This is a genomic window from Promicromonospora thailandica (genome assembly GCF_024171955.1).
In the GTDB taxonomy this organism is placed as follows: domain Bacteria; phylum Actinomycetota; class Actinomycetes; order Actinomycetales; family Cellulomonadaceae; genus Promicromonospora; species Promicromonospora thailandica.
On the sequence record NZ_JAMTCS010000014.1, the window covers coordinates 1 to 212,037 of the forward strand.

Here is a 212,037-nt window from a genome sequence, read left to right on the forward strand (position 1 = left end):
GACCAATCCGACGGCCTCACTCCTGACCCTCCATCGCCTTACCCAGATCCCTGTCGATATCCGTGAACGCCTGCGCCACCTGCGTCGAAGCCTCCGCCAGCCTGCGCAGACTCTCGGTCATCTTCCCCCGCGTGTCATCCCACTTGTGCGCGAAATCGCGCACCACACCCGCCAACCCCTCATGACCCACCGCACCCGCGATCCGATCACTGTTCGCATTCGCGCCCTCGAACTCGTCCGCCACCACCGTCAGACTCGAACCCAGCTCCCGCACCGCATCCAGATCCACCCGCAGATCAGCCATCACGCCACCCCCTCCTGATCGCCGACGACACGTGCCCGACCAGGGAGAATACTGACCGGCACACAGCAACGCCACGAAAATGTTCACCCAGGCCGGTGGTCCGCCTCGAGAACGACCTCGGGGACGGATCCGGGCCCCCGAGCGTCCCCCAGGTCGTTCTCGGGGCGGACCGCCCGGCGGCGCCCGAACGACTAGACTCGCTGCGCGCCCTGAGGCGCCCGCTCCCCCGTCGTGCGGCCCGCCCGGGCGCCACGGGGCCGGACCCACCTTCCGTACGAAAGGAACCTCCCCGTGCTCCGCACCCACACGGCCGGCTCATTGCGGGCCGAGCACATCGGTCAGACCGTCACCCTCACGGGCTGGGTCGATCGCCGCCGTGATCACGGGGGAGTGGCCTTCATCGACCTGCGTGACGCGTCCGGCATCGCCCAGGTCGTGATCCGGGACGAGGAGATCGCCCACCCGCTGCGGTCCGAGTTCGTGCTGCAGGTGACGGGCGAGGTCGGCCGTCGTCCCGAGGGCAACGCCAACGCCAACCTGGCCACCGGCGAGATCGAGGTCGTCGCCACCGAGGTCGTCACGCTCAACGAGTCGGCGCCGCTGCCGTTCCAGGTGTCCACCGCGCTGGCGGACACCGAGGTCATCGGCGAGGAGGCACGCCTCGCGCACCGCTACCTCGACCTGCGCCGCCCGGCCCCCGCGCACGCGCTGCGCCTGCGGGCGAAGGCGAACCAGGCCGCGCGCCGGGTGCTGGACGAGCACGACTTCGTCGAGATCGAGACGCCGACCCTCACCCGGTCGACGCCGGAGGGCGCGCGCGACTTCCTGGTGCCCGCCCGGCTCGCGCCCGGCTCCTGGTACGCCCTGCCGCAGTCGCCGCAGCTGTTCAAGCAGCTCCTCATGGTCGGCGGCATGGAGCGCTACTACCAGATCGCCCGCTGCTACCGCGACGAGGACTTCCGCGCGGACCGTCAGCCGGAGTTCACGCAGCTCGACGTCGAGATGAGCTTCGTGGACCAGGAGGACGTGATCGCCCTGGGCGAGAAGGTCCTGCAGGCGCTGTGGGCGCTGATCGATGTCGAGATCCCGACGCCGATCCAGCGCATGACGTTCCACGAGGCCATGCGCCTGTACGGCTCGGACAAGCCCGACCTGCGGTTCGGCAACCCGATCGTCGAGCTCACGGACTACTTCAAGGAGACGCCGTTCCGCGTCTTCCAGGCGGAGTACGTGGGCGCCGTCGTCATGAAGGGCGGCGCCGCCCAGCCGCGCCGGCAGTTCGACGCCTGGCAGGAGTGGGCCAAGCAGCGCGGCGCCCGTGGCCTCGCGTACGTCACCTTCGCGGAGGACGGCGAGCTCGGCGGCCCGGTCGCCAAGAACCTGTCCGACGCCGAGCGGGCGGGCCTGGCCGCGGCCACCGGTGCGCAGCCGGGCGACGCCGTGTTCTTCGCCGCGGGCAAGACGACGGACTCCCGTGCCCTGCTCGGCGCCGCGCGCGTCGAGATCGCGCACCGGACCGGCCAGATCGACGAGGACGCCTGGGCCTTCGTGTGGATCGTGGACGCGCCGCTGTTCAAGCCGGCCGGCGAGGACGACGACGTCGACCTGGGCTCGTCCGCCTGGACCGCCGTGCACCACGCGTTCACCTCGCCCACGCCCGAGTGGATCGACTCGTTCGAGAAGGAGCCGGGCGAGGCCCTCGCCTACGCGTACGACATCGTGTGCAACGGCAACGAGATCGGCGGCGGCTCGATCCGTATCCACCGCCGGGACGTGCAGGAGCGCGTCTTCGAGGTGATGGGCATCGGCCAGGAGGAGGCGCAGGAGAAGTTCGGCTTCCTGCTCGACGCGTTCGCGTTCGGCGCCCCGCCGCACGGCGGCATCGCCTTCGGCTGGGACCGCATCGTCGCGCTGCTGACGAAGTCGCCGTCGATCCGCGACGTCATCGCCTTCCCGAAGTCGGGCGGTGGCTTCGACCCGCTCACGGCGGCCCCGGCGCCGATCACGCCGGAGCAGCGCAAGGAGGCCGGCGTCGACGTCGTCCCGGAGGCTGCACCCACGGCCTGACCCCCCCCGGCGGCCTGCCCGGCGCCCCTCGGGGTGCCGGGCAGGCCGCCGGGCGCGGAACACACAGCCGTTCTCCCGCGCGGACCTGGGCCGACACTGGTTAGGTAGGACCAAGGGGTGCCGGACCCCGGTGCCCAGGACCTACACCTGGAGGTCGGTCCCATGACCGAGAACGACGGCGGTGCACCGCGCGATCCTCAGCGCGACCCGGAGACGCCGCCCACGCAGCCGCTCCCCGGCTCGGACGCCGGTCCGGCGCCGTCCGAGCCCACCGAGCCCGTGCGTCCCGCCTTCGCCGAGCACGGTGTCCCTGCCGAGCCGTACGGGCAGCCTGCGGCATCGGCGGCCGACGAGCCCGTGGCGGCCGGGGCGAACCCGCCGCCCGCCGCTCCGCAGTACGGGTACGCGCCCACGCCGCCCAAGAACGACCTCGGGGTCTGGGCGCTGGTCACCGGCATCCTCAGCTACGTGTTCTGCCCGCTGCTGCTCGGTGTGGCGGCGATCATCACGGGCACGATGAGCCGCCGGGCGGCCGACGAGGGGCTGGCGAACAACCGCGGCATGGGCACGGCGGGCCTGATCCTGGGCTGGATCAACGTCGCGCTGTCGCTGCTGGCCATCGCGTTCTTCGTCGTCGCGCTCGCTGCAGGCCTGCTGGCGGGCGGGCTGGGCGAGTGGGGCGACATGAACGACATGAACCGCTACGGCGGCGACTACGACTACTGAGCCGCGGCCCCGCACCACGCGCGACGTGCACCGACGCGGGGAGTACTCCCCATGTGTCTTTGCTGCCCTCCGGGGCGGCCGGCCTGTAGGTTAGGCCTTCCGAACCGTGTGCCCGGCACACGTTCAGCACGCCGTACCGCAAGCAGAGAGGCAGCACATGACCCAGCCCGACGGGGGACAGTCGCCGTACGACCCGCCGCAGCAGCCCGAGCAGGGTGGCCAGGTACCCGGCCAGGGCGACCAGGTGCCGGGTTCCGTCCCCGGCGAGCCCGCGCCGTACCAGCAGCAGGCGCCTTACGGCCAGGCGCCGTACGACCAGGCTCCCCAGGCCCCGGCGTACGCCCAGGGCGCGCAGCCCTACCCCTACGGCGCCGCACCGCTGCCCAAGAACAGCCTCGGTGTGTGGTCGCTCGTGCTGGGCATCCTGTCCGTGCTGGGCTGCGGCATCCTCACCGGTATCGCGGCGATCATCGTCGGCCACAAGAGCCGGCGCGCCCAGCGTGAGGGCCAGGCCGACAACGGCGGCATGGGCCTCGCGGGCATCATCACCGGCTGGGTCGGCATCGCCTGGACCACGATCTGGGTGGCCTTCGTCGGGATCGGCACCTTCCTCGCCGTGACCGACCCCGCCTTCCAGGAGGGCATCGAGCAGGAGATGGAGAGCGGCTACGAGCAGGAGTACGGCGACCTGCCGACGTCGGACCCCGAGCTCGACCAGCTCCTCGAGGAGCTCGAGAACAGCTGAGCCCCGCTCGGCGGCCACCGGTCAGCCCGCCGCACCCGAGGTGACGACTCCCTCGGCGTCGCGGCGGGCTGACTCGTCCTCCGGTGCCCGTGAGCGCGTCCGAGTCGGCACCCCCAGAACTCCGGAGCGGCGCACCCGCGCCCGCGCCACGTGGAAGGTAGGACCATGGGCCAGCCCGACGGATGGCAGTCCCCGTACGACCCGTCCCAGCCGCCGAGCACACCGGAGCCCGCTGGGGCGTCCGGTCCCACGCAGCCGCAGCCGCAGCCGCCGCTGTACGGTCAGCCGCCGCAGCCGTACGCCCCGCAGCCGCCCTACACCGCGCAGCCGCCGTACACCGCGCAGCCGCCGTACCCGGGTCAGGCGCCCTACACCGCCCAGCCGCCCTACGCCGCGCAGGCCCCGTACCTCGGTCAGCCCGCCTATCCCGGCCAGCCGGTGCCGTACCCCTCCGGCTACGGTGCGCCGCTCGAGAAGAACGGTCTGGGCGTGTGGTCGCTGGTGCTGGGCATCGTCGGTCTCGTGCTGATGTTCAGCTGCTTCGTCGGCTTTCTCGCCGGCATCCCGGCGGTCATCACGGGCCACCTGAGCCGCAAGGCGGTGCGCGAGGGCCTGGCCGACAACGGCGGGCTGGCGCTGGCCGGCATCATCATGGGCTGGGTGACGATCGGCCTGACGATCCTCGCCGTCGCGGGCATCGCGGTGCTGTTCAGCATCCCCGAGTTCCGCGAGGGCTTCTTCAGTGACTCGACGTCCACGTCGACCTACGAGTACTGACGCGAGCGGTACCGACGCGGGCGTCCCTCACGCGGCGTCGGCCACGTAGCCGTCCGGACGGACGAGCAGCGTGGTCGTGCCGCCGTCGCTCCGCCGGGTCACGACGCGCTCGGCGGGGTCGACCTCGCCGAGCGCGGCGGGCAGGTCGGCGGCCGCCGCGCCCGCGGGCGCGACGAGCACGAACCGGCCCGCCCGCAGGGCCTCGGCGAGGCGCGTGCCGCCCTCCAGGGGCAGGTCCGGGGCTCGCGTCCCGGTGCGGGGGTGCGCGCCGCGGGGGCGGCGGTAGACGACCCCCAGCGCCGAGATGGTCAGCGCGGCCCGGCGGCGCAGGGCGCCGAGGCGTGACACCGCCGCGACGACGACACCGCCCACGACGCCGGCCACGGGGCCCGGCGCCGTCGCGAGCCGCAGCATGCCGCCGCTGACGCGGAGCACCTGCCGGCCCACGGGGTGTCGCTCGGCCTGATAGCTGTCCAGCACCGCGTCGCGCTCAGGGCCCGGCAGCCGCAGGGCGGCGGCGAGCTTCCAGCCGAGGTTCGCGGCGTCCTGCAGGCCGGTGTTCATGCCGAGGCCGCCCGCGGGGCTGTGCACGTGGGCGGCGTCGCCCGCCAGGAGCACGCGCCCCGCGCGGTAGGTGGGCGCCTGGCGCTCGTCGGCGTGGAACCGGGACAGGAAGCGCGCCTCGGTCATGCCGCGGTCGTCGTGCAGCGTGGCGCGCGCGACGGCGCGCACCTCCTCCAGGTCGACCGGCTCGTCCTCGCTCACGTCGAGGTCGCCGTGCCAGCCGATGAACCGGTACCAGCCGTCGCCGAACGGTGCGAGGAAGCCGAGCGAGCCGCTCCCGGCCGCGACCGTGATGACGTCGTCGGGCTCCCGGGCCAGCCGCACGTCCGCGAGGATCATGGAGCGGATGACCGCCCGCCCCGGGAACGGGACGCCCACGGCCGCGCGGACGGTCGAGCGCGCGCCGTCGGTACCCACCACGTAGTCGGCGCGCAGGTCCGGCCCGGTGGCCGTGGAGACGGTGACGCCGTCGGCGTGCTGGGACAGCCCGGTCACCTCGGTGTCGTGGCGGAAGACGGCGCCCGCGGCCTCCGCGCGCCGACGCAGCAGCCGTTCGACCTCGTACTGGGGCGTGACGAGCACGCACGCGAACCGTGACGGCAGGTCGGCGAGGCTGACCGTGAGGTGCTGGAAGAGCCGGAGGCTGGTGATCCGGCGGCCCCGGGGGAGCAGCTCGTCGGCCAGGCCGCGCGCGTCGAGCACCTCGAGGCTCCGCGCGTGCACGGCGAACGCGCGGGTCAGGTTGCTCAGGCCCGCGGGCCGCTTCTCCAGCACGGTGACGCGCGTCCCGGCACTCGCCAGGTCTCCGGCGAGCAGCAGGCCGGTCGGTCCGGCCCCGACGACGATGACGTCGGTGTCCATGGTGTCCTCCTCCGTCTCCGGGCCACCAGCTGCGTCAACAACCGTTGGCCAACGCTTGTTGACGACGGTAGAACGAGTGCGAGAGAGAGTCAACAGGTGTTGGCCTACACTTGTTGACATGACTTCCGGCGCAGAGACCGAGGCACCCCGGCGGCGGTCGGACGCGACGCGTGCCGCGATCCTGGCGGCGGCGCGGGACCGCTTCGCCGCCGACGGCTACGAGCGTGCGACGGTGCGGGCCATCGCGCACGACGCCGGCATCGACCCCTCGATGGTGATGCGGTACTTCGGCTCCAAGGAGGACCTGTTCGCGGCGGTGATCGACGTCGAGCTCGACTTCCCCGACCCGTCGGGCATCGACCGGGACGCCGTCGGCGTCCTGCTGGTGCGGCACTTCCTGGAGCTCTGGGAGCGGGACGGCGTGCTGCGCACGCTGCTGCGGGTGGGCGTGACCAACGCCGCGGGCGCGGACCGCCTGCGCGACGTGTTCCGCACGCAGCTCGTGCCCATGGCCCGGGAGCTCGGTCACGGTGCCGCGGACGCCGAGCGGCGCGCCGCCCTGGTCGCCTCGCAGGTGCTCGGCATGGCGCTCGTGCGCTACGTGCTCGCGCTCGAGCCGGCGGCCGGCCTGTCGCACGACGACGTCGTCGCGTGGCTCGCGCCCACCGTGCAGCGATACCTGACGGCCGAGGCGCCGTGAATCACGTTGCGCGGCCCGCGTGGCCGTGTCAGGCTGTGCGCGCTCCTGCGGGTGTGCCGCGCGTGTGAGGGAGCGATCCGAAGGACTGTGATGACTGGCATCTCCCGGTACGAGACCACCTCGCGCTGACGCCTGCCCGCCGCACTGCTGCGGTCCCCGGGCGCGTCGGCACCAGCCACCACCCCGGGAGTCCTTCGATGTTGCCCACCCCTTCCGTCGTGCTGCACGACGTCACCTTCGCCTGGCCGGACGGCGCCGTCGCGCTCGACCACGTCTCCGGCGCCTTCGGCCGCGGCCGCACCGGCCTGACCGGCCTCAACGGCGCCGGGAAGTCGACCCTGCTGCGCCTGGTGGCCGGGCTGCTCACCCCGGCCTCGGGCCGGGTCGTGCTGAGCGGCACGGCCGACTACCTGCCCCAGCGCGTCACCACGGACGTCGACGCGACCGTCGCCGACCTGCTGGGCATCACGCCCGTCGTGCGTGCCCTGCGCGCCATCGAGTCGGGCGACGTCGACCCGGCGCACTTCGACGCCGTCGGCGACGACTGGGACGTCGAGGAGCGGGCGGTCGCCCTGCTGGCCGCCTCCGGCCTGCCGACGGGTCTGGGCCGCTCGGTCGCCACCCTGTCCGGTGGCGAGACCATGCTGACCGCGATCACGGGCATCCGGCTGCGGCAGTCGAGCGGGGGCGGCGCCGTCGCGCTGCTCGACGAACCGACCAACAACCTGGACGGCGACGCCCGCGAGCGGCTGTACGAGCTGGTGCGGGGGTGGCGCGGCGCGCTCGTCGTGGTGTCCCACGACCTGGCGCTGCTGGAGCTGATGGACGACACGGCCGAGCTGCGGGCCGGGTCGCTGACGACGTTCGGTGGTCCGTACTCGGAGTACCGGGCGTGGCTGGAGGTGCAGCAGGAGGCGGCGGCGCAGGCCCTGCGCTCGGCGGAGCAGACGCTGCGGCGCGAGAAGCGGCAGCGGATCGAGGCGGAGGAGCGGATCGCGCACAGCGAGAGCAAGGGTCGCAAGGACGCCGCGAACAGCCGGTACGTCAAGGCGGTGATCAACGACCGGCGCAACAGCGCGGAGAAGTCGCAGGGGGCGCGGCGCGGGTTGCTGGACGACAAGGTGGAGCGGGCGCGTGCGGCGGTGGACCTGGCGGAGCGCGCGGTGCGGGACGACGACCGCATCTCGGTGGACCTGCCGGACCCGCGGGTGCCCGCGGGCCGGCGGCTGGTGGTGCTGCGGGGTGCCGACGGCCGGGAGGTCGTGGTCCAGGGGCCGGAGCGGGTGGCGCTGACCGGGCCGAACGGGGTGGGCAAGACGACGCTGCTGGAGCGCCTCGTGCGGCCGGGCTCGGCTGAAAGCCCCGCGGGTGCGGCGGGCGGGGAGGTGCTGACCGGCCAGGTCGCCTACCTGCCGCAGCGGGTGGACGTGCTGCGCGAGGACCTGTCGGTGCTGGACGCCGTGCGGGAGGGCGCGCCGCACGTGCCGCCGGGGGAGCTGCGCAACCGGCTGGCCAGGTTCCTGGTGCGGGGTGCCGCGGTGGACCGGCCGGTGGCGACGCTGTCGGGCGGTGAGCGGTTCCGGGTGGCGCTGGCGCGGTTGCTGCTGGCGGACCCGCCCGCGCAGCTGCTGGTGCTCGACGAGCCGACGAACAATCTCGACGTCGCGAGCACCGACCAGCTCGTGGACGCCCTGGCGGCGTACCGCGGTGCGTTGCTGGTGGTCAGCCACGACCGGGCGTTCCTGGAGCGGTTGGGTCTGGACGTGGAGGTCAGGCTGGACGGTGCGGGGAACCTGACCGAGGTGCGCTAGTGCGTACGGGTTAACCCTGATGCGCCAAATTTCACCCGGGTTGTACGGTCTCTTTACTTATTAGACCGACCTCTCCGGGAGATGACGATGAAGACGAACCCGAAGCGCCTCGGCGTGCTCGGCGCGCTGACCGCGGCGCTCCTCGCCGCGGGCGGCACGCTCGGGGCCACGGCCATGGAGGTCAGCGGTCCCCGGGCGGCCGCCCCGCAGGGCGCGGTGGAGAAGCTGGCGGGGGCGCCCTACCTGTACCTGGGGTGGGGCGACCCGCAGGACGCCACGACGGTGATGAGCAAGACCGGCGTCTCGGCGTTCACGATGGCGTTCATGCTGTCGTCCGGCGGCTGCACCCCCGCGTGGGACGGGCAGCGGCCGCTGACCGGCGGTGTGGACGAGCGGACGATCGACGCGATCAAGGCCGCGGGCGGTCAGGTGCAGATCTCGTTCGGCGGCTGGTCGGGCAACAAGCTCGGTCCGAGCTGCTCGAGCCCGGAGGAGTTCGCCGGTGCGGTGCAGCAGGTCATCGACGCGCACGGCCCCGACGTCGTCGACTTCGACATCGAGAACACCGACGAGCTGGAGGACTACGCGGTCCAGGACCGCATCCTCCAGGGGATCGCGATCGTCAAGGAGAACAACCCCGGCGTGCAGGCCGTGGTGACGATCCCGACGTCGATCAGCGGGCCCGGTGGTGCCGGGGCGCGGCTCGTCACGCGCGCGGCCGAGCTCGGCACACCGATCGACAACTACACGGTCATGACCTTCGACTTCGGCGGCTCCGACATGGTGGCCGACACGATCAGCGCGGCCCGGGGCCTGAAGGACCAGCTCAAGGCCGCGCACGGCTGGTCCGACGCCGAGGCGTACGCCCACACGGGCATCTCCGGGATGAACGGGGTGTCGGACGTCGGGGAGATCACCACGCCCGAGCAGTGGACGCAGATCCGCGACTGGGCGAACGAGAACGGCCTGACCCGGTTCGCCTACTGGGCGGTCAACCGCGACCGCGGCTGCGAGGGCGGGGGCGTGACCTCCAGCTGCAGCGGCATCGCGCAGGAGGACCTCGCGTTCACGCGGATCACCGCGGGGTTCTGAGCCGCAGACGACCTCCGGCGCGGTCGGGCGCCGGACCCGCGCCCGTCGCCGTCGGGCAACCGGCGGCGGCGGGCTCTTCCGTGCCCGGGCGTCTGCTGTGTGGTCCCTGTACGGGGAAGCCCCAATGTTGCAGGCGTCAAGGAAGTCGTACGGTTCCCTTACTTACAGGCTTGAAAGTGAGGGAGGGCGACCATGCAAGCACGTCTACGGCGCCGTGTAGTCGGCGGCCTCGCGGCACTGTCCGTGGCTCTGGTCACGGCGTTCGCGCTCGGCGGGGGCGCTCTGCCCGCGCAGGCGGCGACGGGCGCGATCACCGGGTACGGCGGCAAGTGCGTCGACGTGGCCGCGGCCAACCCGGCCAACGGCACCCAGATCCAGCTCTACGGGTGCAACGGTACGAACGCCCAGACCTGGGACGTGCGCACCGACGGCACGATCCGGGCGCTCGGCAAGTGTCTCGACGTGGCGGACGCGAGCTCCGCCAACGGCACCCGCGTGCAGCTCTGGGACTGCAACGGCAGCGCGGCGCAGTCCTGGACGGCAGGGTCCGACGGCACGCTGCGCGCCCTGGGCAAGTGCCTGGACGCGACAGGGCCGAGCTCGGCCGACGGCACACCCCTGCAGATCTGGGACTGCTTCGCCGGCGCCAACCAGCGCTGGACCCTGCCGTCCGGCGGCAGCAACCCCGGCCCGAACCCGGCGAAGATGCCGGCCGCGCCGTACCTGTACCTCGGCTGGGGCAACCCGCCGAGCGCGACGTCCGTCATGAGCCAGACCGGCATCCGGGCGTTCACCATGGCATTCATCCTGTCGTCCGGCGGCTGCAACCCCGCGTGGGACGGCCAGCGACCGCTCACGGGTGGTGTCGACCAGCAGACCATCAACGCGATCAAGGCCGCGGGCGGTCAGGTGCAGATCTCGTTCGGTGGCTGGTCCGGGAACAAGCTCGGCCCCAACTGCTCGACGCCGGCCGCGTTCGCCGGGGCCGTGCAGCAGGTCATCAACGCCCACCAGCCGCACGTGGTCGACTTCGACATCGAGAACTCGGACGAGTTCGAGAACTACACCGTCCAGGACCGCATCCTGCAGGGCCTGGTCATCGTCAAGCAGAACAACCCGAACGTGAAGATCGCCGTCACCATCGGCACCGGCCGTGGCGGTCCCGAGGGCGCGGGCACCCGGCTCATCAACCGGGCCGCGCAGCTCGGCGTCCCGATCGACAACTACACGATCATGCCGTTCAACTTCGGCTCCTCGAACATCGCGCAGGACACGATCAACGCGTCCGAGGGTCTGAAGAACCAGCTCAAGGCCGCCAACGGCTGGACCGACGCCCAGGCGTACGCCCACATGGGCATCTCCGGCATGAACGGGAGCTCCGACCAGGGCGAGATCACGACCACGGCGGCCTGGACGCAGATCCGTGACTACGCGCGCAACAACGGGCTGACCCGCTTCGCGTTCTGGTCCGTCAACCGCGACCAGCCCGGGTTCGAGTTCACGCGCATCACGGCGGGCTTCTGATGCGCCCCGGGACGCGCAGGGGCGCCGGCGCGCTGGTGGCGCTCGTGACGGCGGCGGGCCTCCTGCTCACCGCGGCCGTGAGCGGCCCGGCGACGGCGGCACCCGCGCCGCGCGCCGTCGTCGGGCAGCAGGCGACCGCCGTGGCGGCCGACGTGCCCACCACGTTCACCCACCCGGGTGTGCACGTGAGCCGACCGCAGCTCGACTTCGTGCGGCAGCAGGTGCAGGCCGGCGCACAGCCCTGGCGCCGCGCCTACGACGCCATGATGGGCAGCCGCTACGCGTCGCTGTCCTACACGCCGCACCCGCGGGCCGTGGTCGAGTGCGGGTCGTACTCCAACCCGAACAACGGGTGCACCGACGAGCGCGAGGACGCCATCGCGGCGTACACCCACGCGCTGGCCTGGTCGATCACCCGCGACACCCGGCACGCCCAGAAGGCGATAGCGATCATGAACGCGTGGTCGCCCGTCATCCAGGACCACACCAACTCCAACGCGCCGCTGCAGACGGCGTGGGCCGGGTCGGTGTGGCCGCGGGCTGCCGAGATCATCCGGTACACCGGTGCCGGGTGGGCGTCGTCCGACGTCGACCGGTTCGAGCGGATGCTGCGCGACGTCTACCTGCCCGAGGTGATCAACGGCTCGCGCAGCAACGGCAACTGGGAGCTGTCGATGATGGAGGCCGCCGTCGGCATCGCGATCTTCCTCGACGACCGCACCGCCTATGCCTCCGCCCGCCAGCGCTTCCTGGTGCGGGTGCCCGCGTTCATCTACCTGACGTCGGACGGGGCCGTGCCGCGCACCGTGCCCGGGACGGGCCGGGACACGCCCGACCAGATCTTCGCGTTCTGGCACAACCAGCGCACGCTGGTCAACGGCCTGGCGCAGGAGACCTGCCGGGACTTCACGCACACCGGCTACGGCATCTCGGCCATCTCGCACGTGGCCGAGACCGCCGCCATCCAGGGTGACGACCTCTACCCGCAGGTGGGGGAGCGGCTGCGGCACGCGCTCGGCTTCCACTCCACCTACCAGCGCGGCGCGGCGGTGCCGTCCTGGCTGTGCGGCGGGTCGGTGCACCTGGGCCTCGGCCCGGTCACCGAGGTCGGCTTCAACGCGCTGCACAACCGGCAGGGGTTCGCGATGACGAACACGCAGGCCCTGACGGAGTCCACGCGTCCGCAGAACACGAACAACCTGTTCGTCGCCTGGGAGACCCTGACCCACGCTGACAACCCGCACGTCCTGCCGTAAGGTCCGTCCGCACCACCTTCGAGACCGAGGTTGCTTCGCCTTCAGAGGGCTGAAAGCGAAGCAACCTCGGTCTCGAAGGGGAGAGCGGTGTCCGGCGGGACGGTGTAGCGAGTGCGCATCTCGTAGTCCTTCTCCGGCCCCGTGACGTGCCAGTCCAGCTCCCACGACGGCGGCCGGACCACCACCGCGGACGCCGGCCGGACCACCACCGCGGACGCCGGCCCGGCCGACGCCGCCGGCCCGGCCGGGACGTCGAGGTCGCCGCGGTACAGGTCGCGGCCGCACAGATGCTCCACGGCGCCGGGGGTCCAGGGATGGAAGTCGCGGCCGTCCTCGAAGGTGACCCGCCAGTCAGGTTCGGGAGCGGGCGGAGCGGATGCCGGCGCCGGGACCAGGTACAGCGTCCGGGACACCGGCGTGCTGCCGGCCTCCCAGCGCAGGGTGCCGTGCTCGTCCCAGCGCACCCGGCCGTCGTCCAGCCGCCGCAGGTGGGCCTGGCCCGTCGCGGTGTACCGGCTGCCGTCGGCGTGCGTGACCTCCCGACGGAAGTCCCAGGTACCGAGCAGGCGGAGCGGGCTCACGGGCCGATCCTATGCGGGCACCGGACCATGCGGACGCATGGTCCAGGATGGACCCATGACCTCGACGCACGAGACCTCGACGCCTGGGACCTCGACGCCCGGGACCGGCACGAGCGCGGAGCTCGACCCGGCCAACCCTTTCGCCACCCCCTGGGACCTTCCGTACGGGCTGCCCGACTTCGCCGCGATCCGCGAGGAGCACTACGAGCCCGCGGTGCTGGCCGGCATGGCGGCCCACCGGGCCGAGGTCGAGGCGATCGCCACCGACCCCGAGCCGCCCACCGTCGAGAACACGCTGGACGCGCTCGAACGGTCGGGCCGCCTGCTCGACCGGGTCGCGACGGCGTTCTACAGCACGCTGTCCGCCGACTCGACCCCCGGCCTGGAGGACATCCAGGAACGGCTCGCGCCCCTGCTCGCGGCGCACCAGGACGCCGTCGACCTGGACGCCCGCCTCTACGCCCGAGTCACGGCGCTGGCCGACGCCGCCGCGGCCGGCACCCTCGCGCTCGAACCCGACACCGCCTACCTGCTGGAGCGCCGCATCACCCGGTTCGAGCGGGCCGGGATCGCGCTGTCCGAGGCGGACCAGGCCACGCTGCGCGAGCTCAACGCCCGGATCACGACGCTCCAGGCCTCCTTCGGGCGCAAGCTCCTGGCCGGCGCCAACGAGGCGAGCGTCCTGGTGACCGACGAGGCCGAGCTCGCCGGGCTCTCCCCGGACGCCCGCGCCGGTGCCCGCGCCGCCGCGCTGGCACGGGGCCAGGAGGGCTGGCTCCTGGAGATGCAGCTCTTCACGCACCAGAACGTGCTCGCCTCCCTGGAGAGCCCGGCCCTGCGCGAGCGGGTGCAGCAGGCGTCGGCATCCCGCGGCGCCACCGGCGGCGACACCGACACGCGCGAGGTGCTCCTGGAGATCGTCCGGCTGCGCGCCCGGCGCGCCCGGCTGCTCGGCTACGAGCACCACGCCGCCTACGTCGCCGCGGACGCCACGGCCGGCAGCGCCGACGCCGTCGGCGAGATGCTCGCCCGGCTCGCGCCCGCCGCCGTCGCCAACGCGCGCCGGGAGGCGGAGGCGCTCGCGGCCGCGAGCGGCGCGCCCGACGGCGGCGTGCGGGCCGCCGACTGGTCCTACCTCAACGAGAAGGTGCGCAAGGAACGGTTCGACCTGGACGACGCCGCCCTGCGCCCCTACCTCGAGCTCGACCGCGTGGTGCACGACGGCGTCTTCCGTGCCGCCGGCCTGCTGTTCGGGCTGTCCTTCACCGAGCGCCACGACCTGGCGGGCTACCACCCCGACGTGCGCGTGTTCGAGGTGTTCGACGCGCCCGAGCCGGGAGAGCCGGACACCGGCCTGGGCCTGTTCCTCGGTGACTGGTACACGCGCGAGTCCAAGCGGGGCGGCGCCTGGATGAACAGCCTCGTCACCCAGAGCCGGCTGTTCGGCGAGCGTCCCGTGGTGGTCAACAACCTGAACATCGTCAAGCCGCCGGCCGGCGAGCCCACGCTGCTCGTGTGGGACGAGGTGACCACGCTGTTCCACGAGTTCGGCCACGCGCTGCACGGCCTGCTCAGCGACGTGCGCTACCCGTCGCAGTCGGGCACGGCGGTGCCGCGCGACTTCGTGGAGTACCCGTCGCAGGTCAACGAGATGTGGGCGTGGGAGCCCCAGGTCCTGCGGTCGTTCGCGGTGCACCACGTGACCGGGGAGCCGATGCCGGCCGAGTGGGTCGACACCATGCTCGCCTCCCGCGTCTGGGGCGAGGGCTTCGCCACCACCGAGTACCTCGCCGCGGCGCTGCTGGACCAGGCGTGGCACCGGCTCACGCCCGAGGAGGTGCCGGCGTCGGCGCAGGACGTGCTGCCGTTCGAGGCGGCTGCGCTCGCCGCGGCGGGCGTCGACCTCGACGCGGTGCCGCCGCGGTACCGCACCACCTACTTCAACCACATCTTCGGCGGTGGGTACGCGGCCGGGTACTACTCGTACATCTGGTCGGAGGTGCTCGACGCCGACACCGTGGAGTGGTACCAGGTGAACGGCGGGCTGACGCGCGAGAACGGCGAGACCTTCCGGCGCCGGCTGCTGGCGCGCGGCGGTTCGCAGGACCCGCTGGCGTCGTTCGAGGACCTGCGCGGACGGGCCGCGGACATCACGCCGCTGCTGAAGCGGCGCGGGCTCGCCTGAGCCCACCGAGACGGCCGGCCGGGGGCGGCCGGGATTCCGGCGGGTCGGCCGGGCCGTTACGGTGGGCTCGTGACTTCGACCGCACCTGATTCCGCCCGCGCCGTCCCCACCGCCGCCGACGAGGTGGTCAGGATCTGCCGGGAGCTGATCCGGTTCGACACGTCGAACTACGGCACCGACGAGGGGCCGGGTGAGCGCGCGGCCGCCGAGTACGTGATGGAGCTGCTGCACGAGGTCGGCCTGGAGCCGGAGCTGTTCGAGTCCCGCCCGGGGCGGGCGTCCGTCGTCGTCCGCCTGGAGGGGCGGGACCCGTCCCGGCCCGCCCTGGTGCTGCACGGGCATCTGGACGTGGTGCCCGCGGCCAAGGACGACTGGTCGGTCGACCCGTTCGGCGGCGAGGAGACGGACGGTCTCCTGTGGGGGCGCGGCGCCGTCGACATGAAGGACATGGACGCCATGATCCTGGCGGTCGTGCGGCAGATGGCGCGCGAGGGACGCAAGCCGGCGCGCGACGTCGTCGTCGCGTTCTTCGCCGACGAGGAGGCCGGCGGCGTGCACGGCGCGCGCTGGGCCGTGGACCACCGGCCGGAGCTGTTCGAGGGGGCCACGGAGGCGATCTCCGAGGTCGGAGGCTTCTCGGTCGAGGTGGGCGGCAGGCGCGCCTACCTGCTGCAGACCGCGGAGAAGGGCATCGCGTGGCTGCGGCTGATCGCCGAGGGCCGCGCGGGCCACGGCTCGCAGGTGAACGAGGACAACGCGGTGGCGGAGCTCGCCGCCGCGGTCGCCCGCATCGGGCAGCACGCCTGGCCGTACACGATCACGCCCACGGTCGACGCGCTGCTGCGCGGAGTCGGCGACCTGACGGGGCTGCGCGTGGACCTGGACGACCCGGCCTCGGTGGACGCGCTGGTCGCGGCCCTGGGCCCGGCGGCGAAGTTCGTGGGTGCCACGGTGCGCAACACGTCCAACCCGACGCAGCTGGAGGCGGGCTACAAGGCGAACGTGATCCCCGGGCGTGCGGAGGCGACCGTGGACGTGCGGCTCCTGCCCGGCCAGGAGGAGGCGGGCATGGCGACGCTGCGCGACCTGGCCGGCCCGAACGTGCGGATCGAGCCCATCCACCTGGACACGGCGCTGGAGGTCCCGTTCACCGGGTCGCTGGTGGACGCCATGGTGGACGCCATCGGCGCCGAGGACCCGGGCGCCACGGTGCTGCCGTACACGCTCTCGGGCGGCACCGACAACAAGTCGCTGCACCGCCTGGGCATCACGGGCTACGGGTTCGCGCCGCTGCGGCTGACGGGTGACCTGGACTTCGCGGGCATGTTCCACGGCGTGGACGAGCGCGTGCCCACCGACGCCCTGAGGTTCGGCACCCGCGTGCTGGACCGCCTCCTGGCCACCTGCTGACCGGCACACGTGTCAGACGCTCGGGTCACCTGGGTGACCCGAGCGTCTGACACGTGAAGGGGTCAGAGGGTCGAACGGACCCTGATGATCTTGCGGCGCAGCCACACCTTGCGTCTGCCACCGATGTAGAGAAGGGTCCTGGCCAGCTCCCAGCGGCCGTACTCGGCCTCCTCGGTGAGCACCTTGCGGGCGTCCGGCACGCTCGTGCCCGGCTCGAACGTCACGACGCGGTACTCGTACTGGTTGTGCTGGCGCAACGCGGAACCGTCTCTCGCCATCTGATGCACCGTCCTCGGGTCGCGGGTGAGGTCAGTTTATGCCGTTTTCGTTGCAGTGCGATGACGGCCACGGATTTCGTCTGCCCATTGTGGCCCACGGGGCGCTACCTTCAAGGCATGACCGTTGAACCGCGTGCCGCGCTCGACCGCCTCATTGCCGCACTCGAGGCCCACCACCACGCGGTCGCCACTCGCCGGAGTGACGACGACCCCGCCGTCGACGACGCCTACGACGTGCTCGCCGACGCCTACGAGGTGTACGAGGACTCCCTGGCGACGGTGTTCGGCGAGGTGACGCCCTTCTACCTGGCCGACGAGGTCGACGAGGAGGAGGACGAGGACGACGACGAGGACCTCGACGACATCGACTTCGACGACGACCTCGACGACGCGGACGAGAGCGCCCAGGAGGACGAGCCCCAGCCCGCGCGGCAGGGCTGACCGGGCGAGGGGGTCAGGGCAGGTCCGGCGCGGGCACGGTCACCAGCGCTCGGGGTAGCCGATCACGGGGGCGGACACGTCGTCGAGCGCGGCGTGCACCTCGTAGGGCAGCTCCAGGGTCGCCGCCTCCAGCGAGGAACGCAGCTGGGCGGGCGTGCGCGCGCCCAGGATCGCCGCGGCGATCCCGTCGCGCTCCAGCAGCCACGCCACGGCGACCTCACCGGGCGTGCGCCCCAGCCCCTCCGCGGCCGTCGCCACGGCCTCCACGACCGCCGACGCCGAACCCTCCAGGTACGGCTGCACGAAGCCCGCGAGCGCCCCGGCGGCCCGGGAGTCCGCCGGGATGGCTCGCCGGTACTTGCCGGTCAGCACGCCGCGGCCGAGGGGCGACCACGCGAGCAGGCCGACGCCGAGGGCCTCCGCGGCGGGCAGCACGTCGCGCTCCACCCCGCGCTGCAGCAGCGAGTACTCCAGCTCGACGGCGGCCAGGCCGACGTCGGGCTCCAGCAGCGTGGCCGCGCGTGCCGTGGCCCAGCCCGGGTGGTTGCTCAGCCCCACGTACCGGGCGCGCCCGCTGGTGACGGCGATGCGCAGCGCGCCCACCGTCTCCTCGAGCGACGTGTTCGGGTCGGGGCAGGCCACGAGGAACAGGTCCACGTGGTCGGTACCCATGCGCGCCAGCGACTCGTCCAGGCTGTCCAGGAGGGCCCCGCGGGAGGCGTCCACGACGCGCCCCGGGCCGTCGGACCGCGACTCGGAGCGGATGCCCGCCTTGGTGGTCAGGACGAGCTCGTGCCGGGCCACCTTGCCGGACAGCAGGGTGCCGATGACACGCTCCGCGTCACCGTCGGCGTAGCTGGCCGCGGTGTCGAGCAGCGTGCCTCCGGCGTCGAGGAAGTCCCGCACCTGCTCCGCCGCGTCGATCTCGTCGGTGTCACGGCCCCAGGTCATGGTGCCGAGGCCGAGCTCGGACACCCGTAGGCCGGAGGTGCCCACGCGACGTCTTTCCATGTGCGGCAGGCTACCCGCGGCGCTCACGCGTGCATCCGGAGGCGCGCCGTGGGGTAGTGTCACGGCCCGTGACTGCGTGGGAAGCGATCCTTCTTGGCCTGGTGCAGGGCCTGACCGAGTTCCTCCCGATCTCGTCGTCGGCGCACCTGCGCATCGTCGGCGAGCTGATCGGTTCGGGCGACCCCGGCGCGGCCTTCACCGCCATCACGCAGATCGGCACCGAGGCCGCCGTCATCATCTACTACCGGAAGAAGATCGGGGCGATCCTGGTCGCCTGGTCCCGCGCGCTCGCCGGGCGGAACGGGACCGGCTGGCGCGCCCGCACGGGCCTGGGCCCGCGGCCCGGCTCGGTCGACGTGCGGCACGGCCGCCCGGGCGTGGTCGCGGACCACGACGCCGCGATGGGCTGGTACATCATCCTGGGCTCCATCCCGATCGTGGTGCTGGGCCTGCTGTTCGAGGACTACATCGAGAACACGTTCCGCAACCTGTGGATCACGGTGTTCACCCTCGCGTTCTTCGGTCTGCTGCTGCTCCTGGCCGACGTGTTCGGCCGCCAGGAGCGCGAGCTGACGTCGCTCACGGGCCGCAGCGCCCTGTTCTTCGGGCTGGCGCAGGCGCTCGCGCTCGTGCCCGGCGTGTCGCGCTCGGGCGGCACCATCACCGCGGGCCTGACGATGGGTTTCTCCCGCAAGGCCGCGGCCGACTACTCGTTCCTGCTCGCGCTGCCCGCGGTGCTCGGGTCCGGCTTCTACCAGCTCGTCAAGACGCTCGGTGAGCCGCTCCCGGCCGGTGCGCCCGGCTGGGGGGCGACGATCATCGCCACGATCGTCGCGTTCGGCGTCGGGTACGCGGTGATCATCGGCTTCCTCAAGATCATCGGCAACTACTCGTACAAGCCGTTCGTGTTCTACCGGTTCGCGCTCGCCGGTCTCGTGGTGTGGCTGCTGATGTCCGGCGCGATCGACCCGCACGGCGGCGTCGCGTAGCCCACACCGCCGGGCGCCCCGGCTGGTCCGGGAGTGTCACAGGCGGCGGCTATCGTTGTCGCCGTGCACGCCTGGCCCACCCCTCAAGTCCCCGAGCTCCCCGGCTACCCGTCCTCCGCTCCGGTCCGGGTCCACGACTCGTCCACCGGTGAGCTCGTCGAGGCGGCGCCGGGGCGCCAGGCCCGGCTGTACGCGTGCGGCATCACGCCGTACGACGCGACCCACATCGGCCACGCGAACACGTACGTCGCGTTCGACCTGCTCGTGCGCGCCTGGCTCGACGCCGGCAAGGAGGTCGTCTACACGTCCAACGTGACGGACGTCGACGACCCGCTGCTGGAGCGCGCCACGGCCACCGGCGTGGACTGGCGCGAGCTGGCCGCCTCCCAGGTGGCCCTGTTCCGGGAGGACATGACGGCGCTGGGCGTCGTCCCGCCCCGTACCTGGACGGGCGCCGTGGACTCGGTGCCCGACGTCGCGCGCGCCGTGGTGACCATGCTGGAGTCCGGGGCCGCCTACCGCGTGCCCCTGGAGGCCGGTGCGGGCGGCGCGACGCCGGAGCTGGGCGACGTGTACGCCGACCTCACGGCCGACCCGCACTTCGGCACCGTCGCGCACCTCGACCGGGAGCAGGCGCTGGCCACGTTCGCCGAGCGCGGGGGAGACCCGGACCGCGAGGGCAAGAAGGATCCCCTCGACCCGCTGCTGTGGCGGCGCGAACGGCCCGGCGAGCCCACGTGGGACGGCGGCCCGCTGGGCACCGGCCGCCCCGGCTGGCACATCGAGTGCGCCGTGATCGCCCGCGACGGGCTCGACCTGGCCGGCGGAGAGCGGTTCGACGTGCAGGGCGGCGGCTGCGACCTGCTGTTCCCGCACCACGAGATGTCGACGTCGCACCTGCGCGTGCTGTGCGCGAACGCGGGCGGCGACGCCCCCCAGGGGCCCGTCGCGGCCCGCACCCACGTGCACGCCGGTCTCGTGGCCTACGACGGCGAGAAGATGAGCAAGTCCCTCGGCAACCTCGTCCTGGTCTCCGGGCTGCGCGAGGCGGGACACGACCCCATGGCGATCCGCCTGGCCCTGCTCGCCCACCACTACCGCACCGAGTGGGAGTGGGACGAGACGTCGCTGCCGGCCGGCGAGGCCCGCCTCGCGCGGTGGCGAGACGCGGTCTCGGGCAACGGCGGCCCGTCGGCCGACGCGACCCTCGCCCGGGTGCGCGCGGCGCTCGCGGACGACCTCGACGCCCCCTCGGCGCTGGCGGCCGTGGACGCGTGGGCGGAGGCGTCCCTGGAACCCGGGCGCGATACCTCGCAGGACGAGGAGGGCGCCCCGGGGGTGCTCTCTCGCGCGGTGAACGCCCTGCTCGGAGTGCGTATCTGAGCCTCGCCGGGCCTGCCTCGCAGCGGCTTCGGGCGAGGTAGGCCAGAGCCACGACAAGCGCTTACCAGGTTTATTTTGACCCCTGCTTCCGTTTGCATTTAACCCGGGGCAGGATGGGCAGCATGACGGAGTACGAGGAAGACTTCACGGGTGAGACCCGGGTCACCGTCACGACGACGCCCCGGTGCGGCACGCGGTATCGCGTCGTACGCAACGGACCGGGTTTCACCCCGGTCTACGACCGCGTCGAGGACGCCGCACGGTGTCTCGAGACGTGGGTCGGCTACCACGGTCCGGACGCAGGTGTACGGATCGAGCCGATCTCGAGCAGCGCGTGAACCCACGCCCGACGGACGAGCGAGAGGCCTGAACCCCCGCGGGGGTTCAGGCCTCTGTGCGTCCGGGACGGTCGCGGGGACGGGTCAGAGCCCCGTGTCCTTGCCGCCGTCCTTGCCGCCGATGTCGCGCCGGCGCAGGTAGCGCTCGAACTCCCGGGCGATGGCGTCGCCCGACGCCTCCGGGAGCTCCGCGGTGTCCTTGGCCTCCTCGAGCTGCGCCACGTACTCGGAGATCTCCGAGTCCTCCGACGCCAGCTCGTCCACGCCGTGCTGCCACGCCGCCGCGTCGTCGGGCAGCTCGCCCATCGGGACGGACTCGCCGAGCAGCTCCTCGACACGCGTCAGGATCGCGAGCGTCGCCTTGGGTGAGGGCGGGTTGGCCACGTAGTGCGGCACGGCCGCCCACAGGCTCACCGACTGCAGGCCCCGCTGGGCCGCCTCGTGCTGCAGCACCCCCACGATGCCCGTGGGCCCCTGGTAGGTGTTGGCCTCGATGTCGAGCACCGACTGCAGGCCCACGCTGTCGGACGTCGCGGTCATCGGGATGGGCCGGGTGTGCGGCACGTCCGCCAGGAGCGCACCGAGCGTGATCACCGTGCGGACCCCCATCTCGTCGGCGACCTTGAGCAGCTCCTCGCAGTACTTGCGCCAGCGCATCGACGGCTCGACGCCGTGCACCAGCACCACCTTGCGCTCGCCGACCTGGGCCACGGACACGGACGTCGTCGGCCAGGTGATGGACCTCGTGCCGTCGTCGTCCATGGAGACGTACGGCCGGTTGACCTGGAAGTCGTGGAACTCCTCGGGGTCGAGCTCCGTCACCTTCTCGGCGCCCCACACCTCGGCCAGGTGCGTGAGCGCGGTCGTGGCCGCGCTCCCCGCGTCGTTCCAACCTTCGAAGGCAGCGAGGAGCACGGTCTGGCGAGGCGAGGCCTGCTCCGGCTGCTCGTGATGCGCGTCGGTCATCCCCCCAGCCTAGGGTGTGGGGCGCTCGGCGTGGCCAGAGGCGCGGTCGCGTTCGCGGACGGGCGAATCGGCGTGTCGCAGCAGGAGCCGCGACACGTGTCGCGCCAGGGCCGGGGCGTCAGATCGCGGGCAGGCCGGCCCGCAGCGCGCCGCGGACCTGCACCTCGACGCCGCGCCACGTCCCGGTCCACAGGGTGTACCCGGGGTCCAGCATGCGCTGGTCGATGGCGTGGTCGAGGCCGAGCGCGCGGGCGATGCTCTCGCCGTCGTCCATGTGCCAGGGCTGCAGGGTCACGCGGTCCGGCGTGACGGTCAGCACCTCGATCCAGTCGGCACGCACGTGCCGCAGCAGATCGATGACATCGCCGAGGCGTTCGGTGACCGACTGCGACGCAATGGGGTTCACGGGACTCTCCGGGACAGGTCGGCTGGCAGGGTCTGCTCGCTCACTTCCACCGTTCGCTACCACTGTGCGACGAGCCCACGGGACGTGCCATCGGCAGCGCGCGGGACGTTTCGGTGATAGATACGTCCCTATGGGGGTGAGAACGTGAGAAACCAACGACTGGTCGCCGCGATGGCGCAGGCCGGTCTGAGCCAGGTCCGGCTGGCCGCGGCCGTCGGCGTGGACCCGAAGACCGTGGAGCGCTGGGTGGCCCAGGGGCGCACGCCGCACCCGCGGCACCGTGTCGCGGTGTCCGACGCGCTGGGCTGCGACGTCGCCGCGCTCTGGGGCGACGTGGACCGCGCGGAGGCGGCCACGCAGGAGATCGTCGGGATGTATCCGGCGCGTCGCGCCGTGCCGTCCGGTACGTGGCGGGCGTTCCTCGCGGGGGTCGAGCAGCGGTTCGAGCTGCACGCGTTCGCCGCGACCTTCCTGCCCGACCAGACGCTCGACCTGACCACCGAGATCGTCACCATGGCGAGCCGCGGCGTGCGGGTGCGGCTGCTCCTGGGCGACCCGGAGGGCTCGGCAGTGGCGGTACGCACCCAGGAGGAGGGCGGCACGGGCCTGGCGGGGCGGATCGCGCTGGTGCTGTCCTACCTGGCGCCGGCGCTGGGCACGCCCGGGGTCGAGGTGCGGCTGCACGACAGCACCCTGTACGCCACGACGTTCCGGTTCGACGACGACCTGCTGGTCAACACCCACGTCTGGGGCGCGCCCGCGGGCGCCAACCCGCTGCTGCACCTCAGGGACGGGCCGGAGGCGTCGATGGCGCCTGCCTACCAGGCCGGGTTCGAACGGGTCTGGAACACCGCGCGACCCCTGGAGGCCTGGCCCCGGACGGAGGACACGGACAGGGTGGCCTGATGGTGCGGTACGACTACTTCGACGACCCGGAGGCGCCGACCGTGAACTCCGTGGTCCCGTCGGTCACGGTCGCGGTGCGGGACGACGTCGGCCGCCTGCTGCTCATCCACCGCACCGACAACGACCTCTGGGCGCTGCCCGGGGGTGGCATCGACCCGGGGGAGACGGTCCGGCAGGCGGGCGTGCGGGAGACCGAGGAGGAGACCGGATACCGGGTGCGCATCACCGGGCTGGTCGGCATCTACACCGACCCGCGGCACGTCATCGTGTACTCGGACGGCGAGGTCCGGTCCCAGTTCTCCATCTGCATGCGCGGCGCGGTCACCGGCGGGTCCGCGCGCACCTCGGGGGAGTCCAGCGAGGTGGTCTGGCAGAACGTCGACCGGCTCGGCGACCTGGACATCCACCCGTCGATGCGGCTGCGGATCGCGCACGCCGTGGACCCGGGCCGCACCGAGCCCTACCTGACGTGACAGCCGGCGTGACGGCTGGCGTGGCGCGGTCAGCGCGCGACGCGTTCGAGCCGTCGCTCGATGCGGGCCACGACCTGCCGCAGGCCCGGTTCGGCATGCTGCATGCTGCGCCACACCAGGTGCCCGGGCGGGTAGCGGTCGTAGATGTGCGCGAACCGCTCGTCGACGCTGACGGTCTCGCCCCGCGCGGAGGTGGTGATGTCGCAGTAGGTGAGCAGGTCCAGCAGCTCTCCGGGCGGTGCGGGGAACTCCTGGCACAGCGTCGTGTCCAGGCCCCGTTCGCCGGCCTCGACGGTGGCGGACGTGTGGTGGGCCACCAGGCTCGTCAGCTCGGGGCCGGCGCCGACCGAGCGGAGGTAGCGCGCGCCGTCGAGCTGGTGCAGGCCCGTGTCGCGGGCCGCCGCGGCGTACCCGACGTCGTGCAGGTAGGCGGCGGTGACGAGCAGCTGAGGTCGGTCCAGCGCCCGGGCGACGTGCTCGGCGCGCCGCCCCACGCCGAGGGAGTGCGCGAGCCGGTCGGCACCGGCGTCGAAGAGCTCCGACAGCATCGCCTGGGCACCCGCGGGGTCGATCTCCCGCGGGGTGGTACCTCGCATCGGTTCACCGTAGGGCGCCCGGTCGCGTTCGGCGCGACGGGTGAAGAGGTAGGTCGTGGTCGTGCGCGTGCTGGTCCGCATCGGTGGCCCCCCGCCGTCACAGCTCCGGTCGTCCGTTGACCATCCAGTCACGGACCATCGCCGTCGCGCGGTGATGCCCCGCCAGCGCGGCCTCGCGGGTCGCGTACAGCTCCGCGTACTGCTCGGTGCAGTCCAGCCTGTCGTCCTCGGAGAGCACACCGTCGGGGTCGAGCCGCTCGACGAACACCATTGTCTCGTAGATCAGGGGTTCGTGTCCCGGGCCCGCGCCGTCGGGCGACGCGGACGAGTCGACGCCCGTCCAGACGGTGGACACGTGGTAGAACCCGATGTGGTCCCGAGCGACGTGGGCGCCGCCGGCCCCGAGGCGCAGCACCGACCACTGGTCCTGGGTGATCGGGTTGCCGTCGAGGTCGTAGTACGTCCGCTGCGAGAGGCGCTCGAAGAAGTCGGGTCCGAACACGTGTCTTCCCTTCGGTCGGTATCGAGGGTCAGCATTGCCCAGGAAGCCGAGGAGCGCGCGGCGAGGGTGTGGAGCGTGCTCCACGCCGCGTATGTGGGTAAATGACCGATTGCTCCCACGCGAATCACACCGATCGGCGCGCGGGCAGCCCCACGGCCGGGTGAGTATGAAGCAATGCTCAACCTGCGAGAACACCGAGCGCTGCTGACCACCGTGGGCGCGCTGCTCGTCGCCAGCACCGGCAGCGGCATCGCCTGGTCCGAGCCGGGCGGCCACCGGGAGCCCGCCGACCAGCTGCTCGACGCCGTGGAACACAGCGAGTCGACCATGCGTGACTACATCGACGAGGTGAGCGAGCGCTTCGACCAGATCGAGTCCGCCTCCGACGCCGGCCGGCAGGAGGAGCTCGCCACCGCGCTCATGGCGGACGTCCCCGGCCTCGCGCGGGACGCACGGTCCGGCGTCCGGTCCGCCCGCGCCGAGGTCACCGCCGTCGACCTGCCTGACGGTGGCCGGCTCGACCACGCCCGCGACGCCTACGTGGCGCACATGGACGCCTGGCTCGCGGAGTACGACGACGCGATGGCCGCGCCCGCCGGTGTCGTCGAGATCGAGCCCGCCGTGAACCGGACGTTCGACGAGGCCGTCGCGGCGTTCGAGCGGACCGGGCTGCAGGGCGCCCAGGAGGACCGCATGGAGGAGCTCCTCGCGGACTGACGCGGCTGTCGGGCAGGCGGCCGTTTTCCGGGCGGCCCGCACGGCCACCTACGATGAGGCCGTGCCCCGTGACCCGTCCGCCGCAACGCCGGACCGCCTGCCCGCCGCCGTCCTGTTCGACATGGACGGCACCCTCGTCGACACGGAGCCGTACTGGATGCGCGCCGAGCGCGAGATCGTGGCGGCGCACGGTGCGGCCTGGACGCACGAGGACGCGCTCGGGGCCGTGGGGCAGGCCCTGCTGACCACCGGCACCATGCTGCGCGACGCCGGCGTGCCGCTCGAGCCGGCCGAGATCGTCTCGTGGCTCGTGGCCCGGGTCAACGAGCAGCTGCGCGAGCGCGTGCCGTGGCGCGCCGGGGTGCCCGAGCTGCTGGAGGACCTGCGGGCCGCCGGCGTCCCGTGCGCCGTCGTCACCATGTCCTACCGCAGCCAGGCCGAGGTCGTGGCGGACGGCGCCCCCGCGGGCACCTTCGCCCACCTCGTCACGGGGGACGAGGTGACCCGGGGCAAGCCGCACCCCGAGCCCTACCTGACGGCCGCCCGGCTGCTCGGCGTGCGCCCGCAGGACTGCGTGGCCGTCGAGGACTCCGGTCCAGGCATCACGTCGGCGCTCGCGTCCGGCGCGCGCACCCTGGGCGTGCCCGCCGAGGTGCCCGTGCCCCCGCGTCCGGGCCTGAGCCGGGCCGCGTCGCTCAAGCAGGTCGACCTGGACACGCTGGGCCGGATCGCCGCCGGCGAGGTCGTGGACCTGCTCGGCGACTGAGCCGGGTCCTCACGGCACGGCCCTCACCGCACGGCCCTCGCCGCACGGCCCTCGCGGTGCGGGTCGGCCGCGGGATCAGCCCGCCAGGCCCAGCCGCAGCGCGACCGCGCCCTCCGGGATCTCCGGGGGAGTGCCGCCGAACTCCGGGCACAGCGCCTGGTGCGCGCACCACCCGCACAGCTTCGACCGGCGCGGCTTCCACTCCCCGGTACGGGCCGACTCCTCGATGGCTGCCCACACGGCGCGGATCTTCTGCTCCGTGTGCTCCAGGTGCCCGGTCGTCGGCTCGCCGCGCAGCACCTGCCCGTCGCCCAGGTAGACGAGCTGCAGCATCTTCGGCAGCACGCCGCGCTCGCGCCACAGCACCAGGCCGTAGAACCGCATCTGGAACACGGCCGACGACTCGTAGCCCGGGCGGGGTGAGCGCCCCGTCTTGTAGTCGACCACCCGCACGGCCCCGTTCGGCGCCACGTCCAGGCGGTCCACGATGCCGCGCAGCAGCGGCCCGCCGTCGAGCTGCGACTCGACCAGCAGCTCGCGCTCCGCCGGCTCGAGCCGGTTCGGGTCCTCCAGCGTGAAGTAGGTGCCGAGCAGCGACCCGGCGCCGGCCAGCCAGCCCGCGCGGTCCTGCCCGTCCGGGCCCACGCCGTCCGTGAACAGCGACGCGTACCGCTCGTCGGCCTCCAGCAGCCGGTCCCACTCGCCCGGCAGCAGGTCGTGGGCCGCGGCCAGGGTGCGCTCGCCCAGCGGGGCGTCGTACAGGCGCTCCAGCACCGCGTGCACCAGGGTGCCGCGCGCCGCGGCGGCCGAGGGCGGCTCCGGCAGCCGGTCCACCGTGCGGAACCGGAACAGCAGCGGGCACTGCATGAAGTCGTTGGCGCGCGACGGCGAGAGCGCGGGCGGTCGCGAGGGTGCCGTCACGACCGGTGCCGCCCCGGCGCCCGTCCCCGTTCCCGCACCCGTCTCCGCCACCGCACCCGGGCCCGGGGTCACCTCCGTCGTCGTCATGCCCCCACCCTAGGGGCGGCCACCGACATCCTCCGTCAGCCCTCCACAGCGTGCCGCCGCCCGCACCGCGACGGGCCGGTAGGTTGGTCCGGTGACCACCTCGGAGCCCGCCTCCACACCCGCACCACCCGCCCCGCAGCGCTCGAAGGGGTTCGTCATCGGCCGCGTCGCCGGCGCGCCCGTGATCGTCACCCGGTCGTGGTTCCTCGCCGCGCTCGTCCTGACGATCCTGTTCGTGCCGGCCATCGAGGCGCGCGCGCCGGGGCTCGGTGCCGGCGTCTATCTCGCCGCGTTCGTGTTCGTGCTGCTCCTGTTCGGCTCGGTGTTCCTGCACGAGGTGGCGCACGCGCTGGTCGCCCGGGCGCGCGGGCAGAACGTCACCGAGCTCGCGGTCACGCTCTGGGGCGGCCACACCGCCTACACCGGCGGCCTGGGGCGGCCGCTCGACGGTTTCCTGGTTGCCGTCGTGGGGCCGCTGACAAATCTCGTGCTCGCGGCGGGGTTCGGGCTGGCCTACCAGGCCTCGCCCGTGCTGAACCTGCCCACCGTGCTGCTGGGCCTGGCGGCCGTATCGAACGCCTTCGTGGGCGCCTTCAACCTGCTGCCCGGCCTGCCGCTGGACGGCGGGCAGATCCTCGAGTCGCTGGTGTGGGCGGTCACGGGACGCCGCACGGCGGGCACGATCGCGGCCGGCTGGGTGGGCCGGGTCGTCGCCGTCGGTGTGCTGCTCTGGGCCCTCGTCGTGCCGTGGGTGCAGGGCACCACCCCGAACCTCACCACCGTGCTCTGGTCCGCGCTCATCGGGGCCTTCCTGTGGGCCGGTGCGGGCGCCGCGATCTCCAACGGCCGCCGCCGCGAGGCCGTGGAGGGCCTGTCGGCGCAGGGGCTCGCGGCGCCCGTGCTCGTGCTGCCGCTCGGGTCCACCGTCGCGGACGCGGTGAGCGCCCGGGCAGCGGCCGGCGGCCGCGCCGAGGCGTCCCGCCTCGTCGTCGTCGGGCACGGCGACGTCCCGCTCGCCGTCGTGGACGACGACGCCGTGGCGGCCGTGCCCCCGCAGGCGCAGGAGGCGACCACCGTCGACTCCGTGGCCGTGCCGTTCGTCCGTGGGTCCGAGGTGCCGCCCGCGCTGGCGGGTACGGAGCTGCTCGACCACCTGGCCCGGCGGTCGGGCGGCGCCCGCCTCGTCCCCGTGGTCGACGACGGCCGCGTCACCGGCGTCCTGGACCTCGCCGACGTGGCCCGCGCGATCCGCGCGACCTGACGCGGCGGTCCCGCCCAGCGCCTAGGATGGTCGGTCGTGACCACACCCACCGATATCCCGACCGCCACCGGTGCCGAGCTGCGCCGCGGCCCGTTCCGCGTGGGCGACAAGGTCCAGCTCACCGACCCCAAGGGCCGCCTGCACACCATCACGCTGCAGCCCGGCGGCACCTTCCACACGCACAAGGGCTACTTCAAGCACGAGCAGATCATCGGGCAGCCCGAGGGTTCCGTGGTGGTCAACACCGCCGACGTCGAGTACCTGGCCCTGCGCCCGCTGCTGGCCGACTACGTGCTGTCGATGCCCCGCGGTGCCGCGGTCGTCTACCCGAAGGACGCGGCCCAGATCGTCGCGATGGCCGACATCTACCCGGGCGCCCGGGTGGTCGAGGCCGGCGTCGGCTCGGGCGCGCTGACCATGTCGCTGCTGCGGGCCGTCGGCGACGCGGGCAGCGTGCACTCGATCGAGCGGCGCGAGGACTTCGCCGCCATCGCCCAGGGCAACGTGGAGACGTTCTTCGGCGGGCCGCACCCGGCCTGGCAGCTCTCGGTCGGCGACCTCGCCGACGTGCTGCCGGAGGTGGCCGAGCCGGGCTCGGTGGACCGCGTGGTGCTGGACATGCTCGCTCCGTGGGAGAACGTCGACGCCGTCGCCTCGGCGCTCGCGCCCGGCGGGGTGCTCGTCTGCTATGTGGCCACCACGACCCAGCTTTCGCGCACAGCGGAAGACCTGCGTTCCGACGGCCGGTTCGCCGAGCCCGCGGCCTTCGAGACGATGGTCCGCGGATGGCACCTTGAGGGTCTGGCGGTGCGTCCCGAGCACCGGATGATCGGCCACACGGGCTTCCTGATCACCGCTCGCCGGCTGGCCGACGGCGTCGTCGCGCCCGAGCGGAAACGGCGTCCTGCCAAGGGTGCGTACCCCACGGCGCCCGACGCGGAGTGGACGCCGGAGGAGCTCGGCGAGCGCGCCGTGTCCGACAAGAAGGTCCGCAAGGTGCGTCGTGACCTTGGCGTTGCGCCCGAGGCCGGGAGCGCCTCGCCCGCGTGAACGGGCTGTAACGATCACGTACTCCGGACGTCTCAAACGGGTGTTCTTACTCCCGGTGTGTCGGTGACTCTGCTTAGAGTGCTGTTCTCGGAGGCGTTTGCGTCATATGGTCGCCTCCCGGGCCCTACGAGAGGGGATGTCATGACCGAGAGCACGTCAGGATACAACCATCCCGAGAACGAATCTTTGCCCAGCCGCGACTACGAGCGCCAGATCGCCCTCCTCTCAGCCAAGAACGAGCGCCTCGCGGAAGCCCTCCGCGCGGCACGCGACCAGATAGTCGAGCTCAAGAAACAGCTCGACGACCTGGCCAAGCCGCCGGGCACCTACGCCGTGTTCCTGGGCGCGCACCCGGACGGGTCGGTGGACATCTCGTCCGCGGGCCGCAAGATGCACGTCTCCGCGAGCCCGAGCCTGGACGTCACCCGGCTGAGCCCGGGGCAGGAGGTGAAGCTCAACGAGGCGATGACGGTCGTCGGCGCGGGGGAGTACGAGCGCACCGGCGAGCTGGTCACCGTCAAGGAGATGCTGGGCGGCGACCGCGTGCTGGTCGTCGGCCGTGCGGACGAGGAGCGCGTGGTGCGCCTCGCCGGCTCGGTGATGGACGTGCCGCTGCGCGTGGGCGACTCGCTTACGGTGGACACCCGCAGCGGGTTCGTCTTCGAGGTCGTGCCCAAGTCCGAGGTCGAGGAGCTGGTCCTCGAGGAGGTCCCGGACATCGAGTACGAGGACATCGGTGGCCTCGGGCCGCAGATCGAGGCGATCCGGGACGCCGTCGAGCTGCCGTTCGCGCACCCGGACCTGTTCCGGGAGCACGGGCTGCGCCCGCCCAAGGGCGTGCTGCTGTACGGCCCGCCCGGCTGCGGCAAGACGCTCATCGCCAAGGCGGTGGCCCACTCGCTGGCCGGGATGGTGGCGCGGGCCAACGGGGGCAACCCGGAGGTCAAGAGCTACTTCCTCAACGTCAAGGGCCCGGAGCTGCTCAACAAGTACGTCGGCGAGACCGAGCGGCACATCCGGCTGATCTTCGCCCGTGCGCGGGAGAAGGCCGGTCAGGGCATGCCCGTCGTCGTGTTCTTCGACGAGATGGAGTCGCTGTTCCGCACCCGCGGCACGGGGCTCTCCTCCGACGTGGAGACGACGATCGTGCCGCAGCTGCTCGCCGAGATCGACGGCGTCGAGCGGCTCGACAACGTCATCGTGATCGGCGCCTCCAACCGTGAGGACATGATCGACCCCGCGATCCTGCGGCCGGGACGTCTGGACGTGAAGATCAAGATCGAGCGGCCCGACGCCGAGGGTGCGAAGGAGATCTTCGGCAAGTACCTCACCAAGGAGCTGCCGGTCCACGCGGACGACCTGGCGGAGTACGGCGACAACGTGACCGAGGCGCTGGACGGCATGATCACCTCGGTCGTGGAGCGCATGTACTCGGAGGACGAGGAGAACCAGTTCCTGGAGGTCACCTACGCCTCCGGCGACAAGGAGACCCTGTTCTTCAAGGACTTCAACTCGGGCGCCATGATCCAGAACGTGGTGGACCGGGCCAAGAAGAACGCGATCAAGGACTTCCTCGCCACGGGGCAGAAGGGCATCCGCGTGGAGCACCTGCTGACCGCGTGCGTCGACGAGTTCAAGGAGAACGAGGACCTCCCGAACACGACCAACCCGGACGACTGGGCTCGGATCAGCGGCAAGAAGGGTGAGCGCATCGTCTTCATCCGGACCATCGTCCAGAAGAAGGGCGAGGGCGCCACGCCCCGCACCATCGACACCGTCCAGAACACCGGTCAGTACCTCTGACAGCCATCGGGACAGGGTCCGTGTGCGCCGCCCGGCGCACGCGGACCCTGCCTCACCAACGGGACTACTCCGGCATAGGGTGGTGGACGTGAGCGTGCGTCGAGTGATGGGCATCGAGACCGAGTACGGAGTGCTGCAGCCGGGCCGCCCGCTGGCCAACCCCATGCTGCTGTCGAGCCAGGTGGTGACGACCTACCGGGCCAGCTCCACCCGCAGCGACGGCACCGGGGGCCGCGCCCGCTGGGACTACGACGACGAGGACCCGCTGCAGGACGCACGCGGGTTCCACCTCGACCGTGCCTCGGCGCAGCCGTCCATGCTGACGGACGACCCGGCCCGCCCTGCGCCGTCGGGCCCCGTGACCGGGCAGGTGCCCGTCGTGGAGCCCGGTCTGCCGGGCCGCGGCCGACGCCGGCCGGGGTCGACGCAGGAGGTCGAGCGCCCGGCCACCGAGGACTACGACGACCCGAGCGCCGCCAACGTGATCCTGACCAACGGTGCGCGGCTGTACGTCGACCACGCGCACCCCGAGTACTCCTCGCCCGAGGTCATGACCCCGGAGGACCTGGTGCGCTGGGACGTCGCGGGGGAGCGGGTGATGCTGTCGGCCCTGCGGGAGCTGGCGAGCTTCCCGGGCAGCGAGGTGGTGCTCTACAAGAACAACGTGGACGGCAAGGGTGCCAGCTACGGCACCCACGAGAACTACCTCGTGGACCGCGCGCTGCCGTTCACCACCCTCGCCGAGCTGATCACGCCGTTCCTCGTCACCCGCCAGGTGTTCACGGGTTCGGGCCGGGTGGGGCTGGGCGTCACCAGCGGCACCGCCGGGTTCCAGATCTCGCAGCGCGCCGACTACATCGAGGCCGAGATCGGCCTCGAGACCACGCTGCGCCGCCCGATCGTGAACACCCGCGACGAACCGCACGCCGACCGGCAGCGGTGGCGCCGCCTGCACCTCATCCTCGGCGACGCGAACCTGATGGAGGTGCCGACCTACCTCAAGGCCGGTACGACCTCGCTCGTGCTGTGGGTGCTCGAGCACCTGGACGAGCTGGCCGACGCCGGCGTGGACGCCCGCGGCGAGCTCGGCGCGCTCCGGCTGCTGAGCCCGGTGACCGACGTGCAGAAGGTCTCCCGCGACCTGGGCCTGCGCGCGCCTCTCGACCTGGCCGACGGCCGCACCATGACGGCGCTCGAGATCCAGGGCGAGGTGGCCGACGTGGTGCGGCGCTCGCTCAAGGTGCTCGGCACCGACGCGGAGTCGGACGCGGTGCTGGACCGCTGGACGTCGGTGGTGGAACGGCTGGGCACCGACCCGGCGTCGTGCGCGCGCGAGGTGGAGTGGATCGCCAAGATGCGGCTGCTGGACCGCCTGCGCTCGCGCGACAACCTGGAGTGGGACCACCCGCGGCTGCACGCCATGGACCTGCAGTGGTCCGACGTGCGGCCCGAGCGCGGCATCTACCACCGGCTGCTGGCCAAGGGGGCGGTGGACCGGGTCGTCGACGAGGAGGGCGTCGCGCGGGCCGTGCAGCACCCGCCGACCGACACCCGCGCGTACTTCCGCGGGGAGGTCATGGCCCGCTACGGGAGCCAGATCTCGGCGGCGAGCTGGGACTCGGTGATCTTCGACGTCGACGGGGCGCAGGCGCTGCAGCGGGTGCCGATGCTCGACCCGACGCGCGGCACCCGGCGCCACATCGGCGCGCTGCTCGACGCCAGCCCCGACGCGGGTGCCCTGCTCGCGGGACTCTCCGGACGGAGGTGACGGGCGATGTCGGTGTCACCGCCTAGTGTCGGGGCCTAGCGGCACCTAGGCTTCAGGACCAGCATTACGTCAGAGAATCACCAGGAGGCGATCATGGCCGGTCAGGAAAGAATCAACCCGTCACACGAGGACCGCACTCCGGACGACGATGCAGAGACCCCGGCCCCCGCGGCCGCGGCGGCCCAGAAGGACGACGACGAGGTCGACGCCCTGCTGGAGGAGATCGACGAGGTGCTGGAGACCAACGCCGAGTCGTTCGTGCGCGGATTCGTCCAGAAGGGTGGGCAGTGAACCTGAACGCAGACCGCACCGCAGGACGACTCCCGGACGCCTTCCTGCGTCCGGGATCGTCGTCCTTCGTGGACTTCCTGGCCGAGCACGCCCCCGACCGGCTGCCCGGGAACCGCGCCGTGCCCGCGGGCACGACCGACCCGGCGACCCTGTCCCCGCACGCCACCACGATCGTGGCCCTGACCTTCGACGGCGGTGTCCTGCTCGCGGGTGACCGCCGGGCGACCGCGGGTCCCATGATCGCCAGCCGCAGCATCGAGAAGGTGTTCCCGGCCGACGAGTACTCGGCGGTGGGCATCGCCGGCTCGGCCGGCATCGGCCTGGAGCTCGTGCGGCTGTTCCAGCTGGAGCTCGAGCACTACGAGAAGATCGAGGGTTCGCTGCTCTCCCTCACGGGCAAGGCGAACCGCCTGGCCACGATGCTGCGCGGCAACCTGCCCATGGCCATGCAGGGCCTGGCGGTCGTGCCGCTCTTCGCGGGCTACGACCTGGACAAGGGCGTCGGCCGCATCTTCAGCTATGACGCGACGGGCGGCCGGTACGAGGAGCACGAGCACCACGGCGTCGGTTCCGGGTCGCTGTTCGCGCGGGGCGCCCTGAAGAAGCTCTGGCGGCGCGGGATGGACGCGGACGCCGCGGTGCGGGTCGCGGTCGAGGCGCTCTACGACGCGGCGGACGACGACTCGGCGACGGGCGGGCCCGACACCGTGCGCGGCATCTTCCCGGTGGTGGCGGTCGTGTCCGCGGAGGGGTACGAGCGCGTGGAGGACGCCGAGGTGGCCCGCGTGGCGGAGCAGATCGTGGCGCAGCGCCGAGAGAGGGGCAACCTCGCATGAACATGCCGTTCTACGTCTCGCCCGAGCAGCTGATGAAGGACCGGGCGGACTTCGCCCGGAAGGGCATCGCCCGGGGCCGGTCGGTGGTGGTGCTGGCGTACGCCGGCGGCATCGCGTTCGCGACCGAGAACCCCTCGAGGGCGCTGCACAAGATCTCGGAGATCTACGACCGCATCGGGTTCGCGGCCGTGGGCAAGTACAACGAGTTCGAGAACCTGCGGGTGGCCGGCGTGCGGTACGCCGACATGCGCGGGTACTCCTACGACCGCTCCGACGTGACGGCGCGTGGCCTGGCCAACGCGTACGCGCAGACGCTCGGCACGGTGTTCATCACGGAGTCCAAGCCGCTCGAGGTCGAGATCGTCGTGGCCGAGGTGGGCGCGGAGCCCGCCGACGACCAGATCTACCGGCTCACCTACGACGGCACGGTGGCCGACGAGCACGGGTTCGTCGTCATGGGCGGTCAGGCCGAGCAGCTCGGGCGGAAGGTCAAGGAGGGGTGGCGTGCCGACCTCTCCCTGGGGGAGGCGCTGCGGCTCGCCGTGGCGGCGCTCGGCTCGGGCGACGGCGCGGCGCCGCGCACGATCGAGGCGACCCAGCTCGAGGTCGCCGTCCTGGAGCGCGACCGGCCGCGCCGCGCGTTCCGGCGGCTGAACGGACAGGTCCTGGCCGACCTGCTGGCCGAGGGCACCGAACCACCCGCGGCCGACGCGAAGCCCGTTCCCGAGGGTGGCCCGCCCGAGCCGGGCACGCCGGTGGAGGGTGCACCGGAGGCGGCAGCAGAGGGCACTTCAGAGGGCACGGCCGAGGACGCCGGCGGGTCCGGTGACGACAAGCCCGACGCAGGACCGGACTCCTCCGGCACCTCGCCCGGGACCGACCACTAGCAGCACGTTCCGCGAACGGGGAGGGGAAGTCCATGGACCGCAGGATCTTCGGTCTCGAGACCGAGTACGGCGTGACGTGCGCAGCCGACGACGGGCGCGGCCTGTCGGCCGACGAGGTCGCCCGCTACCTGTTCCGGAAGGTGGTGGCGTGGGGCCGTTCCTCGAACGTGTTCCTGAGGAACGGCTCCCGCCTCTACCTCGACGTGGGGTCGCACCCCGAGTACGCGACGGCCGAGTGCGACGACGTGCGCCAGCTCGTCTCGTACGACCGGGGCGGCGAACGCATCCTGGAGGGTCTGGTGGCCGACGCGCAGCAGCGCCTCGAGCACGAGGACCTGCCGGGCCGGATCCACCTGTTCAAGAACAACACCGACTCGGCGGGCAACTCCTACGGCTGCCACGAGAACTACCTCGTGCGCCGGTCGGGCGACTTCTCCCGGCTGTCGGACGTGCTGGTGCCGTTCCTCATCACGCGGCAGATCCTGGTCGGCGCCGGCAAGGTGCTCGCCACACCGCGCGGCGCCGTGTTCTGCCTGTCCCAGCGTGCCGACCACATCTGGGAGGCGGTCTCCAGCGCGACGACGCGGTCGCGCCCCATCATCAACACGCGCGACGAGCCGCACGCCGACGCCGAGCTGTACCGGCGCCTGCACGTCATCGTGGGCGACTCGTCGATGGCGGAGCCCACCACGATGCTCAAGGTCGGCACCACGGACCTGGTGCTGCGCCTGGTCGAGGCGGGCGTCCCGATGCGGGACCTGACCCTGGAGAACCCGATCCGCGCGATCCGCGAGATCAGCCACGACCGCACCGGCAAGCACCCCGTCACGCTGGCGAACGGCCGGACCATGACCGCGGTCGAGATCCAGTCGGAGTACTACGAGCGTGCCCGCGAGCTGGTGGAGGCCAACCTGGAGGTCACACCGGTGGTCAAGCAGGTGCTCGACCTGTGGGAGCGCGGCCTGCGGGCCCTGCAGGCGGAGGACCTGTCGCTCGTGGACCGTGAGCTGGACTGGGCCATCAAGCTCAAGCTGATCCGCCGGTACCAGGAGAAGCACGGGATGGGGCTCGACGACCCCCGCATCGCCCGGCTCGACCTGGCCTACCACGACATCTCCCGTACCGAGGGGCTCTACAACCTGCTCGCGGCGCGCGGCATGGTGGAGCGGGTCACCACCGACCTGGAGGTGTTCGAGTCGACGGCGCTGCCGCCGCAGACCACCCGGGCCAAGCTGCGCGGCGACTTCGTGCGTGCCGCCCAGGAGGCGCGCCGCGACTACACGGTGGACTGGGTGCACCTCAAGCTGAACGACCAGGCGCAGCGCACGGTGCTGTGCAAGGACCCGTTCAAGAGCGTGGACGACCGGGTGGAGCGGCTCATCGAGAGCATGTAGCCGGGCGGCCGGAGGTCGTACAGGGAGTGCCCCGGGGCACTCCCGCGCTCGTGGGAGACTTGGGCGCGTGAGCTCCTGGGTCCGTGCCGTCGCCGTGGTGGCCGCGGTGGCGTTGACCGCGGGCTGCGCCCCGGCGTCCCTCCCGGTCGAGGTGGGCCCGCAACCGACGTCGTCGGTGTCGCAGGCGCCGCTGCAGGTGACGGGCGTGGGCGGCGCTCCGCCGACGCTGGACTACGAGAAGCCCTTCGCCGTGGTGCGGCCCGCCTCGCAGACCGTCTGGCCGGGCACGGGAGACCTGCTGGAGCGGGACGACCCGGTGCTGCTGAACCTCTACGCGGAGGACGGGCGGGACGGCACGGAGCTGCAGAACACGTTCCGCACCGCGCCGGTGGCGTACACGATGACCGAGCCGGACCTGGGCAACGACCTCTACGACCTGCTCGAGGGTGAGCGGGTCGGCGCCCGGCTCTCGCTCGTGGAGGAGGAGGACGGCGTCCCGGTGCTGCTGGTGGTCGACGTGCTGCCCGCCAGGGCGTCCGGCACACCGGCGGAACCGGCCGGCCGGGACCTGCCGCAGGTGCGGCTCGACGACACCGGCGCGCCCACCGTGCGGATCCCGCGCGCCGACCCGCCGTCCGGCCTGGTGGTGCACCCGCTGATCCGGGGCACGGGGTCGCAGGTGCGGCCGGGCCAGATCGTGACGGTCGAGTTCACCGCGGTCCGCTGGAGCGACGGCACGGTGGTCGACACGACCTGGAGCGAGGGCGCCCCGCCGCAGTCCGCGGAGATCGGCATCGGCAAGCTCGTCCAGGGCTGGGACGAGGGCCTCGTGGAGCAGACGGTCGGCTCGCAGGTGCTGCTGGTGGTGCCGCCCGACCAGGGCTACGCGAACACGACCAGCGGGCTGGCGGGCGAGACGATGGTGTACGTGGTCGACATCCTCGACACGCACCAGGCGGTCGCCGAGGACGGGCCCCGGGCCTCCGGGAGCGAGAAGACGAAGGAAGAGGAGGGCTGATGTCGGTCGCGATCCGTGTGATCCCGTGCCTGGACGTCGACGCGGGCCGGGTGGTCAAGGGCGTCAACTTCGCCGACCTGCGGGACGCCGGGGACCCGGTCGAGCTCGCGGGCCGGTACGACGCCGAGGGCGCCGACGAGCTCACGTTCCTGGACGTGTCCGCCTCGTCGGGCGACCGCGCGACCATGGTCGACGTCGTGCGGCGCACCGCGGAGCAGGTGTTCGTGCCGCTCACGGTCGGCGGCGGCGTGCGGTCGACGGACGACGTCGACCGGCTGCTGCGGGCGGGCGCCGACAAGGTGGGCGTCAACACCGCGGCCATCGCCCGCCCGGAGCTGATCGCCGAGATCGCCGAGCGGTTCGGCTCGCAGGTGCTGACCCTGAGCGTCGACGCGCGCCGGGTCACGGGCGACGTGACGACGCCGTCGGGCTACGAGGTCACCACGCACGGTGGACGGCGCGGCACCGGGATCGACGCGGTCGAGTGGGCCGAGCGTGCCGCCACGCTCGGCGCGGGGGAGATCCTGCTCAACTCGATGGACGCCGACGGCACCAACGCCGGCTTCGACCTGGAGATGCTGCGCACCGTCCGCGAGCGGGTGCAGGTGCCGCTCGTCGCCTCCGGCGGCGCCGGCACGCCCGAGCACTTCGTCGAGGCGGCCCGCGCGGGGGCGGACGCCGTCCTCGCCGCCTCGGTGTTCCACTTCGGCGTGCTCACGGTGGGCCAGGTCAAGGACACGATGCGCGCGGCGGGCCTCGACGTGCGCTGAGCGGCACTCCCGCAACGTTCGTTGACCCTAACCATGGTTGAGGTCGTAACGTCGGCGACGCCCACGGCGAAAACCTGTCGAATCGATTTCCGAGCCGTGCGAAAATGGGGTCACACCCCGAGAAGCGAGGTCTTGTCGTGCCCCCAGATGCCCCGCGCACCGCACCGAAGGCTGTCCCGACGGGGGCACCCATGGCGCTGACCGGCTCCCGTGTCCGGCGCTCGTTCGCCCTCATGTGGCGCGGCATGCGCGCCCACCCGGGCCTCTACGTCCTCGCCGTCGGGGCCTCCGGGCTGTTCGGCGCGCTGACCGTCGCCGTCAGCCGCGCGGTCGGCTGGGCCACCGACACGGTGGTGGTGCCCGCCATCGCGGGCGACGCGGCGGCTCGCGACCGGATCTGGCTCGCGGGTCTCGTGCTCGGCGCCGTCGCCGTGAGCCTCGCGCTCTCGGTGGCCGGCCGGCGCATCTGGGCCGGCTACGGCGTCGTCGCCATCCAGGCCGACCACCGCACCGCCCTGACCCGGCAGTACCTGCGCCTGCCCGCCTCCTGGCACCGCGCCCACCCGGCCGGTCAGCTCCTCAACCACACCACCTCGGACACCGAGGCCGCCACGGGCGTGTTCAACCCGCTGCCGTTCGCGCTCGGCGTCGTCGTCATGATCGGCGTCGCCGTCGGCATGCTGCTGGCCGTCGACCCGTGGCTCGCGCTCGCGGCGCTGGCCGTCATCCCGATCACGGTCGCCGTCAACGCGGTCTACCAGAAGCACATGTCGCCCGCCGTGACCCGGGCGCAGCGCCTGCGCGGCGACGTCGCCGACGTGGCCCACGAGAGCTTCGAGGCGGCCCTGCTAGTCAAGGCCCTCGGCACCGAGGACCGCGAGGAGAGCCGGTTCGACGCCCGCACCCAGGAGCTGCGGGCCGCGAACGTGCGCGTCGGCATCGTCCGCTCGCTGTTCGACCCCGTGATCCAGACCCTGCCCGCCGTCGGCACCCTGCTCGTGCTCGGTATCGGCACCTGGCGCGTCACGGTGGGCGCCGTCGAGCCGGGCGACATCGTCACGGCCGCCTACCTGCTGACCATGATGACCGTGCCCGTGCAGGCGTTCGGCTGGGTGCTCGGCGAGCTCCCGCGCGCCCTGGTCGGCTACGAGCGCATCGCGCAGGTCGCCGACGCGGGCGGCGCGCTCGCCCACGGCACCGACCGCCTGCCCGCGGCGGCCGGCGGCCTCGGCGTCCGGCTCGAGGGCGTCGGCGTCGACGTGCCCGGCGGCGCCCGGGGCCGCACCATCATCCTGCTCGACGGCGTCGACCTCACCGTCGAGCCGGGCACCACCGTCGCGGTGGTCGGCAGCACCGGCGCGGGCAAGACCACCCTGGTCAGCCTCCTGGCCCGCCTGTCCGACCCGACGCGCGGGCGCGTGCTGCTGGACGGCGTCGACGCGCGCACCCTGGCCGACGGCGAGATCCCCGCGCACGTCGCCTTCGTCACGCAGACCACCTTCGTCTTCGAGGACACCGTGCGCGGCAACGTGACGCTCGCCGACCCCGGTGCGCCCGGGTCGCCGTCCGACGACGAGGTGTGGGAGGCGCTGCGCCTGGCCCGGCTCGAGGAGACGGTGCGCGCGCTGCCCGACGGCCTCGACGCCCCGCTCGGCGAGCGCGGCGCCAACCTGTCCGGCGGCCAGCGGCAGCGGCTCGCGATCGCGCGCGCCCTGGTCCGCGCGCCGCGCCTGCTCGTCCTCGACGACGCGACGAGCGCCGTCGACCCCCGCGTCGAGCAGGAGATCCTGCGCGGGCTCGCCGACCGTGCCGACACCACGGACCCGGGCCAGGGCGCGCCCGGCACCACCGTCGTCATGGTCGCCTACCGGATGTCCTCGGTGGCGCTCGCCGACCGCGTGGTGCACGTCGAGGGCGGACGCGTGGTCGACGTCGGCACGCACGACGAGCTCATGGCGCGCGACGCCGGCTACCGCGGGCTCGCCACGGCCTACGAGGCCGAGACCGAGCGCCGCGAGAAGGAGCGCGCGGACGCCGCCGCGGCGGAGGGTGAAGCAGGGCCCGGCGACACAGGACCCGATCGCGGCGACGAGCCGGCCGAGCTGGAAGAGGTGGCCCGATGACCGCGGCGACGGACGAGCCCGACGTGACCGACGTCCCGGAGGACCTGCTCGACGCCGACGGCGCGCGCATCGAGTCCGCGAGCCGCCTCGGCGTGCTCGGCACGCTGCGCAAGGGCCTGGAGATCAGCCCGGAGATCGCCCGCGGCCTGTGGGTCACGCTCCTGCTCGCGGCGCTCGCGGCGGGGGGTCGCGTGGTGGTGCCGCTCGCGGTGCAGCAGACCATCGACGTCGGCATCCTGTCCGACGGCGGGCCCGACGCCGGCCGGGTGGCCCTGCTGGCGTCGCTCGCCGCGGGCGCGCTGGTGCTCGCCGCGCTCTGTGCGGCCATGGTCAACGTGCGGCTGTTCCGCTCGGCCGAGGCCGGGCTGGCGACGCTGCGGACCACGGCGTTCCGGCACGTGCACGACCTGTCGACGCTCACGCAGAACACCGAGCGCCGCGGCGCCCTGGTCTCGCGCGTGACCAACGACGTCGACACGGTGTCCCTGTTCGTGCAGTGGGGCGGCATCATGCTGCTGGTCAGCGCGCTGCAGGTGCTCGTGGCGACCGGGCTCATGCTCGTCTACTCGCCGGTGCTGACGGCCGTGGTGTGGGTCGCGTTCATCCCGATGTTCCTCGTGATCCGGTACGGCCAGCGGTACGTGAACCGTGCCTACACGCTGGTGCGCGAGCGCGTGGGCGCGATGCTCGGCGCCATCTCCGAGTCCGTGGTGGGCGCCGAGACGGTGCGCGCGTACGGCGTCTCGGAGCGCACCGGGCGGCGCATCGGTGACGCGGTCGAGGCCACGCGCACCGCCCAGGCGCGCTCGCAGGTGCTGGTCGCGGGCACGTTCTCGTCGGGCGTGCTCATCTCCAACCTCGTGCTCGCGGTCGTGGTCGTCGTCGGCTCGCTGCTGGGCGTGGGCGGCGGACTGACGGCGGGGCAGCTGGTGGCGTTCCTGTTCCTCGTGCAGCTCTTCACCGGCCCGGTGCAGATGGCCACGGAGATCCTCAACGAGCTGCAGAACGCCGTCGCGGGCTGGCGGCGCGTCATCGCCGTCATCGAGACGCCGGTGCAGGTGGCCGAGCGGCCGGGCGCGGTCACGCAGGAGCGCGGCCCGGCGCACGTGACGCTGCGCGACGTCCGCTTCGCCTACCCGGGCGGCCCCGAGGTGCTGCACGGCGTGACGCTCGACCTGCCGCCGCGCACCAAGGTGGCCGTGGTGGGCCAGACCGGGTCGGGCAAGACGACGATCGCCAAGCTCGTCACCCGGCTCATCGACCCGACGTCGGGCACCGTGGAGCTGGACGGTACCGACCTGCGCGACCTGTCGTTCGCGTCCCTGCGCGAGCGGGTGGTGCTCGTGCCGCAGGAGGGCTTCCTCTTCGACGGCACGGTGCTGGACAACGCGGCCTACGGCCTGCGCGAGCCCGTCACCGGGCCGGACGCCGACGCGCGGGCGCGCGCCGCCGTCGAGGCCGCGTTCGCCGAGCTGGGTCTGTCCGACTGGGTGGCCGACCTGCCCGACGGCCTCGACACCGCGGTGGGCCAGCGGGGCGAGTCGCTGTCGGCGGGGGAGCGGCAGCTCGTCGCCATCGCGCGCGCCTACCTCGCACAGCCCGACCTGCTCGTGCTCGACGAGGCGACCTCCGCCGTCGACCCTGCCACCGAGGTGCGCATCGCGCGCGCCCTGGACTCGCTGACCGCGGGCCGGTCGACCATCACGATCGCGCACCGGCTCTCCACCGCCGAGGCGTCCGACCTGGTGGTCGTGGTGGACCAGGGCGAGGTGGCCGAGCTCGGACCGCACGCCGAGCTCGTGGCGGCGGACGGCGTCTACGCCCGCATGCACGCGAGCTGGGTGGCCCAGACCCGCTGATCCCGCGGCGTCCCGGTGCGGGGCACCGCGGGCGCGGGTGGGGGCACGCTCCGGGACGTGGCAGGATTCTCAGGTGCCCGACGTACTCGATCCCACGATCTCTGCCCGGCTCAAGCGGGACGACTCCGGCCTGGTGGCCGCCGTCGTGCAGCAGCACGACACGGGCGAGGTGCTCATGGTCGGCTGGATGGACGACGAGGCGCTGCGCCGCACCCTCACCGGGGGCCGAGTGACGTTCTGGTCGCGCAGCCGCCAGGAGTACTGGCGCAAGGGCGACACCTCGGGGCACGCCCAGTACGTCAAGGCCGTGAGCCTCGACTGCGACGGCGACGCCCTGCTCGTCCAGGTGGACCAGGTGGGGGCCGCGTGCCACACGGGCACGCGCACGTGCTTCGAGGCGGGCGGCGACCTGGGGGCGGTCGTCGGCACGCGCGACGAGGCCGGCCGCACGGACGAGGAGGCCCGGTGACCCAGCTCGACGACCAGCCCACGGCCCGCGCCGCCACCGCGCCCGCCGACCTGCCCTGGGGCAGCACCTGGCCGAGCCTGCCGGAGTTCCGGGAGATGGCCGCCGACCGCCGGGTGATCCCCGTGGTGCGTCCCCTGCTGGCTGACGACGCGACGCCCGTCGGGCTGTACCGCACCCTCGCCGGCGGCCGGCCCGGCAGCTTCATCCTGGAGTCGGCGGAGTCGGACGGCGTCTGGGCGCGCTGGTCGTTCGTCGGCGTCGCGTCGCGCGCGACCCTGACCAGCGACCAGGGGCAGGCGGCCTGGACCGGAGACGTGCCCGTCGGCATCCCCACGCAGGGCGACGTCGTCGACGTCCTGGCCGCGGCGCTGGACGCGCTGGCCACGCCCGGCGTGGCCAACCTGCCGCCGCTCACGGGCGGCCTGGCGGGCGTGCTCGGCTGGGACGTGGTGCGGCACTGGGAGCCGACCCTCCCGGCGACCGCGCCGGACGAGGTGGGTGCGCCCGAGCTCGCCCTGTGCCTGGCCACCGACCTCGCCGTGGTGGACCACCGGGAGGGAACGGTGTGGCTCGTCGCCAACGCGATCAACGCCGACGCCACCGACGAGCGTGTGGACGAGGCCCACGCCGACGCCGTGGCCCGGCTGGACGCCATGGAGGCACGGCTCGCGGCCGGCGGACCGCGCGTGACCTCGGTCGTGGCCGACGGCGCCGAGCCCGAGCTGGAGTTCCGGTCCACGCGCGAGGAGTTCGAGGACGCCGTGCTCGCGGGCAAGGAGGCGATCCGCGAGGGCGAGGTGTTCCAGGTGGTGCTCTCCCAGCGCCTCGACCTGGACTGCCCGGCGGACCCGCTGGACGTGTACCGGGCGCTGCGCACCATCAACCCCAGCCCGTACATGTACTACTTCCACCTGGCCAGGCCCGACGGCACCGAGTTCGCCGTGGTGGGTTCCAGCCCCGAGACCCTGGTGAAGGTGGAGGACGGGCACGTCACCACCTACCCGATCGCGGGATCGCGCCCGCGCGGCGCGCACCCCGAGGAGGACGCGGAGCTGGGCGAGGAGCTCCTGGCGGACCCCAAGGAGCGCGCCGAGCACATCATGCTGGTCGACCTGTCCCGCAACGACCTGGTCAAGGTCTGCGAACCGACCAGCGTGGAGGTGGTCGAGTTCATGAAGGTGCGCCGGTTCAGCCACATCATGCACATGTGCTCCACCGTCGTGGGGCGCCTCCGTGCGGGCCGCGGCGCCCTCGACGCGCTGCGCGCCACGTTCCCCGCCGGAACCCTCTCGGGCGCGCCGAAACCGCGGGCGATCGCGCTGATCGACGAGCTCGAGCCCGCGTCGCGCGGCATCTACGGCGGGGTGTGCGGGTACTTCGACTTCGGCGGCGACATGGACATGGCCATCGCGATCCGCACGGCGTACATCTCCGGCGGGCGGGCCAGCGTGCAGGCCGGGGCGGGCATCGTCGCGGACTCCGTGCCCGCGCTGGAGTACGCCGAGTCGCGGAACAAGGCCGCGGCCGCCGTGCGCGCCGTGCAGCTCGCGTCCCGCCTCGCCCCGCTGCCCACGGCGCCGGCCCGGAGCGCGACATGACCCGCACCCGCACCGTCCTCGCGCTGCTCGTGCTGGGCGCGCTGACCTTCGGCACGGGCTCGCCCACCTGGGTGACCACCGCGGTCGCGACGGCGCTCGAGCCCGAGGTGGCCGTCGCCGCGACGGGCACCTCCGCCGCGCCCGGCGTCGGCGCCGGCGCGCTGGTCCTGCTGGCCGCGGGCGTCGCGTGCGCGCTCACCGGCCGGGTCGCCCGGTACGTGGCGCTCGTCGTCGCCGCGGCGGGCGGGGTCCTGGTGGTGGCGAGCACGCTCACCGTCGTCGCCGACCCGACGCCGGCCGCGACCGCGGCGGCGTCCGCCGCCACCGGTGTCACCGATCTCACGTCGCCGGTCGCGCTGACGGCGTGGCCGTGGGCCGCCGTGGTGACGGGCGTGCTCGCGGTGGTCGTCGCCGTCTGGGGCGCCGTGGCGGCGCGCGGCTGGGCGGCCACGTCCGGGCGGCACGAACGCGCGGCCGCCACGCCGTCCGCGGCCTCCGCGGAGCCGTCCGCGCCGGCGGCTCCCGCCGGTTCGCCGGACGACGAGATCGACCCCCACGACGCCTGGGACGCCCTGTCCCGCGGCGACGACCCGACCGGTCGCTGACCCCGCCGGGCCGCTGACCTGCCGGTGAGCGGTTAGGCTGAGCGCGTACCGCACGACACGAAAGGCACCCACCTGCGATGACCGAGAACAAGCCCGAGATCGCCTACCTGCCGCCGGGCATCCCGCCGACCAACCACGGCCACACCGTGGCGGCCTGGGTCACCATGGCGGGCATCACGCTGGGCGTGCTGGTCGCCGCGTGGGGGATGGTGCTGGCGGCGAGCTCGCAGGCAGGCGTCGTCGTGGTCGTGACCGGCTTCGTCGTCGTCGCCGCCTCGCTCGTCGTGGGCCTGGTGCTGCGCAACCTCGGGATGGGCCAGAAGAAGGTCCGGCGGTAGGTCTGCCATGACCGAGCTCGCGATGGCCGCGCCGCCCAGCGCCCACCCCCGCAACCACCTGGGGGTGTGGGCGCTGGTGCTGGGCATCGCGTCGGTCGTGCTGGCGCTGGGCGCCCTCACGGGCGTCCCCGCCATCATCCTCGGCAACGAGGGCCGCCGGGCGGTGCGTGCCGGCGAGGCCGACAACGAGGGCATGGCCCTGGCCGGCGTCGTGCTGGGCTGGCTCTCGCTGGCGATCCTCGTCGGGGTGATCGTCCTGGTCGTCGTCCGCTACCTGGCGGGTGGGCCCCATTCCTGAACCGGCCCGGCGGCGGGCGCTCCGGGCGCCGCTGCTGACCGGCGGGGCGGTCGCGGCGGCGACGCTGGTGCTGGCGGTGCGCGACCCGCACGTGCGCGGCTCGTACGGCTTCTGCCCGCTGCTGGAGCTCACCGGCCTGGCCTGTCCGCTCTGCGGTGGCCTGCGCGCCACGCACGACCTGGCGCACCTCGACCTCGCGGGCGCGTGGTCCGCCAACGCGCTGTGGACCGTCGCCGCCCCCGTGGTGGTGGCGCTCTGGGTGGCGTGGCTCGTGACCGCGGCCCGGGGCCGGCCGGTGCGCGGACCGTCCGCGACGGCGGCGTGGGTGACGCTGGGCGTGGCGCTCGCGTTCCTCGTGGTGCGCAACCTGCCGGTCCTGCAGCCGTACCTGACGCCCTGGCTCTGACGCCGGGTTCTGCGGGCCAGGTCCTGACGCCGCGTCGTCTCACGGTCCGGGAGTGGTCAGGACCACACCCGCGGTCCGCCTACGATGGCGGTGGGGATGGTCACCCGGAGGGCACACGGACGGCGCCCCCGGGGCGAGCAACCGAACAGCAGACAGTCAGGCGTCCTTCCGGCGTCCGACGCGTATGACGAGGACAGAGGCCACGGGGAGGCTCATCAATGTCGGTCCTGGAGGACATCGTCGCGGGGGTTCGTGAGGACCTCGCGGAGCGTGAGGCGCGCGTGTCGCTCGACGCGCTCAAGGAACGTGCCGCCGCGGTCCCCGGGGCCCTCGAGTGCGTCGGGCGCCTGCGGCAGGCGGACGCCGTCTCGGTGATCGCCGAGGTGAAGCGGTCCAGCCCCAGCAAGGGCTCGCTCGCGCAGATCGCCGACCCGGCGGCCCTCGCCGTCGAGTACGAGAGCGGCGGCGCGTCCGTCATCTCCGTGCTCACCGAGCAGCGCCGGTTCCACGGCTCGCTGGCCGACCTGGACGCGGTGCGCGGCCGGGTCGACGTCCCGGTGCTGCGCAAGGACTTCGTGGTGACGCCGTACCAGGTCTGGGAGGCGCGGGCGCACGGCGCCGACCTGGTGCTGCTCATCGTGGCGGCGCTGGAGCAGACCGTGCTGGAGTCGCTCGTCGAGCGGGTGCACTCGCTCGGCATGACCGCCCTCGTCGAGACGCACAGCCTGGAGGAGGTGCGCCGCGCGGTCGACGCCGGGGCCCGCGTGGTCGGCGTGAACCACCGCAACCTCAAGACGCTCGAGCTCGACCGGGGCCTGTTCAGCAGCCTCGCCGAGTACATCCCGGACGACGTGGTCAAGGTCGCGGAGTCCGGCATCCGCGGCCCGCACGACGTGATGGACATGGCCCGCGCCGGGGCGGACGCCGTCCTGGTGGGCGAGGCGCTCGTCACCGACCGCACCCCGCGCGCCTCGGTGGCCGACCTCGTGGCGGCGGGCTCGCACCCGTCGCTGAAGTCCGTCCGCCCCTCCTGACCCACCCCACCCGTCCAGTCCGTCCGCGGCGAAAGGATCCCAGGTGACCGACGTGAAGCTGGCCGACGTCTCCGGCCCGTACTTCGGGCAGTACGGTGGCCGCTACGTGCCCGAGGCGCTGATCGCCGCGCTCGACGAGCTGGACACCGAGTTCCGCAAGGCGGCCGACGACCCGGCGTTCGTGGCGGAGCTGCGGCGCCTGCACCGCGAGTACACGGGCCGCCCGAGCCCGCTGACCGAGGTGCCCCGGTTCGCGGAGCACGCGGGCGGCGGCTCCGGCGCCGTCCGGGTGTTCCTCAAGCGTGAGGACCTCAACCACACCGGCTCGCACAAGATCAACAACGTGCTGGGCCAGGCGCTGCTGGTCAAGCGCATGGGCAAGAAGCGCCTCATCGCCGAGACCGGTGCGGGGCAGCACGGCGTCGCCACCGCGACCGCGGCCGCCCTGATGGACCTCGAGTGCGTGGTCTACATGGGCGAGGAGGACACCCGCCGGCAGGCGCTCAACGTGGCCCGGATGCGCCTGCTCGGCGCCGAGGTGGTGCCGGTGAAGATCGGCTCCCGCACGCTCAAGGACGCGATCAACGAGGCCCTGCGCGACTGGGTCGCCAACGTCGAGACCACGCACTACCTCCTGGGCACCGTCACGGGCCCGCACCCGTTCCCCGAGATGGTGCGCCAGTTCCACCGCATCATCGGCGAGGAGGCGCGCGAGCAGCTCCAGGAGCGCATCGGCCGCCTCCCCGACGTCGTGGCGGCCTGCGTGGGCGGCGGCTCCAACGCGCTCGGCATCTTCAACGCGTTCCTCGACGACAAGGACGTCGAGCTGCGCGGCTTCGAGGCCGGCGGCGAGGGCATCGAGTCCGGCCGCCACGCGGCCCGGTTCAGCGGCGGTGCGCTGGGCGTGCTGCACGGCGCCAAGTCCTACCTGCTGCAGGACGACGACGGCCAGACCCTGCCCAGCCACTCGGTGTCGGCGGGCCTCGACTACCCGAGCGTCGGCCCGGCGCACTCGTGGCTGCACGACCTGGGCCGCGCCACCTACGAGCCGGTGACCGACGACGAGGCCATGGAGGCGTTCCGCCTGCTGTGCCGCACCGAGGGCATCATCCCGGCCATCGAGTCCGCGCACGCGCTCGCCGGCGCGCTGCGGGTGGGCCAGGCGGCCGCGGCCGAGGGCCGGACGGGACCGGACGGCGAGCCGCTCGTGCTCCTCGTGAACCTCTCCGGGCGGGGTGACAAGGACGTGGCGACGGCCGCCCGGTGGTTCGGTCTGCTCGACGACGGCGCGGCGGCGGAGGAGCTGGAACGACAGGAGGGCCGGGGATGACCACGACGACCGAGCAGCACGGCGCGCCCCGCACGGCGTCCGCCACGGCGACGCTGATCGACCGCCTGCGCGAGCAGGAGAACCGGCCCGCCCTGGTGGGCTACCTGCCGGTGGGCTACCCGACGGTGGACCGGTCGGTCGAGGCGCTCAAGACCCTCGTGGACCACGGCGTCGACATCATCGAGCTGGGCATCCCGTACACCGACCCCGTGCTGGACGGGCCGGTGATCCAGGCAGCGGCCCAGGGCGCGCTCGACGCCGGCGCCCGGGTGCACGACGTCTTCCGCGTGGTGCGCGAGCTGACCGACCACGCCCCGCACGTCCCCGTGCTCGTGATGACGTACTGGAACCCGGTGCTCAAGTACGGCCCGGACGCCTTCGCCCGCGACCTGGCGGCCGCGGGCGGCGCCGGGCTCATCACGCCGGACCTCATCCCGGACGAGGGCGCCGACTGGCTGGCCGCCGCCGAGGCGCACGGCCTGGACCGCGTGTTCCTCGTGGCGCCCAGCTCCACGCCGGAGCGCCTGCGGCTCACGGTCCGCGCGTCGCGCGGGTTCGTCTACGCGGCGTCGCTCATGGGCGTGACCGGGGAGCGCGGCCAGGTGGGCTCGCGCGCCGAGCAGCTCGTGACCGACACGCGCGCCGCCGGCGCGGACCGCGTGTGCGTGGGCCTGGGCGTCTCCAGCGGCGCGCAGGCCGCCGAGGTGGGCCGCTTCGCCGACGGCGTCATCGTCGGCTCGGCGCTGGTGCGCCCGCTCCTGTCCGACGAGCCGCTGACCGACGAGCAGTGGGCCGCGCGTCTCACGGATCTGACCGAGGTGACGGAGGACCTCGCCGCCGGGGTACGGTCGGCTCGCGCCACCGCACCCGCGGGCGCGACCGTCGTCCCCGGAGAGGCACCGTGACGTTCCTGAACGCGCTGCAGGCCGCGCCGTCCGGCGTCGTGCCCGTCGCGCAGTCAGGCGTGCTCACGGGCATACCCAGCCCGGCGCAGCACACCTGGTACCTCGGGATCTTCCCGCTGCGGGCCTACGCGCTCGCGATCCTCGCGGGGATCGTGGTGGGCCTCTGGCTCACCGCGCGGCGCTGGAAGGCACGCGGCGGCAACCCCGAGGACGTGCTCGAGATCGCGTTCTGGGCGGTGCCGTTCGGCATCGTCGGCGGGCGGCTGTACCACGTGCTGTCCTCGCCGGACCGGTACTTCGGGGAGAACTTCTCGGGCGGGGGCGACCCGGTCCGGGCGCTCTACGTCTGGGAGGGCGGCCTCGGCATCTGGGGCGCCGTCGCGCTCGGCGCCGTCGGGGCGTGGCTGGGCTGTCGCAGGCAGGGCGTCCGGCTCTCGTCGTTCGCCGACGCCGCGGCACCGGGACTGCTCCTGGCGCAGGCCGTCGGCCGGCTCGGCAACTGGTTCAACCAGGAGCTCTACGGACGGCCCACCGAGCTGCCCTGGGGCCTGCACATCGACGCCGGCTACCTGGTGACCAACCCCGCCACGGGCGTGCCGTACCCGGAGGGCACGCTCTTCCACCCCACGTTCCTGTACGAGCTGGTGTGGAATCTCGTGATGGTCGCGGCCCTGCTTTTTCTCGACCGTCGGTTCAGGTTGGGTCATGGGCGGGTATTCTGGGCGTACGTCCTGCTCTACACTCTCGGACGGGTCTGGATCGAGATGCTCCGCATCGACGATGCGGAGGTGGTGGCGGGGCTCCGCCTCAACGTCTGGACCTCGATCCTCCTGGGCCTCGCGGCCCTGGTGGTCTCGGTCGTGCTGGCCCGGCGGTTCCCCACCAGGGAGACGTCGGTACGGCTGCGACCAGGGGACGGGGAACCACCGGCCGGCTCGCCGGCCGAACCGGCTCCCGACCCAGGAGCAGAAGGGACCGGTGCGGCCGAGGCCGAGCCGGAGGAGAGCAGGACAGCAGCAGTGGAGGAGTCCGACGCGGACGCCTCCGCGCGCACCTGAGGGGCGCGGCCGCCGGGACCACCGGACGACGAGCCCCCTGACCGACCGGGCCGCCGTCGTCCCGGACCACCGCAAGGACTGCGCCCGGCCACGGCCGGGTGCCTGTGAGGACCCATGACCAAGCCGTTGCCGACACAGAAGGTTGGGCTGCCCCCGCAGACGTTTGAAGGCGGCCTGTACGACCCGGCGGCCGAGCACGACGCGTGCGGCGTCGCCTTCGTGGCGACCCTCCGCGGCACGCCCGGACGCGACATCGTCGATGCCGGGCTGACCGCCCTGCTGAACCTCGACCACCGCGGTGCGGTGGGGGCGGAGGAGGACAGCGGCGACGGTGCCGGGATCCTGACCCAGATCCCCGACGCGTTCGTCCGCGACGTGGTGGGCGTCGACCTGCCGCCCGCGGGCATGTACGCCATCGGTACGGCGTTCCTGCCCACCGACGAGGCGGAGCGCGACGCCGTCGTGCGCCGTGTCGAGGCGCTGGCCGCCGAGGAGAAGCTCGACGTGCTCGCGTGGCGCGACGTGCCGGTGGACGCCGGGATCGTCGGCCCCACCGCGCGCGCCTCCATGCCGGTGTTCCGCCAGATCGTGGTGGCCGACCCGTCGCGCGGCCTGTCCGGGATCGACCTGGACCGCCGCTGCTACCGCCTGCGCAAGCGGGCCGAGAACGAGGTCGGGCTGTACTTCGCCTCGCTGAGCGCCCGCACCCTGACGTACAAGGGCATGCTCACCACGGCGCAGCTCGAGCCGTTCTTCCCCGACCTGTCGGACCCGCGGTACGCCACCGAGCTCGCGCTGGTCCACTCGCGGTTCTCCACCAACACCTTCCCGTCGTGGCCCCTGGCCCAGCCGTTCCGGCTGCTCGCCCACAACGGCGAGATCAACACCGTGCGCGGCAACCGCAACTGGGTCGCGGCGCGCGAGGGCACCATGGAGTCCGACCTGCTCGGCGACCTGGCGCCGCTGCAGCCGGTGTGCTCGCCCGGTGCCAGCGACTCGGCGAGCTTCGACGAGGTGCTCGAGCTGCTGCACCTGTCGGGGCGGTCCCTGCCGCACTCCGTGCTGATGATGGTCCCGGAGGCCTGGGAGAACAACCCCGGCATGGACCCGGCGCTGCGCGCCTTCTACCAGTACAACGCGAACCTCATCGAGCCCTGGGACGGCCCGGCCTCGCTGACGTTCACCGACGGCACCCTCATCGGCGCCGTGCTGGACCGCAACGGCCTGCGCCCCGGGCGCTGGTGGGTCACCGAGGACGGCCTGGTCGTGCTGGCCTCCGAGGCCGGCGTGCTCGACATCGACCCCGCCACCGTGGTCCGCAAGGGCCGCCTGGAGCCGGGCAAGATGTTCCTCGTCGACACCGGCTCGGGCCGCATCGTCGAGGACGAGGAGATCAAGTCGGGACTCGCCGCGCGGCACCCGTACGGGGACTGGATCCGCGAGCACTCCGTCTACCTCGACGAGCTGCCCGAGCGCGAGCACGTGGCGCACAGCCCCGCCTCGGTGCGCCGCCGCCAGCGCGCGTTCGGGTACACCGAGGAGGAGCTCAAGATCATCCTGTCGCCCATGGCGACCACCGCCGGCGAACCGCTCGGCGCCATGGGGTCGGACACGCCGGTCGCGGTGCTCTCGCAGCGCCCGCGCCTGCTGTTCGACTACTTCACGCAGATGTTCGCGCAGGTGACCAACCCGCCGCTGGACGCGATCCGCGAGGAGCTGGTCACCGCCATCGGCAGCGCCATCGGGCCCGAGCCGAACCTGCTCGCCGACCTGCCGGAGCACGCCCGCAAGCTGGTGCTCGGCTTCCCGGTGCTGGACAACGACCAGCTCGCCAAGGTCGTGCACGTCGAGCGCGACCAGGAGCTGGAGGGCGTGTTCCACGCCGAGACCATCCAGGGCCTGTACGAGGTCTCGGGCGGCGGCGCCGCGCTGCTGGCCCGGCTCGAGGCGATCTTCGCCGAGGTGGACCGGTACGTCGAGGAGGGCGCCAGCTTCCTCGTGCTCTCGGACCGCGACGCGAACTCCGAGCTCGCCCCGATCCCGTCCCTGCTGCTGACCAGCGCCGTGCACCACCACCTGGTGCGCAAGCACACGCGCAACCGGGTCTCCCTGGTGGTGGAGGCGGGCGACGTGCGCGAGGTGCACCACGTGGCGCTGCTCATCGGCTACGGCGCGGCCGCGGTCAACCCGTACCTCGCCATGGAGACGGTCGAGGACCTCGCCCGCCGCGGGTACCTCGACGTCACGCCCGAGCAGGCCGTGGCCAACCTGATCAAGGCGCTCGGCAAGGGAGTGCTCAAGGTGATGTCCAAGATGGGCATCTCCACGATCATGTCCTACCGCGGCGCGCAGATCTTCGAGGCCATCGGTCTCTCGCAGGACCTGGTGGACGACTACTTCACGGGTACGACCTCGCGCCTGGGCGGCATCGGCCTCGACGTGATCGCGGCCGAGGTCGCGGCGCGGCACGCCGAGGCGTACCCGCCGTCGGGCAACAAGAAGCCCGGCGAGCGCCTCACCACGGGCGGCGAGTACCAGTGGCGGCGCGACGGGGAGGACCACCTGTTCGACCCCGAGACGGTGTTCCGCCTGCAGCACGCCACGCGCTCGGGCCGGATGGACATCTTCCGGCAGTACACGCGGCGCGTGGACGAGCAGTCGCAGCGCCTCATGACGCTGCGCGGCCTGCTGCGGTTCAGCCCCGACCGGGAGCCCGTGCCGATCGACGAGGTCCAGCCCGTCAGCGAGATCGTCAGGCTGTTCAACACGGGCGCCATGTCCTACGGGTCGATCTCCGCCGAGGCGCACGAGACCCTCGCGATCGCGATGAACCGCCTCGGCGGCCGGTCCAACACGGGCGAGGGCGGCGAGGACCCGGAGCGGCTGTACGACGACGAGCGGCGCTCGCGCGTCAAGCAGATCGCCTCGGGCCGGTTCGGCGTGACCGCGGAGTACCTGACCAACGCCACGGACATCCAGATCAAGCTCGCCCAGGGTGCCAAGCCCGGCGAGGGCGGTCAGCTGCCCGGGCCGAAGGTCTACCCGTGGGTGGCCAGGACCCGGCACTCGACGCCCGGCGTCGGGCTCATCTCGCCGCCGCCGCACCACGACATCTACTCGATCGAGGACCTGGCCCAGCTCATCCACGACGCGAAGAACGCCAACCCGGACGCGCGCGTGCACGTGAAGCTGGTCAGCGAGTTCGGCGTGGGCACGGTGGCCACGGGCGTCTCCAAGGCGCACGCGGACGTCGTGCTCATCTCCGGGCACGACGGCGGCACGGGCGCCTCGCCGCTCACGTCGCTCAAGCACGCCGGCACGCCCTGGGAGATCGGCCTGGCCGAGACCCAGCAGACGCTCGTGCTCAACGACCTGCGCGACCGCATCGTCGTGCAGGTGGACGGGCAGATGAAGACGGGCCGCGACGTCATCGTGGCGGCGCTGCTCGGCGCCGAGGAGTTCGGCTTCGCGACGGCGCCCATGGTGGTCTCGGGCTGCGTCATGATGCGCGTCTGCCACCTGGACACCTGCCCGGTCGGCGTGGCCACGCAGAACCCCGAGCTGCGCAGCCGGTTCACGGGCAAGCCCGAGTTCGTCGTGAACTTCTTCGAGTTCATCGCCCAGGAGGTGCGCGAGCACCTCGCGGCGCTCGGGTTCCGCAGCCTGCAGGAGGCCGTGGGCCAGGTGCAGGTGCTGGACACCCGCAAGGCCGTCGACCACTGGAAGGCCCAGGGCCTGGACCTCGCCCCGGTGCTGGCGCGCCCCCAGCTCAAGGAGGGCTCGTCGCTGCGCCACACGACGGCGCAGGACCACGGCCTGGCCCGCGCGCTGGACAACCAGCTCGTCGCGGCCGCGGCCCCGGCGCTGGAGCGCGGCGAGCGCGTGCGCGTGGACCTGCCGATCCGCAACGTGAACCGCACGGTCGGCACGATGCTGGGCCACGAGGTCACCAAGCGGTACCGCGGCGCGGGCCTGCCCGACGACACGATCGAGGTCGTGCTGACCGGGTCGGCCGGCCAGTCGCTCGGCGCGTTCGTGCCCCGCGGCGTCACGCTGCGCCTGTTCGGTGACGCGAACGACTACGTGGGCAAGGGCCTGTCCGGCGGCCGCATCGCGGTGCGCCCCGACAAGGCGGCGGTGCTCGGCGGCGACGACGTCATCGCGGGCAACGTCATCGGCTACGGCGCCACGTCCGGCGAGGTCTACCTGCGCGGTCGCGTGGGGGAGCGGTTCGGCGTGCGCAACTCGGGCGCCACGCTGGTGGCCGAGGGCGTGGGCGACCACGCGTGCGAGTACATGACGGGCGGCACCGTGCTGGTGCTCGGGCCGACGGGCCGCAACGTGGGCGCCGGCATGTCCGGCGGCACGGCCTACTTCCTGGACCTGCGGGTCTCGCGCGTCAACCAGGCGGCGCTGGAGGCGGGCGAGCTCGCCGTCGGCGTCCTGGACGACGCGGACTGGGAGACGGTGCGCGGCCTGCTGGAACGGCACCACGCCGAGACCGGCTCGGCCGTCGCGGCCGAGCTGCTCGCCGACCCCGAGGCGGCGCGCGGCCGGTTCAGCCGCCTGCTGCCCCCCGGCTGGGCGCGCGTGCGCCTCGCCCTCGCCGAGGCCGAGGCCGCCGGCACCGACATCTCGGGCACGTCCCGGTGGGACCCGTCCGTGTGGAACCAGATCATGGAGGTGGCACGTGGCTGACCCCAGAGGATTCCTCAAGGTGCGGGAGCGCGAGCTCCCGCCCAACCGGCCCGTCGAGGTGCGCCTGCGGGACTGGAAGGACACGCACGCCCACCGGGCCGAGGGCCAACCGTTCCTGAAGGAGCAGGCCGGCCGCTGCATGGACTGCGGCGTGCCGTTCTGCCACCAGGGCTGCCCGCTGGGCAACCTCATCCCGGACTGGAACGACCTGGTGTGGCGCGGGCAGTGGGCGGACGCGATCGACCGCCTGCACGCGACCAACAACTTCCCGGAGTTCACGGGCCGCGTGTGCCCGGCACCCTGCGAGTCGTCCTGCGTGCTGAGCATCAACCAGCCCGCCGTGACGATCAAGAACGTCGAGGTCTCGATTATCGACGAGGCGTTCGCCCGGGGTCTGGTCACGCCGCACGTGCCGGAGCGCCTCACCGGCTCGACGGTCGCCGTCGTCGGCTCCGGCCCCGCCGGCCTGGCCGCGGCGCAGCAGCTCACGCGCGCCGGCCACACCGTCGTCGTCTACGAGCGGGACCCCGCCATCGGCGGGCTCCTGCGCTACGGCATCCCCGACTTCAAGCTGGAGAAGTCGCACATCGACCGCCGCCTCGCGCAGATGGAGGCCGAGGGCACGCGCTTCCGCCCGGGCGTCACCATCGGCGAGGACATCAGCTGGGACGCGCTGCGCCGCCGGTTCGACGCCGTCGTGGTCGCCACGGGCGCCACGGTGCCCCGCGAGCTGCCGCTGCCGGGCCGCGACCTGGCCGGCATCCACTTCGCCATGGACTACCTCACGCCCGCCAACCACGCGGTCGCCGCCGGGACGCCCGACGAGCTGCCCGAGGGCGCGCCGTCGGCGGCCGGCAAGCACGTCGTCATCATCGGTGGCGGCGACACGGGCTCCGACTGCCTCGGCACCGCGCTGCGCCAGGGCGCCGCGAGCGTGACCACCCTGGCGATCGGCAAGAAGCCGCCGCTGGAGCGCCCCGCGCACCAGCCGTGGCCGACCGACCCCATCCTGTTCGAGGTCTCGACCTCGCACGAGGAGGGCGGCGAGCGCACCTACCTCGCCTCGACGGTCGAGTTCCTGCCGGACGCCGACGGCAACGTCCGCGCCCTCAAGGTCGCCGAGACCCAGTACCTGCCCGACGGCCGCCGTGTGCCGGCGCCCGGCACGGAGCACGAGATCCCCGCCGACCTGGTGCTGGTGGCCATGGGCTTCACCGGCCCGGAGACCGCCGTGCTCGAGGAGCAGACCGGCGCCGAGATCACGGATCGCGGCCTCGTGGCGCGCGGCGACGACTACGCCGCTAGCCTGCCGGGTGTGTTCGTGGCCGGCGACGCGGGCCGGGGACAGTCCCTCATCGTGTGGGCGATCGCGGAGGGCCGCGCCGCGGCCGCAGCCGTCGACACCTACCTGCAGGGCAGCACCGAGCTGCCCGCCCCGGTGCGTCCGCGCACGCTCGCTCTGCGGTCGTGACCCGAGAACCGTTCCGGGAGTTGTACACCCCCACAGGGCGCCGCGGCGCCCACCACGCCTAGGCTGGAGACATGCGCAGAGCCAAGATCGTGTGCACCATCGGACCCGCCACGGAGAGCCCGGAGAAACTCCGGGAGCTCGTCGACGCCGGCATGAACGTGGCGCGGATCAACCGCAGCCACGGCGAGCAGGAGGCGCACGCGGCGGTCTACCGACACGTGCGAGAGGCCGCGAAGGCGGCCGGCAAGTCGGTCGCCGTCCTCGTCGACCTGCAGGGACCCAAGATCCGGCTCGGCCGGTTCGAGGGCGATGAGAAGCACTTCCTGAACAAGGGCGACACGTTCACCATCACGACCGAGGACGTCCTCGGCACGCGGGAGCTCGTCTCGACCACCCACAAGGGCCTGGCCCAGGACGCCCAGGTGGGCGACCCGCTGCTGATCGACGACGGCAAGGTGCGCGTGCGCGTCACCGCCGTCGACGGTCCGCGCGTCGTCACCGAGGTCGAGGTCCCCGGGCCCGTCTCGAACAACAAGGGCATCAACCTGCCCGGCGTCGCCGTGTCGGTGCCCGCCCTGTCCGACAAGGACGAGGACGACCTGCGCTGGGCGCTCAAGCTCGGCGCCGACTTCATCGCGCTGTCCTTCGTGCGGTCCGCCAAGGACTACGAGGACGTGCGCCGGGTGATGGAGGAGGAGGGCCGCACGGTCCCCGTCATCGCCAAGATCGAGAAGCCGCAGGCCGTGGAGAACCTCGCCGAGGTCATCGCGGCGTTCGACGGCGTCATGGTGGCGCGCGGCGACCTCGCGGTCGAGATGCCGCTGGAGCAGGTGCCGCTCGTGCAGAAGCGCATCGTCGAGATGGCGCGGCGCAACGCCAAGCCCGTCATCGTCGCCACGCAGGTGCTCGAGTCGATGACGACGTCGCCCACGCCGACCCGCGCCGAGGCCTCGGACTGCGCCAACGCGGTGCTCGACGGCGCCGACGCGGTCATGCTGTCGGGCGAGACCTCGGTGGGCGACTACCCGATCATCACGGTGCAGACCATGGCCCGGATCATCGAGGCCACCGAGGAGGCGGGCCGGGAGCGCATCGCGCCCCTGGGCTCCACGCCGCACACGCGCGGTGGTGCGATCACGCGGGCCGCCGCCGAGATCGGCGAGACGCTCGGGGTCAAGTACCTCGTGACGTTCACGCAGTCCGGCGACTCCGCGCGCCGGATGTCCCGCCTGCGGTCCTCGATCCCGCTGCTGGCCTTCACGCCGGAGCAGGACGTCGCCAACACGCTCGCCCTGACCTGGGGCACGAGCGAGTACCTGGTGCCGAAGGTCGACACGGTCGACGCGATGGTGGCCCAGGTGGACCTCACGCTCCAGGACCAGGGCCTCGCCGCCAAGGGCGACACGGTCGTCGTGGTCTCGGGCGCCCCGGTGGGCGTGCCCGGCACGACCAACTCGATCCTGGTGCACCGCATCGGCTCCCACGCCGAGGGTCGCACGCTGGTCTGAGCCCCGCGCTGCCCGACGCCCCCGCACGTGTCAGAACCCCAGGTCACCCCGGTGACCTGAGCGTCTGACAGGTGCGGGGGCGTCGGGCTTTGTCGGTATTGTTCCCGGCGTGAAGCGCACCTTTCCGTGGACCCGGGTCGGGTTCGCCGCCCTCGTGCTGGTCTCGCTCGGGCTGGGGTGGTGGGGCCTCGCGCTCGACACCGCCCACCTGCCCCACCGCACCTGGTACGACGTGGTCTACCAGGACCTGCAGCTCTTCGTCATGGGCGCCGACCCCGCCAGCGGGGGCGGCGAGCTCTCCTGGCAGCTCCAGGCGGCCCGGTTCCTGGCTCCCGGCACCGCGGTCTACGCGGTGTTCGAGGCGGCGCGCGTCCTGTTCACGGGGGAGCTGCGCCGCATGCGGGACAGGCGCGCCCGGGGGCACGCCGTCGTCGTCGGGCGGACGGACGCCGCCGACACGGTGACGGCCGCGCTGGAGGCCGCGGGCCACCGCGTGCTGCGGGCCGCCGACGTCTCCGGCCTGTACGACGCCGGGCTGCCCGGCGCGACGGTCCTGTACGCGTGCGGCGACGACAGCGTCGACGCGACCGCCAACGTGCTCGCCGTCGCCGAGGCCGAGGAGGCCGTCCGCAAGGCCGGCAGCGGCCCGGCCCGCCTCTACGCGCACGTCAGCGACCCCGACCTCGGCGTCGCGCTCCAGGCGCGGCACCTGAGCTGCGCCGAGCCCGGCGTCGACTTCTTCACCCTCGACGTGATCGCCGCGCAGGCGCTCGCGGTGCGCGAGGTGACGCGCCTGCTGGACTCCTCGCCGGCGCCGCTGACCCGGGTTGCCGTGGTCGGCTCGGGGGAGTTCGCCAAGGCCCTGGTCGTGGGTCTGGCGCGCGAGTGGGAGCTGGCCACGGGCGGCCTGCGCCTGGCGGTCGACCTCGTGGCCGACGACGCCGAGGCCGTGGCCCGGACCCTGCGCGCCCGCTGGTCGCCCGTCGCGGAGAAGATCGAGCTGCGGGCCGTGGGCGCGCTGCGCGAGGTGGGGCGGCCGGACATCGTCTACGTGTGCGACGCCGACGAGGGGACCTCGCTGCGGGTGGCGCTCACCGCGACCAGCCTGTGGCACGGCGGCCCCGGCTCCCTCGTGCTGCTGCTGGACGGCCTGGCCGGGCTGACGCGCGCCTTCGGGAGCGAGGCGTCGCGCATGCTCGACGACCTGGACGGCCGCCTGCGCACCGTGACCATGCGCGACCTGCTCGCCGACGTCGAGCGTGAGGAGGCCCGCGCGCACGCCGACATGTACGAGCGGATCGCACGCTCCGTGCACCACGTCTACCTGCGCAACCAGCGCGAGCGGGGCGTGGGCTGGCGCGAGGTGCCCGCCATGGTGCGCTGGGAGGAGCTCCCGGAGGACCTGCGCGCGTCCAACCGGGGCTGGGTGGTCGGCCTGCCGGCCCGCCTGGCCCGGATGGGCGCGACCATCGCGCCGCGGGAGGGGGCCTCCGAGGTCGTGTTCGAGGGGGAGGAGCTGGACCGGCTGGCCGAGGCCGAGCACGAGCTGTGGGAGCAGGTGCGCGTGGCGCAGGGCTGGCGGGCCGGCCCGGTGCGGGACGACGTCGCGAAGGTGCACCCCATGATCGGGGTGCCGTGGTCCGAGCTGCCGCCGGAGAACCAGGACAAGGACCGCGACGTGGTGCGCCTGCTGCCGGAGATCCTCGCGGAGTTCGGGCTCGAGGTGGTGCGGTACGAGGAGGTGCGCGCGGGCGGGTGATCTCTGCGCGGTGCTCTCGTGGAGGTGCCGGGTGTGGGACTCGAACCCACACGCCCTCGCGGGCAGCGCTTTTTGAGAGCGCCGCGTCTGCCTGTTCCGCCAACCCGGCCTTGCGGGTCGTACGACGTGACCCGGCGAACATCGAACCACACCCCTGCCCCGGGCCCCAAGCCCGGGTCCGCGCGACGTAGGATGTACCCCGTGACCGACGAGAACACCGAGAAGCTTCCGCTGGACCTGCCCCCGATGATCGACGCCGAGCCGGAGGCCGCTCCCGCCACCCCCTCGCGCCGCGCCGTGGTGGCCGAGGACGAGGCGCTCATCCGCATGGACGTGGTGGAGACCCTGCGCGAGGCCGGGTTCGACGTGGTGGGTGAGGCCGGCGACGGCGAGACCGCCGTGAACCTCGCCATCGAGCTCAAGCCCGACGTCGTGGTGATGGACGTCAAGATGCCCGAGCTGGACGGCATCTCCGCCGCCGAGCGCATCGGCAAGGCCCACGCCGCCCCCGTCGTGCTGCTCACGGCGTTCTCGCAGACCGAGCTCGTGGAGCGTGCCCGCGACGCCGGCGCCATGGCCTACGTGGTCAAGCCGTTCACCCCGGCCGACCTGCTGCCCGCCGTCGAGATCGCGATCTCGCGCTACTCGCAGATCGGTGCCCTGGAGGCCGAGGTCGCGGACCTCACCGAGCGCTTCGAGACCCGCAAGCGCGTGGACCGCGCCAAGGGGCTGCTCATGACGAAGATGGGCCTGTCGGAGCCGGAGTCGTTCCGCTGGATCCAGAAGACGTCGATGGACCGGCGCCTGACGATGCGCGAGGTCGCGGACGCCGTCATCGAGCAGGTCGGCGCCTGAGGCACACCTCTGGAGCGGGTGAAATTCGGGACGACGTGTTTTCTGCCGCCGGGGCGCGGGACTAGTGTCTGCGCGGAGCCGGCGCTGAGGTCCGGACCCCAGGAACCCCGGGAGGAGTAGAGACGTGCTCGAGATCCGTACAGCGCGCGAGGACGACCTGCGCGCGGTCGCCGCACTGGCCGCCGAGGCCCGGGACGACTCGCCCGAGGGCGCGCAGCTCGGGGCCCAGGACACCGACCGGCTGCTCGAGCACCTCAGCGTGCTGCTCGCCGCGGGCGGGCACGTGCTGGTCGCCGACCTCGACGGCCGGGTGGCCGGCGTGGTCCTGGGCCGGGTCGTCGGCGCGTACCTGTTCGCTCGGCGCCCCAGCCTGTACCTCGACATGCTGTTCGTCGCGCCGCGGGCGCGCCGGCACGGCGTGGGGCACGCCCTGCTGCGCGCCGCCGCCGACCTGGCCGCCGAGCACGACTGCGACGACATCTACTCCGCCCCGGTACCCGGCAACCGCGGTGTGCAGCGCTTCCTGGCCCGCCTGGGCTTCGCCCCCGCCGCGGGCCACCGGTTCGCGTCCGTCGCCGCCCTGCAGCGGCGCCTCGCGTCCGACGCCGCGGCGCGCGACGCCGTCCGCCCCGGCCGGCGGACCGCCCGCGGCGGCATCGAGGACCTCATCGCCCGGCGCCGGCGCGTCCGGTCCGTGACCGAGTCCGGGCCCATCGACATGCGCCAGGTGGGCGGCGGCGCCCCCGCGGGCCGCCGCCCCGCCCGGGCGGGCTGAGGCTCCCGGTTCTCAGCCGAGGATCATGCACGTCAGGCGCGACGTGCAGACCCGCTTGCCGGCGTCGTCGGTGATCACGATCTCGTACGACGCCGTCGTGCGGCCCAGGTGCAGCGCCGTCGCCGTCCCCGTCACGTAGCCCTCGCGCGCGCCCCGGTGGTGCGTGGCGCTCACCTCGATGCCGACGGCGTTCCGGCCCGGCCCCGCGTGCGCCTGCGCCGCCAGCGACCCCAGCGTCTCCGCGAGCACCACCGAGGCGCCGCCGTGCAGCAGCCCGGCCGGCTGCGTGTTGCCCTGCACCGGGATGCGGCCCACTGCCCGGTCGGGTGCGAGCTCCAGCAGCTCCATCTCCATGCGCTCGAAGAGGGTGCCCTGCGTGCCCGCGGCGGTGTACATCCCCTTCCAGTCGAGGTCGGTGCCGGGCCCGGAGGACGTCGCGGAAGCGCTCGTGTCAGTCATGCGGGCTATGTTGTCAGGCGTGACCTCCACAGCGCCAAGCCACATCCAGGGAACGCCCGCGACGGGCCGCCCCCGCCTCCTGCTGATCGACGGCCATTCGATGGCCTACCGGGCGTTCTACGCGCTGCCCGACACCCTCGCGACCAGCTCCGGGCAGATCACGAACGCCGTCTACGGGTTCACGTCGATGCTGACGAACCTGCTGCGCGACGAGCAGCCGACGCACCTGGGCGTCGCGTTCGACGCGGGCCGCGTGACCTTCCGCACCGAGCGGTTCCCCGAGTACAAGGGCACGCGGGACGCCACGCCGGACGCGTTCAAGGGGCAGGTGCCCCTCATCAAGGAGGTGCTGGACGCGCTGCGGGTGCCGTTCGTCCAGCTCGAGGGCATCGAGGCTGACGACATCCTGGCCACGCTCGCCACCCAGGCCCGGGCGGCGGGCATGGAGGTGCTCATCTGCTCCGGCGACCGGGACGCCCTGCAGCTCGTCAACGGCGACGTGACGGTCCTGTACCCGAAGAAGGGCGTCTCCGAGCTCTCCCGCATGGACCCCGAGGCCGTCGAGACCAAGTACGGCGTACCGCCCGAGCGCTACCCCGACCTCGCGGCACTCGTCGGCGAGACCAGCGACAACCTGCCGGGCGTGCCCGGCGTCGGACCGAAGACCGCCGCGAAGTGGATCACCGCGCACGGCGGCCTCGCCGCCCTGCTCGACGCGGCCGACCAGGTCAAGGGCAAGGCGGGCGAGAACCTGCGCGCGCACCTCGACCAGGTGCGCGTCAACCGGGAGCTCAACGCGCTCCTGACCGACGTCGAGCTGCCGCTCGGCGTCGGCGACCTCGCGCTGGCCGGCTTCGACCGTGAGGCCGTGCACCTCGTGTCCGACACCCTGCAGTTCGGTCAGCTCCGCGACCGGCTCCTCGCCGTCGACCCCGCGGGCGCGAGCGCGCAGGAGGCCCCGGCCGGCGTCGCCGTCGAGCTCGACCTGGCCGACGTCGCCCCCGGGACCCTCGGCTCCTGGCTCGCCGCCCGCACCGCCCAGGTGGGCGTCGAGGTGGCCGGCAAGTCGGTGCCCGGCGGCGGCGACGCCTGGGCGGTGGCCGTGGCCGAACCCGGCGGCGAGGCCGCCTACGTCGACCTCACACAGGTGGGCCCCGACGACGAGAAGGCGCTCGCGGACTGGCTCGCCGACGGAGCCGCGGCCAAGACGCTGCACGGCGCGAAGGCCGCCTCCCACATGCTGGCGGCCCGCGGCATGGAGCTGGCGGGCGTCGCGTTCGACACCGAGCTCGCCGCCTACCTGTGCTACCCGGACCAGCGCGGCTACGACCTGGGCGACCTGGCCGTGCGGCACATCGGGCGGGAGCTCAAGGTCGCCGAGCCGGACGGGGCGCAGGGCGCGCTCGACCTCTCGCTGGAGGGCGAGGCCGAGGGGCAGGCCGAGGCCGTGCGCGCGCAGGGCGTCGCCGAGCTCGCCGCCGCGCTGTCGGGCGAGCTGGCCGACCGCGACGCCACGGGCCTGCTGACCGACGTCGAGCTGCCGCTCTCGGGTGTGCTGGCGCGCATGGAGCGCACCGGCATCGCCGCCGACACCGAGTACCTGACCGGCCTGGAGAAGCAGTTCGCGCAGGGTGTGGCCGACGCCGCCGCGCAGGCCTACGACGTGATCGGGCGGGAGGTGAACCTGGGCAGCCCCAAGCAGCTCCAGGAGGTGCTGTTCGACCAGCTCGGCATGCCGAAGACCAAGAAGATCAAGACGGGTTACACCACCGACGCGGCCAGCCTGCAGGACCTCTTCGTCAAGACGGAGCACCCGTTCCTGGCGCACCTGCTGGCGCACCGCGACGTGTCGCGGCTGCGCACCACCGTCGAGGGGCTGCTCCGGTCGGTGGCGCCCGACGGGCGGATCCACACCACGTTCCAGCAGACCATCGCCGCGACCGGCCGCCTGAGCTCGACCGACCCGAACCTGCAGAACATCCCGATCCGCACGGAGGCGGGCCGCCAGATCCGCCGGGCGTTCCGCGTGGGCGAGGGTTACGAGTCGCTGCTGACCGCCGACTACAGCCAGATCGAGATGCGGATCATGGCGCACCTGTCGGGCGACGAGGGCCTGATCGCGGCGTTCGTCTCGGGCGAGGACCTGCACCGCTACGTGGGCTCGCGCGTGTTCGAGGTGGCGCCTGCCGACGTGACGGCGGAGATGCGCTCCAAGATCAAGGCCATGTCGTACGGCCTGGCCTACGGCCTGAGCGCCTTCGGCCTGTCGCAGCAGCTCAACATCGCCACCAGCGAGGCGCAGGCCCTGATGGACGAGTACTTCGAGCGCTTCGGCGGGGTGCGTGACTACCTCGCGGGCGTCGTCGAGGAGGCGCGCGCCACGGGGTACACCGCGACCATCCTGGGCCGCCGCCGCTATCTGCCCGACCTGACGAGCGACAACCGGCAGCGCCGGCAGATGGCCGAGCGCATGGCCCTCAACGCGCCCATCCAGGGCAGCGCGGCCGACATCATCAAGCTCGCCATGCTCCGGGTGCAGAAGGCCATCGACGAGCGCGGCCTGCGCTCGCGGCTGCTGCTCCAGGTGCACGACGAGCTCGTGGTCGAGGTGGCGCCGGGGGAGCGGGACGCGGCCGAGGAGGTGCTGCGCACCGAGATGGGCGCGGCCTTCGCGCTGACGGTCCCGCTGGACGTCTCGGTCGGCACGGGCCCCACCTGGCACGAGGCGGGCCACTGAAGGGCCGGGCACGACTGGTGCGGGCCCGGGTCGCCCGGCGCCCGCACCGAGATCTGGTGCTCCGCTGCCGAGATCTGGCGTCCCCGCCGAGATCTGGCAGTGCACCACCAGATCTCGGCGGGGACACCAGATCTCGGCGGCGGAGCACCAGATCTCAGGGGGCGGTCCCCGGCGGGAGGCCAGATCTCACGGCGGGGTCGCGTGGGGCGGCCAGATGTCGGGGGAGAGGCTCTTCAGGTCTCGCCGGGACACCAGATGTCACGGCTCCGGAAGGTCCAGCCGAGGGTCCAGCCGCGGACGTTGGTGCGCCGGCGTCTCGCGGAGCACCCAGCGCACGATGTCCGACGCCTTGTCGCGCGCGGTGACCCGGACCAGCGCTCGCCCGGTCGCGCGGATCGCGTCGTCCCTGCGCTTCTCCACGAACCGCGCGGCGTCCGCGTCGTACCCGGGCCGCAACACCCCGTCCTGATACTTGACGAAGCCGTCGAACTCGATCAGCGGTCCCCATCCGTCCCAGCCGACATCGCAGTGGAAGGTCCCGAGCCGCGTCACGACCGGCACCTGGGTCCGCGGCCGCGGGAAACCGGCGCGGAGCAGCACGTAGCGGGTGCGGGTCTCCCACGGAGACTGGGCGCCGCCGTCGGCCAGGTCCAGGACGAGCCGGGCCTGGCGTCGGTTCCTGCGGTCGCTGCGGTCGGCCAGCGCCGCGAGAAGACCGGCCCGCTCGACGCCGGTGCCGAGCGCCCAGTCGGCGAGAACCAGGCCGGCGAGCGGCGGCATCGTGCAGACGCAGTCGAGCACGGTCCGTGTCACCGAGGTCACGGGTACGCCGGCGACGGTGACGATCTCGTCGTCGGCCAGGATGCTCCGGTGGCGCACGATGTCCGGGGCGGAACCGGCATTGGACCCGTAGCGCTGGATCAGGTGCACCCGGCTGGGCATCTCCCACACGGGTGCGCCGTGGAGCAGCGCCGCGCTCTCGTGACTGACCACGTGGTGCGCGGTGAGCTGCCGGTGCACGGCGACGACCGTCTGCTCGGCCCGACGTCGGGCATGCTCTGCGGCGCCGATCGGAGCCGCAGCCGGGTCGACGGCGGTGTAGGCGCCCCGCCGCAGGCGCTCGATGTCACGCGCGGCGAGGGCTCGGCGCAGAACCGCGTAGTCGTGGTCGCGGGCCAGCAGGATCTCGGACATGCGGTCAGCGTGCCGGAACGCCGCCGCGGCCGCCGGACGCACCGAGGCAGCCTGTGCACAACCTTCGATCCGGCCGCCCTGTGGTCACACTCCACCGCCTCCTCCGAGATCTAGGGTCTCGCCTGCGGTCGGCGGTGTCCCCCCGGCGAGATCTGTCACCTGCCACGCTCGTCCGCTGACATCTGGAGCTTCGCCGGTCGCCAGCCGAGCTTCCTCCGCCGAGATCTGGCAGACCGCCATCGAGATCTGGTGGCCGAGCTGAGATCTGGCAGTGCACTGCCAGATCTCAGCGCGAGCACCAGATCTCGGCGGCGCGGCACCAGATCTCGGCCGCGCGGTCAGCGGCGCGGCACCAGAGGCCGGCACCCGCGGCGAGGGACCAGATCTCAGTACTCCCGCCGGGTCACGGGCGGGTCGTGACGAAGACCGCCGTGCCCGGGAGGTACCGGCCCCGCTCCGGGCCCCAGCCGCCCCACACCTGGGTGTTCCACTCGGGCCACTCCGGCTCCACCAGGTCGGTCAGCACCAGCCCCGCGGCCACGACGTCGCGCACGTGGTCCCCGACCGTGCGGTGGTACTCCGCGTACAGGACGCGGTCGGCGGCGTCGGTCTCGACGTAGGGCCGCCGGTCGAAGTACGACCGGTTGGCCGTCAGGCCGCGCGACGTCGGGTCGTCCGGGAAGGCCCACCGCAGCGGGTGGGTCACGGAGAACACCCACCGGCCGCCCGGCCGCAGCACCCGGGCGGCCTCGCGGTGCACCCGGACGGCGTCGGGCACGAACGGCAGCGCGCCGAACGACGTGAAGACCACGTCGAACGAGCCGTCCGCGAACGGCAGGGCCCGCGCGTCCGCCTGGAGCCGCGGCACCACGACACCCGTGGCCGCGTCCAGGGTCGCGGCGCCCGCCAGCATGCCCGCCGAGTAGTCGGTGGCGACGGCCCGCGCCCCCTGGCCGGCCAGCCACCGCGAGCAGTGCGCCGCGCCCGCGCCGACCTCGAGCACGTCCCGCCCGGCGACGTCGCCCAGGAGCCCGGCCTCGGCCTCGGTCAACCCCTCCGGCCCCCAGCGGAACCCGGCGTCGCCGAGGAAGTCGCGGTGCTCGTCCAGGTACTCGTCCGCGTTGGCGTCCCACCAGCGCCGGGCCGCACGGCCGTCGTCGGGCACGTCGCGGTAACCGAAGGACACGGGTTCGGGATCGCCCACGGAGCCGGAGTCGTTCACGGGGCCATCATCCCGCCCGGTACGCATCCGCACACACCCGGCGAAGCGGCCGTGAGATAGCACATACACGCCGGTAACAAAAGGATCACGATTGGATTGCGAGTACTGGGGAGAAATACGGAAGCAACGAAAGGGCTCCTAAGGTCAGGCGCAAACGTCTGCGCGCCGTCGTGCCCGAACCCGGGCCCGCCGGTGCGCTCGAGGAAGGAGAGTGCCATGCGTCGACGCGCTACGCGCCTTGCGGGCGGCGTCACCCTGGTGACTGCGCTCGCAGTGGCTCTGAGCGGTTGTGTCGCGAGCGAGCGGGACGCCGACGGCGGCGAGGGCGGGGGCAGTGACGGCACGTTCGTCTTCGCCGGATCGGCGGAGCCGAGCTCGCTCGACCCGGCGTTCGCCAGCGACGGCGAGACGTTCCGGGTCGCGCGCCAGATCTTCGAGGGTCTGGTCGGCGTCGAGCCGGGCACCGCGGACCCCGCCCCGCTGCTCGCGGAGAGCTGGGACATCAGCGAGGACGGCCTGACGTACACGTTCAACCTCAAGGAGGGCGTGACGTTCCACGACGACACGCCGTTCGACGCCGAGGCCGTGTGCGCCAACTTCGACCGCTGGCACGACTGGACCGGCCTGGCCGCCCACGAGAACCTCTCGTACTACTACAAGGCCGTCTTCGGCGGCACCGGCGAGGACAGCCTGTACGACTCGTGCGAGGCGTCCGACGCGGCGACCGCCGTCGTCACGCTGAACACGCCGATCCCCGAGCTCATCCCGGCGCTGTCGCTGCCGTCGTTCTCGATGCAGTCGCCCGCGGCGCTGGAGGAGTTCGGCGCGGACGAGGTCGAGGGCACGGCCGACGCGCCGCAGCTCACCGAGTACGGCCGGGAGCACCCGACCGGTACCGGCCCGTACACCTTCCAGGAGTGGAAGAGCGGCGAGAGCGTCACGCTGGCCGCCAACGAGAACTACTGGGGCGAGATCGGCGACGTCAAGACCATCGTCTTCACGGTGATCTCCGACGGCACCGCCCGCCGCCAGGCGCTCGAGGCCGGTGACATCGACGGCTACGACCTGGTCGCGCCCGCCGACGTCGACGCGCTCAAGGAGGCCGGCTACACCATCCTCGACCGCGACGCGTTCAACATCCTGTACCTGGGCATGAACCAGGCGGCCAAGCCGCTGGACGACGTCCGCGTGCGCCAGGCGATCGCCCACGCGATCGACAAGGACGCACTGGTCCAGGCCGCGCTGCCCGAGGGTACGACCCCCGCGACGCAGTTCGTGCCCGAGATCGTCACGGGCTACAGCGACGACGTCACGACCTACGAGTACGACCCCGAGAAGGCCAAGGACCTCCTGAAGGAGGCCGGCCAGGAGAACCTCGAGCTCGAGTTCAACTACCCGACCGAGGTCTCGCGCCCGTACATGCCGGACCCCGCCGCCATCTACGAGGCCGTCTCCGCGGACCTCGAGGAGGTCGGCATCACGGTGACGGCCACGCCGGAGCCCTGGAGCCCGACGTACATCGACACCATCCAGGGTGGCGAGAACCACGGTCTGCACCTGCTCGGCTGGACGGGTGACTACAACGACACCTACAACTTCATCGGCACGTTCTTCGGGGCGAAGTCGCTGGAGTGGGGCTTCGACGACCAGGAGGTCTTCGACGCGATCAAGGACGCCCGCAACGCTCCGCTCGAGGAGCAGGAGGCGGCCTACATGAACGCCAACGAGGTGATCATGGACGCGCTGCCCGGCGTCCCGCTGGCCAGCCCGGTGCCGTCGCTCGTCGTCGCCCCCGGCGTCGAGGGCTACCCGATCTCGCCGGTGCAGGACGAGGTCTACAACGTCATCTCCCTCGGCGGTGGCGAGTAACGGTGACGCACCGGGGAGGGAGTAAGGTTCCCTCCCGAACCGCCTGGGGCTCGCGAGCCCTCGGGTGAAGTACTCAGGTCGGGGCGCGGCTGGTGCCGCGCCCCGACCCCTGTCCCCAGTCGCCGGGCCCGCCCGCGAGCCGGCCGGACCCGGGCGACCGATCACCGCACGTCTGCCGAGGAACGATGCTCAGACTGATCGTGCAGCGCCTGCTGCTCCTGATACCCCTCCTGCTGGGCTTGTCGGTCCTGCTGTTCGGCTGGGTGCGCGCCCTGCCCGGCGGACCCGTCCAGGCCATGCTCGGCGAGCGGTACACGCCCGAGGCCGCCGCGGAGATCGAGGCCCAGCTCGGCCTCGACCAGCCGCTGATCGTGCAGTACGGCAAGTACCTCCTGCGGCTGCTGCAGGGCGACTTCGGCGTCTCGCTGCAGAGCGGCCGGCCCGTGATCGACGAGTTCCTCACGCGGTTCCCCGCCACGATCGAGCTCACCGTCGTCGCGCTCGTGTTCGCCATCGGCATCGGCATCCCGCTGGGCTACGTCGCCGCCCGCCGCGCCGGCTCGATCGTCGACCACTCGGCCGTCGTCGTCTCGCTGATCGGCGTCACGGTGCCCGTCTTCTTCCTGGCCTTCATCCTGAAGTACCTCTTCGCCGTGGAGCTGGGCTGGTTCCCGACCACGGGGCGCCAGAGCGCCACGATGATCGCCACGCACCCGACCAACTTCTACGTCCTGGACGGTCTGCTCACCGCCGAGTGGGACGCGGCCTGGGACGCGCTGGTGCACCTGATCCTGCCCGGCATCGCGCTCGGCTCGATCCCGCTGGCGATCGTGGCGCGCATGACGCGCGCCGCCGTCTCCGAGGTGCAGAACGCGGACTACGTGCGCACGGCGCGCGCCAAGGGCATCAAGGCCTCGCGGCTGCGTGGTGACCACATCCTGAAGAACGCCATGCTCCCCGTGGTGACGACGATCGGCCTGCAGGTGGGCCTCCTGCTGTCGGGCGCGGTGCTCACCGAGACGGTGTTCGCCTTCAGCGGGATCGGCAGCTTCCTGGCCGACTCGGTGTTCAACGCCGACTACCCGGTGATGCAGGGCTTCGTGCTCATGATCGCCGTGGTCTACGCCCTCGTGAACCTGCTCGTCGACGTCTCGTACGGGCTGATCGACCCCCGGCTGAGGAGGCAGCAGTGAGCGCCAACGAGCTTCCTGTGACCGACGGCGCGGCCGCCGCGCCGCTCCACACGAGCATCCACGGCGACGGCCCGGCCGGCGCCGACCACGGCGGAGAGGGTGTCTGGGCGCGCGCGTGGCGCACCCTGCGCAAGAACCCCGTCGCGATCATCGGCTTCGTCATCGTCGCCGTGTTCGTCCTGGTGGCCCTCCTGGCGCCGGTGCTCGCGCCGTACGGCGGCACCGAGCTGCCCGGCCGCGCCGACGTGCGGCCCACCATGATCCCCGGCCCGTCGGCCGAGTTCCCGCTCGGCCTGGACCGCTACGGCGGCGACGTGCTGAGCAAGCTGATCTGGGGTGCGCAGGCCTCGCTGCTCGTCGGCGTGCTGTCCACGCTGTTCGGCCTCACCGGCGGCCTGCTGCTCGGGCTGCTCGCGGGCTGGTTCGGCAAGTGGGTCGACTTCGCCGTCATGCGCCTGGTGGACCTGATGCTCTCGGTGCCCTCGCTGCTGCTCGCGGTGTCGATCGCGGCGATCGTCGGCCAGTCGTCGATGGCCGTCATCATCGCCATCGGTGTGGTGCAGGTGCCGATCTTCGCGCGCCTGCTGCGCGGCTCGATGCTCGCGCAGAAGGGCCAGGACTACGTGCTGGCGGCCTCCGCGCTGGGCCTGACGCGCCGCTCGGTGACCATGAGCCACGTGCTGCCGAACAGCGTGGGCCCCGTCATCGTGCAGGCCACCCTGAGCCTGGCCACCGCGGTGATCGAGGCGGCCGCGCTGTCCTTCCTCGGCCTGGGCGGCGGCGAGCCGTCGACGGCGGAGTGGGGCCGCATGCTGACGGCCGCGCAGCAGGAGCTCGCGGTCGCGCCGCGCCTGGCCATCCTGCCCGGCATCTGCATCGCCGTGACGGCTCTCGGCTTCACCCTCGTGGGCGAGAGCCTGCGCGAGGCCCTCGACCCCCGGAACAGGACCCGACGATGAACGACACCCCAGACAAGAAGAAGGTCTCGGGCGCGGAGGCCGACGACGTCGTCCTGCGCGTCGAGGACATGTCCGTCGACTTCCGCACCGAGCACGGCGCGGCACGCGCCGTCGCGGGCGCCAACCTCACGGTGCGCCGCGGCCAGACCGTCGCGATCGTGGGGGAGTCCGGCTCCGGCAAGACCACCCTCGCGATGGCGGTGCTGGGCCTCCTGGCGAGCAACGGCTCGGTGGCCGAGGGGCACATCTGGTTCAAGGGCGAGGACCTCGGCCACGTCAGCCCGCAGCGGATGGCACAGCTGCGCGGCACCGAGCTGGGCCTCGTGCCGCAGGACCCGATGACCAACCTGGACCCGATCATGCAGATCGGCCGGCAGATCGACGAGGGCCTGATCGACAACGGCCTGCGGACCCGCCGGGACGCCCGCGCGCGCACCGTCGAGCTGCTCGACGAGGTGGGCCTGCCGGACGCGCGCCGGCGCGCCTCCCAGTTCCCGCACGAGTTCTCCGGTGGCATGCGCCAGCGGGCCCTCATCGCGATGGGGCTCTCGGGCCGTCCGGCGCTCCTGGTGGCGGACGAGCCGACCTCGGCGCTCGACGTGACGGTGCAGCGCGGCATCCTCGACCAGCTCACCGGGCTGACCGAGGAGCTGGGCACCGCCGTGCTGCTCATCACGCACGACCTGGGCCTGGCGGCCGAGCGGGCCGACATCGTGGTGGTCATGTACCGCGGCGACATCGTCGAGCAGGGTCCGGCCCGTCAGGTGCTCACCGCGCCGCAGCACGAGTACACCAAGCGGCTCATGGCGGCGGCGCCGTCGCTCGCCTCGCGCCGCATCGAGATCGCGCGCGAGCGCGGCCTCGACGACGTGCTGGACGAGGCCCTCCTCGCCCCGGGCGAGGAGCACGGCACGACGGCGGACGCCGCGGACGCGCCCGCCGCCGAGCCGGCGCCGCTGGTCGAGGTCCGGGACGCGACCAAGGTGTTCTCGATCCGCGGGAACGGGCTGTTCTCCCGGAGCAAGGACTTCACGGCCGTGGACGGTGTGAGCCTGGACATCCCGCGCGGGTCTACCGTGGCCGTCGTGGGGGAGTCGGGGTCCGGCAAGTCGACCCTGGCCCGGATGATCCTCGACATCGAGAAGCCCACCTCGGGCACGATCACGTTCGACGGCGCCCCCGTGGGCGCCGGCGGGCACCGGGAGCAGATCGCCTACCGGCGCCGCGTCCAGCCGGTGTTCCAGGACCCGTACTCGTCGCTGGACCCGCTGTACTCGGTGTTCCGCGCGATCGAGGAGCCGCTGCGCGCACACGACTACGGCGACGCCGCGGCCCGCCGCGCCCGTGTCGAGGAGCTCGCCGAGCAGGTGGCGCTGAGCAAGGGCCAGCTGCAGCGGTTCCCGTCGGAGCTGTCGGGCGGCCAGCGCCAGCGCGTCGCGATCGCCCGCGCGCTGGCCCTGTCGCCCGAGCTGGTGGTCTGCGACGAGGCGGTGTCGGCGCTCGACGTCGTCGTGCAGGCGCAGATCCTGCAGCTGCTCGCCGGCCTCCAGGAGGAGCTGGGCCTGACCTACCTGTTCATCACGCACGACCTCGCCGTCGTGCGCCAGATCGCGGACCGCGTGCTGGTGATGCAGCAGGGACGGATGGTCGAGGAGGGGACGGTCGACGACGTCTTCGACTCGCCGAGCACCGAGTACACGCGGGCGCTGCTCGACGCGATCCCGGGCCGGGACCTGGAGCTCGCGCTCTGACCGCCCGCTCCGGCCTCTCCCGCACGAGGCCTCGCGTTGACCATCCCGCTGCGGCGCCACTAGGATGACTGGCGGTGCCGTGCGCCCTCCGGCGACCCCGGAAGGCGCTCATCGGGACCACATCAGCAGAGCAACACAGACCCTGTCCGTACTACGCCATGTCCGCATCGGAGCATCGAACTCAATGACCATCTCCACCCCTGCGAAGTCCGCACCCCAGGTTGCCGTCAACGACATCGGCACCGAGGAGGACTTCCTTGCTGCCATCGACGCCACCATCAAGTACTTCAACGATGGTGACATCGTCGAAGGCACGATCGTCAAGGTGGACCGTGACGAGGTCCTTCTCGACATCGGCTACAAGACCGAGGGTGTCATCCCGTCCCGGGAGCTCTCGATCAAGCACGACGTCGACCCTGGCGAGGTCGTCGCCGTCGGCGACGCCGTCGAGGCCCTGGTCCTCCAGAAGGAGGACAAGGAAGGCCGCCTGATCCTGTCCAAGAAGCGCGCCCAGTACGAGCGCGCCTGGGGCACGATCGAGAAGATCAAGGAAGAGGACGGCGTCGTCACCGGCACCGTCATCGAGGTCGTCAAGGGTGGTCTCATCCTCGACATCGGCCTGCGCGGCTTCCTCCCCGCCTCCCTGGTGGAGATGCGTCGTGTCCGCGACCTCCAGCCGTACGTCGGCAAGGAGATCGAGGCCAAGATCATCGAGCTCGACAAGAACCGCAACAACGTCGTGCTCTCGCGTCGTGCGTGGCTCGAGCAGACGCAGTCCGAGGTCCGCTCCACCTTCCTGCAGACCCTGCAGAAGGGCCAGGTGCGCCCCGGTGTCGTCTCCTCGATCGTCAACTTCGGTGCCTTCGTGGACCTGGGTGGCGTCGACGGCCTGGTGCACGTCTCCGAGCTGTCCTGGAAGCACATCGACCACCCGTCCGAGGTCGTCGAGGTGGGCCAGGAGGTCACCGTCGAGGTGCTCGACGTCGACTTCGACCGCGAGCGTGTCTCCCTGTCGCTGAAGGCGACGCAGGAGGACCCGTGGCAGACCTTCGCCCGCACGCACGCCATCGGTCAGGTCGTGCCGGGCAAGGTCACCAAGCTGGTCCCGTTCGGTGCGTTCGTGCGCGTCGAGGACGGCATCGAGGGCCTGGTGCACATCTCGGAGCTGGCCGTGCGCCACGTCGAGCTGCCGGAGCAGGTCGTCACCGTCGGTGCCGAGGTGTTCGTCAAGGTCATCGACATCGACCTGGAGCGCCGCCGCATCTCGCTGTCGCTCAAGCAGGCCAACGAGGGCGTGGACCCGGAGTCCGAGGACTTCGACCCCGCGCTGTACGGCATGGCCGCCGAGTACGACGAGGCCGGGAACTACAAGTACCCGGACGGCTTCGACCCGGAGACCAACGAGTGGCTCGAGGGCTTCGAGGCGCAGCGCGAGGCGTGGGAGGCGGAGTACGCCAAGGCGCACGAGCGCTGGACCGCGCACCGCAAGCAGGTCGCCGAGGCGCTGGCCGCGGACACGGACGCGTCGTCGGACGCCCCGGCCTCCGCTCCCGCCGGCAACACCTCGTACTCCTCGGCCCCGGTCGAGGAGGCCGGTGGCACGCTGGCCTCGGACGAGGCGCTGGCCGCGCTTCGCGAGAAGCTCACGGGCAACTGACCCGAGCCGACCGACGGCCCGTCGCCCCCTTCGCTGGGGGCGGCGGGCCGTCGCCGTTTTCAGGATGCGGTACGCGGCGCCGCCCGTACCCCGTCACGGCTCGCTGACCTGCGCTGACACGTTCGCGGACGGCGCACGGCGGTATCACGGGGCCGCTGGCCAGGACCGAGGCGGTGCGGTTGGATTGCTGCTCATGAGCCGACCCGGACCCGATGGGACACGGGGCGCGAGCCCTTCTGCCCTGCTCGCGCCCGAGCGTGCGACCGTCCCGTTCACCGGCCGTGCCCGGGAGCTCGCGGAGCTGCGGGCGTGGGTGCGCTCCCACGACCCGCTGGCGTTGCGCCTGGTGTGCGGTCTGGGTGGCGTGGGCAAGACCCGGCTGGCCCTGGAGCTCGGCCGCAGGCTGCGCCGCACGGGCTGGACCGTGGTCCACGTGCCGCCGGGCCAGGAGGTGGCCGCCGTCGAACGGGTCGCCGACGTGCGGCGTGCGCTGCTGGTGGTCGACGACGCCGGGTTCCGGCCCGGCCTGCCCGCGATGCTCGACGCCGCCGGAGCGCCCCGGCGCCGGGGCCGGCTGCGTATCCTGTGCCTGGCCCGGACCGGCGGGCAGTGGTGGCCCCGCGAGCGGTGGACGGGCAGCCTGTGGGCGGGGCGGACGCCGTCGGTCACCCAGATGGCCCTGGACGCGGCGCTGGAGGGCGGGCCCGACGTCGCCTACGATCCCGCCCTCGGGCTGGCCGCCGAGCCGCCGGACGGCGAACGTGCGGTGGTCGAGGCCGCCGCGGCCCGCTTCGCGCGGGTCCTCGGGCGGCCCGTACCCCGCACGGCGTACGAGTCGGCGCCGGACCGGCGTACGCGCGTGCTCGACCTGCACGCGGCGGCGCTCGTCGGCGTCCTCGACGGCGAGGTGCCCGACCCTGGGGCCGCGCTCGGGCTGCTGCTCGACCGGGAGCGGGCCGGCTGGGCGGCGTCGGCCGTGGAGGCGGGGCTGGCAGGCGACGCCGAGGCCGTGCTGACGGCGGCCACGCTCCTGGGCGACACCTCCGACGCCGGTGTGCGCGCGGCGCTGCGCCGGGCCGGGGCGAGCCCGGCTGCCGGGCGCGACGCCGACGTCACCGCGTGGGTGCGGCGGCACCTGCCGGCCGTGCCCCGCCTGGGCGAGCTGCTCGTGTCGCGGGTGCTGGCCGCGTCACCCGGGCTGACCGACCGGTGCACGCGCGACCTGGACGCCGACCAGGCGTTCGCGGTGCTGGGGTTCGCCACCGCCATGGGCCTGGACCGCCCGGCGGCGGACCGCGACGTGACCGGCGAGCTGACCGAGGCCGTGGCGGCCGCGCTGCCGGCCCGGACGGCCGCCGACCTGCCCGGCCTGCTCCGCGTCACGCGCCGGCTCCCCCGCGCGTCCGCGCCCCTCGTGGTGCCCGTCCTGGACCGCCTCACCCACCGCGTGGCCGAGCTGGCGCGCACGGAGGGCGACGTGGCCCAGCGCGCGGAGACGCTGGGCGATCTCGGCGCGGTGCTCATCGCCGAGGGCGAGCCGGACGCCGCGCTGACAGAGCTGGAGGAGTCGGTGCGGCTGTGGCGGGGCCTGTCGGCGCAGGACGCCGACCGCTACCGACCCCCGCTGTGCACCGCGCTGAACAACCTCGCGATGGGTTACTGGGCCGTCGGCAGGCACGAGGACGCCCTCGGGGTCCAGGAGGAGGTCGTCGCCCTCTGCCGGCGGTTCGGGCCGGGCGACGCCCCGTGGGCGGACGCCGAGCACGCGCGCGCCCTGCAGAACGCGGGGGTGTCCTACACCGAGCTCGGCCGCACGGGCGAGATCGAGGCGGCGCAGCGCGCGTCGCTCGATCTCTACCGCCGGCTCGCGGCCGGCGATCCCGTCCAGTACGAGCCGCGGCTCGCCGCCGTGCTGGGCAACTTCGAGGCCCTCACCGAGAGCGGGCGACCCGAGGACGCCCTGCCGGCGAACGTCGAGGCCGTCGCGATCCGACGGCGCCTGGCCGCGGACCGGCCGGAGCACCTCGGTGAGCTGGCGTGGTCGCTCGGCCAGCTGGGCACCACGCTGGAGGCGCTCGGCCGGTACGAGGAGGCGGGCGTGGTGCTGGTCGAGGCCCTGGAGATCCAGCGGCGGCTCGCCAAGGAGAACGAGCGCGGGACCCGGCCCGACCTGGCCGGCGCGCTGTCGGCGCTGGGCGCCCTGTACTCGACCGTGGGGCGCGCGGACGAGTCCCTGCGCCTGGAGCGGGAGGCGCTGGAGATCCGCCGCGACCTCGCGCGCGAGCACCCGGACAAGTACCTGCACTACCTGGCGCACTCCCTGTCCAACCTCGGCGTCACCCTCGCCCGGCGCGGCCGGTACGACGAGGCGGTGCTGCTGGAGGAGGAGGCCGTGGCCGTGCGCCGGGGCCTGGCGCGGCAGAACGCCCGGTCGCTCAAGTACCTCGCGCAGTCCCTGTCGAACCTGGGGGTGCGGTACGCGGACCTCGGCCGGTTCGAGGAGGCCCTGCGGCCCACGCAGGAGGCCGTCGACATGCTGCGCCGGCTCGTGCGCGAGGAGCCCGAGAAGTACCGCACCGGGCTGGCGGAGGCGCTCGCGAACCTGGGTGCCACCCTCCTCGACCTGGGCCGCGCGCAGGACGCGCTGCTGCCGATGCGCGAGGCCGTGGTGATGCGCCGGGCACTCGCCCTGGAGAACCCGGACAAGCACCGCCCCGACCTGGCGCTGGCCCTGTCCAACCTGGCCAGCGCGCTCGGCGCCGTGGGCGACAACGTGACGGCCCTCGGGCATGCCCGTGAGGCCGTGGAGATGCGCCGCCGGCTGGCCGCGGACCTGCCCGAACGCTACCGCGCCGAGCTCGAGCGGTCGCGTGCCGTGCTCAGCCGCATCGACGCCGCGATCCGGAACCCGCCGCCGCCCGCCGCCGACCCGCGCCCACAGGTCCGCTGACGCTCGTCCCGGCGCACAGCTCGTCCCGGCGCACAGCTCGTCCCAGCGCACCGTGCGTGCGTCCCGGCGACGGGCGTACGGCGCACGTGATCAGCGGTCCGCCGTCTCCGCGAACTGGGTGCGGTACAGGTCCGCGTACAGGCCCCCGGCGGCGAGCAGCTCGGCGTGCGTGCCCGACTCGGCGACGCGCCCGTCGTCGAGCACCACGATCCGGTCCGCCGCGCGCACGGTCGACAGGCGGTGCGCGATGACCAGCGACGTCCGCCCCGCCAGGGCCTGGTCGAGCGCCACCTGCACCGCGGCCTCGGACTCCGAGTCGAGGTGCGCCGTCGCCTCGTCGAGCACGACCACGTCGGGGGCCCGCAGGAGCAGCCGCGCGATCGCGAGCCGCTGCCGCTCGCCGCCCGAGAGCCGGTAGCCCCGGTCGCCCACCACGGTCTCCAGGCCCTCGGGCAGCCGCTCGACGAGGTCCCACACCCGGGCCTGGCGCAGCACCCGCTCGAGGTCGTCGTCGGACGCCTCCGGGCGCACGAACCGCAGGTTCGCCGCCATCGTGTCGTGGAACAGGTGCGCGTCCTGCGCGACCACGCCCACCGTGGCCCGCAGGGACGCGAACGTCACGTCCCGCAGGTCGGTGCCGGCGATCCGCACGGCGCCCGACGTCGGGTCGTACATGCGGCTGACCAGCTGCGAGACGGTGGTCTTCCCTGCCCCGGACGGCCCCACCAGCGCCACCATCGACCCCGCGGGCACCTCGAACGAGACCTCGCGCAGCGTGTCGGCCGTCGGGTCCTTGCGCTGCCCGGCCACGGACTCCAGGGAGGCGAGCGACACCTCGTCGGCGCGCGGGTACCGGAACGTCACGGCGTCCAGCGTCACCGACGCGCCGCGTGCCGCGACGGCCGCCCGCAGGTCGGCGGCGTCGGGCCGTTCGGCCACCGACGGCTCCAGGTCCAGCACCTCCAGCACCCGCTCGAACGACACGAGCGCCGTCATGACGTCCACCTGGACGTTCGCCATCGCCGTCAGCGGCCCGTACAGGCGGGTGAGGTACGTGGCCAGAGCCACCACCGTGCCCACCGTGAGCTCGCCCGCGACCGCCTGGAGACCACCCACGCCGTACACGCCCGCCACGGCGAGCGCGGCGATCGTGGACAGGCCCACCCGGAACCAGGTGCCGAGCAGCGCCGTGCGCACGCCCAGGTCGCGGCGCTCGCGGGCGGGTTCGGCGAACCGCAGCGACTCCGTCTCCGGGTCGCCGAAGACCTTCACGAGGTGGGCCCCGGCGACGTTGAACCGCTCGTTCATGAGCTGGCCCAGGTCGGCGTCGACCTCCATGCCGCGCCGGGTGAGCACGGCGAGCCGGCGGCCGAACCAGCGCGCGGGCAGCACGAAGAACGGCACCAGCACGAGAGCGCCGAGCGTGAGCTGCGGCGACATCGCGAACATCGCGCCGAGCGTGAACACGATGGTCAGCGTGTTGGAGACGACGGTCTGCAGCGTCGAGGTGAAGGCCCGCTGCGCGCCCAGCACGTCGCCGTTGAGGCGTTGCACGAGGGCGCCGGTGCGGGCCCGGGAGAAGAACGCGAGCGGCATGCGCTGCACGTGGTCGAACACCGCGAGGCGCAGGTCGAGGATGAGTCCCTCGCCCACCTGGGAGGAGACGAGCCGGTCCGCGACGGACAGCCCGGCGGAGACGACGGCGAGCAGGGCGGCCACCCCCGCCAGCAGCACCACGAGGCGGGTGTCGCCGGCGGTGATGCCGTGGTCGATGATGCGCTGGAACAGCAGCGGTGTGGCCGCGCCCGCCGCCGCCTCCAGGGCCAGGATCAGGACGAACAGGGTCAGCCGGCCGCGGTAGGGCCGGGCGAAGGCCAGGATGCGCCGCAGCGTCTCCCGGCCGAGGCGGCGCCGCGCGACCGAACCGTCCTGCGTGAACGAGCGCATCGCCCGTCCGCCGCCCATGCTCCCGCCGCCTCCGTGCATGCTCATCGACGCATCGTCGCACGGCTGCACCGCCGCACGGCGCGCACGGCCGGCCCGACCGTAGCGGGTGAACCGGGGGTGACCCGGACCACAGGCGTGCTACCGGTTCCCCGCTGGGCGTGATAGAAACCCTCGATCGGGCGTCTACGCAGGTCGCCCCCATATTTCGATGGATGATCCGATGAATGTGGACGGTGGAGGCGCCATGTCCGGCCGGGAACCGCAGCGAGGCGGAGGTCGCGTGGCGCTGGTGGAGCTGACCGGCGCGGAGGACATGGTCGCCGAGCTGCGCAGGCTGCAGGACGAGTGGGGCCCCGTGGCGCCCGTGGACCTGGAGCCCGGCGTACCGGGCTGGCTCGTGCTCGGGCACGCCGAGGTCATGGAGGTGATGCGCACCGAGAGCGTCTTCGCGCGCGACCCGCGGCACTGGAAGGAGCGGCTGCCGCTCGACTCGACGCTGCACGCCATCCTCTCGCCGGCCGGGCGGCGAGCCCTGTACTACGCGGACGGCGCCGACCACCGCCGGCTGCGGCTGCCGATGGACGAGGCGTTCGCGAGCCTCGACGAGGCGCAGACGGCGGCCCTGGTGCGCGGCGTGTGCGCCGGCCTGATCGACGCGTTCGCCACGCAGGGCGAGGCGGACCTGATCGGCGAGTACGCCGCGGCGGTCTCGTTCCTCGCCGTCTCGGGCATGTTCGGGTTCGACGAGCGGCAGGGCATCGCGCTGCTGCGGTGCGCGCACGGCGTGTTCGGGCACGGGGGCGACGCCGTGGCCGCGCTGGCCGCCATGGACCAGATCGTGCTGGACCAGGTGCTGGCCACGCGGGCGGCGCCCGGCAACAACCTCACGGCCCGCCTGGTGGAGCACCCGAGCTTCGAGAACGACACGGAGATCGTGCACTCGATGGTGGTGGCGATCTGCGCCGCCAACGAGATGCTCGTGACCTGGATCGCGGCGACCCTGCGCCGCATGCTCACCGACCCCCGGTACACCGGCCGGATCACCGGCGTGCGCCGCGGCCTGGACGACGCGCTCGACGAGACCCTGTGGAGCGAGCCGCCCGTGGCCAACCTGCCCGCGCGGTACGCGGTCACGGACTGCACGCTCGGCAAGGTGCGCATCCAGGCGGGCGACGCGATCGTGATGGGTGTCGCCGCCGCGAACAACGACCCGCGGGTGCGTACCGACGACGACACGTTCGAGGCGAGCAACCGGTCGCACCTGTCGTTCGGCGTCGGGCCGCACGCGTGCCCGGCCCGGCGGCCGGGCCGGCTCGTGGTCAAGATCGCCGTCGAGAGCCTCATGGAGCGGCTGGACCTGCGCCTGGCCGACCCCGAGGTGACGTGGGCCCCGTCGCCCTGGTCGCGGTACCCGGCCGTGCTGCCCGTCCGGTTCACGCCCGAGCGGCAGAGCGCGCGGACGCCGGTCCGGGCCTGACCCGGGCGGTCCCGGGCAGAGGTCGGGTAGCCTGAGGACGGCGTCCCGGCGCCGTCGTGCCGCCATGCATGGCTCATCCCCGTCGACCGAGAGCAGGCCGCATGGACGCATCGCCTCTTGTCTGGACCCTGACGGTCGCGGGGATCTGCGCGCTCCTCGTCTTCGACTACGTGTTCCACGTGCGCAAGGCGCACGTGCCGTCGCTGCGGGAGGCGGCGGTCTGGTCGGCGATCTACGTCGGCATCGCCGTGCTCTTCGGCGTCGGCGGGCTCGTCCTGGCGGGACCGGACTGGGGCTCCGAGTACTTCGCCGGGTACATCACCGAGAAGGCGCTGTCGGTCGACAACCTGTTCGTCTTCCTCATCATCATGACGAGCTTCCGGGTGCCGCGTGAGGACCAGCAGAAGGTCCTGCTGTTCGGCATCACGTTCTCGCTCGTCGCCCGGACGGGATTCATCTTCCTCGGTTCCGCGCTGATCAACTCGTTCGCGTGGGTCTTCTACTTCTTCGGGCTCGTCCTGCTCCTGACGGCGGGCAACATGCTCAAGCCGGAGAGCTCCGACTCGAGGTCCGGCGAGAACGTCATGGTGCGGCTGGCGCGCCGGATCTTCCACACCAGCCCGGACTACGACGGTGACAAGCTGTTCACCGTCCACGACGGCAAGCGCGCGCTGACCCCGATGCTTCTCGTCATGGTGGCGATCGCGGGCACCGACCTGCTGTTCGCGCTCGACTCCATCCCCGCGATCTTCGGGCTCACCCAGGACGTGTACATCGTCTTCACCGCCACGGCTTTTTCGCTGCTGGGCCTGCGGCAGCTGTACTTCCTCATCGACGGGCTGCTCGACCGGCTCATCTACCTCTCGTACGGGCTCTCCGCGATCCTCGCCTTCATCGGGGTCAAGCTGGTGCTCCACGCCTTGCACGAGAACAACGTCCCGTTCATCAACGGTGGTGAACCCGTACCGGTCGTCGAGATCAGCACGGGGCTGTCCCTCACGGTCATCGTCGGGGTGCTGCTGATCACGGTGCTCGTGTCGTTGCTCAGCCCGGCCGGCCGCGCGCAGACCGCCATCGCGAACGCCCGGCGGCACGCGACCGACTACCTGGACCTGGGGTACACCGCGGACCGCGCGGAACGCGACCGGGTGTACGAGGCCCTGCGGCACGAGGAGGAGATCGTGCGGAGCCTCGGCCCGAAGTACCTGCGGGTCGCCCGGCAGCAGCCCGACCTGGTGGACCTGCTCAGGAGGGCGCACGCCGAGCGCGACGAGTCCGTGGGCCGAGCCGCGCAGGAGGAGGCCGGCTCGGCACCGGACCAGGAGGCGACGCGGAGACGGCCTGGAGCCGAGTAGGAGGCGAGTAGGAGGCGAGCAGGAGGCGGCGTGCGCCGTCGAGATCGGCGGGAGCGAGGCGGGTAGCCTTGCCGTGCGACGTCTCGCGCCGCAGGGCGGGCCTCGCATGCCGCGGCGGACGAGCTCGGCGTCCCGACACATCAGCGAACCGAGGATGGTTATGTTCCGTATCGGCCTCACCGGTGGCATCGCGGCGGGCAAGTCGGTGGCGGCGACGCGTCTGGCCGAGCTCGGCGCCGTCGTCGTGGACCATGACCTCCTCGCCCGTGAGGCCGTCGCGCCGGGGTCCGTCGGGCTGGCCGAGATCGTCGAGGCCTTCGGCCCGGGCGTCGTGGCCGACGACGGCAGCCTCGACCGGCCCGCCCTCGGCGCGCTGGTGTTCGCCGACGACGCCGCCCGCGCACGCCTCAACGACATCGTGCACCCCGAGGTGCGCCGGCTGTCCGCGGAACGGGAGGCCAAGGCAGGAGCCGCGGACCCGGCCGCCGTCGTCGTGCACGACATCCCGCTGCTCGTGGAGACCGGGCAGGCCGGGCACTTCCACCTCGTGGTGGTCGTGCACACGCCCGCGGAGCAGCGTGTGGCCCGCCTCGTCGCGGCCCGCGGGCTGACCGAGGCGGCGGCCCGCGCACGCCTCGCGTCCCAGGCGGGCGACGACGAACGGCTCGCCGCCGCCGATGTCACCCTCGACGGGTCGGGCAGCGAGGACGACCTGCGCGCCCAGGTCGATACCCTGTGGCAGCGCGTGGCCGCGGAGGTCGCGCAGGAGGCGGAGGCGGACTCCGCATGATCCGGCCGGCACGGTCCGGCCGGTCAGGTGAGGAGCGTGCGATGAAGGTCTTGGTCACGGGGTTCGAACCGTTCGGTGGTGACACCGTCAACGCCTCGGCGGACGCGGTGGCGGCGCTCGCGGAGCGCTGGAGCGGGCCGGACGAGCTCGTCACTGCCGTGCTGCCGGTGGAGTTCGACGAGGTGCGCGGCCCGCACGGGCGGCTCATGCGCCTGCTGGACGAGCACGCGCCCGACGTCGTGGTCGCGACCGGCCTCGCCGACGGTGTCACGCAGGTGCGCGTGGAGCGCGTGGCGATCAACCTCATGGACGCGCGCATCCCCGACAACGGCGGCGCCCGTCCCGTGGATGCCCCGGTGGCCGACGGCGGACCGGACGCGCGGTTCGCGACGCTCCCCGTCAAGGCCGCGGCCGCCGCGGTGCGCGAGGCAGGCATCCCCGCCGGCGTCACCTACAGCGCCGGGACGTACGTCTGCAACGCCACGTTCTACGCCCTCCAGCACGCGCTCGCGGAGCGGCCCGGCGTCCTGTCGGGCTTCGTGCACGTGCCGCGCAGCACGGAGGAGGTGGGCGCGCAGGCGTCGGAGTCCGCCCTGGCCGACGGCGGCGCGGCGCACCTCCCGCTCGACGCGCTGGCGCACGCCCTGGAGATCGTGGTGCGCACGGCACTGAGGGCGGCGCGGGGCGACGTCGTGGAGCCCGACGCCCCGGCCGGCGCCCTGCACTGAGGCGGGCCGCGCGGGGGAGTGTCAGTGGTCGGTCGTACCGTAGTGGCATGCGACCCGTGACCGATCTGCAGCGCACGGTGGCCCCGTTCGAGGTCATCTCCGAGTACCAGCCCGCCGGCGACCAGCCGACGGCGATCGCCGAGCTGGCCGAACGCGTCCAGGCGGGCGAGAAGGACGTGGTGCTGCTCGGCGCCACCGGTACGGGCAAGTCGGCGACGACGGCCTGGCTGGTCGAGAAGCTCCAGCGCCCCACCCTCGTGATGGCGCCGAACAAGACGCTGGCGGCGCAGCTCGCGACGGAGTTCCGCGAGCTGCTGCCCAACAACGCCGTCGAGTACTTCGTCTCGTACTACGACTACTACCAGCCCGAGGCGTACATCGCGCAGACGGACACCTACATCGAGAAGGACTCGTCGATCAACGACGAGGTGGAGCGTCTGCGGCACTCCGCCACCTCGTCGCTGCTGACCCGGCGGGACGTCGTGGTGGTGGCGTCGGTGTCGTGCATCTACGGCCTGGGCACGCCGCAGGAGTACGTGGACCGCATGGTCCGGCTCGACGTGGGCGACGTGATCGATCGTGACCAGCTGCTGCGCCAGTTCGTGACCATGCAGTACACCCGCAACGACATGGCCTTCACCCGGGGCACGTTCCGGGTGCGCGGCGACACCGTGGAGATCATCCCGGTGTACGAGGAGCTCGCGATCCGCATCGAGATGTTCGGTGACGAGATCGAGTCGATCCAGACGCTGCACCCGCTCACGGGTGACGTGGTGCGCAGCGAGGAGTCGATCTACGTGTTCCCGGCCACCCACTACGTGGCGGGTCCCGAGCGCATGGAGCGCGCCATCGGCGGCATCGAGAAGGAGCTCGAGGAGCGGCTCGCGGAGCTCGAGAAGCAGGGCAAGCTGCTGGAGGCCCAGCGACTGCGCATGCGCACCACCTACGACATCGAGATGATGCGCTCGATCGGCACCTGCAACGGCATCGAGAACTACTCGATGCACATCGACGGACGTGAGCCGGGCACGGCGCCCAACACGCTCCTCGACTACTTCCCCGAGGACTTCCTGCTCGTCATCGACGAGTCGCACCAGACCGTGCCGCAGATCGGCGCGATGTACGAGGGCGACGCCTCGCGCAAGCGCGCCCTGGTGGACCACGGCTTCCGACTGCCCAGCGCCATGGACAACCGACCGCTGAAGTGGGAGGAGTTCACCGAGCGCATCGGGCAGACGGTGTACCTGTCGGCCACGCCGGGCGACTACGAGCGTTCCCTGTCGGACGGTGTGGTCGAGCAGGTCATCCGCCCGACCGGCCTGGTGGACCCCGAGGTCGTGGTCAAGCCGACCACCGGCCAGATCGACGACCTGCTGGGCGAGATCCGCGAGCGGGTCGAGCGCAACGAGCGCGTGCTCGTGACCACGCTGACCAAGAAGATGGCCGAGGACCTCACGGACTACTTCCTGGAGCGGGACGTCCGGGTGCGCTACCTGCACTCGGAGGTGGACACGCTGCGCCGCGTCGAGCTGCTGCGCGAGCTGCGTCTGGGCGAGTACGACGTGCTGGTGGGCATCAACCTGCTGCGCGAGGGCCTGGACCTGCCGGAGGTGTCGCTCGTGGCGATCCTGGACGCCGACAAGGAGGGCTTCCTGCGCTCCGGCCGGTCGCTGATCCAGACGATCGGCCGCGCGGCCCGCAACGTGTCGGGCCAGGTGCACATGTACGCGGACAAGATCACGCCCGCGATGCGCGAGGCGATCGACGAGACCAGCCGCCGGCGCGAGAAGCAGATCGCGTACAACACCGAGCGCGGGATCGACCCGCAGCCGCTGCGCAAGAAGATCGCCGACGTCACCGACATGCTCGCCCGGGAGGACCTGGACACCCAGGAGCTGCTGGCCGGCGGGTACCGCAACAGCCGCAAGGCCAAGGGGGAGGGGCGGAAGGGGGCGCAGGTGCCGGGCGCGCCGAAGGAAGCCGCGACGTCGGGCAACCGCCTCGCGGGGGCCGCGGCGAGCGAGCTGGCGGAGCTCATCCAGGAGCTCACCGACCAGATGCACGCGGCGGCGGGGGAGCTGCAGTTCGAGGTGGCCGCGCGGCTGCGCGACGAGATCTCGGGCCTGAAGAAGGAGCTGCGGCAGATGCAGGCGGCCACGGCCTGACGCACGGCGCCCCGGCCCGAGCGTGGGCCGAGGCGCACCGCACGAGAGGGGAGCACGACGATGGCGACGACGTTCCAGGTGACCTTCGACGCGGCGGACCCGCGGGCGCTCGGCGACTTCTGGTGCGAGGTGCTCGGGTACGTGCGGGACGCCCCGCCCGAGGGCTTCGCCACGTGGGAGGAGGCGCTGACGGCCTGGGGGCTGCCCGAGGAGCGGTGGAACGACAAGAACGCCCTGCGCGACCCGGACGGAGCGGGCCCGCGCATCTTCATCCAGAAGGTGCCCGAGCCCAAGACGGCCAAGAACCGGGTGCACCTGGACGTCAACGTCGGCGCCGGACTGCGCGGCGAGGAGAGGGTGGCCCGGCTCCGGGCCGAGGCGGACCGCGTGGAGTCCCTGGGCGCGACGCGGGTGACCGAGGGAAGCGAGCTCGGCGACTTCTGGATCGTGATGCGCGACCCCGAGGGCAACGAGTTCTGCCTCCAGTAGCGGCGCGCGGGCCGGGTCCCCACGGCGCGTGGACGTGGCGTGCGTCACGTTCGGGAACAGATCGGGCGTCCCGTATGCTTCCCCCGTTGGAGGGGAGTACCTCGTAACGGCTTGGTCGTCATCACAGCTGCCGATGACGTCAGCTCGGCCAGGCCGGCTCGTGGTGCATCGTGGTCTGGTTTCGGTCAGGCTGGTGCACGCGCGGGCGAGGAAGACCTCCGGTGCCCTGTCGTACACACCGGAGGCTCGATGCGGTCGCGCGTTCCTCCTCGTTCCGGAAGGAAACAATGGTCCACGAACTACCCGTGACCTTCGAGATCATCGCGCTCGCGGCGATGGTGGTCCTGCTGGTGGCCGACCTGCTGATCGTCGGTCGACGGCCGCACGTGCCGTCCATGAAGGAGAGCGCGATCTGGGTCGGCTTCTACGTCGCCCTCGCCCTGATCTTCGGTGGCATCGTCTGGGGCGTTGGTGGCGTCACCCCGGCCGCGGAGTTCTACGCCGGCTGGCTCATGGAGTACTCCCTGAGCGTCGACAACCTCTTCGTCTTCGTCATCATCATGGCGCGGTTCGCGGTGCCGCGGGAGCAGCAGCAGCGTGTGCTGATGGTCGGCATCATCATGGCGCTGATCTTCCGTGCGGCGTTCATCCTCGCGGGGGCCGCGCTCATCGAGCAGTTCACGTGGCTCTTCTACCTCTTCGGTGCGTTCCTCATCTACACGGCGATCCACCAGGCGTTGCCGCAGAGCGAGGAGGACAAGGACGACTACAAGGAGAACGTCCTCATCCGGCAGATGCGCAAGGTCCTCCCGCTGCACCACCAGTACGACGGCGGGCGGCTCACCACGATGGTCGACCGGCGCCGGCTGTTCACGCCGCTGATCATCGTCTTCCTCGCGATCGGCTCGACGGACGTGCTCTTCGCCGTCGACTCCATCCCGGCGATCTTCGGCATCACGCGGGACCCGTTCATCGTGTTCGCGACCAACCTGTTCGCGCTGATGGGCCTGCGGCAGCTCTACTTCCTGCTGGGCGGCCTGCTCGACCGGCTCGTGTACCTGCCGTACGCGCTCTCGGTGGTGCTCGGCTTCATCGGCATCAAGCTGATCCTCGAGGCGCTGCACACCAACTCGCTGTCGTGGATCAACGGAGGCGAGGGCTTCGAGTGGGCGCCCGAGGTGCCCATCTGGCTGTCGCTCACGGTGATCGTCGTGTCGCTGGCGGTGGGGACCATCGCCAGCCTCGTGAAGTCCGCGCACGACGCGCGCAAGGAGGCGGCGTTCGAGCCCGCGGCGGAGCAGGCGACAGAGCCGGCGGAGGAGAACGCGTCCGACTCGGCGAAGTAGCTCTCCCACCACAGGCCGGCGGCCGCACCCCGCGTACGACGGGGTGCAACCGCCGGCCTGTGGTGTGCCCGGTGCCCGATGCCCGGGCCGAGGCCGGTCACACGACCGTGTAGTCCACCTCGATGGTGAAGACGTCCCGGGAGCCCGACCGGAGCGTGCCCGTGAACGCCCTGTCGTGCTGCTCGGGCTCGGCCGGTGCGGACGGCGTCACCTCCACGGCGCACGTCCGCCCGGCCGCCGCGAGGTGGTCCGCCCGCAGGCGGTAGGAGCCGGGCTGCCAGCGGGCGTCGGGCCCGGCCGCCGCCTCCAGCACGTGGTCGAAGAGCGCGAAGGTGGCGTAGCCGGCCACCGAGACGGGCAGGGCGGGGTGGCCGGTGAAGTGTCCCCGGCACAGCGTGGGCTCCACGGTCAGCTCCGCCGTGCCGCCGCGGGCGCCCGCGGCCACCCCCGTCAGGGGCGCCGGCGCGGCGAACGGGTTGGCCGGGCCTGCCGCGTCGGGCGCCGTGGCCGGCCCCATCAGCCGCCGGAACACGGGCTCCGACATGACGAGGTATTCCATGTCGAGCCGCGCGACGAGGCTGCCGCCGGCGTCGCGCAGCTCGGTCTGGGCGACCGCCCGGTTGCGCCCGGACATCCGGGCGGTCGCCGTGCCGTGCAGCACGCCGGCCGAGCCGGCGGTTCCGGAGCTCGGCGGATACATCCGGCCCACGCCGCGGTGGGCGAGGTAGTAGTGCCGCCCGGGGGCGGGGTTGGTCGAGGCGGCGGCGCACAGGCCGAGGATGGCGAGGTGCCGCCCGGCCTCCGCGATGTTGATGACGGGTACCTGACGTCCGGTGGGGGTCTGGACCGGGACCGTGGCCAGGGCCAGCCCGGGGACAGGGACCGTGAGGTCGCCGAGCGCGTAGTAGGGCGGCGTCACGCAGATGCGCGGACCGATCTCCTCGTAGGTTGCCGGAGCGGAGGTTGCCGGCGAGGAGGTTGCCGGAGCGGAGGTCGCTGTGGTGGTGGTCGCTGCCGGATTCTCGACAGTGGTCATGCCGTGCCTCCCGGGACGTATGGAGCAGTGTCCGAAAAGGCATCATGTGCACCATGGCGCGCGCCACGCCAACCGAGAAACCCGACTTGTCGGTAAAACTATTCACATGGCGAAGTATTGGTCTATTCCGCCAGGCCGCCGATGACGATGTCCCACGCCCGCACGCTGCGCTCGGCGATGACCCCGCGGGTGGCGAAGGGGTCCGCGTCCAGGATCTGGAGCGCCTCGGGCGCCGAGCCCGCCTCGACGATCACGAGCGCGCCGACGCCGCCGTCGACGGGGCCCGACGCCCGTACGACGCCGTCCGCGTTCAGGGCGCGCAGGAAGTCGCGGTGGCTCGGGCGGACCTCGTCGCGCGTCGCGACGTCGTCGGTGTACGTGTAGCTCACGGCGTAGATGCTCATGGCGTCAGCCTGCCACCACCGAGGGCGAGCCGGTCAACTCCCGGCCTGAGCTCCCGGCGCGAGTTTCCGGTCCGGTCTCGTCACGGGGCCGCCGGGGCGCCACACTCGGACCATGGACGCAACCGGGAACCACTTCGACCTCGTCGTGATCGGCTCCGGCCCCGGCGGGCAGAAGGCCGCGATCGCGGCCGCCAAGCTCGGCCGCCGGGTCGCGGTGGTCGAACGACGCGACCAGGTCGGCGGTGTCAGCCTGCACACCGGCACCATCCCGTCCAAGACCTTGCGCGAGGCCGTGCTGTACCTGACCGGTCTGCAGATGCGCGACGTGTACGGGTCCAGCTACCGGCTCAAGGAGCACATCACCGTCCAGGACCTGCTGGCCCGCCTGCAGCACGTGATCGGGCGCGAGATCGAGGTGGTCCGCAACCAGCTCGCCCGCAACCACGTCGAGACCGTGGTGGGCAGCGCCCGGTTCGCCGGCCCGCACGAGGTCGAGGTGACCGACGCCGAGGGTGACGTCGTGCGCCGGCTGAGCGCGGACAAGATCGTGGTCGCGGTCGGCACCCGCCCCGCGCGGCCGGCTCACGTCGACTTCGACGGCGTCCGCGTGGTCGACTCCGACGGCATCCTGGCCATGGCCGACGTGCCCCGCACCATGGTGGTGGTGGGCGCCGGCGTGATCGGCATCGAGTACGCGTCCGTGTTCGCCGCGCTCGGCACGCGCGTCACCGTGGTCGAGGCCCGCCCGCGGATCCTCGACTTCTGCGACTCCGAGGTGGTCGAGGCGCTCAAGTTCCAGCTCCGCGACCTGTCCGTCACCTTCCGGCTGGGGGAGACCGTCGAGTCCGTCAGCGCGGGCGACGGCGGCACCGTCACCACCCTCGCGTCCGGCAAGCGGGTACCCGCCGACTGCGTGCTCTACTCCGCCGGCCGCCAGGGCGCCACCGACGGCCTCGACCTCGCCGCAGCGGGCCTGGAGGCCGACGCGCGCGGCCGGCTCCAGGTGGACAAGCAGTTCCGCACCGACGTGGAGCACATCTACGCCGTCGGCGACGTCATCGGGTTCCCGGCGCTCGCGGCGACGTCGCAGGAGCAGGGGCGGCTGGCCGCGTACCACGCGTTCGGGGAGCCCGTGTCCTCGGTGCTGGAGCTGCAGCCCATCGGCATCTACACGATCCCCGAGATCTCGTACTGCGGGGACACCGAGGACCAGCTCACGACCGCGGGCGTGCCGTACGAGGTCGGTGTCGCACGCTACCGCGAGCTCGCCCGCGGGCAGATCCTGGGCGACTCCTACGGCATGCTCAAGCTGCTGGTCTCCACCGAGGACCGCAAGATCCTCGGCGTGCACGTCTTCGGGACCGGCGCCACGGAGATCATCCACATCGGCCAGGCGGTCATGACCACCGGCGGGACCGTGGACCATCTCGTCGACACCGTGTTCAACTACCCGACCCTGGCCGAGGCCTACAAGGTCGCGGCGCTGGACGTGACCAACAAGATGCGCGACGTCGAGCGCTTCGGGCTGTGACCTGCGGCGCGTCCGCGACGTCCGGCAACCTTGTTGCATTCAAAGAATGAACCAGTCCTGCCCGCCCTCTTGCAGGCCCCTCGGTTCGTCCGGTTGACTTTGTTCTCGTGGTGGTCTCGGAGCTGTCGACCCGGCTGGCCGCTGCGGTCCGGGCCGCCCGCACCGCGGCAGGCCGCGGCCTGCTCCAGCCTGCGGTCCAGGACGGGCCGCTCGACGCCGTCGCGTCCCCCACGGCCCTGCTCGACCCGGCGCGTGCCGTCGTGCCGTTCGTGGGCCGCGAGCGGGAGCTCGCCGAGCTGAGCGCCTGGGCGGGGAGCGACGCGCCGGTCAGCCTCCGGCTCGTGGTCGCGCCGGCAGGCTTCGGCAAGACGCGGCTCGCGCAGGAGCTCGGGGCGCGGATGACCGCCGCCGGCTGGACCGTCGTCCCCGTGCCGCGGGGCCGGGAGGCCGCCACGGTCCGTGCCCGCCCGCCCGGCGACGTCCTGTTCGTCGTCGACCACGCGGCCACCCGGCTCGGCCTGGACACGATGCTCGACGCGCTCGCCCGGCCCGCGCGCGGCCGCACCCGCGTGCTCATGCTCGCCCGGGTCGCCGGCGAGTGGCTGCGGCGGCTGCGCTGGAGCTCGGCGCTGTGGGAGCGGCTCGAGCGCGACGACGCCACGCAGGTCGCGCTCGACATGCGGCTGGGTCCCGCGCTGCCCGACGCGGTAGTGCTGGACGGCGCCGTCGAGGCGTTCGCCGCCCACCTGGGTGTGCCCAGTCCCGGCGTCGCCGCCGTGCGGCTGCTGGACCCCGCGGGCGGCGCCCGCGTCTCCGACCTGCACGCGGGCGCCGCGCTGGCCGCCCTCGCCGCCGCCGGGGTGCGCGTGCCGGACGACGAGCCCAGCCCCGTGCGCGGCCTGCTCGCGGTGGCCGCGGACGCGTGGGCGCGCTCGGCGCACGCGGCCGGGCTGGACCTGGACCTCGACGAGGTCCAGGACGTGGTCGCGGCGGCCTGCCTCCTCGGGGTGGAGGACGCCGCGGGCGCGCGCGACGTGCTGCGCCGCGTGGTGCCCGGCCTGCCGGGACGCGCCGGTGCGCGCTGGCTGCTCGGACTGCCCACCACCGCGGCCGAGCTCGGGCCCGCCCCGGCCGGCCCGGACCGCCTCGGCGACCTGCTCGTGGTCGACCGCCTCGGCCGCTCGGTCGCGCTCGTCGGGTCGTGCACGTGGGGACTGTCGCGGAAGGTCGCGCTGCGTGTCGTGCGCGTCGCGCGGCGGCTCGAGGTCGAGCTGTCGGAGGTGCCGGGCGCCGCCGCGCTGGCCGCTGAGCTCCTGCGCCGCGCCACCGACTCCTACGGCGACGACCCGCGCGCGCTGCGCACGGCCTTCCTGCTCAAGCCGCGCTCGGTCGCCGACGCGTCGCCCGACGACGTGGACCGCGGTGAACGGTCGGTGGCCGCCGCGAAGGACGCCGTGGGCCGCGCCGAGGCGCTCGTCGACCTCGGCTCGTCGCTGCGGGACGTGGCCCGCCTGACCGAGGCGCTCGACGTGCTGGAGACGGGCGTGGCCGCCTGGCGCAAGATCGCGGCGGGGGACCCGGACCGGTACCGCACCGCGCTGGTCTCGGCGATCAACTCCTACGGGTCGGCGCACTGGCGCGCGGGGCACGCCCGCGAGGCGCTGGTCGCGCAGCGCGAGGCGGTCGAGCTGTGCCGGTCGGCACCCGAGCGCGACACGGGGTGGTGCCAGGCCGAGATGGCGCGCGTGCTGATCAGCCTGAACGTGGTGCTCAACGACGTCGGGACGCCCCAGGAGGAGGACGCCACCTTCGCGGAGCTGCTGCCCATCCTGCGCACCCTGGTGGACCGTGACCCACGGCAGTGGGCCACGTTCCTGACCACCGCGCTGTCCAACCGGTCGGTGACGCTGACCGAGAGTCGCCCGGAGGAGGCCCCGCCGTTCGCGCTGGAGGCCGTCGAGCTCAGCCGGCGCATGGTGCTCATGGCGCCCGAGCGGCACCGGTTCGAGCTGGGCTTCGCGCTGACCAACCTCGCCAACGCCTATGCCGCCCTCGGCCGGGACCGGGAGGCGATCGAGCCGCTCGGGGAGGCCGTCGCGCTGCGCCGCGAGCTGGCCCGGGAGAACCCCGCGGCGCACACCTGGACCCTCGCCTACAGCCTCGCCTCGCTGGGCGCCGTCCGGTCGCGGCTCGGCGACCTGGACGAGGCCGTCGCGCTGGAGCGCGAGGCCGTGCTGCTGCGCCGCACGCTCGCCCGCGAGCACCCGGCGCGGTACCGGCGGATGCTGGCGGCGTCCCTGTCGAACCTCGCCGTCACGCACTCGCGGGCGGGCGAGCCGGAGGAGGCCCTGCCCCTGGAGCGGGAAGCGGTGGCGATCCGGCGCAGCCTGGCCGAGGAGGGCCAGCCGGGGGAGGAGTACCTCGCGAGCTCGCTGTCCAACCTGGGGGTGCTGTACTCCGAGCTGGGCCGCCCCGCGGACGCGGTGGCGCCCACCGAGGAGGCCGTGGGCCAGCTGCGCCTGCTGGCGCGCCGCGACCCGGACCGGTTCGAGCCCGACCTCGCCGACGCGCTCCTGAACCTGGGCGCCGCCCTCCTGGACGCACGCCGTCCGCGCGAGAGCGTGCGGCCGACGGCGGAGGCCGTGCGGGTGCGCCGGGACCTCGCACGCCGCAGCCCCGACCGGCACCTGCCGGGCCTCGCGGCGGCCCTGTCCAACCTCGTCTCGGTGCACCTCGACCTCGAGGAGTGGGACGCGGCGGCGGAGCACGCGCAGGAGGTCGTGGACGTCCGCCGCCGGCTCGTCGACGGCTCCTACGCGCACGAGCAGGACCTGCTGCGCGCCCTTGACCTGCAGTCCCAGGTGCGCCGCTCCCGGATGTCGGGCGGTCGCGCGGTGCGGTGACGCGGCGCCACGGCCGCGCCGGCGGCCGGACGACTGTGATGCGTCAGTCAGAATCAGTGATAGAACAGGCGTGCGAATGTCAGTGGGCCGCCCTAGGATGCCTCTGTGAGCAATCGTCTCGTCGTCTCGGGTGCCCGAGAGCACAACCTCAAGAACGTGGATCTGGACCTGCCCAGGGACCGGCTCGTGGTGTTCACGGGGCTGTCCGGCTCGGGCAAGTCGTCGCTCGCGTTCGACACCATCTTCGCGGAGGGGCAGCGCCGGTACGTCGAGTCGCTGTCGGCCTACGCGCGTCAGTTCCTGGGCCAGATGGACAAGCCCGACGTCGACTTCATCGAGGGCCTGTCGCCCGCGGTGTCGATCGACCAGAAGTCGACCAACCGCAACCCGCGCTCGACCGTCGGCACCATCACCGAGGTCTACGACTACCTGCGCCTGCTGTTCGCGCGCGCGGGCACGCAGTACTGCCCGGTCTGCGGCGAGAAGGTGCAGTCGCAGACGCCGCAGCAGATCGTCGACCAGATCCTGGAGCTGCCCGAGAGCACGCGCTACCAGGTGCTCGCACCCGTCGTCCGCGGCCGCAAGGGCGAGTACGCGGACCTCTTCAAGGAGCTCCAGGCGAAGGGCTTCTCGCGGGCCCGCGTCGACGGCGAGGTCGTCCAGCTCACCGAGCCGCCCGCGCTCGAGAAGAAGCTGAAGCACGACATCGAGGTGGTCGTGGACCGGCTCGTGTCGCGCGAGGGCGTGCAGCGCCGGCTCACCGACTCGGTGGAGACGGCGCTGGCCCTGGCCAACGGGCTCGTGATGATCGAGCTGGTCGACACTCCGGACGACGAGGGCATCGACGGCCCCGCTCGCCTCCGCAAGTTCTCCGAGAAGCGCGCCTGCCCCAACGAGCACCCGCTGGCCCTCGACGAGATCGAGCCGCGCACCTTCTCGTTCAACGCGCCGTACGGCGCGTGCCCCGAGTGCACCGGTATCGGCTTCCGCCTGGAGGTCGACCCCGACCTGATCGTCCCGGACGACGAGAAGACGCTGCGCGAGGGTGCCGTCGCGCCGTGGGCGCAGACCTCCTCGGAGTACTTCGAGCGGGTGCTGTCGGCGCTCGCGGACGAGATGAAGTTCTCCATGGACGTCCCGTGGCGGGCCCTGCCCGAGCGGGCCAAGGAGGCCGTCCTGCACGGCCGGGACCACAAGGTCCACGTCCGGTACAAGAACCGCTGGGGCCGTGAGCGGCAGTACTCGACCGGGTTCGAGGGGGCCGTGACGTTCCTGGAGCGGCGGCACCGCGAGACGGACTCCGACTGGTCCAAGGAGAAGTACGAGGCCTACATGCGTGAGGTCCCGTGCCCCACCTGCGGCGGCGCGCGGCTCAAGCCGGAGGTGCTCGCGGTCAAGGTGGACGGCCTGTCCATCGCCGACGTGTCGCGCCTGCCGGTGGGCGAGGCGGCGGAGTTCCTCAAGGGCATCGAGCTGGGCGTGCGCGAGGCGCAGATCGCCACCGAGGTGCTCAAGGAGATCCACGCGCGGCTCGGCTTCCTGCTCGACGTCGGTCTGCACTACCTGACGCTGGAGCGCCCCGCGGGCACACTGTCCGGCGGCGAGGCCCAGCGCATCCGGCTCGCGACCCAGATCGGCTCGGGCCTGGTGGGCGTGCTGTACGTGCTGGACGAGCCGTCCATCGGCCTGCACCAGCGGGACAACCGCCGGCTCATCGACACGCTGACCCGGCTGCGCGACCTCGGCAACACGCTGATCGTCGTCGAGCACGACGAGGACACGATCCGCGCGGCGGACTGGATCGTCGACATCGGCCCGGGCGCGGGCGAGCACGGCGGCCACGTCATCCACTCGGGTGACTACGCCGGTCTGCTGGAGCAGAAGGACTCGCTGACGGGTGCCTACCTCTCGGGCCGCCGGTCGATCCCGCTGCCCGCCGTGCGGCGGCCGGTCGACCCGGACCGGCAGGTCACGGTGGTCGGCGCGCGCGAGAACAACCTGCGCGACGTGGACGTGTCGTTCCCGCTGGGCGTCCTGACGGTCGTGTCGGGCGTGTCCGGGTCGGGCAAGTCCACCCTCGTGAACTCGATCCTGTTCACGGTGATGGCCAACCAGCTCAACGGCGCCCGCCGGGTAGCGGGCAGGCACCGGCGCGTCACCGGCCTGGAGCACCTCGACAAGGTGGTCCACGTGGACCAGGGGCCGATCGGCCGCACCCCGCGGTCCAACCCCGCCACGTACACCGGCGTGTGGGACCGCATCCGCAAGATCTTCGCGGAGACCGAGGAGGCCAAGGTCCGCGGCTACGGGCCGGGCCGGTTCTCGTTCAACGTCAAGGGCGGCCGCTGCGAGGCGTGCGCCGGTGACGGCACGATCAAGATCGAGATGAACTTCCTGCCCGACGTCTACGTGCCGTGCGAGGTGTGCCACGGGGCGCGGTACAACCGCGAGACGCTCGAGGTGCACTTCAAGGGCAAGACGGTCGCCGACGTGCTCGACATGCCCATCGAGGAGGCCGCGGAGTTCTTCAAGGCGTTCCCCGCGATCTCGCGCCACCTGTCCACGCTCGTGGACGTCGGTCTCGGCTACGTGCGGCTCGGGCAGCCCGCGCCGACCCTCTCCGGCGGTGAGGCGCAGCGCGTCAAGCTGGCGGCGGAGCTGCAGAAGCGGTCGTCCGGCCGGTCGGCGTACGTGCTCGACGAGCCGACGACGGGCCTCCACTTCGAGGACGTGCGCCGCCTGCTCGGCGTGCTGCAGTCGCTGGCCGACAAGGGCAACACGGTGATCGTGATCGAGCACAACCTCGACGTCATCAAGAGCGCCGACTGGGTGATCGACATGGGTCCCGAGGGTGGCAGCGGCGGCGGCACGGTGGTCGCGCAGGGCACCCCGGAGGCCGTCGCGGCCGTGCCGGAGAGCCACACGGGCACCTACCTCGCGGAGATCCTGGACGCGGACGCCGTCGCGGCGGCAGCCGCGCGGCCCGCGGCGTCGAACGGGGCCGCCCGGCGCAAGCCCGCCGCCCGGAAGACCAAGGCCAAGGCGGCCGCCGGCGCGTGACCCGGGCGGCAGGGTCACGCGCCGGTCAGCCGCCGGCACCGCGGCAGGCGTGGCTTCCGGGGCAGGGGGCACCTAGGGTGTTCCCATGAGCGGAGCCACGCATGACTACGCCGTGACCGTGCGCTGGACGGGCGCCGGGGAGACGGGCACCTCGTCGTACACGTCCTACTCCCGGGACCACGAGATCGACCTGCCGCACAAGCCGCCGCTGCCCGGTTCGGCCGACCCGGCGTTCCGTGGCGACCCGGCACGCAACAGCCCTGAGGAGCTCTTCGTGGCGAGCCTGAGCCAGTGCCACATGCTGTGGTTCCTGCACCTGGCGGCGGAGTCGGGCCTGGTCGTGCGCGAGTACACGGACGCGGCGACCGGCACCATGCGCGTGGAGTCGCGCGGCGAGGGCGCCTTCACGGACGTGACCCTGCACCCGAAGGTCGCCGTGGACGCCGGCGAGCTCGCCACCGACGAGCACCTGGCGGCACTGCACCACAAGGCCCACGCGATGTGCTTCATCGCGCGCTCCGTGAACTTCCCGGTCCGGGTCGAGCCCACGCCGCTGCACGTCGTCGCCTGACCCGCTGGTGCCGCCCCCGCCGGGCGGCACCGGCATGTCAGTGGCAGCGCTTAGGTTGGTGCCATGGCGGATCCAGCTACCTACAGGCCCAAGGCGGGAGAGGTCCCGACGTCGCCCGGTGTCTACCGGTTCCGCGACGAGCACGGCCGCGTCATCTACGTGGGCAAGGCCAAGAACCTGCGCCAGCGTCTGGCGAACTACTTCCAGGACGTGGCGCACCTGCACGAGCGCACGCAGCGGATGGTGACCACCGCCGCGTCGGTCGAGTGGACGGTGGTGGGCACCGAGGTCGAGGCGCTCGCGCTGGAGTTCACCTGGATCCAGCAGTACGACCCGCGGTTCAACGTGAAGTACCGGGACGACAAGTCGTACCCGTACCTGGCGGTGACCCTGGGGGAGGAGGTCCCGCGCGCCCAGGTGATGCGCGGAGCCAAGCGCAAGGGCACGCGCTACTTCGGGCCGTACGGGCACGCGTGGGCGATCCGCGAGACTCTCGACCTGCTGCTGCGGGTGTTCCCCATCCGTACCTGCTCGGCGGGCGTCTACAAGCGGGCGGGCCAGTCCGGCCGGCCGTGCCTGCTCGGGTACATCGACAAGTGCTCGGCACCGTGCGTCGGCCGGATCAGCGTCGAGGACCACCGGGCGCTCGTGCTCGACTTCTGCGACTTCATGGCGGGCGACACGGCCAAGTTCGAGCGCCGCCTCACCAAGCGCATGCAGGAGGCGGCCGCCGAGATGGAGTACGAGCAGGCCGCCCGCCTGCGCGACGACATCGAGGCGCTGCGCCGCGCCACCGAGAAGAACGCCGTGGTGCTCGGCGACGCCACCGACGCCGACGTGTTCGCGCTCGTGGGTGACGAGCTCGAGGCCGCGGTCCAGGTGTTCCACGTGCGCGGCGGGCGCATCCGCGGCCAGCGCGGCTGGGTGGTCGAGAAGGTCGAGGACATCAGCGACGCCGAGCTCGTCGAGCACCTGCTGCAGCAGGTGTACGGGTCGGCCGAGGAGACCGAGGGAGCCGAGGCGCGCGACGCCGTGCCGCGCGAGGTCCTCGTGCCCGTGCTCCCGCCCGACCTGGACCAGGTGGGCGCCTGGCTCAGCGGCCTGCGCGGCGCCCGCGTGGACGTGCGCGTGCCGCAGCGCGGCGACAAGAAGGAGCTTGCGGCCACGGTCCGCAAGAACGCCGAGCACGCGCTCATGCTGCACCGCACCCGGCGGGCAGGCGACCTCACCACGCGCAGCCAGGCGCTGCGCGAGATCCAGGAGGCGCTCGACCTGGAGTCGGCGCCGCTGCGCATCGAGTGCTACGACATCTCGCACACCCAGGGCACCTACCAGTCCGCGTCCATGGTCGTCTTCGAGGACGGGCTGCCGCGCAAGAGCGAGTACCGGTCGTTCAGCATCCGCGGCGCGGACGGCGACGGCGCCCGCGACGACACGGAGGCGATGCACGAGGTCATCACGCGCCGGTTCCGGCGCTACCTGGCCGACCGGCTGCGGTCCAACGACGTCGAGATCTCGGCGGGCGACGACGGCGAGGACGACCCGGCCGGCACGCTGCCCGGCGGGGAGGTCGCCGCCGACGCCCCCCAGGAGAAGGGGCGGTTCGCCTACCCGCCGAGCCTCGTGGTCGTCGACGGCGGGCCGCCGCAGGTCGCCGCCGCGAAGCGCGCCATGGAGGAGCTCGGCATCACCGACGTGGCGCTGTGCGGCCTGGCCAAGCGGCTGGAGGAGGTGTGGGTCCCGGGGGAGGAGTACCCGGTGATCCTGCAGCGTTCCAGCGAGGGCCTGTACCTGCTGCAGCGCGTCCGCGACGAGGCGCACCGGTTCGCGATCACGCAGCACCGCAGGCGCCGCAGCAAGGGCATGACGGCCTCGGTGCTCGACGACGTGCCGGGGCTCGGCCCGGCCCGCAAGAAGATGCTCCTGACCCACTTCGGCTCGCTCAAGCGGCTGCGTGCGGCGAGCGTCGAGGAGATCGCGAGCGTGCGCGGGATGGGGGACAAGACGGCGCAGGCCGTCGTCGCCGCCCTGAACGCCTGACGCTGGCATGCTGGTGCCATGAGCAACACCGAGCCGTCACCGACCACCGCACCCGAGGGGATCGCCGAGGTGGACGCCGCCACGCACGGACCCGACCACAGCGAGCCGCAGGTGCTGGTGATCACCGGGATGTCAGGGGCCGGGCGCACGCGCGCCGCCGCCGTCCTGGAGGACCTCGACTGGTACGTGGTGGACAACCTGCCGCCCATGATGCTGGTGCCGCTGGTCGATCTCATGGCCAAGGGGTCGAGCATCGAGCGGGTCGCGGTCGTCGTGGACGTGCGCGGACGGGAGTTCTTCTCCGAGCTCGACAAGGTGCTCGTGCACATGACGGAGGCCGGCGTGGCCTACCGCATCCTGTTCCTGGACGCGAGCGACGAGGTGCTGGTGCGCCGCTTCGAGCAGGTGCGCCGCCCCCACCCGCTGCAGGGCGACGGGCGCATCCTCGACGGCATCGCCGAGGAACGGTCCGTGGTGGCCACCCTCGCCGCACGCGCCGACCTGCGCATCGACACGTCCGACCTGTCCGTGCACGACCTCTCGCGGGAGATCCGGACCTGGCTCGCGCACGACGGCGAGCAGCAGCTGCGCATCAACGTGATCTCGTTCGGGTTCAAGTACGGCATCCCTCTGGACGCGGACCACGTGGTGGACGTACGGTTCCTGGCCAACCCGTACTGGATCACCGAGCTGCGGCACCTGACCGGGCGTGACCAGCCGGTACGCGACTACGTCCTCGCCCGTCCGGGCGCCGTCGAGTTCGTGGACCGCTACGTCGACGCCCTGGCCCCGGTGCTCGCCGGCTACCTCAACGAGGAGAAGCGTTACGTGACCATCGCCGTGGGATGCACGGGCGGCAAGCACCGGTCCGTCGCCATATCGGACGCCATCGCGCAGCGGCTGCGCGCCCGCGGGCAGCTCGTCTCCGTCTCGGCACGCGACCTGGGCCGCGAATGATCCCGCACCCGCCGGGAGCACCCGACGTCCCCGCCCCGGAGTGGAGCAAGAACCCGTCGGTCGTCGCGCTCGGCGGCGGGCACGGGCTGTCGGCCAGCCTGTCCGCGCTGCGCCTCATGTCGGACCGCCTCACCGCGGTCGTGACGGTGGCTGACGACGGCGGCTCCTCCGGCCGGCTGCGCGACGAGCTCGACGTGCTGCCCCCCGGTGACCTGCGGATGGCGCTCGCGGCGCTGTGCGACGACTCCGAGTGGGGCCGGACGTGGAGCGCCATGCTGCAGCACCGGTTCTCGTCGTCGGGCGAGCTGGACAACCACGCCATGGGCAACCTGCTCATCGTGGCGCTGTGGGAGCTGCTGGGCGACCCGGTCGAGGGCCTGGACTGGGTGGGCCGCCTGCTCGGCGCCCGGGGCCGTGTGCTGCCCATGGCGTCGGTGCCCCTCGTGGTCGAGGCGGACGTGCGCCACGCCGTGGAGCCGGGGCAGCCCGAGCGGCCGCTGGAGACCGTGGTCGGGCAGAGCAGGGTGGCGGTCACGGAGGGGCGGATCGAGCAGCTGCGGCTGCTCCCCGCCGACCCGCCCGCCTCCCCGGAGGCGGTGCAGGCCGTGCTCGATGCCGACTGGGTGGTGCTGGGGCCGGGGTCCTGGTACTCGTCCGTGCTGGTGCACCTGCTCGTGCCCGAGCTCGCCGAGGCCCTGCACGCCACCAAGGCGCGCCGCTGCGTCACGCTGAACCTGTCCGCCGAGAACGGCGAGACCGCGGGCCTGACCGCCGTCGACCACCTGGAGGCGCTGCACAAGCATGCGCCCGGGCTGCGGATCGACGCCGTGCTGGCCGACCCGTCCGCCGTCGAGGACGTGGCCGCGCTGGAGGCCGCGGCCGCGTCCATGGGCGCGCGCGTCATCATGCGTCAGGTCCGCCGGGGCGACGACACCGCCCGGCACGACGGGCTGCGCCTCGCCGCTGCCTACCGCGACGTGTTCGAGGGCGTCTACGGCGACGTCTGACCGTCCGCGATGCGAGACCTGGCCTCAGGACCGTTGACAGGCTCTGCCCCCGGCCGTAGTTTTCCGCGCACCCAATTCCGATCAATCCGATCGGAATTAGATCCGGAGGGAGGGCGGCATGGCTCGAGCGAGGGGCCTCGTGACGCGAGCGGGCATGCGGACGAGCGCCACGACGGGGGTCTGGCACAGCCGGCCCCGGCGTCGGGGCCAGTGGTGCGGTCCAACAAATAGTGTGCCAAGCGCGCCGCGCCCAGCCCACGTCCACGGCAAGGACCGGACATGACCGAGGCCCGCGCCACCGCCGACACCACCACCGACACCACCACCGACATCGCAACCACCGACGGCACGACCCCAGCACCTGAGCCGATCGCACCGGAGCCGATCGCACCGGAGCCGCCCGAGCGCGAGCACGCCGCGTGGCGCGCCGCGCGCGAGCGTGAGCTTCGTGAGCCCCACGGCTGGCTCAGCCCGACGGCGCTCCTGTGGCCGACGGCGGAGCCCCGCCGCCTGCCCGGCGTCCCGGGGCAGTGGTGGGTCGCGGACGGGCGGCTGTACACGCGCCCGGTGCCGGGCGACACGAGCGTCCTGGCCGGCGGCCTGGTCGTGCGCGGCGGTCCGACCTCCGTCTCCGTGGCCGAGGGGCGCGGCCTGGTCCTCGGCACCTTCCTGCCGCCCGAGCGGTCCGGCGCGGCCGGCCCCGCCGAGCAGGAGGTGGCCGTCGAGGTGGTGCGGCGCACGGGCCGGTACGCGGTGCGCCTGCGGGACCCGCAGGCCCCGACGCGCACGGGCTTCACGGGGGTGCCGACGTTCGCGTACGACCCGGCCTGGGTGCTGGACGCGCCCGTGCGCTGGTACGACCGGCCCGTGCCCCTGACCGTCGGGGCCGCGCAGCCGCGCCTGGTGCACCGTGTCGAGGCCGTCGGCGAGGTGGAGGTGCGCCACGACCACGTGCTGCTCCTGACCGGCAGCCTCCTGGCCCCGCGGCTCCTGTTCACGGACGAGGCGGAGGGCGTGGCGCCGTGGCGGGTCGTGCGCGCCGGGGTGCCGGGCGAGATGCCGGCGGCGTCGGACACGCTGCGGCTCGATCTCAACCGGGCGACGAACCAGCCGTTCGTGTTCACGGCGTTCGGCACCTGCCCCGCGCCGGTGGCCGGCAACCATCTGCCGTTCCCCGTGACCGCGGGCGAGAGGCTGCCGTGACCGCCGGAACGGCGGACCGCGGGCCGTCCGGCGGCCTCGTGGTGGTCAGCGGCAACCCGCGCGCCGGCTCCCGCACCCTGGGCGTCGCCGAGGCCGTGGCCCGGCGGCTGGCGCCGGCCCTGGGCCTGCCCGGAGACGCGGGGGAGACGGTCGATCTCGCGTCGCTGGCGCCGGAGGTGCTCACCGGGTCGGCGGCGGTGACCGCCGCCCGGGACCGGGTCGCGGGGGCGCGCGTCGTCGTCGTGGCCACGCCCGTCTACAAGGCGTCCTACACGGGCCTGCTCAAGGCGTTCCTCGACGGGTACGGGCCGGACGCGCTGGCGGACGTCGTGGTCGTGCCCGTCGTGGTCTCCGCCGGCCCCGCGCATGCGCTGGCCGGCGAGGTGCACCTGCGTCCCGTGCTCGTCGAGCTCGGTGCGGTGGTGCCCGCCCGCACGTTCGCGGTCACCGAGGCACAGCTCGCCGACCTCGGGCCGGTGCTCGACGCGTGGGTCGACCGCTGGTCCGCGACCGTCGCCCGGGCGACCCCCGGGTGATCCCTGCGACACGCCGGGACAAATACCCCGAGTTTCCGCGATTCCACCCGGTTGGTCGGGCGCTGACCATGGCAGGATGACGCCATGGCGCTCACGGGACAGGTCAAGGAGGAGCTCGCTCGGGTGAGGGTCGCGAAGACGTCGTGCCGCAAGGCCGAGGTCTCCGCGACACTGCGGTTCTCCGGCGGTCTCCACATCATCTCCGGTCGGGTGGTGATCGAGGCCGAGCTCGACACCGAGTCGGCGGCGACGCGGCTGCGGCACGCGATCCACGACCTGTACGGCCACACCAGCGAGCTCATCGTGGTCCAGGCCGGCGGACTGCGGAAGAGCAGCCGGTTCGTGGTGCGGGTGGTGCGCGAGGGCGAGTCGCTGGCCCGCCAGACCGGCCTGCTCGACGCGCGCGGCCGCCCGGTGCGCGGCCTGGCCCCCGAGGTCGTCTCCGCCGGGGTGCAGGAGGCCGAGGCCGTCTGGCGCGGCGCGTTCCTCGCCCACGGGTCCCTCACCGAACCCGGCCGCTCCATGGCGCTGGAGGTGACCAGCCCGGGCCCGGAGGCGGCGCTCGCGCTCGTCGGGGCCGCCCGCCGGCTCGGCGTCGCCGCGAAGTCGCGCGAGGTGCGCGGCATCGACCGCGTCGTGATCCGCGACGGCGACTCCATCGGGCGCATGCTGGAGCGCATCGGCGCACCCGAGACGCTCAAGGTCTGGGAGGAGCGCCGCGAGCGCCGCGAGGTGCGCGGCACGGCCAACCGGCTGGCGAACTTCGACGACGCGAACCTGCGCCGGTCGGCGCGGGCCGCGGTGGCGGCGGGTGCGCGGGTGCAGCGGGCGTTCGAGATCCTGGGGGACGAGCTGCCGGAGCACCTGCGCCAGGCGGGCGAGCTGCGGCTGGCGCACAAGCAGGCGTCGCTGGAGGAGCTGGGCCGGCTGGCGGACCCGCCGCTGTCCAAGGACGCCGTGGCGGGCCGGATCCGGCGGTTGTTGTCGACGGCGGACAAGCGTGCGCTGGAGCTCGGCATCCCGGACACGGAGGCGGGCCTGCCCGCTGACCTGCTGGATCTCTGAGCGGATCGCTGAGTGGAACGCTGAGCGCGGCCGGGCGGGCGGCGTCGTGCGGCGGCAGGAGTTCACCCGGTACGGCGCTGCCCTGCCGCATCCGATTTGTGAGAACGAACAGAACCGGCAGTTTCACACTGTCCGGCTCGGGTCACGGTCGGGTGCGGATCGGGTATAGGCTCGAAATCGTCAGGTGACGACGCCGTGACCAATGCGTTTCCCGTTCGGGTCGTCGCGTGGTCGCGGTGCCCGGAGAACCCTGGCGAACGCACCTCGCCGTCGGCCTTCGACGGCAGTGGCGACAGATACAAGGAAACGTGTGCGCCGGGACGGCCGGCGCCCCCTGAGGAGGGCATTGTGACCATCCGCGTCGGCATCAACGGCTTCGGCCGCATCGGCAGGAACTTCTACCGGGCTCTCGTGGAGTCGGGTGCGGACATCGAGGTCGTGGGTGTCAACGACCTGACCGACAACAAGACGCTCGCGCACCTGCTCAAGTACGACACGGTGCTGGGCCGCTTCGGCAAGACCGTCGACTTCGACGACGAGAACATCATCGTCGACGGCAAGAAGATCCGTGCGCTCGCCGAGCGCAACCCGGCCGACCTCCCCTGGGGCGAGCTGGGTGCGGACATCGTCATCGAGTCCACGGGCTTCTTCACGGACGCCACCAAGGCGAAGGCGCACATCGACGCCGGTGCCAAGAAGGTCATCATCTCGGCCCCGGCCAAGAACGAGGACGCGACCTTCGTGATGGGCGTCAACAACGAGCTGTACGACCCCGCGGCGCACCACATCATCTCGAACGCGTCGTGCACCACGAACTGCCTCGCCCCGCTGGCCAAGGCGCTGAACGACTCGATCGGCATCGAGCGTGGCCTGATGACCACGATCCACGCCTACACGGGTGACCAGAACCTGCAGGACGGCCCGCACAAGGACCTGCGCCGTGCCCGTGCGGCCGCGCAGAACATCGTGCCGACCACCACGGGTGCCGCCAAGGCCGTTGCCCTGGTGCTGCCGGAGCTCAAGGGCAAGCTCGACGGCTACGCGCTGCGCGTGCCGGTCATCACGGGCTCGGCCACGGACCTCACGTTCGAGGCCCCGCGCGAGGTGACGGTCGAGGAGGTCAACGCCGCGGTCAAGGCCGCCGCCGAGGGCCCGCTCAAGGGTGTGCTGGAGTACGTCGAGGACGACATCGTCTCGTCGGACATCGTGACCAACCCGCACCAGAGCATCTACGACGCGAAGCTCACCAAGGTGATCGGCAACCAGGTCAAGGTCGTCTCCTGGTACGACAACGAGTGGGGCTACTCGAACAGCCTGGTGAACCTCACCGTGTTCGTCGGCGAGAAGCTCTGACGGCTCTCGTCCCGGCGTGAACCCCGACGTCCGCGTGCGCATCGGCCTGCCGGCGCACGCGGACGTCGTCATGTGACGGAACCTCGACCGGCCGCGCGGCGGCCGGTCCCCGACCTGGAGTGCTCATGAAGACCATCGACTCCCTCGGCGACCTGCGCGGCAAGCGCGTCCTGGTCCGCTCGGACTTCAACGTCCCGCTCGACGGGAAGACCATCACCGACGACGGCCGCATCCGCGCCGCGCTGCCCACGCTGAAGCGCCTGACCGACGCCGGTGCGCGCGTCGTCGTCACGGCCCACCTGGGCCGCCCGAAGGGCACGCCGGACCCGCAGTACTCGCTGGCCCCCGTCGCCGCCCGCCTGGGCGAGCTGCTGGGCCAGGACGTGGCGCTGGCCGAGGACCTCGTCGGCGAGTCCGCGAAGGCCACGGTGGAGGGCCTGGCCGACGGCCAGGTCGCCCTGCTGGAGAACGTCCGCTTCGACGCGCGCGAGACCTCGAAGGTCGACGCGGAGCGCGCCGAGCTCGCGGGTGAGCTCGCGCAGCTCGCGGACGCGTTCGTCTCGGACGGCTTCGGCGTGGTGCACCGCAAGCAGGCGTCGGTGTACGACGTCGCGCAGGTGCTGCCCGCCGCCGCAGGCGACCTGGTGCTGAACGAGGTCGAGTCGCTGTCGAAGGCCACCGGCGACCCGGAGCGCCCCTACGCCGTGGTGCTCGGCGGGTCGAAGGTGTCGGACAAGCTCGGCGTCATCGCGAACCTGCTGACCAAGGCCGACCGCCTGCTCATCGGCGGCGGCATGGTGTTCACGTTCCTCGCCGCCAAGGGCCTGTCGGTGGGCAACAGCCTCCTGGAGTCCGACCAGGTCGACACCGTCAAGGGCTACCTCGCCACCGCCGAGGAGAACGGCGTGGAGATCGTGCTGCCGGTCGACGTCGTCGCGGCCGACTCGTTCGCCGCCGACGCGCCGCACCGCGTGGTCGCGGCGGACGCGATCCCCGAGGGCACCATGGGCCTGGACATCGGCCCCGAGTCCGGCAAGCTCTTCGCGGGCAAGCTGGCCGACGCGCGGACCATCGCCTGGAACGGCCCCATGGGCGTGTTCGAGTTCGAGGCGTTCGCGGACGGCACGAAGACCGTGGCGCAGGGCATCGTCGAGGCGACGGCAGCCGGCGCGTTCTCCATCGTGGGTGGCGGTGACTCCGCCGCGGCCGTGCGGGCCCTGGGCTTCGACGAGGCCGGGTTCAGCCACATCTCCACGGGCGGCGGCGCCAGCCTGGAGCTGCTGGAGGGCAAGGAGCTGCCCGGCCTCACGGTCCTCGCCGACTGACCTGCCCCACCCAGAAGAAGGAAGAAGCACGTGGCAACCACCCGCACGCCCCTGATGGCGGGCAACTGGAAGATGAACCTGGACCACCAGCAGGCGATCAGCACGGTCCAGAAGCTCGCCTGGTCCCTCAAGGACGCCAAGCACGACTACGCCGCGGTCGAGGTGGCGGTGCTTCCGCCGTTCACCGACCTGCGCTCGGTGCAGACGCTCGTGGACGGCGACAAGCTGGAGCTCGTCTACGGCGCGCAGGACCTGTCGCGGCACGAGTCCGGCGCCTACACCGGCGAGATCTCGGGCACGATGCTCGCGAAGCTCGGCTGCACCTACGTGGCCGTGGGCCACTCGGAGCGCCGCGAGTACCACGCCGAGACGGACGACGTCGTCAACGACAAGGTCCGGGCCGCGTTCGCGCACGGCCTGACCCCCATCCTGTGCGTCGGCGAGGGGCTGGAGATCCGCAAGGCGGGCGACCAGGTGTCGTACACGCTCCGGCAGGTCGAGGCCGCGCTGGCCGACGTCCCGGCCGAGCAGGTCGCACAGGTCGTCATCGCGTACGAGCCCGTCTGGGCCATCGGCACCGGCGAGGTCGCGACCCCTGAGGACGCGCAGGAGGTGTGCGGCGCGATCCGTCGCGTCCTGGGCGAGCTGTACGACCAGACGGTCGCCGACGGCATCCGGGTCCTGTACGGCGGCTCGGTGAAGTCGGGCAACGTCGCGCAGATCATGGCGCAGCCCGACGTGGACGGCGCCCTCGTGGGCGGTGCGAGCCTCGACCCCGAGGAGTTCGCGAAGATCGCCCGCTACCAGTCGCACGTCACCGCCTGACCCCTCGCACGTGTCAGACGTACGGGCCGCCCGCGCGGCCCGTACGTCTGACACGTCTCGGCGTCGCTCTGGGGTACTCTCACTCAGCGTGATGTTCCAGGTGCGCCGCTGATCAGGGGGTTAGCACTGTGAGGTACGTCTCGCTTACTCTTGACCGGACATCGCCGCCGGGTTCGCACCCGGCACACCTACAACCGAGGACGTGAACCCGTGGACGTGCTCCGCATCATCCTGGAAGTACTGCTGGTCCTGACCAGCGGCTTCCTCACCATGCTCATCCTGCTCCACAAGGGCAAGGGTGGCGGGCTGTCCGACATGTTCGGTGGCGGTATCTCGATGGGCGCCGGCTCGTCCGGCGTGGCCGAGCGAAACCTCAACCGCATCACCATCGCCTTCGCCCTCGTGTGGGCCGTGGTGATCGTCCTGCTCGGCCTCATCCAGAAGGTCAGCTGACCCGGTCGCCAAGCGCCTAGCAGCTGACGGCCACACACAGAGGGGACGACAGACGTGGCATCAGGCGGTCATGCGATTCGGGGGAGCCGGGTAGGCGCCGGCCCTCTCGGGGAGACGGAGCGGGGCGACACGGCCCCGCGCGTCCGAGTTTCTTACTGGTGTGCCAACGGGCACGAGACGGCGCCGAGCTTCTCGGTGGGTGAGGACGTCGAGGCCCCCGCACAGTGGGACTGCCCGCGGTGCGGCTTCCCCGCCGGGATGGACCCGGTCAACCCGCCGGCCCCCGTGCGGAACGAGCCGTACAAGACGCACCTCGCCTACGTGAAGGAACGCCGGTCCGACGAGGACGGCGCAGCCCTCCTGGAGGAGGCGCTGGAGGCCCTGCGCGTCCGCCGCAACGGGCGAGTCCCGGGCTAAGAGTTTTCCCACCCTGGCGAAGTAGAACCCTGGCGAAGTAGAACTGGAGCGGGACGAACCTGATGGTTCGTCCCGCTCCAGTTCTACTTCGCCGGCGTTCTACTTCGCCAGCGTTCTACTTCGCCGGCGCCGGGGTCGGGGCCGCGGCCTCCGTGTCCAGGAGCCACAGCGTCCGGGCCTGGCCGACGGCGCCCGCCGCGGGCACCTCCGCGACCGGGTCACCCGCCAGCGCGGCCGCGACCCGCTCCGCCTTCTCGGCGCCGGCCGCCACGACCCACACCTCGCGGGCCGCCCGGATGGCGTCGAACGTGAGCGAGACGCGCTCCGGCGGGGGCTTGGGCGAGCCGTGCACGCCCGTCGTGGTGCCCTGCGCGGACAGCCCCTCGTGGCCCGGGAACAGGGACGCGACGTGACCGTCCGGCCCCATGCCGAGCAGCAGCACGTCGAACGCCGGCACCCCGACCCCGCCGTCCGAGGACCCCGCGTGCTCCGCCAGCACGGCCGCGTAGGCCGCCGCACCCTCCTCGGGCGTGGCGACCGACGACGGGCCGGGCATCGGGTGCACGTTGGCCTCGGGCAGGCCGTGCTCCGCGACGAGGACGTCGAGGAGCGCCTCGCGCGCCTGCGTCTCGTTGCGGTCGGGGTCGCCGTCCGGCAGGAACCGCTCGTCGCCCCACCACAGGTGCACGCCCGACCAGTCGACGGCCGGCACCAGCGGGCTCGCGGCGACCGCCGCGAGCGTCGCGATGCCGACCGTGCCGCCCGTGAGCACCACGTGCACGGGGGAGCGCACCGACTGGACGTCGAGCACGCGCGTGAGCAGCCGGGCGGCCGCCGCCTGCGCGAGCACCTCCTTGTCGGGGTGCACCACCACGAGCCGCACGCCCTGGGCGGGTGCTGCCTGGGACATCAGGCCGCCGTCCGGACGGTGACGTTCCCCAGGCCCCGGATGAGGGCCTCCTCGAAGATCTCGTCCGGGTCGAGCCGGCGGAGCTCCTCGATCAGGGCCTCGTTCAGCGCCCGGATCGGCAGGGCGATCCGGCGGGGCGGCTTGCCGGGCTGCGTGATCGTCACGGTGCGGCCGTCGGGCCGGTCCAGGACGATCGGGCCGCTCTTGCGCTCGAGCGTGACACGGGTGATCGCGTCGTCGCTCTCGGTGCGCAGCACCTCGGCCGGGGCGTTCAGCCGGGCGCCGAGCCAGGCCGCGAGCAGGTCGAGCGACGTGTGCCGCTTCTGGCCCTCCACGGTCACGCGCAGCACCGGCTCGAACGGCGGCTGGTCGACGGCCGCCGCGATGAGCGCCCGCCACAGCGTGACGCGCGCCCACGCGAGGTCGGTGTCCCCGGGCGCGTAGGCGCCCGCGAGGGTCTTGAGCAGCTCCGACGGGTTCTTCGCCACGGTGCTGTCGATGATCCGGCGGGTCGCCATGGCGCCCACCGGGTCCTGCGACGGCACCGCCGGCGCCTCCCGCGGCCACCAGGCCACGATCGGCGCGTCGGGCAGCAGCAGCGGCATGACGAGCGTGTCGGCGCGCTCCAGCAGCTCGCCCGACGCCCGCAGCACCACCACCTCGGAGGCGCCCGCGTCACCGCCCACGCGGATCTGCGCGTCGACGCGGCCCTCGGTCCCGCCGGAGGACGGCGCGACCACGATCACGCGGCACGGGTGCTCCCGGCTCGCGTCGTTCGCGGCCTCGACCGACTCCTCGACGTCGCTCTCGTCGGCCAGCACCACGAGGGTGAGCACGCGGCCCAGGGCCACGGCACCGCCCTCGTCGCGCAGGCGCACGAGGCGCTTGTTGACCTGGTTGGTCGTGGTGTCCGGCATGTCGATGATCATCAGGGACGCCTCCAGGTCCGGCCGTCGCGCTCCATCATGGCGTCCGCCGAGGCGGGGCCCCACGTGCCCGACGCGTACGGCTCGGGCTTGCCCTTGCGGGCCCAGTACGACGTGATCGGGTCGAGGATCTTCCAGGAGAGCTCGACCTCCTCCCGCGTCGGGAACAGCGGCGGGTCACCCAGCAGCACGTCCAGGATGAGACGCTCGTAGGCCTCGGGGGACGACTCTGTGAACGAGTGCCCGTACCCGAAGTCCATGGTCACGTCGCGCACCTGCATGGCCGTGCCCGGCACCTTGGCGCCGAACCTCATGGTGACGCCCTCGTCGGGCTGCACACGGATGACCAGCGCGTTGTTGCCGAGCTCCGAGGTCAGGGACGACTCGAACGGCAGGTGCGGCGCCTTCTTGAAGACGACGGCCACCTCGGTGACACGGCGGCCCAGCCGCTTGCCGTGCCGCAGGTAGAACGGGACGCCCGCCCAGCGGCGGTTGTCGACGTCCACCCGGATCGCGGCGAAGGTCTCCGTGGTGGAGTCCTTCGCGATGCCGTCCTCCTCCAGGAAGCCCTGCACCTGCTCGCCACCCTGCCACCCGGCCTCGTACTGGCCGCGGGCGGTGTGCTTGCCGAGATCGCGCGGCAGCCGCACCGACGAGAGCACCTTGATCTTCTCGGCGCGCAGCTCGGCGGCGTCGAAGTTGACGGGCTCCTCCATCGCCACCAGTGCCAGGAGCTGGATCAGGTGGTTCTGGATGACGTCGCGCGCGGCGCCGATCCCGTCGTAGTACCCCGCGCGGCCGCCGATGCCGATGTCCTCGGCCATCGTGATCTGCACGTGGTCCACGTAGTTCGAGTTCCAGATGGGCTCGAACATCGTGTTCGCGAAGCGCAGCGCCAGCAGGTTCTGGACGGTCTCCTTGCCCAGGTAGTGGTCGATGCGGAACACCGACTCCGGGTCGAAGACCTTCGACACCACCGCGTCGAGCTCCTTGGCGCTGGCCAGGTCGTGCCCGAACGGCTTCTCGATGACCACGCGACGCCAGGCGTGCACGCCGTCACCGTCGGCGTCGTCGTCGGGCCGCGACAGCCCGTGCTTGGACAGCTGCTCGCACACCACCGGGAACGCCGACGGCGGGACCGACAGGTAGAACGCGTGGTTGCCGCCCGTGCCGCGCTCCCGGTCCAGGGTCTCGACGGTCTCCCGGAGGCGCTCGAACGCCTCGTCGTCGTCGAAGGAGCCCTGCACGAAGCGGATGCCCTCGGCGAGCTGGCGCCACGTCGCCTCCCGGAAGGGGGTGCGGGCGTGCTCCTTGACGGCGTCGTGCACCACCTGCGCGAAGTCCTGGTCCTCCCAGTCGCGCCGGGCGAAGCCGGTGAGCGCGAAGCCGGGCGGCAGCAGGCCGCGGTTGGCGAGGTCGTAGACGGCCGGCATGAGCTTCTTGCGCGACAGGTCACCCGTCACGCCGAAGATCACGAGGCCGCTCGGACCGGCGATGCGGGGCAGCCGCAGGTCGAGGGGGTCACGCAGGGGGTTGACCCCCTGCGCGATCTTGGCAGGCCTCACCGCTCACCGGCCTTCGCCTCGTCGAGCCCGTTCTTGGTCGTGGTCAGGAGCTCGTCCCAGCTCACCTCGAACTTGGCCAGCCCCTCCTCCTCGAGCTGCACGGTCACCTCGTTGATGGAGATGCCCTGCGCCTCGAGGGCGGCGATGGTCGCGGAGGCCTGCTCGCTCGAGCCGGTCACCGTGTCGGCGAGCACGATGCCGTGGTCGGCGAAGGCGTCGAGCGTCTTCTCCGGCATCGTGTTGACCACGCCGGCCACGACCAGCTCGTCCACGTACATCGTGTCGCGGTAGGCCGGGTCCTTGACACCCGTGGACGCCCACAGCGGGCGCTGCGGCTGGGCGCCCGCGGCCGCGAGGGCCTGCCAGCGCTCGCCGGAGAACACCTCGTCGTACGCGGCGTAGGCCAGGCGGGCGTTCGCGATGGCGGCCTGGCCGCGCAGCGCGAGCGCCTCGTCCGTGCCGACGGCGGCCAGGCGCTTGTCGACCTCGGCGTCCACGCGGGACACGAAGAACGACGCGACCGAGCCGATCACCGACAGGTCGTGACCCGCCTCCTTGGCCTGCTCCAGGCCGGCCAGGAAGGCGTCCATGACGGCGCGGTAGCGCTCGATGGAGAAGATCAGCGTCACGTTCACGCTGATGCCCTTGGCGAGGGTCGACGTGATGGCCGGCAGGCCCTCGACCGTCGCGGGGATCTTGATCATCACGTTCGGCCGGTCGACGGTCTCCCACAGCCGTACGGCCATGGCCTCCGTCGCCGCCGTGTCGCGGGCCAGCCGCGGGTCCACCTCGATGGACACCCGGCCGTCCACGCCCGACGTGGCGTCGTAGACGGGCCGCAGCACGTCCGCGGCGTCCCGGACGTCGTCGGTCGTGATGCGCTCGACGGCGGCCTCCACGTCGGACCCGGCCAGCTCGGCCAGGATCCCGTCGTACGCGTCGCCCTGCGCGAGGGCCGCCGCGAAGATGGTCGGGTTCGTTGTGACCCCGACGACGTTCTTCGTGGCGACCAGCTCGGCCAGGTTGCCGCTGCGCAGCCGCTCGCGGGACAGGTCGTCCAGCCAGATGGCGACACCTGCCTCGGACAACCGCTGGGTGGGGCTGACGGTCTCGCCTGCGCTGTCGCTGGTGCTGTCAGTCATCGTGCCCTTCCTCTCTCGTGCCCGTTCGATCCGTCAGCGGTTCAGGACGCCGCCGCGATCGACTCCTTGGCGGCCTGGGCGACAGCCTCGGCCGTGATGCCGTACTCGGCGTAGAGCGTCTTGTAGTCCGCCGAGGCGCCGTAGTGGTCGAGCGACACGATGCGGCCGGCGTCGCCGACCACCTCGCGCCAGCCCTGCGCCACGCCCGCCTCGACCGAGACGCGTGCCTTCACGCCGGACGGGATGACCGACTCGCGGTAGGCGTCGTCCTGCTTGTCGAACCACTCGCGGGACGGCATCGAGACCACGCGGGCGCTGACGCCGTCGGCCGCGAGGAGCTCGCGCGCCTCGACGGCGAGCTGCACCTCGGAACCGGTGCCCACGAGGACGACGTCGGGCGTGCCCTCGGTGTCGAGCAGCACGTAGCCGCCCTTGAGCGTGCCCTCGGCGCCGGCGAAGCCGTCGGTGCCGCGCGGGTAGGTGGGCACGTTCTGCCGGGTCAGCACGATGCCTGCCGGGTTCTTCGTGTTCTCGAGGATGCCGCGCCAGGCCCAGGCCGTCTCGTTCGCGTCGGCGGGGCGCACGACGTCGAGGTTCGGGATGGCCCGCAGCGCCGCCAGGTGCTCCACCGGCTGGTGGGTCGGGCCGTCCTCGCCGAGGCCGATCGAGTCGTGCGTCCACACGAACGTGGTCGGGATGCCCATCAGCGCGGCGAGCCGCACCGACGCCCGCATGTAGTCGGCGAACTGCAGGAACGTGCCGCCGTAGGGACGGGTCAGGCCGTGCAGCACGATGCCGTTGAGGATCGAGCCCATGCCGTGCTCACGGATGCCGAAGTGCAGGGTGCGGCCGTACGGGTCGCCCGGGAACTTCTTGGTCGCGTGCTCGGTCGGCACGAACGACGGCACGCCGTCCATGGTCGTGTTGTTCGAGCCCGCGAGGTCGGCCGAGCCGCCCCACAGCTCGGGCAGGACGTCCTTGAGGGCCGTCAGCACCTTGCCCGACGCCGCACGGGTCGCCACGCCCTTCTCGCTCGCCTCGAACTCCGGCAGGGCGTCGGTCCAGCCCTCGGGCAGCTCGCGCGAGCGCAGGCGCTCCAGGAGGGCCGCCTGCTGGGGGTTGGCGTCCTTCCACGCGGCGAACGCGGACTCCCACGCCGTGCGCTGGTCGGCCTGGCGCTCGGCGACGGACCGCGTGTACGCGAGCACCTCGTCGTCGATGGCGAACGACTTCTCCGGGTCGAGGCCGAGGGCCGTCTTGAGGCCCGTGATCTCCTCGGCGCCCATGGCGGAGCCGTGGATGCCGCCCGTGTTCTGCTTGGTGGGGGCGGGCCAGCCGATGATGGTGCGCAGCGCGATGATCGACGGCTTGCCGGTCTCCGCCTTCGCGGCGTCCAGGGCCGCGGCCAGCGCGTCGGTGTCCTCGGCGTAGCCGCCGTCGCCCGCGGTCCAGTCCACGCGCTGGGTGTGCCAGCCGTAGGCCTCGTAGCGCGCCAGGACGTCCTCGGTGAACGCGATGTTCGTGTCGTCCTCGATCGAGATCTTGTTGTCGTCCCAGATCACGACGAGGTTGCCGAGCTGCTGGTGGCCCGCGAGCGAGGAGGCCTCGGAGGTGACGCCCTCCTGCAGGTCGCCGTCGGAGGCGATCACGTACACGTGGTGGTCGAACGGCGACTCGCCGGGGGCGGCGGCCGGGTCGAGCAGGCCCCGCTCGCGGCGGGACGCGAACGCCATGCCGACGGCGGAGGCGAGGCCCTGGCCGAGCGGGCCGGTGGTGATCTCGACGCCGGCGGTGTGGCCGTACTCCGGGTGGCCCGGGGTCTTCGAGCCCCAGGTGCGCAGCGCGGCGATGTCGTCCATCTCCAGGCCGTAGCCCGCGAGGAAGAGCTGCAGGTAGATCGTCAGGGACGAGTGGCCGGCGCTCAGCACGAACCGGTCGCGGCCCAGCCAGGCGGGGTCGGCCGGGTCGTGGCGCATGGTCTTCTGGAAGAGGAGGTACGCGGCCGGCGCGAGCGAGATCGCGGTGCCGGGGTGTCCGTTGCCCACCTTCTCGACGGCGTCGGCAGCCAGCGCCTTGATGGCCTTGACCGCCCGCTCGTCGAGCTCCGACCACTCCAGGGGCTTCAGCACGGGGTCGAAAGCGTTCACGAGTCCTCTTTCTCTCCGCCGTCGACCCTCGTCCGGACCCGGAGACGGGCCCCGGAGAGCCGCGCAGCGTGCGTGCGGCGGCGGCGGGAATGCCGGCCGCCCTTCGTTCGATGGCGTCAACAACCCTATACGCGCGGATCATCCACCGCGCAGGCGTGTCCAGGGACCGTCAGTCCTCGGTAGACGCGGACAAATCTCACACCTCGGTCCGGGAATGCGGTGCGCGGTCGGGTGACGGCTCGACGTACCATGGGCTCGCACCCGGCCGTCGACAGCGCCTGCCAGGTGCGACACGGACGTGAGCCCCCGTACAGCCCCCCGATCGACCGCCTCTCCCGAACGGAACCACGACGCGCGTGAGAACGAGCCAGACGACGAACGGCCAGACCGCGCGTCCCCAGACGTCCAGCGCCGGACAGCCCGCAGCCGCCGTCGAGCCGCGGCCCGGGGGGTGGTTCATGCGCCGCGCGGGTGCCTACGTCGCCCTCACCAAGCCGCGCGTGATCGAGCTGCTGCTCGTCACGACGGTGCCCACCATGATCCTCGCGGCCGACGGCCTGCCGAGCTTCTGGCTGATCGTCGCGACGCTGATCGGCGGCGCCGGCGCCGCGGGCAGCGCCAACGCGTTCAACATGTGGTGGGACCGCGACATCGACCAGGTGATGAACCGGACCAAGAAGCGTCCGCTCGCCACGGGGGAGATCACCCCCACCGCGGGCGTCGTGTTCGCGTCCATCCTCGGCCTGCTGTCGCTGGCCTGGTTCGCGCTGGTCATCAACTGGGCGGCGATGTGGCTCGCGCTGGCCGCCATCGTGATCTACGTGGTCGGCTACACGATGATCCTCAAGCGCCGCACGCCGCAGAACATCGTGTGGGGCGGCATCGCGGGCTGCATGCCCGTGTTCATCGGCTGGGCCTCCGTCACGGGCGGGCTGAGCTGGGCCGCGCTCGCGCTGTTCGGCATCATCTTCTTCTGGACGCCGCCGCACTACTGGCCGCTGTCGATCAAGTTCAAGAAGGACTACGCGAACGCCAAGGTGCCGATGCTGCCCGTGGTCAGCGACGACAAGCGCGTCGCCGCCGAGATGGTGGGCTACACGTTGGCGATGATCGCCTGCTCGCTCCTGCTGACGCCGCTCGCGGGCATGTCCTGGGTCTACACGGCCGTCGCCGCCGTGCTCGGCGGCTGGTTCCTGTGGTCCACGATCGCGATGCTGCGGCGGGCGCAGGGCCGTGCGAGCGGCAAGCTGGGCGCCATGAAGGTGTTCCACGGCTCGATCACCTACCTGTCGCTGCTGTTCGTCGCCGTCGCGGTGGACGTCTTCCTGCCGTTCTGAGGGTCGCGCCAGACCTCGGCATAGGGGCGGTCATGATTCGGCCTGGTCCGACGCCGCCGCCTAGGCTTGGCGCGTGACCGAGACCCCTGCCGATCGAACCACCCCGTCCGCCGACCAGCCGGGGAGCTACTCCTCGGGCCTGCCCGCGGCGTTCGCCGTCACCCCCGAGAGCGACCTCACCGCGCGCCGTGCCGCGCGCGAGAAGTCGCGCGTCGCCCCGGACTACGCGCGGGCCTGGCTCCTGCTCTCCGCGATGCGCACCGAGCTCTTCGACAAGGCGCAGCTCTCCCGTGCGGACCAGGTGATCCTCGACTGCGAGGACGCCATCGACGACTCCCTCAAGGACGAGGCGCGCGAGAACGTCATCCGGTGGATCAAGAGCGGCGGCTGCGCGTGGGTGCGGATCAACGACCGGACGGCGCCGTCCTGGGCCGACGACGTCGCCTACCTCCGGGGTCTCGACGGGCTCAACGGCGTCATGCTCGCCAAGACGGAGAGCGCCGACGACGTGATCGACACCGCGCAGCGGCTCGGCGGCGACGTGCCCGTGATCCCGCTGGTCGAGTCGGCCCTCGGCATCGAGGAGGCCGTGCACATCGCCAAGGCGCGGGGCGCGTTCCGCCTCGCGTTCGGGTCGGGCGACTACCGCCGCGACACCGGCGCCGCGAACGAGCCGATGGCCATGGCCTACCCGCGCACACGGCTCGTGCTGGCCAGCCGCATCGGAGGCCTGCCGGGCCCGGTCGACGGGCCGACGGTCGGCTCCTCGCACGCGCTGCTGCGGGAGCAGTCCGCCGACGCCGTGAACCTCGGCATGACGGGCAAGCTCTGCCTGGACTTCGAGCAGTCGGGCGTGATCAACGAGTCCTTCGCCCCCAGCCCGTCCGACGTGGCCTGGGCCGTCGACTTCTTCGCCGAGTTCGAGGCGGCCGGCTCGGTCATCCGCGACGGCAGCGACAAGCCGCGCCTCGCCCGCGCCCAGGTGATCCGCTCGCGCGCGGAGCTGTTCGGCATCAACCCGGCCTGACGACCCGGTGCCCCTCCGGCGTGGCCTGCTCGCGCGGCGGGCCACGCTCGGCATGATGGGGCGGTGCCCATCGCCTCGGTCCACCTGCCGTCGTCCCGCCCGGCCACCAGGGCGGACGACGGGCTCGACCGTGCGCTGCGCGACTACCTCGCGCACCTGAGCGTCGAGCGCGGCCTGTCGGCCAACACGGTGGCCGCCTACCGGCGCGACCTCGTGCGGTACCTGGCGTACGTCGACGCGGCCGGGCACCGGAGCCTGGGCGGGGTCACCGAGACCGACGTGACGGGCTTCGTCGAGGCGGTGCGGCAGGGGACGGACGGCGGGCGCCCGCTGTCGGCGTCGTCCACGGCGCGCGCCCTGGCCGCCGTCCGCGGCTGGCACCGGTTCGCCCAGGCCGAGGGCCTCACCGTGGACGACCCGTCCGCCGACGTGCGCGCGCCCACCCAGCTGCGCCGCCTGCCGCACGCGCTGTCCGTGGACGACGTCGCCGCTCTGCTCGACGCCGCGGGCACCGGCGACGGGCCCCTGCCGCTGCGGGACCGGGCGCTGCTGGAGCTGCTGTACGCCACCGGGGCGCGGATCTCGGAGATCGTCGGGCTCGACGTCGACGGCGTGATCGACGCCGCCGCCGTGCGGCTGCTCGGCAAGGGGTCCAAGGAGCGGGTGGTGCCCGTCGGCTCGTTCGCCCGCGAGGCGCTGGAGGCGTACCTGGTCCGGGCCCGCCCGGCGCTGGCCGCCGCCGGACGGGGCACGGCCGCGCTGTTCCTCAACACGCGCGGCGCGCGCATGTCCCGGCAGACCGCGTGGGCGGCGCTGCAGTCGGCGGCGGCACGCGCCGGCCTCACCGAGCACGTCTCACCGCACACCCTGCGGCACTCGTTCGCCACGCACCTGCTGTCCGGCGGCGCGGACGTGCGCGTGGTCCAGGAGCTGCTGGGGCACGCGTCCGTCACGACGACGCAGATCTACACCATGGTCACGCCCGACGCGCTGCGCGAGGTCTACGCGGCCGCCCACCCCCGCGCCCGCTGAAGGACGCCACGCCGGGGCTTGACCCCGGTCGTGCCCACACTCTGGTATAGCGTGGCGGGCGTGAGCGAGGCACCCAGCCAGGAGGGAGCGAGCACGATGACCGACATGCTTCTCGGGAAGACGGTCGTCGGCGCACCCGAGGACTCGGAGACCGTGCGCGACGTCGTCGGGCGGGTCATGCCCGACCTGCCCGAACCCGCGCCGCTGACGAGCCACGGCCCGGCCCGCATCATCGCGATGTGCAACCAGAAGGGCGGCGTCGGCAAGACGACGACCACGATCAACCTCGGCGCGTGCCTCGCGGAGTACGGGCGCAAGGTGCTCCTGGTCGACTTCGACCCCCAGGGCGCCGCGTCGGTGGGCATCGGCGTCAACCCGCACGAGCTCGACCTGACCGTCTACAACCTGCTCATGGAGCGGGGCGTGGACATCCAGGACGTGCTCATCCCGTCCGGGATCGACAACCTCGACGTGCTGCCCGCCAACATCGACCTGTCCGCCGCGGAGGTGCAGCTCGTGGGTGAGGTCGCCCGGGAGTCGGTGCTGGCCCGCGCGCTGCGTCCGGTGATGGACGACTACGACGTGATCCTCATCGACTGCCAGCCGAGCCTCGGCCTGCTGACGGTCAACGCCCTGACGGCGGCGCACGGCGTGCTCATCCCGCTGGAGTGCGAGTTCTTCGCGCTGCGCGGCGTCGCGCTGCTGGTGGAGACCATCGAGAAGGTGCGCGACCGGCTCAACCCGGCCCTCGAGATCGACGGTATCCTCCCCACCATGTACGACTCGCGCACCCTCCACTCCCGGGAGGTCGTGGCCCGGGTGCACGAGGCGTTCGGCGACACCCTGCTGCACTCGGTCATCGGCCGCACCGTGAAGTTCCCCGACGCCACGGTCGCGGCCGAGCCGATCACGGCGTACGCGCCGGGGCACCCGGGGGCCGCCGCGTACCGTCAGCTCGCCCGGGAGCTCGTGGCCCGTGGCGACGCTGCCTGAGGCGGAGGCGCCGCAGAGGGTGGGGGCCGAGGAACGAGGCACCCGCACGGCGCAGAGCCGCAGCCTCGGGCAGCAGACGGTCCTGCCTGAGGCGGAGGCGCCGCAGAGGGTGGGGGCCGAGGATCCCGCCGAGGAGCGCCGGTCGTCCCGCACGTTCCAGGTGCGGCTGCACAACTTCGAGGGCCCGTTCGACCTGCTGCTCTCGCTCATCGCGAAGCACAAGATGGACGTCACCGAGGTGGCGCTCGCGGTCGTGACGGACGAGTTCGTGGCGCACATCCGCGAGGCCGAGCGCGCGTCGCGCGAGGCCGCGGCGCGCGGCGAGGTCCACGAGTCGTGGGACCTGGGCGTGGCCAGCGAGTTCCTGGTGATTGCGGCGACCCTGCTCGACCTCAAGGCCGCGCGCCTGCTGCCGGGCGTCGTGGACGAGGACGCCGAGGACCTGGAGCTGCTCGAGGCCCGCGACCTGCTGTTCGCGCGGCTCCTGCAGTACCGCGCCTACAAGGAGGTCTCCCGGCTCGTCGCGGAGCGCCTCGCCGCGGGTGGACGCCGCGTGCCGCGCCTGGCGCCGCTGGAGCCGCACCTCGCCGCGATCCTGCCCGAGCTGGTCTGGGACACGACGGGGGAGCAGCTCGCCGAGCTCGCCGCCAAGGTGCTCGCGCCGAAGCCGCCGCCCGTGGTGGGGCTGGCGCACCTGCACGGCTCGGCGGTGAGCGTGCGCGAGGAGGCGGGCGTCATCGTGCGACGCCTGCGCACCGAGCGCTCGGTGACGTTCCGCTCGCTGACGGCGGGCACCGAGCGGCTGGTCACCGTGGCCCGGTTCCTGGCGCTGCTGGAGCTGTTCCGGGATGCGCTGGTGGGCTTCGAGCAGGTCAGCCCGCTGGGGGAGCTCACCGTGCGGTGGACGGCAGGGCCCGACGACGGTGCGAAGTACCTCGACCCGGATGCCGGGCCGAGCGAGTTCGACGAGGGCGACCCGGGGGAGCCCGAGCCCGCAGCAGCCGGAACGGAGGCAACCGTATGACCGTCGAGGAGCAGACCCTGCAGGCCACGGAGGCGGAGGCCGACGCGCCCGCGAAGGCGACGCCGGACGAGCCGGTCCAGGTCGACGTGCACACCCTGCCGGGCGGCGCGCACGCCGCGGTGGAGGCCGTGCTCATGGTGGCCGACGCCCCGATCGGCGCGGACCGCATCGCCGCCGCGCTCAACCTGACGCAGGACGAGACCGACGACATCCTGCACGAGCTCGCCGACGAGTACGCGGGCCACCTCGGCGGCCGGCCGCGCGGTTTCGAGCTGCGCCGGACCGTGGACGGCTGGCGCATCTACTCGTCCGCGGCGCACGCCGACCCGGTGGGGCGGTTCGTGCTCGACGGCCAGTCGGCGAAGCTGAGCCAGGCCGCCCTGGAGACCCTCGCGGTCGTCGCGTACCGCCAGCCCGTGACGCGAGGCCAGGTCAGCGCGGTGCGCGGCGTCAACGTCGACGGCGTCGTGCGGACGCTGCTGACCCGCGGGCTGATCGCCGAGATCGGCCAGGACCCCAGCTCGGGTGCGGTGCTGTTCGGAACCACGGGATACTTCTTGGAGCGGATGGACCTCTCGTCGCTCGACGAGCTGCCTCCGCTGGCGCCCCACCTGCCCGACCTCGACTCGCTCGAAGGCCTCGACGGGCTGGACTCCTAGCCCCTCGCGGGCCCGGGGGCGCGCCTCTTCCCGAATCGACGAGAGACGAATCATGAGCAACGAACGCCGCGGCGGGAGCCGCCGCGAGTCCGGTGGCGGCCAGCAGCCCCGCCGTGCCGACCACTCCGGCAAGGGTGGTACGAACTTCCGGGGCGGCAGCTCCGCCAAGAGCCGGGCGCAGGCGAACGCGCCGCGCCGGCGGCCCGCCAAGCCCGCGGAGCAGGGCCGTGACGTGCACGTCGAGGGTGGCGTGCGCCTGCAGAAGGTGCTCGCCCAGGCCGGGCTGGGTTCCCGCCGGGCGAGCGAGGAGCTGATCGCGAACGGCCGCGTGGAGGTGGACGGCCAGATCGTCACCGAGCTCGGCGTGCGCATCGACCCGGCGACCGCCGTCGTGCACGTGGACGGGCTGCGCATCCAGCTCGACCAGGCCAAGGTGACGATCGCGCTGAACAAGCCGCTGGGCGTCGTCTCCACCATGGACGACCCGAAGGGGCGGCCCACGGTCGCCGACCTGATCAAGAACCGCGAGGAGCGGCTCTTCCACGTGGGCCGGCTCGACGCCGACAGCGAGGGCCTGCTGCTCCTGACGAACGACGGCGAGCTCGCCAACCGCCTGTCGCACCCGAAGTACGGCATCGCCAAGACGTACCTCGTGACGGTCGAGGGCGAGGTCTACCCGCGGGTCGGCCGCGAGCTGCTGAAGGGTGTGGAGCTCGAGGACGGCGTCGCGAAGATGGACGCGGTGCACGTGCTCCAGCAGATCGACGGCTTCGCGATGCTCGAGGTGGTGCTGCACGAGGGCCGCAACCGGATCGTGCGCCGCATGTTCGACGCCGTGGGGCACCCCGTGACGCGCCTCGTGCGCACCCGCATCGGCCCCATCCCGCTGGGCGACCTCAAGCCCGGCCGCACCCGCGTCCTGGGGCGCACGGAGCTCGGCACGCTGATGAACGCCGTAGACCTGTAACCTCGTCCGCTGAGTGCTGGGTATTCGCCCCTGAGCACGCACTCGAACGGCAGATACCCAGCACTCGACGAAATGAGCGAACCTGTGACCAGCTCCGTAGTGATCGCCATCGACGGGCCGTCGGGCTCCGGCAAGTCGAGCGTGTCCAAGGCGGTCGCCGCGCGGCTCGGCCTGGCCTACCTCGACACGGGCGCGATGTACCGGGCGGCCACCGTCTGGAGCATGGAGACGGCGGACCTGGACGACGCCGCGTCGGTCACCACGGCCGTGCGGGCCATGCCGCTGGTCATGGGCCTCGACCCGGCGGCGCCCGGCGTCGAGCTGGACGGGCGGGACGTCGCGGTGACGATCCGCACCACCGAGGTCACCACGAACGTGTCGAAGGTGGCGTCCAACCTCGACGTGCGGGCCGAGCTCAAGCGGCTCCAGCGCGCGATCATCGAGCAGGAGTCCACGGCCGCGCAGGCCGCGCAGTCCGGCGGCCGGGGGATCGTGGCCGAGGGGCGCGACATCACCACCGTCGTGGCGCCCGACGCCGACGTCCGCGTGCTGCTCACCGCCTCGGAGGAGGCACGGCTGCGGCGCCGGTCCCTGGAGGTGCACGGCGCCGCCGACGCGAGCGCGGTGGAGGCCACCAAGGACCAGGTGCTGCGCCGCGACCAGGACGACGCGAAGGTGACGCAGTTCCAGGTCGCCGCCGACGGCGTGGTCACCGTCGACTCCAGCGACCTCGACTTCGAGCAGACCGTGGACGCCGTCCTGGCGGTCGTCGCGCAGGTGACGGGCCGCGAGGTCGCGCCCTCCGCGTGAGCCGCGCCCGGGCTCAGTCCCGGGCGGCCGTGCGGGCGCCGGCGACGGCGGCCGCGACGACCACGACGACGCAGGCGACGGCGATCCCGGTGAGCGGCAGCCACGGGATCGTCAGGGGTGCGTCGGGGACCTCGCGCACCACCGCCTGGCGCACCAGCCACCCCACGTAGGCGGTGATCGCGCCGCCCACGAGCAGCGCCGCGGCGCCGGTGAAGCCGGTCTCCCAGACGGCCGCGCGGCGCACCTGCGCGGGTGTGGCGCCGAGGAGGCGTGCGGTCCGCAGCTGGCGCCGGCGCTGCGTGGAGCCGATCAGGACCGCGTTCACGGCGCCGATCGCCGCGTAGCCGCCCGCGGGCCCGAGCATCACCCACAGCACGAGCGTGTTCATCTGCCGGTCCTCGTCGGCCACCCGGCGCACCCACGCGTCGGCGGTCTCCACCTCGGCGCCCGTCCCGCGGAGCGCGGTGGTCACGGCGGTGACGTCCGCGTCGTCGTCGGGCACCACGAACACGGTGCCCGTGGGGCGCGCCGCCGCGGCGGCGCCGGGCAGGTCGTCGGGGACCAGCACGTCGGCCCACAGGTCGGGCGCGTCGGGGACGACGGCGGCGATGGTCACCTTGGTGCTCGTGCCGCCGAGGTGCAGCGTCCGGGTGTCGCCGACCCGCGCGCCGACGTCCGACACGAAGGCCTCGGTCACCGCCACGGCCGGGCCGCGCAGGTCGTCGAGCGAGCCCCGCAGGGCCCGGAGGCTGCGTGTGCCGGTGACGGTGGCGACGTCGACCACCTCCGCCTCGACGCGTCCGCTGCGCCCGAGCTGCGCGGGCACGGCGCGCCGTGCGTCGGCGGTGGCCACGCCGGGGACGTCGGCCGCACGGGCCGCACCGGCGGCCCGTGCGGCGCCCGGGCCGGACGGCACCTGCGCCACGAGCGGTGCCGTCAGCGCCGCCCGGTCGGCGCCCTCCGTCCAGTCCGCGGTGGCGCCCACCGCCAGGAGCATGGACCCCGCGAGGGCCGAGATCGCCACGACGGGCGCGGCCACCGCGGTGGTCATCCGTACCGACGTGCGGACGTGGTCGCGGGCGAGCCGTGCCGCGGGGTCCCGCTCCGCGACGCCGCGCCCGACCAGCCCGGCGAGGGCCGGGTAGACCAGCCCGCCCACGGCGTTGAGGCCGATCACGGCGAGGACGGGCAGCAGCATCCCCGTCAGCAGGGCGGAGAGCAGCGTCATCTGGGTGGCGCTCACCGCCGAGCCGACCAGAGCCGCGAGCGCGGTGAGCGCCACGAGCGCCTGGACCACGCCCGGGCGGCGCCGTTCCAGCACCGCGGCACGGAAGGCCTCGGCGGGCTGGGTGCGGCCGGCCCGGCCGCCAGCCCGCCATGCGCCGAGCAGCGCGACGCCGCCGCCGAGGGACCCGGCGACTGCCCAGGCCGCCTCCGGCCCGGGCACGGTCAGCACGACGGGTGCCAGCCCGATGCCGTGCAGCACGGCGAACGCCACGGGTGTGAGGACCGTGGCCAGGGCCATGCCGCTGACGGTGCCGGCCACGGCGACGACGGCCGCCTCGCCGAGCAGGAGCATCCGTACCTGCCACGGCGTGGCGCCGATCAGGCGCAGGAGGCCGAGCTCGCGGCGGCGCGTCGCCACGACGAACCCGAACGTGCCGGCCACCACGAACATCGCCATGAACAGGGAGATGCCCGCCACGAACCCGAAGATCGAGCCCAGGTCGTCCACCTGGGCGCGGACCTGGGCGGTGACCCCGTCGGCGGTCGCGTCGAGCGCCCCCAGCAGGTTCACGGCCAGGCCGATGAGGGCCGTGCCGCCCGCCAGGGCCACCACGGCGCCGGCGTACGCCCGCCACGAGTCGCGGAACGTCTTGAGGCTGTGCGTGAGGATCATCGTTCGAGCTCCGTCATCCGTGCCGCGATCTGCGTGGCGTCACCGTGGCGCATCTGCCCCACCACGAGACCGTCGGCGAGGAACAGCACCGCATCGGCGTACGAGGCCGCCAGCGGGTCGTGGGTGACCATGACCACGGTCTGGCCGCCGTCCGCCAGGTTCCGCAGCAGCGCGAGCACGTCGCGCCCCGTGGACCGGTCCAGCGCGCCCGTGGGCTCGTCGGCGAACAGGACGGCGGGACGGGTGTGCAGGGCCCGGGCGATCGCGACCCGCTGCTGCTGCCCGCCGGACATCTCCGGCGGTCGGCGCCGGGCCAGGTCGCGCAGTCCCACCCGGTCCAGGGCGTCGTGCACCGCCGCGCGGTGCACCCGCTGCCCGGCGAGCCGGGCGGGCAGCGCCACGTTGTCGAACGCGGTCAGGGCGTCCAGCAGGTTGTACTGCTGGAACACGAAGCCCATGGTCGTGCGGCGCAGCTTCGTCAGCCGGGTCCGGTCGAGGCGTCCGAGCGGTGTGCCGGCGATCGTCACCCCGCCGCCGTCCGGCCGGTCCAGACCGGCCGCGATCTGCATCAAGGTGGACTTGCCCGAGCCGGACGGGCCCATGACGGCCGTGAACGTGCCGGCCGGGAACACGTGGGTGACGCCCCGCAGGGCGTCGACGGTCCCTGAGCGGGACCGGTAGGTGCGGGTGATGCCGTCGAGCACGACGGCCGGCTCGGTGGCTGTGCTGGTGGTCATGCCCCCAGCGAACCGCTCGGGGGAGCGCGGGACACGGGCCCGCACGCCACACCGGGGTAGCGCGTGCGCTACCCCACGGCGGGGCGCGGGCGCCTAGTGTCGTCCCGTGACCTCACCGCCCGACGTGTGGGCCGCCCTGCGCGGGCGCCCCTGGCGCTTCCTCTGCTCGTCCTGGCCGTGGCGGGCGCTCGCCTACCTGGCCGGCACGGTGCCCGTGGCACTGGTCGTCGCGGTGGCGCTCTTCGTCACGGTGGGCGTCGGTGTGCTGACCGCTGTGCTCGTGGTCGGTCTGCTCGTGCTCTCCGCCATCCCGATCGTCTCGTCGGTCGTGGCCGGCGTCGAACGGCGCCGGATGCAGCTGCTGCTCGGGCGGCGGGCGCCGTCGGACGGCGTGCCCTGGCGGACCAGGCTGCGCGCCCTGCGCACCATGCCGGTCGCCTGGCGGGAGGTCGGCTACACCGTGCTCCTGGCCGTCGTGCTCTGGGTGGTCGACGCCGTCGCGCTCGGCCTGGTGGCCGCCGTCCCCGGCGTGCTGCTGGCCGCCCCCGTGCTGGTGCTCCTGGACGGGCCCGTCAGCATGGGGCCGTGGCAGGTCGACACGCCGGCCGAGGCCTGGCTCGTCGTCGGGCCAGGCCTGCTCCTGCTCGCGGCCGGCCTCTACGGCGCCACCCTCCTGGCGGCCGCCCAGGCGAGCCTCGCCCGCATCCTCCTCGACCCCCAGCAGGCCCGGCTCGCCGAGGCGGTCGCCGAGCTGCGGCGCTCGCGGGTGAGCCTGGTCGACGCGTTCGAGACCGAACGCCGCCGGATCGAGCGCGACCTGCACGACGGCGCCCAGCAGCGCCTCGTCGCCCTGACCATGACGCTGGGCCGCGCGGAGCTGGAGATCGGGCCCGGTGCGGGCCTGGACCTGGTCCGCGAGGCGCACGGCCAGGCCGAGGCCGCGCTGCTGGAGCTGCGCAGCACCGTGCGCGGCATCCACCCGCGCGTGCTGGTGGACCACGGCCTCGACGCGGCGGTGCACGAGATCGCCGACGTCTCGGAGGTGCCCGTCACCGTCGACCTGCGGCTGCCGGGCAGGCTGCCCGGGCCGGTCGAGGCAGCGGCCTACTTCGTGGTGAGCGAGGCGCTCACCAACGTGGTGCGGCACGCCACGGCGCGCTCCGTGCGGGTGCACGGGCGGATCGCCGAGGACCGCCTCGTGCTGACGGTGGTCGACGACGGCGTCGGGGGCGCCGTCGTGCGCGCCGGCGGCGGGCTCGCCGGCCTCGCCGTACGTCTCGAGGCCCTGGACGGCGAGCTGTCCGTGACCAGTCCGGCCGGTGGGCCGACGGAGGTGCGAGCGACATGCCCGGTGAGCTGAGTCCCGGTTCCGGCGCGCGACCGGGCGCGCTACGGATCGTGCTGGCGGAGGACGCCGCCCTGCTGCGGGAGGGCCTGCTGGCGATCCTGGAACGGGCGGGGCACGAGGTGGTCGCCGCGGTCGGGGACGCCGAGGCGCTGCTCGCCTTCACCGACGCCACCGTGCCCGACGTGGTCATCACCGACATCCGGATGCCGCCCACGCACACCGACGAGGGCCTGCGGGCCGCCGCCGAGCTGCGCCGTCGCCACCCAGACCTGGGCGTGCTGGTGCTCTCGGCGTACGTCGCGGACGCCTACGTGGCCGAGCTGCTCGAGTCCGCACCCGGCGGCGGCATCGGCTACCTGCTCAAGGACCGCGTGGGACACGTGCGGGAGTTCCTCGACAGCCTGGCCCGTGTCGCCGCGGGCGAGATGGTGGTCGACCCGCAGGTGGTGCGCAGCCTGCTGGGCCGCCGCCGGGACGACGGACCCCTGGCCTCCCTGACGGACCGCGAGCGGGAGGTGCTCGCCCTGATGGCCGAGGGGCGCACCAACGGGTCGATCGCCGCCGAGCTGTTCGTGTCCGAGGCCGCGGTGCGCAAGCACGTCGGCAACATCTTCGCCAAGCTGCCGCTGGACCCGACGTCGGACCGGCGGGTGTCGGCGGTGCTCGCCTACCTGCGGGACGGCTGACGGGCCGCGGGCCGGACCCGCGTGCCGGGACGGGACCGATGTCATAGTCGCCGCGCTACTGCGGATGCGGTTCGGCCTGCGACAATGAGGGCATGACCCACGACTCCACTGCATCGGAGGCTGCCGCGCCGGACGCGGCGGCCCGAGATGATGCTGCCCTCGAGCTCGACCTGAACGAGACGGAGGAGGACCTCGCGCGCGAGCGTGCGCTGCGTGCCGGCCTGGCCGACTTCGAGCTCGACGAGGCGGACCAGGAGCTCCTGGACGCCGAGTGGGCCGACGAGGAGGACGAGGCCGAGCAGATCCTGCCGGTGCTCGCGATCATCGGACGGCCGAACGTCGGCAAGTCCACCCTCGTCAACCGCATCCTCGGCCGCCGCGAGGCCGTCGTCGAGGACAAGCCGGGCGTGACGCGCGACCGCGTGTCCTACCCGGCCGAGTGGTCCGGACGCCGGTTCATACTCGTGGACACCGGCGGCTGGGAGGTCGACGTCGCCGGCATCGAGTCGAAGGTGGCCGAGCAGGCCGAGGTCGCGATCTCCCTGGCCGACGCCGTGGTGTTCGTGGTCGACGCCGCCGTGGGCGCGACCGCGACCGACGAGCGCGTCGTGGAGCTGCTGCGCCGCTCGGGCAAGCCCGTGGTGCTGGCCGCCAACAAGGTGGACGGCGCGTCCGGCGAGGCCGACGCCGCCTACCTGTGGAGCCTGGGCCTGGGCGAGCCGTACCCCGTCTCCGCGCTGCACGGCCGTGGCACGGGCGACCTGCTCGACGCGGCGGTCAAGGCACTGCCCGAGACGTCGGAGCACGGTTCGCTGCGGCCCACCGGCCCGCGCCGCGTGGCGCTCGTCGGGCGGCCGAACGTCGGCAAGTCGTCGCTGCTGAACAAGATCGCCGGCGAGGAGCGCGTCGTCGTCGACGAGGTCGCCGGCACCACGCGTGACCCGGTCGACGAGCTCATCGAGCTGCGCGGCACCCCGTACTGGTTCGTGGACACCGCGGGCATCCGCCGCCGGGTGCACCAGACCCGCGGCGCCGACTTCTACGCGTCGCTGCGCACCGCGGCCGCCATCGAGAAGGCGGAGGTCGGCGTGGTCCTCGTGGACGCGTCCAACCCGCTGACCGAGCAGGACATCCGCGTGATCCAGCAGGTCGTGGACGCCGGGCGCGCCCTGGTGATCGCGTACAACAAGTGGGACCTCATGGACGAGGACCGGCGGCCCTACCTGGAGCGCGAGATCGAGAAGGAGCTCGTGCAGATCCAGTGGGCGCCGCGGGTCAACCTCTCGGCGCGCACCGGCTGGCACGCCGAACGCCTGGTGCCCGCGATCGAGCGGTCGCTGGCGTCGTGGGACCGGCGCATCCCGACCGGCAAGCTCAACGCGTTCCTGGGCGAGCTCGTGGCCGCGCACCCGCACCCGCTGCGGGGCGGCAAGCAGTCGCGCATCCTGTTCGCCACGCAGGCCTCGACGCGGCCGCCGCGGTTCGTCATCTTCGCCACGGGGTTCATCGAGGCCGGGTACCGCCGGTTCATCGAGCGCCGCCTGCGGGAGACGTTCGGGTTCGAGGGCACGCCCATCGAGATCTCGGTCCGGGTGCGGGAGAAGCGCCGCCGCTGACGTCGTGGGCGGGGGAGCGTGACCGTGCCGATACCCACGGGGCGGGGTAATCGCGGTACCTTCGGGTCGTGATCTCGGCCAGCATCCCCAGCCCCGACCCGGTGTGGTCCCAGTTCCAGCTGGGTCCGCTCACCATCCACACCTACGCCCTGTGCCTGCTGGCCGGCATCGCCGCCGCCGCGTGGATCACGGACCGGCGTCTGCGTGCGCGCGGCGCGGCCCCCGGGCTGGCGCTCGACGTCGCCATGTGGGCCGTGCCGATCGGCATCGTGGGCGCCCGGATCTACCACGTGCTCACCCACCTGAGCGACTTCACCGGCCCGGACGTCGACCCGTGGGCCTGGGTGCGCATCTGGGAGGGCGGCAACGCCCTGTTCGGGTCGCTGATCGGCGGCGCCGTCGGCGTGTGGATCGGCTGCCGCATCTCGGGGCTGCGCTTCTGGTCGTTCGCCGACGCCCTCGCGCCGGGCCTGCTCGTGGCCCAGGCGATCGGGCGGCTCGGCAACTACGTGAACCAGGAGCTGTTCGGGCTGCCGACGACGCTGCCCTGGGGCCTGGAGATCCGCTTCGACGCGGCGATGTTCCCCGACGACATGGCCCCGGGCACGCTGTTCCACCCGCTGTTCCTGTACGAGATGATCTGGAACCTCGTCGGCGTGGCGCTGCTGCTCGTGATCGAGCGGCGCGTCACCCGCCGGAACGAGGCCCTGCCGACGCCGGGCGCGGGCCTGCGCTGGGGCCGCCTGTTCGGCCTCTACCTGATCTGGTACGGGCTGGGCCGGAGCTGGCTCGAGTCCATCCGCATCGACCCGACCAGCGACGCGCCGCTCGGCATCCCGGCGAACATCTGGACGTCCGGCCTCGCGATCCTGCTCGGTGTCGCGATCGTCGTGCTGCAGGGCCGCCGGCACCCCGAGCCGGAGCTCTCCGCCTACCAGTCGGGTCGTGAGCCCGAGGACGAGGACAGCACCTCCGGCGAGGACGCAGCCACCGCCCAGGACGCCGCGGACGGCGAGAACGCTGCCTCCGGGGAGGCCGGTGCTGGCAAGGTCGTCGGCGGCGAGGCCCGTGACGGCGAAGCCCGTGACGGCGAGGCCGAGGAGGGTGCCGCCGCGGACGGCGAGACGGAGGTGGCAGCTCCCGCCGAGGACGACGCGAGCCCCGTGGACCCCGCCGGCGCGAAGTAGTCGCCGAGTCCGGCCCCGGCCGCCCCGGAGGGAAATGCCGATACCGGCGGCGCGGGCGCCCCGTTCAGCGGGCCCGTCTTCTCTGTGAGACCTCCGGGAGAAACGTTGCTCGCGCGGAGATGTTGCTCTCGGTAGACACGGTCTACTCTCCGCAACGTCTCCGCGCGAGCAACGTTCTCCGGAGACCCGAGCCGGTGGTCCGTGCCCGGTGGTCCGTGCCCGGTGGTCCGTGCCCGGTGGCCGGCGTTCGGGGACCAACGGTGTGGGCACGCTCACAGCCGGTCGCCTTGTCACGCGGGTGACGGCCTGCGGAGGATGTGCCCATGCCGCCTTCACGTCCCGGGGACACCGCCGCCGTCGTCCCCGCGGGGCGTCGGACCTGGTGGCCGGTCGCCGCGGCCATGCTCGCGGTGGCCTGGGGTGGCAACGAGTTCACGCCGCTGCTGGTCATGTACCGCGAGCAGGGCGACATGGGTCCGGTCACGGTCGACGCGCTGCTGGCCGTGTACGTGCTCGGCCTGGTGCCGGCGCTGCTGCTCGGCGGGCCGCTGTCCGACCGGTTCGGCCGCCGCCCGCTGCTGCTGCCCGCCGCGCCCGTCTCGGCGCTCGGGTCGCTCGTGCTCGCGCTGGACCCGTCCAGCCCGGTCGTGCTCTCGATCGGGCGGCTGCTGTGCGGGGTCGCGCTCGGGCTGGCGATGGCGGTCGGCTCCACGTGGGTCACGGAGCTCAGCGCCGCCACGGGCGACCGCGCGGCCGGGCCGCGCCGCGGCTCCCTCTCGCTGACGACCGGCTTCCTCGCCGGAGCAGGCGTGGCGGCCATGCTGGCGCAGTTCGCACCCTGGCCCACGCTGCTGTCGTACGTGCTGCACGCGGCCGGGACGCTCGTCGCCGGCGTGATCCTGCTCCGGGTGCCGGAGACCCGCCCCGCCCTGCCGCGCGACGCGCGGGCGCCCCTGGCCGACGACCTGCGCATCACCGCCGTGCGGCACCCCCGGTTCCTGCGGGTCGTGGTGCCCCTGGCCCCCTGGGTGTTCGGCTGCGGGGGCTGCGCCTTCGCGGTGCTGCCGAGCCTGCTGTCCGACCACGTCGGAGGCCTGCCCATCGCCTTCGCCGGGATGATGGCGATCCTCGCGCTCGGCTGCGGCATCGGCATCCAGGTGGTGGCCCGGCGGATCGACACGCCGGCGTCGGCGCGGGCGTCCATGGTGGCGCTGGTGATCGTCGCGGCGGGCATGGCGCTCGCCGCGTGGGCGTCCGGCACGCTCTCGCTGCCCGTCGGGATCGCGGCCGCCGTCGTGCTCGGTCTGGGCTACGGCCTCTCGCTCGTGGCCGGGCTGAGCGAGGTCGCGCGGATCGCCGCGCCGCGCCAGCTCGCCGGCCTGACGGCGGTGTTCTACTCGCTGACGTACGTCGGCTTCTTCGTGCCGATGGTGCTCGCCTGGCTCGCCGACACCTGGACGTACCTGGAGATGTTCGGCTTCGGCACGGTCGCCGTGCTGCTGTGCCTCACGGTCGTCGCGCTCTCGTCGCGCACCGCGGGACCGGCCGGCCTCCGGCGGTAGCGCGGGAGCCGGTGCACACCGGCCCCCGCGCGGTCGTCAGCCCACGCGCGAGAGGCGGAACGTCTGGGCCGGGGCCCCGGTGCAGGGCTGCTGCGTGAACCGGCTCCCGTCGGCGCCGGTGGGCGGGCCCAGCGTCAGGCAGGAGCCGCTGTGCCGGGCGGTGAAGGTGAAGCCGGCGGGCGTCGCCGTCGGGCGCCACTGCTGGTTGGTGCCGCCCACGAACGACCACAGGTGCACCGGTGCGCCCGCCCCGACCGCACCGGGGCCGCCCGCGACGTCCCAGACCGTGCCCGCGTGCTGGTTGGCCACCTGGTACCAGCCGTCCGTGGTGGGCGTGAAGCGCCAGCGCTGGTTGGCCTGGTCGGGGGCGCCGCACGTCCACTGCTGCAGCGCGGTGCCGTCACCGGTGCCCCAGTCGGCCGCGTCGAGGCACCGGCCGCTCGCGGCCGAGGCCACCTGGTACCACGAACCCGGGTCCGGCAGCGCGGGCGTCGTCGACGACTGCGGGTCCCACGTGTAGGTCGCCACGGTGCGGCCCGGCAGCGTGTGCGTGAGCGAGCGGCCCTCGTCCGTGATCGAGAAGGTGCGGCTGCCCGACGAGGCGTTGACGACGAACGCGACGCGGGTGCCGTCCGGGTTCTGCAGCACCACGTTCTGCAGGCCGCCGGACTGCTCGCTCGTGGAGCCGATGCGGCGCGCGCCGGCGTCGACGAACCTGGTCAGGTGCCCCAGCACGTAGAACTCGGCGTTCCGGGTCACGGTGCCGCCCGCGATCTCGACCACGCCGTTGCACCGGGTGCCGCAGTGGCCCTGGTGCGGGCCGCCGTTCCGGTCGAGCGCGAGGTTCCAGGTGAGGACCGTCTCGCCGCCGTTGCGCAGGTTGCGCACCACGAGGTTCTCCGCGTGCCAGACCAGGGTGTCCCCGAAGGTGCTCGCGGCGTTCTCGCTGTCGGTGCCGGAGCACTCGGTGAAGTACACGCGCTTGCCCGCGGCCACGACCTGGGCCTGCGCCTCGGGCGAGCCGCCATAGCAGTGGAACGCGGCGCCGACGACGCGGGAGATGCCCTGGGTCCCGGCGAACACCTCCAGCGGGTAGTCCGGCCGGTCCCAGTTGTGGTCGTAGGCCAGGATCTGCGTGCCGAGGCCCGCGCTGGTCAGGCGCGCGTCGAGCACGCGCAGCAGCTCGGCCTGCTCGGCCGCCGTCATGCTCATGGACGGGTAGCTGGTGGGGAACAGCGGCTCGTTCTGCACGGTGAGGTCGCTGAGGGTGACGCCCTGCTGGGCGTACGCCTGGATGGCGCGCACCAGGTAGTCGGCGTAGTCGTCGTAGCTGTCGGTGCGCAGGCTGCCGCCGTTCAGGGAGCCGCCGGTCTTCATCCACGCGGGCGGGGACCACGGGCTGCCCATGAACCGGATGCCCGGGTTGATCGCCAGCGCCTGGCGCAGCACCGGCAGGATCTGCTGCTGGTCGCGGGCGATGCTGAACTGCCCCCGAGTGTCCTCGTAGGTGTAGAACCCGCCGGAGTTGAAGTCGGTGCTGCCCAGCGGCTGGCGCAGGTAGCTCAGGCCGATGCCGTCACCGCCGCGGGAGAAGAGCGAGCGCATCAGGGCGTCGCGGGTGCCGGCGGGCAGGCCGCTGATCAGTGCGGCGGACGCCTCGGTGACCGACGCGCCCGCACCGGTGAACCGCTGGGACACCTGGCTCGCGTCCACGCGGATGTCGGTGGCCTGCGGGCCGGTGTCGAAGGCGAGGGTGCCGCCGTCGGCGAGCCGGCGGCTGCCGTCGGCGGTGGTGGTCCAGACATGGGCGCTGGTCGGGGCGGCGGCCGGGCTGGGCGCGCCGGCTACCGGGGCAGCGGTGCCGGTGGTGGCGCTGACAGTGACGGTGACGGCGACGGCGGCGGTGACGGCCAGGACGCCGAGCGCGGCGAGCGCCGTCCGGACGGACCTTCGGGTGGTGCGCGTCATTGCGACTCCCTCGGTGGGCGGGTTTCGCGCGATCCTACCCCTACCTACCGAGTGCTCGGTAGGTAGGCGGGTCCGTAGACTCGCTCGGATGACACGAGAAGCCGGGGCGGCCAGGGTGCGGCGTCCTCCCGCCGAGCGCCGGGCGGAGATCCTGCGCATCGCGATGGAGACGTTCGCGGAGCGCGGGTACCAGAGTGCGTCGCTGGCCGAGATCGCGGCGCGCGTGGGTCTCACGCAGGCGGGGGTGCTGCACTACTTCTCGTCGAAGGCGAGCCTGCTCACGGGTGTGCTGGACCTGCGCGACTCGACGGACATCGACGAGCTCGGGCACGAGCGTCCCCGGGGGCTGGCGTTCCTGCGGCACCTGGTCGAGACCACGCGCCGGAACACCGAGCGCGAGGGCATCGTGCGGCTCTACACCGTGCTCGCCGCGGAGAGCGTGACGGCCGAGCACCCGGCCCAGGCCTACTTCCGGGACCGGTACCGGGGCCTGCTCGCGCTCGTGGTCGAGGCGCTCGAGGAGGCGCGGGCGCGGGACGAGGTCGCGGACGACGTCGACCCGCCGACGGCGGCGCGGGTGATCGTGGCGACGATGGACGGGCTCCAGCTCCAGTGGCTGCTGGAGCCCGGCTCGGTCGACATGGCGCGGGCGACCGAGGTGGTGATCGTCCGGCTGATCGGCCGCGACCTGCCGTCGTCCGGGTAGTCGGTCGGGTCAGATGTCGGCGAGGCGGGGGCGCACGGTCTCGACCAGCTGTGTCGCCCACGGGACCGGGTCCTGGTAGAGCGGCGGCGTCAGGCCGACGAGCGTGATGCCCAGGCCGCGGAACTTCTCCATGTCGGTGAGGAAGGCGTCCGGGTCGGCGACGGCGTCGCCCTGGTAGAGCATCGTCTTCTCGATGGCGTCGTAGTCCGTGCCGAGGCGGTCGCAGTGCTCGCGGAGCACGTCGAGCTTGTGCCCGACGAAGTCCAGGCCCTCCTGGCCCGGTGACCCGAACAGGTTGCACGCCTGGGCGTACTGGGCCACCAGGCGCAGGGTCTTGCGCTCGCCGCCACCGCCGATCATGACGGGCACGCTGCCGCGGGGCGGCTGGGGCAGGTTGATCGTCTCGGCGAGCTGGTAGTGCGTGCCCTCGTAGGGGCCGTCGTCGTCCGACCACATCTGGCGGCAGATCTGCAGCGTCTCCTCGAGCCGCTCGAACCGCTCGGCCGTGGGCGGGAAGGGGACGCCCAGCCCGGCGTGCTCCCGGTCGTACCAGGCCGCGCCGATGCCGAGCATGGCCCGCCCGCGGGACAGCACGTCGAGCGTGGAGACGGTCTTGGCCAGCAGTCCCGGACGCCGGTAGGTGACGCCGGTGACCAGCAGGCTGAGCCGCACGTTCTTCGTCACCCCGGCGAGGTAGCCGAGCGTGGTGTAGCCCTCGAGCATCGGTTCGTACGGCCCACCCGTGTGCAGCATCTGGAACCAGTGGTCCATGAGGCTCATGAGGTTCACGCCGCCCTGGTCGGCGATCTGCGCGGTCTCGGTGAGCCGGTCGGCCAGCGTCGTCTCCCACTCGGGGTGGGTGAACGTGAAGTAGTGCAGTCCTAGGTCCATGCCTCCGACGTTATGCCCGGAGGGCTCGCCGAGCCAGGGCTCGCGGATCCCTGGACAGGCCGCGGTTCTCACCCCCGAGGCGTGCACATTTGACCCGATTTTGACCGTTGTGGTGTTGACCACCCCGGCGGCGCCCGGCAGCGTTCTCTGTCGGCACGTCCCCGGCGTGCCGCACCCCCCAGGCAAGCGCAAGTTCGAAGGAGAACCCCAGTGCGTCGAAAGATCCCGCTCATCGCGACGGCCGTGGCAGCGGTCCTGGCCCTGGCCTCGTGCGCCACCGAGTCCGGTGCCGCGCCCGAGAGCTCGTCGTCCGCCACCGGCCCCCTCCAGGCGGTGACCGTGGGCGTCATCCCGATCGTCGACGTGGCCCCGATCTACCTCGGCGTGCAGGAGGGCATCTTCGAGCGGCAAGGCCTCGACGTCACGCTCCAGCTCGCCGACGGCGGCGCCGCGATCGTGCCCGCCGTGGCGAAGGGGGAGTACCAGTTCGGGTTCAGCAACGTGACGTCCCTGCTGCTGGCGTCCTCCAAGGGCGAGACGCTCAAGGCGGTGGCACCGGGCAACTTCTCGACCGGCAAGGACGGCGGGGACTTCAGCGCGGTCGTCGCCGCGGGCGCGTCCGACATCAAGACGGCGGCCGACCTCGGCGGCCGGACCGTCGCCGTGAACTCGCTGAACAACATCGGCGACACCACGGTGCGGAACGTGGTCGACGAGTCCGGTGGTGACCCGTCCGCCGTCGAGTTCGTGGAGATGCCGTTCCCGGAGATGCTGCCCGCCCTCGCCGCCGGCGAGATCGACGCGGCCTGGGTGGTGGAGCCGTTCCTGACCACCGCCGTGCAGCAGGGCGCGAAGATCATCAGCTCCAACTTCGCGCAGACCGACCACGACCTGCTGGTCGCGGCCTACTTCACCTCGGACCAGACCATCCAGCAGAGCCCGGAGACGGTTGCCGCGTTCACGGAGGCGATCAAGGAGGCGCTCACCTACGCGCAGGACCACCCGGACGAGACGCGCGCCGTGCTCGACACCTACACCGAGATCGACCCGGTCGTGAAGTCCGTCATGGTGATGCCCCGCTTCGCCGCGGACATCGAGCCCACCTACCTCCAGGTGCTCGCCGACCTCGGCCTGAAGTACGGCCTGTTCGACAAGCCGGTCGACGTGAACAAGCTCCTCGTGCAGGAGGCGCCCGCGCCCTGAGCTGGCGGTGCGGCAGCGCCGTGACCAGGCACTTCGTGCCGTGGTGACCGGATCGTGACCCGGCGGGGTGTTGACCCCGCCGGGCGATCCTGGGAGTGTTCTCACCGAGCACAGATGTTCGGACTGCGTACACCGCCTGCGCGGTGACGCGCCGGATCCCCCCGCAATCACCATGTCTCGAAGGAGAGCCCAGTGCGTCGCTCGTTCCCCCTCGCGGTGGTGGCCTCGGCCGCAGCCCTCGTCCTGGCCGCCTGCGGCGGCACCTCCGACGCCGGAGGGGAGCAGGGCGCGGACGACGGCGGGCTCACCCCCGTCACGGTCGGCGTCATCCCCATCGTCGACGTCGCCCCCATCTACCTCGGCGTCCAGGAGGGGTTCTTCGAGGACCAGGGCCTCGACGTCACGCTCGAGCTCGCCCAGGGCGGCGCGGCCATCGTGCCCGCCGTCGTCAGCGGCGACTACCAGTTCGGCTTCAGCAACGTCACCTCCCTGCTCGTCGCGTCCTCGCAGGGCCTGCCGCTCAAGGCCGTCGCCGCCGGCAACTTCACCACCGGTGAGCCCGGAGAGGACTTCGGCGCCGTCGTCGTCCCCGAGGGCTCCGACATCAAGGACGCCGCCGACCTGGCCGGCAAGACCGTCGCCGTCAACACCCTCAACAACATCGGCGACACCACGGTCCGCAACGTCGTCGACGACGCGGGCGGCGCGGGCGACGACGTCGAGTTCGTCGAGATGGGCTTCCCCGACATGCCCGCCGCCGTCGCGGGCGAGCAGGTCGACGCCGCCTGGGTGGTCGAGCCCCACCTGACCACCGCCCTGGAGCAGGGCGCCACGGTCGTGGCCTCCAACTTCGCGGAGACCGACCCCGACCTGATGATCGCCGCGTACTTCACCTCCGACCAGCAGATCGCCGAGAACCCCGAGACGGTCGAGGCGTTCACCGCCGCGATGGAGGAGTCCCTCACCTACGCGCAGGAGCACCCGGACGAGACGCGCGCCGTCCTGGACACCTACACCGAGATCGACCCCGCGGTGAAGGAGGCCATGGTGATGCCCCGCTTCTCCGCCGAGCTCACCGACGCCTCGTTCCAGCTCCTGGCCGACCTCGGTGAGGAGCACGGCATGTTCGACGAGCCCGTCGACGTGAGCAAGCTCCTGCCGTGACCCGCACGCACCGGCTCGCCGGTCGCCGCACCCCCGCCTGGGCCCTCGGCCTGGCGGGGGTGGTGGTGTTCCTCCTGGTCCTCGAGCTCGCGCCCCGCCTCGGGCTCGTGGACGCGCGGTTCCTGCCGCCGGCCTCGCGCATCCTGGCGGCGCTCGCGGAACGGCTGCGCACGCCCGAGCTCTGGACGGCGCTCGGCCAGACCCTGACCACGTGGGGCACGGGCCTGGCGATCTCGCTGGTCGCGGGCGTGGTGCTCGGCGTCGTCATCGGGTCGGTGTCGGTGCTGCGCGCCGTGACGGCGTCGACCATCGAGTTCCTGCGGCCGGTGCCGTCCGTCGCCCTGATCCCCGTGGCCGTGCTGCTGTACAGCACGGGGATGGCCGGCACGCTGCTCCTGGTCGTGTACGCCAGCTTCTGGCAGGTGCTGGTCCAGGTGCTCTCGGGCGTGCAGGACGTCGACCCCGTCGCCTCCGACACGGCCCGGTCCTACCGCTTCTCCCCGCTCACCCGGATCCGCACGGTCGTGTGGCCCACGACCCTGCCGTACGCGATGACGGGCCTGCGGCTGGCCGCGAGCGTCGCCCTGATCCTCACCGTCACCGGCGAGCTGCTGATCGGCACGCCCGGCATCGGCAAGCTGCTCGGCATCGCGCAGTCCTCCGGCGCGGTCGAGTCGATGTACGCCTACGTGGTGGTCACCGGCCTGCTCGGCGTCGCGGTCAACCTGCTGGCCCGGGCCCTGGAGGGCCGGGTGCTGTTCTGGCACCCGTCGGTGCGCGGGGAGGTGGCGGCATGACCGGCGTGCTCCGGGTGCTGCGGTCGGTGCTCCTGACCCTCGGCCTGCCCGCCGTGATCCTGCTGGCCTGGTGGTTCACGAGCGCCGGCAGCACCACGTTCTACAACCCGCCGCTGAGCGCCATCCTCGGCACGTTCCGCGAGACCTGGTTCTCGGCGCCGCTGGGCGAGAGCCGGCTGGCCGTCGACGTCGTCCCCTCGGTGCTGCGACTCCTGGCCGGGTACGGGATCGCGCTCGTGGCCGGCATCGCCCTCGGCGTCGCGATCGGCTCCTCGCGCGCCCTGCGCGCCTTCGCCGAACCCGTCCTGGAGTTCTTCCGCGCGATCCCGCCGCCGGTGCTCGTGCCCGTCCTCATGCTGTTCCTCGGCATCGGGGACACGATGAAGATCGTGGTCATCGCGATCGGCTGCCTGTGGCCCGTGCTGCTCAACACCGTCGAGGGCGTGCGCGGCCTCGACCCCGTGCTGCGCGACACCGCCCGGGCCTACCGGCTGGGCCTCGTGGCCACCCTGCGCCACCTCGTGCTGCGCGGCGCCAGCCCGCAGATCGTGACGGGCGCCCGGCAGGCGCTGTCCATCGGCATCATCCTCATGGTCATCAGCGAGATGTTCGCGGCCAAGGACGGCCTCGGCTTCTCGATCGTGCAGTTCCAGCGCGGCTTCGCGATCCCGGAGATGTGGAGCGGGGTCATCCTGCTCGGCGTCGTCGGCGTGCTGCTGTCCCTCGTCTTCCGGGCCGTGTCGCACGCGGTCCTGCGCTGGTACCTCGGGTACCGGCAGTCCCAGCACGGAGGTGCCTGACATGTCCAGCCCCGCGAACGTGGCCGACCGCCCCGTCGACGACCACCCGGGCGGCGCCCGCCTCGAGGTCCGCAACCTGCGCAAGGTCTACACCGGGCGCGGCGAGCCGGTCGAGGCCGTCGCCGACCTCACGTTCGAGGTGCGGCCCGGCGAGCTCGTGTGCGTCGTCGGCCCCTCGGGCGCCGGCAAGACCACCCTGCTGCGCTGCCTGGCCGGGCTCCTGCCCGCGACGTCGGGGGACGTGTCGCTCGGCGGCGCCCCGATCACCGGGCCACCGCCGGGCATGGCCGTGGTGCTGCAGGAGTACGGGCGCTCGCTGTTCCCCTGGATGAGCGTGGCGCAGAACGTGGAGCTGCCGCTCAAGGAGAAGCGCGTGCCGAAGGCCCGCCGCGCCGAGCTGGTGGACGAGACGCTCGCGGCGGTCGGCCTGGCCGACGTCGCCGGGTCCTACCCGTGGCAGCTCTCGGGCGGCATGCAGCAGCGCGTGGCCATCGCACGCGCCGTGGCCTACGAGCCGCAGGTGCTGCTCATGGACGAGCCGTTCGCCGCGGTGGACGCGCAGACCCGGTTCGAGCTCGAGGACCTGGTGCGCACGCTGTGGAAGCGGCTGGGCATCACCGTGGTGTTCGTGACGCACGACATCGACGAGGCGATCTACCTCGGCGAACGCGTGCTGGTGCTGTCCGCGCGGCCCACGGTCGTGCTGGAGGACGTCGCGGTGGGCCTGGGCGCCGACCGCGACCAGCTCGAGACGCGCGGCGACGCGGAGTTCGCGCGCCTGCGCACCCACGTCTACGAGCTCGTCCAGCAGGCCAAGCAGGGCGTACGTAGCCTGGCCGACGCGCACCTGACGCACCCGGCGGACACGCCGCCGCGGGCCGGGGCGTGAACCGTGGGCCGAGCCGAGGGGGACGAGATGGCCGAGGACAGCGAGGAGAGCACCCGCTCGCCGGAGTTCGTGCAGTCGCTGGAGCGCGGGCTGGCGGTGATCCGGGCGTTCGACCAGGACCACCGGTCGCTCACGCTGAGCGACGTCGCGCGTGAGGCGGGGCTGAGCCGCGCCTCGGCGCGCCGGTTCCTGCACACGCTCGTGGAGCTCGGGTACGTGGCGACCGACGGGCGCGAGTTCACGCTGCGGCCGGCGATCCTCGACCTGGGGTACGCGTACCTGTCGAGCCTCACGCTGCCCGAGATCGCGCTGCCGCACCTGCAGGAGCTGTCCCAGCGGGTGGGGGAGTCGTCGTCGGTGGCGGTGCTCGACGGCGCGGACATCGTCTACGTGGCCCGCGTCGCCACGCACCGCATCATGAACGCCGCGATCCAGGTGGGCACCCGGTTCCCCGCGTACGCGACGTCGATGGGACGGGCCGTGCTCGCGCACGCCGAACCCGCGGCCGTGGACGCCTACCTCGCCTCGACGGACCTGGTGCCGCTGACGCCGCGCACCGTCGTCGAGCCCGCGCGGCTGCGCGCCGTGCTCGCCGAGGTGCGCGAGCAGGGCTGGGCGCTGGTGGACCAGGAGCTGGAGGAGGGGCTGCGCTCGGTGTCGGCCCCGCTGCGGGACGCCTCCGGGCGGGTGGTGGCGGCCGTCAACGTGTCGGCGCCGGTCCGGCGCGGCGAGATCGCCGAGATCCTGGAGCACCTGCTGCCCCCGCTGCTCGAGGCCGCCGCGGCCATCGAGTCCGACGTGGCCCGGATGAGAGGAACGATCTGATGGCTGAGCAGACATCGAGGCAGGCATCGCACGCCTTCGTGCTCGACGCGGTCCGGACGCCGTTCGGCCGGTACGGCGGGGCGCTGGCGCACGTGCGGCCGGACGACCTCGCGGCGTTCGTGGTGGGCGAGCAGGTGCGGCGCGCACCGGCCCTGGACCCCGCCGTCGTCGACGACGTGATCCTGGGCAACGCGAACGGGGCCGGTGAGGACAACCGGGACGTGGCCCGCATGGCCGTGCTGCTCTCGGGCCTGCCGATCGGCGTGCCCGGCGTGAGCGTGAACCGGCTGTGCGGCTCGTCGCTGGAGGCGGCCGTGCAGGCCGCGCGCGCGATCGAGTCCGGGGACGCCGACGTCGTGGTCGCCGGCGGCGTGGAGTCCATGAGCCGGGCGCCGTGGGTGCTGCCCAAGACCGAGAAGCCGTTCCCGGCGGGCGACCTGAACCTGTCCTCGACCACCCTGGGCTGGCGCATGGTCAACCCGCGGATGCGCGAGGAGTGGACCGTCTCGCTGGGCGAGGCGACCGAGCGGCTGCGGGAGCGGCACGGCGTCACGCGCGAGCGGCAGGACGAGTACGCGCTGCGCAGCCACACGCTGGCGCACGCCGCGTGGGAGGCCGGGCACTACGACGACCTGGTGACGCCGTACCGCGCAGCAGCGGGCGCCGAGCCCCCGCTGCTGCGTGACGAGCCGATCCGGCCCGGCACCTCCCTGGAGCGGCTCGCGGCGCTGAAGCCGTCGTTCCGGCCCGCGGGCGACGGCCCGGGCGGCGGCACCGTCACGGCGGGCAGCTCGTCGCCCCTGACCGACGGCGCCTCGGCGGCGCTGATCGGCTCCGAGCGCGCCGTCGGGCTGACGGGCCTGGAGCCGCTCGCGCGCATCGCGGGGCGGGCCACCGTGGCGAACGAGCCGCAGTACTTCGGGTACGCGCCCGTGGAGGCGGTCGAGCGGGCCCTGGAGCGCTCGGGCATCGGCTGGGCCGACGTGTCGGCCGTGGAGATCAACGAGGCCTTCGCCGCGCAGACGCTGGCCTGCACCGACGCCTGGGGCGTGGACCTCGGCCTCGTGAACGCCTGGGGCGGCGCGATCGCGCTCGGTCACCCGCTGGGCGCCTCGGGCACGCGCGTGCTGGGCACCCTGGCCCGCCGCCTCGTGGCCGAGGGCGGCCGCTGGGGCGTGGCCGCGATCTGCATCGGCGTGGGCCAGGGCATGGCCGTGGTGCTGGAGAACGTGCGCGGCGGCGGGCCGGCATGAGCCGCACCGTCCTCGCGCGGGACCCGCTCGACGCGATCGGCGACGTCGCCGACGGCGCCACCGTGATGATCGGCGGGTTCGGCCCGGCGGGTCAGCCGGTCGACCTCGTGGAGGCCCTGCTGGAGCAGGGTGCCACGGGCCTGGTGGTGGTGAGCAACAACGCCGGCAACGGCGAGGACCCGCTCGCGCGCCTGATCCGGGACGGCCGTGTGGCCAGGATGGTCTGCTCGTTCCCGCGACAGGTGGACTCCTGGCACTTCGACGCCGCCTACCGTTCGGGCGCGGTCGAGCTGGAGCTGGTGCCGCAGGGCAATCTCGCCGAGCGCATCCGCGCCGCGGGGGCCGGCATCGGCGCGTTCTACACGCCCACCGGTTACGGCACGCCGCTCGCCGAGGGCAAGGAGCACCGCCGGATCGACGGCGTGGACCACGTGCTGGAGTACCCGATCCACGCCGACCTCGCGCTGGTCCGCGCGGACCGGGCCGACGGCGCCGGCAACCTCGTGTACCGCAAGACGGCCCGCAACTTCGGGCCGGTCATGGCCGCCGCCGCGCGGCGCACCGTCGCCCAGGTGCGGGAGGTCGTGCCCACCGGGGCGCTCGACCCCGAGGCGGTGGTCACGCCCGGCATCTACGTGGACGCCGTCGTCGAGGTAGCTGCACCGCTCCCGGCGCGCACCACGGAGGCCCGCGCATGACGCACCTGCACGACGCGCGTCCCGCCGCGGCGACCGCCCCGTTGAGCAAGACGCAGATCGCCGCCCGGGTGGCCGCGGACATCGCGCCCGGGTCCTACGTCAACCTGGGCATCGGCCTGCCCACGCTGGTGGCCGACCACCTGGCCCCCGGCAGCGGGGTCACGCTGCACACCGAGAACGGCATGCTCGGCATGGGCCCCGCCCCCGACCCGGACGACGTGGACCCGGACCTGGTCAACGCGGGCAAGATCCCCGTCACCGAGCTGCCCGGGGCGTCCTACTTCCACCAGGCCGACTCGTTCGCCATGATGCGCGGCGGGCACATCGACGTCTGCGTGCTGGGCGCGTTCCAGGTCTCCGCCACCGGCGACCTCGCGAACTGGTCCACGGGCGAGCCGGGTGCCGTGCCCGCCGTCGGCGGCGCGATGGACCTCGCCGTCGGGGCCCGCCGCACGGTGGTGACCATGACCCTGCTCACCAAGGACGGCAGCCCCAAGCTCGTGGAGCGCTGCACGCTGCCGCTCACCGGCGTCGGCTGCGTCTCGCGCGTCTACACCGACCTCGCGGTGCTCGACGTCGGACCGGACGGAGCGCGCGTCGTCGAGACGTTCGGCACCACGCACGACGAGCTGGAAACCCTGCTCGGCCTGACCCTCGGAAGGACCTCGTGACCGGATCGATCGTGCCCGAGCGCACCTCCGTCGCCGTCGTGGGCGGGGGACCCGCCGGCCTGCTGCTGTCCCACCTGCTGCACACCTCCGGCATCGAGCACGTGGTGCTGGAGGCCCGCACGCGCGACGAGATCGAGCACACCCACCGCGCCGGCATCCTCGAGGCGTCGTCGGTGCAGGTGCTCGCCGACCACGGCCTGGACCGCGTGCTGCGCGAGGGCGACCGGCACGACGGCATCGTGCTGCGGTTCGACGGCGCCGACCACCGCATCGACCTCACCGGCCTGACCGGCCGCAGCGTGTGGCTCTACCCGCAGACCGCCGTCTTCACCGACCTTGCCGCACGCCGCACGGCCGACGGCGGCGACGTGCGCTGGGGCGCTACCGTCACCCGCGTGCTCGACCCGGACGGCGACCGCCCCGGGGTGCTCTGGACCGACGCCGACGGGGCGGAGCACGAGCTGCGCTGCGACGTGCTGGTGGGCGCCGACGGATCGCGCTCCACCCTGCGGCACACCCTGCCCGAGGCGCAGCGCCGCACGTTCACGCACGAGTACCCGTACGCGTGGTTCGGCGTCATCGTCGAGGCGCCGCGCAGCGCGCCCGAGCTGGTCTACACCGCCTCCGAGCACGGGTTCGCGCTGATCAGCCAGCGCACCGACACCCACCAGCGGATGTACTTCCAGTGCGACCCCGACGAGGACCCGGAGGGCTGGAGCGAGGACCGGATCTGGGCCGAGCTGCAGCGCCGCGTGGCCGGACCCGACGAGTTCCGCCTCGTCGAGGGGCCCGTGCGCGAGCGGTCCGTGCTGCGGTTCCGCTCCTCGGTGGTGGAGCCCGTGCGGCACGGCCGCATGCTGCTCGCGGGCGACGCCGCCCACACCGTGCCGCCCACGGGCGCCAAGGGGCTCAACCTGGCGCTCGCGGACGTGGTGGTGCTGCACGACGTGCTGGCCACCTGGTTCGCGACGCGGGACGACGCGGTGCTCGACGAGTACGGGCACCGCGTGGCGGAGCGGGTGTGGCGGGCGCAGCACTTCTCCGCGTGGATGAGCGCGATGCTGCACTCGCACCCGGGCGAGACGGGGTTCGCGGCCCGGCGGCGGCTGGCCGAGCTGCGCACGCTCGTGGCCTCGGAGTCGGGGCGGCGGTTCCTCGCCGAGGGGTACACCGGCTGGGGGCCGGTGCTGGGGACTGGTTCGAGCGGGACGTCGACAGCGATGTCGGGAGGGGTAGGACGATGACGGTGCAGGACACCGGCCCGGCGACCGCGCCGGACGCGGCGGCGGAGACGCAGGCGCAGCTCAGCGCCGAGATCGAGGCGGGTCACGCCGCGTACGCGGCCGGGCTGGAGCGGGGCGAGCCGCAGGAGCACGGGCCCCGCAAGAACTGGCCGCCGTACCGCAGCTCGCTGCTGCGGCACCCGACCAAGGACCTGCGCCACGCCGACCCGGAGACCATCGAGCTGTACTCGCCGGTGTTCGGCGAGCGCGACATCGGCCCGCTGGAGGCGGACCTGACCGTGCAGCGCGGCGGGGAGCCGATCGGCGAGCGGATCGTGGTGCGCGGGCGCGTGGTCGACGGCGAGGGGCGGCCCGTGCGCCGGCAGCTCGTCGAGGTGTGGCAGGCCAACGCGGCCGGCCGGTACGTGCACAAGCGCGACCAGCACCCGGCCCCGATCGACCCGAACTTCACCGGCATCGGCCGCATGCTGACCGACGACGACGGCTGGTACCGGTTCCAGACCATCAAGCCCGGCCCGTACCCGTGGAAGAACCACTTCAACGCGTGGCGCCCGGCGCACATCCACTTCTCGCTGTTCGGGCGCGAGATCACGCAGCGCATCGTCACGCAGATGTACTTCCCGGGCGACCCGCTGTTCGCGCTGGACCCGATCTACCAGTCCATCCAGGACCCGCGGGCCCGCGAGCGCCTGGTGGCGACGTACGACCACGACGTCTCCGAGCACGAGTGGGCCACCGGTTACCGGTGGGACATCGTGCTGACGGGGGCGCACCGCACCTGGACCGAGCCGGAGGACGGCGATGAGTGACGTGCTGCCCCAGCCGCTGCCCCCGACCCCCGGGCAGACCGTGGGCCCGTTCTTCGGGTTCGCGCTGCCATACGAACGCGGCAACGAGCTGGTGGAGGCGGGTACGCCGGGCGCCGTCCGACTGCACGGCACGGTGCGCGACGGTGCGGGCGACCCGGTGCCGGACGCGATGCTGGAGATCTGGCAGGCCGACCCGGCGGGCGGGGTGCCGGCGCGCAGCGGGTCGCTGCTGCGTGACGGTACGTTCACGGGCTGGGGCCGGGCCGAGACCGACCGTGAGGGCGGCTACTGGTTCCGGACGCTGACGCCGGGTGCCACCGAGGCGGGTCGTGCGCCGTTCTTCCACGTGACGCTGTTCGCGCGCGGCCTGCAGACCCGGCTGTTCACGCGGGCCTACCTGCCGGAGGGGGCCGGGCCGGCCACCGACCCGCTGCTCGCCTCGCTGGACGCGCGGGACCGGGCGACGCTGGTCACGGTGCGCGAGCCGGACGGCTCGCTGCGCTGGGACGTGCGGCTGCAGGGGGAAGGAGAGACGGTGTTCCTCACCTACGACGAGGGGGCCGGCGCGGGCAGGGACGGCGTCGGTGCGTGACGCCGGCCTGCTGTTCCCGGGTGCGGCCCGCGGCGACGGGGCCGGCGACCTGACCGACGACGGCGCGGTGCTGCGCGCGCTGCTACGGGCGGAGGTCGCGTGGGTGCGTGCGCAGGCGGCGACCGGGCTGGTGCCGGGTGTCACCGCGGACGCGGTCGCCGAGGCAGCCGGCCGACTGGCGGGCGGACCGCAGGGTGCCGACGCCCTGGCCCAGCGCGTCGCCGTGGCAGCCGCGGCGGGCGGCAACCCCGTGATCCCGCTGCTCGCCGCGCTGCGCGAGGCCGTGCCGGAGCACGCCTCGACGGTGCACGCCGGGCTGACCAGCCAGGACGTGCTCGACACGGCGCTCGTGCTGGTGCTGCGCGACGCGGCGGCGTCCGCGACCGCCGACCTCGGGCGGGCGTGTGCGGCCGCCGCGCGGCTGGCCCGCACCCACCGGGACGCCCCGGCGCTGGGCCGCACGCTCGCCCAGGCGGCCGTGCCCACCACGCTCGGCGCGCGGTTCGCGGGCTGGCTCGCGGGCCTGCACGCCGCTCGTGTCTTCCTGGCAGACGTCGGCGGCGTGCTGCCCCTCGCCTACGGCGGGGCGGCCGGCGAGCTGTCCGGCGTCGCGCGGCTCACCGACGACCCGTTCGCCCTCGTGGACGCCTGGGGCGCCGAGCTCGGCCTGCCCGTGCCGCCCGGCCCCTGGCACACGACCCGTACCCCGCTGACGCGTGCCGCGGCCGCGCTCGCCGAGACCTGCGCGGCGCTCGGGCACGTGGCGGGCGACGTGCTCCAGGGCACCCGCCCCGGCGTCGACGAGCTGCGCGAGCCCGCGGCGCCGGGCCGGGGCGCGTCGTCGGCCATGCCGCACAAGCGCAACCCCGTGCTGTCGGTGCTGCTGCGGCGGTCGGCGGTCGCGGCGCCGCACCTGGCCGCCACGGTCCAGACCGCGGCCGGGCTGGCCGCCGACGAGCGCCCCGACGGCGCCTGGCACGCCGAGTGGCCCGCGCTGCGCGACCTGGCCCGGCACGCCGTGGTCGCGGCCCGGCTGGGCGCCGAGCTCCTGGAGGGGCTCGAGGTCGACGCCGACGCCGCGGGCCGCACCCTGCGGGCCGCGCTGCCCGACGCGCACGGCGTCGGCCGGGCGCCCGCCGTCGTGGACCGCGTGCTGCGGGCGACGGGGTTCGCCGCGCCGGGGACGGCGGCGACCTACGCCGCGACCGGCACGGCGGCGACCGGCGCCGCGACCGGCACGGCGGCGCCCGGCGCCGCCGAGACCCGCACGGAGGACGCATGACCGCCGCCCCGACGCTCGGCGTCGTCCCGTTCGCCCTGACCGGCGCCGCCCGCCCGCTCCTGGTGCTGGGCCCGTCGCTCGGCACGAGCGTCACCGCGCTGTGGCAGGACGTGGTGCCGCTGCTGACCGACGTCGACGTCGTCGGCTGGGACCTGCCCGGGCACGGCACGGCACCCGAGCCGCGCCCCGCCGACCTCACGGGACTCACCGTCGCCGACCTGGCACGCGGCGTCCTCGACGTCGTCGAGCAGGTGCAGGCCGAGCGCGGCGACCCCGGCGCACCGTTCTGGTACGCGGGGGTGTCGGCGGGCGGCGCCGTCGGGCTGCACCTGCTGCTGGAGCAGCCCGAGCGGCTGCGCGGCGCGGCCCTGATCTGCACGTCCGCCCGCTTCGGCGACGCCCGGCCGTGGCTCGACCGCGCCCACCTCGTCGAGACGGCGGGCACCCCCACCCAGGTCGAGGGGTCGGCGCGGCGGTGGTTCGGGCCCGGGTTCGTCGAGCGGCGCCCCGAGACCGTGCTGCGCCTGCTCGGCAGCCTGCAGACCGCGGACCGGTTCGGGTACGGCGCCGTCTGCCGGGCGCTCGCGGAGTGGGACGCGCGCCCCCGGCTCGCGGCGACACCCGTCCCCATCGTCACGGTCGCGGGGGAGCACGACGCGCCCGCGCCGCCCGCCGCACTGGCTGAGATCGCGCGCGGCGTGGGTGCGGCGCGCAGCGAGGTGCTCGACGGCGTCGCACACCTCGCCCCCGCCGAGGCGCCCGAACGGGTGGCCGGTCTGGTGCGGGACCTGCTGACCACGGAGGTGACCCGATGAGCGAGCCCACGAACGCCGAGGACGGCCTGCGCGTGCGCCGCGAGGTGCTGGGCGACGCGCACGTGGACCGCGCGGCCGAACGCACGACGGAGTTCACCGCCGACTTCCAGGACCTCATCACCCGGTACGCGTGGGGCGAGATCTGGACCCGGCCCGGGCTGGACCGGCGCTCCCGCTCGATGATCACGCTCACGGCCCTGGTCGCAGGCGGCCACTGGGGCGAGCTCGCCATGCACGTGCGCGCCGCGCTGCGCAACGGCCTCACCGTGGACGAGCTGCGCGAGGTGCTGCTCCAGACCGCGATCTACTGCTCCGTGCCGAGCGCCAACCACGCGTTCGCCGTCGCGCAGGACGTACTGCGCGAGGAGGGACTGCTCTGAGCCGCACCGTCGCCCCGGGCGCGCTCGCGCTCGTCGGCGTGCTCCTGATCGCCGCCAACCTGCGCGCCCCCGTCACCGTCGTGGGCCCCGTGGCCGACGACGTCGCCGCCGACCTCGCCCTGACCGCCACCCAGGTCTCGCTCCTGGTGTCGCTGCCGCTGCTGTGCTTCGGCGTGTTCGCGATCGTCGCGCCGCGCCTCCTGACGCGCTGGGGCATCGAGGCCACCAGCGTGCTGGCGCTCACGGCGCTCGCGGCCGGCATCCTCGGCCGCTCCGTGCCCTGGCCGGGCGCGCTGTGGGTCGGCACCGTGCTGGTCGGCGCGGGCGTCGCGACCCTCAACGTCGCGCTGCCCGCCCTGGTCAAGCGCGACTTCCCGCACCGCGTCGGGCAGGTGACCGGCGCGTACTCGGCCACCCAGTCCGCCTTCGCCGCGGTGGCCGCCGTCGTGGCCGTGCCCCTGGCGGGGACGCAGCCGCAGGGCTGGCGTGTCGCGTTCGGGGCGTGGGTGGGGCTGACGCTCGTCGCGCTGGGGGTCATGACGTGGCGGTGGCGGGGTGCGCGCGCTCGTGCGCGCGCTGTGACCGCCGTGGTCACCCGGCGAGGCGGTCACCGGTCGCCCTGGCGCAGCGCGCTCGGCTGGCAGGTCGCGGGCTACATGGGTCTGCAGTCGACGTTCTTCTACGCCGTGGTCACGTGGTGGCCCTCGGTGGAGGCGGAGGCGGGCTTCACGCCCGCGGCCGCCGGCGCGCACCAGGGGCTGCTGCAGGTCATGGGCATCGCCGCGTCGCTGCTCGCCGGCCGGGTCATCGACCGCACGCGCGCCCACGGGCAGAGCGGCCTCGTGGTGCTGTTCTCCGGCATGTCGGCGGTCGCCGTCGTCGGCGAGCTGCTCGCACCCGGCTGGTGGACGCTCTGGATCGTGCTGCTCGGGCTGGGCACCGCGGCGTCGTTCGTCACGGCGCTGTCGTTCTCCGGCCTGCGGACCGTGAGTCCCGCGCAGGCCGCGGCGCTGTCGGGCATGGCGCAGGCGCTCGGGTACGGGCTGGCCGCGCTCGGCCCCGTGCTGCTGGGCGGCCTGCACGACGCGACGTCGAGCTGGACCGTGCCGCTGGTGGTGCTGCTGGTGCTCAAGGTGCCGGAGATCGTCGCGGGCGCCCTGGCGGGCCGCCGCCGGGTGATCGGCGGGCACCCGCCGCGCGAATCCCTTCGCGACTCCCCTCGTGATCCTCTTTGAGACCGAGGTTGCTTCGCTTTGAGAGCCCTCAAAGCGAAGCAACCTCGGTCTCGAAGAGGAGGGGGACGACGGCGGCCGTCCGCCTCGGTCGGTGCCGCGTCAGCCGCAGTTGCCCCAGCTGCCCGGGCGTCCGCCGGTCGCGACGTCACCGTTGAGCACGACCTCACCCTTGTACTTGACGCAGACGCCGGCCGCGTTGCTGATCCACGCCCCGCCCGCGTAGCTGTTGTACGAGGCCGAGGAGTCGAAGACGTTCCGGCCGTCCTGCAGCCACAGGTAGGCGCCGATACCGTCGGTCTTCGACCCGAGGAAGCTGCGGGTGATGACGCAGTTGGTGCCGCCGTTGGCCGACGAGTACCACAGCTCCACGCGGCCCACCTGGTTGCCGCCCGGCAGCCACAGTCCCGCCTGGTGGACGATCGAGCCGGAGCAGCTGGGGGAGACCCCCTGGGCGGCGACGGCGGGCGACGCGAACAGGACGGTGGAACAGATCGCGGCCATGACCGCGGCGACAGTACGAGACAAGCGCACGTGCATCCCCTTTGATCGGTGCTTCTTGGTCCGTTCTTGGTCTGTATCTGACCCAGTCCGATACGGTAGCGCCCCGACGCGCGGGGCTCGACCTCAGTGGTGGTCGTGGGCGACCTCGACCTCGCCCGTCAGGGCTGCGACCGGGTCGGCTCAGACCCAGCCCAGCAGACCGTTGAGCAGCAGCCCCACCAGCAGCGCCGCCGACAGGTAGGTGCGCACCAGGGTCTGCTCCGAGTCGGCCACGGCGCTCGCGGAGCCGAGCTCGCGGCCGGTGCGTCGTTCGAACCGGCTCAGCACCGGCATGACGAGCAGGCTCAGCGCGGCGAGCGCGATGCCCACGGAGCTGTGCTCCGGCTCAGGCAGCCCTGTCAGGGAGAGCGCGGCATCCACCATGACGTAGGCCGCCAGGCCGAGGAAGGACGCGGCGATGACGCGCAAGGCCGTCCGCTCGCGGGCCTCCGGATCGGGGGAGGCGAACTGCCAGACCACCGCGGCCGCCGACAGCACCTCCACCACCGAGTCGGGCCCGAACCCGACCAGCGCCGCCGACGACGCCGAAGCTCCCGCGGCGAGCGCCACCACCGCCTCGGCCGTGGTGTAGATGACGGTTGCGGCCACGACCCAGCGGATGCGCCGCCGCAGCACCACTACCCGGGCGGGCGCGACGGCGGTCATGCCTGCGCTCCCGGCGCGCAGCACAGGGGTACGTCGCCGCGCTCGTCCTGACAGGGGGCACCGTCGTCCGTGCGAGCACGGTGTCCAGGAGCGTACCGATGGCCCGGGTCGGGTGCGGGTCGGGCCGAGTTCGCGTGCGAGCTGCGCGGGATAGCCAGGCGCCTCGACGAGGCTCAGCAGGATCCGGGAGCGGGTGGGGTCGGCCATGGCACGGCCCAGCCGGTTCATCGCGTCGGGGCGCGAGGCATTGGTCAGCTTGTGCTGACCGTGCAGCCACGGGTGACGTGTCGCGGCGTGGTGCTCTCGGTCTGCGTGACGCCCGTCGGCACCACAGATGCCACCTAGCCTGGCGGCAGCCGCTCGGTGGTGGCGCGAATGTGCGCGCGTTCACCGTGGCGCCCGACGAGGCTGAGGTACTCGACGGGGCCTGCGGTGGTTGCGCCGAACCAGTGCGGCGTCCTGGTGTCGAACTCGACGGCTTCGCCGGCGGTGAGCCTGAGGTCGTGCTCGCCGAGCACGAGGCGGAGGGTGCCGTTGAGCACGTACGCCCAGTCGTGACCCTCGTGGGAGCGGAGCTCCGGGAGTGCATCGTCGCGGCCGGTGGGAAGGACGAACTTGTAGGCCTGGATCCCTCCGGGTCTGCGCGTGAGCGGGATGATGACCGAGCCGTCCTTGCACCCCATGGGGCGGAGGTCGATCCGAGGGTTTGCCGTCCGAGGTGCGTCGACGAGGGAGTCGAGCGTGACACCGTGGAAGCGGGCGAGGGGCAGCAGCTGCTCGAGAGTGGGACGACGCAGACCGGCCTCGAGGCGGGAGAGCGTGCTCACCGAGATGTGCGTCTCGCGGGAGAGCGCGGACAAGGTGACGTCCCGGCGCAGGCGCAGCTGCTTCAGCTTGCTGCCGACTGCGTCGAGCGTGCTGTCGTCGGTGGCGTCCATGCCTGCAGTTTTCCATTTGGCAACGATATTTGCTAGACCGGAACCGGTAGCCGAGAGTCGTAGCCGACGCTCGTCGCTACCCAGGAGGAGAACATGGTCGAGAAGCAGGGTACGGACACGGTGGACGTCGTGACCGTCGGTGGTGGAGCTGCCACCGAACCGGACGCGGCTCCTGCCGTCGTCACGGATCCCCGCAGCCGCCGCGCGATTCTGCTGACCGTCAGCATTGCGCTGATGGCGGTGGTGGCGTCCGTCTCAGGACTCAACGTCGCCCAGCCCCACCTGGCGGCGACGTTCGACGCCGCGCAGGGAACGGTGCTGTGGATCATCAACATCTACACGCTCACCCTGGCTGCACTCCTCCTCCCGCTCGGTGCGGCGGGTGACCGGTGGGGCCGCAGACCCGTCCTCGTGCTCGGGCTGGTGATCTTCGGCGTCGCCAACATCACTGCGGCCGTCGCTCCGACGGTCGAGCTCATGCTCGCCTCGCGTCTGCTTGCCGGTGCGGGAGCGGCCATGATCATGCCGGTCACGCTCTCGGTGATCACCTCGACGTTCCCCGGCGAGGCTCGATCGAGAGCCATCGGCGTCTGGACCGCCGTCGCTGGCGGCGGCGGCATCGTCGGCATGTACCTCTCCGCGCTGCTCGTCGACGTCGCGACGTGGCGCTGGCTGTTCGCCCTGCCCGTGGTGCTCACGGTCGTGGCGCTCGCCTCGTCCGTGACCGCCGTCCCGAACTCTCGCCAGCCGGCGAACGGGCGATACGACATTCTCGGTGCGGTCACCTCGGTGGTCGTCGCCGTCGGACTGACTTTCGCGCTGCACGAGGCACCCGCCCTCGGATGGGCCCATCCGGCGATCCTCGTGACCCTCGGTCTCGCTGTCGCGGCGACGGGTGCGTTCGTCGCCTGGGAACTGCACACGCCGGCCCCCCTGCTGGACGTGCGGGCCTTCCGCAGCCGTGGGCTGTCCAGCGGCTCGGTGCTGCTCCTCGTGCTCTTCGGCGTGCAGGCGGGGATCTCGTTGGTGCTCTACCCGTACTTCCAGGTCGTGCTCGGCTGGAGCGGCCTGGTCGCGACCCTGGGGCTGATGCCGCTGGCGCTGCTGATGATGGCGGCATCCGGGCTCGCTCCGAAGGCGTCCCTGCGCTTCGGGACGCGGACCACCATGGCAGCCGGCCTGGCCCTCGCGGGGACGGGCCTGGCGCTCATGGCACTGCTCGTCTCGGCCGACGGCGGGTACCTGACGGTCCTCCCCGGGCTGATCGTGCTCGGTCTGGGGACCGGGCTGGCGATGACCCCCTCCACCGAGGCGATCACGTCCGCGCTCCCGGACCGGCAGCAGGGTGTGGCGTCTGCGATCAACGACCTCACCCGCGAGCTCGGCGCAGCTCTGGGCATCGCACTCCTCGGCGGACTGCTCACCGCCGGCTACCAGTCAGCCATCGCCCCGCGGCTGGAGGGTCTACCCGGCCACCTGGCGCGCGCTGCGAACGAAGGCGTAGCCAACGCGTTCGTGGCCGGCCAGAGCGCGGGACCCTTCGCCGAGCGGCTGATGAGCGCTGCCGCGGACGCCTTCGTGACCGGGTGGCAGCAGGCCATGTGGGTCGGGGTCGCTCTCGCCGGAGCGCTCTTCGTCTTCGTACTCAGCAGGGCGCCCAGAACCGTGACGGCGCCGTCCGACAGCAGCACGGAAGGAACAGCATGACTGACATCGACCCGACGCCGATGACGGGCGCGATCGATCACGAGGCATGGCGCGCTGCCCGCTGGCTCGAGCTGAGCGGACCAGGTGGGAAGGCGTCCGTGGTCGCCAAGGCCATGGTGAGCGGCAGGGACCCGGTCACGATCCATGGTGTGCCTGGGCGCTGGGCGATCGACGCGGCAGGAGGTCTGACGGTCACGGCGGCCACAAGGGACGGCATCGTGGTCGACGGCACCGTGGCCGACGGAACCGTCGCGGTGCCGTCCGGCACGTCGTTCACCCTTCCTGGTGGCCTGACGGGGATGGTCGGCGGGGGAGCGGGATCCTACGGCGTGGTCGTCCAGGACCGCGCGGCCGTCGGGCGATCAGGCCTGGCGGGGGTCGACGCCTATGCCTACGACCCCGGCTGGGTCCTGCGCGGCGAGTATCGCGGAGCTCCCGACGGGCGCCGGGCCACTGTGGAGCGTCTGACGACGCCCCGCAGGACGGACCGTATGCCGGCACCTGCCGATCTGGCATTCACCGTCGGGGGCGTGGAGTACGTGCTCACGGTGGTCGAGGAGATCCCCGGGCAGGGCCTGGTCATCTTCACCGACGAGACCAGCGGCAACGGGACACCCGAGATCGGCCGTTGGCTGACTCTGCCGCTCGCAGCACCCGGGACGGCCGTCACGGTCGACCTCAACCGAGTGACGCTCTCGAACTATCACATCGCGCCACGCGTGTTCACGTGTCCGTTGTCCCCGGCCGGGAACCACCTGCCCTTCCGGCTCGAGGCGGGGGAGCGCGCACTCGTCTACCGCGAGCACCCGACCGCTGGGCGCTGACCGCACGACGACCACCCACCTACGACGAGAACGGACCGACCGATGGCACGTACGAAGGCGCAGATCGCCGCCAGCTACCTCCGGCACCTGGAGAACCGGGAATGGGCGCAGGCTCGAGCGCTGTGCACAGCAGGTGCGACTGTCTGGCACAGCGACGGAACGGGTGACTCCCCCATCGACCAGAACATCGACGGCATGAAAGAGCAGATCGGCTCGATCGCCTCGATGCGGTACGAGATCATCCGCCGGGTCAGCGATGCAGGCGGGCTGTTCCAGCAGCACGTCGTCCATGTCGAGACCGCAGACGGCGGGCGGGCGATCGTCCATGCCGCTGTCTACTTCGGTTTCGAGGGCGGGCTCGTCTCCAGGATCGAGGAGTACGCGAACGCTGTCCCGGTCACGCCTGCCCCGTGACCGCCTCCGCCCTGCCCGGCGACGTCGACCTGCCCGAGCGGCGCCGCCGTCCTCGAACACGGTCATGGCGCCACGGGGCAGAGCTCTGTCGCGACGTGCGTGCCCATGCCGAGGCCGGCTCCTGTGACGAGGGCGACACGGTCCACCGATACCCCGGGTTCAGCGCAGGGCCTGCGCACCGATGACGGACAGGACCTGCAGCTTCTCGTAGCTCTCGGTACCCGGGACCGCCGTGTAGACCATCAGGGAGTGGGCCTGGTCGGGGTCGACCAGGCGCTGGCAGCTCAGCTCGAGGGGTCCGACCTCGGGGTGGACGAAGTGCTTGACCTCGTGGGGCCGCAGGCCGATCTCGTGCTGGTCCCAGACCTGCCGGAACTCCTCGCTCTGCTCCAGGAGCAGGTCCGCCAGAGAGGCGGCACGCGAGCCCGGACCGCGCAGGGTGACCAGACCGCGCAGCCCGGCGGCGTACATCCGCGTCATGAAGGCGTGCTCCTCGGGCGCGTAGAGCCGGCGAGCCGCCGGGTCGGTGAACCACCGGTAGCCCGTGCTCCGGGCAGGACCGGTGTACCGCGTGGTGTCGCCGGTCAGGGCGACGCCCATGGGTGTCTGGCGCAGGGTCTCGCCCAGCTCTGTGACGATCTCCGCCGGTGTGTCCTCCAGGCGGTCGAGGACCCGCAGCAGACCGGGGCTGATGTGCTCGCTGGAGCTTCCCCGGGGCGGCGGGTTGTGCCCGGCGAGCCGGAACAGGTGGTCGCGCTCGTCGATCGTCAGGTGCAGGCCCTGGGCGATCGAGGCGAGCATCTGCGGGGAGGGCTGCGGGCCGCGCTGACGCTCCAGGCGGGAGTAGTAGTCGGTGGACATGTTGCACAGGACCGCCACCTCCTCGCGGCGCAGGCCCTGGGTCCTGCGGCGTTGGCCGCGGGGCATCCCGACGTCCTCCGGCTGGAGCGCCTCCCGACGGTTGCGGAGGAACTCCGCCAGGCCGCTTCGATCGATCACGACGTTCCTTCCCCCACGGTCGGCGTGCTGCAGATCGCCGCACCATGTCGTTTCTACCCGCTGCCGGGCTCCCCAGCCACGGCCTGTCGATCCCCCCATGGGGGACGGTCGGTTCCGACGGGACGAAGATCGGCGGATGGCCGGCGGACTCCGGCGTCGGAGGACCGTACTACGGCGCCTTCCGGTGCGAGTGCGGAGCAGGCCTGGAGGCGTTCGCGACCCTGGCGAGCACCGAGGTCGCGCAGACCGAACGGACGACCACCACGACGTACTACAGGCCCGCGGAGAAGGAGCCCCGTGAGGAGTGCTCGGAACCGACGGGGCTTGTCTTCGGCCGGTGGACGCATCTCCAGCTCTTCTCCTGCCCCGTCTCGTGGGACCACCCGATCCAGCGCTTCGAGATGTAGGCCGAAAGCTCGGTGGCGCGGGGGTCCCCTCCACGACCTGCCGTGTCGTAGTCCAGGGCTACGGTTCGGTGCATGGACCTGGAGACGTTCTGCCAACTGGTCGGCGAGGTCCGCGATCGGGCGGAGACGACGGACGTGGCGGACGATCCGAATACACCCGCCGCAAATGTCTGGACGCCCTTGCGATCCGCGATAGCACCACAACGCCCGGACCTCATGTTGCGACCCAGTCTCGACTAAGCCCTGCCTATGCGGGGTGGAGGCAACGGCTCCTCCCCGCGGGTAGCCAGCCACATTGTGTGCTCCCGACTGATCGCTTCCTCAGCATCCGCCACCGCCTGCGGCCAGTCCTCAGCGCTCACCCCGCGGAGAACATCTGCTTGAATGGCCAATTCACCTGCCGCCACCCTGTACGCGGAGGTCAGTTGGGAGTGTTGCTTGATCGCCAGCCAGGCGGCTCCTCCTGCAACGAACGCAGCGACGATGCCGGCGAAGTCGAACGGCTCGTCGCGACCTAGGGAAAGAGCAGCAGCTACGATTGCCAGCAACTCACCAAGAAGAAGTGCATAACGCCATGCTGTAGCACGGACCTCGTTCTTCCGGGCGTTGGACCAGTACCAGGCGCGCTGTTCTTCTGTCCTTTGTTCGAGATAAGCGTCTCTGCGTTCGGAGAATGGAGACCGACGGAGATCGAGCATGCTGTCTGTGAGCACCGCATCGCCAGGACCAACGTTGATTTGGTCCTTGCCACGTAGCAAGACTTCGCTGACTCGGGTTCGAAGCAGTGCCTCTGCTTCTTGTTCAGTGAGAGTCGGACCGAACGGCTCACCCTGGACAGCGAACCGCCATGCGAGTGTCTTGGTGGACTCGGCGACCGCGCGTCCGGCGTACCAGTCGCGTTCGGGCTGAAATCGGATTAAAGCTAACTCGGCTAGTGCGGCTAGTACGAACGCGAAAAGTACTATAAGGCCGGAGAAGTCGAAATTTCCGACGGCGATGCCCAGAGCCGCGGCGAGCGTTGCGATCAGAAGGGCAACTAGTCGGGAGGCGCTTAGCCGGACGTACGCTGTTTGTCCGCGCCCTGACGCTTCGTTTGCCGCATCGTGAATAACGGGCAAGGTGATTTCCCCTGGCCCTCGGGAGTTGTCGGGGCTGCTCATCGCGTGCATGTACTCATCGTGTTGGTGGGCATCGACCTGCCGCGGCTCGTCGCTGCGATCGCTCGCTCGATGGCATCGTCAAACTGATTGACATCGGCTGGAGTGTTCCAGTCGAGAATCTCCGCGCCGTACTTCGTCAACCCTTCGGGGACTGGGGCGTCGGGATCGATACGAATGCCAATGATGCCCTTTCCCTGTTCTTTGCTCCACTGGATCTCTTTCTCGACCCACTCGCTTTGGGAGGTCTCCTTCCCGATGAGAACGATCGTCGCCGATGACCCTTTGATCCGCTCCTTGATCTTTCGGCTGATGTAATCAGCATCCTGGCTCTTCACCGGGTCGAGCAGGTGCCGCCCCGTGAAGTCAACGTTGACGTTCTTGTTGTACGTCATTAGGTTCAAGCCGCGGGCTTTCATCTGATCGGCATGCTGATAACTGATAAAGACTCGACGGGTCATGCGCCCTCCTCGGCGGGAGCGAGCGTTGCCATCTGCTTGCACAACGGACACTTCTTCAGCAGTGCGCCGCTCTTGATGACATATCCGCACTCTCGGCATCGCCACTTGCGGTTCCTGGAACTGTTGGGCACCCTCGAGAACTCAGCGTCGGTCTGGTAGTACTCAGGGGCGTCTGCCCAGCTAAATCCAGCCTCCCGTCCCCACGACGGATACGCGTAGCCCGATCGAGCACGCGCGAACGCTTCGACTCGCTCGACTTCGCCTAAGTATTCGGCCGTGCGGTCAGGGTGCTCGTCGCATATCCGGCGAAGAGTCGCCACAGTCTCAGCATCGATCGGTTTCATCGTGCGGAACTGTGTAGAACAGATCGCTGCTAACGGCTCTGCCAGATCGCTCGCGAGGATGGGGTCTATGAAGTGCAACTTGTCGGCAGCGAGGGCGTAGTCACGATTGACCGCACCCTGGGTGCCTTCCGTATACCAGCCAACGTGGTAGTACCCGGAGATCACTCTCCCCTGGTGCGGCTTGCGTGTCGTGAGGAAGAAGATGGTGGCCGCGCCATCGAGAACGATCCGATTTCGCATGGACGGCTCGCAGGTGGAGAACAGACCGTACGTTCCGGTCTCGATGTTTGGGTCGCTCTTGTTGTCCGCAGGTCGGGTGATCTCGCGAACTGGCCATCGGGCGAGGGGCTCTGAGAAGTAGACAGACAGGTAGCCGCGGCCAGCATCGGGGAGCTCGCGCCACGGTTCGCCGAGGCGACGCGCCGCTGCGCCTCCCTCGTGATCCCAGTCCTGTCGCATAGCTTGATGCTAGGGGTGACCCCTGACACATCCCGGTAGCCACACTGGGCGGAGCGAAGGAGCTGGTGATGGCCAAGACTGATCTCACCATCCGCCGCGGTGCGGTCATCGTGTTCGAGGGGCTCGATCAGACTGGTAAGTCGACTCAGTTGAACCGACTCCGCGGCTCGCTCGACGCGGAGTCCACGGTGTTCGCCCACATGCCAAGCGGCTTCACTGTGTTCACGGAGCGTGTGTACAGCGCGCTGGAGGGCGAGACCCCTGACGAGAAACCCACATCAGGCCTCGCCCAGCAGTTAGCGCACCTCGCGTGCCATGCGGAGTCTGTGCCCGATCTCAAGCGAGCTGCGGAGACGCGATCTTTGATTCTGGATCGTTGGTGGTGGTCCACCCTCGCTTACGGCTGGTACGGCGGATCAGTCAAGCAGTCAGGACTCCCTGAGTCGAGCTTCAAGGAACTCATTGAGGCGATCTGGTCACCGATCAATCCGTCTATCGTGTTCGTTTTCCTCGAACCCCACCACCTCGACCCGAACAACGCTCCGGGCGTACAAGACGGCTATCAAGCACTTTTGAACGAATACTCCGAGTCCGCGGTTGTCGTCCCGATAGCGAACGAAGAAGAGACACACTCGTTTGTTACTGAGGCGCTTCTGAATCGCGGACTGGCTGCCCGAGTTCAGAATCGATGAGGCGCTGTGGCCGTATATCGAGATGTGGAGCAGGCGTTCTTAGCCGAGTTGCATGCCGTTGTTGAATCTGGAGACCCTGTAAAGGTCCGCGGAGAGCGGACCCGGGAACTGCGGGCGCGACTCATCGAGGTGTCTGACGTTCGGTCTCGCCACGTTGTACTCCCCCACCGAAACAACAACGTTTTTGCCTCGATAGCAGAGAGCATGTGGGTCTTGGCGGGGCGCAACGACTTGAACTTTCTCAGCGCCTACCTAGAGCGCGCGGTCAACTTCTCGGATGATGGCCTGACATGGCGCGCTGGGTACGGCCTCCGGCTCCGAAACTGGAACGGCGTGGATCAACTCGCGGAGATTGTGCAGATTCTCCGGAAAGACCCGCTCTCGCGCCGTGCCGTCGCGAGCATCTACGATCCCGATCGCGACTTCGTCGAGAGTCGAGATATCCCATGCAACAACTGGCTTCACTTCCTCATGAGAGACGGGTATCTCCACCTCCACGTGGCGGCCCGCAGCACTGACATATGGTGGGGATTCTCAGGCATCAACGCCTTCGAGTGGACGCTGCTGCTTGAGGTGATGTCGCGGTGGCTCCGATGTATGCCTGGGCGGCTGGTCTTTTTTAGTTCTTCCCTACATCTCTATGAGCGTCACCTCGACCGGGCTTTGCGGCTTCTAGCCAGTCAACCTAGCCCGGCACCGACCGGCGCGACAGAGCAGCCGAAATTCGACACAGATTGGGAGGATGCCCCCGCGGCGTGGTCAGAGTGGATGCGCCTGGAGGCCGGCATCCGCTCTGGCCAAGACCTCTCGGCACTCGACTGCAACCTCGCCGACCCGCTCCTGCTCGCATACATTCGAATGATCGATCTATATTGGTCCGCGCAGAGTGGAGCCGAACCTGGGGTCCTAGACGACAAGCTAGTTGAACTTGGAGACAGCCGGCTTACTGCCGCCGCGCGCGAGTATCTCGAACGAACTCAACGGTTGCAGCACTGAGCCCGACGCGCTAAGTAACTGATGCGAGCGCGCTCGAACGGCCGGCCACCCGCTGGTTGATGCCCCACTTTGGGGGGAAGAACGGCCTTGCTGGCGGGCCCTGCGGTGTGAACTGCTGTTTTATCCTGTTGCGGCTTCCGACTCCACGCACATTGGGGTGCTTTACTCGAGCGTACTTGTCAGTTTCGCAAAACAGGTTCTGGCAGTCAATAAGCGTCAAAGCCCGGCCAAAAAGGTCGTCAAACTCGATGCCTTGATCTTCGAACTGCGCGTCTTGTGTGTCGACCATCCACCGGATGATGTCTTCGTGGGACACACCATTGAGCTGCGGGAAGCACTTCGCGATGCCGCTTCGCGCGCCCGGCCCAGGCACAACAAAATCGTTCTCATTAAAGTCGATCACCGAGGTGTAGTTAAGGTCGATCGCCAGTTGATAAGAGAGGAATGGACCAAGTGAAGGAAAAGTCGAAATCGTCTCAAAGACCTGGCTAAGGGACCTAGCGTGCCCGATTTGCGAGGAAACCCCGGAACGCATCATGTGGTCGGCCAACAGCAGATGGTTTCGGTGTTTCCGGACTGCACCGAACGGCGGGGGTGGGACGATATACGCCGCAGAGTAAACTCTGTCGCCGTTAGCAATTCTTGCGTCAAGAACCTTGCTGTAGGCATCGACATCGAAAGTTGATGTTGTGATCTGGCCGAATCTTGATTCCAGCGCGTCCCATGTCGATGGCTTGTTGAAGAAGCGAAATAGCAGAACGCGCAAGATGAGATTTTCCGGGTCCTGGGGACCCTCGTAGGCGATACGTATCAGATCCTGTGACACGCGGTCGGCGGCGCGGTAGGCGTTAGTGAAGCGATACTTCGATAGGACTGCGTCATTGGTCCACGGGCCAGGTTCGCCACGTAACCTCGCGTGATACACGTGCTGCCGTTCGGCCGCGAAGCGCCAGTAGGACGAAAGCACCTCTGAAACGCCGACGTCGCGTCGACCAACTCTCACGCGCCGCATCAGGCCCTCCTGTCGGTGCTTACCTCCGGCTCCCACGTGTGTCTAGGTTGTCATGAGGGGGCCGGCAATGCCCGGAGACGCGCCACCGTCGCGGGTGGTTCAGGCATGCGTTCTTCGCGAGCGAGCGGTTCGGCCGACCATGAGTAGGAGGGTGACTGGTCTGATCCAGAGCAACTCGAAGGCGTTCCAGACGAACAGCAGGACCAGCAGGTAGAGCCATCCGGGGCCGCCGTCGTTGACGATCGTGGTGCAGATCGCGGCAGCGTAGAGGTAGGGCACGGCCAGGAGCATCGCGGGGACACTCCACTTGAGGCCGCACCGGGTGCGGATGGTGTTGAGTAGCAGGTTGGTGGGTGCGTGGCGGAGTACGCCGTAGCCTCGTGGGCTGAGTGCCAAAGATGTGCGGAGCATCGCGGGTCTCTTTTTCCTCGTTATAGCGCGACGGTGTTCCGTCCTGAAGGCGGCTATGAACCGAGGGCACTCGAAGGGGCTGTCCCGCGGGACCCACGTAGCTAGAAAACCTGCATCATGATCGAGTCTGCGAGCGTGCTCTGACAGAGGGAACCCCCTCGACGGTGAGCAAGCGTGTACCTCGTCGGTGACCTTGGAGCGAAAGGGCACCGATCATGGCGACACTGGCGGAGCAGGTACAGGGTGAGCGGATGGCGCGGGTGGGCCTTCGCCCCGAAAAGAGGACACGTCTTCGTGTGGTCATGCGGCGGGCTGCAGCGCAGCTGCCAGGACGCTCCTTTCGTCGTCGGCCGAACTCTGGTTGCCCAGGCGCTGCCGACGACGCCCGTACCTCCGACACCCTCGTGCCGGAACAGGTAGCTGGCTATCTCGCGAAGTACGCCACCAAGAGCACGAACGTCGACCCGGCCTCGCCGCGCCCGCACCTGTCCAGGCTCACCCGTGAGTGCCGGCGCCTGGCCGACCGTGCCGCCACCGCCTGCCGGCCTGCCGGCTACGAGCCCGAAGAGGACGAAGACGGGTGCGTGTGTGGCCAGTGCATCGAGTCGCCGTACCGGCTGCTGGCCAAGTGGGCGCACATGCTCGGCTTCCGTGGTCACTTCTCGACCAAGAGCCGGCGCTACTCCGTCACGCTCGGCCGGCTGCGTGCTGCTCGTGTTCGGTTCGCTCGTCTGGCTGCTGAGGCGCAGCGCGCCGGCGAACCGCTCGACGTGACCGACCTGGAACGCAGGCTGCTGGCCGACGACGAAGAGACAACCCTCGTGGTCGACGGCTCGTGGACCTACGCCGGCACCGGCTGGTCGACCAACGGCGAGAAGGAGCTCGCTGAGGCTGCTGCCGCTCGTGCCCGCGAGTACGCGAAGTGGAAGGCGGCTCAGAACTACCCGGCCCGTACGGCCTGACGACAACACGGTGTGGTGGATGTGGAAGGGGAAAGACCATGGATGCCTCAGACATCTCTGACCTGCTGACCACGGAAGAGGTCGCAGAGCGGTTCCGGGTGAACCCGTCGACGGTGCGACGGTGGCGGCTCGACGGCGTGGGTCCGCGTCACGTCCGGATCGGCAGCGTCTACCGCTACCCGCTCGCCCTGCTCAACGAGTGGGTCAGGAAGAACCTCGCTGAGACCGGCCCGTCGCGTGCCGAGGTGGCGTCATGACCACGGCGAAGAAGAAACAGCCCGTGCCGCCGCTCGGTGCTGTCGTCCACGGCACGGTGGAGGCCCGGCAGGGTGCACGGCTCGGCACCCGCTACCTGGCGCGTGCGCGCTGGACTCACCCCGCCACGCACAAGCGCGAGACCGCATCGGCCACCTTCGGGAGCGATGTCGAGGCGCATGCGTGGCTGGATGAGCAACGGTCGATCGCGCGGACCGGTCAGAATCCCGGCCAGACGTTGGAGGACTACATTGCCGGCCTCGGGGAGCGCTGGGCGCGTTCGATCGACCGGACCTCGACCTTCGACCCCTACGCGGCGGGTTTGAAGCTCCGCGTCATTCCCGAGCTCGGGCACCTTCCGGTCGGGATGATCACGGCCGGCCTGATCGATCGCGCCATCGATCGATGGGAGAAGACCTCCGGTCACTCGACGGTGAAGAACACGGTTGCGGCCCTGGTCCACGTCCTGGATGACGCGGTGCGGGATGGTCTGTTGCCGAGGAATCCGGCCAAGGATCGTGCTCGGCGCAAGCAACCGGGCCAGGTCAAGGACGGGTCCGACGTCAACCCGCGTGAACTGGCGCTACCGGACGTGGCGACGCTCAACAAGCTCGTTGCCGCCGTCGTGGAAGCGGGCGGAGACCAGTGCTGGGGTGACATGGTGCTGCTGCTGGCGACCACGGGAATGCGGATCAGTGAGGTGTCCGGGCTCGTCGTCGGTGACGTCGACCTCAAGGCCGGCCTGATCTACGTTCGCCGGCAGAAGTACCCGGGTCGCGGTGGCCTGATCGTGAAGTCCACCAAGGGCCGGCGCAATCGTGTCGTTCCGATCATCGAGCCGGCCCGCAAGACGCTCGAACGCCTGACGCCTGTTGGTCGGCCTGACGACTCGCCCCTGATCAAGGGTCCGCGTGGTGGGACGATCACGACGGCGACGCTCCGTGACGCCACCAACTGGGACAAGCTCGTGAAGGATCTCGGCATCGCCGGCCTCGTCCGGCACGGTCTCCGGCACACGGCGCTTACTTGGATGGCTGACAGTGGCGTCCAGCTCCACGTGCTCCAGCGGGTGGCCGGCCACCAGGACCCGGCCATGACTGCCCGCTACCTGCACCCGGATCACCGAGCGCTGATCGATGCCGGCGCGAGGTTCGGGGCCTGGTGGTCACAAAGTGGCCACAAGAAGGGGCCAGGAGAGGGCGACGAAGATGCCGCCGAGACGGCATGAAAAACGCCCCTCACCTGCGTGAACAGGTGAGGGGCGATCTGTCGGGCTGACAGGATTTGAACCTGCGACCCCTTGACCCCCAGTCAAGTGCGCTACCAAGCTGCGCCACAGCCCGCGGTGTTCTTGAGCATGCCCAAGGCTACCGGTTCGACCCCTTGGGGCCGACGGAAATACTACCCCACTTGAGGGGCTGTGCCCGACCAGCGACCAGGTCGGGTCGTGACGGTGCGGACCGTGCTCGGGATTCCACGGCGGCGGTGCGGTGTTAAACCGGCGCGAGACCACCACATCACGAGGGAGCCGCCATGGAGCAGCAGCCGGACCGTCCGCTGGACGAGCTCGTCGGGCAGATCCCGGAGGGCTGGTCCCGGGTGCAGCTCTCCGGCGAGAGCTGGGGCGTGACGCGTACGACGCGCGCCAACGGCAAGGTCGTTACCGTCTCGGCCGAACGTCTCGGGGGCGCCGAGCGGCTCAGCGCGAACGTCTGGATCACGACGGACGGGCCGCTGCTGCGGCCGTGCGAGGTGCCTGCCGACGCGGTCCTCGACTTCCTCCGGTCGGCGGCAGGGGAGTACGGCACCTGACGGAGCCGGCGGGCGATCGACGATCTGCTGTCACAGATCGGGGGGCTGTCCGGTCGACCGGCTGACGGTGCGGTGTGTCGGATCAGCGAGGAGTCGCCGCCATGAGTTTCGTACGGGGGTCGAGCGGCCCGCCGAGGGGGTTGACGGGCCTGCCCAGGCCGGTCGCCGCGGTGGTCGGCGGGGGTGGCGTGTACGGCGCCACGCAGGTCGGTGTCGGCTACGCGCTCGAGCAGCACGGGTTCGTGCCCGACCTGATCGTGGGCACGTCCGTCGGCGCGTTCAACGGTGCCGTGGCCGCCGCGCACCCGGGCAGCGCCGCCCGGTCGCTGGCGCTGACGTGGACGGGGCTGCGCCGTCGCGAGGTCTTCCCGTTCGGCCTGCGGACGTTCCGGGCCGGCCTGTTCGCCGACGCCGGGCTGCGCCGGCTGATCCGGCGGGCCGGGCTGCCGGGGAGGGTCGAGGACCTGCCGGTCCCTTTCGTCGCGGTCGCCACGGACCTGGCCACCGGCGAGCAGGTGCTGCTGGACCACGGTGACCTGGAGTCGGCGCTGCTGGCCAGCGCCGCCATCCCCGGGGTGCTGCCGCCGGTGGAGTGGGACGGCCGGACCCTGATCGACGGCGGCGCCGTCGCCCACGCCCCGGTCCTCGCCGCCCGGGAGGCCGGGGCCGCGAGCGTCGTGGTCCTGGTGACGGGACGCGAGGCCCTGCCGCTGCGCACCACCGCCCTGCCGCGGCGGGCGGAGGCCGTCGCGGCCCGGGCCGGGCTGCTGATGATGCACCAGCAGATCGAGCGCGACCTGCGCGAGGTGGCACGGGAGATCCCGACCGTGGTGCTGCCCACGGGGGTGGTGGCCTGGCCCGCGCTGTGGGACTTCAGCCACTCCCGGCGGCTGATCGACGCCGCGCTGGTGTCGGCGAGCCGGTTCCTCGACGAGCTGGTCGTCACGGGCCCGGGCCTGTACCGGCGCGAGCCGGTCGCGGCGGTGCCCGGCGAGGCCGGCGAGGCCGGCGCGCGGAGCGGGGTGTCCCGATGAGCACGGTGGCGTTCCTGAACATCGGCATGCACGGGTACGTCAACCCGACGCTGCCGGTGGTGGCCGAGCTGGTGCGCCGGGGGCACTCGGTGAGCTATCACACGACCCCGGCGTTCGCGGCGCAGGTCGAGGCCGCGGGTGCCCGGGTGCACCTGTATCCCGGGGACCTGCCGCTGCCGGACCCGCCGATCCCGCTCGCGATGGTGGCGGGTCTGGCGCGCGCCGCGGTGGACCTGCTGCCCGCGGTGCTCACGGACCTGCGGGCCGACCGGCCGGACCTGGTGGTGCACGGTGCGGCCTGCCCGTGGGGCGCCGTCGCCGCCCGGGAGCTCGGGGTGCCTGCCGCGGCGACGTTCACGACGTTCGCGTTCAACCGCCAGATCCCCAGCCCCGCCCGGGCCTCCCGGGAGCTGCTGTGGTCCGCCGCGGCCCATCCGGGCATCGCCCGGAGCTATGCGCGGTCCCGCTGGGCGCTGCACCGCCGCTACGCGGTCGGTGGGCTGCCCGTGACCGATCTGATGGACGTGCGCGAGCCGCTCAACCTGGTCTTCACCTCCCGCTCGTTCCAGCCGGGCGCCGACGCCTTCGACCCGTCCTTCCGCTTCGTCGGGGCGAGCGTCGGCTCCCGTCTGCCCGATCCCGCGTTCGCGGCCGACCGGCTCACCGACCCCGTGCTGTACGCGTCGCTGGGCACGGTGTTCGACGCCGGGCCTCGCCTGCTGCGTGCCTTCGCCACGGGGCTGGCGCCGCTGGGCGGCACCGTCGTCGTCTCCACCGGGAACACCGACCCGGCCGACCTCGGGACGCTGCCGGACAACGTGCTCGCCCGCCGGTCGGTGCCTCAGCTCCAGGTGCTGGAACGGGCCGCGCTCTTCGTCACCCATGGTGGCATGAACAGCGTCAACGAGGCCCTGCTGGCCGGCGTGCCGGCCCTCGTGGTGCCGCAGGGCGCCGACCAGCCGCTCGTGGCCCGGCGGGTGGCGGAGCTCGGCGCGGGGCTCGTGCTCGACACCGCGGACGTGACCCCCGGGACGGTGCACGCCCTGGCCCGGCGGCTGCTCGACGAGCCCGGCTTCGGCGCGGCGGCCGCCGCCCAGCGGGCCGCGCAGGAGGAGGCCGGCGGCCCGGGCCGGGCGGTGGACGAGCTCGAGCGCTACCTCGCCCTGACCGGCGCGGGCACGAGCCCCGGACGGGAGGGGTAGCGGCGTGCCGACCGTCGTCGTCGTCCTGCTGGTCCTCGCCGGGCTGTCCGAGAGTGCCGGCCGGGTGCTGCCCCTCGTGGCCCGCCGCCCCCGGCTCTCGCCCCGGTTCCTCGCCCTGCTCATGACGACGGGAACCGTCGTCGAGGGAACGGTCATCGCCCTGTGGCCCCTGACCGCCTGGACCCTCGCCGAGCTGGTGCGCGGCCCGCTGCCCGGGCCGGCCCTGGCCTGGACGCCCGCCCTGCTCGCGCCGATGCTGCTGGCCGCGGTGCTCGCGTTCCCGCTGCTCGGGCCGGCGCTGCACCTGCTGCTCGTCGCCGGGGTCGGGGCGGGTCTGGCCGCCCGGCTGGTTACCGCGTCCGGGCTCGGCTGGTGGGCGGCCGCGGTGTGCGTCGCCGGGGCGGGGCTGGGGCTCGCCGCCGTCGTCCAGGTGGTGCGGCACGTGACCGCCCGGCTGATGGCCGGTGCGCGGGAGGTGCCGGCATGAGCGAGCTGCTCCTCCTGCTCGTGCTGCTCACGATCGGCCCGTTCCTGCTCGCCGAGGGCCTGCTCGCCCGCTACGAGCTGATGGTCTACGCGGTGGGCTGGCGTGCCCAGGTGCCGCTGCTCCCGGCCAACGTGCCCTACGCCCGGGGCGCCGGACCGGACCGCCCGCCGGACGCCTACCTGGTCTACCTCGACGGGATCGGCAAGCGCCGGTTCACCGACACGCGCGACGGCGGTCAGCTGGTCCAGGCGATCATCGCCGGGGCGCCCGAGCTGAGGGTGCTGGGCCAGGTGCAGCCGTACTCCCCGCTGGCCGACCCCCTGGTGGGGCGGCCGGTGTGGGACTGGCTGCGGCGGCACCTCGGCATCACGCTGTTCCTGCACAACGTGATGCAGATCTTCGTGGCGGCCGACCGCCGCTACCGCCCGCTGTACAACCGCGCGGTGGGCGGCCAGATCGCCGAGCAGCTCCGGCTGGCCGGGTACGAGCCCGGCAGCGGCATCCCGGTGGTGCTGCTCGGCTACAGCGGTGGCGCCCAGGTGGCCCTCGGCGCCGTCGAGGAGCTCTACACCCAGCTGCGTGCCCCGGTCTGGCCGATCACGCTGGGCGGGTTCCACAACGGCGCCAACGACCTGACGCACGCGGCGGGGCTGCACCGGCTCACCAGCTCGAACGACTGGATCGAGCAGGTCAGCACCTGGCTGTTCCCGGAGCGCTGGCGGCTGCTGCGCCGCAGCCCGTGGAACCGTGCGCTGGCAGCGGGCAAGGTTAGCGTGCACCGGCTCGACCCGGTCACCCACATCGGGCCCCTGAGCTACATCAGCCCGACGGCGCGGTTCGACGACGGGCGCAGCTACCTGGACCGCACCACCGACACGGTCATCGCGATCATCCGCCAGGAGTGCCGGGCGGCCCGCGACTGACGGGCGCGTGCCGGTTCCGGACGGCACGCACCGCTCGCGACCTCTCTCCTCCTGCCGGGTATTCTGCACGGGGAGAGAGGATCGCGATGACGAGATCCGGTTCCGGTTCGGAACTCCTCGGCCGGGAGAGCGAGCGCCGTGCGCTCGACGAGCTCCTGACAGCGGTCCGGACCGGGCGTAGCGCAACCCTCGTGCTGCGGGGCGAGGCGGGGATCGGGAAGACCGAGCTGCTCCGGTACGTCCGAGGGCACGCCTCGGACTGTCGTGTCGTGAGCGCCGCCGGCGTCCAGTCCGAGATGGAGATCTCGTACGCCGGCCTGCACCAGCTCTGCCGCCCTCTGCTGACCGGCCTCGACCGGCTGCCCGGGCCCAGCGTGACGCGCTCGCGACGACGTTCGGTCTGCGCGGTGGTGATGCGCCCGACCGGTTCCTGGTGGGCCTGGCCGCGCTGAGCCTGCTCGCCGAAGCCGGCGAGAACCGGCCACTGGTGTGCCTGGTCGACGACGCGCAGTGGCTGGACCAGGCGTCGGCCCTGACGCTGGAGTTCGTCGCCCGCCGGCTGCTGGCGGAGTCGGTCCTGATCGTCTTCGCCGTCCGCACGCCCAGCCCGGGCGAACCTCTTGCCGGTCTCCCGGAGCTGCTCGTGACGGGCCTGAGCGAGCTCGACTCGCGAACGCTCCTGGACCGCGTCGTCATCGGGCCGCTGGACGACCAGGTGCGCGAACGCGTCGTGGCCGAGGCCCACGGCAACCCGCTGGCACTGCTCGAGCTACCTCGCGGGCGGGACGCGGCCCAGATCGCCGGTTTCGGGCGCCCCGACGCGCAGCCCCTGGCGGGCGAGATCGAGGAGGGCTTCCTCCGGCGCGTCGAGGCGCTCCCGGTCGAGGCGCGACGTCTGCTGGTCACCGCCGCTGCCGAGCCTGTCGGCGACGGGATGCTGCTGCGCCGGGCAGCCGAGCGGCTGGGCATCGCGGTCGACACCGCCGTGTCGCACGTCGAGGCGTCGGAGCTCATCACGATCGGCGCGCGGATCCGGTTCCGGCACCCGTTGGTGCGTTCGGCGGCGTACCGGGCGGCGGGTGCCCACGCCCTCCGGGAAGTGCACCAGGCGCTGGCCGAGGTGACCGACGGCCGGAGCGATCCGGACCGGCGCGCGTGGCACCTGGCGTGCGCGGCCCAGGGGCCCGACGACGCGGTCGCGGACGAGCTCGAGCGCTCGGCCGGCCGGGCACAGGCGCGCGGGGGAGTCGCCGCGGCGGCCGCGCTGCTCCGGAGCGCCGCGGAGCTCACAGGGGATCCGGCCCGGCGCGCGCGGCGCACGGTGGACGCGGCACAGGCGACGGTGCACGCCGGCGCGTTCGGGCCGGCGACGACGCTCCTGGCCCGAGCGGAGTCCGGACCGCTCGACGAGTTCCTGCGTGCGCGCGTCAACGTGCTGCAGGCCCAGATCGCCTTCGCCGTGGGCCGCGGCAAGGAGGCGCCACCGCTCCTGCTCGCGGCGGCCCGTCGCCTGGAGCGGTTCGACGTCGCGCTCGCCCGCGAGACCCACCTGGAGGCGGTCTCGGCGGTGATCTTCGCCGGCCACCTGGCGCACGAACCCGGCTGGCGGGAGGTGGGCGAGGTCGCGCGTGCGGCGCCGCCGGCGCCCCGGCCGCGCGCCTCCGACCTGCTCCTGGACGCGCTGGCCGTCCGCCTCACGGACGGCTACTCCGTCTCCGCGCCGATGATCGAGCGGGTCCTCGACGTCTTCAGCCACGAGAGCGTCCCGGTCCGGGAGGCGATGCGCTGGCTCCTGCTGGCGGGGGTCGTCGCGGCGGACCTGTGGGACCTCGAACGGTGGCGGACGGTCGCCACCCGGCACGTGACGATCACCCGCGAGAGCGGCGCGCTCAGCGACCTCCCGCTCGCCCTCGACTCCTGCGCCGTGGTGCACGTGTTCGCGGGGGAGCTGGCGGCCGCGGCCTCGGTGATCGACGAGGTCCGGACCGTCAGTGGCGCGATCGGGGCCTACCAGCCTCCGTTCGGGGAGCTCGCGCTGGCCGCCGTCCGGGGCCGCGAGCGCGAGGCGCGCACCCTGATCGACCGCACGATCAGCGGGTCCACGCTGTACGGCCAGGGACTCGGTGTGACCGTCGCGCACAGCCACCACGCGGTGCTGTGCAACGGCCTCGCCAAGTATGCGGAGGCGGCCGCCGCCGCCCAGGCCGCGGCCCGGCACCAGGAGGAGTTCGGGGCGCCCCGGTGGGCCCTGACCGAACTGGTCGAGGCGGCGGCCCGGAGCGGTGCCCGGACGCTGGCGCACGACGCCCTCGAGCAGCTCTCGGAGACGACCCGGGCCAGCGGCACCGACTGGGCGCTCGGGGCCGAGGCGCGCTCGCGTGCGCTCCTGACCGACGGCGTCGCCGCGGAAGACCTGTACCGCGAGGCGATCGAGCGGCTCGGCCGCACCCGGGTCCGCGTCGAGCTGGCCCGCGCGCGCCTCCTGTACGGCGAGTGGCTGCGCCGCGAGAACCGTCGCCTTGACGCCCGCGAGCAGCTGGGCACGGCGTACGAGACGCTCACCCAGGTCGGGGCCGAGGCGTTCAGCGGACGGGCGCGCCGCGAGCTGCGCGCCACGGGAGCCACGGTGCGCAGGCGCTCCGGCACGGCGGACACGGCCCTCACGTCGCAGGAGGCACAGATAGCGCGGCTCGCCGCCGACGGACTCACCAACCCCGAGATCGGCGCGCAGCTGTTCCTCAGCCGGCACACGGTCGAGTGGCACCTGCGCAGCGTGTTCTCGAAGCTCGGCATCGCGTCGCGCAACGAGATCCGCACGGAGCTGCTCCACGGCGTGGCCTCCTGACCGACCGGGCCGGCCGCGGCCGTGGTGCCGGTGCCGCCACGTACCCCACCACGCAGGTGCAGGGCGGAAGCGCGCCCGCACCCGGCGAGGCTGGACTCGCGGTGGTGACGAGCGCCGTCGCGGGTCACGAAGGAGATCGCCATGCCGTCGGGATTCTCGGAGGGGGAGCTGCAGGTCTTCCTGGCGGAGCGGACCCGGCTGCTGTGGGTCGCCCACCGTGTGGTCGGTGACCCCGCCGCGGCCGAGGACGTGGTGCAGGACGCCTGGTTGCGCTGGCAGCGCACGGACAAGCGTCAGGTGGCGAGTCCGCCCGCCTGGCTGACCACGGCCACGACGCACCTCGCGATCAACGTCGTCCGGTCGGCGCGGTACCGCCACGAGCGGCTCACCGATCTCACCCGGCTCGGCGCTCTGGACGTGGGGGACGGGCCGGCCGACTCCGCGGAGCGGGCCGTGGTCGTCGATCGGCTGCTCGCCTTCCTCATGGCGAGGCTGACCGCCTCCGAGCTGGCGGCCTGCCTGCTTCGCCGGTGCTTCTCGTACCCCTACCAGGAGATCGCCGCGCTCCTGCGCACCACTGTGCCGAACGCTCGCCAGCTCGTCCACCGGTCCCGGACCGACCTCGCCGGGAGCACGGTGCGTCGGGTCGACGCCGCGGAACACCGCCGGCTGGCCGCGGCGTTCACGGCCGCGGCGGTGGACGGCGACCTGGCCCGCCTGGAGAGGGTGCTGGCGGCCGGGGCCGGCCGGCTCGCGCACGACTCCGTCCGGCCATCGGGTCAGCGCTGGGATCGCAGCCAGTCGGTGTAGGTCTGCGTGCCGTGGTCGGCGGAGCTGCTCGCGACCAGGGTGCCGTCGCGCAGCGCTCGCCCCAGCGCACCCGGGAAGGGAACGTGCACGATCCAGGCCGTGGCGCCGGTCACCGCCCTGAGCGCACGCACCATGTCGGCCGCGTCCTCCTCGCGCGGGCCGCCGAGATCGCGAACCCGGCCCGACGGCCCGGCGTCGACGAGGTCGACCAACCGCCCGGCCACCTCGGCGGCGGCGACCGGCTGCGACCGCATGCGGGGGACGACCACGAACGGCCCGAACCGCAGGCGCTCCATGATCTGCCCCGCGAACTCGTGGAACTGGGTGGCCCGCAGGAGGCTCCACGGCACGTCGCTCTGGGTCACGAGCCTCTCCTGGAGCACCTTGCCCGCGTAGTAGCCGTAGGGCGCCTCGTCAGCACCGACGATCGAGAGCGCCACGTGGTGCCCGACGCCGGCCGCCTTCTCGGCCCGGAGAAGGTTGGTCGTGACCGCCCGGTAGAACTGCTCCGAGGCGCGCGCGGACTGCGTCTGCACCGACGTCACGTCGACCACCGCCACGACGTCGTCGAGCGTCCCGTCGAGGCCGGTCCCGGAGACCAGGTCGACGCCCCGGCTGTGCGCGAGCGTGACGACGTCGTAACCACGCCTCCCGGCCGCCTCGACCACGTGCCGCCCCAGGACACCGGTCCCGCCTGCCACTGCGATCTTGTGCCTCATCGTCGTACCTCCTCGTCGTACCTGTGTCTCTGACCGCGCGACGAGCCCAGGTGTGACCCGACGTGCCACCTGGGCGTGCCGTCCGTCCTCCTGACGGCGTGGCGTGCGGGGATGTGAGGCCGGCCGGGCGCCTCACATCCTGCGGGGCTGTCCGGTCATGGTGACGAGAGCTACGCAACGTCACACACCGAGAGCGAGGACCCCGTCGTGACCGACGACCTGGAGGACGTGTTCGCCGAACGTCGCCGCCTGCTGTCGCTGGCGTACCGGATGACGGGGACCCTGGCCGACGCGGAGGACATCGTGCAGGAGACCTACCTGCGCTGGTACCGGCTCGGCGAGGCCGCGCGCGCCGAGATCGCCAACCCCGCGGGATGGCTGACCCGGGTGGCCAGCCGGATCGCCCTGGACCTCCTCGACTCGGCGCGCAGGAGGCGCGAGCAGTACATCGGCCAGTGGCTGCCCGAACCGGTCCCGGCCGGGCTGTTCGACGGCACGGCACCCGGGTCCGGCCTCGCCGGGTCCTCGACGGCGAACTCGGTCGATCCGCTGGACCGGGTCACTCTCGACGACGCCGTCAGCACGGCCCTGCTCGTGGTCCTGGAGTCCATGACGCCCGCGGAACGTGTCGCGTTCGTGCTGCACGACGTGTTCGCCATCCCGTTCGACGAGATCGCCCGGATCGTCCGCCGCTCGCCCGCCGCCGTCCGGCAGCTCGCCACGTCCGGACGGCGGCACGTCCGTGAGAACCGGACCGCGGTCGTGCCCCGGGCGGAGCACGACCGCGTGGTCCGCGCGTTCCTGCACGCCGCACAGGCGGGCGACGTCGACCGGCTCGTGCGCGTCCTGGCACCCGACGTCCAGCTGTGGTCGGACGGCGGCGGGGTGGTCACCGCGGCGCTGAACGTCATCGAGGGCCCTGACCGGGTCGCGAGATTCGTGCTCGGCGTGGACGCGAAGATGCCGGCGCTGACCCACGAGGTGGAGCCCACCGGTGGCGGGCTCGGCGTCCTGCTGCGGACCGGCGACCTCGTCTCCGGAGTCATGAGCTTCCGCGTCCGGAACGGTCTGGTCACCGACATCTGGGTCATGCTCAACCCCGCCAAGCTCACCGGCTGGCTACCGGAACCCGGAACAAACCGAGGTGGATACGATGCCTGAGACAGCAGCCGGACACGGCACCCTCGACGACACGCGCGCCGTAGGTCGCGTGCAGTACGGAGCGCTGGTCGCGACGGTGGTCATCGTCGGTGTCGTGGGCGTGTGGTCCTATGCCTGGCCACAGCCCTACTTCGACCACTTCCCGGTCTTCCTCGGAGAGTGGGTCTCCAGGGACGGCCCGTACAACGAGCACCTCGTGCGCGACCACGGCGCCATGTACCTCGCGCTCGGTGCGGCATCCCTCTACGGGCTCGCCCGGCCCTCGCAGGTCGGCTGCCGCCTGCTCGGCATCGCGTGGACGGTCTTCGGAGTGCTGCACTTCGCGTACCACGTGACCCATCCCCACCACCTGCCGACGGACGAGGCCGTCGGTCAGGTCGTGGTGCTCGCGGTCGCGGTGCTCCTCGCCCTCGCTCTGATGGTGCCGGGAAGCCCCCGCGGAAGGCCGTCCGCACCTGGCACGCGCTGAGTCAGACCGTGATGCCGAACAAGGACTCCGCGTTGCGGAACGCGATCTTCTCCTTGTCCTCCCGCGGCAGGTCGACCGCCCGGAACCAGTCGGTCCCGTCCTTGATGCTCGCGAAGGGGTAGTCGGTCGCGAACATCACCCGGTCCACGCTGATGTACTTGAGCAGCAGGTGGAGCAGGTCGTCCTGGAAGAACGCGCTGGTCGTGAACCAGAAGTTGTCCTGGAAGTACTGCGCGAAGGGCTTCTCGAGCGAGTTCTCGGTGGGCTCGCCCATGTCTCCGGCGATCCGCTCGTAGTAGAACGGGAGCCCCTCACCCATGTGGCCGATGATGATCTTCAGCCGGGGGAACCTGTCGAAGACCCCGTACGCGATCATCCGGACGCACTGGGTCAGCACCTCCTGGTGCCAGCCGTAGCCGGACCCGCTGAAGATGTAGTCCTGGAACTCCTGCGTGTACTCCGACCGCGTCGTGCGGTAGTAGATGTCGAAGACCTCGTCGGCCGGGTACCCGGGATGCAGGTAGATCGGCACGTCGAGATCCTGGGCACGCGCGAGCACGGGCTCGAAGTCGGGATGGTCGAGGTACTTCTTCGTGATGTGCCCGTTGGTCAGCGCGCCCAGGAAGCCGTCCTCGCGCACCGAGCGTTCCAGCTCGTCCGCCGCCGCCTCCGGGCTCTGCAACGGCAGGGTGGCGAACGCCTGGAATCGGCCGGGATAGTCGGCCATCGGCCCGTCGACGAGCTGCCGGTTGAGCCGGTAGGCGAGGTCGATCCCCTGCTGCCCGGGGACGTTCTGAACCGCCGGCGTGTGCGCCGAGAGGATCTGGACGTCGAGTCCGCCCGCGTCCATGTCGCCGATGCGGCGTCCGCCCAGGTCCGCGAGTCCGATCTCCTCCAGGAAGTCGATGTGGTCCTGGTTGATGGAGTTCAGCGTCAGCAGCGCGGGAGTCGAGAAGGTCTCCTCGGTGCCGATGAACTTCAGGTCCTGGTCGCGGAGCGCGATGTCTTCCTTGGTGAGCGAGGCTCTCCGGTCCTGCGTGCCGTCGTCGCGTCCCGTGAGGGCCGCCGCGGACAACCCGGCGCCGGCGACGAGCCCCGCCGCGCCGGCGATGAACCCGCGGCGCCCGAGCACCCGCCGCCCTCGGTCCTGTGCGTTCGATTCCATAGCGGTATGTGCTCCTTCGGTGCGTCGACGACTCCGTGCGGAACACGTTTCCAAAGTCGCCCGCCCCGGTCGTCGGCCCACGGAAGACACCTGTCCGTACTCCGCACGGAGTACGCCGCAGGTCGGCCCGGCCGGTCGCCTACGAGAACGACCTCGGGGACCGATCCGGCCCCGTTTCCGTCCCGGAGGTCGTTCTCGAACACGGCCGGCGCATCAGCAGCCGGCGCCGACAGTCAGGCGAGACCCGCCTCGTAGGCGGCGATGACGAGGTGGACGCGGTCGCGGGCGCCCAGCTTCGCGAGGATGCGGGCCACGTGCGTCTTGGCGGTCAGGGGGCTGACCACCAGCTCGTCCGCGATCTCCTGGTTGCTCCGGCCGGCGGCGACCAGCCCGAGCACCTCCCGCTCGCGCGCCGTCAGCCGGTCCAGCCGCTCGGGTGCCGGCGCGTCCGGGCGGCTCAGCGCGCGGGTGATGACCGCCCGGGTCGCGCCGGGGGACAGCATCGACTCGCCCGCGGCGACGGTGCGGATCGCGTCGAGCAGGGCGTCGGGGCGGGTGTCCTTGGGCAGGAACCCGGACGCCCCGGCGCGCAGGCCGCGCAGCACGTTCGTGTCCGTCTCGAACGTGGTCAGGATGAGGACCTTGCTGCCGCTCGATGCCCCGTCGGCGACGATCCGCCGGGTCGCCTCGATGCCGTCGGTGCCCGGCATCCTGATGTCCATCAGCACGACGTCGGGTCGCAGGTCCGCGGTCAGCGCCACCGCCTCCTGGCCGGTGCCGGCCTCCCCGACGACCTCCATGTCCTCGGCCGAGCCCACCAGGAGTGCGAACGCCCCACGCACCAGCGCCTGGTCCTCGGCGAGCAGGACCCGGATCACGTCGGGACCCGCCACGTCGCAGGCAGGGGCAGGCTCGCCCGTACCGTGAACCCTCCGGACTCGTCCCGGCCCGCGGAGAGCTCGCCGCCGACGGCCTGGGCCCGCCCGGTCATCCCGGCGATTCCGAAGCCGGCCGGCGTCACGGTCGAGCCGGGTCGTGCGGGCCCGTCGTCGACGACGGCGATCCGCAGCCGGTGGCCGTCCTGGTCGATCCGGACGGTCGCCTGTGCGGCCATCGAGTGTCGGACGACATTGGTGAGCGCCTCCTGGACGATCCGGTAGGCCACGACCGACACGGTCGACGGGAGCTCGTCCGGCAGCCCGGCAGCCTCCAGGTCCACCCGGACACCGGCGGCCTCCGCCGTCTCCACCAGGCGCCGCAGCTCGCCCAGGTGGGGCGCCGGCTCGGTCGGCTCGGCCTCGCCGCCGTGGAGCACGTCCAGGACGGCGCGCAGCTCACGGAGCGTGGCCCGGCTCGTGTCCGACAGGTCGTGCAGCGTGCCGGACAGCTCCCGCAGGGACGTGTCCCCGCGGTCCGGCAGCTGGTCGATCAGGTGCGCGGCGACGGACGCCTGGACGTTCGCGACGGCGAGGCCGTGGGCCAGGACGTCGTGCAGCTCGGCGGCGATCAGGACCCGCTCCTCGGCGACCCGCCGCTCGACCTCGTTGGCACGCTCCTGCTCCTGCCGGGCGGCGACGACGGCTCGCCAGCTCTCCCGGAAGCGGACCGCCAGCCCGGCGAAGAAGGCCATGAACAGCCAGCCGACGCCGAGGAGGACGTCGCCGAGCGCCCCCGACGTCTCGTCGGCGAGAACAGGCACGGTCACCGCGGCCACGGCCACCAGGGCGGCGACGGGCCGCCGCCGCGGTTCGCTGTAGCGAGCCGCAGCGAACGCCGCGACGAGGGAGGCCGGCAGCGTCGCCTCGTGGGGGTAGTCGAGCAGGTGGTACGGCATCGACACGGCGAGGACGGCCAGGACGACGAGGATCGGCCGGTGCCGGCGGGCCAGCAGTGGCACGGACGTCGCGCCCAGGAGCAGCACCGCCCACAGGTCGACGCGGCGCTCGCCGTCGAAGTCGACCACCTGGAGTGTGAGCGCGGCGCCGACGCCGAGCACGAACGACCCCGCCGCGAGCAGGCGGTCGGCCACCGCCGGGCGGAGCGCCGTCATCGGTCACTCAGGGACATCGACCCGGTCCTCCTCCCGGTCCGCGCGCGTGCGCCAGGGCGCGCAGGGCCGCAGATCCGCGAACCCAGCGCCATCGTAGGTGCGGGGCACCCCGGCGTCACGAACCGACGGCGTGCCCGGTCGACCGGGGGACAAGGGCGCCGCGGCGCGCGAGACGAGAGGTATCCCGATGACCCCGATCCACCATGCCCTGACCGACGTGCTCGACATCGCCTACGTCGAGGTCGGGCCGGCCACCGGCCCGCCCGTGCTCCTCCTGCACGGGTACCCGTACGACGTCCACAGCTACGCCGAGGTCGCGCCTCGCCTGGCGGCCCTCGGCCACCGCGTGGTCGTGCCGTATCTGCGCGGCCACGGGCCGACGCGGTTCCGCGACGACCGGACGCCGCGCTCCGGTCAGCAGGCGGCGCTCGGCGCGGACGTCCTCGGCCTGCTCGACGCCCTCGACATCCCCGAGGCCGTGCTCGCCGGCTACGACTGGGGCGGCCGCGCCGCCTGCGTCGTCGCGGCCCTGCGGCCCGAGCGGGTCGCCGGGCTCGTCAGCGTCAACGGCTACCTCGTCCAGGACATCGCCGCGTCGGGGCGGCCCGTCCGGCCCGACCTGGAGGCCGGCTTCTGGTACTTCTACTACTTCCTCACCGAGCGGGGACGGGCCGGACTGACCGCGCACAGGCGCGAGATCGCCGAGGTGATCTGGCGCCGCAACTCACCGGCCTGGGCCTTCGACCAGCCGACGCTCGACCGCACGGCCGCCGCCTTCGACAACCCCGACTACGTCGACGTCGTGCTGCACTCCTACCGGCACCGGCTGGGGGCCGCGCCCGGCGCCCCGGACTACGACGCCCTCGAGCACGCCCTCGCCCCGCTGCCCCCGATCCGCGTACCGACCGTGACCCTCGAGGGGCTCGCCGACGGCAACTTTCCCGTGACCGACGGCCTCCCGGACGCCGACCGGTTCACCGGACCCCGGCTCCACCGCCGGGTGCCGGACGCCGGGCACAACCTCCCGCAGGAGGCGCCGGACGCGTTCGTCCAGGCGGTGGCCGACGTCGCCCGGCTGGCCGCCGGGCGCACGGACCGTCACCGCGGTCCGGGCGGTCCGCCCACCCGGTCCGGACGGTGAGGGTCCATCCCGCCGGACCGGAGCACCGCACCCAGCTGCCTCCTCGACGAGACACCGGTCTTCGTGAAGACCTTCCGGAGATGCCACTCGACGGTGTGCGGGCTGAGGAACAGCCGCGCGCCGATCTCACGGTTGGTGAGCCCGTCGCCTGCGAGGTGAGCGATCCTGCTCTCCTGGGCCGTGAGCCCGCGGTCCGCCGGTGCGGGTCTCCGCGGTGCCTTCTCGCCGGTCGCCTGGAGCTCGCGCCGGGCCCGCTCGGCGAAGGCCTGGGCCTGCATCCCGGCGAAGCTGTCGTACGCGCCCCGGAGGTGACCGCGGGCCTGGGTCCGCCGGTTCTCCCGGCGCAACCACTCCCCGTAGGCCAAATGCGTGCGTGCGAGCTGGACGGACGCCCGGCTGCGGCCCAGGTGCTCGATCGACTCCCGGTAGAGACGGTCGGCGTCTCGACCCTCGCCGAGCAGCGCGCGCGAGCGGGCCAGGACACCCTGGGCCCAGCCCGTGTCGGACGACCGGGTCCGCTCGTCCAGCCGGCCGAGCGCCGTCTCGGCCTCGTCCCGGGCGCCGCACCGGACGGCGGCCTCGACGAGCTCGACCAGCGACGAGCCGTAGAACCCGAGGTCCTCGTACTCGCACGCCGAGCGTGCGGACTCGAGCGCGGTGTCGTAGCGGCCGAGCCCGTTGTCCAGGACGGCCGCCGCGTACCGGGCGAGGCCCAGTGCGCGGCCGTCCCCGCGGGTGGTGGCGTGGTGGACGGCGGAGCTGACCGCCCGTCGGGCGGTCAGCTCGTCGCCCTGGTGGGCGAGCAGCAGCAGCGAGGTGTAGAGCGGGGGAGCGGCGCCCGTCGCCTCCGCGATCGAGTCGGCCTCGTCGAGCAGCGCCGCCGCGGCAGCGAGCTCGCCGGTGTGCACGCTGACGCCGGCCTGGTACCCCAGAGCGAACGGGAGCACCGACAGGGCGCCAGCGGTGCGAGCGAGCTGCACGGCGCGGGTCGCGAGGAGGTACCACGCCTCGTCGTCCCACAGGTCGGGGGCGATGGGCTCGGGCGCCACCGGACAGGCGAGCCACATCCAGCTCATCTCGGACTCACCGGCGGTGTCCGACTCGGCCCAGAAGGATTCCAGGGCGTGGGCGAGCGGCAGCAGGCCGGCCGCGTGGCCCGCCGTGATCCGGGTGGCGACGCCGGTCAGGAGGAGGTCGGTCGGCCGGGGTGGGAGCGGTCCGGGCGGCGCCGCGCGAGCAGCGGCGGCGGCGTCCTGGAGATCGTTCGGGTTGCCGAGCCGGCCCCGGTACATGGCCGCCGCCACCGCTTCGAGGTAGGTCTCCCTCGCCGCCGGAGGATCGAGGCGCTCCAGCTGCCGTCCGGCGTCCAGGAGCAGCGGCAGCGAAGCGCCGGCACCCTGGCTGACGAACGCGAGGTGCGCGCTCACCCGCGCGACATGGGCGCGCTGGAGGTCGTCGAGATGCCCGGCGCTCGCCAGCTCGAGGAGCGACCTGGCGGAGTCCGGGGCGCCGGCACGGAGCTTCTCCTGGGCGGCGGCGAGCGCGCGTCGGACACGGTCGCCGCCGGGATGAGTCAGCTCGGTCGCGCGCTCGAGGAACGCGGCCGCCGCCGTCGTCCCGCCGCGCCTGCGCGCTCTGTCGGCGGCACGTTCGAGCTCGTCCGCGACGGCGTCGTCGAACTCGTCCGCGGCCTGCGCCAGATGCCACGCGCGGCGGTCCGGGTCCGCGTCCGCCTCGGTCGCCGCGCCCAGCGCCTGATGGGTCGTGCGGCGGTCCGGGGCGCTCGCGGCGCGGTAGACGGCGGAGCGCACGAGCGGATGACGGAAGCGGACGCTCGCGCCGATCTCGATGAGGCCTGCTCTCTCGGCGGGCGCTGCCGCGTCGAGGCCGACCCCGAGCTGGTCGGCCGCTCGACCGAGCACCGACGGGTCGCCGACGGGCTCGGCCGCCGCGAGGGTCAGGAGCTGCCGGGTCGTGGCGGGCATCGACCGGATGATCCGGAGGAATCCGCTCTCCAGCTGTCCCGCGAGGGGGCGGGTGTCCGGCCGTTCGAAGCCTCCCGCGAGCTCTGCCGTGGTCAGGACGCGGGGCAGCTCCAGGAGGGCGAGCGGGTTGCCGCCCGTCTCCGCGACGATCCGGTCGCGTACGTGGGGGTCGAGCCGACCGGGGAAGGCCGAGTCGAGCAGCGCCCGGGCGTCGTCCGCCGCCAGCCCTTCGACCGTGAGCTCCGGGAGGCCGCGCATCTCGTGCGGGAGGTCCGGCTCGCGGACCGCGAAGACCATGGCGACGGGATCGGCACCGAGGCGTCGTGCGACGAACGCGAGCGTCTGCAGGGAGACCTCGTCGAGCCACTGTGCGTCGTCGACCACGCACACCAGCGGTAGGTCCGCGCCCACGTCGGCGAGAAGGCTGAGCGTGGCGAGCCCGACGAGGAACCGATCGGGTGGCGGGCCCGCGCTCAGGCCGAACGCCGTGGCCAGTGCGTCACGCTGCGGGACGGGAAGGCGGTCGAGGCGGTCGAGGAACGGCAGGCACAGGTGGTGCAGGCCGGCGAAGGCGAGCTCCATCTCGGACTCCATGCCGGCGACGTCGGTGATCCGGCACCGTGCGGCCCGCGTGACCAGGTGGTCGAGGAGCGCGGTCTTGCCGGCGCCTGCCTCGCCGCGCAGCACCAGCACGGCGCTCAGGCCACCCTGGACGGTCGTCACGACCTCGTCGAGCGCCGCACAGTGGCGGGTCCGGCCCCGCAGGGCCTCCCTGGCTCCCCTCGCGGACAGTCTCGCCACATCGTGGAGCCTACTCTCGTGTGTCACATCTGCCCGGGGTGTCCGGTCGAAGGTATGTCAGAGGTGGTCGAGTCGCAGGTAAGGACGAGTCTCACCGGGTTTCACCGGGGCGGCGTGAGCCGCTATGCCGGAAGCAGAGAGCGACTGGACCCGCTCGTCACCGACCTCTGACCCGCTGGCCGCTTCCCCTGGCCAGCCGGCGAGGTTCCGCCACGTGCGTGACGCCGTGGCGGAACCTCGCCGGTCCGGATCCCGACCGGCTCAGGCCGTGGGTCGAGGGGCCCGCAGGTGGGCGCGCTGCGCCAGCTCCGCCTCGTCGACCAGCTCGAGCATGGGCTTGCCCGGGGCGCACATCATGGTCACCACGAACTCGGTCCGGGCGTCCGTCAGCGCGTTGCCGTCCTGGTAGTGGATCACGTCCCCGCCGGGCTCCCAGAAGGTCCCGCCCGCCTCGACGACGCGCTCGGGCTCGCCCTCCAGCTCGAACCGGACCGCGCCCTCGATCACGTACCCGAACGCCGGCCCCGAGTGCCGGTGCGGTGGCGTCCCCGGGTCGCCGGGCTCCCACTCGACGTGGATCGTCATCGCGGAGGCGCCGTCGGGCACCGTGATCGGAGCCGCGTCCTGCAGCATCCGCGCCGCCGTCCGCCAGCCGCCCGACCCGGCGTCCGCGTGCTCGCTCCCGTGCAGGTGTGCCGACTGGTTCTCTGACACTGTCATGGTGCTGCGCCTTTCCGTAGGCATCGTCATCCGGTCGACCGGTCGACCGGGCACGCACCGGATCTGTGACGACACGGCGGTCACACATCAGGGCCCTCTCCGGTCGAACAGCGGGAAGGACACGGACGCCTCGCCGCTCGATCGCGGCGAGGGCCGCGCGGCGAGAGGTGAGGGACGAGATGGCGGGCATGGTGCAGCGGGCGGTCGTGGTCCCGCCGGGGACGGTCGAGCCCGGCTCGGTCCGGGTGCGCGCCTACTCCTCGGGGGTGCTGGTCGCCGACGCGGACCCACCCCTGCTGGTCTGGGAGCACCGGTTCTACCCGCAGTACTTCTTCACCCCGGACCAGGTGACGGCCGAGCTGCGCCCGACGGGCCCCGGACGCCGGTCCCGGAGCCTGGGACCGAGCGAGACGTTCGACGCCGTGGTGGGCGACCGCGTGCTGACCGGTGCGGCCCAGCGGTACCCGGAGGCACCCGTCGAGGCGCTGCGCACCATGACCACGCTGACCTGGTCGGCCTTCGACACCTGGCTCGCGGAGGAGGAGGTGATCCACACCCACGCCCGCGACCCGTACGTCCGGGTCGACGCGATGCCGTCCGACCGCCACGTCCGCGTCGTGGCGGACGGGGTGGTGGTCGCCGAGTCGCGCCGCCCCGTCGTCCTGGTCCAGTCCGGGCAGCCGCCGCGCTACTACCTGCCGCGGACCGACGTCCGGACGGACCTGCTCACGGCGACGGACACGGTGAGCCACTGCGCGTACAAGGGCACGGCCACGTACTGGACCCTGAGGGTCGGCGACCTGGTGGTGCCCGACATCGTCTGGGGCTACGACGCCCCGCTGCGGGAGGGGCTGGCCGTCGCCGGGCTCGTCTGCTTCTGGGCCGAGAACAGCGCGGACCTCGAGGTCTACGTCGACGGCGAGCGGATCGGCCGGCCGTGACGAGCCGACGACGCCGGAGCGTGGCCCACCCAGGTCGCGCGCCAGCCAGCCACGGACAACCTGGGCCTGGATCCGGGACCCGGGCGAGCACACGCTGGTGAGGACATCAGACAGGCGTGAGAGGAACCACCAGTGACAAAGCACCCGGCCCAGCGGCCCGACGTCGTCGTACCGGACCTGACCGGCCGCCGCGCCGTCGTGACCGGAGCCAGCGACGGGATCGGGCTCGGGCTCGCCGAACGCCTCGCCCGCGCCGGAGCGGAGCTCGTGCTGCCCGTACGGAACCCGGCCAAGGGCCGCGCGGCCACGGACCGGCTGCGGGCCGCCGTGCCCGGCGCCGTCGTCACCACCCGGCACGCGGACCTCGCGTCGCTCGAGTCGGTGGCGGCGCTCGCGGACGGGCTCCTGGCCGAGGACCGGCCGATCGACCTGCTCGTCGCGAACGCCGGAGTGATGACGCCGCCGGCCCGCACCACCACGGCGGACGGGTTCGAGCTCCAGCTCGGCACCAACCACCTGGGGCACATGGCGCTCGTCGGGCGGCTGCTGCCGCTCCTGAGCCGTTCGAGGGCGCGCGTGACCACGATGACGAGCGCGGCCGCGCGGTTCGGCCGCCTGGACTGGGGCGACCTCAACAGCGAGCGTGGCTACTCACCGGTGCGCGCCTACAACCGCTCGAAGCTGGCCCAGCTGATGTTCGCCCTCGAGCTGGACCGGCGCAGCAGGGCGCACGGCTGGGGGATCGTGAGCAACGCGGCCCATCCCGGCACCACCTACACCGGCCTGTACACCGCGGGTCCCGGCCTCGGCAGCACGAAGCCGCCCCGGGTGGACGCCGTGATGCGCAGGCTCCTCGCGCTGGGGGTCTTCGTGCAGCCGGTCGGGCAGGGCCTGCTGCCCGCGCTGCAGGCGGCCACGGACCCGGCCGCAGGTGGCGGGACGTTCTACGGCCCCGACGGCGTCGGTCACTTCACGGGTGGCTCCGCCCGGCAGCGCCTCTACCGGTCCGCCACGGACGGGGCGGCGGCCGCCCGGTTGTGGGCGGTGTCCGAGGACATGACGGGCGTGCGCTTCCCGGACGCCGCGCCCGGGAACGAGATCGGGGTGACATCGATGGACGGTGAAATCGATGGACGGTGAGGTCGATGGACAGACAGCAGCTCGGTGACTTCCTGCGCACGCGGCGGGAGGCGCTCCAGCCCGAGGACGTGGGCCTGCCGCGCGGGCCGCGGCGGCGCACGAGCGGGCTGCGGCGCGAGGAGGTCGCCGCACTGAGCGGCGTCTCGGCGGACTACTACAGCCGGATCGAGCAGAGCCGCGGAGCGGTGCCCTCGGAGCAGGTGCTCGCGGGCATCGCCCGCGGGTTGCGCCTCACGCTCGAGGAGCGGGACCGGCTGGTCGAGCTCGCGGGACACGCGCTACCGCGCCGGGTGCGGCGCGACGACCATGTCGACGCCGGGATGATGCGCATCCTGGACGGGCTGGCGGACGCGGCGGCGCAGGTCGAGAACGTGCTGGGGGTGACGCTGCGGCAGACGCGGCTGGCGGTGGTGCTGCTCGGCGACGAGACGTCGTACACCGGTCCGGCGCGAGCGCGGGTCTACCGCTGGTTCACCGATCCGCACAGCCGGGACCGGACCCCCGAGGAGGACCACGACCGGCACGGCCGCACCCTCACGGCCCGGCTCGCCGCGGTGCACGCCCGGACCGGGCCGACCTCGCCGGCCGGCGAGCTCGTGACCGGCCTGCGCGGGCGCAGCCCGGAGTTCGCGCGGTTGTGGGACGAGCACCCCGTGGTCGGTCCCTACTGCGAGCCCAAGCGGCTGAACCACCCCGAGGTGGGGCTGATCGAGCTGCACGGCCAGACCCTGCTGGACCCCGACCAGTACCAGGCTCTGACGGTGTTCACCGCGGTCCCGGGGACGGAGAGCCACGAGCGGCTCCGGCTGCTCTCGGCATCGGGCTCAGCGGTGGGCTCGGTCTGATCGCCGACGCCGGCCGGGTGCTGGGGGCGGTCCCGGCCGGCGTCGATCTGCGACGAGGCCGCCGCTACCGCTTGGTGGCCTCGACCGCGGCGAAGATCGTCTCCGCCACGGGTACCGGGTGCGAGACCGCCAGGGCGTGCGAGGCCCCGGGGATCTCCGTGGCGGTGCGGGCTCCCGCCCGGTCGGCCATGAACCGGACGAGCTCGGCGGGGATGTTGCGGTCGCTGGACCCGAACACGAACCACGACGGGATCGTCCGCCAGGCCGGGGCGGCCGTGGGCAGGCCCTCGGTGAGGGCGGCCTCGGTCACGGGCCGCTGGGTGGCGGCCATGAGGGTGGCGAGGTCGTCGTCGACGTCGGCCGCGAACTGCTCGCCGAACACCTCCGGCCGGATGACGAGCTCGTTGCCGCCACCCGAGAGCGGGTGGGCCGCGATGGCCTCGCCCAGGGTGCTGCCGGGGAACTTGCCGGACAGCGTGAACGCGTCCTCCCCGGTGTCGGGGGCGAACGCGCCGACGTAGACGAGGCCGACCACCTGGTCGTTGCCGGCGGCGGCCTCCGTGATCACGAAGCCGCCGTACGAGTGGCCGACCAGGACGACGGGCCCGTCGATCGACGCGACGACGTCGCGGACGTACCGGGCGTCGGTCGCGACGGAGCGCAGCGGGTTGGCCGCGGCGACGACGCGCAGGGTCTGGTGCTGGAGGTGCCCGATGACGGCGTTCCAGCTCGAGGACTCGGCGAAGGCCCCGTGGACGAGGACGACGGTGGGTGTGGTCATGACATCTCTCCCTGTGTGGTGCTTTTCTCTGGTGGACGGAACTACTTGGTGAGCGCCGTGCGCAGGACGTGGACCGCCTGCTCCAGGGCGGCGGTCGTCGCGGCGGTGGCGCGGACCGGGTTGAGCATCAGGAAGTCGTGGATCGTGCCGTTGTAGCGGACGCTCGTCGTCGGGACGCCGGCCGCCGTGAGCTTCCGGCCGTACGCCTCGCCCTCGTCGCGCAGGACGTCGTTCTCGTCGACGACCAGGAACGTCTCGGGCAGGCCCGCGAGGTCGGCGGGGGTCGCCCGCAGCGGCGACGCGGTGATCTCGCCGCGCCGTCCGTGGTCGGGCAGGTAGGCGTCCCAGAACCACGCCATGGCCTTGGCGGTCAGGTGCGGGCCGTCGGCGAACTCGCGGTAGCTGTCGGTGTCCTGGGCGGCGTCGGTCACCGGGTAGTAGAGCGACTGGTGCACGAACGTCACGTCGCCGCGCTGCTTGGCCAGGATGGTCAGGGCCGCGGTCATGTTGCCGCCCACGGAGTCGCCCGCGACGGCGAGCCGCGAGGCGTCCAGGCCCTCGGACGCGCCCTCGCGGACGATCCACTGCGCGGTGGCGTACGCCTGCTCGATCGCCACGGGGTACTGCGCCTCGGGCGACCGGGTGTACTCCACGAAGACGACGGCCGCGCCGACGCCGACGGCGAGGTCGCGGACGAGCCGGTCGTGGGTGGTGGTACCGCCGAGGATCCAGCCGCCGCCGTGGACGTAGAGGATGGTCGGAAGCAGGTCGGGCGTCCCGGGTGCGGAGACGCCGGCGGGCTTGACGATGCGGACCCGGACGTCACCGACCGCGGCCGGGACCGTGATCCAGGTCTCGTCGACGTCGGGCATCTCGACGGGCGCGGACTGGACGTCGTCCAGCAGCTTCCGGGCTCCTTCGACTCCCAGCTCGTAGACGAACGGGGGTGTGGCGGTCGCGTCGGCGAACGCCTGTGCTGCGGGTTCGAGCACGTGCTCAGTCATGGCTCTCCTTCTCCTGCTCTCGTTCCGTGCGCGGGTCACGGGTGCGACATGTGGGTGCTGAGGCGGCCACCTGGCGGGGGGCCTCACGCGTACGACCGGGCGGGGGCGCGGGCTGTGACGGTGGGGCGCGTCACGCTGCGGACCGCGCAGCGGGCAGGGCTGGACCGTGGTCCGGGCCCGGGGGTGCACCACGGGGTCGACCACGCGCCCACCGTGGCGCGACGTGCCGGGTGCCACGCGAAGAGTGATCGGCATGACGACACCTCAGGCACCGCCCCCTGCCGAACCGGACGCCGCGCTCTCGGTCTTCCTCGCGCAGCGACCACAGCTGATCCGCACGGCCCGCCGGATCACCGGCAACGCCACCGAGGCGGACGACGTGGTCCAGGAGACATGGCTGCGCTGGCAGCGCGCCGACCGCACGAAGGTGGTCAACGCGGCCGCGTTCCTCACGTCCACCACGACCAACCTGGCCCGCAACGTCGTCCGGTCCGCCCGGTATCGGCACGAGGCCCCGCTGCTCCTGCCGGGTGCCGTCCGCGCGACGACGGAGACCGGCCAGGACCCGACGTGGTACGCCGATCGGACCGCCGACGCCGAGGAGGCCCTCGCGCTCCTGCTCACCCGGCTCACCCCCGGGCAGCTCGCCGCGTACGTGCTGCGCCGTGGCTTCGACTACGCCTACGCGGATCTCGCGAGCCTGCTCGGCACCAGCGTCGCGAACTCCCGCCAGCTCGTCAGCCGCGCCCAGGCCCGCCTGCGGAGCGGCCAGGCCCAGGCTGTGCCGGCTGTCGTCGGACGCCGGCTCAGCGCCGCGTTCGTCGGCGCCTCGCGCACAGGCGACCTCCGCGAGCTGGAGACGGTCCTCACGGCCACCGCCTGAGCCATCCGCACCATCCGCACCGGCCGGGACGCCGGTGCCGACCCGTCAGACGACGGCCGCGTCCTCGCGCTCGTCCACCTCGATGTCGGCGACCTCCAGCTCGTCGTCGAGCTGCACGAGGATCCGCGAGTCCGGGAACTGCAGCGGCGCGTCGAAGGCGAGCCGCACGGCGTCCGCGAACACGACGAGCGACGTCACCTCCAGGTCGTCCCGCAGGTCTGCCTGCTCGGCCACCGGTTCGTCGTCACCGACGGCCCCCTCGATCTCCACGGCGATCTCGTCGATCACCGCGCGCCAGCGGGACTCGCTCACCGACAGGATGCGGGAGGTCACGGCGAGCAGCGCGTCCTGGTCGACGTCGGGGCCGCCGTCCTCGAGCTCGGGATCCACGGTGACCGCGACCGCCGCCCCCGCCGCGTCGATCGTCGCGCGCCCGGTGACCAGGCCGTTCTCGGCGACCGGGTCGTCGAGCAGCCCGTCGTCGACGATGCGGGAGAGGAGGCCGTCAGGTGCAGGCAGCGTCACGCCACCAGTCTATCCACGGAGGACGGCGGGGTTGCCGGCGCCGGGCCTCAGGCCTCCGTGGCGGTGGCGGCCGAGGTGCGCCCGCCCAGGTGCCGGGCCAGGAACCGTTCGAGCGTGCGGTACAGCTCGATGTTGCTGTCCTGGTTGATGAACCAGTGGCCCTCGTTCTCGTTCAGCAGGTACTCGACCTCGGCGCCGCGGGAGCGCAGCGCGTCGACGATCCGTTCGGAGTTGCCGGGCGCGACCCGGACGTCGTTGGCACCGTGGATCAGCAGCACGGGCGCGGTGATGTCGTCCACGCGGCTGATGGGGGAGCGGGCGAGCATGTCGGCCCGCTGCTGCGGGTCGTCGGGGTCGCCGATGTAGCGCAGGTAGCTGTTGACCACCATGCGGCGGGCGAACGGGACCACCGACTCGACGAGGTCCACCAGGTCGGACATGCCGGTGTAGCTGACCGCCGCGGCGAACCGGTCCGGGGTGAACGCGGCGCCGACGAGCGCGGCGTAGCCGCCGTACGAGGAGCCGTAGATCGCGACCCGGTCCGGGTCGGCCCAGCCCTGCTCGGTGGCCCAGGCGACGGCGTCGATCAGGTCGTCGTGCATGCGGCCCGCGAACTGGCCGATCGCGGCCTGCATGTGGGCCTTCCCGTACCCGGTGGAGCCCCGGAAGTTGACCTGCAGCACCGCGTAGCCGCGGTTGGCCAGGAGCTGCACCTCCGGGTCGTACCCCCAGCCGTCGCGGTACCAGGGTCCGCCGTGCACCAGCAGCACGGTCGGCAGCCGGTGCGGCTCGGTGCCGACGGGCAGGGTCACGTGGACCGGCAGGCTGATGCCGTCGCGCGCCGTGACGGTGACCGGCGTCACCGGCGCCAGCCGGGCGGGGTCGAGGTGCGGGTACGGCCGGAACAGGCGGCGCGCCTGGCCCGTGCCGTGGTCGTAGGACCAGGTGACGCCGGGGTCGCGGTCATGCGTGAAGTCCGCCACCCAGTGGCGTCCCGTCGCGTCGGAGGACACGTGGGCCAGGTCGCCGTCGGACAGCGCGGCCAGCCGCGGCAGGACGTCGGCGAAGTGGGCGTCGAGGGCGTGGATCTCCTGGCGGGCCCCGAGGTAGCGCGCGCCGAGCAGCTCCCCGGTGGTCGGGTGCAGGATCAGTGAGGACGGGAAGCGCGGGTCGGCCTCCGGACGCGGCGTGTCCAGGTCGAAGACCGGGTGGCTGTCCACCCCGGCCTGCTCGCCGGTGTCCAGGTCGAGCCGGACCAGGCGGGTGCGGTCCGAACCCCGCACCGAACCGATCCACAGGCCCGTCCCGTCCGGGGTGGGCACCGTCGGGGTCAGCCCGAAGGGGAAGTCGGTGCCGGAGAACCGCGCGATCGGGCGTCGCTCGCCCTGCGACCACTGCCAGAGCTCGTGGTCGCCGCTCTCCTCGATGGTGAAGGCCAGCAGCCGGTCGGGGGTGCGCAGCCAGCGGACGACGTCGCCGGGGTTCTCCGCGACGGTCGTCAGCTCGCCGGTGGTCAGGTCGAGCTCGAAGACGTCGATCAGGTCGGGGCGGCGCAGGTTGAGCTGGACGAACGCCGTGCCGGGCAGGTTCGGCAGCAGCTGCACCTCGGTCATGCGCACGCCCGGGAAGGGCGTCAGGTCGACCGCGGGCTCCCCGGGCCGGTCGGTGTCGACGCGGTGCAGGTGCCAGTTCTCGTCACCGGCGGCGTCCTGCAGGAACAGGAGGTAGCGGCCGTCCGCCGACCAGAAGAAGGTGTCGATGTTGCGCCGGGTGTCGGCGGTGACGCGTCGCGCGTCCGGTCCGTCGGCGTCGTCCACCTGGTCGGGTGCGTCCCAGTCCGAGTCCAGGCCACGGACGAACACGTTGAGCCGGTCGCGCCACGGGGCGAGGTAGGCGACCCTCGTGCCGTCCGGGGACAGCAGGGCGCCGCTGCGGGTGGGCAGGCCGAAGAGCTCCTCGACGGTGATCGGCTCCGACGGGACGGTCATGGTGGATCCTCGCTCTCGATCGATGCGTGAACCCGCTCAGTCCAGACCCTGACGTCGCGTCGGACTCAACACCGGTCGGCGTGATCCATGTCACAGGGCGCACCGGGCGCCCGCGCCGGATCGCTCACCCCTGGTCGAGCGGGTCGAGCGGGTCGAGCCTGGCGAGCCGCCGCCGGACGCGGTGCAGGACGGCGCGCTGCGCGGACCGCAGCGTCTGCTCGCCGAGCTCGTCGATCAGCGCTGCGGCCTGTGCGTCGACCGGAGGCGCGTCGGCCAGCCGCGCCAGCACCGGCCCGAGGTGGGTCACCAGGTCGTCCACCAGCCGCTCGATCTCGTCCTCCGGGGTGTCGTCGTCCAGGGCGTAGAACCGTGCGGTCAGTGGTGCGGACGCCGCCGGCTCCTCGTCCGCGCCGCCGAACAGCGCGGCGAGGCTCGCCGGGTAACGGCTGCCGAGCAGGTGCCCGACCAGGACGAGCTGCTCGTGCTCGTAGCGCGCCATGTCCGCGGGCAGCTCCGACGCGGGGCCGGAACGCCACGCCGAGAGCTCCGGCGGCAGGTCCGGCGGCGCGCCTGTGTCCCGCAGGGCCGCGATGTCAGCCCGGCGTGCCGTCAGCCGCTCGATGTCGGCGGCCGCTCGCCGGTCGAGCTCGTCGAGCAGCTCCTCCGCGGCCGCCGGGTCGTCCAGCACCGACGGCAGCGCGGACAGCGGGATGCCGAGCGCGGCCAGCCTCGTGATGCGCAGCAGCCGCACCAGGTGACCCACGTCGTAGTGCCGGTAGCCCCCGGCCGTACGCGGTGGTTCGGGCAGCAGCCCGATCTGGTGGTAGTGGCGCAACGTCCGGACGGTGACGCCGGCCAGCCTGGCGATCTCACTGCTGAGCACGGGAGGACTCCTTCGGTGTCACCGGCGACCGAGCGGCGGGCCAGGCTCCGAAACCTCGCGGGGGACGACCGCACCACCATCGATCACGTGCCCTGTCCTGGGTCCCGCTGCACCGTCATGACACCCAGGACGGTACCGAGTACGGCACCGCGCCGCCGCACGGGCGTGCGTCGTGGGAGAAACCTGCGGGTAGGCTCGCGCGGTGCTCGATGACCTGGACGCGACCGACTGGGGCGGATCGGACGGGGCCTATGGCCCCGCCGACGACACGGCCGAGGTGGTCCCCGCACTGCGGGCCCTTGTGGAGCAGGACGCCCGCATCGTCACCTCGGGCGACTGGGACGGCATCGTCTGGGCGGACGACGGTCTGCGTCAGAGGCTGACCGACGCCGTCGCCACGCTGCTCGCCGGCAGCCAGAGCAGCTGAGGACCGGGGCGACCCCGTGCGGCGGCCAGAGCTTCGTTGACCGGCGCGTCACAGATCCCTTAGCGTTGCCGCCGGGCGTCCAGTACGCCGTGGACCGATCCGGGTCGAGGGAGACTTCGCGAGACGGACCACCAGCCACCCCCGGCAGCGGGGTGTGACGAAGGGAGCCGAGGACGAGGACGGGATGCCGCCGGCAGTCATGACAGCGCTGCCATAGGTAACCGGGAAGCACCTCGTCGTCCCCGTCGGGCGGGACGGTGACGACGAGCACCACCGAATGACGAGCACCACCTACGAAGGAGCGAACGATGAGGTTCACCAGACTTGCCGCCCCGGTCGTCGCACTGGCCTGTGCGCTGGGGGCGGCCGCCCCCGCCGGCGCGCAGGACCAGAGCGCCCCTGCGGCCGCCCAGCGCACGCAGGTACAGCGGGCGCTCGCGTCGTACGACGCGATGCAGGAGTACATGGCCGCCGACGACGGCACAGGCCTCTACCGTGAGCGGTATCCCAGCGGTGCCGACGACCGCACCTACTCGTTCGAGTGGCCGCACTCCCAGGCGCACGTCGCGACCCTCGACCTCACCGGTCTGCCGGGCGCCCTGGGCCGGTCGTTCAGGGACGACCTCGCCGACGTCGCCCGCGGCCAGGAGCACTTCTGGAACGCCGACGGCGGCACCACCGGGCTGCCCGGCTACGACTCCTACCCCCGCGCCCCGTACGGCGGCGGCGGCGACATGTTCTACGACGACAACGAGTGGGTCGCGCTCGCCAAGGTGCAGCAGTACCTGGCCACCGGCGACGAGGCGGCGCTCGACCGGGCCGAGGAGATCTTCGAGCTCGTGGTCTCCGGGTGGGACACCGACCCGTCGCACCCGGCGCCCGGCGGGGTGTTCTGGACGCAGGCCACCTGGAGCACGGACCGCAACACCGTGTCCACGATGCCCGGCGCGCAGCTCGCCACCCGCCTCTACATGATCACGGGGGAGCGGGACTACCTCGACTGGGCGCAGCGGATGGTGGCGTGGACCGACGAGCACCTGCTCGCGCCCAACGGCCTCTACTGGGACAACATCAAGCTGGACGGGTCCATCGACCGTACGCAGTGGTCGTACAACCAGGGCGTGCCGCTGGGCACCTACACGCTGCTGTACGAGGCGACCGGCGACACGCGGTACCTGCAGAAGGCGAAGGCGATCGCGGCGGCGTCCTACCGCTTCTACGTCACCGAGGGGCGGCTCGCGGGCCAGCCGATGTTCTTCAACTCCATCTGGTTCAAGAACCTCCTGCTGCTGGAGTCCGTGACCGGCGGCACGCAGTACCGGAACGCGATGGCGGACTACGCCGACGACCAGTGGCGCCCCCAGCGGGAGCGCTCGACGGGGCTGTTCAACGCCGGCGACGAGCACACCGAGCTGCTGGAGCAGGCCGCGATGGTGCAGATCTACGCCACCCTGGCCTGGCCGCGCGGACAGGCGTCCATCCTGTACTGAGATCGGCGGCACACGCCGTCGAGACCCACGAGGACGCCCCTCACCCGTGGTCACGGGTGAGGGGCGATCGCTCGGGCCGACGGCGTGTCACTGACGCGCCCGCTACCCGGCCGAGGCCGCCGCCGCGTCGCGCACGGCTGGGTTGAGCGACAGAGCCGCAGCCCGCCGCAGCACGTCCTGCTGCGCGGCGTTGTACACCACGCGCATCGCCTCGGCCATCGCGGCGGCGGTCACCTCGGGGCTGTGGCGCAGGTACCGGCTCTCCCGGGCGTCGATCCAGGGGTACCTCGCGCGAGCCTCCGCGATCGTCCGCGCGTACGGTCCGACGACGCGCTCTCGCGTCGCTTCGTCGGCATCCGGCGGGAGGGACTCGAACGCCGCCGTCGCGGGGTCGACCTCGGCCTCGAACATCTCGCGGATGTCCGCCATCACCTCGGGCTGGTAGAGATGCGCGTAGATGAGGGTCAGCGAGCGCTGGGTGGGCGACAAGCGTGCGGCGATGTCCGTGAAGCCGGGCGCCACGGCACCGGCCGAGCGGTGCTCCAGCATCCGGGCGATCTCGCCGCGCACGCGCAGGCTGCGGTTGATGGTCTCGACAAGCTCGGCGTCGAGCGCCTCCAGCGCCTGACGCCAGCCGTCCGCCCCGGACTCCAGGCGCTCGATCTCCGCGACCGGCACGCCGAGGTCGCGCAGCCGCCGGATCTGGAGCAGCCGGACCAGGTGGTCGACGCCGTACTGCTTGTACCCGTTGCGCAGGCGTCGCGGCTCCTCGAGCAGACCGCTGCGGTGGTAGTGCCGGATGGCGTTGACGGTCGTGCCGGCCAGGCCGGCCAGCTCGCGGGTGCTCCACGCCATGTGCTCTCTCTTCTCGCTCAGATCGTCGGGGACCGCGACGCGGCGCCGGCGCCAGTGAACCACCGTGCGGCCGGTCCGGCCTCTCCGGGCGAGGAGGTCAGCGCCGCCCGGCGCACGCGATGCAGGTCCGAGCGGTGGGCCGGGCCAGCAGTCGCTCGGGGGCGACCGGCTGCCCGCAGCGCTCGCAGGAGCCGTACGTGCCGGCGGCGATCCGCGCGAGCGCCGCGTCGACGTCGGCCAGGTGGTCCGTGGCCGCGGAGAGCAGCGTGCTCGCCTGGGAGCGTTCGAAGGCGATCGTCGACCCCTCGGGGTCGTGCTCGTCGTCCGCCGTGCTGAGCTGTGACGCCTCCACCATCGAGGCGATGTTGCCCGAGAGGGAGGAGATCAGGTCGGACGTGCGGTCGCGATCCGCGACCAGCAGCGCGCGGATCTCGGTGATCGGGGCCAACGGCCACCTCCTCGAACGTCGCGGACCCGTCCCTCCTCGCAGGCTACCGGGGCGGCCCGCTGTCGGCGGTGGCGGGCCGGTGCCGTCGCGCCGCCCAGGCGCTGGTCGGCGCCGCCGCGACGGTGAAGACCAGGGCGAGTGCGGCGACGCCGAGGAGCGCACCGCGCAGGTCGCTGCTCTCTGCCAGCAGGCCCACGTAGGCCGGGCCGAGCAGGAAGCCCAGGTACGCGGTGGTGGCGACCTCAGAGGTGGCACGTCCGTGCTGCGCGGGGTCGGTGCGGCGCAGGCTCCGGCTGAGCAGGGTGGGGAACAGCGTCGCGGTGCCCAGCGCGGCCAGCACGAGCCCGACCAGGGCCACGGTGACCGAGGGGGCGGTGGCCAGCACCGCGGTGCCCGCGGCGGCGAGGGCACCTCCGCCGAGCAGCATCGTGGTGGGATGGCTTCGGGAGAGCGGTGCCAGGCTCAGCCGGGCCAGCGCGGCGGTGGCGGCGAAGGTCGCCGGTGCCGCGGCGGCCAGCGGGGGCGGGGCGGTGAAGACGTCGGTGAGCAGCACCGCGCCCCAGCTCTGGTGGGCGTTCTCGATCGCGTAGGCCAGGGCCGCCACCAGTCCCACGACGAACAAGGGCGACGTGGGGCCGATGCGGCGCAGCAGGTCCGGGAGCCCGCGGGGGCGGGGCGCGGCCGCGCCGTCCGGGACAGCCGGGAGCCGAAGCGCCGTGCTGGTGCGCCAGGCTGTGGTGGCCAGGGCGAGCATGACCGCGGCGACCACGGCGAACGCGAGCAGCAGCGACAGCCCCGTGCCCAGCAGTGCCCCGGTCGACAGGCTGGCGACCACCACGCCCACGGAGAACAGGCCGTGGGACCGGGTGAGCAGCGGCTTGGCCGTGGCATGCTCCGCACGCCCGGCCAGGGTGTTGATGGCGACGTCCGCGGCACCGGAGGCGGCGCCGACCACGAGCATCCCGACGATGAGCGGCACCACGCCGCGGGCGCCGGCGGTGATCAGCAGGCCGGCACCGGCCAGCGCCGCCAGCAGCCATGCCGCCACGCGGAGCCCGTAGCGGTCCACCGCCCGTCCGGTGAAGGCCATCGACGGGAGCGCCCCGAAGCCGACGAAGAGCAGGGCCGTGCCCAGCTCGCCCTCGCTGACCCCCGCCTGGGTGCGCAGGGCGGGCAGCGCCGCTCCCCAGGCGCCCCAGAAGATGCCGAACGCGGCGAACGCCGCGTAGGGCGCGCAGGTGGCGCGGCCGTCGGGAAGCGAGGGCCGCGGCTCGGCGGCGACCGGTTCACGCGTCATGGATCGTAACGATACACAGATAGGCTGTGCTCGTGTCCACAGCCGCACGACGACGCCCGACCGTCAAAGACGTGGCCGCCCGCGCGGGGGTGGCGCCGATGACGGTCTCCTACAGCTTCAACCGACCCGGACGGGTGGCCGAGGCCACCCGGAACCGGGTGCTGGAGGCCGCCGCCGAGCTGGGCTACCGCCCCGACAGCACCGCCCGCGCCCTGCGCTCGGGGCGTAGCCGGCAGCTCGGTGTGGTCGTGGGGGAGCACCTGTCCTACCTCTTCGACGACCCGCAGGCGGCGCAGTTCCTGGCCGGCATCGCCGACGTCTGTGTCAGCGAGGACCTGGGCATGGTGCTGATCCCCACGCGTGGGGACGCCCGCGACGTCGACCGCGTGCTGTCGGCGGCGGTGGACGGCTACGTGCTGTGGACCACCGTGGCGGACGACCCGGTGCTCGATGCCATCGCGAGCAGCGGGCGACCCGCCGCCATCCAGGGCGGCCCGGGCCACCCGGGTCTGGCGGTGGTCGGGCCCGACGACCGCGAGGCCGCTGCCGCCGTCGCGACGGCCGCGGTGCCCGCCGGAGCGACCCCGGTCGTCATCAGCTTCCCCGTGGACCGGCGCCGCACGAGCGGCGTCCTGCGTGGCCGCGACCTGCCGCCTGATCTCCTGGACCCGCGAGCCGTCCCGTTCCCCGTCACGGGGGCTCGGCTCGCCGGGTACCGCGACGCGCTGACCGCGGCCGGGCACGACTGGGACGACGTGCCTGTCGCCGTGGTGGAGCGCAACCAGCGCGACCGGGGCGAGAGCGCCGCCACGGAGCTGCTCGAGACGGTGACGGGCTCTGGCCCCGTGGTGGCGCTGGCGATGAGCGACGAGCTGGCGCTCGGCGCCCGCCGGGCGGTGACCCGCACCCGGCGTGCGGTCACGCTCACCGGGTGGGACGGCTCGCGAGAGGCCGCCACCGCCGGGGTCTGGTCGGTGGCGGCCTCCTTGCGCGAGCAGGGCGGTGCGTGTGCGCGAGCGGCGCTGTCGGGCGAGCCTGCCGGGCAGGTGCCGTGGAGCGTGGTCGCACCCGAGGGGCTGCCGTAAGGCTCGCATCCGGTACCGCCGTCTGCCAGAGCTCCGCGGTCACCGCGGGAAGGTGCGCAGGATCCGGGTCAGGTCGCGGGGCCGCTCCTCGGCGACCAGTCGCAGACCCGACTCCACATCTCGGCCGCGAGAGGCGTCTTCAGGGAGCAAGCACTTCACCTACCCTGGAGGTCCTCGTGACCAGCACCACCCGTCTCTTCCGCTCCACGCCGGTGCGGTTCGCCGCGATCGGCCTCATGTCCGCCGGCCTGTGCGCCGCGGGCGCCGGCATGGCGTTCGCCAACCCGACCTCGGCCTTCGGCCAGGTCGTCGGCACGGCGGCGCACAGCGCCGGCATCGCGTGGTCCGACCTGCCCGAGGGGTACACCCAGGCGCAGTACGACGCGTTCTGGGACGCCGGGTTCACCGCCTCGGACCTGACCGCCCTGGAGGACCTCTGGAACCTGGAGACGACCGAGACCAAGTCACGCGCCGGCCAGGCCATCCTCGACGGCGAGGCGCTCCCGTTCGAGCCCGGCACCTACCCCGACGAGACCAAGGCCGGCGCCGGCCAGGCACAGGCCGGAACCGAGAAGGCGCCCGCGACGAACGCCCCCGGCGCGAAGCTCGACGGCTGACCGCATGAACCAGGCACCGTCGACGACCGGTCAGGAGACGACCATCAGCACCCTCACGCTGCGCACCGGCTTCGAGATCGAGCTGCTCGCGCCCGCCGGCTCCGACCGGCAGGCGCTCGCGGACGCCCTCGCCAGCCGTCGCTCCGGCCGGGTGCACCGGTCGTTCCACACCGACAGCGAGCCGTCGACGGTGCCCGGCATCGGGGTGTTCCGGCACCTGTCGCCCGCGTTCGACGTGGTCGACGGTGCCGGCGCCCCGGTGGCGCGGCTCGTGGACGACATCACCATCGTCTCCGACCTGGCGGGCACCAGCACCCCGCCCGGGCACCGCGGGTGGTACCGCGTGCTGTGCGACGAACCGCGCCTGCTCCGGCTGATCGAGCGGTACATCGACCCGGACGCCGCCGCGTCCGCCGTCCTGGACCCCGTCGCCCGCCTGTTCGGCACCCGGGTCGACGTGGTGCGGAGCGCGGCACGGGTGAACGACACGACGGGTGCCACCGTCGCCGTCGTGATGCCGCTGCCCCCGGGGCGGGAACGGCCGTGCGAGGTGATCACGCCGCCGCTCACCGAGGATCACGGCAGGGCGCTCGACGAGCTGCTCGCCCCCGCGCGGGAGCTCGGGTTCACGGTGCCCGCCGAGGCGGCCGTCCACGTGCACGTGGACGGCGCACCCTTCCGGAGGCCTGCCGCGTTCGCCAACCTCGTGCGGCTGTTCGGGTACTGGCGCGAGCCCCTGTGGGCGGCGCTGGGCACCAACGAGGCGTGCCGCCGGCTGGCGCCGCTGCCGGCCGAGCTGCTCCGGCTGGTGGAGCGCGACGACTGGTCGTGGCCCGAGCTGGCCGCGGCGGCGCGCGCCACCGGCCTGACCAAGTACGCCGACGTGAACCTCACCCACCTCGTCGCGGCGCAGCCCTTCCGGGACACGGTCGAGGTGCGCGTCCTGCCCGGTGCGATCGACGCGGCCGACGTCGTCCGCGGCGCGGCGCTCGTCGAGAGCCTGCTGCTGCGGTGCCTCGACGAGCGCCCGATACCGTGGCCCGACGACGGTGTGGCGCACGACCCGGTGGGGGCGCTGCTGGCCCTGGCGGCGGGCGCCGTCCGATGACGACCCGGCTCGCGGCCGTCGGCCCGGACAGCACGCCCACGCCGCAGGTCACGTCGGCGGCGGCCCGGGACGACGAGCGCCCCGGCCCGCCCGCCTCGCTGGACGCGCTGGTGCGGCGCCACCTGCCGGGGCTGATCCGGTACGCGACGGTGCTCGTCGGCGACCCGCACACCGCCGCCGACCTGGTCCAGGAGGTGCTGCTGCGCGCGCACCAGCGCTGGGGCCGGATAGCGTCGACGGACCGTCCGGACCTGTACCTCCGGCGCATGGTCACCAACGAGCACCTGTCGTGGCGCCGTCGCTGGCACGTGCGCACCATCCAGCCGACCTCGGACGACGTGCTGATCAGGAGGGCCGGGACGGCGGGGGACCACGCGCACCACCACGCGGAGGAGGACGCGATGTGGCAGCTTCTCGCCGGGCTGCCGCCGCGGCAGCGCGCGGTGCTCGTGCTGCGCTACTACGAGGGGCTGGCCGACGCCGAGGCGGCGACCGTGCTCGGCACCACCCCGGCGACCGTCCGATCCCACGCCGCGCGCGCCCTGGCCACCCTCCGGCGCGCCGACCTGACCACCCTGGAGACGCGATGAACCAGCACCGTCCCACCGGTTCGCCGGTGCCCGGACCCGGGTCGCAGGACGGCGTCCCGCGCGACGAGCTCGCCGAACGGGTGGCCGCCGCCCTGCGCTCGCGCGAGCCCGATCCCGCCGCCGTGGACGCCGCCGCCCAGCGGATCGCCGCGCGCGTCGCCGCGGCGGCCGACGACCGTGGCGCGGTCGTGACCCCGTTCGTCCGGCGCGCGGGCCGGGTCGCGGTCACCGGCGTGGTCACCTCGACGATCGTCGTGGCGGGCGCGACGGCGGCCGCGGCGGCCAACCCGTACACGGGCTTCGCCGTCGCCGTCGAACACGTGGTGCAGTCGGTCGGCATCGAGTGGTCGGCGATGCCCGCCGGCCTCACGCGTGAGCAGTACGACGCGTTCTGGACCGCCGGGTACACCGCCGAGGACCAGACGGAGCTCGCGGAGCTCTGGTCGCTCGACGACATCGCGACCAAGGCCCGTGCGGGTCAGATGATCCTGGACGGCCAGGCGGTCCCGGTGGCGCCCGGCTCGGCCGACGGGTCGGCGGGCCTGCCGGCCGACCCCGCGCAGGCCGCACGGACGGCCTTCTCGGACGCCGGGTACGAGTTCGACGACGCCGTGGAGCTCGCCGAGCTGTGGCACGTCAGCGCGGACGAGGCGAAGGCCCGAGCGGGGCGCATGCTGATCGAGGGTGAGCAGCCACCGCTGCCCTGAGGCCGCGCCTCCGAGAGAGATCTGGGTACCGGGCCCTGTACGAGCCCGTCCTGGCGGCCGTCCGCAGGCTGGCCCACCAGAACCTCGCCGTCGGGGTCTGAGCGAACGGAGTCCGAGCGAGCGGGTACGCCGGAGGCCCGGGCCGCAGGTCTCTGCGGTCCGGGCCTCGTGTCGTGCGGTGCGTCCTGTGGCGCGTCGTGCCGGTGCGCCCAGGACGCGGTGGTCACTGCAGGAACGTACGGAGGATCTGCGTCAGCTCACGGGGCCGCTCCTCGGCGATCCAGTGACCGGTGTCCTCCATGACGCGCCCGTCGACGTCGGAGGCGTACTTCTCCCACTGCTCACCCACGCCGGCGCCCACGGCCTGCTCGCCACCGATCGCGAGGATCGGCATGGGCAGCAGGCCCTCGGCCTGGAACGCCTTGTTCTGCGCGGCGCTCGTGCCGAGCGAGCGGTAGACCTCCATCCACGCGGTCAGACGTCCGGGCTCGGCCAGGTAGTCGGCGTAGAACTCGTACTCGTCGTCGCTGAACGCGGAGTCGACGGCGAGCCACTGGGTGACCAGGCCCTCGACGAAGATCTGCTCCTTGCCGCCGATGAGCAGCTCCGGCAGCGGGTCCTCCTGGAAGAAGCCGAAGTGCCACGCGGACGGGCTGCCGTCGGCGTTCGCCGCCGGCCACTGGAAGAACGAGTCGTCGGGCAGCGGTGCGTCGAGCACCGCCATGCGCTCGACCTCGTCGGGCCACATCGCCGCGTACGGGTACGCGACCCACAGGCCGACGTCGTGCGCGACGACCTGGATACCGTCGTTCAGGCCGAGCTTGACCAGCAGGGCGTGCACGTCCTTCGCCATCTGCGCGGTGTCGTAGCCCTTCTTCGGGATGCCGGAGTCGCCGGTCCCGCGCAGGTCGACGGCGATCACCGTGTGGTCCTCGGCCAGCGGGCCGAGCTGGTGGCTCCACGCGGACGACGTCTGCGGGAAGCCGTGCAGCAGCACGATCGGCGACCCGCTGCCGCCGCGCAGGTAGTGCATCGTGAAGCCGTTGACGTTGGCGTAGTTCGACGTGTAGCCGGCAGGGATCTCCGGGACGTCCTTCGCGGGCTTGTCCGGCTTCGTCCCGTGCGACCCCGTCGACGCGTTCGCCGCGGCGACCGTCCTGGTCGGCTCGGGGGCGTCCGTCCCGGGCGTGGCACCGGACAGGGCCGCGGGCAGCAGCAGGGCTGACGCGGCCAGGACCGCGACGCCCAGGCCGCGGATCTTGTTGTACGACATGACTTGCCTCTCTGTGGCCCCCTCGTGGGGGGCCGGACTCGTCGGTGGACAGTTCGCGATGCCGTACCCGTCATCGCTGGTACCGACGCTACGAACGCCGTCCCCGACGCGGCAGAGCCCCGGTCGGACCGGGGTCTGCCAGGGCCCCCCTCGGGGGCGCGGGTCACCACACGGCGGCGGCGCGGGGGGTCAGCCGACCGTGACGCGCCGGGCGCGCCGCAGGTTGCGGACCAGGTCCTCGCGGCTCTGTCCGTCGATGGCGTGGCGCCACATCGGGGTGCCCGGAGCGCTGCGCCACGACTCGCTCAGGGGGCTGTTGTCGACGGCGTCGAAACCGAGATCGTCGTACAGGCGGGTCACGACGTCCACCGCGTCCGGGTGGTCGCTGGAGACGACCAGTGCCTTTCGGTCGGGCGCACCGGCGGGCCGGGCCAGCCGGACCACGGCGGGGAGCATGTCGCTGGGGACCCGGATCTCGTAGCGCTCGTGGAACTGGATGTGGGTGAACGCCTTCACGACCTTCGAGGTGGGCAGCTGTTGCTGCCGCAGCTCGTGGATCGTCGTGCGACCCGAGTCGACCTCCGGGAAGTTCCCGTCGCGCCAGACCATGTAGTTGTTGTTGTCGATCACGACCTTCCCGGCGAGCTCCGCGACGGGCAGCACGTCGTCCGGCGCGTAGGGGAAGGCGACGACGGCGATGTCGGCCGCCGCGGCGGCGTCCTGCGCCCAGGCCGCACGCGCGTGCGGGCCGAGCTCGCCGACCAGGCTGGTCAGGGTCTCGGGCCGCCGCGAGTTGGCGATCACGACGTCGTAGCCGGCGCCGATCACGACGCGGGCCAACGTGCTCCCGGCCTGGCCGGCGCCGAGGATGCCGAGGGTGGTCATGGTGCGTCTCCTGGGGGTGGGGTCCGGGGTCGGCGGATGCCGGTCACGAGCGGGCGCGGGCGACCTTGTCGCGGTCGGCCCGCGTCGGGAGGGTGGCGGAGGCCAGCAGGCCGAGCTTCTCCGCGTCGGCGGAGCCGGGGTCGGCGTGGAGGACGACGAGCTGCAGGTGCTCGGCGCCCCCGATGCTCAGCCGTTCGCGGTTGAGCACCAGCTCCCCGACCTGCGGGTGGTCGAACCGGATCAGCGTGCCCCGCTGCCCCCGCACCTCGTGGCGCGCCCAGAGCTGCCGGAAACGCGGGCTGGCCAGCGAGAGGGACCCGGTGAGCTCGATGAAGCGAGGGTCGTCGACGTCGGTGCCCACCGCCTGCCGCAGGTTGGCGATGAAGCACTCGGTGAGGTCTTCCCAGTCCGGGTGCAGCGCCTGCTCCGCCTGGTCGAGGAACATGTCCCGCAGCTGGTTGCCACCGACGGCGAGGTTCGGGGAGAGCGCTTTGGCGAGGTCGTTCGACGCCAGGACGTCGAAGTACCGGCCCTCGACGAACGCGGGCTGCACGAGCGAGGCCAGCAGCGTGAGCACGCCGGGGGGCACCGTCTCCTTCGGCTGCGGGGGCCGCCGCCGCACCGGGGCGTCCGCGACCAGCGACAGCAGGTGCGCCCGGTGGTCCTCGTCGAGGTTCAGCACGCGCGCGATCGACATGAGCACCTGCGCGGAGGGGTGCTGGTCGCGGCCCCGCTCCAGCCGCAGGTAGTAGTCGGCGCTGATCCCGGCGAGCATCGCCACCTCCTCCCGCCGCAGCCCGGGCACCCGCCGCACGCCCACGGCGGGGATGCCCGCCTGCTGGGGGCTGACCAGCTCGCGCCGCGCGCGCAGGTACACGCCGAGGGGGTTCGTCGTCTCGTCCATGGAGCCAACGTAAGCGCGCGCGCTGCGTATAGCGGGGGCCCTGTCACACCCCAGGCACGACGGGGCCCTGGCCGCACCGAGCGGCCCTGCCTAGCGTTCCCGACGGCCCATCCGGGACCGCGCGCCCCGAGGGGGGTGACGCTCGACCACGCGACAAAGGGAAAGCACATGAGCAGCACGACCTCGTCGACCGACAGGTCCACCACCGGCAAGCAGGCCTCCTGGGCCGGTGTCGCGTCCTTGGGCGTCGGGATCTTCGCGATCGTCATGTCCGAGTTCCTGCCCGCGAGCCTGCTGCCCCGCATCGCGGACGACATCGGTGTGTCGGTCGGTGCGGCGGGCCAGGCGGTCACCATGACCGCCGTCGCGGCCGCGCTGTCGGCCCTGCTGATCGCGGTGGTCCTGCCCCAGGCCGACCGGCGCCGGGTCATGATCGGGCTCACGCTGCTCGCGGTGCTGTCCGACGTGGTCGTCGCGCTGGCCCCGAACCTGCCCGTGCTCCTGGGGGCCCGGCTCCTGCTGGGCGTCGCGCTCGGCGGGTTCTGGGCGATGGCCACGGCGATGGCAGCGCACCTGGTGCACGCCGACCACCTCGGCCGCGCCCTGACGGTCATCAACTCCGGCGTCGCCGTCGCGACCATCGCGGCCGTCCCGCTCGGCGCCTGGCTCGGCGAGCTCTGGGGGTGGCGCGGGGTCTTCCTCATGGGCGCCGGGGCCGCGACGCTCGCCCTGGTCCTCCAGGCCGCGACCCTGCCCCACGTCGCACCGGGCGCCGCGACCGGGCTCCGTGCTCTCGGAGCGACCCTGCGGTCCCGCGCGGTCCTCGCCGGCCTGCTGGGGATCCTCCTGATCTTCGGCGGCCACTTCAACGGGTTCACCTACATCCGGCCCGCCGCGGAGGCCGTCTCCGGCATCGACGCGGGCGGTCTGGCCCTGCTGCTGCTCGTGTTCGGGATCGGCAACGTGCTCGGTACGGCGCTCAGCGGTCCGCTGGCCGACCGGGCGCTACGCCTGTCCGTGCTCCTGTTCCCGGCGCTGCTGGCGGCCGGCATGCTGCTGATGCTGCTCACCGGCGGTGCGCCGGCCGGGCTCTTCGCCGCCGCGGCGCTGTGGGGTTTCGGCTTCGGCGGCGTGCCCACCACGGTGCTGACCTGGGGCGCCAGGACCGAGCCGACCCGGCTCGAGCAGATCGGCGGGCTCATCGTGACCGTCTGCAACGTCGCGATCGCCGCCGGCGCGGTCGTCGGCGGGCTGCTCGTCGACGGCATCTCGGCCCAGACCCCGCTGCTCGCCGGTTCCCTCGCGGCGGTCAGCGGTGCCGTGGTGCTCGTGAGCCTGCGGCCCCGCCGCTGACACGCAACGCCGGGCCGTCGATCAGGCAGCGGGGCGTGCGGGTCTCCGCGTCGAACAGGATGTAGAGGCCCTGGATGCGGGCCAGGCCGCGCGCCGCCTGATCGACGGCCCGGCTCGGTGCTCACTCGGCCTCCTCGACGCGGGCAGGTGCGACGACGACAGCGGAAGGGCACCGAAGGGGTGGCCGCCCCGGCTGACCAGCCCGGGCGGCCACCCGGTCAGGTCAGCCGGCGGCGCCCGGCCCGTACACCGTGACCTGGACGCTTCCTCCGACGACCAGGTCCACGCGGGCGCACTCCGCCGCGTCGTCCGGCACCGTCGTGGTGGGCCAGTGGTGCGAGAGCGACGCGAGGTGCTCGTCGGCGATCGCCCGCATCTGCTCCGCCGTCAGGCACTCGTCGGCAGAGGCCTCGCGGAGCGCGCCGACGAGCGGGCTGAGCTCCGGGACGGCGTAGACCTCGTCGGGGTCGCCGTCCGCCGCGACCAGCACCTTCCCGGTCTCTTCCGCCGAGAGGCCCGAGCACGGCCGGTCCGGGGTGTTCGCGTCCACCGACTCGACGGTCCAGCCCCCGAGGCCCAGGCGGTCGAGCTCGGACTGCGCCCAGGCGACGGCCTCGTCGACGGTGCGGCAGGTGCCGTGCCCCCCGTCGACCTGGTCGCCGAGGCTCTGGCGCAGCTCGAGGACCGCGGCGTCGGCGGCCGGCCCGCTCGCCGGGTCGATGGGTTCGATCCAGTCGGGCGCCTGGTCGGCGGGTGCCACGTAGACGTGCCCGTCGTGCTGGAACACGACCGGGTCGGTGACGGGCGGCAGGCCGGCCTCGGCCAGCATCGTGGTGCAGTCGGCGACCGCGTCGCCCGTGAGCCACGGGCCCGCCGCGTCGACGTGCTGCCCTTCGAGGGCGTCGTCGTTCCAGGTGGTCATGCAGGTGACGCCTTCGGTGTCCTGGGCGACGAACGCCTGGATCGCCGCGTAGGCGACCCCGCCCCCCGCGAGGACTGTCGCGAGGCCGACGGCGATCGCGCCCCGCCGGCCGAGCCTTCGGCGGCTGGTCCGCGCCAGCCCTGCCGTCGCCGCGGAGCGTCCGGCCTCGGCGGTGTCGAGCTGGGTCCCGGTCATGATGATCTCCTCACGCAGGGTGGCGAACGCCACCGGCTCCACGGCGTCGAGGTCGACCCGGTCGACCGGGTCCGCGGCCTTCAGCCGCTTCATCGGGTCCGTCATCGTGCCTCCTCGATCCCGTGGTGGGCTCGTGCCCACCTGCCCATGACCTGTCCGTCCGGCCCCGAACGTTTCACGGCCGGCCGGTCGTCGACGGTGGCCGGCACCGCGGCGACGTCGTCGTCCGGGACGGCGAGCGCGGCGAGTGCTTCGGCGAGCCGACGGCGGGCGCGGTGCAGCCGGACCCGCACCGCGGTGCGCGAGACGCCCAGGGCCACCGCGATCTCCTCGCGGCCGAGCTCCTCCCACGCCACGAGGCGCAGCAGCTCCTGGTCGTCGTCGGAGAGCCGGGCGAGAGCACGTTCGACGTCGCGGTCGGGCTCGGGCGGCGTCTCGACGGCGACGGCGAGCTCGGCCCGCAGCCGGTCCGCGAGCGCGAGGCGGCGCCGGTCACCGCGCCGCGCGTTGGCGAGCACCCGCCGGGCGACGCCGAACATCCAGGGCCGGGCGTCCGCGCCGGCGGGGACGTCGTCGATCCGGCGCCAGGCGACCAGGAAGCTCTCGGCGACGACGTCGGCGGCATCCTCGGGCTCGGCCACGCGGCGCACGGCGTAGGCGAGCAGGGCACGGTGGGTGGACTCGAAGAGCGCCGTGAACCGGGCCTCGGGCGGTGGGGGTGCTGGAGCCGTCATCCTGGACCTCTCGGTGATGGAGCACTGACGAGGGTGTCATGTCCGGATGCGGGGGAGCGTTACAGGGTTCGCCCGGCGGACATCGGGCGCGACGTCCACCCGTCCCGGGCTGCATCATGGGTTCCAGCGGAGTCACCGGGGACTTCGCGGGCCGGCGAGGAGGCTGGAGGGGTACATGAGCTTCGACCTGGCGTTCTGGTATCCGGACGACGCGGACGTCGACCCTGCCGCGGCCTTCGACGTGTACGACCGGGTCGCCGACGGGGAGCTCGGGGTGGTCCCCGAGCATCCCGCCGTCGCGCGCTTCGCCGAGGAGATGCTCGAGGTGTACCCGGAGACGGACGCCGGATCACCCTGGGCTGCCGCCTGCTGGGTGACGCCGGAGTCGGTGGTGGTGAGCATCTCCTGGTCGCGGGCGGAGGAGGTGGGCCCGGTGCTGGCGAGCCTCGCCTGGGACCACGGCCTGGTCACCTACGACCCGCAGGCGCAGGTGCTGCACCTGCCCGTGTCGCGCGTCCGCCCGGGACGTCGGGAACGGGCGACCGTCGAGGTGGCCGACGAGACCGGTGAGACGAGCGGCGAGGGCTGAGCTCCGCGCGTCGCGCCCTCGCCCGGCGCCGCGCGGCCGGCGGTCACGGCAGGTCCCGGCGGGGCGCGGCGACGACCTCGTCGATCCAGCCGGTCACGGTCGCCCAGACCGGGTGGCTGGGGTGGACGACGTCGAAGTGCGTGCCGCCCTCGACCTCGACGTAGCGGGCGGTGCCGCCGTCGGCAATGACCTTGTCGACGTAGCGGCGGCTCCACTCGGCGGGGACTGCCTCGTCCGCGGTGCCGTGGACGGCCAGGACCGGGACTCCGGCGGGAGCGAGCTCGGTCGGTGACGTCCAGGCGTGGCGGTCGGGTCGTCCGTCCGCGCGAGCGCCGACCAGGAGCGGCACGATCCCCGCCCCGACCAGCCCGGCGACGACGGGCCACGCCTCGGGCCGGGCGCTGTCGGGTGCGTCCTTCGGCGGTGCGGCGTCCGGGTCGGCGAGGGCGGAGCCGAAGGCCTCGGCCTCGGCGGCTCGCAGGTCGAGCGGTGCGCCGAGCGAGACCAGGCCGACCGGCTCGATCCGGGGGTGGCTGCCGGGCGCCTCGGCCGGGAGGGCGGCCCGGTGCGCGGCCCACGTGGCCAGGTGGCCGCCGGCGGAGTGCCCCAGGAGCACGACGCGCCCGGTGTCCAGTGCGGGGTCGAGGCCGTCGAGGGCGTCGACCGCGGCGGCGACGTCGAGGAAGGTGCCGGGCCAGCCCCCGCCGGGCTCGCCGATCCGGCGGTACTCGACGTTCCAGACGGCGTACCCGCGGCCCACCAGGTCGTCGACGACGTCGGTGATCTGCCGGCGGTCCCACATCGCGGCCCAGTAGCCGCCGTGGACCACGACCACGACGGGGAACGGGCCGTCGCCGTCCGGCAGGTAGAGCTCGCCGACCTGCGACGGCTCCGGGCCGTAGGCGACCGTCCGCACGGTGCGCGGGCCGTCCGCGCCGTCGTCGTAGCGCAGGCCGCGGTCGGCGGCGGTGACCGCGGCGATCGTCGCGAAGAACGCGGCGATCTCCGGGCGGTTGGCGCCCTTGGCCCGCGACTCGTCCCAGGCCGCGTCGTCGGTCCACTCGACCAGGTCGAGCCAGGTGGTCTCGTCGAGGCGGACGAGCCGGGCGGAGACGAACCCGCGCCGGTCGGCGCGGAAGGCGTCCAGCATCGCGGGCCGGGCCGCCAGCATGGCGGGCGTGCTCTGCGGGGTCACGGTGAAGGTGGTCATCTCGAGGACGGACATCGTCAGCTCCTGGGGTTGGGAGATAGCGTCAGGTAGTCACTGATCCTGACTATCGTGACTCTAGGTCGCGGTCGCCCGATAGTCAACAAAACTGACTGTCACTGAAGATGATCAACGCGACACCTACACTCCTCACGTGCACAGCGACGACGGCGGAGCAGCGGACGCACGCGACGACCTGGTGGATCACCGGGCGGCCGGCGGCCGGCGTGCTCGTCGCACTGCTCGACGTGGTCGCGGCCGTGCTGGTGTTTTTCATGACCTGGTTCTCCGTGGGGCCGGGCTCCCTGGTCGGCCTCTGGCTCCTGCTCGCCGCGGCCGTCCTCGGCTTCGAACCCGGGATCAGACGGCGTCTCGCCGTCGTCGGCCTTGTGGTCGTCGGCGCGACCCTGGTGGCCGGCTCCGGGGTCCTCCTGCACGTCCCGGCGCTCGCGGTGCCTGTGGCGCTCGCGCTGAACGTGGGCGCCGTCGTGTACCTGTCCCGGCTCGCCGCTCGACGGCCGCTGCCTCGCCGACGTAGTAGCGTATGAGGCACCGGAAGTAGAAACACGACACCATCGTCGTGCGCACACGCGGGTCGCCGAGCCGCCACTTCTCTCTCACCAGAGGAGTGCGCCCATGAGCGACCACCGCCCGCGACCGACGTCCGAGACCCCGCCCCATCACGCCGGCCCAGGGTCGCTGCGTGCCGCCTGGGTCGCCCTCTCGGGCCTGTCGGCGGTGTTCCTGTTCGAGATGCTCGACAGCTCCGTCCTGAACGTCGCGCTGCCCACCATCGGCCGCGAGCTCGGCGCGTCGACCACGGGCCTGCAGTGGGTCACCAGCTCCTACTCCGTCGTGTTCGGCGGCCTGATGATCGCGCTGAGCGCCGTCGCCGACCGGTTCGGGCGCCGCACGGTGATGCTGGCCGGGCTGGTGCTGCTCGCGCTGGCCGGCCTCGCGACGGCGTTCGTGAGCACCACCGGACAGCTCGTCGCCGTCCGGGTGGCGACAGGGGTCGCGGCCGCCATGACCACGCCGGGCTCCATGGCCCTGGCCTACCGGCTGTTCGCCGACGAGCACCTGCGCGTGCGGGCGATGACGCTCGTCTCGACCGTCGGGCTCGTCGGGCTCGCCGTGGGCCCCACCGCCGGGGGCCTGGTGCTGAGCTTCGCCCCGTGGCAGACGCTGCTCCTGGTCAACGTTCCGGTCGCGGCGATCGCCCTCGTCTGCGTCCGGCTCGGCGTGCCCGCGGACCAGCCGCACGAGCTGCACGGCCGGCCGATCGACGTCGTCGGGGCGCTGCTCGGAACGGCCCCCGTCGTGCTCGGCCTGCTCGCGCCGACCGTCTTCGTCGACGACGGCGCCGGGTCCTGGCAGCCCTGGGTCGCCGCCGGGGGAGCGGCCGGCGCGGGAGCCCTGTTCGTCCTGCGACAGCGGGCCGCCGTGCACCCCCTGCTCGATCTGGGACTGCTCCGGCGCCCGCTGGTGGCCGGCGGGCTGGCGTTCAAGGCGGCGGCCGCCCTGGCCGTGGCGGGGCTCGGCTACCTGGTCACCCTGCAGCTCCAGCTCGACTGGGGGTGGACGGCGGCGCAGGCCGCCCTCGGCATGCTGCCGCAGGTGGTCGTCCTGGTCGCCGGCGGCGCCGTGATCAGCCCGCTGGTCGGGCGCATCGGCCTGGAGGGGGCGGCGTGGGGGAGCGCCGCCGTCGTCGTCTGCGGGCTGGCGGTCTATGCCGCCCTCGGCCGTCTCGGCTACCCGTGGGTCGCGCTCGCCCTCGTGCTGGTGGCCGCCGGGATGCGCGTGGTCGGGGTCGTGGCCGGGAACAACGTCATGCGGGGCCTGCCCGCGGACCGGACGACGATGGGCGCGGCGTTGATCGATACCGCCGGCGAGCTCACCACCGGCCTCGGTATCGCCGTCAGCGGCACGATCCTCGCCGGCGGCTTCACCGGCAGCATCGCCGCGGGCGGCTGGACCGCCGCGCAGACCGGGCAGTTCCGCGACGCCGTCACCGTGGCCGCCGTCGTGCTGACCGTGGGCGCCGGGCTACTCGTCGGCTGGGGCATCGTCCGCACGCGCACGCCGGGCGCCCCGCGGGCGAGGTAGTCAGGTGGCTACCTCGCCCGCGGGGCGGGCGGGGTCGGCCCCGGCGCACGCTACCGCGCGTCGCGCGCCGTGTTGCCGAGCCGGAGCGTCGTCGCGCCGATGCAGATGTCCTCGACGTAACGGAGCCCGGCCGCCTCGGCGGTGTCGCGAGCCTCGCCGGACGTCAGCCCGAGCTGCAGCCACAGGGTGCCCGCCCCGATCTCGACCGCCTGGCGGGCGATCTCGGGCGCTTCGCCGGAGGGCCGGAACACGTCCACGACGTCGACCGGGACCGGGATGTCCGCCAGGGTCGCGTACGCCTTCCGTCCCAGGATCTCGGTCGCGGTCGGGTGCACCGGGATCACGTCGTAGCCGGCCGCGAGGAGAATCTTCGCGACCTCGACGGAGGGCTTCTCGGGATGGGTCGACAGCCCGACGACGGCGACGGTCTGCGTCGCGTCCAGCAGGGTCTTGAAGTCCTCGTCGTCCATGTGGTGCCTTCCTGGTTCCTCGGCCGCCGCCTCGTCCGGGCTGCTGTCCACCAGTGCCAACCGCCGTGGGTCCGGTTCCCATCCACGGTCAGGCGGTGGGTACCGCCGTGGACGACGGGCGGCGGCCTCAAGACCGTAGAACCGCCCAGCCGCCCCCCTCGCCGAGATAGAACTGTGGCGAGATAGAACGCCGGCTCTTGCTAGCGTTCTATCTCGCCACGGTTCTACTTCGCCACGGTTCTATCTCGGCGAAGGGGGGTGGGTCAGCCCAGGCGCTCGCCCGACGTGGCGGAGAAGACGTGGGAGTGTCCGGCCTGGATCGACACGGAGATGACGTCGCCCTTGTCCGGCACGCCGCGGGGGTCGATGCGGACGATGACCTGGTTGGTGTCGCCGGCCGAGAGGTCCACGTCGGCGGCGTCGCCCTTGAGGGAGCCGTAGACGAACGCGTCCGAGCCGAGCTCCTCGACGAGGTTGACCTCGACCTCGAAGGATCCGGGGGTGCCGGAAGAGACCACGTCCAGGGACTCGGGCCGGAACCCGAGGGTGACCTTGCCGTTGTCGCCGTCGGGGATCGCGGAGGCGATGGAGCGCTCCAGCGGGACGCTGGCCGAGCCGACCTTGACCGAGCCGTCCTTGACGTCGAAGGTGCCGATGTTCATCGCGGGGGAGCCGATGAACCCGGCCACGAACACGTTGGCCGGCCGGTCGTACATCTCCCGGGGGGTGCCGACCTGCTGCAGGATGCCGCCGTTGAGGACCGCGATCCGGTCACCCATCGTGAGGGCCTCGGTCTGGTCGTGGGTCACGTAGACCGTGGTCACGCCCAGGCGGCGCTGCAGGGAGGCGATCTGGGTGCGGGTCTGCACGCGCAGCTTGGCGTCCAGGTTGGACAG

General features: G+C 72.8%; 196 protein-coding genes, 2 tRNA genes and 1 pseudogene. 141 read left to right on the forward strand and 58 right to left on the reverse strand.

The window, feature by feature from the left end:
- Positions 1–16: 16 nt before the first annotated feature.
- Positions 17–307 (reverse strand): DUF6317 family protein, encoded by a 291-nt coding sequence (locus APR03_RS20610; protein ID WP_253838894.1) that lies wholly within the window; start codon positions 305–307, stop codon positions 17–19.
- 288 nt (positions 308–595) lie between these two features.
- Between APR03_RS20610 and aspS the strand changes: the two genes are divergently transcribed.
- The 4 genes from aspS (at position 596) to APR03_RS25020 (ending at position 4,619) form a co-directional block, all read left to right on the forward strand.
- Entirely contained in the window at positions 596–2,371 is a 1,776-nt protein-coding gene (gene aspS / locus APR03_RS20615; RefSeq protein ID WP_253838896.1) for an aspartate--tRNA ligase, read from the forward strand.
- Positions 2,372–2,533: 162 nt separating this feature from the next.
- A complete protein-coding gene (locus APR03_RS20620) occupies positions 2,534–3,097 on the forward strand; it encodes a DUF4190 domain-containing protein (protein WP_253838898.1) in 564 nt (187 codons plus the stop codon).
- 157 nt (positions 3,098–3,254) lie between these two features.
- Entirely contained in the window at positions 3,255–3,842 is a 588-nt protein-coding gene (locus APR03_RS20625) for a DUF4190 domain-containing protein (protein WP_253838900.1), read from the forward strand.
- Between the two features lie 165 nt (positions 3,843–4,007).
- Positions 4,008–4,619: a DUF4190 domain-containing protein gene (locus APR03_RS25020; RefSeq protein WP_275977840.1), complete on the forward strand. Its 612-nt coding sequence runs from the start codon at positions 4,008–4,010 to the stop codon at positions 4,617–4,619.
- A gap of 27 nt (positions 4,620–4,646) precedes the next feature.
- Here the strand turns inward: APR03_RS25020 and APR03_RS20635 are convergent, their stop codons facing one another.
- Positions 4,647–6,044 (reverse strand): FAD-dependent monooxygenase, encoded by a 1,398-nt coding sequence (locus APR03_RS20635; protein ID WP_253838902.1) that lies wholly within the window; start codon positions 6,042–6,044, stop codon positions 4,647–4,649.
- Positions 6,045–6,162: 118 nt separating this feature from the next.
- Here APR03_RS20635 and APR03_RS20640 point away from each other — a divergent pair, with 118 nt between their 5' ends.
- From APR03_RS20640 to APR03_RS20660, 5 genes are all read left to right on the forward strand, one after another.
- Complete coding sequence (locus APR03_RS20640) at positions 6,163–6,744, forward strand: TetR/AcrR family transcriptional regulator (protein ID WP_253838903.1); 582 nt, start codon at positions 6,163–6,165, stop codon at positions 6,742–6,744.
- Between the two features lie 197 nt (positions 6,745–6,941).
- Positions 6,942–8,555: an ABC-F family ATP-binding cassette domain-containing protein gene (locus APR03_RS20645; RefSeq protein ID WP_253838904.1), complete on the forward strand. Its 1,614-nt coding sequence runs from the start codon at positions 6,942–6,944 to the stop codon at positions 8,553–8,555.
- A gap of 87 nt (positions 8,556–8,642) precedes the next feature.
- Positions 8,643–9,647, forward strand: a complete 1,005-nt coding sequence (locus tag APR03_RS20650) for a chitinase (RefSeq protein ID WP_253838905.1) — start codon at positions 8,643–8,645, stop codon at positions 9,645–9,647.
- Positions 9,648–9,890: 243 nt separating this feature from the next.
- On the forward strand, positions 9,891–11,171 hold the full coding sequence (locus APR03_RS20655; RefSeq protein ID WP_253838906.1) for a ricin-type beta-trefoil lectin domain protein: 1,281 nt from the start codon (positions 9,891–9,893) through the stop codon (positions 11,169–11,171).
- Positions 11,171–12,427, forward strand: a complete 1,257-nt coding sequence (locus tag APR03_RS20660; RefSeq protein WP_253838907.1) for an alginate lyase family protein — start codon at positions 11,171–11,173, stop codon at positions 12,425–12,427. The genes APR03_RS20655 and APR03_RS20660 overlap by 1 nt, the downstream gene beginning before the upstream one ends.
- Before the next feature lie 41 nt (positions 12,428–12,468).
- Here the strand turns inward: APR03_RS20660 and APR03_RS20665 are convergent, their stop codons facing one another.
- Positions 12,469–13,008, reverse strand: coding sequence for a DUF6314 family protein (locus APR03_RS20665; RefSeq protein ID WP_253838908.1), 540 nt, complete (start codon positions 13,006–13,008; stop codon positions 12,469–12,471).
- 55 nt (positions 13,009–13,063) lie between these two features.
- Here APR03_RS20665 and APR03_RS20670 point away from each other — a divergent pair, with 55 nt between their 5' ends.
- Together APR03_RS20670 and APR03_RS20675 are read left to right on the forward strand one after the other, a co-directional pair.
- Complete coding sequence (locus tag APR03_RS20670; protein WP_253838910.1) at positions 13,064–15,193, forward strand: M3 family metallopeptidase; 2,130 nt, start codon at positions 13,064–13,066, stop codon at positions 15,191–15,193.
- 69 nt (positions 15,194–15,262) lie between these two features.
- Positions 15,263–16,603 carry a M20/M25/M40 family metallo-hydrolase gene (locus APR03_RS20675; RefSeq protein WP_253838912.1) on the forward strand — a complete coding sequence of 447 codons (1,341 nt, stop codon included), beginning with the start codon at positions 15,263–15,265 and terminating at the stop codon, positions 16,601–16,603.
- Positions 16,604–16,665: 62 nt separating this feature from the next.
- Here APR03_RS20675 and APR03_RS20680 read toward each other — a convergent pair whose 3' ends face one another.
- Positions 16,666–16,881 carry a DUF5703 family protein gene (locus APR03_RS20680; RefSeq protein WP_253838914.1) on the reverse strand — a complete coding sequence of 72 codons (216 nt, stop codon included), beginning with the start codon at positions 16,879–16,881 and terminating at the stop codon, positions 16,666–16,668.
- Between the two features lie 117 nt (positions 16,882–16,998).
- On the opposite strand from APR03_RS20680, the gene APR03_RS20685 reads away from it, so the two are divergent.
- Positions 16,999–17,322 carry a primosomal protein gene (locus APR03_RS20685; protein WP_253838916.1) on the forward strand — a complete coding sequence of 108 codons (324 nt, stop codon included), beginning with the start codon at positions 16,999–17,001 and terminating at the stop codon, positions 17,320–17,322.
- Between the two features lie 39 nt (positions 17,323–17,361).
- Here APR03_RS20685 and APR03_RS20690 read toward each other — a convergent pair whose 3' ends face one another.
- A complete protein-coding gene (locus tag APR03_RS20690; protein WP_253838918.1) occupies positions 17,362–18,333 on the reverse strand; it encodes an aldo/keto reductase in 972 nt (323 codons plus the stop codon).
- 68 nt (positions 18,334–18,401) lie between these two features.
- Here APR03_RS20690 and APR03_RS20695 point away from each other — a divergent pair, with 68 nt between their 5' ends.
- The 3 genes from APR03_RS20695 (at position 18,402) to APR03_RS20705 (ending at position 21,043) form a co-directional block, all read left to right on the forward strand.
- The gene (locus APR03_RS20695; RefSeq protein WP_253838919.1) at positions 18,402–19,322 is read left to right on the forward strand and encodes an undecaprenyl-diphosphate phosphatase; all 921 of its coding nucleotides are present in this window, start codon (positions 18,402–18,404) and stop codon (positions 19,320–19,322) included.
- Positions 19,323–19,385: 63 nt separating this feature from the next.
- Complete coding sequence (mshC, locus tag APR03_RS20700; protein ID WP_253838920.1) at positions 19,386–20,705, forward strand: cysteine--1-D-myo-inosityl 2-amino-2-deoxy-alpha-D-glucopyranoside ligase; 1,320 nt, start codon at positions 19,386–19,388, stop codon at positions 20,703–20,705.
- Between the two features lie 122 nt (positions 20,706–20,827).
- Positions 20,828–21,043 carry a hypothetical protein gene (locus APR03_RS20705; RefSeq protein WP_253838921.1) on the forward strand — a complete coding sequence of 72 codons (216 nt, stop codon included), beginning with the start codon at positions 20,828–20,830 and terminating at the stop codon, positions 21,041–21,043.
- An 84-nt stretch (positions 21,044–21,127) separates the two neighbouring features.
- On the opposite strand, the gene APR03_RS20710 is transcribed toward APR03_RS20705, so the two are convergent.
- A complete protein-coding gene (locus APR03_RS20710) occupies positions 21,128–22,009 on the reverse strand; it encodes a PAC2 family protein (protein ID WP_253838922.1) in 882 nt (293 codons plus the stop codon).
- A gap of 118 nt (positions 22,010–22,127) precedes the next feature.
- On the reverse strand, positions 22,128–22,415 hold the full coding sequence (locus APR03_RS20715) for a hypothetical protein (protein ID WP_253838923.1): 288 nt from the start codon (positions 22,413–22,415) through the stop codon (positions 22,128–22,130).
- 144 nt (positions 22,416–22,559) lie between these two features.
- Between APR03_RS20715 and APR03_RS20720 the strand changes: the two genes are divergently transcribed.
- Together APR03_RS20720 and APR03_RS20725 are read left to right on the forward strand one after the other, a co-directional pair.
- Positions 22,560–23,321 (forward strand): helix-turn-helix domain-containing protein, encoded by a 762-nt coding sequence (locus APR03_RS20720; RefSeq protein WP_253838924.1) that lies wholly within the window; start codon positions 22,560–22,562, stop codon positions 23,319–23,321.
- Positions 23,321–23,794, forward strand: a complete 474-nt coding sequence (locus APR03_RS20725; protein WP_253838926.1) for an NUDIX hydrolase — start codon at positions 23,321–23,323, stop codon at positions 23,792–23,794. Before APR03_RS20720 ends, APR03_RS20725 begins: the two co-directional genes overlap by 1 nt.
- Positions 23,795–23,823: 29 nt before the next feature.
- Here the strand turns inward: APR03_RS20725 and APR03_RS20730 are convergent, their stop codons facing one another.
- Together APR03_RS20730 and APR03_RS20735 are read right to left on the reverse strand one after the other, a co-directional pair.
- On the reverse strand, positions 23,824–24,390 hold the full coding sequence (locus APR03_RS20730; RefSeq protein ID WP_253838928.1) for an HD domain-containing protein: 567 nt from the start codon (positions 24,388–24,390) through the stop codon (positions 23,824–23,826).
- Positions 24,391–24,487: 97 nt separating this feature from the next.
- A complete protein-coding gene (locus tag APR03_RS20735; protein WP_253838929.1) occupies positions 24,488–24,892 on the reverse strand; it encodes a hypothetical protein in 405 nt (134 codons plus the stop codon).
- Between the two features lie 174 nt (positions 24,893–25,066).
- Here APR03_RS20735 and APR03_RS20740 point away from each other — a divergent pair, with 174 nt between their 5' ends.
- Positions 25,067–25,609 carry a hypothetical protein gene (locus APR03_RS20740; protein WP_253838930.1) on the forward strand — a complete coding sequence of 181 codons (543 nt, stop codon included), beginning with the start codon at positions 25,067–25,069 and terminating at the stop codon, positions 25,607–25,609.
- A 61-nt stretch (positions 25,610–25,670) separates the two neighbouring features.
- The gene (locus tag APR03_RS20745) at positions 25,671–26,375 is read left to right on the forward strand and encodes an HAD family hydrolase (RefSeq protein ID WP_253838931.1); all 705 of its coding nucleotides are present in this window, start codon (positions 25,671–25,673) and stop codon (positions 26,373–26,375) included.
- Positions 26,376–26,450: 75 nt separating this feature from the next.
- Here the strand turns inward: APR03_RS20745 and APR03_RS20750 are convergent, their stop codons facing one another.
- Positions 26,451–27,383 carry a RecB family exonuclease gene (locus APR03_RS20750; RefSeq protein ID WP_253838932.1) on the reverse strand — a complete coding sequence of 311 codons (933 nt, stop codon included), beginning with the start codon at positions 27,381–27,383 and terminating at the stop codon, positions 26,451–26,453.
- Positions 27,384–27,474: 91 nt separating this feature from the next.
- On the opposite strand from APR03_RS20750, the gene APR03_RS25355 reads away from it, so the two are divergent.
- The 26 genes from APR03_RS25355 to APR03_RS25360 all read left to right on the forward strand — a co-directional run bounded on the left by APR03_RS25355 (position 27,475) and on the right by APR03_RS25360 (position 59,920).
- Positions 27,475–28,644, forward strand: coding sequence for a site-2 protease family protein (locus tag APR03_RS25355; RefSeq protein WP_253838933.1), 1,170 nt, complete (start codon positions 27,475–27,477; stop codon positions 28,642–28,644).
- A 36-nt stretch (positions 28,645–28,680) separates the two neighbouring features.
- Positions 28,681–29,694, forward strand: a complete 1,014-nt coding sequence (locus tag APR03_RS20760; RefSeq protein ID WP_253838934.1) for a tRNA (adenine-N1)-methyltransferase — start codon at positions 28,681–28,683, stop codon at positions 29,692–29,694.
- Positions 29,695–29,835: 141 nt separating this feature from the next.
- The gene (arc, locus tag APR03_RS20765) at positions 29,836–31,497 is read left to right on the forward strand and encodes a proteasome ATPase (protein WP_253838935.1); all 1,662 of its coding nucleotides are present in this window, start codon (positions 29,836–29,838) and stop codon (positions 31,495–31,497) included.
- Positions 31,498–31,603: 106 nt separating this feature from the next.
- Entirely contained in the window at positions 31,604–33,265 is a 1,662-nt protein-coding gene (gene dop / locus APR03_RS20770) for a depupylase/deamidase Dop (RefSeq protein WP_253839171.1), read from the forward strand.
- 93 nt (positions 33,266–33,358) lie between these two features.
- The gene (locus tag APR03_RS20775; protein ID WP_121383395.1) at positions 33,359–33,556 is read left to right on the forward strand and encodes a ubiquitin-like protein Pup; all 198 of its coding nucleotides are present in this window, start codon (positions 33,359–33,361) and stop codon (positions 33,554–33,556) included.
- Complete coding sequence (gene prcB, locus APR03_RS20780) at positions 33,553–34,392, forward strand: proteasome subunit beta (protein WP_372494968.1); 840 nt, start codon at positions 33,553–33,555, stop codon at positions 34,390–34,392. The genes APR03_RS20775 and prcB overlap by 4 nt, the downstream gene beginning before the upstream one ends.
- Positions 34,389–35,279 (forward strand): proteasome subunit alpha, encoded by an 891-nt coding sequence (gene prcA, locus APR03_RS20785; RefSeq protein WP_253838937.1) that lies wholly within the window; start codon positions 34,389–34,391, stop codon positions 35,277–35,279. Before prcB ends, prcA begins: the two co-directional genes overlap by 4 nt.
- A gap of 32 nt (positions 35,280–35,311) precedes the next feature.
- Positions 35,312–36,673, forward strand: coding sequence for a Pup--protein ligase (gene pafA / locus APR03_RS20790; RefSeq protein ID WP_253838938.1), 1,362 nt, complete (start codon positions 35,312–35,314; stop codon positions 36,671–36,673).
- 67 nt (positions 36,674–36,740) lie between these two features.
- Positions 36,741–37,691, forward strand: a complete 951-nt coding sequence (locus APR03_RS20795) for an FKBP-type peptidyl-prolyl cis-trans isomerase (RefSeq protein ID WP_253838939.1) — start codon at positions 36,741–36,743, stop codon at positions 37,689–37,691.
- A complete protein-coding gene (gene hisF, locus APR03_RS20800) occupies positions 37,691–38,461 on the forward strand; it encodes an imidazole glycerol phosphate synthase subunit HisF (protein WP_253838940.1) in 771 nt (256 codons plus the stop codon). Before APR03_RS20795 ends, hisF begins: the two co-directional genes overlap by 1 nt.
- A 191-nt stretch (positions 38,462–38,652) precedes the next feature.
- Entirely contained in the window at positions 38,653–40,584 is a 1,932-nt protein-coding gene (locus APR03_RS20805) for an ABC transporter ATP-binding protein (protein ID WP_253838941.1), read from the forward strand.
- Positions 40,581–42,443 carry an ABC transporter ATP-binding protein gene (locus APR03_RS20810; protein ID WP_253838942.1) on the forward strand — a complete coding sequence of 621 codons (1,863 nt, stop codon included), beginning with the start codon at positions 40,581–40,583 and terminating at the stop codon, positions 42,441–42,443. The genes APR03_RS20805 and APR03_RS20810 overlap by 4 nt, the downstream gene beginning before the upstream one ends.
- Positions 42,444–42,516: 73 nt before the next feature.
- Entirely contained in the window at positions 42,517–42,912 is a 396-nt protein-coding gene (gene hisI, locus APR03_RS20815; RefSeq protein WP_253838943.1) for a phosphoribosyl-AMP cyclohydrolase, read from the forward strand.
- The gene (locus APR03_RS20820) at positions 42,909–44,510 is read left to right on the forward strand and encodes an anthranilate synthase component I (protein ID WP_308216528.1); all 1,602 of its coding nucleotides are present in this window, start codon (positions 42,909–42,911) and stop codon (positions 44,508–44,510) included. The genes hisI and APR03_RS20820 overlap by 4 nt, the downstream gene beginning before the upstream one ends.
- Positions 44,507–45,115, forward strand: coding sequence for a Trp biosynthesis-associated membrane protein (locus APR03_RS20825; protein WP_253838944.1), 609 nt, complete (start codon positions 44,507–44,509; stop codon positions 45,113–45,115). Before APR03_RS20820 ends, APR03_RS20825 begins: the two co-directional genes overlap by 4 nt.
- Before the next feature lie 77 nt (positions 45,116–45,192).
- Positions 45,193–45,453: an HGxxPAAW family protein gene (locus APR03_RS20830; RefSeq protein WP_253838946.1), complete on the forward strand. Its 261-nt coding sequence runs from the start codon at positions 45,193–45,195 to the stop codon at positions 45,451–45,453.
- A 7-nt stretch (positions 45,454–45,460) separates the two neighbouring features.
- Entirely contained in the window at positions 45,461–45,751 is a 291-nt protein-coding gene (locus APR03_RS20835) for a DUF4190 domain-containing protein (protein ID WP_253838948.1), read from the forward strand.
- The gene (locus APR03_RS20840) at positions 45,735–46,157 is read left to right on the forward strand and encodes a DUF2752 domain-containing protein (RefSeq protein WP_253838950.1); all 423 of its coding nucleotides are present in this window, start codon (positions 45,735–45,737) and stop codon (positions 46,155–46,157) included. The genes APR03_RS20835 and APR03_RS20840 overlap by 17 nt, the downstream gene beginning before the upstream one ends.
- 218 nt (positions 46,158–46,375) lie before the next feature.
- On the forward strand, positions 46,376–47,191 hold the full coding sequence (trpC, locus tag APR03_RS20845) for an indole-3-glycerol phosphate synthase TrpC (protein ID WP_253838951.1): 816 nt from the start codon (positions 46,376–46,378) through the stop codon (positions 47,189–47,191).
- A 43-nt stretch (positions 47,192–47,234) separates the two neighbouring features.
- Positions 47,235–48,521, forward strand: coding sequence for a tryptophan synthase subunit beta (trpB, locus tag APR03_RS20850; protein WP_253838956.1), 1,287 nt, complete (start codon positions 47,235–47,237; stop codon positions 48,519–48,521).
- Positions 48,518–49,426: a tryptophan synthase subunit alpha gene (gene trpA / locus APR03_RS20855; RefSeq protein WP_253838957.1), complete on the forward strand. Its 909-nt coding sequence runs from the start codon at positions 48,518–48,520 to the stop codon at positions 49,424–49,426. Before trpB ends, trpA begins: the two co-directional genes overlap by 4 nt.
- 38 nt (positions 49,427–49,464) lie before the next feature.
- Positions 49,465–50,484: a prolipoprotein diacylglyceryl transferase gene (lgt, locus tag APR03_RS20860; protein WP_372494976.1), complete on the forward strand. Its 1,020-nt coding sequence runs from the start codon at positions 49,465–49,467 to the stop codon at positions 50,482–50,484.
- Positions 50,485–50,598: 114 nt separating this feature from the next.
- Entirely contained in the window at positions 50,599–55,182 is a 4,584-nt protein-coding gene (gene gltB / locus APR03_RS20865) for a glutamate synthase large subunit (RefSeq protein ID WP_253838958.1), read from the forward strand.
- Positions 55,175–56,653: a glutamate synthase subunit beta gene (locus APR03_RS20870; protein WP_253838959.1), complete on the forward strand. Its 1,479-nt coding sequence runs from the start codon at positions 55,175–55,177 to the stop codon at positions 56,651–56,653. Before gltB ends, APR03_RS20870 begins: the two co-directional genes overlap by 8 nt.
- A 71-nt stretch (positions 56,654–56,724) precedes the next feature.
- Entirely contained in the window at positions 56,725–58,161 is a 1,437-nt protein-coding gene (gene pyk / locus APR03_RS20875) for a pyruvate kinase (RefSeq protein WP_253838960.1), read from the forward strand.
- A gap of 109 nt (positions 58,162–58,270) precedes the next feature.
- Complete coding sequence (locus APR03_RS25360; protein ID WP_253838961.1) at positions 58,271–59,920, forward strand: RyR domain-containing protein; 1,650 nt, start codon at positions 58,271–58,273, stop codon at positions 59,918–59,920.
- Positions 59,921–59,945: 25 nt separating this feature from the next.
- Here APR03_RS25360 and APR03_RS20885 read toward each other — a convergent pair.
- Positions 59,946–60,029, reverse strand: a tRNA-Leu gene (locus APR03_RS20885).
- Between the two features lie 92 nt (positions 60,030–60,121).
- On the opposite strand from APR03_RS20885, the gene APR03_RS20890 reads away from it, so the two are divergent.
- Positions 60,122–60,775 carry an ANTAR domain-containing response regulator gene (locus APR03_RS20890; RefSeq protein WP_253838962.1) on the forward strand — a complete coding sequence of 218 codons (654 nt, stop codon included), beginning with the start codon at positions 60,122–60,124 and terminating at the stop codon, positions 60,773–60,775.
- A gap of 124 nt (positions 60,776–60,899) precedes the next feature.
- Positions 60,900–61,550 carry a GNAT family N-acetyltransferase gene (locus APR03_RS20895; RefSeq protein ID WP_253838964.1) on the forward strand — a complete coding sequence of 217 codons (651 nt, stop codon included), beginning with the start codon at positions 60,900–60,902 and terminating at the stop codon, positions 61,548–61,550.
- 12 nt (positions 61,551–61,562) lie between these two features.
- On the opposite strand, the gene APR03_RS20900 is transcribed toward APR03_RS20895, so the two are convergent.
- Entirely contained in the window at positions 61,563–61,946 is a 384-nt protein-coding gene (locus tag APR03_RS20900) for a hotdog fold thioesterase (RefSeq protein WP_253839177.1), read from the reverse strand.
- A gap of 61 nt (positions 61,947–62,007) precedes the next feature.
- On the opposite strand from APR03_RS20900, the gene polA reads away from it, so the two are divergent.
- Entirely contained in the window at positions 62,008–64,746 is a 2,739-nt protein-coding gene (gene polA / locus APR03_RS20905) for a DNA polymerase I (protein ID WP_253838966.1), read from the forward strand.
- Positions 64,747–65,004: 258 nt separating this feature from the next.
- On the opposite strand, the gene APR03_RS20910 is transcribed toward polA, so the two are convergent.
- Complete coding sequence (locus APR03_RS20910) at positions 65,005–65,940, reverse strand: hypothetical protein (protein ID WP_253838968.1); 936 nt, start codon at positions 65,938–65,940, stop codon at positions 65,005–65,007.
- 403 nt (positions 65,941–66,343) lie between these two features.
- On the reverse strand, positions 66,344–67,189 hold the full coding sequence (locus tag APR03_RS20915) for a class I SAM-dependent methyltransferase (protein ID WP_372494969.1): 846 nt from the start codon (positions 67,187–67,189) through the stop codon (positions 66,344–66,346).
- Between the two features lie 189 nt (positions 67,190–67,378).
- Here APR03_RS20915 and APR03_RS20920 point away from each other — a divergent pair, with 189 nt between their 5' ends.
- From APR03_RS20920 to APR03_RS20945, 6 genes are all read left to right on the forward strand, one after another.
- The gene (locus tag APR03_RS20920) at positions 67,379–69,031 is read left to right on the forward strand and encodes an ABC transporter substrate-binding protein (protein ID WP_253838970.1); all 1,653 of its coding nucleotides are present in this window, start codon (positions 67,379–67,381) and stop codon (positions 69,029–69,031) included.
- Positions 69,032–69,216: 185 nt separating this feature from the next.
- Positions 69,217–70,224, forward strand: coding sequence for an ABC transporter permease (locus tag APR03_RS20925; RefSeq protein ID WP_253838972.1), 1,008 nt, complete (start codon positions 69,217–69,219; stop codon positions 70,222–70,224).
- A 17-nt stretch (positions 70,225–70,241) separates the two neighbouring features.
- Complete coding sequence (locus APR03_RS20930) at positions 70,242–71,183, forward strand: ABC transporter permease (RefSeq protein WP_372494977.1); 942 nt, start codon at positions 70,242–70,244, stop codon at positions 71,181–71,183.
- On the forward strand, positions 71,180–72,934 hold the full coding sequence (locus APR03_RS20935; RefSeq protein ID WP_253838973.1) for a dipeptide ABC transporter ATP-binding protein: 1,755 nt from the start codon (positions 71,180–71,182) through the stop codon (positions 72,932–72,934). The genes APR03_RS20930 and APR03_RS20935 overlap by 4 nt, the downstream gene beginning before the upstream one ends.
- 184 nt (positions 72,935–73,118) lie before the next feature.
- Complete coding sequence (gene rpsA / locus APR03_RS20940; protein ID WP_253838974.1) at positions 73,119–74,591, forward strand: 30S ribosomal protein S1; 1,473 nt, start codon at positions 73,119–73,121, stop codon at positions 74,589–74,591.
- A 193-nt stretch (positions 74,592–74,784) separates the two neighbouring features.
- A complete protein-coding gene (locus tag APR03_RS20945; RefSeq protein WP_253838976.1) occupies positions 74,785–77,541 on the forward strand; it encodes a tetratricopeptide repeat protein in 2,757 nt (918 codons plus the stop codon).
- A gap of 90 nt (positions 77,542–77,631) precedes the next feature.
- On the opposite strand, the gene APR03_RS20950 is transcribed toward APR03_RS20945, so the two are convergent.
- Entirely contained in the window at positions 77,632–79,533 is a 1,902-nt protein-coding gene (locus tag APR03_RS20950) for an ABC transporter ATP-binding protein (protein ID WP_253838978.1), read from the reverse strand.
- Between the two features lie 235 nt (positions 79,534–79,768).
- Here APR03_RS20950 and APR03_RS20955 point away from each other — a divergent pair, with 235 nt between their 5' ends.
- The 7 genes from APR03_RS20955 to APR03_RS20985 all read left to right on the forward strand — a co-directional run bounded on the left by APR03_RS20955 (position 79,769) and on the right by APR03_RS20985 (position 87,838).
- The gene (locus tag APR03_RS20955; protein WP_253838980.1) at positions 79,769–80,965 is read left to right on the forward strand and encodes a cytochrome P450; all 1,197 of its coding nucleotides are present in this window, start codon (positions 79,769–79,771) and stop codon (positions 80,963–80,965) included.
- A 101-nt stretch (positions 80,966–81,066) separates the two neighbouring features.
- Positions 81,067–82,320: a TerC family protein gene (locus APR03_RS20960; RefSeq protein ID WP_253838982.1), complete on the forward strand. Its 1,254-nt coding sequence runs from the start codon at positions 81,067–81,069 to the stop codon at positions 82,318–82,320.
- A gap of 160 nt (positions 82,321–82,480) precedes the next feature.
- Positions 82,481–83,110, forward strand: coding sequence for a dephospho-CoA kinase (gene coaE, locus APR03_RS20965; protein WP_253838985.1), 630 nt, complete (start codon positions 82,481–82,483; stop codon positions 83,108–83,110).
- 41 nt (positions 83,111–83,151) lie between these two features.
- On the forward strand, positions 83,152–83,838 hold the full coding sequence (locus APR03_RS20970) for a pyroglutamyl-peptidase I (protein WP_253838986.1): 687 nt from the start codon (positions 83,152–83,154) through the stop codon (positions 83,836–83,838).
- A gap of 47 nt (positions 83,839–83,885) precedes the next feature.
- Entirely contained in the window at positions 83,886–86,003 is a 2,118-nt protein-coding gene (gene uvrB, locus APR03_RS20975) for an excinuclease ABC subunit UvrB (RefSeq protein ID WP_253838987.1), read from the forward strand.
- 60 nt (positions 86,004–86,063) lie between these two features.
- Positions 86,064–86,492: a VOC family protein gene (locus APR03_RS20980; protein ID WP_253838988.1), complete on the forward strand. Its 429-nt coding sequence runs from the start codon at positions 86,064–86,066 to the stop codon at positions 86,490–86,492.
- 287 nt (positions 86,493–86,779) lie between these two features.
- A complete protein-coding gene (locus APR03_RS20985) occupies positions 86,780–87,838 on the forward strand; it encodes a TerC family protein (RefSeq protein ID WP_253838989.1) in 1,059 nt (352 codons plus the stop codon).
- 97 nt (positions 87,839–87,935) lie between these two features.
- On the opposite strand, the gene APR03_RS20990 is transcribed toward APR03_RS20985, so the two are convergent.
- Together APR03_RS20990 and APR03_RS20995 are read right to left on the reverse strand one after the other, a co-directional pair.
- Entirely contained in the window at positions 87,936–88,874 is a 939-nt protein-coding gene (locus APR03_RS20990) for a hypothetical protein (protein ID WP_253838990.1), read from the reverse strand.
- Between the two features lie 122 nt (positions 88,875–88,996).
- On the reverse strand, positions 88,997–89,278 hold the full coding sequence (locus APR03_RS20995; RefSeq protein ID WP_253838991.1) for a YciI family protein: 282 nt from the start codon (positions 89,276–89,278) through the stop codon (positions 88,997–88,999).
- A 112-nt stretch (positions 89,279–89,390) separates the two neighbouring features.
- Here APR03_RS20995 and sthA point away from each other — a divergent pair, with 112 nt between their 5' ends.
- The 15 genes from sthA (at position 89,391) to APR03_RS21070 (ending at position 108,524) form a co-directional block, all read left to right on the forward strand.
- Entirely contained in the window at positions 89,391–90,809 is a 1,419-nt protein-coding gene (sthA, locus tag APR03_RS21000; RefSeq protein WP_253838992.1) for a Si-specific NAD(P)(+) transhydrogenase, read from the forward strand.
- Between the two features lie 107 nt (positions 90,810–90,916).
- Positions 90,917–93,712 (forward strand): tetratricopeptide repeat protein, encoded by a 2,796-nt coding sequence (locus tag APR03_RS25365; RefSeq protein WP_253838994.1) that lies wholly within the window; start codon positions 90,917–90,919, stop codon positions 93,710–93,712.
- Positions 93,713–93,817: 105 nt separating this feature from the next.
- Positions 93,818–96,772, forward strand: a complete 2,955-nt coding sequence (gene uvrA / locus APR03_RS21010; RefSeq protein WP_253838996.1) for an excinuclease ABC subunit UvrA — start codon at positions 93,818–93,820, stop codon at positions 96,770–96,772.
- Positions 96,773–96,857: 85 nt separating this feature from the next.
- On the forward strand, positions 96,858–97,343 hold the full coding sequence (locus APR03_RS21015) for an OsmC family protein (protein WP_253838998.1): 486 nt from the start codon (positions 96,858–96,860) through the stop codon (positions 97,341–97,343).
- Between the two features lie 63 nt (positions 97,344–97,406).
- Positions 97,407–99,383, forward strand: coding sequence for an excinuclease ABC subunit UvrC (gene uvrC, locus APR03_RS21020; protein WP_253838999.1), 1,977 nt, complete (start codon positions 97,407–97,409; stop codon positions 99,381–99,383).
- An 18-nt stretch (positions 99,384–99,401) separates the two neighbouring features.
- Complete coding sequence (gene rapZ, locus APR03_RS21025; RefSeq protein ID WP_253839000.1) at positions 99,402–100,340, forward strand: RNase adapter RapZ; 939 nt, start codon at positions 99,402–99,404, stop codon at positions 100,338–100,340.
- On the forward strand, positions 100,337–101,347 hold the full coding sequence (locus tag APR03_RS21030; protein WP_253839001.1) for a gluconeogenesis factor YvcK family protein: 1,011 nt from the start codon (positions 100,337–100,339) through the stop codon (positions 101,345–101,347). The genes rapZ and APR03_RS21030 overlap by 4 nt, the downstream gene beginning before the upstream one ends.
- 279 nt (positions 101,348–101,626) lie before the next feature.
- Entirely contained in the window at positions 101,627–102,550 is a 924-nt protein-coding gene (locus APR03_RS21035; protein WP_253839002.1) for a DUF1684 domain-containing protein, read from the forward strand.
- Positions 102,547–103,086 carry an NADPH-dependent FMN reductase gene (locus tag APR03_RS21040; RefSeq protein ID WP_253839003.1) on the forward strand — a complete coding sequence of 180 codons (540 nt, stop codon included), beginning with the start codon at positions 102,547–102,549 and terminating at the stop codon, positions 103,084–103,086. The genes APR03_RS21035 and APR03_RS21040 overlap by 4 nt, the downstream gene beginning before the upstream one ends.
- An 84-nt stretch (positions 103,087–103,170) precedes the next feature.
- On the forward strand, positions 103,171–104,151 hold the full coding sequence (gene whiA, locus APR03_RS21045; protein ID WP_253839004.1) for a DNA-binding protein WhiA: 981 nt from the start codon (positions 103,171–103,173) through the stop codon (positions 104,149–104,151).
- A 348-nt stretch (positions 104,152–104,499) separates the two neighbouring features.
- Positions 104,500–105,504: a type I glyceraldehyde-3-phosphate dehydrogenase gene (gene gap, locus APR03_RS21050; protein ID WP_253839006.1), complete on the forward strand. Its 1,005-nt coding sequence runs from the start codon at positions 104,500–104,502 to the stop codon at positions 105,502–105,504.
- Between the two features lie 125 nt (positions 105,505–105,629).
- Positions 105,630–106,829, forward strand: coding sequence for a phosphoglycerate kinase (locus tag APR03_RS21055; protein ID WP_253839008.1), 1,200 nt, complete (start codon positions 105,630–105,632; stop codon positions 106,827–106,829).
- A 54-nt stretch (positions 106,830–106,883) separates the two neighbouring features.
- Positions 106,884–107,654, forward strand: a complete 771-nt coding sequence (tpiA, locus tag APR03_RS21060) for a triose-phosphate isomerase (RefSeq protein WP_253839183.1) — start codon at positions 106,884–106,886, stop codon at positions 107,652–107,654.
- 210 nt (positions 107,655–107,864) lie between these two features.
- Entirely contained in the window at positions 107,865–108,107 is a 243-nt protein-coding gene (gene secG / locus APR03_RS21065; protein ID WP_119144792.1) for a preprotein translocase subunit SecG, read from the forward strand.
- 54 nt (positions 108,108–108,161) lie between these two features.
- Positions 108,162–108,524 carry an RNA polymerase-binding protein RbpA gene (locus tag APR03_RS21070; RefSeq protein WP_253839010.1) on the forward strand — a complete coding sequence of 121 codons (363 nt, stop codon included), beginning with the start codon at positions 108,162–108,164 and terminating at the stop codon, positions 108,522–108,524.
- 115 nt (positions 108,525–108,639) lie between these two features.
- Here APR03_RS21070 and pgl read toward each other — a convergent pair whose 3' ends face one another.
- The 5 genes from pgl to tkt are packed head-to-tail and all read right to left on the reverse strand — an operon-like array spanning position 108,640 to position 115,214.
- A complete protein-coding gene (pgl, locus tag APR03_RS21075) occupies positions 108,640–109,434 on the reverse strand; it encodes a 6-phosphogluconolactonase (protein ID WP_253839012.1) in 795 nt (264 codons plus the stop codon).
- Positions 109,434–110,363, reverse strand: coding sequence for a glucose-6-phosphate dehydrogenase assembly protein OpcA (opcA, locus tag APR03_RS21080; protein ID WP_253839014.1), 930 nt, complete (start codon positions 110,361–110,363; stop codon positions 109,434–109,436). Before opcA ends, pgl begins: the two co-directional genes overlap by 1 nt.
- Positions 110,363–111,925 (reverse strand): glucose-6-phosphate dehydrogenase, encoded by a 1,563-nt coding sequence (zwf, locus tag APR03_RS21085; RefSeq protein WP_253839015.1) that lies wholly within the window; start codon positions 111,923–111,925, stop codon positions 110,363–110,365. Before zwf ends, opcA begins: the two co-directional genes overlap by 1 nt.
- Positions 111,922–113,067 (reverse strand): transaldolase, encoded by a 1,146-nt coding sequence (gene tal / locus APR03_RS21090; protein WP_253839016.1) that lies wholly within the window; start codon positions 113,065–113,067, stop codon positions 111,922–111,924. Before tal ends, zwf begins: the two co-directional genes overlap by 4 nt.
- Before the next feature lie 41 nt (positions 113,068–113,108).
- Complete coding sequence (tkt, locus tag APR03_RS21095) at positions 113,109–115,214, reverse strand: transketolase (RefSeq protein ID WP_253839017.1); 2,106 nt, start codon at positions 115,212–115,214, stop codon at positions 113,109–113,111.
- 356 nt (positions 115,215–115,570) lie between these two features.
- Between tkt and APR03_RS21100 the strand changes: the two genes are divergently transcribed.
- The 8 genes from APR03_RS21100 (at position 115,571) to cmk (ending at position 123,063) form a co-directional block, all read left to right on the forward strand.
- A complete protein-coding gene (locus tag APR03_RS21100; protein WP_372494970.1) occupies positions 115,571–116,551 on the forward strand; it encodes a heme o synthase in 981 nt (326 codons plus the stop codon).
- A gap of 241 nt (positions 116,552–116,792) precedes the next feature.
- The gene (locus tag APR03_RS21105) at positions 116,793–117,578 is read left to right on the forward strand and encodes an HpcH/HpaI aldolase/citrate lyase family protein (RefSeq protein WP_253839187.1); all 786 of its coding nucleotides are present in this window, start codon (positions 116,793–116,795) and stop codon (positions 117,576–117,578) included.
- 69 nt (positions 117,579–117,647) lie between these two features.
- Positions 117,648–118,610 (forward strand): site-specific tyrosine recombinase XerD, encoded by a 963-nt coding sequence (gene xerD, locus APR03_RS21110; RefSeq protein WP_372494978.1) that lies wholly within the window; start codon positions 117,648–117,650, stop codon positions 118,608–118,610.
- 105 nt (positions 118,611–118,715) lie between these two features.
- Entirely contained in the window at positions 118,716–119,603 is an 888-nt protein-coding gene (locus APR03_RS21115) for a ParA family protein (RefSeq protein WP_253839191.1), read from the forward strand.
- An 82-nt stretch (positions 119,604–119,685) separates the two neighbouring features.
- Positions 119,686–120,627 carry a segregation and condensation protein A gene (locus tag APR03_RS21120; protein ID WP_372494979.1) on the forward strand — a complete coding sequence of 314 codons (942 nt, stop codon included), beginning with the start codon at positions 119,686–119,688 and terminating at the stop codon, positions 120,625–120,627.
- Positions 120,624–121,286 (forward strand): SMC-Scp complex subunit ScpB, encoded by a 663-nt coding sequence (gene scpB / locus APR03_RS21125; protein ID WP_253839018.1) that lies wholly within the window; start codon positions 120,624–120,626, stop codon positions 121,284–121,286. The genes APR03_RS21120 and scpB overlap by 4 nt, the downstream gene beginning before the upstream one ends.
- Before the next feature lie 52 nt (positions 121,287–121,338).
- Positions 121,339–122,253: a pseudouridine synthase gene (locus APR03_RS21130; RefSeq protein WP_253839019.1), complete on the forward strand. Its 915-nt coding sequence runs from the start codon at positions 121,339–121,341 to the stop codon at positions 122,251–122,253.
- A gap of 72 nt (positions 122,254–122,325) precedes the next feature.
- The gene (cmk, locus tag APR03_RS21135) at positions 122,326–123,063 is read left to right on the forward strand and encodes a (d)CMP kinase (protein ID WP_253839020.1); all 738 of its coding nucleotides are present in this window, start codon (positions 122,326–122,328) and stop codon (positions 123,061–123,063) included.
- 13 nt (positions 123,064–123,076) lie between these two features.
- Here cmk and APR03_RS21140 read toward each other — a convergent pair whose 3' ends face one another.
- Entirely contained in the window at positions 123,077–124,963 is a 1,887-nt protein-coding gene (locus APR03_RS21140) for an FtsX-like permease family protein (RefSeq protein ID WP_253839022.1), read from the reverse strand.
- On the reverse strand, positions 124,960–125,700 hold the full coding sequence (locus tag APR03_RS21145; protein ID WP_253839024.1) for an ABC transporter ATP-binding protein: 741 nt from the start codon (positions 125,698–125,700) through the stop codon (positions 124,960–124,962). Before APR03_RS21145 ends, APR03_RS21140 begins: the two co-directional genes overlap by 4 nt.
- Positions 125,701–125,806: 106 nt before the next feature.
- On the opposite strand from APR03_RS21145, the gene APR03_RS21150 reads away from it, so the two are divergent.
- The 5 genes from APR03_RS21150 (at position 125,807) to APR03_RS21170 (ending at position 132,099) form a co-directional block, all read left to right on the forward strand.
- Positions 125,807–127,060 carry a sensor histidine kinase gene (locus APR03_RS21150; RefSeq protein ID WP_253839026.1) on the forward strand — a complete coding sequence of 418 codons (1,254 nt, stop codon included), beginning with the start codon at positions 125,807–125,809 and terminating at the stop codon, positions 127,058–127,060.
- Positions 127,045–127,734, forward strand: a complete 690-nt coding sequence (locus tag APR03_RS21155; protein WP_253839028.1) for a response regulator transcription factor — start codon at positions 127,045–127,047, stop codon at positions 127,732–127,734. The genes APR03_RS21150 and APR03_RS21155 overlap by 16 nt, the downstream gene beginning before the upstream one ends.
- A 92-nt stretch (positions 127,735–127,826) precedes the next feature.
- Positions 127,827–129,350 (forward strand): ribosome biogenesis GTPase Der, encoded by a 1,524-nt coding sequence (der, locus tag APR03_RS21160; RefSeq protein WP_253839030.1) that lies wholly within the window; start codon positions 127,827–127,829, stop codon positions 129,348–129,350.
- A 68-nt stretch (positions 129,351–129,418) separates the two neighbouring features.
- Positions 129,419–130,537, forward strand: a complete 1,119-nt coding sequence (gene lgt, locus APR03_RS21165; protein ID WP_253839031.1) for a prolipoprotein diacylglyceryl transferase — start codon at positions 129,419–129,421, stop codon at positions 130,535–130,537.
- A gap of 323 nt (positions 130,538–130,860) precedes the next feature.
- Positions 130,861–132,099 (forward strand): MFS transporter, encoded by a 1,239-nt coding sequence (locus tag APR03_RS21170; protein ID WP_253839033.1) that lies wholly within the window; start codon positions 130,861–130,863, stop codon positions 132,097–132,099.
- Between the two features lie 36 nt (positions 132,100–132,135).
- Here APR03_RS21170 and APR03_RS21175 read toward each other — a convergent pair whose 3' ends face one another.
- Positions 132,136–134,067: an RICIN domain-containing protein gene (locus APR03_RS21175; RefSeq protein WP_253839035.1), complete on the reverse strand. Its 1,932-nt coding sequence runs from the start codon at positions 134,065–134,067 to the stop codon at positions 132,136–132,138.
- An 88-nt stretch (positions 134,068–134,155) separates the two neighbouring features.
- On the opposite strand from APR03_RS21175, the gene APR03_RS21180 reads away from it, so the two are divergent.
- The gene (locus APR03_RS21180; protein ID WP_253839037.1) at positions 134,156–134,773 is read left to right on the forward strand and encodes a TetR family transcriptional regulator; all 618 of its coding nucleotides are present in this window, start codon (positions 134,156–134,158) and stop codon (positions 134,771–134,773) included.
- A gap of 9 nt (positions 134,774–134,782) precedes the next feature.
- On the opposite strand, the gene APR03_RS21185 is transcribed toward APR03_RS21180, so the two are convergent.
- Positions 134,783–135,664, reverse strand: coding sequence for an LLM class F420-dependent oxidoreductase (locus APR03_RS21185; protein WP_253839038.1), 882 nt, complete (start codon positions 135,662–135,664; stop codon positions 134,783–134,785).
- Between the two features lie 210 nt (positions 135,665–135,874).
- Here APR03_RS21185 and APR03_RS21190 point away from each other — a divergent pair, with 210 nt between their 5' ends.
- The 16 genes from APR03_RS21190 (at position 135,875) to APR03_RS21265 (ending at position 150,321) form a co-directional block, all read left to right on the forward strand.
- The gene (locus tag APR03_RS21190) at positions 135,875–136,867 is read left to right on the forward strand and encodes an ABC transporter substrate-binding protein (protein WP_253839039.1); all 993 of its coding nucleotides are present in this window, start codon (positions 135,875–135,877) and stop codon (positions 136,865–136,867) included.
- Positions 136,868–137,059: 192 nt separating this feature from the next.
- Positions 137,060–138,031, forward strand: coding sequence for an ABC transporter substrate-binding protein (locus APR03_RS21195; protein WP_253839040.1), 972 nt, complete (start codon positions 137,060–137,062; stop codon positions 138,029–138,031).
- Positions 138,028–138,828 carry an ABC transporter permease gene (locus APR03_RS21200; protein WP_253839041.1) on the forward strand — a complete coding sequence of 267 codons (801 nt, stop codon included), beginning with the start codon at positions 138,028–138,030 and terminating at the stop codon, positions 138,826–138,828. Before APR03_RS21195 ends, APR03_RS21200 begins: the two co-directional genes overlap by 4 nt.
- Positions 138,825–139,628 (forward strand): ABC transporter permease, encoded by an 804-nt coding sequence (locus APR03_RS21205; protein WP_253839042.1) that lies wholly within the window; start codon positions 138,825–138,827, stop codon positions 139,626–139,628. The genes APR03_RS21200 and APR03_RS21205 overlap by 4 nt, the downstream gene beginning before the upstream one ends.
- A 1-nt stretch (position 139,629) precedes the next feature.
- Positions 139,630–140,517, forward strand: a complete 888-nt coding sequence (locus APR03_RS21210; RefSeq protein ID WP_253839043.1) for an ABC transporter ATP-binding protein — start codon at positions 139,630–139,632, stop codon at positions 140,515–140,517.
- 27 nt (positions 140,518–140,544) lie between these two features.
- Entirely contained in the window at positions 140,545–141,342 is a 798-nt protein-coding gene (locus APR03_RS21215; protein WP_253839044.1) for an IclR family transcriptional regulator domain-containing protein, read from the forward strand.
- Positions 141,342–142,595 (forward strand): thiolase family protein, encoded by a 1,254-nt coding sequence (locus tag APR03_RS21220; protein ID WP_253839046.1) that lies wholly within the window; start codon positions 141,342–141,344, stop codon positions 142,593–142,595. Before APR03_RS21215 ends, APR03_RS21220 begins: the two co-directional genes overlap by 1 nt.
- Positions 142,592–143,293: a 3-oxoacid CoA-transferase subunit A gene (locus APR03_RS21225; RefSeq protein WP_253839048.1), complete on the forward strand. Its 702-nt coding sequence runs from the start codon at positions 142,592–142,594 to the stop codon at positions 143,291–143,293. The genes APR03_RS21220 and APR03_RS21225 overlap by 4 nt, the downstream gene beginning before the upstream one ends.
- Positions 143,290–143,964 (forward strand): 3-oxoacid CoA-transferase subunit B, encoded by a 675-nt coding sequence (locus APR03_RS21230; protein ID WP_253839050.1) that lies wholly within the window; start codon positions 143,290–143,292, stop codon positions 143,962–143,964. Before APR03_RS21225 ends, APR03_RS21230 begins: the two co-directional genes overlap by 4 nt.
- Entirely contained in the window at positions 143,961–145,208 is a 1,248-nt protein-coding gene (locus tag APR03_RS21235; RefSeq protein ID WP_253839052.1) for a 4-hydroxybenzoate 3-monooxygenase, read from the forward strand. Before APR03_RS21230 ends, APR03_RS21235 begins: the two co-directional genes overlap by 4 nt.
- The gene (gene pcaH, locus APR03_RS21240) at positions 145,205–146,017 is read left to right on the forward strand and encodes a protocatechuate 3,4-dioxygenase subunit beta (protein WP_253839054.1); all 813 of its coding nucleotides are present in this window, start codon (positions 145,205–145,207) and stop codon (positions 146,015–146,017) included. The genes APR03_RS21235 and pcaH overlap by 4 nt, the downstream gene beginning before the upstream one ends.
- Complete coding sequence (gene pcaG, locus APR03_RS21245; RefSeq protein WP_253839055.1) at positions 146,010–146,609, forward strand: protocatechuate 3,4-dioxygenase subunit alpha; 600 nt, start codon at positions 146,010–146,012, stop codon at positions 146,607–146,609. Before pcaH ends, pcaG begins: the two co-directional genes overlap by 8 nt.
- Entirely contained in the window at positions 146,602–147,891 is a 1,290-nt protein-coding gene (locus tag APR03_RS21250) for a lyase family protein (RefSeq protein WP_253839056.1), read from the forward strand. Before pcaG ends, APR03_RS21250 begins: the two co-directional genes overlap by 8 nt.
- Positions 147,888–148,706 (forward strand): alpha/beta fold hydrolase, encoded by an 819-nt coding sequence (locus APR03_RS21255; protein ID WP_253839057.1) that lies wholly within the window; start codon positions 147,888–147,890, stop codon positions 148,704–148,706. Before APR03_RS21250 ends, APR03_RS21255 begins: the two co-directional genes overlap by 4 nt.
- Positions 148,703–149,086, forward strand: a complete 384-nt coding sequence (pcaC, locus tag APR03_RS21260; protein ID WP_253839058.1) for a 4-carboxymuconolactone decarboxylase — start codon at positions 148,703–148,705, stop codon at positions 149,084–149,086. Before APR03_RS21255 ends, pcaC begins: the two co-directional genes overlap by 4 nt.
- A gap of 38 nt (positions 149,087–149,124) precedes the next feature.
- Positions 149,125–150,321 carry an MFS transporter gene (locus APR03_RS21265; RefSeq protein ID WP_253839059.1) on the forward strand — a complete coding sequence of 399 codons (1,197 nt, stop codon included), beginning with the start codon at positions 149,125–149,127 and terminating at the stop codon, positions 150,319–150,321.
- Between the two features lie 99 nt (positions 150,322–150,420).
- Here APR03_RS21265 and APR03_RS21270 read toward each other — a convergent pair whose 3' ends face one another.
- The 3 genes and pseudogenes from APR03_RS21270 to APR03_RS21285 all read right to left on the reverse strand — a co-directional run bounded on the left by APR03_RS21270 (position 150,421) and on the right by APR03_RS21285 (position 152,465).
- The gene (locus APR03_RS21270; RefSeq protein ID WP_253839060.1) at positions 150,421–150,822 is read right to left on the reverse strand and encodes a hypothetical protein; all 402 of its coding nucleotides are present in this window, start codon (positions 150,820–150,822) and stop codon (positions 150,421–150,423) included.
- Positions 150,823–151,005: 183 nt separating this feature from the next.
- Positions 151,006–151,527, reverse strand: a pseudogene (locus APR03_RS21275) (cation efflux transmembrane domain-containing protein); the annotation flags it as partial.
- Between the two features lie 341 nt (positions 151,528–151,868).
- Positions 151,869–152,465: a helix-turn-helix domain-containing protein gene (locus tag APR03_RS21285; protein ID WP_253839062.1), complete on the reverse strand. Its 597-nt coding sequence runs from the start codon at positions 152,463–152,465 to the stop codon at positions 151,869–151,871.
- Positions 152,466–152,558: 93 nt separating this feature from the next.
- Here APR03_RS21285 and APR03_RS21290 point away from each other — a divergent pair, with 93 nt between their 5' ends.
- From APR03_RS21290 to APR03_RS21300, 3 genes are read left to right on the forward strand one after another with little or no spacing between them, the layout of a single operon-like run.
- Positions 152,559–154,172 carry an MFS transporter gene (locus APR03_RS21290; protein ID WP_253839063.1) on the forward strand — a complete coding sequence of 538 codons (1,614 nt, stop codon included), beginning with the start codon at positions 152,559–152,561 and terminating at the stop codon, positions 154,170–154,172.
- The gene (locus APR03_RS21295) at positions 154,169–154,996 is read left to right on the forward strand and encodes a DUF1684 domain-containing protein (RefSeq protein ID WP_253839065.1); all 828 of its coding nucleotides are present in this window, start codon (positions 154,169–154,171) and stop codon (positions 154,994–154,996) included. The genes APR03_RS21290 and APR03_RS21295 overlap by 4 nt, the downstream gene beginning before the upstream one ends.
- Before the next feature lie 42 nt (positions 154,997–155,038).
- Positions 155,039–155,410, forward strand: a complete 372-nt coding sequence (locus APR03_RS21300; RefSeq protein ID WP_253839067.1) for a nuclear transport factor 2-like protein — start codon at positions 155,039–155,041, stop codon at positions 155,408–155,410.
- A 159-nt stretch (positions 155,411–155,569) separates the two neighbouring features.
- Here the strand turns inward: APR03_RS21300 and APR03_RS21305 are convergent, their stop codons facing one another.
- Positions 155,570–156,409 carry a helix-turn-helix transcriptional regulator gene (locus tag APR03_RS21305; RefSeq protein WP_253839069.1) on the reverse strand — a complete coding sequence of 280 codons (840 nt, stop codon included), beginning with the start codon at positions 156,407–156,409 and terminating at the stop codon, positions 155,570–155,572.
- Positions 156,410–156,453: 44 nt separating this feature from the next.
- On the opposite strand from APR03_RS21305, the gene APR03_RS21310 reads away from it, so the two are divergent.
- Positions 156,454–156,816: a hypothetical protein gene (locus APR03_RS21310; protein WP_253839071.1), complete on the forward strand. Its 363-nt coding sequence runs from the start codon at positions 156,454–156,456 to the stop codon at positions 156,814–156,816.
- Between the two features lie 236 nt (positions 156,817–157,052).
- On the opposite strand, the gene APR03_RS21315 is transcribed toward APR03_RS21310, so the two are convergent.
- Genes APR03_RS21315 through APR03_RS21325 form a run of 3 tightly spaced genes read right to left on the reverse strand, consistent with a single transcriptional unit; the run spans position 157,053 to position 159,237 of the window.
- Positions 157,053–157,976, reverse strand: a complete 924-nt coding sequence (locus tag APR03_RS21315; RefSeq protein ID WP_253839074.1) for a DUF4231 domain-containing protein — start codon at positions 157,974–157,976, stop codon at positions 157,053–157,055.
- Positions 157,973–158,434, reverse strand: a complete 462-nt coding sequence (locus APR03_RS21320) for a TIR domain-containing protein (protein WP_253839076.1) — start codon at positions 158,432–158,434, stop codon at positions 157,973–157,975. The genes APR03_RS21315 and APR03_RS21320 overlap by 4 nt, the downstream gene beginning before the upstream one ends.
- Positions 158,431–159,237: a rubredoxin-like domain-containing protein gene (locus APR03_RS21325; protein WP_253839079.1), complete on the reverse strand. Its 807-nt coding sequence runs from the start codon at positions 159,235–159,237 to the stop codon at positions 158,431–158,433. The genes APR03_RS21320 and APR03_RS21325 overlap by 4 nt, the downstream gene beginning before the upstream one ends.
- Before the next feature lie 68 nt (positions 159,238–159,305).
- On the opposite strand from APR03_RS21325, the gene APR03_RS21330 reads away from it, so the two are divergent.
- A complete protein-coding gene (locus tag APR03_RS21330; RefSeq protein WP_253839080.1) occupies positions 159,306–159,929 on the forward strand; it encodes a dTMP kinase in 624 nt (207 codons plus the stop codon).
- A gap of 6 nt (positions 159,930–159,935) precedes the next feature.
- On the forward strand, positions 159,936–160,925 hold the full coding sequence (locus APR03_RS21335; RefSeq protein ID WP_253839081.1) for a thymidylate synthase: 990 nt from the start codon (positions 159,936–159,938) through the stop codon (positions 160,923–160,925).
- 10 nt (positions 160,926–160,935) lie between these two features.
- Here APR03_RS21335 and APR03_RS21340 read toward each other — a convergent pair whose 3' ends face one another.
- Positions 160,936–161,937 carry a nucleotide kinase domain-containing protein gene (locus APR03_RS21340; RefSeq protein WP_253839082.1) on the reverse strand — a complete coding sequence of 334 codons (1,002 nt, stop codon included), beginning with the start codon at positions 161,935–161,937 and terminating at the stop codon, positions 160,936–160,938.
- A gap of 99 nt (positions 161,938–162,036) precedes the next feature.
- On the reverse strand, positions 162,037–162,216 hold the full coding sequence (locus APR03_RS21345; RefSeq protein ID WP_253839083.1) for a hypothetical protein: 180 nt from the start codon (positions 162,214–162,216) through the stop codon (positions 162,037–162,039).
- A gap of 347 nt (positions 162,217–162,563) precedes the next feature.
- Between APR03_RS21345 and APR03_RS21350 the strand changes: the two genes are divergently transcribed.
- The 3 genes from APR03_RS21350 to APR03_RS21360 are packed head-to-tail and all read left to right on the forward strand — an operon-like array spanning position 162,564 to position 164,793.
- Entirely contained in the window at positions 162,564–163,310 is a 747-nt protein-coding gene (locus tag APR03_RS21350) for a replication initiator (protein WP_253839084.1), read from the forward strand.
- Between the two features lie 38 nt (positions 163,311–163,348).
- The gene (locus tag APR03_RS21355) at positions 163,349–163,567 is read left to right on the forward strand and encodes a helix-turn-helix domain-containing protein (protein WP_142035548.1); all 219 of its coding nucleotides are present in this window, start codon (positions 163,349–163,351) and stop codon (positions 163,565–163,567) included.
- A complete protein-coding gene (locus tag APR03_RS21360) occupies positions 163,564–164,793 on the forward strand; it encodes a site-specific integrase (RefSeq protein ID WP_253839085.1) in 1,230 nt (409 codons plus the stop codon). The genes APR03_RS21355 and APR03_RS21360 overlap by 4 nt, the downstream gene beginning before the upstream one ends.
- A 41-nt stretch (positions 164,794–164,834) precedes the next feature.
- Here the strand turns inward: APR03_RS21360 and APR03_RS21365 are convergent.
- Positions 164,835–164,908: transfer RNA gene (locus tag APR03_RS21365), tRNA-Pro, on the reverse strand.
- A 190-nt stretch (positions 164,909–165,098) separates the two neighbouring features.
- On the opposite strand from APR03_RS21365, the gene APR03_RS21370 reads away from it, so the two are divergent.
- From APR03_RS21370 to APR03_RS21405, 8 genes are all read left to right on the forward strand, one after another.
- Entirely contained in the window at positions 165,099–165,377 is a 279-nt protein-coding gene (locus APR03_RS21370; RefSeq protein WP_253839087.1) for a peptide methionine sulfoxide reductase, read from the forward strand.
- A gap of 101 nt (positions 165,378–165,478) precedes the next feature.
- A complete protein-coding gene (locus APR03_RS21375) occupies positions 165,479–166,411 on the forward strand; it encodes a patatin-like phospholipase family protein (protein ID WP_253839089.1) in 933 nt (310 codons plus the stop codon).
- Complete coding sequence (locus APR03_RS21380; RefSeq protein ID WP_253839091.1) at positions 166,408–167,613, forward strand: macrolide family glycosyltransferase; 1,206 nt, start codon at positions 166,408–166,410, stop codon at positions 167,611–167,613. The genes APR03_RS21375 and APR03_RS21380 overlap by 4 nt, the downstream gene beginning before the upstream one ends.
- A 4-nt stretch (positions 167,614–167,617) precedes the next feature.
- Positions 167,618–168,100, forward strand: coding sequence for a hypothetical protein (locus APR03_RS21385; RefSeq protein ID WP_253839093.1), 483 nt, complete (start codon positions 167,618–167,620; stop codon positions 168,098–168,100).
- A complete protein-coding gene (locus tag APR03_RS21390) occupies positions 168,097–169,023 on the forward strand; it encodes a hypothetical protein (RefSeq protein WP_253839095.1) in 927 nt (308 codons plus the stop codon). The genes APR03_RS21385 and APR03_RS21390 overlap by 4 nt, the downstream gene beginning before the upstream one ends.
- Before the next feature lie 86 nt (positions 169,024–169,109).
- Complete coding sequence (locus APR03_RS21395) at positions 169,110–169,475, forward strand: BREX system ATP-binding domain-containing protein (RefSeq protein ID WP_253839098.1); 366 nt, start codon at positions 169,110–169,112, stop codon at positions 169,473–169,475.
- Positions 169,457–171,868 (forward strand): helix-turn-helix transcriptional regulator, encoded by a 2,412-nt coding sequence (locus APR03_RS21400; RefSeq protein ID WP_253839100.1) that lies wholly within the window; start codon positions 169,457–169,459, stop codon positions 171,866–171,868. Before APR03_RS21395 ends, APR03_RS21400 begins: the two co-directional genes overlap by 19 nt.
- Positions 171,869–172,009: 141 nt before the next feature.
- A complete protein-coding gene (locus APR03_RS21405) occupies positions 172,010–172,678 on the forward strand; it encodes a sigma-70 family RNA polymerase sigma factor (protein WP_253839102.1) in 669 nt (222 codons plus the stop codon).
- Here the strand turns inward: APR03_RS21405 and APR03_RS21410 are convergent.
- Positions 172,648–173,397 carry an SDR family oxidoreductase gene (locus APR03_RS21410; RefSeq protein ID WP_253839104.1) on the reverse strand — a complete coding sequence of 250 codons (750 nt, stop codon included), beginning with the start codon at positions 173,395–173,397 and terminating at the stop codon, positions 172,648–172,650. The genes APR03_RS21405 and APR03_RS21410 overlap by 31 nt on opposite strands.
- Positions 173,398–173,604: 207 nt before the next feature.
- Here APR03_RS21410 and sigJ point away from each other — a divergent pair, with 207 nt between their 5' ends.
- Together sigJ and APR03_RS21420 are read left to right on the forward strand one after the other, a co-directional pair.
- Positions 173,605–174,558, forward strand: a complete 954-nt coding sequence (sigJ, locus tag APR03_RS21415; protein ID WP_253839106.1) for an RNA polymerase sigma factor SigJ — start codon at positions 173,605–173,607, stop codon at positions 174,556–174,558.
- On the forward strand, positions 174,551–175,027 hold the full coding sequence (locus tag APR03_RS21420) for a hypothetical protein (protein ID WP_253839108.1): 477 nt from the start codon (positions 174,551–174,553) through the stop codon (positions 175,025–175,027). The genes sigJ and APR03_RS21420 overlap by 8 nt, the downstream gene beginning before the upstream one ends.
- A gap of 1 nt (position 175,028) precedes the next feature.
- On the opposite strand, the gene APR03_RS21425 is transcribed toward APR03_RS21420, so the two are convergent.
- The 3 genes from APR03_RS21425 to APR03_RS21435 form a co-directional block, all read right to left on the reverse strand.
- The gene (locus APR03_RS21425) at positions 175,029–176,192 is read right to left on the reverse strand and encodes an amidohydrolase family protein (RefSeq protein WP_253839110.1); all 1,164 of its coding nucleotides are present in this window, start codon (positions 176,190–176,192) and stop codon (positions 175,029–175,031) included.
- Between the two features lie 233 nt (positions 176,193–176,425).
- The gene (locus tag APR03_RS21430) at positions 176,426–177,070 is read right to left on the reverse strand and encodes a response regulator (protein WP_253839112.1); all 645 of its coding nucleotides are present in this window, start codon (positions 177,068–177,070) and stop codon (positions 176,426–176,428) included.
- Positions 177,067–178,242: a sensor histidine kinase gene (locus APR03_RS21435; protein ID WP_253839113.1), complete on the reverse strand. Its 1,176-nt coding sequence runs from the start codon at positions 178,240–178,242 to the stop codon at positions 177,067–177,069. Before APR03_RS21435 ends, APR03_RS21430 begins: the two co-directional genes overlap by 4 nt.
- 187 nt (positions 178,243–178,429) lie before the next feature.
- On the opposite strand from APR03_RS21435, the gene APR03_RS21440 reads away from it, so the two are divergent.
- Entirely contained in the window at positions 178,430–179,383 is a 954-nt protein-coding gene (locus APR03_RS21440) for an alpha/beta fold hydrolase (protein ID WP_253839114.1), read from the forward strand.
- On the opposite strand, the gene APR03_RS21445 is transcribed toward APR03_RS21440, so the two are convergent.
- Both APR03_RS21445 and APR03_RS21450 read right to left on the reverse strand, forming a co-directional pair.
- Positions 179,341–182,169 (reverse strand): ATP-binding protein, encoded by a 2,829-nt coding sequence (locus APR03_RS21445; RefSeq protein ID WP_253839115.1) that lies wholly within the window; start codon positions 182,167–182,169, stop codon positions 179,341–179,343. The genes APR03_RS21440 and APR03_RS21445 overlap by 43 nt on opposite strands.
- Before the next feature lie 261 nt (positions 182,170–182,430).
- Positions 182,431–182,889, reverse strand: a complete 459-nt coding sequence (locus tag APR03_RS21450) for a cupin domain-containing protein (protein WP_253839116.1) — start codon at positions 182,887–182,889, stop codon at positions 182,431–182,433.
- A gap of 188 nt (positions 182,890–183,077) precedes the next feature.
- Here APR03_RS21450 and APR03_RS21455 point away from each other — a divergent pair, with 188 nt between their 5' ends.
- The 3 genes from APR03_RS21455 to APR03_RS21465 all read left to right on the forward strand — a co-directional run bounded on the left by APR03_RS21455 (position 183,078) and on the right by APR03_RS21465 (position 185,815).
- Positions 183,078–183,830, forward strand: a complete 753-nt coding sequence (locus tag APR03_RS21455) for a DUF427 domain-containing protein (RefSeq protein ID WP_253839117.1) — start codon at positions 183,078–183,080, stop codon at positions 183,828–183,830.
- A gap of 132 nt (positions 183,831–183,962) precedes the next feature.
- Positions 183,963–184,970 carry an SDR family oxidoreductase gene (locus APR03_RS21460; RefSeq protein ID WP_253839118.1) on the forward strand — a complete coding sequence of 336 codons (1,008 nt, stop codon included), beginning with the start codon at positions 183,963–183,965 and terminating at the stop codon, positions 184,968–184,970.
- 5 nt (positions 184,971–184,975) lie between these two features.
- The gene (locus APR03_RS21465) at positions 184,976–185,815 is read left to right on the forward strand and encodes a helix-turn-helix transcriptional regulator (RefSeq protein WP_253839120.1); all 840 of its coding nucleotides are present in this window, start codon (positions 184,976–184,978) and stop codon (positions 185,813–185,815) included.
- Positions 185,816–185,879: 64 nt separating this feature from the next.
- Here the strand turns inward: APR03_RS21465 and APR03_RS21470 are convergent, their stop codons facing one another.
- A complete protein-coding gene (locus APR03_RS21470) occupies positions 185,880–186,596 on the reverse strand; it encodes an alpha/beta fold hydrolase (protein ID WP_253839122.1) in 717 nt (238 codons plus the stop codon).
- Between the two features lie 41 nt (positions 186,597–186,637).
- The gene (locus tag APR03_RS21475; protein ID WP_253839124.1) at positions 186,638–187,600 is read right to left on the reverse strand and encodes an alpha/beta hydrolase; all 963 of its coding nucleotides are present in this window, start codon (positions 187,598–187,600) and stop codon (positions 186,638–186,640) included.
- Positions 187,601–187,853: 253 nt separating this feature from the next.
- Here APR03_RS21475 and APR03_RS21480 point away from each other — a divergent pair, with 253 nt between their 5' ends.
- Positions 187,854–188,483 (forward strand): sigma-70 family RNA polymerase sigma factor, encoded by a 630-nt coding sequence (locus tag APR03_RS21480; RefSeq protein ID WP_253839126.1) that lies wholly within the window; start codon positions 187,854–187,856, stop codon positions 188,481–188,483.
- Between the two features lie 45 nt (positions 188,484–188,528).
- On the opposite strand, the gene APR03_RS21485 is transcribed toward APR03_RS21480, so the two are convergent.
- From APR03_RS21485 to APR03_RS21495, 3 genes are all read right to left on the reverse strand, one after another.
- Positions 188,529–189,008, reverse strand: coding sequence for a cytochrome C5 (locus APR03_RS21485; protein ID WP_253839128.1), 480 nt, complete (start codon positions 189,006–189,008; stop codon positions 188,529–188,531).
- Positions 189,009–189,055: 47 nt separating this feature from the next.
- Entirely contained in the window at positions 189,056–190,996 is a 1,941-nt protein-coding gene (locus APR03_RS21490) for a S9 family peptidase (RefSeq protein ID WP_253839130.1), read from the reverse strand.
- A gap of 124 nt (positions 190,997–191,120) precedes the next feature.
- A complete protein-coding gene (locus APR03_RS21495; protein ID WP_253839132.1) occupies positions 191,121–191,879 on the reverse strand; it encodes a MerR family transcriptional regulator in 759 nt (252 codons plus the stop codon).
- A gap of 202 nt (positions 191,880–192,081) precedes the next feature.
- Between APR03_RS21495 and APR03_RS21500 the strand changes: the two genes are divergently transcribed.
- A complete protein-coding gene (locus APR03_RS21500; protein ID WP_253839134.1) occupies positions 192,082–192,306 on the forward strand; it encodes a hypothetical protein in 225 nt (74 codons plus the stop codon).
- Positions 192,307–192,614: 308 nt separating this feature from the next.
- Positions 192,615–193,796 (forward strand): glycoside hydrolase family 76 protein, encoded by a 1,182-nt coding sequence (locus APR03_RS21505; RefSeq protein WP_253839136.1) that lies wholly within the window; start codon positions 192,615–192,617, stop codon positions 193,794–193,796.
- Positions 193,797–193,898: 102 nt separating this feature from the next.
- On the opposite strand, the gene APR03_RS21510 is transcribed toward APR03_RS21505, so the two are convergent.
- The 3 genes from APR03_RS21510 to APR03_RS21520 all read right to left on the reverse strand — a co-directional run bounded on the left by APR03_RS21510 (position 193,899) and on the right by APR03_RS21520 (position 196,396).
- Positions 193,899–194,651, reverse strand: a complete 753-nt coding sequence (locus APR03_RS21510; RefSeq protein ID WP_253839138.1) for a MerR family transcriptional regulator — start codon at positions 194,649–194,651, stop codon at positions 193,899–193,901.
- Positions 194,652–194,748: 97 nt separating this feature from the next.
- Positions 194,749–195,099, reverse strand: a complete 351-nt coding sequence (locus tag APR03_RS21515; RefSeq protein WP_253839140.1) for a TraR/DksA family transcriptional regulator — start codon at positions 195,097–195,099, stop codon at positions 194,749–194,751.
- A 43-nt stretch (positions 195,100–195,142) separates the two neighbouring features.
- Positions 195,143–196,396 carry an MFS transporter gene (locus tag APR03_RS21520; protein ID WP_253839142.1) on the reverse strand — a complete coding sequence of 418 codons (1,254 nt, stop codon included), beginning with the start codon at positions 196,394–196,396 and terminating at the stop codon, positions 195,143–195,145.
- Between the two features lie 32 nt (positions 196,397–196,428).
- Between APR03_RS21520 and APR03_RS21525 the strand changes: the two genes are divergently transcribed.
- The 5 genes from APR03_RS21525 to APR03_RS21545 all read left to right on the forward strand — a co-directional run bounded on the left by APR03_RS21525 (position 196,429) and on the right by APR03_RS21545 (position 200,503).
- A complete protein-coding gene (locus APR03_RS21525; protein ID WP_253839144.1) occupies positions 196,429–197,481 on the forward strand; it encodes a LacI family DNA-binding transcriptional regulator in 1,053 nt (350 codons plus the stop codon).
- Positions 197,482–197,657: 176 nt separating this feature from the next.
- A complete protein-coding gene (locus APR03_RS21530) occupies positions 197,658–198,098 on the forward strand; it encodes a hypothetical protein (protein ID WP_253839146.1) in 441 nt (146 codons plus the stop codon).
- A gap of 4 nt (positions 198,099–198,102) precedes the next feature.
- A complete protein-coding gene (locus APR03_RS21535) occupies positions 198,103–199,206 on the forward strand; it encodes an amidoligase family protein (protein WP_253839148.1) in 1,104 nt (367 codons plus the stop codon).
- Positions 199,203–199,796, forward strand: a complete 594-nt coding sequence (locus APR03_RS21540; protein ID WP_253839150.1) for an RNA polymerase sigma factor — start codon at positions 199,203–199,205, stop codon at positions 199,794–199,796. Before APR03_RS21535 ends, APR03_RS21540 begins: the two co-directional genes overlap by 4 nt.
- Positions 199,793–200,503, forward strand: a complete 711-nt coding sequence (locus APR03_RS21545; protein WP_253839153.1) for a hypothetical protein — start codon at positions 199,793–199,795, stop codon at positions 200,501–200,503. Before APR03_RS21540 ends, APR03_RS21545 begins: the two co-directional genes overlap by 4 nt.
- A gap of 223 nt (positions 200,504–200,726) precedes the next feature.
- Here the strand turns inward: APR03_RS21545 and APR03_RS21550 are convergent, their stop codons facing one another.
- The 3 genes from APR03_RS21550 to APR03_RS21560 all read right to left on the reverse strand — a co-directional run bounded on the left by APR03_RS21550 (position 200,727) and on the right by APR03_RS21560 (position 203,565).
- The gene (locus tag APR03_RS21550) at positions 200,727–201,776 is read right to left on the reverse strand and encodes an alpha/beta fold hydrolase (RefSeq protein ID WP_253839155.1); all 1,050 of its coding nucleotides are present in this window, start codon (positions 201,774–201,776) and stop codon (positions 200,727–200,729) included.
- Between the two features lie 189 nt (positions 201,777–201,965).
- On the reverse strand, positions 201,966–202,661 hold the full coding sequence (locus tag APR03_RS21555) for an NADPH-dependent F420 reductase (protein ID WP_253839156.1): 696 nt from the start codon (positions 202,659–202,661) through the stop codon (positions 201,966–201,968).
- 43 nt (positions 202,662–202,704) lie between these two features.
- Complete coding sequence (locus tag APR03_RS21560; protein WP_253839158.1) at positions 202,705–203,565, reverse strand: helix-turn-helix domain-containing protein; 861 nt, start codon at positions 203,563–203,565, stop codon at positions 202,705–202,707.
- Positions 203,566–203,733: 168 nt separating this feature from the next.
- Between APR03_RS21560 and APR03_RS21565 the strand changes: the two genes are divergently transcribed.
- Positions 203,734–204,918, forward strand: coding sequence for an MFS transporter (locus tag APR03_RS21565; RefSeq protein ID WP_253839160.1), 1,185 nt, complete (start codon positions 203,734–203,736; stop codon positions 204,916–204,918).
- A 223-nt stretch (positions 204,919–205,141) separates the two neighbouring features.
- Here APR03_RS21565 and APR03_RS21570 read toward each other — a convergent pair whose 3' ends face one another.
- Complete coding sequence (locus tag APR03_RS21570) at positions 205,142–206,140, reverse strand: hypothetical protein (protein WP_253839162.1); 999 nt, start codon at positions 206,138–206,140, stop codon at positions 205,142–205,144.
- Positions 206,137–206,769 carry an RNA polymerase sigma factor gene (locus APR03_RS21575; RefSeq protein ID WP_253839164.1) on the reverse strand — a complete coding sequence of 211 codons (633 nt, stop codon included), beginning with the start codon at positions 206,767–206,769 and terminating at the stop codon, positions 206,137–206,139. Before APR03_RS21575 ends, APR03_RS21570 begins: the two co-directional genes overlap by 4 nt.
- Positions 206,770–206,944: 175 nt before the next feature.
- Between APR03_RS21575 and APR03_RS21580 the strand changes: the two genes are divergently transcribed.
- Positions 206,945–207,358: a hypothetical protein gene (locus tag APR03_RS21580; protein ID WP_253839166.1), complete on the forward strand. Its 414-nt coding sequence runs from the start codon at positions 206,945–206,947 to the stop codon at positions 207,356–207,358.
- Between the two features lie 43 nt (positions 207,359–207,401).
- Here APR03_RS21580 and APR03_RS21585 read toward each other — a convergent pair whose 3' ends face one another.
- Positions 207,402–208,583: an alpha/beta hydrolase family protein gene (locus APR03_RS21585; protein WP_253839167.1), complete on the reverse strand. Its 1,182-nt coding sequence runs from the start codon at positions 208,581–208,583 to the stop codon at positions 207,402–207,404.
- A gap of 107 nt (positions 208,584–208,690) precedes the next feature.
- Between APR03_RS21585 and APR03_RS21590 the strand changes: the two genes are divergently transcribed.
- A complete protein-coding gene (locus APR03_RS21590; protein ID WP_253839168.1) occupies positions 208,691–209,113 on the forward strand; it encodes a hypothetical protein in 423 nt (140 codons plus the stop codon).
- Between the two features lie 88 nt (positions 209,114–209,201).
- Positions 209,202–210,671: an MFS transporter gene (locus APR03_RS21595; RefSeq protein WP_275977842.1), complete on the forward strand. Its 1,470-nt coding sequence runs from the start codon at positions 209,202–209,204 to the stop codon at positions 210,669–210,671.
- A gap of 50 nt (positions 210,672–210,721) precedes the next feature.
- Here the strand turns inward: APR03_RS21595 and APR03_RS21600 are convergent, their stop codons facing one another.
- Together APR03_RS21600 and APR03_RS21605 are read right to left on the reverse strand one after the other, a co-directional pair.
- Positions 210,722–211,192, reverse strand: coding sequence for a CoA-binding protein (locus APR03_RS21600; RefSeq protein ID WP_253839169.1), 471 nt, complete (start codon positions 211,190–211,192; stop codon positions 210,722–210,724).
- Between the two features lie 212 nt (positions 211,193–211,404).
- Positions 211,405–212,037 (reverse strand): ABC transporter ATP-binding protein (locus APR03_RS21605; RefSeq protein WP_253838374.1); only part of this gene is annotated, 633 nt, incomplete at its 5' end.

Excerpts from the sequence above, each read along its gene's own strand:
- APR03_RS20620 (WP_253838898.1), top strand. The coding sequence starts at position 2,534 with ATGACCGAGAACGACGGCGGTGCACCGCGCGATCCTCAGCGCGACCCG.
- APR03_RS20625 (WP_253838900.1), top strand. The coding sequence starts at position 3,255 with ATGACCCAGCCCGACGGGGGACAGTCGCCGTACGACCCGCCGCAGCAG.
- APR03_RS25020 (WP_275977840.1), top strand. The coding sequence starts at position 4,008 with ATGGGCCAGCCCGACGGATGGCAGTCCCCGTACGACCCGTCCCAGCCG.
- APR03_RS20635 (WP_253838902.1), bottom strand. The coding sequence starts at position 6,044 with ATGGACACCGACGTCATCGTCGTCGGGGCCGGACCGACCGGCCTGCTG.
- APR03_RS20640 (WP_253838903.1), top strand. The coding sequence starts at position 6,163 with ATGACTTCCGGCGCAGAGACCGAGGCACCCCGGCGGCGGTCGGACGCG.
- APR03_RS20645 (WP_253838904.1), top strand. The coding sequence starts at position 6,942 with ATGTTGCCCACCCCTTCCGTCGTGCTGCACGACGTCACCTTCGCCTGG.
- APR03_RS20650 (WP_253838905.1), top strand. The coding sequence starts at position 8,643 with ATGAAGACGAACCCGAAGCGCCTCGGCGTGCTCGGCGCGCTGACCGCG.
- APR03_RS20660 (WP_253838907.1), top strand. The coding sequence starts at position 11,171 with ATGCGCCCCGGGACGCGCAGGGGCGCCGGCGCGCTGGTGGCGCTCGTG.
- APR03_RS20670 (WP_253838910.1), top strand. The coding sequence starts at position 13,064 with ATGACCTCGACGCACGAGACCTCGACGCCTGGGACCTCGACGCCCGGG.
- APR03_RS20680 (WP_253838914.1), bottom strand. The coding sequence starts at position 16,881 with ATGGCGAGAGACGGTTCCGCGTTGCGCCAGCACAACCAGTACGAGTAC.
- APR03_RS20685 (WP_253838916.1), top strand. The coding sequence starts at position 16,999 with ATGACCGTTGAACCGCGTGCCGCGCTCGACCGCCTCATTGCCGCACTC.
- APR03_RS20690 (WP_253838918.1), bottom strand. The coding sequence starts at position 18,333 with ATGGAAAGACGTCGCGTGGGCACCTCCGGCCTACGGGTGTCCGAGCTC.
- APR03_RS20705 (WP_253838921.1), top strand. The coding sequence starts at position 20,828 with ATGACGGAGTACGAGGAAGACTTCACGGGTGAGACCCGGGTCACCGTC.
- APR03_RS20710 (WP_253838922.1), bottom strand. The coding sequence starts at position 22,009 with ATGACCGACGCGCATCACGAGCAGCCGGAGCAGGCCTCGCCTCGCCAG.
- APR03_RS20725 (WP_253838926.1), top strand. The coding sequence starts at position 23,321 with ATGGTGCGGTACGACTACTTCGACGACCCGGAGGCGCCGACCGTGAAC.
- APR03_RS20730 (WP_253838928.1), bottom strand. The coding sequence starts at position 24,390 with ATGCGAGGTACCACCCCGCGGGAGATCGACCCCGCGGGTGCCCAGGCG.
- APR03_RS20740 (WP_253838930.1), top strand. The coding sequence starts at position 25,067 with ATGCTCAACCTGCGAGAACACCGAGCGCTGCTGACCACCGTGGGCGCG.
- APR03_RS20750 (WP_253838932.1), bottom strand. The coding sequence starts at position 27,383 with ATGACGACGACGGAGGTGACCCCGGGCCCGGGTGCGGTGGCGGAGACG.
- arc (WP_253838935.1), top strand. The coding sequence starts at position 29,836 with ATGACCGAGAGCACGTCAGGATACAACCATCCCGAGAACGAATCTTTG.
- dop (WP_253839171.1), top strand. The coding sequence starts at position 31,604 with ATGGGCATCGAGACCGAGTACGGAGTGCTGCAGCCGGGCCGCCCGCTG.
- APR03_RS20775 (WP_121383395.1), top strand. The coding sequence starts at position 33,359 with ATGGCCGGTCAGGAAAGAATCAACCCGTCACACGAGGACCGCACTCCG.
- prcA (WP_253838937.1), top strand. The coding sequence starts at position 34,389 with ATGAACATGCCGTTCTACGTCTCGCCCGAGCAGCTGATGAAGGACCGG.
- pafA (WP_253838938.1), top strand. The coding sequence starts at position 35,312 with ATGGACCGCAGGATCTTCGGTCTCGAGACCGAGTACGGCGTGACGTGC.
- hisF (WP_253838940.1), top strand. The coding sequence starts at position 37,691 with ATGTCGGTCGCGATCCGTGTGATCCCGTGCCTGGACGTCGACGCGGGC.
- APR03_RS20805 (WP_253838941.1), top strand. The coding sequence starts at position 38,653 with ATGGCGCTGACCGGCTCCCGTGTCCGGCGCTCGTTCGCCCTCATGTGG.
- APR03_RS20810 (WP_253838942.1), top strand. The coding sequence starts at position 40,581 with ATGACCGCGGCGACGGACGAGCCCGACGTGACCGACGTCCCGGAGGAC.
- APR03_RS20825 (WP_253838944.1), top strand. The coding sequence starts at position 44,507 with ATGACCCGCACCCGCACCGTCCTCGCGCTGCTCGTGCTGGGCGCGCTG.
- APR03_RS20830 (WP_253838946.1), top strand. The coding sequence starts at position 45,193 with ATGACCGAGAACAAGCCCGAGATCGCCTACCTGCCGCCGGGCATCCCG.
- APR03_RS20835 (WP_253838948.1), top strand. The coding sequence starts at position 45,461 with ATGACCGAGCTCGCGATGGCCGCGCCGCCCAGCGCCCACCCCCGCAAC.
- trpC (WP_253838951.1), top strand. The coding sequence starts at position 46,376 with ATGTCGGTCCTGGAGGACATCGTCGCGGGGGTTCGTGAGGACCTCGCG.
- trpA (WP_253838957.1), top strand. The coding sequence starts at position 48,518 with ATGACCACGACGACCGAGCAGCACGGCGCGCCCCGCACGGCGTCCGCC.
- gltB (WP_253838958.1), top strand. The coding sequence starts at position 50,599 with ATGACCAAGCCGTTGCCGACACAGAAGGTTGGGCTGCCCCCGCAGACG.
- pyk (WP_253838960.1), top strand. The coding sequence starts at position 56,725 with ATGCGCAGAGCCAAGATCGTGTGCACCATCGGACCCGCCACGGAGAGC.
- APR03_RS20900 (WP_253839177.1), bottom strand. The coding sequence starts at position 61,946 with ATGTACACCGCCGCGGGCACGCAGGGCACCCTCTTCGAGCGCATGGAG.
- polA (WP_253838966.1), top strand. The coding sequence starts at position 62,008 with ATGCGGGCTATGTTGTCAGGCGTGACCTCCACAGCGCCAAGCCACATC.
- APR03_RS20910 (WP_253838968.1), bottom strand. The coding sequence starts at position 65,940 with ATGTCCGAGATCCTGCTGGCCCGCGACCACGACTACGCGGTTCTGCGC.
- APR03_RS20915 (WP_372494969.1), bottom strand. The coding sequence starts at position 67,189 with ATGCGTACCGGGCGGGATGATGGCCCCGTGAACGACTCCGGCTCCGTG.
- APR03_RS20920 (WP_253838970.1), top strand. The coding sequence starts at position 67,379 with ATGCGTCGACGCGCTACGCGCCTTGCGGGCGGCGTCACCCTGGTGACT.
- APR03_RS20925 (WP_253838972.1), top strand. The coding sequence starts at position 69,217 with ATGCTCAGACTGATCGTGCAGCGCCTGCTGCTCCTGATACCCCTCCTG.
- APR03_RS20935 (WP_253838973.1), top strand. The coding sequence starts at position 71,180 with ATGAACGACACCCCAGACAAGAAGAAGGTCTCGGGCGCGGAGGCCGAC.
- rpsA (WP_253838974.1), top strand. The coding sequence starts at position 73,119 with ATGACCATCTCCACCCCTGCGAAGTCCGCACCCCAGGTTGCCGTCAAC.
- APR03_RS20945 (WP_253838976.1), top strand. The coding sequence starts at position 74,785 with ATGAGCCGACCCGGACCCGATGGGACACGGGGCGCGAGCCCTTCTGCC.
- APR03_RS20950 (WP_253838978.1), bottom strand. The coding sequence starts at position 79,533 with ATGAGCATGCACGGAGGCGGCGGGAGCATGGGCGGCGGACGGGCGATG.
- APR03_RS20960 (WP_253838982.1), top strand. The coding sequence starts at position 81,067 with ATGGACGCATCGCCTCTTGTCTGGACCCTGACGGTCGCGGGGATCTGC.
- coaE (WP_253838985.1), top strand. The coding sequence starts at position 82,481 with ATGTTCCGTATCGGCCTCACCGGTGGCATCGCGGCGGGCAAGTCGGTG.
- APR03_RS20970 (WP_253838986.1), top strand. The coding sequence starts at position 83,152 with ATGAAGGTCTTGGTCACGGGGTTCGAACCGTTCGGTGGTGACACCGTC.
- uvrB (WP_253838987.1), top strand. The coding sequence starts at position 83,886 with ATGCGACCCGTGACCGATCTGCAGCGCACGGTGGCCCCGTTCGAGGTC.
- APR03_RS20980 (WP_253838988.1), top strand. The coding sequence starts at position 86,064 with ATGGCGACGACGTTCCAGGTGACCTTCGACGCGGCGGACCCGCGGGCG.
- APR03_RS20985 (WP_253838989.1), top strand. The coding sequence starts at position 86,780 with ATGGTCCACGAACTACCCGTGACCTTCGAGATCATCGCGCTCGCGGCG.
- APR03_RS20990 (WP_253838990.1), bottom strand. The coding sequence starts at position 88,874 with ATGACCACTGTCGAGAATCCGGCAGCGACCACCACCACAGCGACCTCC.
- APR03_RS20995 (WP_253838991.1), bottom strand. The coding sequence starts at position 89,278 with ATGAGCATCTACGCCGTGAGCTACACGTACACCGACGACGTCGCGACG.
- sthA (WP_253838992.1), top strand. The coding sequence starts at position 89,391 with ATGGACGCAACCGGGAACCACTTCGACCTCGTCGTGATCGGCTCCGGC.
- APR03_RS21015 (WP_253838998.1), top strand. The coding sequence starts at position 96,858 with ATGAGCGGAGCCACGCATGACTACGCCGTGACCGTGCGCTGGACGGGC.
- uvrC (WP_253838999.1), top strand. The coding sequence starts at position 97,407 with ATGGCGGATCCAGCTACCTACAGGCCCAAGGCGGGAGAGGTCCCGACG.
- rapZ (WP_253839000.1), top strand. The coding sequence starts at position 99,402 with ATGAGCAACACCGAGCCGTCACCGACCACCGCACCCGAGGGGATCGCC.
- APR03_RS21030 (WP_253839001.1), top strand. The coding sequence starts at position 100,337 with ATGATCCCGCACCCGCCGGGAGCACCCGACGTCCCCGCCCCGGAGTGG.
- APR03_RS21035 (WP_253839002.1), top strand. The coding sequence starts at position 101,627 with ATGACCGAGGCCCGCGCCACCGCCGACACCACCACCGACACCACCACC.
- whiA (WP_253839004.1), top strand. The coding sequence starts at position 103,171 with ATGGCGCTCACGGGACAGGTCAAGGAGGAGCTCGCTCGGGTGAGGGTC.
- APR03_RS21055 (WP_253839008.1), top strand. The coding sequence starts at position 105,630 with ATGAAGACCATCGACTCCCTCGGCGACCTGCGCGGCAAGCGCGTCCTG.
- tpiA (WP_253839183.1), top strand. The coding sequence starts at position 106,884 with ATGGCGGGCAACTGGAAGATGAACCTGGACCACCAGCAGGCGATCAGC.
- pgl (WP_253839012.1), bottom strand. The coding sequence starts at position 109,434 with ATGTCCCAGGCAGCACCCGCCCAGGGCGTGCGGCTCGTGGTGGTGCAC.
- opcA (WP_253839014.1), bottom strand. The coding sequence starts at position 110,363 with ATGATCATCGACATGCCGGACACCACGACCAACCAGGTCAACAAGCGC.
- tal (WP_253839016.1), bottom strand. The coding sequence starts at position 113,067 with ATGACTGACAGCACCAGCGACAGCGCAGGCGAGACCGTCAGCCCCACC.
- APR03_RS21115 (WP_253839191.1), top strand. The coding sequence starts at position 118,716 with ATGCTTCTCGGGAAGACGGTCGTCGGCGCACCCGAGGACTCGGAGACC.
- scpB (WP_253839018.1), top strand. The coding sequence starts at position 120,624 with ATGACCGTCGAGGAGCAGACCCTGCAGGCCACGGAGGCGGAGGCCGAC.
- APR03_RS21130 (WP_253839019.1), top strand. The coding sequence starts at position 121,339 with ATGAGCAACGAACGCCGCGGCGGGAGCCGCCGCGAGTCCGGTGGCGGC.
- cmk (WP_253839020.1), top strand. The coding sequence starts at position 122,326 with ATGAGCGAACCTGTGACCAGCTCCGTAGTGATCGCCATCGACGGGCCG.
- APR03_RS21140 (WP_253839022.1), bottom strand. The coding sequence starts at position 124,963 with ATGATCCTCACGCACAGCCTCAAGACGTTCCGCGACTCGTGGCGGGCG.
- APR03_RS21145 (WP_253839024.1), bottom strand. The coding sequence starts at position 125,700 with ATGACCACCAGCACAGCCACCGAGCCGGCCGTCGTGCTCGACGGCATC.
- APR03_RS21155 (WP_253839028.1), top strand. The coding sequence starts at position 127,045 with ATGCCCGGTGAGCTGAGTCCCGGTTCCGGCGCGCGACCGGGCGCGCTA.
- der (WP_253839030.1), top strand. The coding sequence starts at position 127,827 with ATGACCCACGACTCCACTGCATCGGAGGCTGCCGCGCCGGACGCGGCG.
- APR03_RS21170 (WP_253839033.1), top strand. The coding sequence starts at position 130,861 with ATGCCGCCTTCACGTCCCGGGGACACCGCCGCCGTCGTCCCCGCGGGG.
- APR03_RS21175 (WP_253839035.1), bottom strand. The coding sequence starts at position 134,067 with ATGACGCGCACCACCCGAAGGTCCGTCCGGACGGCGCTCGCCGCGCTC.
- APR03_RS21180 (WP_253839037.1), top strand. The coding sequence starts at position 134,156 with ATGACACGAGAAGCCGGGGCGGCCAGGGTGCGGCGTCCTCCCGCCGAG.
- APR03_RS21185 (WP_253839038.1), bottom strand. The coding sequence starts at position 135,664 with ATGGACCTAGGACTGCACTACTTCACGTTCACCCACCCCGAGTGGGAG.
- APR03_RS21205 (WP_253839042.1), top strand. The coding sequence starts at position 138,825 with ATGACCGGCGTGCTCCGGGTGCTGCGGTCGGTGCTCCTGACCCTCGGC.
- APR03_RS21210 (WP_253839043.1), top strand. The coding sequence starts at position 139,630 with ATGTCCAGCCCCGCGAACGTGGCCGACCGCCCCGTCGACGACCACCCG.
- APR03_RS21215 (WP_253839044.1), top strand. The coding sequence starts at position 140,545 with ATGGCCGAGGACAGCGAGGAGAGCACCCGCTCGCCGGAGTTCGTGCAG.
- APR03_RS21220 (WP_253839046.1), top strand. The coding sequence starts at position 141,342 with ATGGCTGAGCAGACATCGAGGCAGGCATCGCACGCCTTCGTGCTCGAC.
- APR03_RS21225 (WP_253839048.1), top strand. The coding sequence starts at position 142,592 with ATGAGCCGCACCGTCCTCGCGCGGGACCCGCTCGACGCGATCGGCGAC.
- APR03_RS21230 (WP_253839050.1), top strand. The coding sequence starts at position 143,290 with ATGACGCACCTGCACGACGCGCGTCCCGCCGCGGCGACCGCCCCGTTG.
- pcaH (WP_253839054.1), top strand. The coding sequence starts at position 145,205 with ATGACGGTGCAGGACACCGGCCCGGCGACCGCGCCGGACGCGGCGGCG.
- pcaG (WP_253839055.1), top strand. The coding sequence starts at position 146,010 with ATGAGTGACGTGCTGCCCCAGCCGCTGCCCCCGACCCCCGGGCAGACC.
- APR03_RS21255 (WP_253839057.1), top strand. The coding sequence starts at position 147,888 with ATGACCGCCGCCCCGACGCTCGGCGTCGTCCCGTTCGCCCTGACCGGC.
- pcaC (WP_253839058.1), top strand. The coding sequence starts at position 148,703 with ATGAGCGAGCCCACGAACGCCGAGGACGGCCTGCGCGTGCGCCGCGAG.
- APR03_RS21270 (WP_253839060.1), bottom strand. The coding sequence starts at position 150,822 with ATGGCCGCGATCTGTTCCACCGTCCTGTTCGCGTCGCCCGCCGTCGCC.
- APR03_RS21285 (WP_253839062.1), bottom strand. The coding sequence starts at position 152,465 with ATGGACGCCACCGACGACAGCACGCTCGACGCAGTCGGCAGCAAGCTG.
- APR03_RS21290 (WP_253839063.1), top strand. The coding sequence starts at position 152,559 with ATGGTCGAGAAGCAGGGTACGGACACGGTGGACGTCGTGACCGTCGGT.
- APR03_RS21295 (WP_253839065.1), top strand. The coding sequence starts at position 154,169 with ATGACTGACATCGACCCGACGCCGATGACGGGCGCGATCGATCACGAG.
- APR03_RS21300 (WP_253839067.1), top strand. The coding sequence starts at position 155,039 with ATGGCACGTACGAAGGCGCAGATCGCCGCCAGCTACCTCCGGCACCTG.
- APR03_RS21310 (WP_253839071.1), top strand. The coding sequence starts at position 156,454 with ATGTCGTTTCTACCCGCTGCCGGGCTCCCCAGCCACGGCCTGTCGATC.
- APR03_RS21315 (WP_253839074.1), bottom strand. The coding sequence starts at position 157,976 with ATGAGCAGCCCCGACAACTCCCGAGGGCCAGGGGAAATCACCTTGCCC.
- APR03_RS21320 (WP_253839076.1), bottom strand. The coding sequence starts at position 158,434 with ATGACCCGTCGAGTCTTTATCAGTTATCAGCATGCCGATCAGATGAAA.
- APR03_RS21325 (WP_253839079.1), bottom strand. The coding sequence starts at position 159,237 with ATGCGACAGGACTGGGATCACGAGGGAGGCGCAGCGGCGCGTCGCCTC.
- APR03_RS21330 (WP_253839080.1), top strand. The coding sequence starts at position 159,306 with ATGGCCAAGACTGATCTCACCATCCGCCGCGGTGCGGTCATCGTGTTC.
- APR03_RS21340 (WP_253839082.1), bottom strand. The coding sequence starts at position 161,937 with ATGCGGCGCGTGAGAGTTGGTCGACGCGACGTCGGCGTTTCAGAGGTG.
- APR03_RS21350 (WP_253839084.1), top strand. The coding sequence starts at position 162,564 with ATGGCGACACTGGCGGAGCAGGTACAGGGTGAGCGGATGGCGCGGGTG.
- APR03_RS21355 (WP_142035548.1), top strand. The coding sequence starts at position 163,349 with ATGGATGCCTCAGACATCTCTGACCTGCTGACCACGGAAGAGGTCGCA.
- APR03_RS21360 (WP_253839085.1), top strand. The coding sequence starts at position 163,564 with ATGACCACGGCGAAGAAGAAACAGCCCGTGCCGCCGCTCGGTGCTGTC.
- APR03_RS21370 (WP_253839087.1), top strand. The coding sequence starts at position 165,099 with ATGGAGCAGCAGCCGGACCGTCCGCTGGACGAGCTCGTCGGGCAGATC.
- APR03_RS21375 (WP_253839089.1), top strand. The coding sequence starts at position 165,479 with ATGAGTTTCGTACGGGGGTCGAGCGGCCCGCCGAGGGGGTTGACGGGC.
- APR03_RS21380 (WP_253839091.1), top strand. The coding sequence starts at position 166,408 with ATGAGCACGGTGGCGTTCCTGAACATCGGCATGCACGGGTACGTCAAC.
- APR03_RS21390 (WP_253839095.1), top strand. The coding sequence starts at position 168,097 with ATGAGCGAGCTGCTCCTCCTGCTCGTGCTGCTCACGATCGGCCCGTTC.
- APR03_RS21395 (WP_253839098.1), top strand. The coding sequence starts at position 169,110 with ATGACGAGATCCGGTTCCGGTTCGGAACTCCTCGGCCGGGAGAGCGAG.
- APR03_RS21405 (WP_253839102.1), top strand. The coding sequence starts at position 172,010 with ATGCCGTCGGGATTCTCGGAGGGGGAGCTGCAGGTCTTCCTGGCGGAG.
- APR03_RS21410 (WP_253839104.1), bottom strand. The coding sequence starts at position 173,397 with ATGAGGCACAAGATCGCAGTGGCAGGCGGGACCGGTGTCCTGGGGCGG.
- APR03_RS21420 (WP_253839108.1), top strand. The coding sequence starts at position 174,551 with ATGCCTGAGACAGCAGCCGGACACGGCACCCTCGACGACACGCGCGCC.
- APR03_RS21425 (WP_253839110.1), bottom strand. The coding sequence starts at position 176,192 with ATGGAATCGAACGCACAGGACCGAGGGCGGCGGGTGCTCGGGCGCCGC.
- APR03_RS21435 (WP_253839113.1), bottom strand. The coding sequence starts at position 178,242 with ATGACGGCGCTCCGCCCGGCGGTGGCCGACCGCCTGCTCGCGGCGGGG.
- APR03_RS21440 (WP_253839114.1), top strand. The coding sequence starts at position 178,430 with ATGACCCCGATCCACCATGCCCTGACCGACGTGCTCGACATCGCCTAC.
- APR03_RS21450 (WP_253839116.1), bottom strand. The coding sequence starts at position 182,889 with ATGACAGTGTCAGAGAACCAGTCGGCACACCTGCACGGGAGCGAGCAC.
- APR03_RS21455 (WP_253839117.1), top strand. The coding sequence starts at position 183,078 with ATGGTGCAGCGGGCGGTCGTGGTCCCGCCGGGGACGGTCGAGCCCGGC.
- APR03_RS21465 (WP_253839120.1), top strand. The coding sequence starts at position 184,976 with ATGGACAGACAGCAGCTCGGTGACTTCCTGCGCACGCGGCGGGAGGCG.
- APR03_RS21470 (WP_253839122.1), bottom strand. The coding sequence starts at position 186,596 with ATGACCACACCCACCGTCGTCCTCGTCCACGGGGCCTTCGCCGAGTCC.
- APR03_RS21475 (WP_253839124.1), bottom strand. The coding sequence starts at position 187,600 with ATGACTGAGCACGTGCTCGAACCCGCAGCACAGGCGTTCGCCGACGCG.
- APR03_RS21480 (WP_253839126.1), top strand. The coding sequence starts at position 187,854 with ATGACGACACCTCAGGCACCGCCCCCTGCCGAACCGGACGCCGCGCTC.
- APR03_RS21490 (WP_253839130.1), bottom strand. The coding sequence starts at position 190,996 with ATGACCGTCCCGTCGGAGCCGATCACCGTCGAGGAGCTCTTCGGCCTG.
- APR03_RS21505 (WP_253839136.1), top strand. The coding sequence starts at position 192,615 with ATGAGGTTCACCAGACTTGCCGCCCCGGTCGTCGCACTGGCCTGTGCG.
- APR03_RS21510 (WP_253839138.1), bottom strand. The coding sequence starts at position 194,651 with ATGGCGTGGAGCACCCGCGAGCTGGCCGGCCTGGCCGGCACGACCGTC.
- APR03_RS21520 (WP_253839142.1), bottom strand. The coding sequence starts at position 196,396 with ATGACGCGTGAACCGGTCGCCGCCGAGCCGCGGCCCTCGCTTCCCGAC.
- APR03_RS21535 (WP_253839148.1), top strand. The coding sequence starts at position 198,103 with ATGAACCAGGCACCGTCGACGACCGGTCAGGAGACGACCATCAGCACC.
- APR03_RS21540 (WP_253839150.1), top strand. The coding sequence starts at position 199,203 with ATGACGACCCGGCTCGCGGCCGTCGGCCCGGACAGCACGCCCACGCCG.
- APR03_RS21545 (WP_253839153.1), top strand. The coding sequence starts at position 199,793 with ATGAACCAGCACCGTCCCACCGGTTCGCCGGTGCCCGGACCCGGGTCG.
- APR03_RS21550 (WP_253839155.1), bottom strand. The coding sequence starts at position 201,776 with ATGTCGTACAACAAGATCCGCGGCCTGGGCGTCGCGGTCCTGGCCGCG.
- APR03_RS21555 (WP_253839156.1), bottom strand. The coding sequence starts at position 202,661 with ATGACCACCCTCGGCATCCTCGGCGCCGGCCAGGCCGGGAGCACGTTG.
- APR03_RS21560 (WP_253839158.1), bottom strand. The coding sequence starts at position 203,565 with ATGGACGAGACGACGAACCCCCTCGGCGTGTACCTGCGCGCGCGGCGC.
- APR03_RS21565 (WP_253839160.1), top strand. The coding sequence starts at position 203,734 with ATGAGCAGCACGACCTCGTCGACCGACAGGTCCACCACCGGCAAGCAG.
- APR03_RS21570 (WP_253839162.1), bottom strand. The coding sequence starts at position 206,140 with ATGACGGACCCGATGAAGCGGCTGAAGGCCGCGGACCCGGTCGACCGG.
- APR03_RS21575 (WP_253839164.1), bottom strand. The coding sequence starts at position 206,769 with ATGACGGCTCCAGCACCCCCACCGCCCGAGGCCCGGTTCACGGCGCTC.
- APR03_RS21580 (WP_253839166.1), top strand. The coding sequence starts at position 206,945 with ATGAGCTTCGACCTGGCGTTCTGGTATCCGGACGACGCGGACGTCGAC.
- APR03_RS21585 (WP_253839167.1), bottom strand. The coding sequence starts at position 208,583 with ATGTCCGTCCTCGAGATGACCACCTTCACCGTGACCCCGCAGAGCACG.
- APR03_RS21590 (WP_253839168.1), top strand. The coding sequence starts at position 208,691 with ATGATCAACGCGACACCTACACTCCTCACGTGCACAGCGACGACGGCG.
- APR03_RS21595 (WP_275977842.1), top strand. The coding sequence starts at position 209,202 with ATGAGCGACCACCGCCCGCGACCGACGTCCGAGACCCCGCCCCATCAC.